The sequence below is a fragment of the Burkholderia sp. 9120 genome, from assembly GCF_000745015.1.
GTDB lineage: Bacteria > Pseudomonadota > Gammaproteobacteria > Burkholderiales > Burkholderiaceae > Paraburkholderia.
On the sequence record NZ_JQNA01000001.1, the window covers coordinates 1547530 to 1778215 of the forward strand.

General features: G+C 63.3%; 206 protein-coding genes, 1 tRNA gene, 1 other RNA gene, 2 pseudogenes and 1 riboswitch (2 of these 211 running past the window's edge). Of the genes and pseudogenes, 85 read left to right on the forward strand and 125 right to left on the reverse strand.

The features are described 5' to 3' along the window. From tsaE to trxA, 4 genes are all read left to right on the forward strand, one after another. A protein-coding gene (tsaE, locus tag FA94_RS06910; protein ID WP_035548229.1) for a tRNA (adenosine(37)-N6)-threonylcarbamoyltransferase complex ATPase subunit type 1 TsaE crosses the window boundary here: on the forward strand, positions 1-569 show its 3' portion. Its footprint begins 16 nt before the window's first position; the window shows 569 of its 585 coding nt (coding positions 17-585); its start codon lies off the left edge, out of view; the stop codon is at positions 567-569. Beyond that, on the forward strand, positions 551-2125 hold the full coding sequence (locus FA94_RS06915) for an N-acetylmuramoyl-L-alanine amidase (RefSeq protein ID WP_035548232.1): 1575 nt from the start codon (positions 551-553) through the stop codon (positions 2123-2125). Before tsaE ends, FA94_RS06915 begins: the two co-directional genes overlap by 19 nt. A gap of 308 nt (positions 2126-2433) precedes the next feature. Then, complete coding sequence (locus FA94_RS06920; RefSeq protein ID WP_035548235.1) at positions 2434-3315, forward strand: pirin family protein; 882 nt, start codon at positions 2434-2436, stop codon at positions 3313-3315. Between the two features lie 90 nt (positions 3316-3405). Then, positions 3406-4254: a thioredoxin gene (gene trxA, locus FA94_RS06925; RefSeq protein ID WP_035549467.1), complete on the forward strand. Its 849-nt coding sequence runs from the start codon at positions 3406-3408 to the stop codon at positions 4252-4254. A gap of 56 nt (positions 4255-4310) precedes the next feature. Here the strand turns inward: trxA and tcdA are convergent, their stop codons facing one another. Continuing rightward, on the reverse strand, positions 4311-5162 hold the full coding sequence (gene tcdA, locus FA94_RS06930; protein WP_035548238.1) for a tRNA cyclic N6-threonylcarbamoyladenosine(37) synthase TcdA: 852 nt from the start codon (positions 5160-5162) through the stop codon (positions 4311-4313). A gap of 241 nt (positions 5163-5403) precedes the next feature. Here tcdA and pdxH point away from each other — a divergent pair, with 241 nt between their 5' ends. The 3 genes from pdxH (at position 5404) to FA94_RS06945 (ending at position 8725) form a co-directional block, all read left to right on the forward strand. Next, the gene (gene pdxH / locus FA94_RS06935) at positions 5404-6045 is read left to right on the forward strand and encodes a pyridoxamine 5'-phosphate oxidase (protein ID WP_035548241.1); all 642 of its coding nucleotides are present in this window, start codon (positions 5404-5406) and stop codon (positions 6043-6045) included. A gap of 142 nt (positions 6046-6187) precedes the next feature. Then, on the forward strand, positions 6188-7402 hold the full coding sequence (locus FA94_RS06940; RefSeq protein WP_035548244.1) for a class I SAM-dependent methyltransferase: 1215 nt from the start codon (positions 6188-6190) through the stop codon (positions 7400-7402). Positions 7403-7474: 72 nt separating this feature from the next. Continuing rightward, positions 7475-8725 (forward strand): DUF72 domain-containing protein, encoded by a 1251-nt coding sequence (locus FA94_RS06945; protein WP_035548246.1) that lies wholly within the window; start codon positions 7475-7477, stop codon positions 8723-8725. A 60-nt stretch (positions 8726-8785) separates the two neighbouring features. Here the strand turns inward: FA94_RS06945 and msrA are convergent, their stop codons facing one another. Continuing rightward, on the reverse strand, positions 8786-9334 hold the full coding sequence (gene msrA / locus FA94_RS06950; RefSeq protein WP_035548249.1) for a peptide-methionine (S)-S-oxide reductase MsrA: 549 nt from the start codon (positions 9332-9334) through the stop codon (positions 8786-8788). Positions 9335-9591: 257 nt separating this feature from the next. Here msrA and FA94_RS06955 point away from each other — a divergent pair, with 257 nt between their 5' ends. After that, a complete protein-coding gene (locus FA94_RS06955; RefSeq protein ID WP_035548252.1) occupies positions 9592-10101 on the forward strand; it encodes a flavin reductase family protein in 510 nt (169 codons plus the stop codon). 43 nt (positions 10102-10144) lie between these two features. Here FA94_RS06955 and FA94_RS06960 read toward each other — a convergent pair whose 3' ends face one another. Beyond that, a complete protein-coding gene (locus FA94_RS06960) occupies positions 10145-10660 on the reverse strand; it encodes an Lrp/AsnC family transcriptional regulator (RefSeq protein ID WP_035548253.1) in 516 nt (171 codons plus the stop codon). A 130-nt stretch (positions 10661-10790) separates the two neighbouring features. Between FA94_RS06960 and kynB the strand changes: the two genes are divergently transcribed. The 3 genes from kynB (at position 10791) to kynA (ending at position 13745) form a co-directional block, all read left to right on the forward strand. Then, complete coding sequence (gene kynB, locus FA94_RS06965) at positions 10791-11444, forward strand: arylformamidase (protein ID WP_035548256.1); 654 nt, start codon at positions 10791-10793, stop codon at positions 11442-11444. A gap of 83 nt (positions 11445-11527) precedes the next feature. Beyond that, the gene (gene kynU / locus FA94_RS06970) at positions 11528-12778 is read left to right on the forward strand and encodes a kynureninase (RefSeq protein WP_035548258.1); all 1251 of its coding nucleotides are present in this window, start codon (positions 11528-11530) and stop codon (positions 12776-12778) included. Between the two features lie 10 nt (positions 12779-12788). Further along, positions 12789-13745: a tryptophan 2,3-dioxygenase gene (kynA, locus tag FA94_RS06975; protein ID WP_035548260.1), complete on the forward strand. Its 957-nt coding sequence runs from the start codon at positions 12789-12791 to the stop codon at positions 13743-13745. A gap of 360 nt (positions 13746-14105) precedes the next feature. Here kynA and FA94_RS06980 read toward each other — a convergent pair whose 3' ends face one another. The 8 genes from FA94_RS06980 to FA94_RS07015 form a co-directional block, all read right to left on the reverse strand. Then, positions 14106-14810 (reverse strand): lytic polysaccharide monooxygenase, encoded by a 705-nt coding sequence (locus FA94_RS06980; RefSeq protein ID WP_231584862.1) that lies wholly within the window; start codon positions 14808-14810, stop codon positions 14106-14108. A gap of 875 nt (positions 14811-15685) precedes the next feature. Further along, entirely contained in the window at positions 15686-16423 is a 738-nt protein-coding gene (locus FA94_RS06985) for an SDR family oxidoreductase (protein WP_035548264.1), read from the reverse strand. Beyond that, the gene (locus FA94_RS06990) at positions 16420-17964 is read right to left on the reverse strand and encodes an FGGY-family carbohydrate kinase (RefSeq protein WP_035548268.1); all 1545 of its coding nucleotides are present in this window, start codon (positions 17962-17964) and stop codon (positions 16420-16422) included. The genes FA94_RS06985 and FA94_RS06990 overlap by 4 nt, the downstream gene beginning before the upstream one ends. A gap of 43 nt (positions 17965-18007) precedes the next feature. Further along, positions 18008-19096 (reverse strand): alcohol dehydrogenase catalytic domain-containing protein, encoded by a 1089-nt coding sequence (locus FA94_RS06995; protein ID WP_035548271.1) that lies wholly within the window; start codon positions 19094-19096, stop codon positions 18008-18010. A gap of 38 nt (positions 19097-19134) precedes the next feature. Next, positions 19135-20142, reverse strand: coding sequence for an ABC transporter permease (locus tag FA94_RS07000; RefSeq protein WP_035548273.1), 1008 nt, complete (start codon positions 20140-20142; stop codon positions 19135-19137). Beyond that, positions 20129-21649: a sugar ABC transporter ATP-binding protein gene (locus FA94_RS07005; protein ID WP_035548276.1), complete on the reverse strand. Its 1521-nt coding sequence runs from the start codon at positions 21647-21649 to the stop codon at positions 20129-20131. Before FA94_RS07005 ends, FA94_RS07000 begins: the two co-directional genes overlap by 14 nt. A 73-nt stretch (positions 21650-21722) precedes the next feature. Continuing rightward, positions 21723-22676 carry an ABC transporter substrate-binding protein gene (locus FA94_RS07010; protein WP_051980410.1) on the reverse strand — a complete coding sequence of 318 codons (954 nt, stop codon included), beginning with the start codon at positions 22674-22676 and terminating at the stop codon, positions 21723-21725. Between the two features lie 123 nt (positions 22677-22799). Next, a complete protein-coding gene (locus tag FA94_RS07015) occupies positions 22800-23780 on the reverse strand; it encodes an AraC family transcriptional regulator (protein WP_035548279.1) in 981 nt (326 codons plus the stop codon). 401 nt (positions 23781-24181) lie between these two features. Between FA94_RS07015 and dalD the strand changes: the two genes are divergently transcribed. From dalD to FA94_RS07030, 3 genes are all read left to right on the forward strand, one after another. Beyond that, positions 24182-25594, forward strand: coding sequence for a D-arabinitol 4-dehydrogenase (gene dalD, locus FA94_RS07020; protein WP_035548282.1), 1413 nt, complete (start codon positions 24182-24184; stop codon positions 25592-25594). A gap of 142 nt (positions 25595-25736) precedes the next feature. Then, positions 25737-27218, forward strand: coding sequence for a xylulokinase (xylB, locus tag FA94_RS07025; RefSeq protein WP_035548284.1), 1482 nt, complete (start codon positions 25737-25739; stop codon positions 27216-27218). A gap of 81 nt (positions 27219-27299) precedes the next feature. Continuing rightward, positions 27300-28247, forward strand: a complete 948-nt coding sequence (locus FA94_RS07030) for a sugar-binding transcriptional regulator (protein WP_035548287.1) — start codon at positions 27300-27302, stop codon at positions 28245-28247. Between the two features lie 83 nt (positions 28248-28330). Here FA94_RS07030 and FA94_RS07035 read toward each other — a convergent pair whose 3' ends face one another. From FA94_RS07035 to FA94_RS07065, 7 genes are all read right to left on the reverse strand, one after another. Continuing rightward, the gene (locus FA94_RS07035; RefSeq protein ID WP_035549475.1) at positions 28331-28627 is read right to left on the reverse strand and encodes a DUF1330 domain-containing protein; all 297 of its coding nucleotides are present in this window, start codon (positions 28625-28627) and stop codon (positions 28331-28333) included. A gap of 64 nt (positions 28628-28691) precedes the next feature. Then, positions 28692-29801, reverse strand: a complete 1110-nt coding sequence (locus FA94_RS07040) for an ABC transporter ATP-binding protein (protein WP_035548290.1) — start codon at positions 29799-29801, stop codon at positions 28692-28694. A gap of 116 nt (positions 29802-29917) precedes the next feature. Beyond that, on the reverse strand, positions 29918-30634 hold the full coding sequence (locus FA94_RS07045; protein ID WP_035548293.1) for an HAD family hydrolase: 717 nt from the start codon (positions 30632-30634) through the stop codon (positions 29918-29920). Beyond that, complete coding sequence (locus FA94_RS07050; RefSeq protein WP_231584885.1) at positions 30631-31464, reverse strand: carbohydrate ABC transporter permease; 834 nt, start codon at positions 31462-31464, stop codon at positions 30631-30633. The genes FA94_RS07045 and FA94_RS07050 overlap by 4 nt, the downstream gene beginning before the upstream one ends. Before the next feature lie 38 nt (positions 31465-31502). Next, entirely contained in the window at positions 31503-32438 is a 936-nt protein-coding gene (locus tag FA94_RS07055; RefSeq protein ID WP_035548300.1) for an ABC transporter permease subunit, read from the reverse strand. A gap of 210 nt (positions 32439-32648) precedes the next feature. Then, positions 32649-33971 (reverse strand): ABC transporter substrate-binding protein, encoded by a 1323-nt coding sequence (locus tag FA94_RS07060; RefSeq protein WP_035548302.1) that lies wholly within the window; start codon positions 33969-33971, stop codon positions 32649-32651. Positions 33972-34071: 100 nt separating this feature from the next. Further along, positions 34072-34854, reverse strand: a complete 783-nt coding sequence (locus FA94_RS07065; protein ID WP_231584864.1) for an L-iditol 2-dehydrogenase — start codon at positions 34852-34854, stop codon at positions 34072-34074. Between the two features lie 345 nt (positions 34855-35199). Here FA94_RS07065 and FA94_RS07070 point away from each other — a divergent pair, with 345 nt between their 5' ends. From FA94_RS07070 to FA94_RS07080, 3 genes are read left to right on the forward strand one after another with little or no spacing between them, the layout of a single operon-like run. Next, positions 35200-36168: a metal ABC transporter solute-binding protein gene (locus FA94_RS07070; protein ID WP_035548308.1), complete on the forward strand. Its 969-nt coding sequence runs from the start codon at positions 35200-35202 to the stop codon at positions 36166-36168. Then, positions 36165-37124, forward strand: coding sequence for an ABC transporter ATP-binding protein (locus tag FA94_RS07075; protein WP_035548311.1), 960 nt, complete (start codon positions 36165-36167; stop codon positions 37122-37124). Before FA94_RS07070 ends, FA94_RS07075 begins: the two co-directional genes overlap by 4 nt. Beyond that, positions 37117-37899, forward strand: a complete 783-nt coding sequence (locus FA94_RS07080) for a metal ABC transporter permease (protein ID WP_035548314.1) — start codon at positions 37117-37119, stop codon at positions 37897-37899. The genes FA94_RS07075 and FA94_RS07080 overlap by 8 nt, the downstream gene beginning before the upstream one ends. A 61-nt stretch (positions 37900-37960) precedes the next feature. Here FA94_RS07080 and fghA read toward each other — a convergent pair whose 3' ends face one another. From fghA to FA94_RS07095, 3 genes are all read right to left on the reverse strand, one after another. After that, positions 37961-38812: an S-formylglutathione hydrolase gene (gene fghA, locus FA94_RS07085; protein ID WP_035548318.1), complete on the reverse strand. Its 852-nt coding sequence runs from the start codon at positions 38810-38812 to the stop codon at positions 37961-37963. 60 nt (positions 38813-38872) lie between these two features. Continuing rightward, entirely contained in the window at positions 38873-39979 is a 1107-nt protein-coding gene (locus FA94_RS07090; RefSeq protein WP_035548321.1) for an S-(hydroxymethyl)glutathione dehydrogenase/class III alcohol dehydrogenase, read from the reverse strand. Positions 39980-40147: 168 nt separating this feature from the next. Beyond that, positions 40148-41686 carry a xylulokinase gene (locus tag FA94_RS07095; protein ID WP_035548323.1) on the reverse strand — a complete coding sequence of 513 codons (1539 nt, stop codon included), beginning with the start codon at positions 41684-41686 and terminating at the stop codon, positions 40148-40150. Between the two features lie 437 nt (positions 41687-42123). Between FA94_RS07095 and FA94_RS07100 the strand changes: the two genes are divergently transcribed. Further along, positions 42124-43533: a nucleobase:cation symporter-2 family protein gene (locus FA94_RS07100; RefSeq protein ID WP_035548327.1), complete on the forward strand. Its 1410-nt coding sequence runs from the start codon at positions 42124-42126 to the stop codon at positions 43531-43533. 204 nt (positions 43534-43737) lie between these two features. Here FA94_RS07100 and FA94_RS07105 read toward each other — a convergent pair whose 3' ends face one another. The 3 genes from FA94_RS07105 to FA94_RS07115 are packed head-to-tail and all read right to left on the reverse strand — an operon-like array spanning position 43738 to position 49759. Beyond that, positions 43738-45297 carry an efflux transporter outer membrane subunit gene (locus tag FA94_RS07105; protein ID WP_035548330.1) on the reverse strand — a complete coding sequence of 520 codons (1560 nt, stop codon included), beginning with the start codon at positions 45295-45297 and terminating at the stop codon, positions 43738-43740. 1 nt (position 45298) lies between these two features. After that, positions 45299-48508 (reverse strand): efflux RND transporter permease subunit, encoded by a 3210-nt coding sequence (locus FA94_RS07110; protein ID WP_035548333.1) that lies wholly within the window; start codon positions 48506-48508, stop codon positions 45299-45301. 18 nt (positions 48509-48526) lie between these two features. Beyond that, positions 48527-49759, reverse strand: coding sequence for an efflux RND transporter periplasmic adaptor subunit (locus FA94_RS07115; protein ID WP_035548336.1), 1233 nt, complete (start codon positions 49757-49759; stop codon positions 48527-48529). 429 nt (positions 49760-50188) lie between these two features. Here FA94_RS07115 and FA94_RS07120 point away from each other — a divergent pair, with 429 nt between their 5' ends. Continuing rightward, positions 50189-50857 carry a TetR family transcriptional regulator gene (locus FA94_RS07120; protein ID WP_035548338.1) on the forward strand — a complete coding sequence of 223 codons (669 nt, stop codon included), beginning with the start codon at positions 50189-50191 and terminating at the stop codon, positions 50855-50857. Positions 50858-50933: 76 nt separating this feature from the next. On the opposite strand, the gene FA94_RS07125 is transcribed toward FA94_RS07120, so the two are convergent. Together FA94_RS07125 and FA94_RS39095 are read right to left on the reverse strand one after the other, a co-directional pair. Further along, positions 50934-51566, reverse strand: a complete 633-nt coding sequence (locus tag FA94_RS07125) for a cysteine hydrolase family protein (protein ID WP_035548340.1) — start codon at positions 51564-51566, stop codon at positions 50934-50936. A 119-nt stretch (positions 51567-51685) separates the two neighbouring features. Then, complete coding sequence (locus tag FA94_RS39095) at positions 51686-52003, reverse strand: hypothetical protein (RefSeq protein ID WP_197070190.1); 318 nt, start codon at positions 52001-52003, stop codon at positions 51686-51688. Between FA94_RS39095 and FA94_RS07130 the strand changes: the two genes are divergently transcribed. Beyond that, positions 52002-52919, forward strand: a complete 918-nt coding sequence (locus FA94_RS07130; protein ID WP_035549478.1) for a helix-turn-helix domain-containing protein — start codon at positions 52002-52004, stop codon at positions 52917-52919. The two genes, FA94_RS39095 and FA94_RS07130, sit on opposite strands and share 2 nt — an antisense overlap. A 236-nt stretch (positions 52920-53155) precedes the next feature. Here the strand turns inward: FA94_RS07130 and FA94_RS07135 are convergent, their stop codons facing one another. The 6 genes from FA94_RS07135 to FA94_RS07160 form a co-directional block, all read right to left on the reverse strand. After that, complete coding sequence (locus tag FA94_RS07135) at positions 53156-53914, reverse strand: SRPBCC family protein (RefSeq protein ID WP_035548343.1); 759 nt, start codon at positions 53912-53914, stop codon at positions 53156-53158. Positions 53915-53946: 32 nt separating this feature from the next. Further along, on the reverse strand, positions 53947-54339 hold the full coding sequence (locus tag FA94_RS07140; RefSeq protein ID WP_035548346.1) for a DUF427 domain-containing protein: 393 nt from the start codon (positions 54337-54339) through the stop codon (positions 53947-53949). 285 nt (positions 54340-54624) lie between these two features. Next, on the reverse strand, positions 54625-55122 hold the full coding sequence (locus FA94_RS07145) for a carboxypeptidase-like regulatory domain-containing protein (protein ID WP_035548349.1): 498 nt from the start codon (positions 55120-55122) through the stop codon (positions 54625-54627). Between the two features lie 356 nt (positions 55123-55478). Beyond that, positions 55479-56996: a DegQ family serine endoprotease gene (locus FA94_RS07150; protein WP_035548352.1), complete on the reverse strand. Its 1518-nt coding sequence runs from the start codon at positions 56994-56996 to the stop codon at positions 55479-55481. Between the two features lie 162 nt (positions 56997-57158). Continuing rightward, positions 57159-58469: an ATP-binding protein gene (locus FA94_RS07155; protein ID WP_035548355.1), complete on the reverse strand. Its 1311-nt coding sequence runs from the start codon at positions 58467-58469 to the stop codon at positions 57159-57161. A 4-nt stretch (positions 58470-58473) separates the two neighbouring features. Next, entirely contained in the window at positions 58474-59136 is a 663-nt protein-coding gene (locus FA94_RS07160; protein ID WP_012434228.1) for a response regulator, read from the reverse strand. A gap of 320 nt (positions 59137-59456) precedes the next feature. Here FA94_RS07160 and dacB point away from each other — a divergent pair, with 320 nt between their 5' ends. The 3 genes from dacB to FA94_RS07175 all read left to right on the forward strand — a co-directional run bounded on the left by dacB (position 59457) and on the right by FA94_RS07175 (position 63644). Next, positions 59457-61169, forward strand: a complete 1713-nt coding sequence (gene dacB / locus FA94_RS07165; protein WP_035548358.1) for a D-alanyl-D-alanine carboxypeptidase/D-alanyl-D-alanine endopeptidase — start codon at positions 59457-59459, stop codon at positions 61167-61169. A gap of 194 nt (positions 61170-61363) precedes the next feature. Beyond that, a complete protein-coding gene (locus FA94_RS07170) occupies positions 61364-62299 on the forward strand; it encodes a sterol desaturase family protein (protein WP_035548360.1) in 936 nt (311 codons plus the stop codon). A gap of 94 nt (positions 62300-62393) precedes the next feature. After that, the gene (locus FA94_RS07175; protein WP_035548363.1) at positions 62394-63644 is read left to right on the forward strand and encodes an SGNH/GDSL hydrolase family protein; all 1251 of its coding nucleotides are present in this window, start codon (positions 62394-62396) and stop codon (positions 63642-63644) included. A 209-nt stretch (positions 63645-63853) separates the two neighbouring features. Here the strand turns inward: FA94_RS07175 and FA94_RS07180 are convergent, their stop codons facing one another. The 9 genes from FA94_RS07180 to FA94_RS07220 form a co-directional block, all read right to left on the reverse strand. Then, the gene (locus FA94_RS07180) at positions 63854-64909 is read right to left on the reverse strand and encodes an L-threonylcarbamoyladenylate synthase (RefSeq protein ID WP_035548366.1); all 1056 of its coding nucleotides are present in this window, start codon (positions 64907-64909) and stop codon (positions 63854-63856) included. A 10-nt stretch (positions 64910-64919) separates the two neighbouring features. Next, positions 64920-66116, reverse strand: coding sequence for a 5-(carboxyamino)imidazole ribonucleotide synthase (locus FA94_RS07185; RefSeq protein WP_035548368.1), 1197 nt, complete (start codon positions 66114-66116; stop codon positions 64920-64922). A gap of 150 nt (positions 66117-66266) precedes the next feature. Next, entirely contained in the window at positions 66267-66785 is a 519-nt protein-coding gene (purE, locus tag FA94_RS07190; RefSeq protein ID WP_035548372.1) for a 5-(carboxyamino)imidazole ribonucleotide mutase, read from the reverse strand. Positions 66786-66824: 39 nt separating this feature from the next. Further along, a complete protein-coding gene (locus FA94_RS07195; RefSeq protein ID WP_035548374.1) occupies positions 66825-67715 on the reverse strand; it encodes a phosphoribosylaminoimidazolesuccinocarboxamide synthase in 891 nt (296 codons plus the stop codon). Positions 67716-67878: 163 nt separating this feature from the next. After that, the gene (fba, locus tag FA94_RS07200) at positions 67879-68943 is read right to left on the reverse strand and encodes a class II fructose-bisphosphate aldolase (RefSeq protein WP_035548376.1); all 1065 of its coding nucleotides are present in this window, start codon (positions 68941-68943) and stop codon (positions 67879-67881) included. Positions 68944-69234: 291 nt separating this feature from the next. Next, entirely contained in the window at positions 69235-70671 is a 1437-nt protein-coding gene (gene pyk / locus FA94_RS07205; protein ID WP_035549479.1) for a pyruvate kinase, read from the reverse strand. Positions 70672-71119: 448 nt separating this feature from the next. Beyond that, the gene (locus FA94_RS07210) at positions 71120-72313 is read right to left on the reverse strand and encodes a phosphoglycerate kinase (protein WP_035548379.1); all 1194 of its coding nucleotides are present in this window, start codon (positions 72311-72313) and stop codon (positions 71120-71122) included. A gap of 285 nt (positions 72314-72598) precedes the next feature. Then, positions 72599-72922 (reverse strand): AzlD domain-containing protein, encoded by a 324-nt coding sequence (locus tag FA94_RS07215; RefSeq protein ID WP_035548382.1) that lies wholly within the window; start codon positions 72920-72922, stop codon positions 72599-72601. Continuing rightward, on the reverse strand, positions 72919-73665 hold the full coding sequence (locus FA94_RS07220; protein WP_035548385.1) for an AzlC family ABC transporter permease: 747 nt from the start codon (positions 73663-73665) through the stop codon (positions 72919-72921). The genes FA94_RS07215 and FA94_RS07220 overlap by 4 nt, the downstream gene beginning before the upstream one ends. Positions 73666-73946: 281 nt before the next feature. Here FA94_RS07220 and FA94_RS07225 point away from each other — a divergent pair, with 281 nt between their 5' ends. The 6 genes from FA94_RS07225 to FA94_RS07250 all read left to right on the forward strand — a co-directional run bounded on the left by FA94_RS07225 (position 73947) and on the right by FA94_RS07250 (position 78756). Then, complete coding sequence (locus FA94_RS07225) at positions 73947-74870, forward strand: branched-chain amino acid transaminase (RefSeq protein ID WP_035548388.1); 924 nt, start codon at positions 73947-73949, stop codon at positions 74868-74870. Positions 74871-74951: 81 nt separating this feature from the next. Then, the gene (locus FA94_RS07230; RefSeq protein WP_035548391.1) at positions 74952-75146 is read left to right on the forward strand and encodes a zinc-finger domain-containing protein; all 195 of its coding nucleotides are present in this window, start codon (positions 74952-74954) and stop codon (positions 75144-75146) included. A 249-nt stretch (positions 75147-75395) separates the two neighbouring features. After that, entirely contained in the window at positions 75396-76421 is a 1026-nt protein-coding gene (waaF, locus tag FA94_RS07235) for a lipopolysaccharide heptosyltransferase II (RefSeq protein ID WP_035548393.1), read from the forward strand. Between the two features lie 168 nt (positions 76422-76589). Beyond that, entirely contained in the window at positions 76590-77039 is a 450-nt protein-coding gene (locus FA94_RS07240) for a nuclear transport factor 2 family protein (RefSeq protein WP_035548395.1), read from the forward strand. A gap of 39 nt (positions 77040-77078) precedes the next feature. Beyond that, positions 77079-78164 (forward strand): hydrolase, encoded by a 1086-nt coding sequence (locus FA94_RS07245; protein ID WP_081935746.1) that lies wholly within the window; start codon positions 77079-77081, stop codon positions 78162-78164. Then, positions 78157-78756, forward strand: a complete 600-nt coding sequence (locus FA94_RS07250) for a DUF2946 family protein (RefSeq protein WP_035548398.1) — start codon at positions 78157-78159, stop codon at positions 78754-78756. Before FA94_RS07245 ends, FA94_RS07250 begins: the two co-directional genes overlap by 8 nt. 24 nt (positions 78757-78780) lie before the next feature. Here the strand turns inward: FA94_RS07250 and FA94_RS07255 are convergent, their stop codons facing one another. Continuing rightward, complete coding sequence (locus FA94_RS07255; RefSeq protein ID WP_035548401.1) at positions 78781-80493, reverse strand: M48 family metalloprotease; 1713 nt, start codon at positions 80491-80493, stop codon at positions 78781-78783. Positions 80494-80658: 165 nt separating this feature from the next. Between FA94_RS07255 and moaC the strand changes: the two genes are divergently transcribed. Then, the gene (moaC, locus tag FA94_RS07260) at positions 80659-81135 is read left to right on the forward strand and encodes a cyclic pyranopterin monophosphate synthase MoaC (protein WP_035548404.1); all 477 of its coding nucleotides are present in this window, start codon (positions 80659-80661) and stop codon (positions 81133-81135) included. Between the two features lie 71 nt (positions 81136-81206). Here the strand turns inward: moaC and FA94_RS07265 are convergent, their stop codons facing one another. From FA94_RS07265 to recA, 8 genes are all read right to left on the reverse strand, one after another. Then, positions 81207-82991 carry a PglL family O-oligosaccharyltransferase gene (locus tag FA94_RS07265; RefSeq protein WP_035549484.1) on the reverse strand — a complete coding sequence of 595 codons (1785 nt, stop codon included), beginning with the start codon at positions 82989-82991 and terminating at the stop codon, positions 81207-81209. A 136-nt stretch (positions 82992-83127) separates the two neighbouring features. Further along, a complete protein-coding gene (locus FA94_RS07270) occupies positions 83128-83751 on the reverse strand; it encodes a pilin (RefSeq protein ID WP_035548406.1) in 624 nt (207 codons plus the stop codon). Positions 83752-83882: 131 nt separating this feature from the next. Beyond that, complete coding sequence (locus FA94_RS07275) at positions 83883-84587, reverse strand: TerC family protein (protein WP_035548409.1); 705 nt, start codon at positions 84585-84587, stop codon at positions 83883-83885. Between the two features lie 145 nt (positions 84588-84732). Next, entirely contained in the window at positions 84733-85614 is an 882-nt protein-coding gene (gene sucD / locus FA94_RS07280) for a succinate--CoA ligase subunit alpha (protein ID WP_035548412.1), read from the reverse strand. 128 nt (positions 85615-85742) lie between these two features. After that, positions 85743-86912, reverse strand: coding sequence for an ADP-forming succinate--CoA ligase subunit beta (gene sucC / locus FA94_RS07285; protein WP_035548413.1), 1170 nt, complete (start codon positions 86910-86912; stop codon positions 85743-85745). Further along, entirely contained in the window at positions 86909-87649 is a 741-nt protein-coding gene (locus FA94_RS07290) for a DUF2889 domain-containing protein (protein ID WP_035548415.1), read from the reverse strand. The genes sucC and FA94_RS07290 overlap by 4 nt, the downstream gene beginning before the upstream one ends. A 189-nt stretch (positions 87650-87838) precedes the next feature. Further along, positions 87839-88570 (reverse strand): recombination regulator RecX, encoded by a 732-nt coding sequence (gene recX, locus FA94_RS07295; RefSeq protein WP_035549487.1) that lies wholly within the window; start codon positions 88568-88570, stop codon positions 87839-87841. 7 nt (positions 88571-88577) lie between these two features. After that, positions 88578-89654, reverse strand: coding sequence for a recombinase RecA (gene recA, locus FA94_RS07300; RefSeq protein ID WP_035548417.1), 1077 nt, complete (start codon positions 89652-89654; stop codon positions 88578-88580). A 229-nt stretch (positions 89655-89883) separates the two neighbouring features. Between recA and FA94_RS07305 the strand changes: the two genes are divergently transcribed. The 4 genes from FA94_RS07305 (at position 89884) to FA94_RS07320 (ending at position 94275) form a co-directional block, all read left to right on the forward strand. Next, entirely contained in the window at positions 89884-90672 is a 789-nt protein-coding gene (locus tag FA94_RS07305; RefSeq protein WP_035548418.1) for a response regulator transcription factor, read from the forward strand. A gap of 9 nt (positions 90673-90681) precedes the next feature. Further along, complete coding sequence (locus tag FA94_RS07310) at positions 90682-92220, forward strand: sensor histidine kinase (protein ID WP_035548419.1); 1539 nt, start codon at positions 90682-90684, stop codon at positions 92218-92220. A gap of 234 nt (positions 92221-92454) precedes the next feature. Then, positions 92455-94113 carry an MFS transporter gene (locus FA94_RS07315; RefSeq protein WP_035548421.1) on the forward strand — a complete coding sequence of 553 codons (1659 nt, stop codon included), beginning with the start codon at positions 92455-92457 and terminating at the stop codon, positions 94111-94113. Positions 94114-94198: 85 nt separating this feature from the next. After that, a tRNA-Met gene (locus FA94_RS07320) sits at positions 94199-94275 on the forward strand. Between the two features lie 152 nt (positions 94276-94427). Here the strand turns inward: FA94_RS07320 and FA94_RS07325 are convergent. Together FA94_RS07325 and FA94_RS07330 are read right to left on the reverse strand one after the other, a co-directional pair. Further along, complete coding sequence (locus tag FA94_RS07325) at positions 94428-94766, reverse strand: type II toxin-antitoxin system PemK/MazF family toxin (RefSeq protein ID WP_035548423.1); 339 nt, start codon at positions 94764-94766, stop codon at positions 94428-94430. Positions 94767-94772: 6 nt separating this feature from the next. Continuing rightward, positions 94773-95060 carry an AbrB/MazE/SpoVT family DNA-binding domain-containing protein gene (locus tag FA94_RS07330; protein WP_035548425.1) on the reverse strand — a complete coding sequence of 96 codons (288 nt, stop codon included), beginning with the start codon at positions 95058-95060 and terminating at the stop codon, positions 94773-94775. A gap of 324 nt (positions 95061-95384) precedes the next feature. Between FA94_RS07330 and FA94_RS07335 the strand changes: the two genes are divergently transcribed. Further along, on the forward strand, positions 95385-95747 hold the full coding sequence (locus FA94_RS07335; RefSeq protein ID WP_035548427.1) for a hypothetical protein: 363 nt from the start codon (positions 95385-95387) through the stop codon (positions 95745-95747). 80 nt (positions 95748-95827) lie between these two features. Here FA94_RS07335 and FA94_RS07340 read toward each other — a convergent pair whose 3' ends face one another. From FA94_RS07340 to FA94_RS07370, 7 genes are all read right to left on the reverse strand, one after another. Further along, complete coding sequence (locus tag FA94_RS07340) at positions 95828-97408, reverse strand: methyl-accepting chemotaxis protein (protein ID WP_035548429.1); 1581 nt, start codon at positions 97406-97408, stop codon at positions 95828-95830. Positions 97409-97741: 333 nt separating this feature from the next. Next, complete coding sequence (locus FA94_RS07345; protein ID WP_035548431.1) at positions 97742-99880, reverse strand: phosphocholine-specific phospholipase C; 2139 nt, start codon at positions 99878-99880, stop codon at positions 97742-97744. 46 nt (positions 99881-99926) lie between these two features. Continuing rightward, positions 99927-100322 carry a hypothetical protein gene (locus tag FA94_RS07350; protein ID WP_231584866.1) on the reverse strand — a complete coding sequence of 132 codons (396 nt, stop codon included), beginning with the start codon at positions 100320-100322 and terminating at the stop codon, positions 99927-99929. Between the two features lie 13 nt (positions 100323-100335). Beyond that, a complete protein-coding gene (locus tag FA94_RS07355; RefSeq protein ID WP_035548433.1) occupies positions 100336-102450 on the reverse strand; it encodes a LamG-like jellyroll fold domain-containing protein in 2115 nt (704 codons plus the stop codon). A 188-nt stretch (positions 102451-102638) separates the two neighbouring features. After that, positions 102639-103502: a LysR substrate-binding domain-containing protein gene (locus FA94_RS07360; protein ID WP_035548435.1), complete on the reverse strand. Its 864-nt coding sequence runs from the start codon at positions 103500-103502 to the stop codon at positions 102639-102641. Between the two features lie 137 nt (positions 103503-103639). Further along, positions 103640-105367: an alpha/beta fold hydrolase gene (locus tag FA94_RS07365; RefSeq protein ID WP_035548437.1), complete on the reverse strand. Its 1728-nt coding sequence runs from the start codon at positions 105365-105367 to the stop codon at positions 103640-103642. Positions 105368-105644: 277 nt separating this feature from the next. Beyond that, complete coding sequence (locus FA94_RS07370; RefSeq protein ID WP_035549493.1) at positions 105645-106088, reverse strand: MarR family winged helix-turn-helix transcriptional regulator; 444 nt, start codon at positions 106086-106088, stop codon at positions 105645-105647. Between the two features lie 134 nt (positions 106089-106222). Between FA94_RS07370 and FA94_RS07375 the strand changes: the two genes are divergently transcribed. After that, positions 106223-107761 (forward strand): DHA2 family efflux MFS transporter permease subunit, encoded by a 1539-nt coding sequence (locus tag FA94_RS07375; RefSeq protein WP_035548438.1) that lies wholly within the window; start codon positions 106223-106225, stop codon positions 107759-107761. A 101-nt stretch (positions 107762-107862) separates the two neighbouring features. Further along, a complete protein-coding gene (locus FA94_RS07380) occupies positions 107863-109185 on the forward strand; it encodes an NADH:flavin oxidoreductase (RefSeq protein ID WP_035548439.1) in 1323 nt (440 codons plus the stop codon). Positions 109186-109290: 105 nt separating this feature from the next. Here the strand turns inward: FA94_RS07380 and FA94_RS07385 are convergent, their stop codons facing one another. Continuing rightward, complete coding sequence (locus FA94_RS07385; RefSeq protein ID WP_347880807.1) at positions 109291-109968, reverse strand: FadR/GntR family transcriptional regulator; 678 nt, start codon at positions 109966-109968, stop codon at positions 109291-109293. Positions 109969-110211: 243 nt separating this feature from the next. On the opposite strand from FA94_RS07385, the gene dgoD reads away from it, so the two are divergent. From dgoD to FA94_RS39730, 4 genes are all read left to right on the forward strand, one after another. Then, a complete protein-coding gene (dgoD, locus tag FA94_RS07390) occupies positions 110212-111360 on the forward strand; it encodes a galactonate dehydratase (RefSeq protein WP_035548440.1) in 1149 nt (382 codons plus the stop codon). A gap of 140 nt (positions 111361-111500) precedes the next feature. Next, a complete protein-coding gene (locus FA94_RS07395) occupies positions 111501-112748 on the forward strand; it encodes an MFS transporter (protein WP_231584889.1) in 1248 nt (415 codons plus the stop codon). A gap of 240 nt (positions 112749-112988) precedes the next feature. Next, positions 112989-113291 carry a hypothetical protein gene (locus FA94_RS07400; protein ID WP_035548442.1) on the forward strand — a complete coding sequence of 101 codons (303 nt, stop codon included), beginning with the start codon at positions 112989-112991 and terminating at the stop codon, positions 113289-113291. Between the two features lie 27 nt (positions 113292-113318). Next, entirely contained in the window at positions 113319-113540 is a 222-nt protein-coding gene (locus FA94_RS39730) for a YodC family protein (protein ID WP_035548443.1), read from the forward strand. A 287-nt stretch (positions 113541-113827) separates the two neighbouring features. On the opposite strand, the gene FA94_RS07410 is transcribed toward FA94_RS39730, so the two are convergent. Both FA94_RS07410 and copC read right to left on the reverse strand, forming a co-directional pair. Continuing rightward, positions 113828-114757 (reverse strand): CopD family protein, encoded by a 930-nt coding sequence (locus FA94_RS07410; RefSeq protein ID WP_035548444.1) that lies wholly within the window; start codon positions 114755-114757, stop codon positions 113828-113830. Further along, on the reverse strand, positions 114754-115149 hold the full coding sequence (copC, locus tag FA94_RS07415; RefSeq protein ID WP_035548445.1) for a copper homeostasis periplasmic binding protein CopC: 396 nt from the start codon (positions 115147-115149) through the stop codon (positions 114754-114756). The genes FA94_RS07410 and copC overlap by 4 nt, the downstream gene beginning before the upstream one ends. Before the next feature lie 371 nt (positions 115150-115520). Between copC and FA94_RS07420 the strand changes: the two genes are divergently transcribed. From FA94_RS07420 to FA94_RS07435, 4 genes are all read left to right on the forward strand, one after another. Beyond that, complete coding sequence (locus FA94_RS07420) at positions 115521-116252, forward strand: c-type cytochrome (RefSeq protein ID WP_035548447.1); 732 nt, start codon at positions 115521-115523, stop codon at positions 116250-116252. Positions 116253-116272: 20 nt separating this feature from the next. Continuing rightward, positions 116273-117571: a c-type cytochrome gene (locus FA94_RS07425; RefSeq protein ID WP_035548449.1), complete on the forward strand. Its 1299-nt coding sequence runs from the start codon at positions 116273-116275 to the stop codon at positions 117569-117571. 120 nt (positions 117572-117691) lie between these two features. Further along, entirely contained in the window at positions 117692-118312 is a 621-nt protein-coding gene (trhA, locus tag FA94_RS07430; protein ID WP_035548452.1) for a PAQR family membrane homeostasis protein TrhA, read from the forward strand. Between the two features lie 215 nt (positions 118313-118527). Continuing rightward, positions 118528-120078, forward strand: a complete 1551-nt coding sequence (locus tag FA94_RS07435; protein WP_035548455.1) for a DEAD/DEAH box helicase — start codon at positions 118528-118530, stop codon at positions 120076-120078. A 30-nt stretch (positions 120079-120108) separates the two neighbouring features. Here FA94_RS07435 and FA94_RS07440 read toward each other — a convergent pair whose 3' ends face one another. The 4 genes from FA94_RS07440 to FA94_RS07455 form a co-directional block, all read right to left on the reverse strand. Next, positions 120109-120642, reverse strand: a complete 534-nt coding sequence (locus tag FA94_RS07440) for a hypothetical protein (protein ID WP_035548458.1) — start codon at positions 120640-120642, stop codon at positions 120109-120111. A 129-nt stretch (positions 120643-120771) separates the two neighbouring features. Then, complete coding sequence (locus FA94_RS07445) at positions 120772-121599, reverse strand: ferritin-like domain-containing protein (RefSeq protein ID WP_035549498.1); 828 nt, start codon at positions 121597-121599, stop codon at positions 120772-120774. A 346-nt stretch (positions 121600-121945) separates the two neighbouring features. Further along, positions 121946-123325 carry an MFS transporter gene (locus FA94_RS07450; RefSeq protein ID WP_035548461.1) on the reverse strand — a complete coding sequence of 460 codons (1380 nt, stop codon included), beginning with the start codon at positions 123323-123325 and terminating at the stop codon, positions 121946-121948. 198 nt (positions 123326-123523) lie between these two features. Next, complete coding sequence (locus FA94_RS07455; protein ID WP_035548463.1) at positions 123524-125161, reverse strand: gamma-glutamyltransferase family protein; 1638 nt, start codon at positions 125159-125161, stop codon at positions 123524-123526. Positions 125162-125513: 352 nt separating this feature from the next. On the opposite strand from FA94_RS07455, the gene FA94_RS07460 reads away from it, so the two are divergent. From FA94_RS07460 to FA94_RS07470, 3 genes are all read left to right on the forward strand, one after another. Beyond that, positions 125514-126293, forward strand: coding sequence for a DeoR/GlpR family DNA-binding transcription regulator (locus FA94_RS07460; RefSeq protein WP_035548466.1), 780 nt, complete (start codon positions 125514-125516; stop codon positions 126291-126293). A 442-nt stretch (positions 126294-126735) separates the two neighbouring features. Further along, the gene (locus FA94_RS07465; RefSeq protein ID WP_035548469.1) at positions 126736-126933 is read left to right on the forward strand and encodes a hypothetical protein; all 198 of its coding nucleotides are present in this window, start codon (positions 126736-126738) and stop codon (positions 126931-126933) included. A gap of 127 nt (positions 126934-127060) precedes the next feature. Next, entirely contained in the window at positions 127061-127684 is a 624-nt protein-coding gene (locus FA94_RS07470) for a TetR/AcrR family transcriptional regulator (protein WP_035548472.1), read from the forward strand. Positions 127685-127773: 89 nt separating this feature from the next. On the opposite strand, the gene FA94_RS07475 is transcribed toward FA94_RS07470, so the two are convergent. Then, the gene (locus tag FA94_RS07475; RefSeq protein ID WP_081935750.1) at positions 127774-128148 is read right to left on the reverse strand and encodes a hypothetical protein; all 375 of its coding nucleotides are present in this window, start codon (positions 128146-128148) and stop codon (positions 127774-127776) included. 204 nt (positions 128149-128352) lie between these two features. On the opposite strand from FA94_RS07475, the gene glpD reads away from it, so the two are divergent. The 4 genes from glpD to FA94_RS07495 all read left to right on the forward strand — a co-directional run bounded on the left by glpD (position 128353) and on the right by FA94_RS07495 (position 133249). Further along, the gene (gene glpD / locus FA94_RS07480) at positions 128353-129882 is read left to right on the forward strand and encodes a glycerol-3-phosphate dehydrogenase (RefSeq protein WP_035548477.1); all 1530 of its coding nucleotides are present in this window, start codon (positions 128353-128355) and stop codon (positions 129880-129882) included. Between the two features lie 183 nt (positions 129883-130065). Continuing rightward, positions 130066-131565: a glycerol kinase GlpK gene (gene glpK / locus FA94_RS07485; RefSeq protein WP_035548480.1), complete on the forward strand. Its 1500-nt coding sequence runs from the start codon at positions 130066-130068 to the stop codon at positions 131563-131565. 93 nt (positions 131566-131658) lie between these two features. Next, entirely contained in the window at positions 131659-132375 is a 717-nt protein-coding gene (locus FA94_RS07490; RefSeq protein WP_035548482.1) for an MIP/aquaporin family protein, read from the forward strand. A gap of 187 nt (positions 132376-132562) precedes the next feature. Next, positions 132563-133249, forward strand: coding sequence for an HAD family hydrolase (locus FA94_RS07495; protein ID WP_035548485.1), 687 nt, complete (start codon positions 132563-132565; stop codon positions 133247-133249). A gap of 113 nt (positions 133250-133362) precedes the next feature. Here FA94_RS07495 and ribB read toward each other — a convergent pair whose 3' ends face one another. From ribB to FA94_RS07515, 4 genes are all read right to left on the reverse strand, one after another. Next, positions 133363-134082, reverse strand: a complete 720-nt coding sequence (gene ribB / locus FA94_RS07500; protein WP_035548487.1) for a 3,4-dihydroxy-2-butanone-4-phosphate synthase — start codon at positions 134080-134082, stop codon at positions 133363-133365. Positions 134083-134229: 147 nt separating this feature from the next. Beyond that, a riboswitch (FMN riboswitch) is annotated at positions 134230-134413 on the reverse strand. Between the two features lie 127 nt (positions 134414-134540). After that, positions 134541-135299, reverse strand: a complete 759-nt coding sequence (locus FA94_RS07505) for a helix-turn-helix domain-containing protein (protein WP_502690835.1) — start codon at positions 135297-135299, stop codon at positions 134541-134543. 169 nt (positions 135300-135468) lie between these two features. Beyond that, positions 135469-136635, reverse strand: coding sequence for an MFS transporter (locus tag FA94_RS07510; protein WP_035548488.1), 1167 nt, complete (start codon positions 136633-136635; stop codon positions 135469-135471). An 18-nt stretch (positions 136636-136653) separates the two neighbouring features. After that, positions 136654-137055 (reverse strand): VOC family protein, encoded by a 402-nt coding sequence (locus FA94_RS07515; RefSeq protein ID WP_035548491.1) that lies wholly within the window; start codon positions 137053-137055, stop codon positions 136654-136656. Between the two features lie 122 nt (positions 137056-137177). Between FA94_RS07515 and FA94_RS07520 the strand changes: the two genes are divergently transcribed. The 7 genes from FA94_RS07520 to lnt all read left to right on the forward strand — a co-directional run bounded on the left by FA94_RS07520 (position 137178) and on the right by lnt (position 145043). Beyond that, positions 137178-138161 carry a LysR family transcriptional regulator gene (locus FA94_RS07520; protein WP_035549504.1) on the forward strand — a complete coding sequence of 328 codons (984 nt, stop codon included), beginning with the start codon at positions 137178-137180 and terminating at the stop codon, positions 138159-138161. Positions 138162-138256: 95 nt separating this feature from the next. Beyond that, positions 138257-139630, forward strand: coding sequence for a tRNA (N6-isopentenyl adenosine(37)-C2)-methylthiotransferase MiaB (miaB, locus tag FA94_RS07525; RefSeq protein WP_035548494.1), 1374 nt, complete (start codon positions 138257-138259; stop codon positions 139628-139630). A gap of 76 nt (positions 139631-139706) precedes the next feature. Continuing rightward, positions 139707-140789: a PhoH family protein gene (locus tag FA94_RS07530; RefSeq protein ID WP_035548497.1), complete on the forward strand. Its 1083-nt coding sequence runs from the start codon at positions 139707-139709 to the stop codon at positions 140787-140789. Between the two features lie 71 nt (positions 140790-140860). Then, positions 140861-141322, forward strand: a complete 462-nt coding sequence (gene ybeY / locus FA94_RS07535) for an rRNA maturation RNase YbeY (protein ID WP_035548500.1) — start codon at positions 140861-140863, stop codon at positions 141320-141322. 31 nt (positions 141323-141353) lie between these two features. Next, the gene (locus FA94_RS07540; RefSeq protein ID WP_035548502.1) at positions 141354-142064 is read left to right on the forward strand and encodes a gamma-glutamylcyclotransferase; all 711 of its coding nucleotides are present in this window, start codon (positions 141354-141356) and stop codon (positions 142062-142064) included. 278 nt (positions 142065-142342) lie between these two features. Next, entirely contained in the window at positions 142343-143236 is an 894-nt protein-coding gene (locus FA94_RS07545; RefSeq protein WP_035548505.1) for a CorC family transporter, read from the forward strand. Between the two features lie 61 nt (positions 143237-143297). Further along, positions 143298-145043, forward strand: coding sequence for an apolipoprotein N-acyltransferase (gene lnt / locus FA94_RS07550; RefSeq protein ID WP_035548508.1), 1746 nt, complete (start codon positions 143298-143300; stop codon positions 145041-145043). A 127-nt stretch (positions 145044-145170) separates the two neighbouring features. Here the strand turns inward: lnt and loiP are convergent, their stop codons facing one another. Together loiP and FA94_RS07560 are read right to left on the reverse strand one after the other, a co-directional pair. Continuing rightward, complete coding sequence (loiP, locus tag FA94_RS07555) at positions 145171-145929, reverse strand: metalloprotease LoiP (protein WP_035548510.1); 759 nt, start codon at positions 145927-145929, stop codon at positions 145171-145173. 275 nt (positions 145930-146204) lie between these two features. Continuing rightward, positions 146205-146819 carry a glutathione S-transferase C-terminal domain-containing protein gene (locus FA94_RS07560; RefSeq protein WP_176058812.1) on the reverse strand — a complete coding sequence of 205 codons (615 nt, stop codon included), beginning with the start codon at positions 146817-146819 and terminating at the stop codon, positions 146205-146207. A 183-nt stretch (positions 146820-147002) separates the two neighbouring features. Between FA94_RS07560 and FA94_RS07565 the strand changes: the two genes are divergently transcribed. From FA94_RS07565 to ruvC, 6 genes are all read left to right on the forward strand, one after another. Continuing rightward, positions 147003-148409, forward strand: coding sequence for an aminopeptidase P N-terminal domain-containing protein (locus FA94_RS07565; RefSeq protein WP_035548516.1), 1407 nt, complete (start codon positions 147003-147005; stop codon positions 148407-148409). A gap of 6 nt (positions 148410-148415) precedes the next feature. Next, entirely contained in the window at positions 148416-149645 is a 1230-nt protein-coding gene (locus FA94_RS07570; protein WP_035548518.1) for a UbiH/UbiF/VisC/COQ6 family ubiquinone biosynthesis hydroxylase, read from the forward strand. A 230-nt stretch (positions 149646-149875) separates the two neighbouring features. Continuing rightward, a complete protein-coding gene (gene dusB / locus FA94_RS07575) occupies positions 149876-150940 on the forward strand; it encodes a tRNA dihydrouridine synthase DusB (RefSeq protein ID WP_035549506.1) in 1065 nt (354 codons plus the stop codon). Then, positions 150937-151170, forward strand: a complete 234-nt coding sequence (locus tag FA94_RS07580) for a Fis family transcriptional regulator (protein ID WP_006049915.1) — start codon at positions 150937-150939, stop codon at positions 151168-151170. The genes dusB and FA94_RS07580 overlap by 4 nt, the downstream gene beginning before the upstream one ends. A gap of 56 nt (positions 151171-151226) precedes the next feature. Then, entirely contained in the window at positions 151227-152792 is a 1566-nt protein-coding gene (gene purH / locus FA94_RS07585; RefSeq protein WP_035548521.1) for a bifunctional phosphoribosylaminoimidazolecarboxamide formyltransferase/IMP cyclohydrolase, read from the forward strand. Between the two features lie 273 nt (positions 152793-153065). Further along, positions 153066-153608: a crossover junction endodeoxyribonuclease RuvC gene (gene ruvC / locus FA94_RS07590; RefSeq protein ID WP_035548525.1), complete on the forward strand. Its 543-nt coding sequence runs from the start codon at positions 153066-153068 to the stop codon at positions 153606-153608. A 40-nt stretch (positions 153609-153648) separates the two neighbouring features. On the opposite strand, the gene FA94_RS07595 is transcribed toward ruvC, so the two are convergent. Further along, positions 153649-154281, reverse strand: a complete 633-nt coding sequence (locus FA94_RS07595; RefSeq protein ID WP_035548527.1) for a LysE family translocator — start codon at positions 154279-154281, stop codon at positions 153649-153651. 233 nt (positions 154282-154514) lie between these two features. Here FA94_RS07595 and ruvA point away from each other — a divergent pair, with 233 nt between their 5' ends. Both ruvA and ruvB read left to right on the forward strand, forming a co-directional pair. Beyond that, complete coding sequence (gene ruvA / locus FA94_RS07600) at positions 154515-155096, forward strand: Holliday junction branch migration protein RuvA (RefSeq protein ID WP_035548529.1); 582 nt, start codon at positions 154515-154517, stop codon at positions 155094-155096. A gap of 121 nt (positions 155097-155217) precedes the next feature. Further along, positions 155218-156282, forward strand: a complete 1065-nt coding sequence (gene ruvB, locus FA94_RS07605) for a Holliday junction branch migration DNA helicase RuvB (protein WP_035548532.1) — start codon at positions 155218-155220, stop codon at positions 156280-156282. A 53-nt stretch (positions 156283-156335) separates the two neighbouring features. Here the strand turns inward: ruvB and FA94_RS07610 are convergent, their stop codons facing one another. The 3 genes from FA94_RS07610 to tyrS form a co-directional block, all read right to left on the reverse strand. Continuing rightward, positions 156336-157007, reverse strand: a complete 672-nt coding sequence (locus FA94_RS07610) for a histidine phosphatase family protein (RefSeq protein WP_035548534.1) — start codon at positions 157005-157007, stop codon at positions 156336-156338. Between the two features lie 121 nt (positions 157008-157128). Next, complete coding sequence (gene dtd, locus FA94_RS07615) at positions 157129-157587, reverse strand: D-aminoacyl-tRNA deacylase (protein ID WP_035548536.1); 459 nt, start codon at positions 157585-157587, stop codon at positions 157129-157131. A 79-nt stretch (positions 157588-157666) separates the two neighbouring features. Beyond that, a complete protein-coding gene (gene tyrS, locus FA94_RS07620; protein ID WP_035548539.1) occupies positions 157667-158917 on the reverse strand; it encodes a tyrosine--tRNA ligase in 1251 nt (416 codons plus the stop codon). Between the two features lie 217 nt (positions 158918-159134). On the opposite strand from tyrS, the gene FA94_RS07625 reads away from it, so the two are divergent. Continuing rightward, positions 159135-160265, forward strand: a complete 1131-nt coding sequence (locus tag FA94_RS07625; protein WP_035549508.1) for an anhydro-N-acetylmuramic acid kinase — start codon at positions 159135-159137, stop codon at positions 160263-160265. A 120-nt stretch (positions 160266-160385) separates the two neighbouring features. Here FA94_RS07625 and erpA read toward each other — a convergent pair whose 3' ends face one another. From erpA to rplM, 3 genes are all read right to left on the reverse strand, one after another. Further along, positions 160386-160751, reverse strand: coding sequence for an iron-sulfur cluster insertion protein ErpA (gene erpA / locus FA94_RS07630; protein WP_035548542.1), 366 nt, complete (start codon positions 160749-160751; stop codon positions 160386-160388). A 312-nt stretch (positions 160752-161063) separates the two neighbouring features. Continuing rightward, on the reverse strand, positions 161064-161456 hold the full coding sequence (gene rpsI, locus FA94_RS07635; RefSeq protein WP_035548545.1) for a 30S ribosomal protein S9: 393 nt from the start codon (positions 161454-161456) through the stop codon (positions 161064-161066). 11 nt (positions 161457-161467) lie between these two features. Beyond that, entirely contained in the window at positions 161468-161896 is a 429-nt protein-coding gene (gene rplM, locus FA94_RS07640; RefSeq protein WP_035548548.1) for a 50S ribosomal protein L13, read from the reverse strand. A 703-nt stretch (positions 161897-162599) separates the two neighbouring features. On the opposite strand from rplM, the gene FA94_RS07645 reads away from it, so the two are divergent. Next, positions 162600-163022 (forward strand): OsmC family protein, encoded by a 423-nt coding sequence (locus FA94_RS07645; protein ID WP_035549512.1) that lies wholly within the window; start codon positions 162600-162602, stop codon positions 163020-163022. 143 nt (positions 163023-163165) lie between these two features. On the opposite strand, the gene rnpB is transcribed toward FA94_RS07645, so the two are convergent. The 3 genes from rnpB to pyrC all read right to left on the reverse strand — a co-directional run bounded on the left by rnpB (position 163166) and on the right by pyrC (position 165634). Continuing rightward, an RNA gene (gene rnpB / locus FA94_RS37205) (RNase P RNA component class A) lies at positions 163166-163579 on the reverse strand. Between the two features lie 145 nt (positions 163580-163724). Then, positions 163725-164552, reverse strand: a complete 828-nt coding sequence (locus FA94_RS07650) for a DUF3025 domain-containing protein (protein ID WP_035548551.1) — start codon at positions 164550-164552, stop codon at positions 163725-163727. A 20-nt stretch (positions 164553-164572) separates the two neighbouring features. After that, a complete protein-coding gene (gene pyrC / locus FA94_RS07655) occupies positions 164573-165634 on the reverse strand; it encodes a dihydroorotase (protein WP_035548553.1) in 1062 nt (353 codons plus the stop codon). Between pyrC and FA94_RS38535 the strand changes: the two genes are divergently transcribed. Together FA94_RS38535 and FA94_RS07660 are read left to right on the forward strand one after the other, a co-directional pair. Then, on the forward strand, positions 165612-165767 hold the full coding sequence (locus tag FA94_RS38535; protein WP_156126559.1) for a hypothetical protein: 156 nt from the start codon (positions 165612-165614) through the stop codon (positions 165765-165767). The two genes, pyrC and FA94_RS38535, sit on opposite strands and share 23 nt — an antisense overlap. Positions 165768-165799: 32 nt before the next feature. Then, positions 165800-166735 carry a class II glutamine amidotransferase gene (locus FA94_RS07660; RefSeq protein WP_081935752.1) on the forward strand — a complete coding sequence of 312 codons (936 nt, stop codon included), beginning with the start codon at positions 165800-165802 and terminating at the stop codon, positions 166733-166735. A 117-nt stretch (positions 166736-166852) separates the two neighbouring features. Here the strand turns inward: FA94_RS07660 and FA94_RS07665 are convergent, their stop codons facing one another. The 6 genes from FA94_RS07665 to FA94_RS07690 all read right to left on the reverse strand — a co-directional run bounded on the left by FA94_RS07665 (position 166853) and on the right by FA94_RS07690 (position 172678). Then, entirely contained in the window at positions 166853-167578 is a 726-nt protein-coding gene (locus tag FA94_RS07665; protein ID WP_035548557.1) for an amino acid ABC transporter ATP-binding protein, read from the reverse strand. After that, positions 167575-168252 (reverse strand): glutamate/aspartate ABC transporter permease GltK, encoded by a 678-nt coding sequence (gltK, locus tag FA94_RS07670; RefSeq protein WP_035548559.1) that lies wholly within the window; start codon positions 168250-168252, stop codon positions 167575-167577. The genes FA94_RS07665 and gltK overlap by 4 nt, the downstream gene beginning before the upstream one ends. Then, complete coding sequence (locus FA94_RS07675; RefSeq protein WP_035548560.1) at positions 168252-168992, reverse strand: amino acid ABC transporter permease; 741 nt, start codon at positions 168990-168992, stop codon at positions 168252-168254. The genes gltK and FA94_RS07675 overlap by 1 nt, the downstream gene beginning before the upstream one ends. Positions 168993-169074: 82 nt before the next feature. Next, positions 169075-169968: a glutamate/aspartate ABC transporter substrate-binding protein gene (locus FA94_RS07680; protein ID WP_035548563.1), complete on the reverse strand. Its 894-nt coding sequence runs from the start codon at positions 169966-169968 to the stop codon at positions 169075-169077. Positions 169969-170261: 293 nt separating this feature from the next. Further along, on the reverse strand, positions 170262-171575 hold the full coding sequence (locus FA94_RS07685) for a Glu/Leu/Phe/Val family dehydrogenase (RefSeq protein WP_035548566.1): 1314 nt from the start codon (positions 171573-171575) through the stop codon (positions 170262-170264). A 146-nt stretch (positions 171576-171721) separates the two neighbouring features. Continuing rightward, positions 171722-172678, reverse strand: a complete 957-nt coding sequence (locus tag FA94_RS07690; protein ID WP_035548569.1) for a LysR family transcriptional regulator — start codon at positions 172676-172678, stop codon at positions 171722-171724. Positions 172679-172823: 145 nt separating this feature from the next. Here FA94_RS07690 and purB point away from each other — a divergent pair, with 145 nt between their 5' ends. Beyond that, positions 172824-174212 (forward strand): adenylosuccinate lyase, encoded by a 1389-nt coding sequence (purB, locus tag FA94_RS07695; protein WP_035548572.1) that lies wholly within the window; start codon positions 172824-172826, stop codon positions 174210-174212. Positions 174213-174317: 105 nt separating this feature from the next. Here purB and FA94_RS07700 read toward each other — a convergent pair whose 3' ends face one another. From FA94_RS07700 to edd, 4 genes are all read right to left on the reverse strand, one after another. Beyond that, the gene (locus tag FA94_RS07700; protein WP_035548575.1) at positions 174318-174812 is read right to left on the reverse strand and encodes a gluconokinase; all 495 of its coding nucleotides are present in this window, start codon (positions 174810-174812) and stop codon (positions 174318-174320) included. A 10-nt stretch (positions 174813-174822) separates the two neighbouring features. Then, a complete protein-coding gene (locus FA94_RS07705; protein ID WP_035548576.1) occupies positions 174823-176241 on the reverse strand; it encodes a GntT/GntP/DsdX family permease in 1419 nt (472 codons plus the stop codon). A 257-nt stretch (positions 176242-176498) separates the two neighbouring features. After that, complete coding sequence (eda, locus tag FA94_RS07710; RefSeq protein ID WP_035548579.1) at positions 176499-177140, reverse strand: bifunctional 4-hydroxy-2-oxoglutarate aldolase/2-dehydro-3-deoxy-phosphogluconate aldolase; 642 nt, start codon at positions 177138-177140, stop codon at positions 176499-176501. Between the two features lie 35 nt (positions 177141-177175). Beyond that, entirely contained in the window at positions 177176-179071 is a 1896-nt protein-coding gene (gene edd, locus FA94_RS07715) for a phosphogluconate dehydratase (RefSeq protein ID WP_035548581.1), read from the reverse strand. Positions 179072-179367: 296 nt separating this feature from the next. On the opposite strand from edd, the gene FA94_RS07720 reads away from it, so the two are divergent. Continuing rightward, positions 179368-180213 (forward strand): MurR/RpiR family transcriptional regulator, encoded by an 846-nt coding sequence (locus FA94_RS07720; RefSeq protein WP_035548584.1) that lies wholly within the window; start codon positions 179368-179370, stop codon positions 180211-180213. Positions 180214-180280: 67 nt separating this feature from the next. Here FA94_RS07720 and FA94_RS07725 read toward each other — a convergent pair whose 3' ends face one another. The 3 genes and pseudogenes from FA94_RS07725 to FA94_RS39980 all read right to left on the reverse strand — a co-directional run. Further along, positions 180281-180670 (reverse strand): hypothetical protein, encoded by a 390-nt coding sequence (locus FA94_RS07725; protein WP_051980412.1) that lies wholly within the window; start codon positions 180668-180670, stop codon positions 180281-180283. Between the two features lie 120 nt (positions 180671-180790). Continuing rightward, positions 180791-187432: pseudogene (locus FA94_RS07730) on the reverse strand (YadA-like family protein); the annotation flags it as partial. A 33-nt stretch (positions 187433-187465) separates the two neighbouring features. Further along, positions 187466-187591: pseudogene (locus FA94_RS39980) on the reverse strand (ESPR domain-containing protein); the annotation flags it as partial. 657 nt (positions 187592-188248) lie between these two features. Here FA94_RS39980 and FA94_RS07735 point away from each other — a divergent pair. Together FA94_RS07735 and FA94_RS07740 are read left to right on the forward strand one after the other, a co-directional pair. Further along, entirely contained in the window at positions 188249-188674 is a 426-nt protein-coding gene (locus FA94_RS07735) for a nuclear transport factor 2 family protein (protein WP_035548590.1), read from the forward strand. Between the two features lie 157 nt (positions 188675-188831). Then, entirely contained in the window at positions 188832-189275 is a 444-nt protein-coding gene (locus FA94_RS07740) for a nuclear transport factor 2 family protein (RefSeq protein WP_197070182.1), read from the forward strand. A gap of 31 nt (positions 189276-189306) precedes the next feature. Here FA94_RS07740 and FA94_RS07745 read toward each other — a convergent pair whose 3' ends face one another. From FA94_RS07745 to FA94_RS07785, 9 genes are all read right to left on the reverse strand, one after another. Then, positions 189307-189723: a CopD family protein gene (locus FA94_RS07745; protein ID WP_035548595.1), complete on the reverse strand. Its 417-nt coding sequence runs from the start codon at positions 189721-189723 to the stop codon at positions 189307-189309. A gap of 108 nt (positions 189724-189831) precedes the next feature. Then, positions 189832-191103: a glutamate-5-semialdehyde dehydrogenase gene (locus FA94_RS07750; protein WP_035548596.1), complete on the reverse strand. Its 1272-nt coding sequence runs from the start codon at positions 191101-191103 to the stop codon at positions 189832-189834. Positions 191104-191238: 135 nt separating this feature from the next. After that, positions 191239-192357 carry a DNA polymerase III subunit delta gene (gene holA / locus FA94_RS07755; RefSeq protein ID WP_035548599.1) on the reverse strand — a complete coding sequence of 373 codons (1119 nt, stop codon included), beginning with the start codon at positions 192355-192357 and terminating at the stop codon, positions 191239-191241. Positions 192358-192393: 36 nt separating this feature from the next. Next, positions 192394-192945 carry an LPS-assembly lipoprotein LptE gene (locus FA94_RS07760; protein WP_035548602.1) on the reverse strand — a complete coding sequence of 184 codons (552 nt, stop codon included), beginning with the start codon at positions 192943-192945 and terminating at the stop codon, positions 192394-192396. 91 nt (positions 192946-193036) lie between these two features. Then, a complete protein-coding gene (gene leuS, locus FA94_RS07765) occupies positions 193037-195628 on the reverse strand; it encodes a leucine--tRNA ligase (RefSeq protein ID WP_035548605.1) in 2592 nt (863 codons plus the stop codon). A gap of 217 nt (positions 195629-195845) precedes the next feature. Continuing rightward, positions 195846-196292 carry an ExbD/TolR family protein gene (locus FA94_RS07770; protein ID WP_035548607.1) on the reverse strand — a complete coding sequence of 149 codons (447 nt, stop codon included), beginning with the start codon at positions 196290-196292 and terminating at the stop codon, positions 195846-195848. A gap of 60 nt (positions 196293-196352) precedes the next feature. Further along, positions 196353-197063, reverse strand: coding sequence for a MotA/TolQ/ExbB proton channel family protein (locus tag FA94_RS07775; protein WP_035548610.1), 711 nt, complete (start codon positions 197061-197063; stop codon positions 196353-196355). A 78-nt stretch (positions 197064-197141) separates the two neighbouring features. Then, entirely contained in the window at positions 197142-197948 is an 807-nt protein-coding gene (dapB, locus tag FA94_RS07780; RefSeq protein ID WP_035548613.1) for a 4-hydroxy-tetrahydrodipicolinate reductase, read from the reverse strand. A gap of 184 nt (positions 197949-198132) precedes the next feature. Beyond that, a complete protein-coding gene (locus FA94_RS07785) occupies positions 198133-198951 on the reverse strand; it encodes an outer membrane protein assembly factor BamE (RefSeq protein ID WP_035548617.1) in 819 nt (272 codons plus the stop codon). Between the two features lie 158 nt (positions 198952-199109). On the opposite strand from FA94_RS07785, the gene fur reads away from it, so the two are divergent. Next, a complete protein-coding gene (gene fur, locus FA94_RS07790; RefSeq protein ID WP_035548620.1) occupies positions 199110-199538 on the forward strand; it encodes a ferric iron uptake transcriptional regulator in 429 nt (142 codons plus the stop codon). Between the two features lie 149 nt (positions 199539-199687). On the opposite strand, the gene FA94_RS07795 is transcribed toward fur, so the two are convergent. The 3 genes from FA94_RS07795 to FA94_RS07805 form a co-directional block, all read right to left on the reverse strand. After that, the gene (locus tag FA94_RS07795) at positions 199688-200200 is read right to left on the reverse strand and encodes an ureidoglycolate lyase (protein ID WP_035548623.1); all 513 of its coding nucleotides are present in this window, start codon (positions 200198-200200) and stop codon (positions 199688-199690) included. 12 nt (positions 200201-200212) lie between these two features. Beyond that, complete coding sequence (gene alc / locus FA94_RS07800) at positions 200213-201223, reverse strand: allantoicase (RefSeq protein ID WP_035548626.1); 1011 nt, start codon at positions 201221-201223, stop codon at positions 200213-200215. Between the two features lie 109 nt (positions 201224-201332). Beyond that, positions 201333-202661: a C4-dicarboxylate transporter DctA gene (locus tag FA94_RS07805; protein WP_035548629.1), complete on the reverse strand. Its 1329-nt coding sequence runs from the start codon at positions 202659-202661 to the stop codon at positions 201333-201335. Positions 202662-202888: 227 nt separating this feature from the next. Here FA94_RS07805 and FA94_RS07810 point away from each other — a divergent pair, with 227 nt between their 5' ends. Next, on the forward strand, positions 202889-203587 hold the full coding sequence (locus FA94_RS07810) for a FadR/GntR family transcriptional regulator (protein ID WP_035548632.1): 699 nt from the start codon (positions 202889-202891) through the stop codon (positions 203585-203587). A gap of 143 nt (positions 203588-203730) precedes the next feature. Here the strand turns inward: FA94_RS07810 and gap are convergent, their stop codons facing one another. Together gap and tkt are read right to left on the reverse strand one after the other, a co-directional pair. Then, complete coding sequence (gene gap, locus FA94_RS07815; RefSeq protein ID WP_035548635.1) at positions 203731-204741, reverse strand: type I glyceraldehyde-3-phosphate dehydrogenase; 1011 nt, start codon at positions 204739-204741, stop codon at positions 203731-203733. 91 nt (positions 204742-204832) lie between these two features. Beyond that, positions 204833-206854: a transketolase gene (gene tkt, locus FA94_RS07820; RefSeq protein WP_035548637.1), complete on the reverse strand. Its 2022-nt coding sequence runs from the start codon at positions 206852-206854 to the stop codon at positions 204833-204835. A gap of 307 nt (positions 206855-207161) precedes the next feature. Here tkt and speE point away from each other — a divergent pair, with 307 nt between their 5' ends. From speE to FA94_RS07835, 3 genes are all read left to right on the forward strand, one after another. Further along, positions 207162-208049: a polyamine aminopropyltransferase gene (gene speE, locus FA94_RS07825; protein ID WP_035548638.1), complete on the forward strand. Its 888-nt coding sequence runs from the start codon at positions 207162-207164 to the stop codon at positions 208047-208049. Positions 208050-208165: 116 nt separating this feature from the next. Then, entirely contained in the window at positions 208166-208579 is a 414-nt protein-coding gene (locus FA94_RS07830; protein WP_035548641.1) for a VOC family protein, read from the forward strand. Between the two features lie 19 nt (positions 208580-208598). Beyond that, the gene (locus tag FA94_RS07835; protein ID WP_035548643.1) at positions 208599-209339 is read left to right on the forward strand and encodes a 16S rRNA (uracil(1498)-N(3))-methyltransferase; all 741 of its coding nucleotides are present in this window, start codon (positions 208599-208601) and stop codon (positions 209337-209339) included. A 112-nt stretch (positions 209340-209451) separates the two neighbouring features. On the opposite strand, the gene FA94_RS07840 is transcribed toward FA94_RS07835, so the two are convergent. The 3 genes from FA94_RS07840 to FA94_RS07850 form a co-directional block, all read right to left on the reverse strand. Continuing rightward, a complete protein-coding gene (locus FA94_RS07840) occupies positions 209452-210012 on the reverse strand; it encodes a barstar family protein (RefSeq protein WP_035549518.1) in 561 nt (186 codons plus the stop codon). A gap of 16 nt (positions 210013-210028) precedes the next feature. Beyond that, positions 210029-210445 carry a ribonuclease gene (locus FA94_RS07845; RefSeq protein ID WP_035548646.1) on the reverse strand — a complete coding sequence of 139 codons (417 nt, stop codon included), beginning with the start codon at positions 210443-210445 and terminating at the stop codon, positions 210029-210031. Between the two features lie 446 nt (positions 210446-210891). After that, the gene (locus FA94_RS07850) at positions 210892-213231 is read right to left on the reverse strand and encodes an NADP-dependent malic enzyme (RefSeq protein ID WP_035548650.1); all 2340 of its coding nucleotides are present in this window, start codon (positions 213229-213231) and stop codon (positions 210892-210894) included. Positions 213232-213537: 306 nt separating this feature from the next. Here FA94_RS07850 and thiL point away from each other — a divergent pair, with 306 nt between their 5' ends. The 4 genes from thiL (at position 213538) to FA94_RS07870 (ending at position 216224) form a co-directional block, all read left to right on the forward strand. After that, positions 213538-214536, forward strand: coding sequence for a thiamine-phosphate kinase (thiL, locus tag FA94_RS07855; protein WP_035548653.1), 999 nt, complete (start codon positions 213538-213540; stop codon positions 214534-214536). After that, complete coding sequence (locus tag FA94_RS07860) at positions 214526-215098, forward strand: phosphatidylglycerophosphatase A family protein (RefSeq protein WP_179744148.1); 573 nt, start codon at positions 214526-214528, stop codon at positions 215096-215098. Before thiL ends, FA94_RS07860 begins: the two co-directional genes overlap by 11 nt. Positions 215099-215166: 68 nt before the next feature. Then, complete coding sequence (locus tag FA94_RS07865) at positions 215167-215667, forward strand: CinA family protein (protein WP_035548656.1); 501 nt, start codon at positions 215167-215169, stop codon at positions 215665-215667. 38 nt (positions 215668-215705) lie between these two features. Further along, positions 215706-216224: a cupin domain-containing protein gene (locus tag FA94_RS07870; RefSeq protein ID WP_035549523.1), complete on the forward strand. Its 519-nt coding sequence runs from the start codon at positions 215706-215708 to the stop codon at positions 216222-216224. Positions 216225-216336: 112 nt separating this feature from the next. Here FA94_RS07870 and pyrF read toward each other — a convergent pair whose 3' ends face one another. The 11 genes from pyrF to FA94_RS07925 form a co-directional block, all read right to left on the reverse strand. After that, on the reverse strand, positions 216337-217152 hold the full coding sequence (gene pyrF, locus FA94_RS07875; RefSeq protein WP_035548658.1) for an orotidine-5'-phosphate decarboxylase: 816 nt from the start codon (positions 217150-217152) through the stop codon (positions 216337-216339). Positions 217153-217359: 207 nt separating this feature from the next. Next, positions 217360-218421 (reverse strand): aldose 1-epimerase, encoded by a 1062-nt coding sequence (locus FA94_RS07880; RefSeq protein WP_035548660.1) that lies wholly within the window; start codon positions 218419-218421, stop codon positions 217360-217362. A gap of 269 nt (positions 218422-218690) precedes the next feature. Then, positions 218691-219620, reverse strand: a complete 930-nt coding sequence (locus tag FA94_RS07885) for an SMP-30/gluconolactonase/LRE family protein (RefSeq protein ID WP_035548663.1) — start codon at positions 219618-219620, stop codon at positions 218691-218693. After that, on the reverse strand, positions 219617-220417 hold the full coding sequence (locus FA94_RS07890) for an SDR family NAD(P)-dependent oxidoreductase (protein ID WP_035548666.1): 801 nt from the start codon (positions 220415-220417) through the stop codon (positions 219617-219619). Before FA94_RS07890 ends, FA94_RS07885 begins: the two co-directional genes overlap by 4 nt. Positions 220418-220445: 28 nt before the next feature. Then, positions 220446-221462 carry an L-arabinose ABC transporter permease AraH gene (gene araH / locus FA94_RS07895; RefSeq protein WP_035548669.1) on the reverse strand — a complete coding sequence of 339 codons (1017 nt, stop codon included), beginning with the start codon at positions 221460-221462 and terminating at the stop codon, positions 220446-220448. A 54-nt stretch (positions 221463-221516) separates the two neighbouring features. Next, a complete protein-coding gene (gene araG / locus FA94_RS07900; RefSeq protein ID WP_035548672.1) occupies positions 221517-223055 on the reverse strand; it encodes an L-arabinose ABC transporter ATP-binding protein AraG in 1539 nt (512 codons plus the stop codon). A 137-nt stretch (positions 223056-223192) separates the two neighbouring features. Next, a complete protein-coding gene (locus tag FA94_RS07905; RefSeq protein ID WP_035548675.1) occupies positions 223193-224191 on the reverse strand; it encodes an arabinose ABC transporter substrate-binding protein in 999 nt (332 codons plus the stop codon). Between the two features lie 159 nt (positions 224192-224350). Next, positions 224351-225130, reverse strand: coding sequence for an SDR family oxidoreductase (locus FA94_RS07910; RefSeq protein WP_035548676.1), 780 nt, complete (start codon positions 225128-225130; stop codon positions 224351-224353). Beyond that, a complete protein-coding gene (locus FA94_RS07915) occupies positions 225127-225807 on the reverse strand; it encodes a 2-dehydro-3-deoxy-6-phosphogalactonate aldolase (RefSeq protein WP_035548679.1) in 681 nt (226 codons plus the stop codon). Before FA94_RS07915 ends, FA94_RS07910 begins: the two co-directional genes overlap by 4 nt. A gap of 36 nt (positions 225808-225843) precedes the next feature. Beyond that, a complete protein-coding gene (locus tag FA94_RS07920; protein ID WP_035548681.1) occupies positions 225844-226917 on the reverse strand; it encodes a 2-dehydro-3-deoxygalactonokinase in 1074 nt (357 codons plus the stop codon). Then, on the reverse strand, positions 226914-227939 hold the full coding sequence (locus FA94_RS07925; RefSeq protein ID WP_035548684.1) for an IclR family transcriptional regulator: 1026 nt from the start codon (positions 227937-227939) through the stop codon (positions 226914-226916). Before FA94_RS07925 ends, FA94_RS07920 begins: the two co-directional genes overlap by 4 nt. Before the next feature lie 1114 nt (positions 227940-229053). Here FA94_RS07925 and FA94_RS37865 point away from each other — a divergent pair. Further along, the gene (locus FA94_RS37865) at positions 229054-229506 is read left to right on the forward strand and encodes a hypothetical protein (RefSeq protein ID WP_081935763.1); all 453 of its coding nucleotides are present in this window, start codon (positions 229054-229056) and stop codon (positions 229504-229506) included. Positions 229507-230266: 760 nt separating this feature from the next. Here the strand turns inward: FA94_RS37865 and mtgA are convergent. Then, positions 230267-230686, reverse strand: the 3' portion of a protein-coding gene (mtgA, locus tag FA94_RS07930; protein WP_035548687.1) for a monofunctional biosynthetic peptidoglycan transglycosylase. Its footprint extends 303 nt past the window's final position; the window shows 420 of its 723 coding nt (coding positions 304-723); its start codon lies beyond the right edge, outside the window; the stop codon is at positions 230267-230269.

Genomic DNA, 230686 nt, shown 5'->3' on the forward strand with positions numbered 1-230686 from the left:
ATCAAGCGATCCAACCGCCCGCTGCAGTCCTGCTCGAACGCACCTTCGCGCTCGCGGACGAAGCCGCCACGCTCGCCTTCGGCGCGCGCTTCGCGCAAGCGATCGAAAGCCTGCGCGGCACGCCGGGCGAAACACGGCAAGCGGCGCCAGGCGCTGACGGCGACACGGCATTTCACGGGCTGCAAGTGCAGTTGGTCGGCGATCTCGGCGCTGGCAAAACCACCCTCGTCCGCTCGACCTTGCGCGGCCTCGGTCACACCGGCCGCGTGCGCAGTCCCACCTACACCCTCGTCGAACCCTACGAGCTCGAACGGCCCGCTGGGGAACTCACGCTCTATCACTTCGATCTGTATAGATTCACCGATCCGGCCGAATGGGCCGATGCGGGCTTTCGGGAGTACTTCGACAGCGGCGCGGTCTGCCTCGTCGAATGGCCGCAACGCGCGGGGCGTCTCCTGGGCGTGCCGGATCTCGTCTTCACGCTCGAGCTGGATCACACGGGCGAAGGCCGCGTACTCGTCGCACGCGCATATAGCGAATCAGGAAAGGCATGTCTCGAAAGATGTTGATCAAACCGTTCCGCTCGATCGAATCGGCGGCTACCGCCTCGCATAACTGGCGGCGTCGGCAGATTCTGTGCGCGGGCGCGTCCACGCTGATGCTCGGCCTCGTCGCGCCGCGGCTCGCATGGGCCAGCTCGGTGCTCGGCGTGCGGGTCTGGCCGGCGCGCGACTACACCCGCGTGACGATCGAATCCGATCAGCCGTTGCAGAACGCCCAGCAATTGCTGCAGGGACCGGACCGGCTGGTGGTCGATCTGAGCGGCCTCGACCTCGATCAGGCGCTGAAGGATCTGGTGTCGAAGATCACGCCGAACGATCCACAAATCTCGTCGGTGCGGGTCGGGCAATATCAGCCGCACGTGGTGCGCATGGTGTTCGACCTGAAGGGTTCTGTGAAGCCGCAGGTGTTCACGCTGCCGCCGGTCGGCGCGTACAAGTACCGGCTGGTGTTCGACCTGTATCCGGCGGTCGCGCCCGATCCGTTGATGGATCTGCTCGCGCAGACCGAACACAAGCAGCAGACGCTGAACGAAAACAGCGCGCCGCCCGCTACGCTGAGCGGCCCCGGCACCACGCCGCCCACGGCCGACAACAGCGAGGCGTTCTTCGACCGCTATGCGCAGAACGGTGGCGCTGGCGCCGGTTCGTCGAACGGCGTGCCGCGTCCGCCGGTGCATGGTGCGCCTACGCCCATGCCACCGATCATCGCCAGGCCCACCGCGCCGGTCGCGCCGCCTACCGCGATCGCTCGCAATAAAGGTGGCAACAGCGCAAGCAACCTGGGCGGTGACGACAACGGCGGCGACGACAACTACGCGTTCACCGCGCCAAAATCCGGCAAGAGCAACACGGTGCGTCTGCTGACCGTCGCGATCGACCCGGGTCACGGCGGCGAAGACCCGGGCGCGATCGGCAGTTCGGGCACGTACGAAAAACACGTCGCGCTCGACATCGCGAAGAAGCTGCGCGCGAAGATCGACGCGCAGCCCAACATGCGCTCCATGATGACGCGCGACGCCGACTTCTTCGTGCCGCTGAACGTGCGCGTGCAGAAGGCGCGGCGCGTCGGCGCGGACCTGTTCGTGTCGATTCACGCGGACGCGTTCACCACGCCCGAGGCGAAGGGCTCGTCGGTGTTCGCGCTATCCGACCACGGCGCCTCGAGCGCCGCGGCGCGCTGGATGGCGAACAAGGAGAACTCGTCGGATCAGATCGGCGGGATCAATATCAAGAGCGCCGACGCCAGCGTCAATCGCGCGCTGTTCGATATGTCGACCACCGCGCAGATTCGCGACTCGATGCGCTACGGTAACTTCGTGCTGAAGGAAATCGGCGGCATCAACAAGCTGCACAAGGGCTCGGTGGAACAGGCCGGGTTCGCCGTGCTGAAGGCGCCGGACATTCCGTCGATCCTCGTGGAGACGGCCTTCATCAGCAACCCGGATGAAGAACGCCGCCTGAACGACGACGCGTATCGCGACAAGATGGCCGACGCGATCATGAACGGCATCAAGCGTTATTTCGCGGCGAATCCGCCGTTGGCGAAGAACCGTATGACGTGATGATGTGTTGGGAGGCTATGAGCGTCATGCAGCATGAGCGTGGCGTTCACAAGTTCACACCCCGATCGTCTACCTGTCGAATCACACCGCGCGAAACGCGCAAGCAAACGCCCAAACAAACCGGCCGCTCTCCACAACGAGGCGGCCATTTTCTTTTGCACGAGACAAACGCTCCTTGCTACGGATTCCCGGAGCGTCAACCTGCGACAGCCTGCGGCAAGGTGCGCCGAACCGTCGTCGTCACGCCCTCCGCAGTAGAATCATCCATTAAGCAAAATCCCCACACACTATTCCAGCCGAGCCTGACCATGTCTTCCTCGATCAAAGCAGTCCTCAAACCGCATCTGCGCGACGTCGGCAGTCTGACCGTGCGGCGTGTGCTGCCCGCCATGGCCGCACGTCTGATCGGTCCGTTCATCTTCTTCGATCACATGGGTCCGGCCACGCTCGAACCCGGCGTCGGCCTCGACGTGCGTCCGCATCCGCATATCGGCCTCGCCACCGTGACGTATCTGTTCGAAGGCTCGGTCATGCATCGCGACAGCCTCGGCTCGGAGCAGAAGATCGTCCCCGGCGACGTCAACTGGATGACCGCGGGCCGCGGCATCGTCCATTCCGAACGCACGCCGGAAGAAGACCGCGCGACCGGCCTGACCATGCACGGCATTCAGACCTGGGTCGCGTTGCCGCTGGACGACGAAGACATCGAGCCGTCGTTCTCACATCATGCCGGCGACACGCTGCCGGTCGTCGAGCGTAACGGCGTGACGCTGCGGGTGATCGCGGGCACCGCTTTTGGCGAGACCTCGCCGGTCGTCACGTTCTCCGGCACGCTGTATGTGGCCGGTGAGTTCGCGCCGGGCAGCGCCTTCGCGCTGGAACCGGAACACGAGGAACGCGGCGTCTATCTGGTGGACGGCGATCTGGAGATCGACGGCACGCCGCTCGAAGTCGGTCAGATGGCCGTGCTCGCGCTCGACGAAACCGTCACGCTCGCCAGCACGCACGGCGCGCGCGTGATGCTGCTCGGCGGCGAGAAGCTGGACGGCGAGCGCTTTATCGAGTGGAATTTCGTCGCCAGTTCGCGCGAGAAGATCGAAGCCGCGAAGCTGGCCTGGACGAATCAGGAGATGGGCAAGGTGCCGGGCGAGACTGAATGGATTCCGCTGCCGGAACGCAAAGGCGCTTGATCGGCGAAGGAGACGCGTCGGCACACGCCGTATTGAATCCACGCCGACCGGCCCCATTTAATGACAAACCGTTTTATCGACGAGGACGCAATGGACACCACTCTGGCCACTTTCGAACAGGACGTCATCACGGCGTCGACGCTGGCCCCCGTGCTGGTCGATTTCTGGGCGCCCTGGTGCGGCCCGTGCAAGACGCTCGGCCCGATGCTCGAAAAGCTCGAAGCCGAAGCCGCCGGCAAATGGAAGCTGGTGAAGGTGAACGTGGACGAAAACCAGGAGCTGGCCGCGCACTTCCAGGTGCGCAGCATTCCGCACGTCATGGCGTTTGCCGACGGCCGGCCGGTCGATCAGTTCGTCGGCGTGCTGCCTGAAGGTCAGTTGCGCGAGTTTATCGAGCGGCTGGTACCGCAAGGCGCGGACGCGGCGCGTCTCGAAGCGCAAACCGCGCTGGCCGAAGGCCGCCGCGACGACGCGTACGACGCGCTGCAAGCCGCCCTCGCCTACGACCCGGGTTTCGACGAAGCGCGCATGGACCGCATCGAGATGCTGCTCGAAGACAACCTGATCGACGAAGCCCGCAACGAAGTCGATCTGCTGTCGCCGAAAACCACGCAGGGCATCGACGCGCGTTTCAACGCGATCAAGACGCGACTCGACGCCGTGGATGCCGCCGCGGACCTGCCGCCCACAGACGCACTCGAAGCCAAAGTCGCCGCCGATCCGGCGGATCTCGAAGCGCGCTTCGATCTGGCCAGCGCGCTGATTGCGCATCGTAAGTACGAAGGGGCGCTGGAACATCTGCTGGCGATCGTGCAACGCGACCGCACGTTCCGTGACGATATCGGCCGCAAGACGATGCTGTCGGTGTTCGATCTGGCCGCGCATCAGCCGGAGCTGGTGTCGCAATGGCGGCGTAAGTTGAGCGCGGCATTGTTTTAAACAAACCGCGCAATGCCCGAATGCGGTGGCAGCCTATGCGGCCATCGCATGTTTCTTCAAGCCGCGGCCGGCTTCCCTAACGCCCGCAACACATGCGCGGCGGCGGCAAATCCAAAGCTCGCGGTCACACACACGCTCGAGCCAAACCCCGCGCAATTCAAACCGACCGGGCCTACAGGCGACGTGTTCACCTGCTCCGCGTCCTCGTCGACATCGACTGCGGCCACTTCCGGATAGATCAGCGGTTCGTCGGAATACACCGCGCTCACCTTGAACTTCGCTTTCGGCCCGCGCGGGAAATTGTGCTGTTTGCGCAATTGCGCGCGCACCTTCGACAGCAACGGGTCCTGGATCGTCAGCGCAAGATCGTCGATGCGAATGCGCGTCGGATCGAGTTGCCCACCCGCGCCGCCCACCGTGATCAACGGCTGATTCCGCTCGACGCACCACGCGATCAGCGCGGTCTTGGTGCGCACGCTGTCGATCGCATCGATCACGTAATCAAAGCCGCCGCCGAGCGTCGCGGCGAAATTATCCGGCTCGACGAAGTCTTCGATCAGCCGCACATCGCAATACGGATTGATCGCCGCGATGCGTTCGGCCATGGCTTCGACTTTCGGTTTCCCGTAGTTGCCGTCGAGCGCATGGATCTGCCGGTTAGTGTTGCTCTCGGCCACGTTGTCGAGATCGATCAGCGTCAGCGTGCCGACCGCGCTGCGCGCGAGCGCTTCGGCCACCCACGACCCCACGCCGCCAATACCGATCACCGCGACATGCGCCGCTTCGAACGCAGCCAGCGCCGGCGCCCCATACAGACGGGCGATACCGCCGAAGCGCCGCGCGCGGTCGGCGGTTTCACTCCCGTCGAGGCTGGTAGTAAGATCGGATTGCGCGGTGGGGCTGGACATGGTGGCGGGGCTCGTTGGAAATCAGGCGAAACAGGTAAAACGGAAATGTGCGGCGCTCACGCGTTCGCAGCCGGTATTTTGCCTGATCGCGTCAATCCCTATCGGCGCAAGGGTGACTCAGCGCAAGCGAGCGCGAATATGGCGCAATACACTGGTGTACGGCGCGAGGCCTTGACCTGGTCGCGCGCAAAGATTTCTCTCCTTAGCTATACTGGACTGACTGTAGCGTTCGCATAAGAACATGACCTCACTCGCCGATCTTCGAAACAACTATTCGCTCGGTTCTTTGGACGTTGCCGATGTCGACCGCAACCCGTTTCGTCAATTCGATACGTGGTTTGAACAGGCCGTCAACGCCCAACTCCCCGAGCCGAATACCATGACGCTCGCCACGGTCGACTCGCGCGGCCGGCCGTCAGCGCGCATTGTGCTGATCAAAGGCGTCGACGAACGCGGCTTCGTGTTCTTCACCAATTACGAAAGCCGCAAGGGCTGCGAACTGACCGCGAATCCGTACGCGAGCCTGCTGTTTTACTGGATCGAACTCGAACGCCAGGTGCGGATCGAGGGCAGCATTGTCAAAACCAGCGCGGAAGAAAGCGACAAGTACTTCGCCTCGCGTCCGCTCGGTTCACGCATCGGTGCATGGGCATCCAATCAGAGTCAGGTAATTGAAAGCCGCTCGCAACTCGAAACACGCGAACGCGAAATCAGCCTGCTCTACGGCGACCAGCCGCCGCGTCCGCCGCATTGGGGCGGCTATCGTTTGGTACCCGAAGCAATCGAATTCTGGCAGGGCCGGCCGTCGCGTCTTCACGACCGTCTGCTCTACACGCGTTCAAGCGAACACAGCGACTGGCAAATCTCCCGTCTGTCGCCCTGAATCGGAATTTAACGCCGTCGCGCGCGCTGCCAACGTAGCGGCGCACGCCGGCCGGATGGCATCTCGCGGCAAGGGAGTTGCGCCGCACTGGGCTGCGATCCACACAAGCTTTGCTTTAATTCAACGGACACGGAGAGATCACATGTTCTGGGAGAAGAAGCTGGCGCAGTGGGTGGAAGACGTAAAAACCAAAGCTAACCTGCCCGCACGCCTCGTGCTGTGGGACGGTCAGCAACATGACTTCGGGCAGTTCGCGGCGCCTCAGGTCACCCTTCATGTCAAAAGCGCCACGGCGCTGCCCTATCTGCTCGAACCGAGCCTCGACAATCTCGGCGAGGCGTACGTGAAAGGCAAGATCGACATCGAAGGCAAGCTGTCGGACATCATCAATATCAGCTACCAGTTGGCGCGCAATACCGTCAACAGCGCGAGCAAGCTGGCGCGCGTGCGGCGCTATTTCCATCACTCGAAAGCGTCGGACAAGAAGGCGATCCAGTATCACTACGACGTCTCGAACGAGTTCTACAAGCTGTGGCTCGACGAGAACATGGTGTACTCGTGTGCGTACTTCGAGAACGGCGACGAAGATCTCGCCACCGCGCAGATCAAGAAGATCGATCACATCCTCACCAAGATCCAGTTGCAGCCCGGGCAGCGTCTGCTCGATATCGGCTGCGGCTGGGGCGCGCTCGTGCTGCGCGCGGCGCAGAAGTTCGGTGCGAAGTGTGTGGGCGTGACGCTCTCGCAGAACCAGTTCGATCTCGCCACCGCGCGCGTGAAAGCCGCGGGTCTCGAAGACCAGATCGAAATTCGTCTGCAGGATTATCGCGACGTCGAAGGACAGTTCGACCGGATTACCAGCGTCGGCATGTTCGAGCACGTGGGCCGCAAGAATCTGCCGGGCTACTTCGAGAAGATTCACGATCTGCTGGTCGATGACGGCGTGGCGATGAACCACGGTATTACGTCGAGCGATTCCGACAGCGGCGAGACCGCGCTGGGCGGCGGCGAGTTTATCGATCGTTATGTGTTCCCGGACGGCGAACTGCCGCACATCGGCCTCGCGCTCGAAGCGATGCAGCGCGGCGGGCTCGAAGCGGTTGACGTCGAAAGCCTGCGCCGTCACTATGCGCACACGCTGGATCTGTGGGCGGACAATTTCGAAGCGCATGCGGACGAAGCCCGCACGCTGGTCGACGACGAAAAATTCCGCATCTGGCGCGTGTACCTCGCCGGTTGCGCGTATGCGTTCGAAGCCGACGACGTCTCGATCTACCAGGTGGTGTGCCGCAAAGCCGGCCGTAGCGCGAAAACCTTGCCGTGGTCGCGCCGTTATATGTACGACAAAGCGCTGTGATGCGGTTGCGCCGCGGCGTCGTGCAATAGCGGCCCGGCGCGGCGCAACCTTTGAACAGCAGGTCGACGATCGATGGGCCAGAGCGGGACAAGTGAAGTTGAGCAGACAGTGACGGGCGCGGTGGACGCCGACGGCGACGCAGTGCAGTTCGATCTGTTCGGGATGCCGGTGGCGCGTGTGGCGGTGGCTGCTGCGCCAAGTGAGGCGGCTGGAAAAGCGTTACGCGAGCAAGCAGAAGCGGAGCCGAAGAAAAAACGCCGCGCCCGCGACGTCATCGCCGCCCCGCCCTCGCCCGAACTCGTCGCACTCGCCGCGAGTCTTCCGCCGCAGATCCACCTCGGCACCTCCACCTGGTCGTTCCCGGGCTGGAACGGCATCGTCTATGGCGACGAATACAGCAACAGCAAACTCTCGCGCGAAGGTCTCACGGCCTATGGCGCGCATCCGCTGCTGAAGACGGTCAGCATCGACCGTTCGTTCTATCAGGCGCTCACGGTCACCGAGTACTTGCGCTACGCGCAGCAGGTACCCGAGCACTTCCGCTTCATCGTCAAAGCGCCGATGACGATCACCGACGCCACCGTGCGCGCCGAACGCGGCGAGCCGGTCTCGCTGAACCCGTGTTTTCTGAACGCGCAAATGGCGATCGACGACTTCGTCACGCCATGCGTCGAAGGACTCGGCGCGAAGGCCGGCGCGCTGGTGTTCCAGCTTTCGCCGTTGCCGGATCAGATGCTTGCGCAGCCGGCGGTGTTCATCGAACGTCTGGCCGAGTTTTTGATGGCCTTGCCCAAGCTGCCCGAGGGCACCTGCTACGCGATCGAAATTCGCGACGCGAGTCTGCTGACGCCGCGCTTCATTCGTACGCTGAAGACCGCGGGCGTGCGCTATTGCGTGGGGATTCACGCGCGCATGCCGGATCCGTTGCGGCAGGCGGCGGCGCTCGCGCTACTGGACGGCGAGCCGGCTGGGCCGCTGATCGTGCGCTGGAGTCTGCACGGCGGCTTCAAATACGAACAGGCGAAAGCCAAGTACGAACCGTTCAACCAGTTGGTCGATCACGACCCGGCGACTCGCGCGTCGCTCGCCGAACTCGCCGCGCGTTACGCGCTGGCCGGCCAGCCGGTGGTGATCGCGATCAACAATAAGGCGGAGGGGTCGGCGCCGCTGAGTTGCGTGGAGTTGGCGCGAGAGATTATCGAAGCGTACGCGCGGCAAGCTCATGAACATGAGAATGAGCACGACGCTGGGCGCGAGGAACACGAAGCCGGCCGCGAGGACCAGGCGCCGCCGCATGAAGAACCGCAACGCGATAGTCCATAAGCGGTAAGGCAATAAACCCCGGCAGATAAGAAAAAAGCGGCCATCGCTGGCCGCTCTCTTTCAACCCGCCTTGATCCGATGCGCGAACTTCTGCCGAAACTTCGCGACCTTCGGCGCCACCACGAACGAGCAGTAGCCCTGATTCGGATGCTGCGCGAAATAGTTCTGATGATAGGCCTCGGCCGGCCAGTAATTGCCGTCCAGCGGCAGCACCTGGGTGACGATCTGATCGTCGTAAATCTGCTGCTCGCCGATCTCGCGAATCGCCTGCAACGCCGTCTCACGCTGCGCTTCCGAGTGCGTGAAAATCACCGACCGGTATTGCGTGCCGACGTCGTTACCTTGCCGGTTCAACTGCGTCGGATCGTGGATCGCGAAGAAAATATCCAGAATCTCGCGATAGTCGATCTTCGCCGGATCGAAGTCGACGTTCACGACTTCAGCGTGACCGGTCACGCCGTCGCACACCTGTTCATAGGTCGGATGCCGGGTCTGGCCGCCCGCATAGCCCGACTCCACCGAGTTCACACCGTCGACGCCCAGATACACCGCTTCGAGGCACCAGAAACACCCGCCACCGAGAGTGGCGACTTCGCCTGTCTGACTCATGCTGCACGCTCCTAGATACGCATAAACGGCCGATGCCGGTTCCGCTTTACCGCAACGCTCATGCCACCACCGGGACCCTCCAGCTTAGTGCGCTTACCCACATGTCGGCTGGGGTCGCGGCCAATTCGCCGCGATTGCAGTTAAAATTGGGATAAATCGACGATTTTCACTATGACTTTCGAATCATTTGTTTTCGGCCACGCGTGCGACGGGTTCATTCCGGAGTGGGTCCCGTCTGCACGAGGGGCATCCTGCCGATGAAGCACGCCAGTCCGCCCAACTTCGACCAGAACGCCTTCAAACAGGCGCTCGGCCAATTCGCCACCGGCGTCACCGTTATTACAACGCGTGCGGCGTCCGGCCAATTGATCGGCATCACGGCCAGTTCGTTTAATTCGGTTTCGCTCGACCCGCCGCTGGTGCTGTGGAGTCTCGCCACGCGCTCGGCCTCGATGCCGGTGTTCCGGTCCAATAGCCATTACGTGGTGAATGTGCTGGCCGCGTCGCAGCTCGATCTGTGCAAACGCTTCGCCACCGTGAAGGGTGACCGCTTCGAAGGCGTGTCGCATGCGGCGGGCGACTCCGGCATGCCGGTGCTCGACGGTGCGCTAGCGTGGTTCGAATGCCATAACCGTAGCCGCTACGAGGAAGGCGATCACGTGATTTTCGTCGGCGAAGTGGAGCGCTGCGGCATCCACGAGAATGCCGCCGAGATCTCGCCGCTGGTGTTCCAGAGCGGCCAGTTCCACGGGCTTAAATCGATCTGAACCGCGCCGCCGCGGCTCATCAGCCGGCGGCGCGTTCGCTCGATCAGCGGTCGTTATGCGCGGTGCCGTGGCCGCTGGTTTTGGTCACCAGCGCCACCGGCACGCCGGAATCTTCCTTCAACGTCTGCAGCACGATATTCGAACGAATATCCATCACGCCGGGCGCCTTGTAGAGGCGCTGCAGCACGAAATCCGAATAGTGTTTGAGGTTGTGCGCGAGAACCCGCAGCAGGTAATGGGTCTCGCCGGTCACGACGAACGCGCCGACCACTTCCGGCCAGTCCCGCACCGCTTCGGCAAAGCGCTCGTGCCAGTTCTCCTGGTCGTTGCGCATGGACACCTGCACGAACGCTTCCAGTTCGAAACCCAGTACTTCGCGGTTCAGACACGCACGGTAATGTTCGATGACGCCCTGCTCCTCCAGGAGGCGCAGACGTCGTAGACAGGCCGATGGCGAGAGCGAGATGCGCTCCGCCAGGTCGAGATTGCTGATCCGTCCTTCTTGCTGAAGCACCGTCAAGATACGGCAATCGGTGGCGTCGAGCGAGATCGCGTTCATATTCGGTCTCCCTTTCCCATTTATGCCAAATTATGTTCCAAGACACGACGCAGAAGGAGATTTTTTCGCAATCACATTTCGCGGCAGGCCACCTATCATTTCGAGATAGACACAATCCGCCGTTGGAGACATGCAAACAATCTGGGACATCACCCCCGCCGTCGATACCGCAACGCCCGTCTGGCCGGGCGATACGCCGGTCGGCATAGAACGCGTGTGGCGCATGGAGGCGGGCTCGCCCGTCAACGTCGCGCGCCTGACGCTGTCGCCGCACACCGGCGCGCACACCGACGCGCCGCTGCACTATGACGCGCAAGGCGCCGCAATCGGCGAAGTGGCGCTCGATGCCTACCTCGGCCGATGCCGCGTGATTCATTGCATCGGCGCCGCGCCTGTTGTGACGCCACAACACCTGACCGGTTCCCTTGACGACCTGCCGCCGCGAGTCTTACTACGCACTTACAAAACCGCGCCAACCGCCGCGTGGGACAGTGCGTTTTGCGCGGTCGCGCCGGAGACGATCGATCTGCTCGCCGCACGCGGCGTGCAACTTATCGGTATCGATACGCCGTCGCTCGATCCGCAAGAGTCGAAGACGATGGATGCGCACCACCGAATCCGCGCGCACCGCATGGCGATTCTCGAAGGCATCGTGCTGGATGCCGTCGCGCCCGGCGACTATGAGCTGATCGCGCTGCCGCTCAAGCTGACCACGCTCGACGCGAGCCCGGTGCGCGCGATCCTGCGTGCGTTGCTGGCGGCGAACGCCGCTGCCGACTTCTGACGCCGACGCCTGCTGAACGCTAAACGGCCAAACGCCGCCGAATCCCCCACCATCCCGCTCCCGATCCGACTGACGGAACCATCATGAACCACCGTGAAGAAGCCCTGGCGCTCGACAGCGCCGACCCGCTCGCCTTACTGCGCGACCAGTTCGCGCTGTCGCCGACCACCATCTATCTCGACGGCAATTCGCTCGGCGTGCCGCCGGCCGCCGCCGCGCAGCGCGCGCAAACCGTGATCGCCGCCGAATGGGGCGAAGGCCTGATCCGCAGCTGGAACAGCGCCGGCTGGTTCGCGCTGCCGCGCCGCCTCGGCAACAAGCTCGCGCCGCTGATCGGCGCGGCGGACAACGAAGTGGTCGTCACCGATACGATTTCGATCAACCTGTTCAAGCTGCTGTCCGCGGCGGTGCGCGTGGCCAATGCACGCGACCCGAAGCGTCGTGTGATCGTGTCCGAGCGCTCGAATTTCCCGACCGATCTGTACATCGCGCAAGGTTTGATCGAACAGCTCGATCGCGGCTATGAACTGCGTCTCGTCGACGATCCGTCCGAATTGCCTGCCGCGATCGGCGACGACACCGCTATTGCGATGATCACGCATGTGAACTACCGCACCGGCTACATGCACGACATGGCCGCGCTGACGAAGCTGATTCACGACAAAGGCGCGCTCGCGCTGTGGGACCTCGCGCACTCGGCCGGCGCCGTGCCGGTCGATCTGAATGGCGTGGGCGCCGATTATGCGGTGGGTTGCACGTACAAGTATCTGAATGGCGGACCGGGCTCGCCCGCATTCGCGTGGGTGGCCCAGCGTCATCAAAACGATTTCACCCAGCCGCTGTCCGGCTGGTGGGGACATCGCGCGCCGTTCGAGATGGACCCGGCGTATCGACCGGATGACGGCATCGGCCGCTTTTTGTGCGGCACGCAGCCGATGGTCTCGATGTCGCTGGTCGAGTGCGGGCTCGATGTGTTTTTGCAAACCGATATGCAGGCGATTCGTCGCAAGTCGCTGGCGTTGACCGATCTGTTCATCGAACTGGTTGAAGCGCGCTGCGGCGAGTTTCCGTTGACGCTCGTCACACCGCGCGAGCATGCGCAGCGGGGTTCGCATGCGAGCTTCGAGCATCCGCATGGCTATGAGGTGATGCAGGCGTTGATCGCGCGTGGCGTGATCGGCGATTATCGCGAGCCGCGTGTGTTGCGGTTTGGTTTTACGCCTTTGTATACGCGCTTTGTGGATGTGTGGGACGCCGTGGAGACGCTGCGCGACGTGCTCGTGCATGAGACCTGGCGAGCGCCTGAATTTGCCGCTCGCGGCGTGGTGACCTGAGGAGCGGGCGATGAACGATCATATGCAAACGCCGGGGTTGCCGGAAGAGAAGCCTGCGCAAGGGTGCCCGTTTGGGCATGGGAGTTTGGAGGCTGGGGCTTCTGCTTCTGCAGCTGCTTCTGTAGCTTCTCCTGCGGATTCTTCAGGCGATGGCTGGCATGACGCGCAGCTCGATTTCTCCGAATCGATGAGTTACGGCGACTATCTGTCGCTCGGGTCCGTGCTCGATGCGCAGCATCCGATGTCGCCGGATCACAATGAGATGCTGTTCATCATTCAGCATCAGACGAGTGAGCTGTGGATGAAGCTCGCGTTGTATGAGCTGCGCGCGGCGCTGCAGGCCGTGCATCGCGATGAATTGCCGCCGGCGTTCAAGATGCTCGCCCGTGTTTCGCGGATCATGGAGCAGCTCGTCCAGGCGTGGAGTGTTCTTGCCACGATGACGCCGTCTGAATACACCGCTATGCGGCCGTTTCTTGGGAGTTCTTCCGGGTTTCAGTCATATCAGTATCGGCAGATTGAGTTTTTGCTCGGCAATAAGAATGAGCAGATGCTGAAGCCGCATGCGCATCGGGCTGAGGTTTTTGCTGAGGTTAAGGCTTCGCTTGAGGCGCCTTCTTTTTATGATGAGGTTGTGCGGTTGCTGGCGCGGCGGGGGTTTCCTATTTCAGCCTCGCGGTTGGAGCGGGACTGGACTCAGCCTACCTTGCATGATGCTTCGGTTGAAGCTGCGTGGCTTGAGGTTTATCGGAATCCTTCCCAGTATTGGGAACTGTATGAGATGGCCGAGGAACTTGTCGATCTTGAAGATGCGTTTCGGCAGTGGCGGTTTCGACATGTCACTACCGTTGAACGGATTATTGGGTTCAAGCAAGGGACTGGTGGGACTAGTGGGGCTACCTATCTGCGGAAGATGCTTGATGTGGTTTTGTTTCCTGAGCTTTGGCATGTTCGGACTATGCTTTAGGTAGGGTTTTGGGCCTGCTCGGCGGGGTGGGGGTTTGGTTGTGGTGTTGGCCTTTACTTGCTGTGTTAGTGGTCTATTAGCGTTGCCCCTGTGCGGGGCCTACTTCTCTTTGCCGCGGCAAAGAGAAGTAGGCAAGAGAAAGCCGCTCACACCGCTAATTCTTAAGTGGATTCCCCGCACAGTTGCGGTAGTGGTGCATCTGGAATCCGAGCTCTCGCGCATTTGGCGTTCGTGACAAGGCAGTCATTCTTCCGGCAGCGCTGCGCGCGCCGCGCGGTTGTTCTCGCGGCGCTGCTCTGGTTGGTCGCGTTGCTGCACCTTCGTCGTGGATCTGGCATGCCGCGCTCTCGTACTCGATTCCTAGAACGGGCTCATTACGGGGCTGCCCTTTGTATCCGTAAAGTGGGTATCGACAACCTGGTAAAAACCCATCTGCGTATCGGCAACTTCCCATACCGCGAGAATGACCTGGTAGCCAGTGCGATCGGGTAATTGGCATTGATGTATCGTCGGTTGAGCAGGCTTCAGATCAAACTTCCAATAAGGTTGGCCGTCGTTCTGGATCGTGCAGAACGGCTTCTCGTCGAACTGCGCTCGCATCAGCGGTTTCGCAGGATCCCAACCGGAACGCGTGATGAAGTAGTTCCAGCGCCGCGTCGCGTGTACCGCCGAATATTCCCACTTGAAAATTTGAATCGAATTGGCCCGCACCGGAATCTTCGTCCATCGGTCCGCGGATTGTTCATTCAATACCGCAATGCGCCCGTTCACACTCGATCCGGCAATCTCGCCATCCTTCGGCGGCTGTGCGTTACGCACATCTTGCGGCGCAAAAAAATCCACCAGGCCCGCCTGCGTGGCGGGGAAAAATTTGCCATTCTCCATCGCGTTGGCCTGCCATGCGTCGACGTTGCAATTGACGTTCTTTCGCTCCACACACAACACAATACGAGAAGCCGGTTGAGTCAATCGCCCGTGAGCATGAACAAGCGTGACGCCGAATAACGCAGTCAACGCAATGGCCCAATGACGCCGCGTGAATGAGCGATACATATTCTCGTACATGGTCTCTTCTCCATAACACTTCCCCCTATCGCGCCATGGCATCTTCGAAGTGCGATAGAGAGAACGGTTGACTATCGAACGGCATCGACAGAGGAGCGCGAGCGCGTGATCTCTATGACGATCCGACGGTGATGCAAGGTGTGCCTTGTGCGTACCAACGGAGAAGGACAACGTGCCTGCCCTCGCACTGACCTCAAAGTAGACGCAAAGTACTAGCCAATGTGCGAGTCCGATGCACGTCAAAATTTCTGACGATGCGCCGGGGACACGCCAACTCACTCGCACAGGTCATCAACATACACGCGAAATTTGCGACAAGAGCCTCCCGCGCTGCTATGCCGCGGACGTGTCGATCGAGAATCAACGACGACGATAAACGCGGGTCACGCCATGAGCGCGAAGAGGAAGAGGAAGAACATCAGCGTCACGAGCGACATGAAATTCGTCGCACGGTCACACGCGAGAAGATCGAATGCTCGTGATGCGCGAGGAAGAAAAACCCAAGAATATGGAACGCCAAAGCTGGCGACCCACCAAAGAGAAATGCCGCGACTGCGCGAGAAACCCGCTTAGCAAGGGCCTTGCGTGAACGACCGCCACGGCGCGCGCAGCGCCGCCGAAAGAATGACTGCTGTGCCACTGCCGCGAAATGCGCGAGAACCCAGATTCCAGATGCACCACTACCGCAACTGTGCGGGGAACCCACTTAAGAATTAGCGGTGTGAGCGGCTTTCTCTTGCCTACTTCTCTTTGCCGCGGCAAAGAGAAGTAGGTGCCGCCCCGCACAGGGGCAACGCTAATAGACCACAAGCAAAAGCAACACAACAAAAGGCAAGCCCAACCACCAAACCACCGCACAGGCCAAAGTCCCAAAACTACCTGGCCGTATACCCCCCATCAACAGCCAAACAAACCCCACTAACCATAGAAGCCCCCTCACTCAGCAAAAACAAAACAGGAACAGCGACTTCACGAGACTCAGCAAACCGCCCAAGAGGAATAGCCTTCAAGGCGGGCTCACGCTTAACAGGATCACTCCAGGCCAGCACCGCCATAGGTGTCAACGTAACCGTAGGATTCACACTATTAACCCGAATCCCAAACTCCCCCAACTCAACACACAGAGAACGAGTCACAGCATCAAGCGCAGCCTTGGAAGCCGAGTAACTCAAATGATCATCCAGAGCCACAAGCGCAGCTTGGCTAGAGACATTGACGATACTGCCCGCGCGCTTAGCGCCGATCATCCCCAGCGCCACATGCTTCGCAACCAGCACGGCCCCCCGAGCATTCACCGCCATCACCCGATCGAAACTAGCCGCCGTGGTATCCACCGCCCGCTCGAGCAACGCGATCCCCGCACAATTCACGAGCCCATCGAACACCCCAAGCGATTCGAACGCCTCATCGATGGCGCCTTCATCGCTCACATCGAGCATCAACGGCTCACAACCCGTCTCTTCAGCCAACCGCGCCAACTCATTCACATTCCGCGCAGCGGCAACAACATGCGCGCCAGAGGCACACAAAGCCTCGACGATAGCCCGCCCAATCCCACTAGAAGCGCCCGTAACGAGAACCGACCGCCCAGAAAAATCAAAAGTAGCATTCATGATGTCTGCAACCGATGCATGACCGGCTTCAACGCCGGATACAAATCCGTATAAATGCCGAACCGCTGTTCATACAGCGCCATCCGCACCGCGTCCGGCTGCGCCCGTTCCACCAGCGTCACCCAACCGCCCTGCGCCTCTTCCCGCGACACCAAGCCAACACCCACACCCGCGAGCAGCGCCGCGCCCATCGCCGCCTCGACATCCTGCTCAATCGTATAGACCGGATAACCCGTCACGTCCGCGATAATCTGCATCCACAAATCCGAATGCGCGGCGCCGCCCACCACGATCAATTTGTCATCCAGCGACAACGCGCCTTGACGTCCCGCCTCGATGTTGTGCTTCAGCGCAAAAGACACGCCCTCCAACACCGCGCGATACAAATGCCCCCGCGTATGGAAGAGACTGAGTCCGACAAACGCGCCGCTCGCCTTCGCATCCCACACGGGACTCCGCTCGCCCATCAGATACGGCAGGAACATCACCCCATCCGACCCGGCCGGCACGTTCGCGGCGGTTTCCTCGAGCAACCGATGCGGATCGCCATGCGGCGTCGCACGCGCCGCCTCGATCTCCGCGTGACAGAACTGCTCGCGATACCACGTCACCGACGCGCCCGCCGTAATCGCGCCGCCGAACACATAAATATCGTGCTGCCCATTGAACACGTGCGGCATGCTGATCAACCCATGCCGCGCATCGACGCTCTGATTGATATAACCCCAACACATGCTGGTGCCGATCATCGCCACATGCTGCCCCGCGTGCGTGACGCCGGCGGCGAACGTCGCCATCGCCGCATCGACGCCGCCGGCCACGATCGCCGTGCCTGCATCCAATCCAAGCGTCTCGGTCCATTGCGTTAGCAAGCCGCCCACCACGTCGGACGATTCGACCAATCGCTCCGGCATCATGGTCGCGGGAATGCCGAGCATGTCCAATGCCTCGTCCGACCAGTCGCGTTTCGCCATATCGTAGATACCGCCGATATTGCCGGCCGAACTGTGATCGACCGCCACCTCGCCGGTCAGCATGTAGATCACGTACGCATTCGGCGGCAGGAAATAACGCGTATGCGCCCACCCTTCCGGCTCGTTATCGCGCAACCACAACATCTTCGTATAACCGTAATAGCTGTCCACGCCATTACCGGTAATCGTGCGCAGCCGCTCGAGATCGACGTTCGAGCGCACCCATTCCACCTGCGCGGTCGCGCGGCGATCCATCCAGATCAGACACGGATATAGCGGCCGCATTTCGCTATCCACCGGAATGCCCGAGCCGCCGTACAGACTGCTCACGCACACCGCCTTGATCGACTTCGCCGCGACGCCCGCCTCCTTCGCCTTCGCAACGCACGCGGCGATGCACTCCACGACCGCCTTGAACCACACTGCGGGCCATTGTTCGGCCCACAGCGGCTTAGGCGTATCCGGCTGATAGCTCGACGCATGTTGCGCGACGATCGCGCCGTGCCGGTCGACGAGCAACGCCTTGGTACTCTGCGTGCCGATATCGACGCCGATGACGTAATCCATACAGTCTCCGTTTTATTGGCCGCTTATCCCGTCCCGACGAGGCTCAGGCGCGCGGCTTCATCAACACCTTGATCGAATCGAGCGAGTTCGCGACCTTGATCGCCTCGTCCCATTCTTCCAACGAAAAGCCGTGCGTCACGATCCCTTTCGACGTCACCAGTCCGCGCGCCAGCAGATCGATCGCGATCGGATAGCAGTACGGTCCGAGATGCGCGCCACGCACGTCGAGTTCCTTGCGGTCGCCGATCACCGACCAGTCGAGCGTGGTATCCGCGCCGAACACGGAGAACTCGACGAAACGCCCGAGCTTGCGAATCAGGTCCATGCCCTGATTCACGCCGATCGGCGCGCCGGTGGTTTCAATATACACATCGCAACCGTAGCCGTCAGTGAGCGAATGAACGATGTCCAACGCGTCTTCCTGTTTCGGATTGATCGTCACGTCGGCGCCGTATTCGCGCGCGAGCGCGAGCCGTTCTTCCACCAGATCGATCACCACCAGTTTCTTCGGTGTTTTCAGATGCGCGATTTGCGTCATCATCAGTCCCAGCGGCCCGGCGCCCGCGATCACGACGACGTCGTCGAGTTGCACTTCACCGCGATTGACGGTGTGAATCGCACACGCCAATGGTTCGATGATCGCGGCGTCTTCGAGCGAAATGCCATCGGGAATCTTGTGTACGATCGCCGTCGGCGGAATCCGCATGTACTCGGCCATGCCGCCGTCCGCTACTTCGCGCTGGAAGCCGAAGATGTTGTGCACCTCGCACATCCAGTACTTGCCGGATTTGCAATACCGGCATTTGCCGCAGGGCACGATCTGTTCAGCGATCACCCGGTCGCCCATCTTTACGCCGAAATGCTCCGCCGCGCCCTCGCCGATCTCTTCGATGAAACCGAAGAACTCGTGCCCCGGAATCACCGGCGCTTTCACCCACGGGCTCGGGCCGCCCCAGAACATCTTCGCGCCGGAATGGCATTTGCAATCGCTCGCGCAGATACCGCACGCGGCAATGCGAATCACCAGTTCATGCGCACGCGCCGTGGGTTTCGACACCTGTTCGACGCGATAGTCTTTCGGTGCATGACAGACAATGGCTGTCATGTTCTGCTTGTCGGTTTGAGTCGTCATTGCTGTGGTCCTGCTTGAAATGGGAAGTCAGTGGAGAGTTACTTTCTACGGTCGCGGCTGATATAGATCGCCAGCAAAATGATTCCGCCCTTGATCACGTTCTGCACATACGGATTCACGCCGACCATGTTCAGGCCGTTGTTCAGCACACCGAGCAGCAACGCGCCGATCAACGTGCCGATGATCGAGCCGCGCCCGCCCGAGATCGAGGTGCCGCCCATCACCACGGCGGCAATCGCGTCGAGTTCGAAGCCGACGCCCGCGTTCGGTTGGCCGCTCATCAAGCGCGCGGTCAGCACGATCGCGGCAAACGCCGAGGTCAGGCCGGCGATCGAGTAGACGATCAGCTTGACGCGCGCCACGCGCACGCCGGACAACCGCGTCGCCTGTTCGTTGCCGCCGATTGCGTACACGTAGCGGCCAAACGGCATGCGTTCGAGCAGCACCCACGCAATCGCGTAGATCACCACCATGATCACGACCGGCGCCTGCACGCCGAGAATCTTGCCGCTGCCAAAGAATGCGACCCAATCGGGCAAACCGTCGATCGGATAGCCGCCGGTGTAGATCAGCGCGAGACCGCGCGCGATCCCCATCGTCGCCAGCGTGACGATGATCGGCGGCATGCCGGCAAACGCGACGAAGAAACCGTTCGCCGCACCGAAGCCGAGGCCGACGGCAATGCCAATCGCCAACGCGGCCACAGCGTTCATGCCGGCAACCATCAGCCCTGCCGCGAGCGTGCCCGCCAGCGCCATCACCGAGCCCACCGACAGATCGATGCCGCCGGTCAGAATCACGCACGTCATCCCCACGGCGATGATGGCGTTGATCGACACCTGGCGCAGCACGTTTTCAATGTTGGCGGCGGAGAGAAAACTGTCGCTCGCGAACACCATCACGATGCAGACCACCAGCAGGCCAATGAACGGATAGAACACCGTCGAGCGCTTCAATGCGGCCCAGGTGAAGCGCATTGGCGCACCCGGCGTGTCGCTGCTAACGGTAGAGGTTTTCGGTGAAGAAGAAGGATTAGGCGTGTTCATGTTTTGCTCCCAGGGAGCCGGCGGTGGCATAGGTCATCACGGCATTGGAGTCGATCGCGTCGCCTTCGAGCATCGCTTCGATGCGGCCCTGGCGGAATACGGCGACGCGGTCGCACATGCCGACGATCTCCGGCAGTTCGGACGAGATCATGATGATCGAGTAGCCGCGCGCGGTGAGTTCGCGCATCAGCAGATAAATTTCGGCTTTGGCGCCGACGTCGATGCCGCGTGTCGGTTCGTCGAAGATCAGGATGTTGGTGTGATGATTCAGCCAGCGGGCGATCACCACTTTCTGCTGGTTACCGCCCGACAGCGTCGCGACTTCGGTGTGCATGGTCGGCGCTTTGACGCCCACGCGTTTCATGATGTCGGCGGTGGCGCGCGCTTCGCTGCGCTGGTCGATGAAGAAACGCAGCGAGCGATACTTGCCAAGGTTGTTGATCGAGATGTTCTGCTTGATCGAGAAGTCGGTGATCAGACCTTCGGTCTTGCGGCTCTCCGGCAGAATGCCGACGCCGGCGCGCAACGCATCGGCGGGGTCGGACAATTTCGCGGCCGCACCGTTGATGCGAATCTCCTTCACGTACGCCGGATCCGCGCCGATCACCGCGAGCGCGGTTTCCGTGCGGCCTGAACCCACGAGACCCGCGAAACCGAGAATCTCGCCTTCACGCAGCGCGAAACTCAGCACGGGGCTGTCCTTCAGCAATTGCAGCTTCTGAACCTCCAGCACGATTTTCGCGTCGGCATGCAAGGGCGGCTTCGGCGGAAAGCTGCTTTCAATGCGGCGGCCCACCATCATTTCCACGAGGCGGCCCACGTCGGATTCGGCCACTTCCGTCATACCGACGTATTGCCCATCGCGCAGCACCGTGATGCGGTCGCACACTTCGAAGATCTCTTCGAGGTGGTGCGAGATGAAAATCATCGCCACGCCCTGCTGTTTCAGATCGCGCATGATCGCGAACAGATGCTCGGCCTCGGCAGGCGTGAGCGTCGCGGTCGGCTCATCCAGAATCAGGATGCGCGCTTCCAGCGACAACGCCTTGCCGATTTCGACGAACTGCTGCTGCGCGACAGAGAGCTCGCGAATCGGCACCGACAGATCGATCGCCACGCCGAGCCGCTGAAAAATCGCCGCCGCCGTGCGGCGCATCTTGCCGCGTTCGAGCAGGCCCAGGCCGTTCTTCAATTCGCGGCCGAGAAACATGTTCTCCACCGCGTTCAGATACGGAATCAGGCTGAATTCCTGGAACACGATGCCGACGCCCGCCGCCACCGCGTCGTGATAGTTCGTGAAATGGCACGCCTCGCCCGCGATCGTGATCGCGCCTTCATCCGGCTGATAGATGCCGCAGAGGATTTTCATTAGCGTCGATTTGCCGGCGCCGTTTTCGCCAAGCAACGCGTGGATCTCGCCGCGCGCGATCTCGAGATGAATGCCTTGCAGCGCTTTCACGCCGGGAAAGCTCTTGGTGATGTTGTCGAGTTTGAGAATGGTGTCCATCGGGTGCTCCTCTGCGGCGCGCCACCGTGTCGCTCGTCAGGCAAAGCGAACACGGTGCGGCGCGCCTGTCGTCTTACCAGCTGAAACCCTTGGCATTGCTCTTGTCGATCATCTTCACGTCGACCGGAATCGCTTTCGGCACATTGGCGCCCCACTTCTTCGCGAGCGCAATGCCGAGCGCGATACGCACCTGGTCGGCCGGGAATTGCGCGGACGTTTCGATGAACTTCGAGTTCGGCTTCTGGATCGCGGCGATCGCTTCCGGCGCACCGTCGACGCTGGTCAGCTTGATGTCCTTGCCCGACGATTCGATCGCGGACAACGCGCCCATCGAACCACCGTCGTTCACGCTGAACACGCCCTTCAGATTCGGATGCGCCTGAATCATGTTTTCGGTAACCGACAGCGCGGTGGCGCGTTCCTGCTTACCGTTCTGCGTATCGACGACTTTGATGCCCGGCACCTTCGCGAGCGCCGCCTTGCAACCCCGCACGCGCTCCAGAATCGGCACGACCGGAATGCCGTCGAGAATCGCTACTTCACCGCTGCCGCCAATCGCCTTCGCCAGATAGTCACAAGCCATTTCACCCGCGTCGAAGTTCTTCGAGCCGACGAACGAATCGACCGGACCGTTGGCGTTCGCATCCACCGCGACCACGACCACGCCCGCCTTCTTCGCCGACGTCACCGCCGATTGAATGCCGGTCGAGTCGGTCGGATTCACGAGCAGAATGTCGATCTTCTTCTGCAGCATGTCCTCGACGTCGCTGACCTGCTTGCTGACATCGTGATGCGCGTCGGTCACGACCACGGTTGCACCGATCGACGCGGCCGCGTCGTTGAGCGCCTTCTGCATCGTCACGAAGTACGGGTTGTTCAGCTCCTGAAACGTCATGCCGATTTTCAGCGGCGCGGCTTGTGCGGCCGGCGCAGCGATAAACGACAGGCCGAAGGCGAGCGCGGCGATAGCGGCCGCGTTGCGAGTGAAGCTCTTCAACGAGGCCGGCTTCGAAAGGGATTGCGTCATGGTTGTCTCCGTTATTAAAAGTAAGCACGTCCCTCACGCTGTCGTCGGACAGCGCGATACGTGTTGCAACGCGGGTGAAGCGGAACGCTTCGGCCAAGGCTTCAACCTGGTCGAAGCGGGAAACTACGTCGGTGGATAAGCGGCGGCGGCCGGGCGTGGCAGCCCCGGCGCGAGCACGATGGCGGGCGCGTCGTCGATGCCCACGCCGCGCGCGGCGGCCTGTTCGGAGGCGTCGCGGCTCGCGTCGTTGAGTTGCTGATAGCGGCGGAATTTCGAAGGCGCCATGCCTTTCACTGCGAGAAACTGCCGGTTGAAATTCGACAGGTTATTGAAACCCGCCTTGAAACAGATATCGGTCACGCTGAGTTCGCCGTCGGTCAGCAACTGGCACGCGAGGTTGATCCGCATGCGGTTCACGTACTGCACGAACGGCAGCCCGGTATGACGGCGGAAATAGCGCGAGAACGCGCTGACGCTTTGACCCGCGAGTTGCGCCAGATCCGATTCGCGCAGATCGTTCGCGAGGTTCTTGCCGATATACGACAGCGCATGATTGATCCGGGTCGACGCGAAACCGGTCGAGTCGGCCTGATACGCAGGGCTCGCGAGCGCTTCGCGGTCTTCGGCGTTCATCAGCATTTCAACCATGGACATGAACAGGACAAGACGCCGCAAGCCGCGCGCGCTCAGCAGTTCGAGGAACAGCGGCTTGATCGCCTCGCTGGTCTGCGCGCCGAACGACACGCCACGGCGCGAGTCGGCGAGCAAGGCCTCGACCTGACGCCACTCCGGAAAACTGTCGACGCAGCTCGACACGAACTCCTGGCCGAATTGCACAACCAGGTTGCGCTGCGCGATGGTCTCGCCTTCCGGCACGTCGCTCACCCAGTTGTGCGGCAGGTTCGGCCCCATCAGCACGAGATTGCCGGGCGTATAGCTGCTGATGTGATCGCCGACGAACATCTTGCCGGTCGTCGCGACGATCAGATGAATCTCGTACTCCGGGTGGAAATGCCAGCGCACCGTGCGATACGGATAGCCATGCGACCACACTTTGAACGATTCGTCGCGGCGCACGGCCACGAGTTCGAGATCGGGTTGCACTGTCTGCCTCCATGAAGCGGCTCGCCGGGGGCGTCGCCAACGCTTCGTCTTGTTGTCTTCTATAGCGAAAAGTAGCCCTCAAACGCGCTCGCCACCACTAAAAATGAAACCGCGGACTGATACTTTTTTGCATTCGGGTTAGTCCTGACCCGGAAAAGGTCAAATTTGATGCAATGCAATACGCGCTGATCCGCACGGCAAAGCACGTCCGTCCTGCAACCGTACGTCGTGACGGTCGCCCGCAAGCCCCGCCGCGCCGCGCTGCGCCACGAAAACCCGGCGGCCTCGCCTTGACATTCGTTTCGCCGGGTACGATCATTCGCTCACACGCAGAGCAAATGCTCCACCACAAGAAACGCCGGCTTCAAAGCCGTGCGAGCCAGGACATTCAGGAGACGTACATGAACAGCAGGCAAGGCAGCGGCGCGGCCGCACACGTGATCCTGCACATCGGCGCGGGATCGTTTCATCGCGCGCATCAGGCGTGGTATCTGCACCGTTTGAACGAAGCGAAGGTGCCCGGCGAGCCGCACTGGTCGCTCACTGTCGGCAATATTCGCAGCGACATGAACGCGGTGCTCGACGCGCTTGCCGCGCAGAACGGCGTGTACACGCTCGAAACCGTCACGCCGCAAGGCGAACGCGCGTACGAGACGATCCGTTCGATCGAACGCGTACTGCCCTGGACCGAGAACCTCGACGGCCTGATCGAAGCGGGCGCCGATCCGGCCTGCAAGATCATCGCGTTCACGGTGACCGAAGGCGGCTATTACCTCGACGAAGAAGACGAACTCGATACCGCGAACGCCGATCTCGCCGCCGACCTCAACGGTGGCCACACCACGATCTACGGCGCACTCGCAGCGATTCTCGACGCGCGCATGAAGCGCGGCGCGGGCCCGGTCACGCTGCAAACCTGCGACAACCTGCGCAGCAACGGCGAGCGTTTTCACGCGGGCATGAGCGAGTTTCTCGAACGACGCGGCGCGAACGAACTCGCGCAATGGTTCGACGACAACACCGCGTGCCCGAGTTCGATGGTCGACCGCATCACGCCGCGTCCCACGCCGGATGTGAGCGAGCGCGTGAAAGCCGCGACCGGCGTCGACGATGCCTGCCCGGTGATGGGCGAAGCGTTCATTCAATGGGTGATCGAAGATCGCTTCATTGCCGGCCGCCCTGCCTGGGAGAAAGTCGGCGCAGAACTGGTCGATTCGGTGATGCCGTACGAGGAAGCGAAGATCCGCATTCTGAACGCACCGCATAGCTGCATTGCGTGGGCGGGCACGCTGGTCGGCCTGAACTACATTCACGAAGGCACGCTCGACGCCGACATCAACAAATTCGCGTTCGACTACGTGACCGAAGACGTGATTCCGTGCCTCACGCCGAGTCCGCTCGATCTCGACCGGTATCGCGACGTGGTGCTCGAACGCTTCAGCAATCCGTATATCCAGGACACCAATCAGCGCGTCGCGGCCGACGGTTTTTCGAAGCTGCCCGGCTTTATCGCGCCGACGCTGGCCGAGTGTTTCGAACGTGGCGTCACCCCGGCGGCCACGGCAATGCTGCCCGCGCTGTTCTTCCGCTTTCTGCAACGCTGGCAGTCGGGCGAGTTGCCGTACGCGTATCAGGACGGCGTGATGGACGAAAAGGTCGCGCGCGGTTTCTTCGCCGCGCCCGATCCGCTGAAAGCGTTCGCCGCCGACCGCCTGCTGTGGGGCAGCATGGCGCAGACGCCGGAACTGGAGTCGGCGCTGGAAGGCGCACTGGCGCGCGTCGACGTGTGGCTCTCCAAACGCGGCGCGGCCTGAACGCACCTGCCGCGGCAACGCGGCAACCTAGCAACGTACCAACCCAGCGACGCGGCGCGCCGCTGCCAGGCTTAATGCGCATGGCAGCGCGCGCGGTGTGCGGCTAAAGTAGCGCATCTCCAACGACGAAGGTTCCGCGCCCATGTATCTCGGCATCGACCTCGGCACGTCCGAAGTGAAAGTCCTGCTGCTCGCCTCCAACGGACGCGTAATCGGCACCGCAGGCTCCCCGTTTACCGTTTCCCGTCCGCATCAGCGCTGGGCCGAACAGAATCCCGCAGACTGGTGGGCCGGCACCCGCACGGCGCTCGCCGCGTTGCGCGCCAGACACCCGGACGAGTTCGCGCAGATTCGCGGCATCGGCCTGTCGGGGCAGATGCACGGCGCGGTGCTGCTGGATGCGGAAAACCGCGTGCTGCGTCCCGCGATTCTGTGGAACGACATGCGCAGCGACAAGGAATGCGCGGAGTTGACCGAGCGCGCGCCCGATCTGCACAGCGTGGCCGGCAATCTGGCCATGCCGGGTTTCACCGCGCCGAAGCTGCTTTGGGTCGCGCGCCATGAGCCGGAGATTTTCGCGCGGACCGCCTGCGTGCTGCTGCCGAAGGATTACTTGCGTCTGCAACTGACCGGCGGCAAGGTGTCCGATCCGTCGGACGCGGCCGGCACGCTGTGGCTCGACGTCGCCCAACGCGACTGGTCCGATTCGTTGCTGGCGGCCTGCAACATGACGCGCGCGCAAATGCCGAGCCTCTGCGAAGGCAGCGCGCCGTCCGGCACGTTGCTGCCCGAGGTGGCGCGCGAATTCGGCTTGAGCGACGGCGTGATCGTCGCGGCCGGCGGCGGCGATAACGCCACCAGCGCGATCGGCATCGGCGCGACGCAACCGGGCGACGGCTTCGTGTCGCTCGGCACTTCGGGCGTGCTGTGCGTGGTCGGCGACAGTTTCCGGCCGAACCCGGCGTCCGCCGTGCATGCGTTCTGTCACGCGATTCCGGATCGCTGGCATCAGATGAGCGTGGTGCTCTCGGCGGCGAGTTGCTTGCGCTGGGTCTGCAAACTGACCTCGACCGACGAACCGACCTTGCTCGCGGAAATCGAAGCGCTGCCCGCCGACGCGTTGAACACCGCGCCGCTTTTCCTGCCCTATCTGTCCGGTGAACGCACGCCGCACAACGACCCGTACGCGCAAGGCGTGTTCTTCGGCATGAATCACGCGACCGATCGCGCGCTGCTCGGCTATGCGGTGCTCGAAGGCGTGACGCTCGCGCTCACCGACGGCCTCGACGCATTGCGCGCGGCCGGCACCGAAGCGAAGGCGTTGTCGCTGCTCGGCGGCGGCGCGCGCAGCGATTACTGGGCCCAGTTGCTGGCCGACGCGCTCGACACCGCCACCCGCAAGCACGGCGGCGGCGAAACCGGCGCGGCCCTCGGCGCGGCCCGTCTCGGCTGGCTGGCCGCGGGCGGCGATCCGGCCACGGTGCTGACCAAGCCGCCCATCGAAAAGGAATTCACGCCGAATCCGCGCCGTCATGCCGAACTGCGCGCGCGGCTCGAAGCGTATCGCGCGCTGTATCGCCACGTGCGTCCGCTGTTCGATCCGGCACGCACGCCGCTCGCCTGAGCGACGGCAAGCCGCAGCCGCTCTCCGGGGAGACAGGAGAGCCGGCTGCTATCATCGGCGCACTATCAGCGAGCCGTCACCGTGCCCAAGTCCACAGAAAAATTAGATCTTGCTACCCGCGCCGCGTGGCTTTACTACGTCGCCGGCAACACCCAGAACGAGATCGCCGAGAAGCTGCAGGTGTCGCGTCCGGTCGCGCAGCGCCTGGTCGCCTTCGCCGTCGAGAAGAACCTGATTCGCGTGCGCGTCGATCATCAACTGGCGGACTGTCTGTCGCTCGCCGATCAACTGTCCAGGCGCTATGGCCTCGCCATGTGCGAAGTCGTGCCGGTGGACGGCGACACGCCCGAGGAAATCGACCGCAAGCTCGCGGTGGCCGGCGCGCAGGTGATGGAGCGCCATCTGAACGAAGAAAAGCCGATGGTGGTCGCGGTCGGCAGCGGCCGGACGCTGAAGGCGTCGGTCGATCAGATCGCGCAGCTAGACCGTCCGCAGCACCGGTTGGTGTCGTTGGTCGGGGCGATCGCTCAGGACGGCTCCTCGAACCGCTACGACGTCGCGCTGCACATCTCCGAGAAGACGGGTGGCAAGCATTTTCTGCTGCCGGCTCCGTTGCTCGCCGATAGCGAGGCGGAGCGTTCGCAGTGGTGCAATCACCGGCTGTACCGGATCGTCGAAACGCTGGCGGCGGAGGCGGATGTCGCGTTCGTCGGCGTCGGCAATATCGGGCCGACCTGCCCGCTGCATGAAGACGGCTTCATTACGGCGGCGGAAGTGAAGGACATGATGCAAGGCGGCGCCGTGGCCGAAATGCTCGGTCTGCCGATCGATGCGACCGGCGCGCACGTCGAGTCGCCGACCGGCCGACGCGTGACCAGCCTCCCACTCGATTCGCCGCCGCGGCGCCCGACGATTGGTTTCGCGGGCGGCGAGCGCAAGCGGGAAGCGTTGATCGCGGTGCTGAAAGGCGGATGGTTGTCGGGGTTGGTGACCGACGAGTTGTGCGCGCGAGCGGCGCTTGAGGCTTGAGAGCGCTTGGGGGTCGGGCGAGTTGAGCAGTTCGAGCAGTACGCTCCGCCGCGGCGCATTGATCGCCGCAACCCGCACTCGCACTACACCAGCGGCAAACCTTCGGTAATGATGATCCGGTAATCGCCGCCCTTCAGACGCGTCTCGCTGACCGCCTGATACGCCGGGCTGCGATACCACGCGATCGCCTCGTCATAGCCGGCGAATTCGAGAATCAGAATCTCTTCGATCGCCGGCCCTTCCACCACTTCCTTGCGCCCGTGGCTCGCCAGCATGGTGACCGGATGCTGTTCGAAGGTTGCGGGCGCAACCTGCTTGTATTCGTCGAGCTTGGCCTGGTCGAGCGTTTTCTCGCGCGTAATGACAACGTAGGCGGACATGAGCGTTTCCCGGCGTGGTTGAAAGGAAAGCGGCGCGCCCGCCGCTTTCGCCAACATCACGCGGTCAGGCGGCCAGCACTTCGACGATCTTACGCTGGAATGCCTTGCCCGCGCTGTCGAACAGATGGCAGTGCTCCGGCGTCGCGCCGAGCTTCTGCATCTCGCCTTTCGTATGCCGTTCGAGCGGCGGAATCCGCGCGATCAGGCCGTCCGGTGAGACGCTGGATTCCGCGTACAAATACGCCGCGTCGCCGAGCGATTCGAGCGCCATCGTGCGAGCCGAGATGCCGTCGTCGCTGTTGCCTACGTGCAGATGCTCGGGGCGAATGCCGACCGTCACCTTGTCGCCCTGCTTGACCGCGCCCGGCTCCACCGCGACACGCTGCGTCTCGCCGGTTTCGTAGCGCACCGTCACGCCGTCGTGCGTGACCGACTGCACCACGCCTTCCATGAAGTTCATTTTCGGCGAACCGATAAAGCCGGCGACGAAACGGTTGGCGGGCGCGTGATACAGCATGGTCGGACTGCCGACCTGCTCCAGATTGCCCGCCGACAGCACGACGATCTTGTCGGCCAGCGTCATGGCTTCGACCTGATCATGCGTCACGTAGATCATCGTGGTCTTCAGCTCGTCATGCAGACGCGCGAATTCGAGGCGCATTTTCACGCGCAGCGCGGCGTCGAGATTCGACAGCGGTTCATCGAACAGGAACACCTTCGGCTTACGCGTGATCGCGCGGCCGATCGCCACGCGCTGACGCTGTCCGCCGGACAACTGTTTCGGCTTGCGATCGAGCAGATGATCGATGTGCAGGATCTTCGCGGCGTTGCGCACGGCGGCGTCGATTTCCGGCTTCTTGGTACCGGCGAGTTTCAGGCCGAACGCCATGTTGTCGTACAGCGTCATGTGCGGATACAGCGCGTACGACTGAAACACCATCGCGATGCCGCGTTTGGCGGGCGCCACGTCGTTCACGCGCACGCTGTCGATGCTGAGGTCGCCGCCGCTGATGTCTTCGAGGCCGGCGATCATGCGCATCAGCGTCGATTTACCGCAACCGCTCGGGCCCACGAACACGACGAACTCGCCGTCCGCGATGTCGAGGTTGATGTCGCGCATCACCTCGTTGTCGTCGTAGGCCTTTCTGATGTTGCGCAGAGTTACGCTTGCCATGATGTGTCTCCGTGTAATGCTCTAGGTATTGCTTGTCCGTTGCTTACGCTGCTTCGTTTGCTTCGTTTGCTTCAGCAGCTCGCTTCTCTATGCTCGGGCCGACGCCGCCACGCCATTCATGGCGGCGTGGCCGCCGTCGCGCTCAGCGTCCATTGCGCGACCAGTTCCGGCAGTTGCTGCATATCGTCGAACACGTGACGCGCGCCGGCCGCATGCAGCTTGTCGATCTGCGCGTCGCTCGCGTGACCGCCGCCGATAAAGCCCAGCACCGTCATGCCCGCCGCGGTCGCCGCCGTCACGCCGGTCACGCTGTCTTCCACCACCAGACACGCCGACGGCGCGAGTCCCAAACCGCGCGCCGCCGCCAGATAGACGTCGGGCGCGGGCTTCGGATTCGGTACCGCATCGGCGCAAAACAGGCGGTCGCCGAAGAACTTCACCAGCCCCGTGCGCGCCAGCACCGCTTCCACGTATGGCCGGAAACTGTTGCTCGCGCACCCTTTGGCGAGCGGCACCTGAGCGAGCGCCGCCTCGATGCCTTCCACCGCCGGTGCCTGCATCGCCGCCGCTTCGACCGCGCGGCGGATCGCGTCGATATCGGCGACGGACAGGCTCTTGCCGAGCTGCGTCGCCGTACCCTGCAACACCGCTTCGATGCGCAGGCCGAGCAGCGGCAACACCACCGGCTCGACGTCCGTCTCGGGCCAGCGCGCTTCGAGTTCGTGCACCAGCATGCGCGCCGCCACGGCTTCGCTGTCGATCAGCACGCCGTCGCAATCGCAGATCAGCGCAAATTGACCGACACCGGAACCCACATTCGACCCCGCTGTCATTTGACCGCCCCGAACGTGAGACCGCGCACCAGTTGCTTCTGCGACAGCCAGCCGACAATCAGGATCGGCGCCACCGCCAGCAGCGAAGCGGCCGACAGCTTGGCCCAGAACAAGCCTTCAGGACTCGAGTACGACGCGATGAACACCGTCAGCGGCGCCGCGTTCGAGCTCGACAGGTTGATGCTCCAGAACGCCTCGTTCCACGACAGGATCACGAGCAGCAACGCGGTCGACGCGAGCCCCGGCAGCGACATCGGCATCAGCAGATAGACGATTTCCTGCCACGTCCTCGCACCGTCGATCCGCCCGGCTTCGAGAATGTCGCGCGGAATTTCGGCGAAGTACGTGAACGACATCCACACCGCAATCGGCAGATTGATCAGCGTGTAGACGATCACCAGACCCGACACCGAATCGAGCAGGCCGGTGTTCTTCCACAGCAGATAGATCGGCACCAGCACGCCGACCGACGGCATCATCTTGGTGGACAGCATCCACAGCAGCACCTTCTGCGTGCGGCGGGTCGGGAAGAACGCCATCGCATACGCGGCCGGCACGGCAAGAATCAGGCACAGCACCGTGACGCCCGCCGAGATCAGCACCGAATTCCACGCGAACGCAAAGTAATTGCTGCGCGCGAACACCTCGCGGAAGCTATCGAGCGTCGGAATAAAAAACAGCGACGACGAATAAGCCTGCTGTTCCGTCTTGAACGCGGTGATCGTCATCCAGAAGATCGGGAAGAACAGCAGCAACGCGACCAGCCAGGCGATCACGCCGGGAATGGCGCGGCGAATCGCGGCGAACGGCGACTTCGCCGGCACGGTCATGGGTGTCGAGCTCGACACCGGAGTGGAGGCAACCTGGCTCATTTTTCGTACTCCCCTTTCAGGTTCTTCGCGAGCATGCGCACGAGGAAGAACGACACGACATTAGCCAGCACGACCGCGAGAATGCCGCCGGCGGAAGCGAGCCCGACGTCGAATTGTTGCAGGCCGAGCGAATAGATCAGGTACGACAGATTGGTCGTCGCGGTGCCCGGACCGCCGCCGGTGGTCGTATAGATTTCGGCGAAGATCGACAGCAGGAAAATCGTCTCCATCATCACCACCACCGCGATTGCCCGTTTCAGGTGAGGCAGCGTGATGTAGAAGAACATCGAGAACGGACCCGCACCGTCGATCTTTGCCGCTTCCTTCTGCTCCTGATCGAGCGACTGGATCGCGGTGAACAGAATCAGGAACGCGAACGGTAACCACTGCCACGCGACGATCATGATCACGGCGGTGAGCGGATAGTCGGCGAACCAGTCGATCGGCTGCATGCCCATGGCGCGCATGCCCTGTGCGATCAGGCCATACACCGGGTGCAGGATCATGTTCTTCCAGATCAGCGCGCTGACCGTCGGCATCACGAAGAACGGGCCGATGGCAAGCAGCCGCGCGATGCCCTGGCCGTAGAACTTACGGTCGAACAGAATCGCCATCAGCACGCCGCCGACCACGGTGATCACCAGCACCGAAATAATCAGCTCGAGCGTGTGACCGATCGAGGGGCCGAACGACGGATCGGTCGCGAGGTATTTGTAGTTGTCGAGACCGGCGAAACCTTTGAGGTCCGGGTTCAACAGGTTGTAGCGCGAGAACGAAAACCAGATCGTCATGGCGAGCGGAATCGCCATCCACAACACCAGCACGGCCACCGAGGGCGTGACTAGCCAGCGCGCGGAATTGGCTTTGCGGACTTCGCGTTCTTTTTCTGTCTGGGGATGAGCTTGCATGAGAGGTAGGCGCAGAGGACGCATGGTGGACCACCTGTTCGGTAATGCGCGGACTGTCCGCCGCGAACTGCTCGCGGCGTGAAGCGCGCCGGCCGGCGCGACACCTTGCCGGTATCGCGGCGCACCGCGCGATCAGGACAGCCCGCTGTGCTGCGTGGGCCGGCTGACGGGCGTCAGCCGGCGCGTGCCACGTGCTTCAGGTGGCGGGTTGCCGCATCACTTCCAGTACTTCTATTACTTCTGGTAGCCGGCCTGTTGCACCGCGCGATTCGCGGTCGCATTGCCGGCGGCCAGCGCCTGATCGACCGTCATCTGGCCGGCCACTGCGCCGGAGATGCTCTGACCGACCACGGTACCGAACGACTGGAACTCAGGAATACCCACGAACTGCACACCGGTGTACGGCACCGGCTTCAGCGTCGGGTGATCCGGGTCCGCCGTTTCGATCGCCTTCAGCACGAATTCGCCGAACGGAGCAGCCTGCTTGTACTCGGGGCGTGCGTAGGTGGACTGACGCGTTCCCGGCGGCACCGAGGCCCAGCCTTCGTCCTTCGCGACCAGCTCGATGTATTGCTTCGAGGTCGCCCATGCGATGAACTTCTTCGCCGCGTCAGTCTGCTTCGACGACTTCGGAATCGCCAGCGCCCACGCCCACAACCAGTGCGAACCCTTGGGCGTGACAGCGATCGGTGCGGCAGCAAAGCCGACCTTGTCCGCGATCTGCGATTGCTGCTTGTTGTACAGCATGCCGGCCGCGACCGTCGCGTCGATCCACATCGCGCACTTGCCCGAGGACATCAGCGTCAGGTTTTCGTTGAAGCCGTTCGAACTCGCTCCCGGAGGGCCGTCTTTCTTCAGCAGATCGACGTAGAAGGTGATCGCCTTCTTCCATTCCGGCGTGGTGAGCTGCGCGTTCCACTTCTCGTCGAACCAGCGACCGCCGAAGGTGTTCACCACCGTCGTCGCGTACGCCATGTTTTCGCCCCAGCCCGCCTTGCCGCGCAGGCAGATGCCGTACATGCCGTTGGCCTTGTCGGTCAGCTTGTCGGCGAATTGCGCGATCTGGTCGTAAGTCGGCTGGTCCGGCATTTTCAGACCCTTGGCTGCGAACAGGTCCTTGCGGTAATACGTCATGGAGCTTTCGACGTAGAACGGCAGCGCGTACAACTGGCCGCCGCTCGACAGGCCGTCGCGGGCCGTCTTCACGACGTCGTTCAGATCGTAATCGGCGGGCAGGTTGGTGAGCGGCGTGAGCCAGCCGCGTTTGCCCCATTGCGGCGTTTCATAGGCGCCGATCGTCATCACGTCGAACTGGCCGCTGCCGGTCGTGATGTCGGTGGTGGCGCGCTGACGCAGCACGTTTTCTTCGAGAATCACCCAGTTCAGCTTGATGTCCGGATTCGCCTGCTCGAAAGCGGGCGAGAGCTTCTTCAGCTCGATCATGTCCGGATTGTTCAACGTGGCGATCGTCACCGTCGCCGCCGACGCGCTCAACGCGAAGCACGCCATGGCGCCGACGCTAGCCGCTTTCAGCGCGGATTTGAGGATTGGCTTCATGTGTTGTCTCCTTTCTCGTACGTTATGTGATGCTGCGTTTGTTCTACGAAAATGACGGGGATGATGCGCACGTCGCGACCGCGGCGACGTGCCTGCTGCGTCAACTCATCCAGTTGCCGCCGTCGACGTTCAGCGTTTGCGCGGTAATGTAGTCGGCATCCGCCGACGCGAGAAACAGGGCGGCGCCGGTCAGGTCGTCCGGCACACCCATGCGGCCGAGCGGCACCGCTTCGCCGACCAGGCGCTTCTTCTCGCCGAGCGGACGGTTTTCATAACGGGCGAAGAGCGCGTCGACTTCCTTCCACATCGGCGTATCGACGACGCCCGGCGCGATGCCGTTCACGTTGATCTGGTGCGGCGCGAGCGCCAGGGCCGCCGATTGCGTGTAGCTGAGCACCGCCGCCTTGGTCGCGCAGTAATGCGACACGAGCGCCTCGCCACGCCGCCCCGCTTGCGACGACATATTGATGATCTTGCCGCCGCGACCCTGCTCGACCATTTTTTGCGCAACGGCTTGCATCAGGAAGAACAGGCCCTTCACGTTGACCGCGAAGAGGCGGTCGAACACGTCCCAGGATTCGTCGAGGAGCGGGCGCATATCGAACAGCGCCGCGTTGTTGAACAGAATGTCGACCTGGCCGAAACGCTCGAGCGTGCTCGCGACGATACGGTCGATATCTTCACGGCGCGTGACGTCGGCGCTGACGCTCAGCACCCGGTCGCCGTATCCGGCGCGCAACGTGTCGCCGAAACTGTCGGCCGGCTTCATGTCCACCAGCACGCAGCGCGCGCCTTCGTCCAGATAGCGGCGCGCCACGGCCTCGCCAATTCCGCTCGCCGCGCCCGTCAGAATGGCCACCTTGTCTTGCAATCGTGCCGCCACTGCCTGTCTCCGGTTCATTGCGTTTTGTCTCGCAGTGAGCGAACGCTCATTGCGCGAACAATTGCTCTGTTAGTGATCGAATGATCGGATACGGACAGGGTCATGTCAAGGCACCCGCGCAGATTTCGATGGTGCAGCGCGGCAGGACACGCGCGCCCTCGTTCCGGCTCTGAACAACACTAATACGAGAAATCGGGGAAGGCCAAGTCGCTTTCTGCATAAGGCGCTGACAATTATTTGAGATACGTTATATCATTTCGACCGCGCTTCATTGGCCGCGCGCGGCCGCCACACCCTCTCCTAACGTTAGTGATTCACTCAACTCTCACGCAGCAGGAAACAACGATGAACAAACTCGGCTCGATGTTGAACGGAGCGCACCGCGCGCTGAAGCTGTCGAAATACGTTGCGGCGGCCACGGCCGCGTTCGCGATCGGTCACAGCGCCTTCGCCGCGGATGCGAAAATCCCGGTGGTCGCGGCGGAGAATTTTTACGGCGACGTGGTGCAGCAACTGGGCGGCGATCGCGTCGACGTGACCAGCATTCTCAGCAATCCGGACCAGGACCCGCATCTGTTCGAAGCCAGCCCGAAGACGGCGCGCGCGTTGCAGCATGCGAGCCTTGTGGTGTACAACGGCGCCGACTACGATCCGTGGATGGCAAAATTGCTGGCCGCGTCGAAGGGGTCGAAGCGCGTGACGATCGTCGCCGCCGACCTCACCGGCAAGAAAGGCGGCGATAATCCGCACCTCTGGTACGACCCGGCCACCATGCCGAAGGTCGCGCGCGCGGTGAGCGAAGCGCTCGTCGCGACTGACCCGGCACACAAGTCGGCGTACGATGCGAACCTCGCGAAGTTTCTCGATTCGCTGAAGCCGATCGACGCCAAGGTCGCCGAGTTGCATGGCCGCTACGCGGGCGTGCCGGTCACGGCGACCGAGCCGGTGTTCGGTTATATGTCGGACGCGATCGGGCTGAGCATGCGCAATCTGCGCTTCCAGCTCGCCACGATGAACGACACCGAAGCCAGCGCGGCCGATATCGCCGCGTTCGAACGCGACCTGCGCGAAAAGCGCGTGCGCGTTCTGATCTATAACAGCCAGGCAACCGAGGCCCTGACCAAACGCATGTTGAAGCTCGCGCAGCAATCGAAGGTGCCGTCCATGAGCGTCACCGAGACCGAACCGGCCGGCAAGACCTATCAGACGTGGATGCTGACGCAGCTCGACGCGCTGAACGCCGCGCTGATCGCGGGCGAAGCGAACGGCGCGGGCGCGGTGGCGGCTTCCGGCAGCAAAGGAACGACACCATGACTCTGACTGGCCGCAACGCGCCAGCCCCTGCAGCAAGTGCGCCCACGGGCGCACCGTCCAACGCGCCCGTGCTCGAACTCGAGCAGGTCACGCTCGAACTCGGCGACCGCACGATTCTGCGCGACACCGGTTTCGTGGTGAATCAGGGCGAATTCATCGGCGTGCTTGGGCCGAACGGCGCGGGCAAGACCACCTTGATGCGCGCGGTGCTTGGCCTCGTGCCGGCCGCGAGCGGCACGATCCGCGTGCTGGGGCAACCGGTGGAGCGCGGCAATGCGTCGATCGGCTATATGCCGCAGACGCGCAGCGCGCTCGCCGGACGGCGCGTGCGCGGCCGCGATTTCGTCGCGATGGCCGCCGACGGTCATCGTTGGGGCTTGCCGCATGCGGACGCCCACACTCGCGCCGATGTCGAGCGCGTGCTGGATCTGGTGGGCGGCCGCAAGCTGGCCGAGCGGCCGTTGTCGGAACTGTCGGGCGGCGAGCGGCAGCGTCTGCTGCTCGCGCAATGCCTGCTCGGTAATCCGAAGCTGCTGTTGCTCGACGAACCGCTGATCAGCCTCGACCCGCATCATCAGAAGAGCGTGGTCGAACTGGTGCGGCGCGTGCAGCAGGAACTCGGCATTGCCGTGCTGTTTTCGGCGCATGAATTAAATCCGCTGCTGAACTCGATCGATCGCGTGCTGTATCTCGGCAGCGGCGTGGCCGCGCTCGGCACCGTCGACGAAGTGATCACCCGCCCGGTCCTGTCGCGCCTGTACGGCTCGCCGATCGACGTGATGCGGGTGAACGGCCGCATCTTCGTGATGTCGGGCGACGTCGAAGTCGAGAAGCACGATCACGAGCACGAACACGACGAAGACGGCGGCCATAGCCACGGCCATTCGCATGGCGCGCACGGCCACAGCCACTCACACCAGCACGACTCACGCGACGGACACACGCACGATGTTTGAATACGATTTCATGGTCAACGCGTTCGCGGCGTCGGGGATCGTCGCGGTGCTGGCGGGTATCGTGGGCTATTTTCTGGTGATGCGCGGACAGACCTTCGCCGGCCACGCGCTATCGCACGTCGGCTTCACCGGCGCGACCGGCGCGGTGCTGATCGGCATCTCGCCGATCTGGGGGATGATCGGCTTCACGCTCGCGGCGGGCGTCGGCATGGGCGCACTCGGCGAACGCCTCGCCGGACGCGACGTGGCGATCGGCGTGATCCTCTCGCTGTCGCTCGGTTTCGGTTTGCTGTTTCTGCACTTCTTCACCGCGTACGCGACGCAAGTGACCGCGTTGTTGTTTGGCAATGTGCTCGGCGTGAATACGTCGACGCTGGGCGTGCTGGCGGCGCTAGGCGTAGTCAGTTTGCTGGCGCTGGCGGCGATCATGCGGCCGTTGCTGTTTGCTTCGTTGCAGCCTGAACTGGCCGAAGCAAAGGGTGTGTCGCTGCGGCTCGTGTCGGTGCTGTTTCTGGCGATTGCCGCGTTGGCGGTAGCCGCGTGTACGCAGATCGTCGGCGTGTTGCTGGTGTTCACCTTGATGGTCGGGCCGGCTGCGGCCGCGCAGAACATGACGACGCGTCTGTCGACCGGACTCGTACTGGCCGCGGTGTTCGCGCTGCTGCAGGCGTGGCTGGGATTGACGCTGGCGTTCTATACCGATTGGCCCACGAGCTTCTGGATCACCGTGCTGTCGGCGGTGGTGTACGGCGGGAGTTTGGTGAAGCGCCGTTGAGTGGACAGCGATGACGGCGGGCACTTTTACGCGCTACCGTCATCGCCATACAACGGCACGTTCAGCCGAGCAACACCTTCGCGTGATGCGCGAGATGATCCTCGATGAACGTCGAGATGAAGTAATACCCATGGTCGTAGCCCGCGTGACGGCGTAACGTCAGCGGCTGACCCGCCGCCTGGCAGGCGGCTTCGAACACATCCGGGTTGAGCTGTTCCGCCAGGAACTGATCCGCCAGCCCCTGATCCACCAGAATCCCCGCCGCGAACTTGCGCGACGCATGCGCGACCAGCTCGCTCGCGTCGTACTGCTTCCACGCTTCGCGATCGTCGCCGAGATACCCGCCTAACGCTTTCTCGCCCCACGGGCAGCGCGTGGGCGCGGCAATCGGCGCGAACGCCGACACCGAGCGATAAATCTCCGGATTGCGCAGCGCCAGCATCAACGCGCCGTGACCGCCCATCGAGTGCCCGAAGATGCCCAGGCGCGCGCCGTCCACCGGCAGATTCGCCAGCACCGTTTCGCGCAGCTCGTCGCGCACGTACGAGTACATCCGATAATGCTGTGCCCACGGTTGCTGGGTCGCATCGACGTAGAAACCCGCGCCCACGCCGAAGTCCCACGCCGCACTTTCGCCCGGCACGCCCGCGCCGCGCGGACTCGTATCGGGCGAAATCAGCGCGATGCCGTGCTGTGCCGCGAAACGCTGCGCGCCGGCCTTGATCGGAAAGGTTTCTTCCGTACACGTGAGACCCGCGAGATAGAACAGCGCGGGCACGTTCGCGTTCGCTTGCAACGCCTGCGGCGGCAGATAGACCGAGAAGCGCATCGGCAGACCGACGGTCTGCGAGTCATGCCGGTAGATACGCTGCTCGCCGCCATGGCAGGCATGCGACGACAGAAGTTCAAGCATCGCCCTGCTCCTTTCGGTGGGTTGCGTGGGTTGCGTGGGTTGCGTTCGTCACGTTCCGCATCAGTACAGCACGACCGAGCGGATCGACTCGCCCTTTTTCATCAGGTCGAAGCCTTCGTTGATCCGTTCGAGCGGCAGACGGTGCGTGATCAGATCGTCGATATTGATCTTGCCTTCCATGTACCAGTCGACGATCTTCGGTACATCCGTACGGCCGCGCGCGCCGCCGAACGCCGAGCCCTTCCACTCGCGGCCCGTCACCAGCTGGAACGGGCGCGTGCTGATCTCCTCGCCCGCCGCCGCCACGCCGATGATGAACGATTGGCCCCAGCCCTTGTGCGTGCATTCGAGCGCCTGACGCATTACCTTGGTGTTGCCGATGCATTCGAACGAGTAGTCCGCGCCACCGTCGGTAAGTTGCACGATGTGGTCGACCACGTTCTCGACTTCGTTCGGGTTGATGAAGTGCGTCATGCCGAACTTCTTCGCCAGTTCGACGCGGCCCGGGTTGATGTCGACGCCGATAATCTTGTCCGCGCCGACCATCTTCGCGCCCTGAATCACATTCAAACCGATACCGCCGAGGCCGAACACCACCACGTTCGCGCCCGCTTCGACCTTTGCCGAATACACCACCGCGCCGACGCCCGTCGTCACGCCGCAGCCGATGTAGCAGATCTTGTCGAACGGCGCGTCTTCACGCACCTTCGCGACCGCGATTTCCGGCACGACGATGTAGTTCGAGAACGTGGACGTGCCCATGTAATGGAACAGCGGCTTGCCGTCCAGCGAGAAGCGCGAGGTGGCGTCGGGCATCAGGCCGCGGCCTTGCGTCGAACGGATCGCCTGACACAGGTTGGTCTTGCGCGACAGGCAGAACTTGCACTGGCGGCATTCCGGCGTGTACAGCGGAATCACGTGATCGCCCTTCTTCAGCGTGCCGACGCCCGGACCCGTATCGACGATCACGCCCGCGCCTTCATGGCCGAGAATCGCCGGGAAAATGCCTTCCGGGTCAGCGCCCGAGAGCGTGTAGTAGTCGGTGTGGCAGATGCCCGTCGCCTTCACTTCGATCAGCACTTCACCGGCGCGCGGGCCTTCCAGATCCACTTCCTCGATCGTCAATGGGGCGCCGGCTTTCCATGCAATGGCGGCTTTGGTTTTCATCGTGAATGCTCCTTGAGGTCCGTGAGTGCGACGCGCGTCCGGCATGATGTGCCGCGCTCTAACTTAGCGCGCGAAAAGCGTCATGGTATTGCAAAGTGCGTCACGGCATTGTCCGTACCGGACATCGGCGCGCTCATCGTCGACGGGCGTCGACGAGCGCAGGCAGCGTCACCGACGCCCCGTGCCGCCGAACCAGGTTTCGACCCGGCCATAAAGATCGAGAAAGCGTGCATAGCGTTCGGCCAGCGCCGCATCGCCTCGCGGACCGGCGACCCGCGTCGCGCCCGGCGCGAGCGCCGCGAGATCGTTCGCGTGCCAATGGCCGCTCGCCAGACCGCCGAGAATCGCCGCGCCACGCGGCGCCGCGTTGGGGCAATCGACCGCATACAGTTCGACGTCCAGCGCATCGGCCAGCAACTGCCGCCAGCGCGCGTCGACCGAACCGCCGCCCGCGAGCTTCAACGTGGTGACCGTCGCGCCGCTCGCGCGAATCGCGTCGAGACCGGCGCGCAGCGAGAACGCGACGCCTTCGAACGCGGCGCGCATCATCGTGCCGCGCGTGTGTTCGAGTGCGAGGCCGAGCCAGCCGCCGCGCGCCGATGGGTTCAGCCACGGTGTGCGTTCGCCGGTAAGGTAAGGCAGAAAGGTCAGGCCGCTTGTGGGCGCTGCAGCGCCGTGGGTACGTTCCGAGCCGCTGCCGGAAGTCGCGCTGCTTGCTTCGCCGAACGCGCTGGTAGTGACGTCGCCAGACGCGTCGTTCAGTGCAATCGCGTTGGCCTCGCCGAACGCATCCCGATAAGCATCAGCCCATTCATACGACAACCAGCCGCGCACGCGTTCCAGTGCAATGCCGACGTTCTGCATTGCCGCCATCCGATACCAGTGATCGCTCGCCGCCCGATAGCGATGCAAGCCCTTCGCCGCCGTCGGCTCCTGCCCCGCCAGCACGACGATCTGTCCGCCCGTGCCGGTGGTGAGCAACGCATCGCCGTCACGCGCGAGTCCGCTGCCGAGCGCCGCGCACGGCGTGTCGGCGGCGCCGGTCGCAAGGACGATGCCGGCGCGCAACCCCAGCGCCTGCGCCGCCGCCTCCGACAGCACGCCGCCCGCCGCATACGACGGCGCCAATGGCGCGAACCATTCACGCGGAATCTCCAGCCGCGCCAGCAGCGCCGTATCCCATACGCCGGCCGGATCGGCGAGCGCGGTCGCGCAGGCATCGGACGGATCGGTCAGCACCGCGCCGCCCAACGCCACGCGCAGCCAGTCTTTCGGCTGCAACGCCCAGCGCGTTCTGTGCGCGGCGTGCGGTTCGTTCAGCACGATCCAGCGCAGCAACGGCCCAGCCATGCCGGGCGCCACCGGATTCGCTTGCGGCTCGCGCCACGCGTCGAGCAAACCCAGCGCGCGCGTATCGGGCCACAGCATGGCGGGCCGCACGGCGTCGCCGGCGGCGTCGATCAGCACGACACCGTGCATCTGCCCGGAGAAGCCGATCGCGCGCACGTCGCTGCGCAACGCGGGTGGCAAACGCGACGCCGCTTCGCACAGCGCGCGCCACCACGTTTGCACCGAGGTCTCCGCCCAACCGGCGTGCGGTGTCTCCAACGTATAAGCGACGCTCGCGACCGCCTGTTCGCGGCCGTTTTCATCGACGATTGCTACTTTGAGGGAACCGGTGCCGAGGTCGATGCCAAGAAAACTCATGGGCGATTGCACGTCAAAAGAGGGGTGAAAATGAGGGTCGCGAGGCGCACGCGAAAGGTGCCCCGAAGGCGGTTTTTTCGTCACCGCGACGCGCCTCGGAGAGCGCATCCAAAAACACGCCGATTTTGCCGAATCGCGGGTTAACCCCGCCGCGCCGCGAGCCGCATGAAAACAGCACTATGCGCCGTATGAGATACACCTCATTGATTCTCACACATATCAGTCTGGCGATGGCGCGCGCGGCTTAACGACCCGCACCACGGCCACAAGGGGCTGTCCGCCGATGGCACAAACTCGCAGCTTTAAATTGCCTTTCAAACCGGCACAACGCATATCGTCACCGGGAATGCCGGAATAGGCCCCAGTGGTCTTGTTGCACTTTATCGTCCCCGATACCTTGGAGTCATCTCAAAAACTAGATGGTGGAGACAGAAGATATGCAATCGAACACGGTTCACCCGTGCGACGAGCGACTGCCCGCGGGCCAGTTGCTGACGCTCGGCATCCAGCACGTTCTGGTGATGTATGCCGGCGCCGTCGCAGTGCCTCTGATCATCGGTGCGGCGCTCAAATTGCCGAAGGATCAGATCGCCTTCCTGATTAGCGCCGATCTGTTCTCCTGCGGCATCGCCACGCTGATTCAAACGCTCGGTCTGTGGATCTTCGGGATCCGCCTGCCGGTCATCATGGGCTGCACGTTCGCGGCCGTCGGTCCGATGGTCGCGATCGGCACCAATCCTTCGCTCGGCATTCTCGACATCTTCGGCTCGACGATCGCGGCCGGCGTGATCGGCATTCTGCTCGCGCCCGCGGTCGGCAAGTTGTTGCGCTTCTTCCCGCCGGTCGTGATCGGCGTGGTGATTTCGGTGATCGGTCTGTCGCTGATGGAAGTGGGCATCAACTGGGCGGCTGGCGGCGTGGGCAATCCCGACTACGGCAATCCGATCTATCTCGGCCTGTCGTTCATCGTGCTGACGCTGATTCTGCTGATCAACAAGTTCGCCAAGGGCTTCCTTGCCAATATTTCGGTGTTGCTCGGCATCGTCGCCGGCTTCGTGATCGCGCTGGTGCTCGGCCGCGTCAACATGGACGGCGTCACGCACGCACCGTGGGTCGGCTTCGTGATGCCGTTTCACTTCGGCCTGCCGCACTTCGATCCGCTGTCGATCGCAACGATGATCACCGTGATGTTCGTCACCTTCATCGAATCGACCGGCATGTTCCTCGCGGTCGGCGACATGGTGGATCGCCCGGTCGATCAGAAAGCGCTGGTGCGCGGCCTGCGCGTGGACGGTCTGGGCACGCTGATCGGCGGTGTCTTCAACTCGTTCCCGCATACGTCGTTCTCGCAGAACGTCGGCCTGATCGGCGTGACCGGCGTGAAGAGCCGCTTCGTCTGCGCCATGGGCGGCGTGATTCTGGTGCTGCTGGGCCTGTTCCCGAAGATGGCGCAAGTGGTCGCGTCGGTGCCGGCCTTCGTGCTCGGCGGTGCGGGCATCGTGATGTTCGGCATGGTCGCGGCGAACGGCATGAAGGTGCTGTCGCGCGTCGACTTCGTGAAGAACCAGCACAACCTGTTTATCGTCGCGGTAAGCGTCGGTCTGGGTCTGGTGCCAGTCGTGTCGCCGAACTTCTTCTCGAAGCTGCCGGCTGCGCTGACGCCGCTGCTGCATAGCGGGATTCTGCTGGCGTCCGTGTCGGCGGTCGTGCTGAACCTGATCTTCAACGGTGTGAAGAGCGAGAAGAAGGCGCAGTGCGAGATTCGCAAGGCCGGTCACGATTTCGACGGACGCGGTGGGAATGAGCCGCCGCACGATGAAATGATGCGTGCCGCGGATCTGCATTGAGTGACTGAGGTGCGGCAAACGTAGTTGCTGCAACTCGTTCTCTGCGGACAAACAAAAACGCCACGGCATGCCGTGGCGTTTTTGTTTTCAGCTTTGTGCTGCTGTTTGTTGCCGTGTGCTTACGTGTGTCTTGCGCTGGCTGCTTAGAACGGCTTCCGTGACACCGAAAGCCGTTCTAAGCGTTGGCTACGACACGGCGCCGACTTAACCCGCCGTCGCCGCCGAAGCCGCCACCGGCGCGCTTGCCGCACCGTAATTCACCGGTGCGTCGGCGGGACGCGGCTGATCGCCGTTGTGCTCGACCCAGCCACCGCCGAGTGCCTGGTACAACGTCACCAGGTTCTGCAGGCGCTCCATGCGCGCGGTAATCAGCGACGTTTGCGACGAGTACAGATCGGTCTGCGCGGTCAGCACCGACAGATAGCTGTCGACACCGTTCGTATAACGCAGATTCGACAGATCCAGACGACGCTGTTCCGCAAACGTATTGCGCTCCAGCGCCTGGATCTGCTGGTCGTACGTGCCGCGCGCCGCCAGACCGTCCGCCACTTCGCGGAAGGCCGTCTGGATCGCCTTTTCGTACGTAGCGATCTGGACGTTCTTCTGCAGGTTCGCGACGTCGAGGTTGGCGATGTTCTCGCCACCCTCGAAGATCGGCACCGTGATCGACGGACCGAAGCCCCACGCAGCCGAACCCGGCTTGAACAGACCGCCGAGCGACGGGCTCAGCGTGCCGAAATTGCCGGTCAGCGAGACCTTCGGGAAGAACGCCGCGCGCGCCGCGCCGATATTCGCGTTGGCCGCGAGCAGGTTCTCCTCGGCCTCCATGATGTCCGGACGACGCGTGAGCAGATCGGACGGCAGACCGGCCGGAATATCCGTGAGGAGATTCTGGTCGTCCAGCGTCAGACCCGGCGGCAGATCAGCCGGCAGCGGCTCGCCTAGCAGCAGCACCAGCGCATTCTCGCCCTGTGCCCGCAAACGCTCCTGCGCCTGCAGGTTGGCGTTGGCCGTCTCGACCACTGTTTGCGCCTGGCGCAGATCCAGTTCGGAACCCGTGCCGTTGTCGAACTGCAGCCTGGTGATCCGATACGACTCCTGCGCGGTCTTCAGCGTGTCTTGCGTGACCTTCAGCAGATCGTCCAGTTCGAGCACCGTCAGATACTGATTCGCCACCTGCGAGACCAGCGCGATTTCCGCCGCCTTGCGTGCCTGCGCCGTGCCCAGGTAGGTTGCCAACGCCTGATCCCTCAGACTTTGAATCCGCCCGAAGAAGTCGATTTCCCAAGACGCGTTCAGACCGACCGAGTACGAGTTGGAAATGTTCTGACCGCCGAACGCCAGGTCCGTCGGCGTACGCGATTTGGTTTGCGAAGCCGCGGCATTGAGCGTCGGGAACAGACCGGCACGAACGATCCGGTACTGCGCCTGCGACACCTGCATGTTCAGCACCGACACACGCAGATCGCGGTTGTTCTTCAGCGCGATCTCGATCAGCCGCTGCATGCGCGGATCGACGAAGAATTCGCGCCAGCCGATATCGGCCGCGGCCACACCGTTCGCGCTACGCGCGGCAGCCGTCGCGCCGGGTTTTTGCTGGCCCGTTTCGGCCCCCGGCTGGGTCGCGCCCGGTTGCGTGTCGTACACGCCGCCGGTCGGGAACGTCGACGTCACGGGTTCCGCCGGACGCTGGTAATGCGGCGCCATCGTGCAACCCGCGGCGAACAACGCAACCGCCACTGCAATCAAAGAGTGTTTTTGCATCTCAATGTCCGTCCTTGCCCGAGCCGTTACCGCCCGACGCACCACCTTGCGGATCGTGCGGATGGAGCTGGTTGGAATGTTCGAACGCCGCATCCGGGTCTTCCGTCTCACCACCGAACTTCGCGCGGATCACGACGAAGAACATCGGGATCATGAAAATCGCGAGGAAGGTGGCTGTCAACATCCCGCCGATCACGCCGGTACCGATCGCGTGCTGGCTGGCCGAACCCGCGCCGTTGCTGATCGCGAGCGGCATCACGCCGAGAATGAACGCGAGCGAGGTCATCAGAATCGGACGCAGCCGCAGACGCGCTGCTTCCAGCGCTGCTTCGACCGGCCCCATGCCTTCACCCTGCTGCAACTCGCGGGCGAATTCCACGATCAGAATCGCGTTCTTCGCCGACAGCCCCACCGTGGTCAACAGCCCCACCTGGAAGAACACGTCGTTCTCGAGCCCGCGCAGCGTAGCGGCCAGCAGTGCGCCGATCACGCCGAGCGGCACCACCATGATCACCGAGAACGGGATCGACCAGCTTTCATACAGCGCCGCGAGACACAGGAACACGACGAGGATCGAGATGCCGTACAGAATCGGCGCCTGCGAACCCGACTGGCGTTCCTGCAGCGACAAGCCGGTCCATTCGTAGCCGATACCCGCCGGCAGCTTCGCCACGAGTGCTTCCATTGCCGTCATGGCCTGACCGGTCGACTTGCCCGGTGCAGCCGCGCCCTGGATTTCCACTGCCGAAATACCGTTGTAGCGTTCGAGCTTCGGCGAACCGTAGGTCCACGTGCCGCTGGCGAACGACGAGAACGGCACCATGGTGCCCGCCGAATTGCGCACGTACCAGGCGTTCAGGTCTTCCGGGGTCATGCGGAACGGTGCGTCGCCTTGCAGATACACCTTCTTGATCCGGCCGTCGGTATCGAGGAAGTTGTTCACGTACTGCGATGCCCACGCGATCGAGAACGTCTGGTCGATCGTCGACAGCGACACGCCGAGCGCCGAAGCCTTCTCGTGATCGATATCCACCTTGAACTGCGGCGTATCGTTCAGGCCGTTCGGACGCACCTGGGCCAGCGTCGGATCTTTCGCGGCCATGCCGAGCAGCATATTGCGTGCTTGCATCAGCTTTTCGTGGCCGATACCCGCGCGATCCTGCAGCTCGAAGTCGAAGCCCGCGGCGGTACCGAGTTCAGGAATCGACGGCGGATTCACCGGATACACCAGCGCGTTCTTGTAGCCACCGAAATGCATGAACAGACGGCCGACCAGCGATTGCACCTTCTCGTCCGCATGCTGACGCACCGAGTAGTCCTTCATCCGCACGAACACGAGACCCGCGTTCTGACCGCGACCGGCGAAGCTGAAGCCGTTCACCGTGAAGGTCGATTCGACGATGTTCTTCTCGGTGTTCAACAGGTAGTCCGACACGTCCTTCAGTGCGCGCGCCGTGGTTTCCTGCGTCGAGCCCGACGGCGTTTGCACCAGCACGAACATCGTGCCCTGGTCTTCGTCGGGCAGGAACGACTTCGGCAGCTTCACGAACAGCAGGCCGACCGCGAAGATCACCACCATATAGATGATCAGCCAACGGCCCGAGCGCTTGATCACGTGGTGCACGCCCGAGTGATACTTGTCGCGGCTCTTGTTGAAGGTGCGGTTGAACCAGCCGAAGAAGCCTGTGGTGCGCTCCTGGTGACCCTTCTCGATCGGCTTGAGAATCGTCGCGCACAGCGCCGGCGTCAGAATCAACGCGACCAGCACGGACAGCACCATGGCGGCCACGATCGTCAGCGAGAACTGCCGGTAAATCGCGCCGACCGAACCGCCCGAGAACGCCACCGGCACGAACACCGCCGACAGCACGAGCGCCACGCCGACCAGTGCGCCGGTAATCTGGTCCATCGCCTTGCGGGTTGCGTCACGAGGCGATAAACCCTCCTCCTGCATGACCCGCTCGACGTTTTCCACCACCACGATCGCATCGTCCACCAGCAAGCCAATGGCCAGCACGAGCCCGAACATGGACAGCGTGTTGATCGAGAAGCCCACCAGACCCATGATCGCGAACGTGCCCAGCAGCACCACCGGCACGGCGATCGTCGGGATCAGCGTGGCGCGCAGGTTCTGCAGGAACAGGTACATGACCAGGAACACCAGCACGATACCTTCGAGCAGCGTCTTGACCACTTCTTCGATCGACAGGCGCACGAACGGCGTGGTGTCGTACGGATACTTCACGACCAGACCGTGCGGGAAGTACTTCGACAGGTCGTCGATCTTCGCGCGGACAGCCTTGGCGGTGGCCAGCGCGTTAGCGCCGGTCGCGAGCTGAATACCGAAGCCTGCCGTCGGCTGGCCGTTGTACTTGGTGTCGAAGTTGTAGTTTTCGCCACCCAGCTCGATGCGGGCCACGTCTTTGATACGGACTCGCGAACCGTCCGGATTCACCTTCAGCAGCACGTTGCCGAACTGTTCAGGCGTATTCAGCAGCGTGGCTTCCGTGATGGTGGCCTGCAGCACCTGACCCGGCACCGACGGCGTGCCGCCGAGCGAACCGCCCGCGACCTGCACGTTCTGGTTCGTCAACGCGGTTTCCACGTCCACCGGCGTCAAGCCGAAGTTGGTGAGCTTGTTCGCGTCCAGCCAGATCCGCATGGCGTACTGCGAGCCAAACAGCGTCACAGTGCCCACGCCGTCGATCCGGCTGAGCGGATCTTCGATGTTCGACGCGACGTAGTTCGCCAGGTCGTACTTGTTCATACTGCCGTCTTCGGAGTTGAACGCGAGGACCATCAGGAAGCTGCTGCTCGACTTCGTGACCTTGGTGCCCAACTGCTGCACGGCTTGCGGCAGCAACGGCGTGGCCAGTTGCAGCTTGTTCTGCACCTGCACCTGCGCAATGTCAGGATTGGTGCCGGCCGCGAACGTCAGCGTGATGGTTGCCGTACCCGAGTCGTCCGACGTGGACGACAGGTACAGCAAGTGGTCGAGACCACTCATCTGCTGCTCGATCACCTGCGTGACGGTGTTTTCCACCGTCTTCGCCGAGGCGCCCGGGTACGTTGCGCTGATCTGCACGGCCGGCGGCGCGATCGTCGGGTACTGCGCGATCGGCAACGTGAAGACCGACGCGATACCCGCGAGCATCAAAATAATGGCGATCACCCATGCAAAAATTGGGCGATCAATAAAGAACTTTGCCATGAGGCGGGCTCCCTGTTATTACGCGCCCGATGCCGCAGAGGCGGGTTGAGCCGTCTGTGCAGCACCGCTGGCGGCCGGCGCACCCTGAGCGGATGCGTCGGAAGCGGGTGTGGCGGGAAGTTGCGCGGCAACCGGCTTGACCTGCTGACCCGGACGCGCCTTCTCGGTGCCCGCGACGATCACGCGATCGCCGGGCTTCAGGCCACTCTCGACCACCCAGTTCGAACCGTACGTGCCCGACGTGACGAGCTGACGCAACGCGACCTTGTTGTCGTCGCCGACGACCAGCGCGGTCGGCTGACCCTTCTGGTCATGCGTGACGCCGACCTGCGGCACCACCAGCGCGTTATCGTTGACGCCTTCTTCGATCCGCGCGCGCACGAACATGCCCGGCAGCAACACCTTGTCCGCGTTCTTGAAGAGCGCGCGCACCGTGACCGAGCCGGTGCTCTGGTCGACCGTGACGTCGGTGAACTGCAGCTTGCCCTTTTCCGAATAGGTGCGGCCGTCTTCGAGAATCAGCGAGACCTTGGCCGCGTCCGGACCGCTCGTCTTCAGCTTGCCTTCTTGCACTTCGCGACGCAGCTTCAGACCGTCGAGGCTCGATTGCGTCAGGTCAACGTAGACCGGATCGAGTTGCTGGACGGTAGCCAGCAGCGTGGCGGCGCTCGCCTGCACATACGCGCCCGGCGTGACTTGCGACACGCCGATCTGGCCGGTCACCGGCGAGGTCACGTCCGTATAGCCGAGATTGATCTGCGCCGTGTCGACCGCTGCCTTGCCGGCGGCGACGTCTGCCGCTGCCTGGCCTTCCGAGGCGACCGCGTTGTCGTAGTCCTGCTTGCTGACCGCGTTCGCGGCCACCAGCACCTTGTAGCGGTTAGCTTGCGCGGTGGTCGATACGAGGTTGGCTTGCGCCTTGGCCAGCGTGGCCTTCGCGTTGTTCAACGTGGCGATATACGGCGCCGGATCGATCTTGTACAGACGCTGACCCGCCTTGACCTCGCCACCTTCCGTGAACTCGCGGCGCAGCACGATGCCGTCGACCCGTGCGCGCACTTGCGCGACGAGGAAAGCACTGGTGCGGCCGGGCAGTTCGGTGACGACGGGCACCGAAGTCGGTTGAACGGTGACGACGCCCACTTCGGGCGTTTGTGGCGGCGGGGCAGATTGTTTTGGTCCGCACGCTGCCAGCAATACGGCAGCCGTCGCGGCACTGATTAAGCGGAATGGAACCCGTTCGACGCGCATGGAGCGACCTCTGTCAAAGACTGAGAATGAAAAAGTGCGCGCATCCCTACCCCGGGGACGACAGCGCACACATGCGTCTTGCGACGCTTGACCGAAAGCCCGTGAATGCAAACCGAAGCTGCTGGGCACCCTGAGCAAAATGCGCCAATCCTGGGAAATGCCGCACGGCGCCGCCCGTCCAGGCACGGCGCAAGAGCGTTTTGAAAGGCAACAGTGACGGATATTAACCGGTCGTCACGGCTTGGGCTATCCGATCGTGGGATGCTATTATATATACATTCACGAATGCATGTATAAGTGCGTTTACTTCTCTTGTGGGCGGGGGGCCTGCAGGAACGCTTCGCAATTCGCTTAACGGCAGACAGATTGTCATCCCGCGGACTTAATAGCGCGCGGGAAAACCCCACAATCACGGCGAGTCACACGAATATGGTCAGAAGAACCAAAGAAGAGGCGCTTGAGACGCGCACCAGCATTCTCGACGCAGCCGAGCGGGTCTTCTTCGAGAAAGGCGTATCGCGCACGTCACTGGCCGACATCGCGCAGGCAGCGGGCGTCACGCGCGGCGCGATCTACTGGCACTTCGCGCATAAGAGCGATCTGTTTACCGAAATGTTCGACCGCGTGCTGCTGCCGCTGGACGAACTCAAAGCCGCGTCGCTGGACCCCAACGAGCCCGATCCGCTGGGGCGTCTGATGGAAATCTGCGTGGTCTGCCTGCGCGACACCGCCAACGACCCGCACCGCCGTCGCGTGTTCGACATCCTGTTCCTGAAATGCGAACTGGTCGAGGAAATGGGCCCGGTGCGGATCCGCTATCAGACCAACATGCGCGAAGGGCTGATGAAAATAGAAGGCGGTCTGCGCAACGCGATCTCCAAAGGGCAAATGCCGGCGGAACTCGATACGCGGCTGGCGGCGGCCATGGTGCATGCGTTCGTCAGCGGCTCGTTGCGCGACATGCTGTTCCTGCCCGACGCGACGGATTTCGGTGCTTACGCGCAGCGCATGGTGGATGGGATGTTCGACGCGTTGCGGATGAGCCCGGCGTTGTTGAAGAGTCCCGCGCAAGAGTTGGCGGATGAGTCGGCTCGCTAATTAAGAAGAACATAACGGGCCACGCAAAAAAGCGGACGGGTGAGCAAACCCGGCCGCTTTTTTTACGCCCTCCTGCTTACGCGGCGTTCCGGCGCGCCCGCGCCTTCTGGTTCGACGAATAGATATCGCCTTTCTGCAGCAGCGTGCCGCTTTTCACCGCCGCGAGCCAGGCGTCCGTACTCGCCACCGCCGCGAAGGTCGACTGCAACACTACGCTGAACGCGTGGTGAATGTCCTTCGCGCTGGCAAAACCCGCGCTGTTCTCATACGGCACCGAACCGGTCGCGTCTTCCAGGAATTCGACGGCCAGGCCGGCGTGGACCGCGTGATTGATCGTCGACGCATCGCAGTTATGCGTCATGTATCCGACAATCGTCAGCGTATCGATCTGCCGCGCGGCCAGCCAGTCGGCGAGGTCGGTCCCGGTGAACGCGCTCGCCATCGACTTTTCCACAAGGTGATCGCGAGCCCGCGAGGCCACTACCGGATGCAGCTCCGCCCCAGCGCTACCGCGAGCGAACAACGGCGAAGTCGCTGCCGACAAGTGCTGGACGACCACGACCGGGATGTCGGCGGCGTGCGCGGCATCCATCGCGCGGCCGACATTGGCGAGCGAGGTCTGCACGTCCGGATATTCGATCGGCAGAGCGCCGGTCACGTATTCGTTCTGTACGTCGATAACGATCAGCGCACGGCGCGGTGTGGTCATGGCAAGACTCCTGTCAGAGACGGTTCAAAGGTTCGATGCTTCGCGCCGCTGGCGCCTGCCCGGGCGGGCGGTGCTTCATGAGTGGCGGCGATGACTGCATTGTTGGCCGACCGGGAGTTTCACGACAGTGACCCGGATGACAGGAATCGATAGAATCGGGCCATTGTCGAATTGTCGAGGTGGTCGATGGCGGTTTCTGTTCTCGCATCCGGTTCGGCTTCGGCTTCGGCTTCGGCTTCGGCTTCGGCTTCGGCTTCGGCTTCGGCTTCGGCTTCGGCTTCGGCTTCGGCTTCGGCTTCGGCTTCGGCTTCGGCTTCGGCTTCGGCTTCGGCTTCGGCTTCGGCTTCGGCTTCGGCTTCGGCTTCGGCTTCGGCTTCGGCTTCGGCCGCCCCCACTCCACCGCGCCACGTCGTCGCCGTCGTCGCGTTCGACCGCATCAGCCCGTTCCACCTTTCCGTGCCCTGTGTGGTGTTCGGCGAAGAGCGCAGCGGCGGCGGCCTGCCCGATTTCGACTTTCGCGTCTGCGCCGCCGAAGCCGGCCCGCTCACCACGACCGCCGGCTTCTCGATCGCCGTCACCCACGGACTCGAAGCGCTCGCCGACGCCGACACGATCATCGTCCCAAGCTGGCGCGATCCGGACGAAACGCCGCCCGCCGAGTTGCTCGCCGCCCTGCGCGCGGCGCATGCACGCGGCGCGCAACTGGTCGGGTTATGTCTGGGCGCATTCGTACTGGCCGCCGCCGGCATTCTCGACGGCCGGCCGGCGTCCACGCACTGGGCCTGCGCCGACGACTTCGCGCGCCGCTACCCGCGCGTGCGGCTCGACCCCGACGTGCTCTACGTCGACGACGGCAACGTGCTGACCTCCGCCGGCACCGCCGCCGGCCTCGACTGCTGTCTGCACGTGCTGCGCAAGATGTGCGGCGCGGAAGTGGCGAATTACGTCGCGCGTCGGCTGGTGGTGTCGCCGCATCGGCAAGGCGGTCAGGCGCAATACGTCCAGCAGCCGATTCCGCCGAACGTGCGCGGCGACCGGCTGTCCGGCCTGCTCGACTGGGTGAGCGGCAATCTGGCCGCGCCGCACACGCTCGACACGCTGGCCGCGCGCGCGTTGATGAGCCGCCGCACCTTCACGCGACGCTTCCGGCTCGCCACCGGCGCGACCGTCGGCGCGTGGCTGCTGGCGCAACGGCTTGCGCGCGCGCAGCAGTTGCTGGAAAGCAGCGATGAATCGGTGGAAGCGATCGCGACGATCGCGGGGTTTGGTTCGACGGCTTCGTTACGGCAGCATTTCGCGGAAGCGTTTCGCACGTCGCCGTCCGCCTGGCGGCGGGAGTTTCGCGGAGCGTGAAGGCGGGGAAGGTTGAACGCGGCTCAAGCAGATAGCGGAGCGGGCTCGCTTTTCGTCCGGCAGGCCGAAAGACTTTCACGAAGCAGGAGCGCACGAGGCGGTAGACCCGGCTTAAGCGGCGTTCGAGAGACCACGCCGCCGACGTCGTTTCGTAGTCAGTCGCCTGGATTTCGTAGTCGCATCGGCGCGACAACGCAAACGCCAACCCAAACAACAACGCAAACGAAACCCACCCCTCAATGCTCGCTAATCCAGCGCGCCACATATAACAGCAACGCGACCAGAAAAATCATCGCCGCCCAGGCCCAATACGGCAGCGCATGCGGACTGGACTCGTGCCGCGAGACCCCATGCGACGCTCCGTGTGATGCGCCATGCGACGCACTCGCCGCCCGCCCGGTCAGCGCGTTGTGATCCGCGCGCGTGCGCCGCGCGATGCCGCCCAAGTTGATCGGCCGCAAAAACACATGCTGGCGACGCGCCGCCGAACCCCGTGCGCGATTCGGACCTGCTCCATATTTCGCCCGCACCACCGCGTCGAATTCGGCGAAGAAATCATCCGCCAACTGATGCAGCGCGTTTTCGAGCTGGCGTGTCGGCAGTTCGGCGAGCGGTCCGGACGAAGTCGCCCAGATCGTGTAATCGATCCGCGTGCCGCGCTGTTTGCCGGCGCCGAGCGTGCTTTCGTCCGCGCGCAAACGCACTTCGATCTGCCCGCGCAACGCGCCGATTCCTTCGGCGCGGCCCTTGAAGTTGATGGTGCGGCGCTGCGCGTCGGCCGGTCCGGAATCCTGGCCCGCCACATGGGCGCGCGCTTCGTATCGCGCGCGCAATGGCCCGAGCGGCACCGTCAGCACCAGTTCGTATTCGCCGTGGGCGAGGCGCGTGAACGACTCGCAGTTATCGAGGCTGGCGCGCAACAGCGCGAGGTCTTGCAGCGCTTCCCAGACGTCGGAGGCGCCAAGCGGAATTCTTAACGCGTCGTTCAATTCCATTGCAGCCTCCCCGATAAACGCGCGCGGCCCGATCAGGAAGTCTGATCGATGCGATCGACGCGCGATGCGTAAAACGCCAGATACCCTTTAATCTGTTGCGCCGGCTCGAGCGGCGTTTCGTAGCTCCAGACGGCGTTCTCGATCAGGCCGTCTTCGGTACGTAGATGGAAGTATGACGCGTCGCCCTTGAACGGGCAGTGCGAAGTATGCGTGGAGCGTTCGAGGCGGGCCATGTTCACGTCCGCGCGCGGGAAATAGAACACGTCCGGCAGGCCGGTTTCGGAGAGCGTGAGCCCGGCCTGGGTATCGGCCATGGTGACGCCGCCGTGAATCATCCGCACCCGGTGGCTGTTGCCGGTGACCGAGATAGTATGTCCGCCCGCGCCCGCGCCGGGGCTTCCGTGAGGTGTCAAGGCATCGCTCATGTCCCGGCTCCGTGATGGTGTGCGGTCGTGCGAACGGGTCGTACGAACGGAAAAGCCACGGGGCGCGCCCGTGGCTTTATTATCGACCAAACTTCCGGCAAGTGCGCGAGCTTCCTGAATCGAGCAACTGAGCGGTATCGCGGAGCAATCTCCCCGCCGGGCGGCCTTCACCGCGCGACGGCTTGCGCAACAAAACGGCGCCGGTTCCGCGGCGGCTTTTGCCGCAATGCAGCACTATGCAGCGCTCCGACTGCAGTGCACCGCCGCTCGGCCCGATCACACGCTTTACTGCGTCGTCCAGTAGAAGTCCGCCTTCGCGGAGCCCTTGGCCGGGATCGTCACCGCCTTGCTCTGGTCGCGGTCCTTGTACTGCGCATGCACCGTGTAACGACCCGGGCGCAGCTTGACCAGCATGTACGGTCCACGCGACGTGGTGCTCAGCACCTCGCCGTCATGCGCGTCGACCACTCGCACGTGAACGTCAGCAAGAAAGTCGGAGCCGGGGCCCGTGAAGCGCAACGACAACGGCCACTGGCTTTGCGCGTGCTGCAGCGCCTTCGATTCGTCCTGCCCGACGCCGCCCGACACGAACGCGACGTCGCCCTTGTGCTGGATTTGCGGCATGCCGCCGCCATTGGCATTGCCTGCGCTGCTCTCGTCGGTGGTCGTGCCGCCGGTAGTGCCGTTCGCCTGCTGCGCATACGCGCCGCCCGCCAGACCGAGCGTGAGCGCTGCGCACAGCGCGGCGGCTACGATCCTTCGCTGATTGCGTTGGGTTTTCATCGATTCGCTCCTTGTTGAGGTCGTATCCCTTCCGGCGCCGTCCCGCGACGGCCCGGAACAAGGCAGACGCAACCTGCGTGCCACAGGGCAGATCGCGTCGTCCGGAAACCGCTGTTGCGCCGCACTGCATGGCGCACAGCGCCTTGCTTCGGTACTGCGTGACAGATAGAAACCGGATAAAAACAGCGATAAAAAAGACGATAAAGACGGATAAAAAAATGCCGGTCCGCAGGCAGTAAGTGCAAGGACCGGCAAGCGTTACTTCAATTCCCGGGCAAATCGGCCAACCGGTCCGCCAGTCCGTCAACCGTTCGGTCAGCAGGACGCGACACGGCCGCGCCCTGCCCGCTCCACGATCAACCCAGATCCACCGGCACGAAGATCTGCGCGTTGTCGCGCTGGATCAGCAGCGCGATGCTGCTGCCCGCGCTGGCGATCATCTGCTTCAACTGATCGACCGTGGTGATCGGCCGGCCGTTGACCGCGAGAATGACGTCGCCCGGCTGGATGCCGGCGCTTTCCGCCGCGCCGCCCGACTGCTGCACCAGCAGACCGTGCGAGATCGACGCGCCGCTCTTCTCTTCCGGCGTCAGCGGTCGCACCGCCACGCCGAGACGGCCTTGCAACTGGGTCGGCTGCTCCACCTTGTCGGAGGCGACCTTCGCATCCGACAACGAGCCGATCGTCACCTTCAGATCTTTGGTGGCCTTGTCGCGCCACACCTGCACGGTGGCCGAGCTACCCGGCGCCAGACCCGCGACCTGCGCCGGCAGATCCGTCGAGTCGCTGACCGTCTCGCCGTTCACCGACAGAATCACGTCGCCCGGCTGCAAGCCGCCCTTCGCGGCGGGGCCGCCCGGATCGACCGAGCTGACCAGCGCGCCCTGCGGCTTCTGCAGGCCGAACGAATTGGCCAGCGTCTGGTTCATGCCCTGCACCGCAACGCCGAGACGGCCGCGACTCACATGGCCGGTTTTGACGATGTCGTCCTTGACCTTGATCGCCTCATTGATCGGGATCGCGAACGAGAGCCCCTGGAAGCCGCCGGTCTGCGAGTAGATCATCGAGTTGATGCCGATCACTTCGCCTTGCAGATTGAACAGCGGACCGCCCGAATTACCCGGGTTGACCGGCACGTCGGTCTGAATGAACGGCGTGTAGTTCTCGTTGGGCAGCGAACGCGACTTCGCGCTGATGATGCCCGAGGTCACGGTGTTGTCGAAACCATAAGGCGAGCCGATCGCGACCACCCACTGACCGACCTTGCTCTGACGCGGATCGCCGATCTTCACGGTCGGCAGATTGCTCGCGTCGATCTTCAGCACGGCGACGTCGGACTGCTTGTCGGCGCCGATCACCTTGGCCTTGAATTCGCGCTTGTCGGTGAGCTTCACGGTGACGACGTTGGCGCCGTCCACCACGTGCGCGTTGGTCAGGATGTAACCGTCGCTGCTGACGATAAAGCCCGAGCCCAGGCTCGAGCTCGGCTGATCGGCTGCATCGCCGCCGTCGCCGCCTTGCATGCCCGGCATACCGCCGAAGAAGTGCTTGTAGAACTGGTAAAACGGATCGCTCGGATCGATCGGCAACTGATTGCCGCCGGCGTTGCCGCCGTTGCCATTGCTGCGTAGCGCCGTCTGCTTGACCACGTGCTTCGCGCTGATGTTGACGACGGCCGGACCGTAGGTTTCGACCAGGCCCGAGAAGTCGGGAATGCCGGTTTTGGCCGCGGCTTCGGCGGGCATCATCGCGGCTTGCGCCGGCGAGATCACCTGCGGCGCGGGCACGTCGCGATGCCCCGCCACATAGCCGGCGGAAAGCGCCACGGCGACAGCTACTGCAACAGCGCTGCGGGACAAGGTTTTCGCGTTCATCGTGTACTCCTGACTGGGAGAAAGAGGCTACTGGATGACTCGAAGCGTACGGGGCGCTGCTTAAAAGAGTCTTAAGCAGCGCCAGATCGCTTCAAACCCCGTGTTAGGGCTGCTTTAAGCCCCGCTTAAGCCCCGTTTAAGCCATTTTACGAACAGAAAGCCTCAGCTTCTTCCGAAGCGCACGTTGACCTGCAAGCCGCCTGCGGGCGACTCGTCGAGCGACACGGCCGCATGGTGTTGCGTGGCGATCCGGCGCACGATCGCCAGCCCGAGACCGCTGCCCGCGACATCGGTACGCACGCGGTTCGCACTGGCGCCCGCGCGATAGAACCGGTCGAACACGCGATCCCGTTCGGCCGGCTCGATGCCCGGTCCGCTGTCGGCGATCCGCACGGTTGGGTGTCCTTCTTCGACACGCAGACTAACGTCCACCCGGCCACCGCGTGGTGTGTATTTGGTTGCGTTGTCCACGAGGTTGTTGAACATCACGCGCAACGCGTCGGCGTCGCCGATTACCGTAGCGGCTTCACTCACCTCGATGCCGAGATCGACGCCGCGATTCTGCGCGAGCGGCGCGTACTTCACCACGCAGTCCTGCAGCAACGCGCGCAGATCGATCGCGTCGGTGGCGGCGAGGCCGTCCGGTTCCGAGCGCGCGAGCGCCAGCAGTTGTTCGGCGAGACGCGTGGCGCGCGTCACGCCCGCCTGCAGATCGGCCAGCGCTTCGCTGCGCGAGGCGTCGTCTTTCGCGCGCGCCACCAGTTGCGATTGAATCTGCACGGCGGCGAGCGGCGTGCGCAATTCATGCGCGGCATCGGCAACAAACGCCTTCTGAATATCGAGCGCGGTGGCGAGCCGTTCGAGCAGGCCGTTCAACGCTCGCACGAGCGGTTGCACTTCGAGCGGTAGACGCTGGTCGGGCAGCGGATCGAGCGCTTCGGGATGGCGCGTGTCGAGCGCGCTGGTGACACGCCGCAGCGGCTTCAGGCCACGCCCGACGATCACCCACACCGCCACGCCCATCAACGGCAGCAGCACGATCAGCGGCCACAGCGTGCGCAGCGCGACGCTCGCGGCGAGACGGTTGCGCACCGACACCGGCTGCGCCAGTTGCACGACGTTATCGCCGACGATCGCGCCATACACGCGCCAGTCACCACGCTCCGTGTGCTCGGTCGAAAAACCCAGCTCAGCGCGCGGCGCGAGCGGCGCACGCGGACGCGAGTAGTACATCAGCACGCCGTTGCGATTCCAGATTTGCAGCACGATGCCTTCGTCGCCGGTATCGCGCGAACCGAGCACCTGCGAGAACGGTTCCGACGGCAGCGCCGCGGCAATCTGCTCCAACTGGTAATCGAACAGTTCGTTGGCTTCCGCCAGCGCCTGGCGGTAAATCAGCCACCCCGCAATGCCGACGCCGAGCAACACCAGCGCCAGCAGCCAGATCAGCAATTGACGACGAATCGAACGCATCGGCTCAGGCGTCCTTCGCGATCATGTAGCCGAGGCCGCGTACGTTGCGAATCAGTTCCGCGCCGAGCTTTTTGCGCAGCGCGTGAATGTAGACCTCGACGGTATTGCTGCCGATCTCTTCGCCCCAGCCGTACATTTTTTCTTCGAGCTGGCTCTTCGACAGCACCGCGCCGGGGCGCGCGAGCAACGCTTCCAGCAGCGCGAATTCACGCGCCGACAAGGCCACCGGCGCGCCGTCGAGCGTGACCTGATGCGAAGCGGGATCGAGCGTCAGATTGCCGTGGCGAATCGTCGAATCGCTGCGGCCCGATTGACGACGGATCAGCGCGCGCATGCGGGCGCCGAGTTCGTCGAGATCGAAAGGTTTGACAAGGTAATCGTCGGCGCCGGCGTCGAGCCCTTTGACGCGATCGGCCACCGCGTCGCGCGCGGTGACGATCAGCACCGGCAGCGCATGGCCGCGCGCGCGCAGTGTGCGCAACACGTCGAGACCGTCGCGCTTGGGCAAACCGAGATCGAGCAACACCAGATCGTAAGGTTGCGAGCCGGCCGCGCTGAGCGCCGCTTCGCCGTCTTCCACCCAGTCGACCGCGAAGCCCTCGCCGCGCAGTGCCTTGCGCACACCTTCGGCGATCATCCGGTCGTCTTCGACTAGCAAGATGCGCATGATTATCCGTTCCGAAACGTTAAGCGATGCCGCATTCTAGCGCCCGCCACCACCGTGCACGCCGCTTGACGCTTTTTTCACCGCAGCCTCACGGCATGTCTCTACAATGGGCGCTTTGCGTCGCGCGGCGCTGAAAGGCCCGCGCAATGTGCTGTGTATGCGGGGTGCGTCGATCGTTCGCACACGCGTTGCGTCTTTCGATGCTTTCATGTCGCATGAGCGACGAGAACCTCGAAACCAATACGCGATGCGACGCGCCTCGATGCATCCCCGGATTGCCGCGTGCCCCACGCCCTGACATTTTGCTTTTTCGCCCGTCCATGACGCACGCTTTTCTGTTTTCTCTCGCACGCCGCCTGCATCAGGTCGTGCCGCGCTCGCGCTGGTTTTCTTCTCCCGTTTCCGTTTCCGTTCCCGCTACCAATGCCGCTTCGGCCCGCATGCCGCGCCGTTTCGCGCAGCGGCCCGCGGCCGGGTGGATGCTCGTCTGCGCCATGCTCGGCAGCGGCGCCGCTGCTTCGCTGCCGCTCGCCGCGCAGGCGCGTGTCAAGGCGACGCATCCGAGCGTCAACGTCACCACCGTGCTGCCGCAGTCGGTCATGCTCGGCTTGCAGCGCGCGCATGTGTCCTTGTCGTCGATCAGCGTGGTCGTCGAAAAGGTCGGCGACCGCACGCCGATCGTCGCGCTGAACGCCGGCAAACCGATGATGCCCGCCTCGACGATGAAGCTCGTCACCACCTATTCCGGCCTGTCGATTCTCGGCCCCGACTATCGCTGGCGCACCAGTGCGTACGCGGACGGCAACGTCGACGCAAATGGCGTGCTGCACGGCAATCTTTACATTCAGGGCACGGGCGATCCGAAGCTCGTGCCGGAAGAATTGATCGACCTCGTGCAGAAGATCCACAAGGCGGGCATCACCGGAATCGACGGCGCGCTGGTGCTCGACAAGCGCTACTTCGATCCGTCCACGCGCGACCTGCCGCCGTTCGACGACGACGCCACCGCGCCGTACAACGTCGGCCCCGATCCGCTGCTGTATGCATTCAAATCGCTGTCGTTCACGCTGACGCCGTCGCCCGACGGCAGCGTCGCGATCGACGTGCTGCCGGCGCTCGCGCAATTGCAGATCGACAATCAGATGCACGCGGTCAACGGCCCGTGCCGTGGCGATGCGTCGACGGTCTCGCCGAGCGTCACGCCGCAGCCGAACGGCACGGTCGTCGCGTCGTTCAGCGGCGACTATTCGGTGCGCTGCGGCCCGCGCACGATCAACGTCGCGGTGCTCGATCATTCGGCATTTTTCGCGGGCGGCTTTCTCGCGCTGTGGCAGCAAACCGGCGGCACCTTCAACGGCGCGACTCGCGAAGGCGCGGTGCCGGTGGGCGCCAAACTGGTCGCCACCCACGACGGGCCGATGCTGGCCGACATCGTTCGCGACATCAACAAGTTCAGCAACAACACGATGGCGCGCAATCTGTTCCTGACCATCGGCGCCGCCGAAGAAAAACCGCCCGCGACGCCCGCCAAATCCGCGCGCGCGATCCAGGCGTTTCTGCGCCGCGACGCCGTCGACATGGAATACCTGACGCTCGACAACGGCTCGGGCCTGTCGCGCGACGAGCACGTCACCGCGCTCTCGCTAGCCGATCTGTTGCAGCGGGCCAATGCAAGTCCGGTCGCCCAGGTGTTCGTGGAATCGCTGCCTATCGCGGGCGTGGACGGCACCATGCGCAACCGCCTGACCAACCAGGGCGCGGGCGGCAACGCGCACATCAAGACCGGCACGTTGCGCGACGTGCGTGCGATCGCGGGCTACGTGGCATCGGCGGACGGCAACAGCTACGTGGTCGTCAGCCTGATCAACGATCCGCATTCCGAAGCCGCGCGCGCGGCGCATGATGCGCTACTCGAATGGGTCTACCAGGGTCCGTCCCAGGGCTTCACGAAAGTGTCCGATCCCGTCGCGGAACCGCGCGGCAGCCGCGCCAGCAAGCCCAGGAAAAACCCGCACCAGCGCGCGGCCCACTGAGGTTTCCTTCTAGCGAAGCCGCGCGCCGCGATGCTCCCAAGCGTGTACGCTGTCGGGCAGTGTTTGAGGTGCGCGTAAAACGCTCCGCGTGGCGCGCAAGCCATGCATCCGTAGCGGTCGCGTGGCCTAATCAAACGATAACGACACGACCCGCTGCGTATCGCGCAGCGGCCAGGGACAAGGAGGAAGACACGATGCAATTCGATGCGGAATTGCTGCTGCTCGCCATGGCGCCAGTCTTTCTCGCATGCATCGGCTGGGAGGCGTGGCACCTGCGGCGCACACGCCCGGGCGCGCAGCTTTATAGCTGGCGCGACACGTTCTGCAACGCCGCGCTCGCGCTGATGCAGCAAGCCGCCGACAAGCTCGCGTGGCTCGCCATCATTCCCGTCTACGCGTTCTTCTACGATCACTACCGCGTCACCACGTGGCAGGCCAACTGGGTCTCGTTCGTGGTGCTGTTCATCGCGCAGGATCTGCTCTACTACGTGTTCCATCGTTGCAGCCATCGCGTGCGCTGGTTGTGGGCCGCGCATGTCGTGCATCACTCGTCGGAGCGGATGAATTTTTCGACCGCGTTCCGCCAGAGCCTGATGTATCCGATCGCGGGCATGTGGCTGTTCTGGATTCCGCTCGCCGTACTCGGCTTTCCGCCGAAGCAGATCGTCGCGATCGTGCTGATCAATCTCGGCTTCCAGTTCTTCGTTCATACGCAGGCGATCGGCAAGCTCGGCTGGCTCGAATACGTGTTCAACACACCGTCGATCCATCGCGTGCATCACGCCCGCAACGATCGCTACATCGACCGCAACTATGCCGGCGTGCTGGTGATCTGGGATCGCCTGTTCGGCAGCTACGTGGAAGAAGATTCGCACGACGCGCCGGTGTACGGCATCGTCGAACCGCTGCACACCTACAACCCGCTGAAGGCGACGTTTCACGAATGGACGTCGATGGCCGCCGACTTCGCGAGCGTGCACGGCTGGCGCAACAAGTGGCGCGCGCTGTTTGCGCCGCCCGCGTGGGCCGCGGATTATCATGCGCGTCGCGCCGCCCCGATTGCGTCGGGCAACGCGGCGGACGTAGAGGAAAACCATACGGCAGCGTTTGAAACGCCGCGCGGGCCGTAGAAGATTCTGTAAGCTGTCGTCACGCCGCCCACGCGGTGGACGCTGCCTGCAACACATGGCGCAAGGGCCACACATACGAGGAGATGTAGTCAACATGAAACAAACAGCATCGAAAAAACAAGCCTGGTTCCGCGTCACGCAGATCGCCTTAGCCAGCACCGCGTTTGCCATGCTCGTCGCTTGCGGCGGCGGCAGCGACAACAACAACAACGCCAGCGCCACCCCGGCGGGCGGCGTGAAACTGCAGGTCGTGTCGTTCGGCGACAGCCTGTCGGACGTCGGCACGTACGCACCGGTGATCCAGTCGAGCTTCGGCGGCGGCCGCTTCACGACGAACCCGGGCGAAGTGTGGACGCAGAAGGTCGCGGAATACTACGGCGGCACGTTGAGCGCCGCGTATCTGGGTGGCTTCGGCCAACCGCTGGTCGCAACCGGCGGCTTCGGCTACGCGCAAGGCGGCTCGGACGTCGTCAACCCGCAAGGCGAGGGTTGGGCGCCGAACAACATGGCAGCGACGACCGTGCCGGTGGTGACCCAGGTCGCCAACTACGTGAGCGCGCATGGAAGCTTCAACGCGAACCAGCTCGTGCTGATCAACGGCGGCGCGAACGACATCTTCCAATTCGCGGGCACCACGGCGAATCTGACGGCGCTCGCCACCGCGCTGGCTACGCAATATCCGCAGCTCGTCGCGGCCGGCCAACTGCCGGCTACGCCGGCAGGCCAGGTGACGTTCATCGCCGGCTATCTGCAACAGTTGCCGAACCCGCAGATCGCACAGGCGGCCGCGCAACTCGCCGCGCAGATTCAAACCATCGTCAGCTCGGGCGCCACACACGTGGTGGTCTCGACGGTGCCGGACATCGGCAACACGCCGCAAGGCGTGCAGGCGAATGCGGCCTCGCCCGGCGCGGCTGCACTGCTGACGGGTATTACCGCGGCGTATAACGGCATCCTGCTGCAGAACCTGCAGGCGCGTGGCCTGGTGGGTACGGGCAAGGTCATCGTGGCCGATGCGTTCACGTGGCTGGACCAGCAATTGCCGAACTACCAGGCGCTGGGCTTCACGGTGTCCAACACGGGCACGGCGTGTAACCTGTCATCGATGGTGGCTAATGCAACCGCGTACGCTACGGCGAACCCGAGCGCCACGAACGGCCTGACGCCGGCTCAGTATGGCTCGCAGTTCGGCTCGTCGCTGTTCTGCTCGCCGCAGACCTATACGGTGGCCGGCGCCGACCAGACCTACATGTTTGCGGATCTGGTTCACCCGAGCACGCACCTGCACGCGCTGTTCGCGACGTACGTCACGCAGCAGATCGCGGCAACGGGTCTGGGCAAGTAAGTTGAAGGTCGCCGTACAGCGGCGACGGATGCAGATGTGAAAACGCCCGGCTTGGTGATCAAGCCGGGCGTTTTTGTTGGGTCGTGGGGTTGGCGGGCCGGGCGGGGTGGAAAAGCATGCTTGTGTGTGCAGCTTGTGTTCGCCGTGCGCCGTGCAAGCCCTGCGCTATTCGGCACTGCGCAAGTAGCCGCTTGCATCAAACCCGCCGCTTACCCCTGCGCCTCAAACGCCGCGGCGGCTCGCCCCAGCCGGTCATTGACCGCGATCCATTCGATCGTGTCGGGCAGCTTCTCGATCAGAATGCGCGTGACGTTCGCGCGATCCAGCGCTCTGAGCAAGCCATACAACTCGCGCGCATAGAGATGCGGATCTTCAGGCGCGGCGATGAAATGCACGCCTTCGGCATCCGCCCAATGGCCCGCTCGCGATGCCCGCGCTACCAGCGCGACCCGCTCGCCCGCTTCGCGCGCAGCCAGCAGAGGTTCGAGCGCGCCGAACGGCAACAAGGCCAGCGGCGTGCGCGGCGCGTAATGCGCCTTCAACGTGCCCGAAGCGCGCGGCGCAGTGGCGTCCGATCCATCCGGCAGACGCGGCGCTTCGCCGAGCACGTCGGCGATATCTTGCGGGGTGACGCGGCCCGGTCTCAACAGCGCTGGGAATCCGCGCGATAGATCGACAATCGTCGACTCGATGCCGACGTCCGACGCGCCGCCGTCCAGCACATGAATCGCCCCGCCGAACTCGTCGCGCACATGCTGCGCGGTGGTCGGACTGACATGCCCGAAGCGGTTCGCCGACGGTGCGGCCACGCCGCCATGTCCGCCGCGCAATGCACTGAACGCTTGCAGCAACGCTTGCGCCACCGGATGTGACGGGCAACGCAAGCCCACCGAATCCTGCCCGCCGCTGACGGCGGGATCGATGTGCGCGGCGCGCTTCAGAATCAGCGTGAGCGGGCCCGGCCAGAACGCGTCGATCAGACGTTGCGCGTCGGCGGGTAAATGCTCGACCCAGTAGTTCGGATCGCCATTCGGCGCGAGATGCACGATCACCGGATGATTCGCCGGCCGCCCCTTCGCCGCGTAAATGCGGGCAACCGCATCCGGACTCTCGGCGTCGCCGCCGAGGCCATACACCGTCTCCGTGGGAAACGCGACCAGCCCGCCCGCGTCGAGCAACGCGGCCGCGTGCTCGATCTGCGCGGCGCTCACGGGCAAGACGCTCGCGGCGTCTTCGGCTTCAGCGGGTTTCGGTTGATCCGGCATGGCGCGCGCGTCAGCTCGTGAGGATGTGCAAAAGCCGCGCGCAATCGCGCCCGGCCGTGCGGGCTTCTTCGAGCGTCGCCGCGGTGAAGTTCACGTGGCCCATCTTGCGGCCGCAACGCGCTTCTTCCTTGCCGTACAGATGCAGACGCGCCGCCGGCATAGCGGCGACTTCGTGCCACGGCGGCGTGACCGCCGCGCCCTTCGGGCCGTCCGGGAACCACACGTCGCCGAGAATGTTCAGCATCACCGCCGGCGAGTGCTGACGCGTGTCGCCGAGCGGCATGCCGGTCATGGCGCGGACCTGCTGTTCGAACTGGCTGGTCGCGCAGGCGTCCACCGTGTAGTGGCCGGAATTGTGCGGGCGCGGCGCCATTTCGTTGGCCACCAGCGAGCCGTCTTCGAGAATGAAAAACTCGACGCACAGCACGCCCACATAGCCGAGCTTCTCGGCGATTTGCAGCGCGGCCTGTTGCGCCTGTTCGACGAGCGTCGGGCTCGCGTCCGGCGCCGGCACGATGGTGTGCGACAGCACGCCGTCGCGATGCGTGTTCTGCGCAAGCGGATAGACCGCCGACGCGCCGCTCGCCGCGCGCGCGATCAGCGCGGAGACTTCGAACTTCAGCGGCAAACGCTTTTCGAGCACGCACGGTACGCCGGCGAGCGACGCATGCGCCTCGCGCACTTCTTCCGCGTTGCGCACGCGAATCTGGCCTTTGCCGTCGTAGCCCATGCGGGCGGTTTTGAGGATGCCGGGCAGCACGGCTTCGAGCGCCGCGTCGTTGAGCGCGGCCAGCGCGTCCGACGATTCGATCACCACGTGCGGCGCCACCGTCACGCCCGACGACGCGATAAAGCGCTTCTCGGCAATGCGGTCCTGCGCCACGGCGACGCAACGGCCGGCCGGGCTGACAAAGGTGGTTCTGGCGAGGAAATCGAGGCTCGCCGCCGGCACGTTCTCGAATTCGGTCGACACCGCCGCGCACAATCGCGCGAGTTCGGTCAGCGACGCTTCGTCGTCGTAAGCCGCGCGCAGATGGCGGTCAGCCACGGCGCCCGCCGGACTGTTTTCGTCCGGGTCGAGTATGGCGACGCGATAGCCCATGGCCTGAGCGGCAAAGCAGAACATACGGCCGAGCTGGCCGCCACCAACCATGCCAAGCCATGCGCCGGGCAGAATCGGTGAAACCGGTGTGTTGTCTGGGTTCATCTTAATGGTCGGTCGCGGCCGGGTGGGCTTGCCTTAGTACAGACAGGCAGGCACCCGGCCGGGGGTCGGACAGCAACATCTTGTATGGGACCAGCGTAAGCGCTACCGCTGATCGGACAGGGGACATCTTTATAGGATCAATCCCGGCGCTTAGAGCGCCGGCAATACCATCGCATGAGCCGCTTCATTCTGGCGAACGCGGAACGCCGCCAGTTTCTCCGCATACTCGGCGCTCGTACCGCTCAGAATCGACACCGCGAACAGCGCAGCATTCGCCGCGCCCGCTTCGCCGATCGCGAACGTGGCCACCGGCACGCCCTTGGGCATCTGCACGATCGAATGCAGCGAATCGACACCTTTCAGGTACTTGCTCGCCACCGGCACGCCGAGTACCGGCACCGTGGTCTTGGCCGCCAGCATGCCCGGCAGATGCGCCGCGCCGCCCGCGCCCGCGATGATCGCGCGGATCCCGCGCTCGCGCGCGCTTTCAGCATAGGCGAACATTTCGTCGGGCATGCGGTGCGCGGACACCACCTTCGCTTCGTACGGCACGCCGAATTCCTGCAGAATCGCCACGGCGTTTTTCATCACTTCCCAGTCGGAACTGGAGCCCATCAGCACGCCGACAACCGGCGCGCCATGCGTATGGGCGGTTTGAACGTCACTCATGTTACGGCTTCCTTGTGTCTCGATCCGTGCAAACCGTAATCAGGCGAGCTTCTGGCCGGTCAGGCGTTCGAGCGCTTCCTGATACTTTTCGCCCGTCTTCGTGACCACGTCGTCCGGCAGCTTCGGCGCCGGCGGTTCTTTCTTCCACGTTTGCGTTTCGAGCCAGTCGCGCACGAACTGCTTGTCGAACGACGGCGGGTTCGTGCCGACCTGATACTGATCCGCCGGCCAGAAGCGCGACGAATCCGCGGTCAGCGCTTCGTCCATCAGATACAGCTTGCCGTGGTTGTCCAGACCGAATTCGAACTTGGTGTCCGCGATGATGATGCCGCGGGTCGCCGCGTAATCCGCCGCTTCCTTGTACAGCTTGATCGAGATGTCGCGGATCGTGGCCGACAGTTCGGTGCCGATGCGACGCTCCATCTCGTTGTACGTGATGTTTTCGTCGTGATGACCCATTTCGGCCTTGGCGGCCGGTGTGAAGATCGGCTCGGGCAGCTTCTGCGCGTTTTGCAGACCCGCCGGCAGTTCCACGCCGCATACCGAACCGGTGGCCTGGTAGTCTTTCCAGCCGCTGCCGGCCAGATAGCCGCGCACCACGGCTTCGACGAGGATCGGCTCGAGGCGCTTCACCACCACGGCGCGGCCCTTGACCTGCTCGACTTCGTCGGCCGCCACCACGGATTCGGGCGCCACGCCCGTCAGGTGATTCGGCACCACATGCTTGAGTTTGTCGAACCAGAAGTTCGCCATTTCGTTGAGCACGCGTCCCTTATTCGGAATCGGCTCGCCCATGATGACGTCGAACGCCGACAGACGGTCGGTCGTGACGATCAGCAACTGGTCGTTGCCCACCGCATAGTTGTCGCGGACTTTACCGCGGCCGAGCAGCGGCAGCGAGCGGAGCGTGGATTCGTAGAGGGTAGACATCGTCGTGGTTCGCTAAAAGTGGGGCAAAAAGTGTGACCGGAACAAAAGGGAAACGCCGTTCCCCGGATGATGCGGGAACGGCGGTCTAACCACAACCTGGCCGGATAGCCAGGCATACAGCCTGGGCGTCGGGCCAGATATCAGCTTAGCGGACTTAACAGGCTTAGCGCACGACTTGCGCGAACTCGCCCGATTTGTACTTCTCCGCGATTTTATCAAGCGAAACCGGCTTGATCTTGCCAGCCTGGCCTTCGCAGCCGAATTGCGTGTAACGCTCGATACAGACTTTCATGGCGGCGTCGCGCGCCGGCTTCAGGTAATCGCGCGGATCGAACTTGCCTGGGTTGGTCGCCATGTAGCGGCGGATCGCGCCGGTGATCGCCAGACGCAGATCGGTGTCGATGTTGATCTTGCGCACGCCGTTCTTGATGCCTTCCTGAATTTCTTCGACCGGCACGCCGTAGGTTTCCTTCATGTCGCCGCCGAATTCGCGGATTTCCGCGAGCAGTTCCTGCGGCACCGACGACGAACCGTGCATCACCAGATGGGTGTTCGGAATGCGCTGGTGGATTTCCTTGATGCGCTGGATCGACAGAATGTCGCCCGTGGGCTTCTTGCTGAACTTGTACGCGCCGTGCGACGTACCAATCGCGATCGCCAAAGCGTCGCATTGCGTCAGCTTGACGAAGTCGGCAGCCTGCTCCGGATCGGTCAGCAGTTGCTCGCGGGTCATCAGGCCTTCGGCGCCGTGACCGTCTTCCTTGTCGCCCTTCATGGTTTCCAGCGAACCGAGCACGCCCAGTTCCGCTTCCACCGTAATACCGATCGAGTGCGCGGCGTCCACGACGCGGCGCGACACTTCGACGTTGTACTCGTACGACGCGACGCTCTTGCCGTCGGCTTCGAGCGAGCCGTCCATCATCACGCTGGTGAAACCGCTGCGGATCGCGGCCATGCAGACCGCCGGCGACTGGCCGTGGTCCTGGTGCATCACGACCGGAATATGCGGATACGACTCGACCGCGGCTTCGATCAGATGGCGCAGAAACGGCTCGCCCGCGTACTTACGCGCACCGGCGGAAGCCTGCATGATGACCGGCGCGTTGACCTTGTCGGCCGCCATCATGATCGCCTGCACCTGCTCCAGATTGTTCACGTTGAATGCCGGCAGGCCATAGCCGTTTTCGGCGGCATGGTCCAGCAGTTGACGCATTGATACGAGAGGCATGCTTAACTCCTTAGATTGAAACGAATTCTTGTGCCGTCGGCATCTTTTGGGCGATTTTATCGCGAAGCAACCGCATACCCGCTGTACACCTGTCCACACCTGCCCTAAAGCGCCGGGCGTTCCTGGACGCCGCCATGCGCGATTGGAGCGAGTGCGCCGCCTCTCGCGGGGCATGCAGCCGCTTCGCTTAAATCCTCTCCGTGCCGATCGGGCAGTCTGTCTCCTGTCGACGAGAGTGAGCGCCCTTGGCGCCGACTCTCGTCCCATGCCGGACAGTGGCTGCCAGTCAAATCAATACGGCTCGCCGACTCGCACGATCTTCAACGTATTCGTGCCGCCGGCCTGACCCATCGGCTCGCCGACGGTCAGCACCACCATGTCGCCGCGCGACGCGTAACCCTTGCTCACCACGGTTTCCAGCGCCTGTTGCAACGCGGTGTCGCGGTCGGTGTTGGTATCCAGATGCAGCGAGGTCACGTTGCGATACAGCGCCATGGCGCGTTCGCTGCCGACCCGCGGCGTGAGCGCGAAAATCGGGACGTGGGTCCAGTGACGCGACATCCACAGCGCGGTGGAACCGGATTCGGTCAATGCCACGATCGCCTTCGCGCCCAGGTGATAGGCGGTGAAGAGCGCGCCCATCGCGATCGACTGGTCGATGCGGGTGAACGTGCGGTCGAGGAAATCCTTGTCCAGCTCCGACTGCTCCGACTTTTCGGCTTCGACACAGATCGCCGCCATCGTTTCGATGGTTTGCACCGGGTACTTGCCGGCCGCCGATTCCGCCGACAGCATCACCGCGTCGGTGCCGTCGAGCACTGCGTTGGCGACGTCCGACACTTCAGCGCGGGTCGGCACCGGTGCGTAGATCATCGACTCCATCATCTGGGTCGCGGTGATCACGAACTTGTTCGATTCACGCGCCATCCGAATCATGCGCTTTTGCAGCGCCGGGACTGCGGCATTGCCCACTTCCACGGCCAGATCGCCACGCGCGACCATGATGCCGTCCGACGCGTCGAGAATGCCTTGCAGCGCCGGAATCGCTTCCGCGCGCTCGATCTTGGCGATCATCTTCGGCTTGATGCCGTACGGCGCACCGGCGATGTTCGCCAGTTGGCGAGCCATTTCCATGTCGGTGGCGTTCTTCGGGAACGAAACCGCGACATAGTCGACGCCGAGCGACATCGCCGTGCGGATGTCTTCCATGTCTTTCGCGGTCAGCGCGGGCGCCGACAGCCCGCCGCCCTGGCGGTTGATGCCCTTGTTGTTCGACAGCTCGCCGCCGATCTTGACGATCGTATGGATCTCGCTGCCGATCACGCGTGCGACGTCCAGCACGATCAGGCCGTCGTTGAGCAACAGCACGTCGCCCGGTTTCAGGTCGCGCGGCAGGTCTTTGTAGTCGAGACCGGCGCGCTGCTCGTTGCCGAGTTCGCATTCGGCGTCGAGGACGAACGGCTCGCCGGCGACCAGCATGATCTTGCCGTTTTCAAACTTACCGACCCGAATCTTCGGGCCTTGCAGGTCGGCCATGATGGCGACTTCACGGCCGGCCTGGCGGGCCGCCTCGCGCACGAATTCGGCGCGCTGGCGGTGGTCGTCGGCAGTGCCGTGCGAGAAATTAAGCCGCACCACGTCCAGTCCTGCCTGAATCATTTGCAGCAGGATTTCCGGCGTGTTGGAAGCCGGTCCGATGGTGGCGACAATCTTGGTGGCGCGATGCATGAGTCTCCTCGTCTGGGTGAGATCGCTGGGAATAGCGCTGCGAGTCGGATGCGGAGGCTGCGCACCGAAAGATGCTGCCGGGGGCTGCGCGCCGGTTGAAACCAGCGTCGCTTTATGGGGTGAAGCGGTGTTCGACACCAGCACAGGGCGTGCTGGCGGTTCGGCGAGCGCGACCTCGTCGTCCGGGAGTTCTGCCTGCGATTGCGCGGCTTGTCCGGTGGACAATTCCGCTGCTTCGCCGGTAGTGGTCAACTCCGCGTGCGCGAGGGGCGAGCCGGATTCTTCGGGTTGCGGCGTTTCCGTGGTGTTCACCGCGGTCGGGTCCGCCGCAGCCTGGGTGGCCGCGGAGCGCGCTTCGCGCTCCCCTGCCTGTGCTGCTTCGGTGTTGCGCGGCGACTTGGCGCCACGCGATTTTGCAGACTTTGTCATGGGGGAGCGCGCCGTCACGTTAAGCCCGCGATTCCAGAACTTCGACAGCGGGCAGTTTCTTGCCCTCGAGGAACTCGAGGAAGGCGCCGCCGCCGGTCGAGATATAGCTGATCTTGTCCTGGATGCCGTACTTGGCGATCGCCGCGAGCGTGTCGCCGCCGCCTGCGATCGAGAACGCCGACGACTTGGCGATAGCGTCCGCCAGCGTTTTCGTGCCGTTGCCGAACTGGTCGAATTCGAACACGCCGACCGGGCCGTTCCACACGATCGTGCCGGCTTTTTCCAGTTGCAAGGCGAGCACCTTGGCGGTTTCCGGTCCGATGTCGAGGATCAGGTCGTCGTCCTGCACGTCGGCGACGGCCTTCACTTCAGCCTTGGCGGTCGGCGAAAACTCTTTGGCCGTGACCACGTCCATCGGGATCGGCACCGAGGCGCCGCGGGCCTTGGCGGCTTCGATAATGACTTTGGCTTCGTCCACCAGATCGGCTTCGGCGAGCGACTTGCCGATCTTCAGGCCAGCGGCCAGCATGAACGTGTTGGCGATACCGCCGCCGACGATCAGTTGATCGACCTTGTCGGCGAGCGATTTCAGAATGGTCAGCTTGGTCGACACCTTCGAACCGGCGACGATCGCCACCAGCGGGCGCTTCGGCGCGCCGAGCGCCTTGCCGAGCGCTTCGAGCTCAGCCGCCAGCAGCGGGCCGGCGCACGCGATGGGCGCGTATTTGGCGATACCGTGGGTGGTCGCTTCGGCGCGGTGCGCGGTGCCGAACGCGTCGTTCACGTAGATGTCGCAGAGCTTCGCCATTTTCTGCGCGAGCTCGTCGGAATCTTTCTTTTCGCCCTTGTTGACGCGGCAGTTTTCCAGCAGCACGACCGAGCCCGGCGCGACGTTCACGCCGTTTTCCACCCAGTTGGCGACCAGCGGCACATCGCGGCCGAGCAGGTCGGCCAGACGCTTCGCGACCGGCGCGAGCGAGTCTTCCGGCTTGAAATCGCCCTCGGTCGGGCGGCCCAGGTGCGACGTGACCATCACGGCGGCGCCGGCGTCGAGCGCGGCCTTGATGGCCGGCACGGAGGCGCGGATGCGGGTGTCTTCGGTGATGTTGCCTTGATCGTCCTGCGGCACGTTCAGATCAGCGCGGATGAACACGCGTTTGCCGGAAAGCTTGCCTTCGGCGATCAGATCGGAGAGACGCAATACCTTGTTCATGGGCGTTTGTGTGCGAGTTGAGAAGAAGGCGGTGGCGGACGGCGCGCTATCGTTTCCCAGCGCGGCGAACTCCAGCGCTAAGGCACGGCAGCGGCTCCACAGAATCGGGCGCCGGCGGCAAAGCCGCGGCTCGCGCGCCTTGCACCAGCGCGGTTATCCCGGAAACAAGCATTTTAACTGATCCACACTGCCTTCTGACCCGCAAGCGGGCGAATGTCCCGTATTTGGAGAATGCGCGCTGGATGCCCATTGAATGCGGCAGTGCAGCATTTTTTTGGCCGACCGTTACAGCACCAGGCGTAACAACGTGAACACCAGCATGCCGACGACAATCGTGCCGAGCATGCTGCGCCGCCACAAAAACCAGCCGAGACCCGCCAGCGTCGCGTAGAACTCGTGGTTGGAGGGCGCGAACGACAGGCCGTCGGGCGTGGCCAGCACATCGGGCAGCACCACTGCCGCCAGCGCCGCGGCCGGCGCGTAGCGCAGCATCTTCTGCACGCGCGGCGGCAACACCGTGCGCTCGCCGCCGATTAGAAACATGGCGCGTGTCACCGCGGTGACGAAAGTCATGCCGAAGATGGCAAGCCAGATCTGGGTGGAGCTCATCGGGAATCTCCGGCGCTGCTGCGGATGCGGCGCAAGTCGGCGTGCTCGACCATCAGGTCGGCGGCGCTGCCGGCCACGATGGCGGCGATCACGGCGAGCGGCAGTGCGAGCCGGTAAGGCAGGTCGAACGCGAGCAGCGACACCACGCCGGCAATGCTGACCGCCACCAGCGTGGAGCGGCTCGCGATCGCCGACACCATGATCGGCAGCAACGCGAGCGTGCCCGCCAGCGCGAGCCCCCAGTTGTCCGGAATCAGGCTCGCCAGCAGAATCCCCGCGATCGACGAGACCTGCCACGACAACCAGCTGCACAACGCCATGCCCCAGTAGTACGCCTCCTTGCCCGGCAGGTAGCCGGCCGGGAAGCTCTTCTTCTGGAACAGCAGGTAGATCACGTCGCCGTTGAAGTAGCCGAGCACGATACGGCGCCACATCGGCAGATAGGAAAAGTGCGGCGCGAGACCGACGCTGAAGATCACGAAACGCGTATTGACCATGGCCGCGGTGAGCAGCACGGTCCAGATCGGCAGTTTGGCGGCGAGCAGCGGCAGCACCGCCAGTTGCGACGAACCGGCGTAGCACAGCAGCGACATGGTGAGCGCCTGCGGCAGCGTGAGCACCGATTTGCTCATGGCGATACCGGTGACGAGACCCCACGAGAAAATCGCCATCAGCGTCGGCGAATAGTCGCGCGCGCCCTCACTGAAGGCACGGCGATCGGTATCAGACAGACGAGCGAGCATGAGGCGAAACGAGGGCGCCAAAGAACGCCGCTGCGATGGGAAGTCGGCGCCAGGTCGTCAAGCACCCGCTGGCGCATCCGGATATGAATTATGCGTGCGCTGGATTATAGCGTCCGACCTGCGGCGGAATGCCCGTTTCGTGTGCAAAAGACGCTAAAATGACGCTCTTCGCCCCACCCCACGACAAACCGCCGGGCCGACCGCCGGTTGTCTTGCGCCCTCGTGGGCCTGCCGCCCGGCGGCGGGTTTGGGGACTCACAACGCACCCGCTGGAGAATCGTATGTCAATGGCCGACCGCGACGGCAAGATCTGGATGGATGGCAAGCTCATCGATTGGCGCGACGCCAAGATCCACGTGCTTACCCACACGCTGCATTACGGCATGGGCGTTTTTGAAGGCGTCCGCGCCTACAAGACGGCGGACGGCGGCACGGCGATTTTCCGCCTGCAGGAACACACCAGGCGTCTGTTGAACTCGGCCAAGATCTTCCAGATGGACGTGCCGTTCGACCACGAAACGCTCGCCGCCGCGCAATGCGAAGTGGTGCGCGAAAACAAGCTCGAATCCTGCTATCTGCGCCCGATCATCTGGGTCGGTTCGGAAAAGCTCGGCGTGTCGGCCAAGGGCAACACGATCCACGTGGCGATCGCGGCATGGCCGTGGGGCGCTTACCTCGGCGAAGACGGCATTGCCAAGGGCATTCGCGTCAAGACGTCGTCGTTCACGCGCCATCACGTGAACGTGTCCATGGTCCGCGCCAAGGCGTCGGGCTGGTACGTGAACTCGATCCTCGCCAACCAGGAAGCCATCACGGACGGTTACGACGAAGCGCTGCTGCTGGACGTGGACGGCTACGTGTCGGAAGGCTCCGGCGAGAACTTCTTCCTCGTCAACAACGGCAAGCTGTACACGCCCGACCTGGCGTCGTGCCTCGACGGCATCACGCGCGACACGGTCATCACGCTGGCGCGCGACGCGGGCATCGAGGTGATCGAAAAGCGCATCACGCGCGACGAGGTCTACACTTGCGACGAAGCGTTCTTCACCGGCACCGCTGCCGAAGTCACGCCGATCCGCGAACTCGACAACCGCACGATCGGCTCGGGCACGCGTGGCCCGATCACGGAGAAGCTGCAATCGGGCTTCTTCGATATCGTGAACGGCAAGAGCGACAAGTACGCGCACTGGCTCACCAAGATCTAACGCGCGCTGCGCCAAGCCCGCCGGCTCCTGCTGGCGAGTTGGGACGCAACGCACGAACCCTGCATACAACGAGAACGTCCCATGAGCGAAATCAAGGAAATGCCGCTGGTCGAACTGTCGGCGAAAGACCTGCCGGCGTACTGTCCGAACCCGGCCATGCCGCGCTGGAGCGCACATCCGCGCGTCTTTATCGACGTCACGCACGGCGAAGCGCGTTGCCCGTATTGCAGCACGCGTTACAAGCTGCGTGACGGCGAAGTGGTTCGGGGTCATTGATCCCGCTCCGCTGAGTACGATCCGCTTGCGGCGTCGCCTGCCGGACCTGATCGGGCTTATAACGCGGCAGCAGCGAGCCGCGATTACGCGAACGTACCAGCAGGCAGACCGCAACACGGCCGCCACCGCGGCGCGTCCGGCCACGCCGGCAGCGCGCCATGCGGCGAGCGGCCCTTCCCTTTTGACATACCCGAACGCCACGCGCCCACCGCGCGCGGCGCTTCGTTTCGACACCGGACACCCACTCTGATGCGTCGCGCGTTGGTTATCGCACCGAACTGGATCGGTGACGCATTGATGGCGCAGCCGCTGTTTGCGCGCCTCGTGAAATTGCATCCGCGCATCGTGATCGATGCGGTCGCGCCCTCGTGGGTTGCGCCCGTGCTCGAACGCATGCCGGAAATCCGCGACGTCTACGCCACCGACCTCGCGCACGGCAAGCTGCAAATGCTGCGCCGCTGGCAACTGGCGAGCGATCTGCGCGATGTCGGCTACGACGCGGCGTACGTGCTGCCGAATTCACTCAAATCCGCGCTGATTCCGTGGCTAGCCGGCGTGCCGCTGCGCATCGGCTACACCGGCGAAAGCCGCTACGGCCTGCTCAACGTGCGTCACGCGAATCCGCGTAAAGACAAGCGCCCGCCAATGGTCGGCCAGTACGCCGCGCTCGCCTACGCGCCCGGCGCCAAGGTCCCCGACGACCTGCCGATGCCGCGCCTCGACGCCGATCTGAACGAAGCGTCGCGGGTCTCGGCGCGCTTCAATCTGGATACGCGGGTGCCGCTGCTGGTGTTCTGTCCGGGCGCCGAGTACGGTCCGGCCAAGCGTTGGCCGCCCGAGCACTTCGCCGCGCTCGCGCAAATGGTCGGTCAGTCGTTCCCGTACACGCAGATCGTCGCGCTCGGTTCGCCGAAAGACGCGCCGTTGGCCCAGGCCATCGCCGAACGCGCACCGAACGTGCGCAACCTGTGCGGCCAGACCGCGCTGGGCGAGGCTTGCGCGCTGATCTCGCGAGCCAACGCGGTCGTCACGAACGACTCCGGCCTGATGCACGTGGCCGCCGCACTGCGCCGGCCGCTGGTGGCCGTGTACGGTTCGACCGATCCGCGCCATACGCCGCCCTTGTCCGAGCTCGCGAAGGTACAATGGCTTCATCTCGAATGCAGCCCCTGTTTTGAGCGCGAGTGTCCGCTCGGTCATCTGAACTGCCTGAAGCAGTTGAGCGCCGAGCAGGTCTTCAGCGATCTGCGCGGCATGCTGCTCACGCAGCGCTGAGCCGATTGACACTTGCACGCAACACCGCACGCCCCTGAGCGCGTCGCGTCATGTTCGCGCCTTGCAGCGCGGGCAATCTGGCGCTCGGGTGCGATGGTCCGGTGTCCCGGACTGTCCCGCTGACCGCTGCCCCGCAACCGCGCGCCGCGCACAAGAGACTGACGATCCATGCCACGTTTTGCCCATATCTTCGAAGCCGCCGCCGATACCCTCAACGCCTACTATCAGGCCGTCTCCGAGGTCAATATCGACAGCTTGATGGGCCTGTGGATCGATGAGGAGTTCGTCAGTTGCATCTGCGCCGACGGCTCCCACCTGCACGGCCTCGACAGTATTCGCGCCGGCTTGCAGATCCAGCTCGAAACCGCACGCGTCACGATCGAACCGCTCGACATTCGCGTCTACGACAGCCTCGGCACGGTCGTCTACGCAATCGCCGAAGCGCACCGCCCGGCCGACCCGAAGGCCACGCCCGCCATGGTGTTCACGACCTACGTGATGGTTCACGAACGCGGCGAGTGGCGCATCGCGCACATTCATGCGAGCCCCATGCCGAACGAGGCCGCCAGCCAGTTCGCCACCAAGATGCGGCACGGCCACCAGGGGTCGCTGCACTGACGTGCGGCTCGGCTTGACTCTTTTGTCTTCGCAGCCGGCATGAGCACGCCCCGCAAGCATTCTCCCGATCCTGAGCCGGCGGAAACCCTGACTCATTCAGCGCCCACGTCGTCCGGCGCGGCGCGTGTCGTGGCCGCGGCCGTCGAATCGTTGTACCGCGCGCCGCTCTGGCTGCCGAACCGGCATGCGCAGACCATCGTGCCGTCACTGTTCGCGCGCCGCCCCACGGTGGCGTTGCGTCGCGAGCGGTGGGATACGCCGGACGGCGATTTCATCGACCTCGACTGGGTGGTGCATGACGCGCCGACGGCGCCTGCCGCCGACGCCCCGCTCCTCGTGCTATTCCACGGCCTCGAAGGCAGTTCAGCCTCGCACTACGCGATGTCGCTGATGGCCGCCGCGCGCGAAGCCGGCTGGCATGGCGTGGTGCCGCACTTTCGCAGTTGCGGCGGCGAATTGAATCGCTTGCCGCGCTTCTATCACCTCGCCGACAGCGACGAAGTCGATTGGGTGCTGCGGCGTCTGCGCGCCGCGCACAATGGGCCGATCGTGGTGGCGGGCGTGTCGCTCGGCGGCAATGTGCTGCTGCGCTGGCTCGGCGAGCGGCGCGAAGAGGCCGCCTCCCTTATCAGCGCGGCCGCGGCGATTTCAACGCCGATCGATGTCCATGCCGGCGGCCGCGCGTTGTCGCAAGGATTCGGCCTCGTCTACGCGCGCAGCTTTCTGAAGACGCTCAAGCAGAAGGCCACGCAGAAGCTGGGTCAGTATCCCGGCCTGTTCGATCGCGACACGATGCTCGCGAGCCGCAACATGTACGAGTTCGACAACGTCGTCACCGCGCCGCTGCACGGCTTTCGCAATACCGAAGACTACTGGAGCCAGGCGACCACCCGTCCGCTGCTGCCGCATATTCAGGTGCCGACGCTGGTGCTGAACGCGCGCAACGACCCGTTCCTGCCGGCGGAAGCGTTGCCGTCGCGGCACGAGGTGTCGGCGGCGGTGGAGCTTGAACAACCGAAGCACGGCGGCCACGCCGGCTTCATGACCGGACCGTTCCCGGGTCGCATCGACTGGCTGGCGCGGCGCGTGTTCGGCTACCTGGAGCGGCACGTCGACCATGGATGACATCGTCAAACAGGCTCTGGCCAAATGGCCCAATGTGCCGAGTTGCACCGGCTGGCTGATGCTCGACCGGCGCGGCAACTGGCGCATGCGCGACGAGGCCGCGCAGGCGAGCGGCTCGCCCGGCACGCCGATCCGGCACGAGGCGCTGCTTGGTTTCATCAACCGCAACTATGCCGCCGATGAGCACGGGCAGTGGTTTTTCCAGAACGGTCCGCAGCGGGTTTATGTGGAGCTGGGTTATACGCCGTGGGTGGTGCGATTCGCGGCCGATGCAAATGCCGCTGCCGATGCTAATGCCGGGCATGACGCGCTCGCGCTCAAGGACCAGGCCGGCGACAGCTTCGATCCCGCCGCGGTGTTGATCGATGAAGAAGGCGGCATTCTGTTTGCCGATCACTCGACACCGCCTAGAGTCGCGGTCCTGCACGATCACGATCTGGACGTGTTCTCCGATCACGCCGAACTCGCCGACGACGCAATGAGCGGTGAATTCCGCTGGAACGACGGTGTGGTGTTGCCGCTGCAAGCGGTGCGCCGCGCCGAGGTGGCCACGCGGTTCGGGTTCGTGGCCAGTCCGGCGGCAACGGTCTAAGCTTCCGGTTGCTTCGAGCAGCGTCTAGCTCTTCTCGTCCAGCCGCTCCTCTTTGTAGCGGCTTTCCATCTCGTGCAGTCGCGCGTCGACGGTCGCCAGATCGTAGTAGCCGATCGCCTTCATGTCCCGCGCGTCTTTCAATTGCCGGATTGCCGAAGGCCATGCGCCTTCGAGCGCGAACTTCTCCGCCATCGCCCGATGCTGCGTCAACGCATCGCCACTGCCCGCGCTCGCCTGGGCGAGATACAGCCACCACGCCGGCTGGTCGGGATGCGCGACGGTTTCCTTCTGCGCCAGCGCCTGCGCCTCGGCAAAACGCCGCAACGTCAGCAAGGTGCGGATATGCATGTCGATCGCGGCATTCGACTGCGGCCAACGCTGCTGCGCGAACTCGGCGAGACGGACGGCTTCGTCGTCGCGGCCGGCGCGCCGCGCGATGTCGGCGGCCAGCACATCGAGGCTCGGTGAACTCCGCGCCGGCTCGCCCTCGGTCTGCTCGCCCGTGATAAACGCCGCGCGGCACTGCGCGAGCGACGCTGCGGCTTCGTCGTAACGCTCCAGCAGCATTTGCCCATACGCGATGCCGTACCAGTTCGCCGCCACGTTGACCGCGGTCCGGTCCTCGATTTCAGAACGCAAACGCGAAATCTCATCCGCGTACTCGCTGCTCGACTGCTCCTGCAGCAGACGCGAACGCGCCCGCACGAAGCCGTATTCGGACGCCTGATGCGGTTGCCGGTAGGGCGCGCGGCGCGCCCGATCTTCCATGTCGGCGATCCGTTCGCCCGTCAGCGGATGCGTACGCGCGTAAGCCGGAACGCCCGCGTCGCTCATCGACGCCCGATCGAGACGGCCGAAGAAGGTGGTCATCGCGTACGGATCGTAGCCGGCGCCGGCCAGCAGCAGAAAGCCGACGCGGTCGGCTTCGTGCTCGGCCGAGCGCGAGAAGCGCAACTGGTTGTCGACCGCGTAGGCCTGGCCGCCGATCGCAATCGCGCTGCCGAGGTCGCCGCTGTGCGCGAGCACGCCCGCCAGCACGCCGAACAGCACGGCGGCGAGCGCGGCATAGCCGCTGCGCTCGCCGGTCGTGATCATCCGCGAAATGTGGCGCTGCAGGACGTGACCCATTTCGTGACCGAGCACGGACGCGAGTTCCGACTCGGTTTGCGTCGTCACGATCAGCCCGGTGTTCACGCCGATGAAACCGCCCGGCAGTGAGAACGCGTTGATCTGCGCGTCACGCACCGCGAACAGATCGAAGTCGGGACGATAGCCGCCGATATAGAGCGCGTTGGCCGCCGCGGCGAGTTTCGCGGCGACGGAGTTCAGGTAGTCGCGCACGAGCCAGTCGTCGAGATAGTCGGGGTCGCGGCGCAATTCGCGCATCACGCGCTCGCCGAGTTTGCGCTCGGCTTGCGGCGTTAGAGAACCGGCGCCGCCGTTGCCGAGATCGGGCAACTGCTGCGTGACGAGCGGCGCGCGCCAACTGGTATTCGCGCCGGACTGACCGGAAAAGCGGCTCTGCGCGCCGCCGTACACGCCGAATACGCCCTGCGCGATGTCGGGCGGCACGATGGGATCGGCGTAGGCGTCGGTTGGGCCGCTGACCAACGGCGGTTCAACCGACTGCGTGTTGAGCGACAACCGACTCGAATTGCCGTGCGATTGCGCGAACGCGCCCGGCGGCGCAATGAGCGCAACGGATAACAACGCAGCGAGAAACCGTTTCGGACGCATCGCGAGGTCGATGGGACGGAGTCGAAAGGCGACGCCCGCTGCTCGGAATAAGATAGCGGGCAGTACAGGGTAATTGTAATCATTCGACGCCCGGAATCGGGTGTTCGTGTTTCGAACGGTCGCCGCGCCGCTGCTATGATAGGCGCCCTCTGAAGGAGCCCAACCATGCCTGAACTCACTCATTTCGACGCTGCCGGCCAGGCGCATATGGTGGACGTCGGCGGCAAGCAGGAAACCAAGCGCATTGCCGTGGCGCGCGGCTCGATTCGCATGCTGCCGGACACGTTCGCGCTGATCCGCGACGGCAACGCGAAAAAGGGCGACGTGATCGGCATCGCGCGTATTGCCGCGATTCAAGGTGCGAAGCGCACCGCCGATCTGATCCCGCTGTGCCATCCGCTCGCGCTGACGCGTGTGAAAGTGGATTTCGAACTCGATGAAGCGCTGCCCGGCGTGCATTGCACGGTTCAGGTGGAAACGCTCGGGCGGACCGGTGTGGAGATGGAAGCGCTGACTGCCGTGCAGGTGGGACTGCTGACGGTGTACGACATGTGCAAGGCGGTGGATCGGGGAATGACCATCACCGATGTGCGCGTGCTTGAAAAGCACGGCGGGAAGTCGGGAGATTGGGTGGCGGGTTGAGGAGGGCCTGCACGACCCTCGTCACCACCCAACTCCACCTTTGAAACTTTAAGACCGACAAACGCGGCGACTCAATCGTCGTCGCTATCGTCGTCCTGATTGACGTTGCTCGGCGGCACGCCATAGCGCTTCATCAGCTCCGCCTTGAAGCCCACCAGCGTCTTCTGCTCATCGCACAGTTCGTACAGGTAGCCCAACTGCGACGGCCAGTCGTTCAGCTCCAGCGCGAAAATCTTCAGGCGTTCAACCGTATCGAACGCCCCCGCCGTATCGCCGCTCAACGCCTGCAACACCGCATAACGGCGCAACACGGTTTCACCCGGCAGCAACGCCAGCGCCTGACGGTGCATCGCGAGCTTGTGCTGCAGATCCATCGAGTTCATCGGAAGCAGCGTCGCGAGACCATATTCGCCCCACGCCTGAAACAGGAACGACGGGTCCGCACGATACTGCTCGGCAGGACGCGAGCCGTAATACAGCACCTCGGCGCGCGCATAGTCGCGATACACCGGATACAGCGCGGCCAGCCCACCGAACACCACCACGGCAAACGCGCCGAACGACAGGCGCGCAGGCACGAGCCGCAGCGAGCGGGTTTCCAGCAAGCCGAATACGAACATGGCCGGCAGCAGGAAGAACATGTACTGCTGCGGATATTCGACCAGCGCGTGCATCACCAGCACGCCGATCAGCGAGATGCCGAACACGCGCGCCGCGCTGTGCGGCGCACGCACCACACGCACCAGCCAGGTGACCAGGCCGAACAGCACGATCGCGAAGCCGATCAAACCGGTTTTCGCCAGCAGGTCGACGAAGATGTCGTGCGAGTTATTGGCGATTTCAACGCCGCCGAGATTCTTCGCCAGCGCGAACTGATAACTCGGAAACTCACCCCAGCCGACACCCAGCAGCGGATGCGTCTTGAACATCGTCCAGCCGTACTTCCACAGCGCGAGGCGCGGCGCGATCTGACCGGCATCCTTGAAGCGCTCCGCCGCGGACTGACCCAGCTCCAGGTGATAGCGCACATTGGCCCAACGGATCAGCGCATTGACCACGACGAACAACAATGCCAGCACGATCGGCACGAGCCATTGACGGTTACTGCGACGAAGCAGCGGCTCGCTGCGCGTCTGCGCGAACGCCATCCAGAAACCCGCGACCACGATCACGCCCATTTGCAGCCACGGCCCGCGCGACACGGTCAGCGCGAGACCCACCGCGAAAATCGTCGATACGAGGAACCAGATGCTGACGGCAATGCGTCGCGACTGCACGAGGAACAGTGCGCCGGCCATCGCGAATGCAATGTACGTGGCGAGGTGATTCGCCTGCGCCATATTGCCGAACGGCCGACGCTCGACGGTAATGTTGTACGCCACCACGAACGGCGACACGCGCGTTTCGAGGTGAAACAACTGGATCACCTGACAGAACACCGCAAACAGCCCACCGAGAATCAACGCGCCCGCCGCCCAGCGCAGCGCGGTTTCGTCGAGCTTGACGCGCGCGAAGCCGTAGCCGGCGTGCACCGCCATGAAAGCCGCCAGCAGGAAGCCGCCGCCGAGCCAGTTCATCGACGGTTGCGTGACCGGCAGCAACACCGATTGCGCCACGACGACCAGGCCGAACAGCAACGGCACCAGCGCCACCACCGGCGACGCGAATGTGACGCGCGGCCTGGCGCTTGCCACCATCAGCACAACGCCCGCACCGGTCAGCAGGTGCAACGCCAGCGCCGTGAATTCGGCGTAGAAGGTCGGAATCGGATACGTATGGTTGACGACTGCATAAGGCAGCATCAACGCAAGGGCCAACAGAATGAGTGAAAGGTAGCGCGCGAATGGGGTGGGCATCGAGTAACCGGTGGGCGTCAGCAACCGGCGCACTATACAAAAAAATCCTCCTGCTGTGCGCCGGCCGGGCTGAAATATCCCGAAAATCAGCCTTTTACGTGCGCTCGGCTACTCATCCGACTACTCGCGCTGTCGCTCATGAACGGCACTCGGGCGGTGCGAGATTCGCTGACAGCGTGGACGCTTCCGTCGGAGCGGGTCCCGCGCCCGGCGCCGGCAGCGACGAGGCCGCTTTGCCGCCGGCGAAACACTCCCACGTGAGCGCGCCCGCCTGCATCGAACCCTTGCTCAACGCGATGCGCGCGGTCGGTGCGTCGGCATTGTCCGGTACCGACGGCACGAGCGTCAGCGTGTTCGACCCCGCGGGCGCCACGCGCGTGGTGAATGCGACGGTGATCTGACCGGTGTCGTCGTCGACGCGAACCGACTCGACGTTGCGGGTAGCGGTTGGCGATGCATACCCGCCGCTGAACGTGCTGCCGCTGGCCGCGTTTTCAGCGACGGCGAGACGCGCGGAGGTCGCCAGCGACAAGCCTTCGCCGACGCGGCTGCGCGCCAGATAGTCCTGATACGCGGGAATCGCATACGCGGCGATCACGCCGACGATCGCCAGCACGATCATCAGTTCGATCAGCGTGAAGCCGAGCCCGAGGCGGCGGCAGGCACGCGCGAGACGCGCGGACCAGCGCGCTCGCTCAATCGTAAAACGCGGGGGCAGCGAGGATTGGGAATAAGGGGAACACGGCAAGGTAACGTTCATGGGCAGACTCCTGAAACGAAAAACGCCTGCCCCACGGATCGGGGACAGGCGTTTCTATCGTAGCGAGAGGCGCCCGCGGCTCACAGTCAGCCGAATGGCTAACGTTGCGCCAGGTGCTCTGCGTTTATGCGCTACGCACTAGCGCGGTTGGCGTGACGCCGCTTGAGCAGATAACCCAGAATCACGACGAACAACGCACCCGCAATGCTCATGCCGTATTCGGCCAACGGCGTATCGAGAATCGGCCAACGGTCGCCGGCTGGATCGTTGACGATCAAACCGCCCGCGATCCACCCCAGCAAGGCCGCGCCGAGCGTGATGACGATCGGGAAACGGTCGAGCAGCTTCAACACCAACTGGCTGCCCCACACAATCAGCGGAATGCTCACGATCAGGCCGAAGATCACCAGCGCGAGCCGGTGTTCCGGATCGGCCGCTTCCGCCGCGCCGGCAATTGCGATCACGTTGTCGAGGCTCATCACCGCATCCGCGATGATGATGGTTTTGATCGCCGACAACAGCTTGTCGGCCGGTTTGACGTTCTCATGCGTGTCGTGCGCGGGCGCCATCAGACGCACGCCGATCCACAACAGCAGCAGGCCGCCCGCGAACTTCAGCAGCGGCACGTCGAGCAGCGCGACCGCGAACGCAATCAGCGCAACGCGTAGCACGATCGCGCCCGCCGTACCCCACAGCACGCCCCTGGTGCGCTGGGACGGCGGCAAGTTACGGCAAGCCAATGCGATGACAACCGCGTTATCGCCACCCAGCAGGATGTCGATCACGATGATCTGAATGACGGCGCCCCAATGGAGCGTGGCGAAAAACTCGAGCATGGGCGAAAGGCCGGGAAGTCTGGCGCACAGGCAATAAAAAAGCGGAGGAGTTTGCACTCCCCCGCTTTTTTTGAAACCGCACGCTCACGAAAGGATCTCGTAAGCGTATCAAAAAACGCGCGCTTACAGCGCGCGAATTTTGGTATTACAGCATCGCCTTCAGAAGACGCGCCATTTCCGACGGGTTCTTCGTGACCGTGATACCGCAGGCTTCCATGATTTCCAGCTTCGCTTCGGCCGTATCCGCACCGCCCGAGATCAGCGCGCCGGCGTGGCCCATGCGCTTGCCCGGAGGCGCCGTAACGCCGGCGATGAAGCCAACCACCGGCTTCTTCATGTTGTCCTTGATCCACTCAGCGGCATTCGCTTCGTCCGGACCACCGATCTCGCCGATCATGATGACGGCGTCCGTTTCCGGATCGTCGTTGAACATCTTCATCACGTCGATGTGCTTCAGACCGTTGATCGGGTCGCCGCCGATACCGACTGCCGACGACTGGCCGAGGCCGATCGCCGTCAATTGACCGACTGCTTCGTACGTCAGCGTGCCCGAACGCGACACGACGCCGATACGGCCCTTGCGGTGAATGTGACCCGGCATGATGCCGATCTTCAGTTCGTCCGGCGTGATCGTGCCCGGGCAGTTCGGTCCGAGCAGCAGCGTCTTGCTGTTCTTCGCGCGCATACGTGCCTTGAGCTCGATCATGTCACGGACAGGAATGCCTTCCGTGATACAGATCGCCAGGTCCAGGTCGGCTTCGACCGCTTCCCAGATCGCGGCAGCAGCGCCTGCCGGCGGAACGTAAATCACCGACACGGTCGCGCCCGTTTCAGCCTTGGCTTCAGCGACGCTAGCGTAGATAGGAATGCCTTCGAAATCTTCGCCGGCCTTCTTCGGGTTCACGCCTGCAACGTACGCTTCGCGGCCGTTTGCATATTCACGGCAAGCACGCGTATGGAACTGACCGGTCTTGCCGGTAATGCCCTGCGTGATGACCTTGGTGTCTTTGTTAATCAGAATCGACATGTATTGACCTCTGTTCGTTTGGCGTCATGCGATGGCGTCGCGAGGCGGAATGTTCTCGCCCGCGTCGCTCGCACGCCGCCATTCGTAATGCCTGGTTAATCGTGGCAAAAGCCGCCGTAGGACGAGGCTTACGCCTTGCCCGATGCAGCCGCGACGACCTTCTGAGCCGCTTCTTCCATGCTGTCCGCCGCAATGATCGGCAGACCGGATTCAGCGAGCATCTTCTTGCCCAGGTCTTCGTTCGTGCCCTTCATGCGGACCACGAGCGGCACCTTCAGCGACACGGCCTTCGACGCCGCGATCACGCCTTCCGCGATCACGTCGCAGCGCATGATGCCGCCGAAAATGTTGACCAGGATCGCGGTCAGGTTCGGGTTCTTCAGCATGATCTTGAACGCTTCCGTGACCTTCTCGGTCGTGGCGCCACCGCCCACGTCCAGGAAGTTCGCCGGTTCGCCGCCGAACAGCTTGATGGTGTCCATCGTTGCCATTGCGAGGCCAGCGCCGTTCACGAGGCAGCCGATGTTGCCGTCGAGCGAGATGTACGCGAGGTCGAACTTCGACGCTTCGACTTCAGCCGGATCTTCTTCGTCGATATCGCGGTACGCGACGATTTCCGGGTGACGGAACAGTGCGTTCGAATCGAAGTTGAACTTGGCGTCCAACGCGATGACCTTGCCGTCGCCGGTCAGGATCAGCGGGTTGATTTCGGCGAGCGACGCGTCGGTTTCCCAGAATGCCTTGTACAGGCCTTGCAGGATCGAACGGGCTTGCGGCAGCGAAGCGGCGGGCACGCCGATCTTCGTGGCCAGCTCGTCGGCTTCGGCGTCTTTCAGACCCGTTGCCGGATCGACAGCGATCTTGTGGATCAGCTCGGGCGTCTTTTCCGCAACTTCTTCGACGTCCATGCCGCCTTCGCTCGATGCCATCACGACGATCTTCTGCGTAACGCGATCGATCACCAGGCCGACATACAGTTCCTTCTTGATGTCAGCGCCTTCTTCGATCAGCAGGCGATTCACCTTCTGGCCTTCCGGACCGGTCTGGTGCGTGACGAGCTGCATGCCGAGGATCTGGTTCGAGAACTCGCGAACCTGTTCCAGCGACTTGGCGACCTTCACGCCGCCGCCCTTGCCACGGCCACCCGCGTGGATCTGAGCCTTCACGACCCATACCGGGCCGCCGAGCTCTTCCGCGGCCTTGACCGCATCATCCACCGAGAAGACCGGCTTGCCGCGCGGTACCGCGACGCCGAATTTCCGCAGGATTTCCTTACCCTGGTACTCGTGAATCTTCATGCGTGATTCCCTTCAGTCTGAGAGTTGGATTGAACTTCGTTTCCGCTGCCGTCGTTCATGCCGGACGCGTTGCCGCCCTTACCTGTCTGGCGGACTGCCCCGTCGCCTGACGATGCCACGCGCTCCACCGAACGCGGTGCGTGGCCATACCAGCGCGGATAAAACTGCTGCACCGCCTCGCCGTCGAAACGCAGCGCGTGGCAGCGTCCCAACTGGAATGGCGGTTTGTCGTTGGAATGCTCGTTCGAGCCGTCAGGCGATTCGTTTCCTGAACTGGCTTTCGCGCCTTTCGCGCTGTCACCGGTGCTCCACACCTCGCCCGCGAATGCCTGAATCGCGGCGGTCGGCAGGATTGCGCACAACTCGGTGAGATGGGTGCAACCCTCCGTGCCGCCGAGCAAACGGGCAGCCTCACGGCGGAAGTTTTGACGCAGATTGAGCCCGATGAGGGCACGGTAGGCGGGATTGCTGACCTGGCATAACCCTGGATAGGGCACCCAGTCGGACGACGCCTCGGCGTCGACGACATTGAGCTTGCGATCGATGGTGATGCGAAGCCAGAGTTCATGGATCGGCTGACCATTGGGCCGGACGCCCGACGCAAGCACCACGTCGCGCGGTTTTTCGTCGGTCAAGCACGCTTCCACATCCCACAGGCCATCGGCGCGCTCATAGGCTTCCGCTCTGATTGCGCGACGATGCCGCAACTGACGGGACACTGGCGGGGAGAGCGGCATGCGGGAAGGAAAGGCCGGATTGGAAAACCCATGAATTTTAGCATACTGGGTATTTGGTACAGGCCGGAATGCGCAGGCCCGCCCGGCGTGCGGCTGAGCGGGTTGAGCGCTATCTCGAAGAGGCTTCTTGCGGCGTGATTTGGCGTGATTCGGCGAGCCGTTGGCGGGCGACAGCGGCGGGTTGCTACCCTACTCCTCGTCGATGCCTCTGAGGATTTTGCCGATGGTTGCACCCGAAAAACCGCGCGACGCCAGAAAGCGCTGCTGCTTGGCACGCTCGGCGGGCGTTTCGGGAAGCTGGCCGAATTTTTTCTGCCAAACGGCCTGGGCGCGCGCGAACTCGGTCTCACGCAATTGCGCCTTGGCGTCTTCGACGAGCGTCGGGTCGACCGCGTGCTGCTTCAATTCACCGAGGATCCGGCTGGCGCCAAGACGCGACGAGCGGCGGTGAATCAGGCTTTCGGCGAAACGCGAATTGGATAGCCAGTTTTCGGCTTCCAACTGATCGAGCAGCGTGTCGAGCGAATCGGTTTCTTCGACGAACGATTTGAGCTTGCGCGCGAGTTCGGTACGGCTGTATTCGCGGCGAGAGAGATAGCCGAGCGCGCGTCCTTTTAGCGAACGGGCTGGGCGTTTGGAGTTTTTGGCTTCGTCCTGCTCCGGCTTCGCTTCGCCTGGCTGGCGACGCGAGCGGCTGTAGGTCGCCTCGGTGAATTCGGCGACCTCAGCGGTTTCGAAGGGATCCGAACCGGAAGGCAGGGAAGATTTAGACGATGCACGCCGCGAGTCATGGCCCTCGGCGCGATCATGCGCGTCGAACGATTCAAATGGATCGAACCGCTCCGACGAATCGTCCTGATCATCACGCGGGCCGTCCGCACTGCGTGCAGCATGAGACAACGGCCGGCCCTTGCGTATCACGTGATGGTTACTCTTCTTCGCCAGCGACTTCAGCACCGGCACCCGTCACCGCGTCGGCCATGGCATTCACGCCCAGCGATTCACGGATACGGTTTTCGATGTCACGGGCGATTTCCGGATTTTCGCGCAGGAATTCACGCGCGTTGTCCTTACCCTGACCGATACGTTCGCCGTTATAGCTGTACCAGGCGCCAGCCTTGTCGACGATCTTGGCTGCGACGCCCAGATCGATGACTTCACCCTGACGCGAAATACCTTCGCCATACAGGATGTCGAAAATCGCTTCGCGGAACGGCGGTGCGACCTTGTTCTTGACGACCTTCACGCGCGTTTCATTGCCGATCACTTCGTCGTTCTTCTTGATCGAACCGATACGGCGAATGTCCAGACGCACCGACGCGTAGAACTTCAGCGCGTTACCACCCGTGGTGGTTTCCGGATTGCCGAACATCACACCGATCTTCATACGGATCTGGTTGATGAAGATCACCAGGCAGTTCGTACGCTTGATCGTGCCGGTGAGCTTGCGCAGCGCTTGCGACATCAGACGCGCTTGCAGACCCGGCAGCGAGTCGCCCATTTCGCCTTCGATTTCAGCCTTCGGCACGAGTGCCGCGACCGAGTCGATCACGATCATGTCGATCGAGCCCGAGCGCACCAGTGCGTCGGCGATTTCGAGCGCCTGTTCGCCGGTGTCTGGCTGCGACACCAGGAGTTCGCTCACGTCCACGCCAAGCTTGCTTGCGTACTGGATGTCCAGCGCGTGTTCCGCGTCGATAAACGCCGCCGTGCCGCCGATCTTCTGCATTTCGGCAATGACTTGCAGCGTCAGCGTGGTTTTACCGGACGATTCCGGACCATAAATTTCGACCACACGGCCGCGCGGCAAACCGCCGACGCCCAAGGCGATGTCGAGACCGAGCGATCCGGTTGAAACCACCTGGATGTCTTCGATTGCCTCACCTGCGCCGAGCCGCATGACCGACCCTTTGCCGAACTGCTTTTCGATCTGCGCGAGTGCGGCAGCGAGTGCCTTGCTCTTTTCAGCAGTCAGTCCAGCCGAGCCTTTCTTGCTTTCTTCCATGAATCGTCCTTTGCTATGATGAACGGCGTCTGAGGCAGGTGTGCAGTCCACTTTGTGATGGCGACACACGAAACTCAGACACTGTATAAAAAAACAGTAGTTTTAGCAAGGCGATTCTCATGCGAACACGCATTTTTACCGTCGCACTGCCCAACTACCCACAATAATTTTCGGAGACCGCTGCGCGCCGGGGCACACCTCACGGTGCCGGCAAGGTGGCTGGCGCATCATGCGAATTCTGATTGCCGAAGACGACAGCATACTCGCGGACGGTCTGGTTCGATCACTCCGCCAATCGGCCTATGCCGTTGATCTAGTGAAGAACGGTGTCGACGCCGACACCGCGCTTTCGGTACAAACTTTCGACCTGCTGATTCTCGATCTGGGCCTGCCGCGCATGTCCGGACTCGAAGTGCTGCGCCGCCTGCGCGCGCGCAATTCCAACCTGCCGGTGCTGATCCTGACCGCCGCGGACAGCGTGGACGAACGCGTCAAAGGCCTCGATCTCGGCGCCGACGACTACATGGCCAAGCCCTTCGTGCTGACCGAACTCGAAGCGCGCGTGCGGGCGCTGACCCGGCGCGGCGCGGGCGGCGGCCCGACCGTGGTGAAGCATGGTTCGCTGTCGTTCGATCAGGTGGGCAGGATCGCCCATGTCAACGACCAGGTGCTCGACCTGTCGGCGCGCGAACTCGGCTTGCTCGAAGTGCTGCTGCAGCGGATCGGCCGGCTGGTCTCGAAGGAGCAACTGGTCGATCATCTGTGTGAATGGGGCGAGGAAGTCAGCAACAACGCGATCGAGGTCTACGTACACCGGCTGCGCAAGAAGATCGAGCCGAGCGGCGTGCGCATCATTACCGTGCGGGGATTGGGCTATTGCCTGGAGAAAGCCGCTTCGCCCGTCGACGCGAACCCGCCAGCCTCACCCGCGCAAGCGCGAACGCACACCCCCGCCGACCCCGAACCGCCCGCTGCGCCGCCGTCCGGCGCGATGCCGGCAAGTCACCACTTCAAATAGAGAGCGCCCATGTCCGCGCGCGAAGACCGTGCCGCGGCGCACGCGGCGGATCTCGACGAGGCGCGCGACGCCCGCTACGCGAACCCGTTCGCCCCGCCCGACGAAACCGAAGCCGCCGCCGAAGCGCGCCCGCGCTCGTTGTTCGGCGAAATTCTCGACTGGATGCTCGCGCCGCTCCTGCTGCTCTGGCCGATGAGCCTCGCGGTCACCTATCTGGTTGCCAAGTCGATCGCGAACGGCCCGTTCGACCGCGCGCTCGAAACCGACGCCTATGTACTGGCCCGCCAGATCCATCCGGTGAACGGGGTGGCAGAGCTGACGTTGCCCGACGCCATGCGCGATTTTCTACGTACCGACAACGTGGACCGCGTGTTCTATCAGGTGCTCGGCACGCGCGGCGAGCTGGTGGGCGGCGAACGCGACATGCCGCTGCCGCATGAAGAAGACCGGCCGCAACCGGGCCTCGTCGAGTTCCGCGACGACATGCTGCGCGGCAACGACATCCGCGTCGCCTATACGACCGTCGAATTCCCGCAGACGCCCGGCGCGCAGCCGGTGCTGGTGCAGGTTGCCGAAACGCTCGACAAACGTAGCCAGCTCGCCAACGACATCATCAAAGGCGTGATCCTGCCGCAGTTCGTGATCCTGCCGCTGGCGATCCTGCTGGTGTGGTTCGGTCTGTCGCGCGGCCTCGCGCCGCTGCACGCGCTGCAGGCGCATATCCGGGCGCGCCGGCCGGACGATCTGTCGCCGCTCGAAGCACGCCGCGCGCCGCCGGAAATCGAGCCGCTGGTGACCTCGTTCAACGACCTGCTGACGCGTCTCCAACAGAACATGGAGCTGCAGAAGCGCTTTATCGCCGACGCCGCGCATCAGATGAAAACGCCGCTCGCCGGACTGCGCACTCAGGCCGAACTGGCGTTGCGCCAGGATGCGTCGGCGGAAGTACACCGCTCGCTCGAACAGATCGCGACCAGCTCGGAGCAGGCGGCGCGGCTCGTCACGCAGTTGCTGGCGCTGGCGCGCGCGGAAAACCGCCTGTCGGGACAGATTTTCACGCCGGTCGAAGTGACTGAAGTTGCACGCAGTGCGGTGCGCGACTGGGTGCAGGCCGCGCTCGCCAAGCAGATGGACCTCGGCTACGAAGCGCCCGACGGACCCGTCGACGTGGACGGCAACCCGGTCATGCTGCGCGAAATGCTGTCGAACCTGATCGACAACGCGATCCGCTATACGCCGCCGGGCGGCCGCATCACGGTCCGAGTGAGGCACGACGTGGCCGCGCGCCGCGTGCATCTGGAAGTCGAAGACACCGGGCTCGGCATTCCGGTCGCCGAGCGTTCGCGGGTGGTCGAGCGCTTCTACCGGATTCTGGGCCGCGAAGCCGACGGCAGCGGGCTCGGACTGGCAATCGTCCGCGAGATCGCGACCATGCATGGCGGCGAGCTGACTATCGACGACAACGTCTATCAGACCTCGCCGCGACTGGTCGGCACCCTCGTTCGTGTCAGTTTGGCGGTGCATGAGCGGGGGCGGGACTTACCCTAACGGTGCCCGGGCAAGCAAAAACCTCAATTGAATATTGAGACACGATTGAACGACGTTGACCGACAATTTCAGCAAATTTAGCGATCTTGGCGGAAATTTCGCGTCACATGGAGAATCGCAATCTACCCCCGCCACGTCAGTACGCCGTAAGTTTCCACTCCAATAATCCCAGCACGGGCGATGTGATGGATGGACGCGCCACGTACATATCAATATTGAGATTGGAGACGATATATGGCTACCGTTGGCGGGCAAATCTCGCACGTGCCGATGACGCGCGATGAGAAGCGGGTGATCTTCGCATCGTCGCTGGGCACGGTGTTCGAGTGGTATGACTTCTTCCTGGCCGGCTCGCTCGCGGCCTTTATCAGCAAGAGCTTCTTCTCCGGCGTCAATCCGACCGCCGCCTTCGTGTTTACGCTGCTCGGTTTCGCCGCGGGTTTCGCGGTGCGGCCGTTCGGCGCGATCGTGTTCGGGCGCCTCGGCGACATGGTCGGACGCAAGTACACGTTCCTGATCACGATCCTGATCATGGGCTTCTCGACCTTCCTGGTGGGCTTCCTGCCGGGCTACGCGTCGATCGGCTTCGCCTCGCCGGTGATTTTCATCGCGATGCGGATGCTGCAGGGACTCGCGCTCGGCGGCGAGTACGGCGGCGCAGCCACCTATGTGGCGGAACATGCGCCGGCGGGACGCCGTGGCTTCTACACGTCGTGGATTCAGGCAACCGCCACGCTCGGCCTGTTCCTGTCGCTGCTGGTGATTCTGGGTGTGCGCACGGCGATCGGCGAAGAAGCATTCGGCGCCTGGGGCTGGCGCGTGCCGTTCGTCGCGTCGATCATCCTGCTGGCCGTGTCGGTGTGGATTCGTATGCAACTGCACGAATCGCCGGTGTTCGAGCGCATCAAGGCCGAAGGCAAGACCTCCAAGGCGCCGCTGACGGAATCGTTCGCCCAGTGGAAGAACCTGAAGATCGTGATTCTCGCGCTGGTCGGCCTGACCGCCGGCCAGGCTGTGGTCTGGTACACGGGACAGTTCTACTCGCTGTTCTTCCTGACGCAGACCATGAAAGTGGACGGCAGCAGCGCCAACATCATGATCGCGATCGCGCTGCTGATCGGCACGCCGTTCTTCCTGTTCTTCGGCTCGCTGTCGGACCGTATCGGCCGCAAGCCGATCATCATGGCCGGCTTGCTGATCGCCGCTTGCACGTACTTCCCGCTGTTCAAGGCACTGGCGCACTACACCAACCCGGCGCTGGAAGCCGCCAGCGCGCGGGCGCCGATCGTCGTGATCGCGAATCCGGACGAGTGCTCGTTCCAGTTCAATCCGGTGGGCACGTCGAAGTTTACGAGTTCGTGCGACATCGCCAAGAGCGCGCTCTCGAAGGCCGGCCTGAATTACGACAACGTGGCGGCACCGGCGGGCACGCTGGCCGAGATCAAGGTGGGCGATACGGTGGTCAACACGTATGACGGCAAGGCCGCCGACGCCAAGGACCAGGGCAAGGCGTTCGACAAGACTCTCGCCGGCACGCTGAAGACCGCGGGTTATCCGTCGAAGGCCGATCCATCGCAGATCAACTGGCCGATGAGCGTGGTGATCCTGACGATCCTGATGATCTACGTGACGATGGTCTACGGGCCGATTGCGGCAATGCTGGTGGAGATGTTCCCGACGCGGATCCGTTACACGTCGATGTCGCTGCCGTATCACATCGGCAATGGCTGGTTCGGCGGCTTCCTGCCGGCGACCGCGTTCGCGATCGTGGCGGCAAAGGGCAACATTTACTCGGGGCTGTGGTATCCGATCGTGATCGCGCTGGGCACCTTCGTGATCGGCATGCTGTTCGTGAAGGAGACCAAGGACTCGGACATCTACGCGCAGGACTGATACGCGTGATGAATCGCCAACTTGAAAAAGTTGTGCGCCGGGGGTTGACAGCCTCCGGCGTGGTCCGCATAATCTCGCTTCTTTCGGCGAATTAGCTCAGTTGGTTAGAGCGACGGAATCATAATCCGCAGGTCCGGGGTTCGAGTCCCTGATTCGCCACCAGTTGCAAGAAAAAGCCGCTGATCCGCAAGGTTCAGCGGCTTTTTTGTTTTTGGTTCGCCGTTGAAGCACACGAGGTCTTGGCGATAAAGCTGAACATCGCTCCCTCCCAAAACTAAGGCTCAAAAAAAGGCGCCATCTCTGGCGCCTTCCGATCACAGATCGAGGATCATTTTCACCGCATATTTCGCGGCTTCCATTTCTTCGTCTGTAGCCCGCTCCCCGTTGAACTTGAAGCCCCTAGCCTTGAAGGCAAGCGTGGTGATCTGGTCGACCAGGGCCACACCCGGCCGCGCAAGACTGGAGAGCGGTATCTCCGTTTCCCACCCTCTCATCGAAGAGGTGATGGGCAGCCCTGTAACGCGTCCGGTCAGCTCATTGAATTCCAGCGGACTGAGCACCAGAACCGCTCGATACCCGTCCTGCTCGTTGCCCCTACTTGGCCCAATGTAGAGCCGGATGATGTCGCCAGCTTCCGGTATGTCGTTCTGCATGCGCTCCTACCATTTGTCGAATCGCGCCGGGTCGTCGGGTCCACCGAGTTCCGAGCCGTGCGGTTCGCCAAAGTCGATCGTCTCGTGCGACACAAGCTTGCTCTCGCGGAGTTGCTGCAAATAACGTTCGCGCGAGAAACGCCTGATTGCCGTGTGCGGACGAATCGTCACATTCCCGTCCTGCACTTCGACGTCTACTTCCTGACCTTCCGTGAAGGCCACCTCGCCGGCGACACTCGCGGGGATCCGAACAGCAAGGCTATTTCCCCAACGCTTTAAGGTTTGAATAGCCATAAGGTCCGCACTCCATCATTCAGAAGCTGCCGGTCAACGCCGCCGGTAACTTCTGACTCTCCGGTTAAAGGGGTCATACGTTGATACTGCGTTGATACACAATCTATCCTATGCCTGGATCACCAGTGTGTCAACGTCGTTGATACGGCATACGTACAATCCATTCAGGCCGGTTCCCTTGTATATCCATACAGTATATCTCCGGTCATGCGTGAACTTCTTCGAATTGCTTGCGGTCTTGAAAGACAGCCGTGTCATGCCCGTGACGCGATCGGCCGATGGCCTTCCAACAGCCCCAAATCGCAACTTCAAGGAGGTTTCTTGATGAAGTCCCGCACCGCCAAGCTCGCCGCCGCAGCCGCATCCGTCGCCCTCCTGGCCGCCGCATCAGCGCCACCCGCCCAAGCTCAAGCTCAATCCCAAACCCCACCCGACAGCCAGTGGCGCCCCACTCCGACCACGCTCTCCACGCTCCTGCAGGACGGCTACAAGATCGTCGCCGTCGTCAACAGCGCGCGCGGCAGCGCCGGGACAGCCGACACGATTTTCGTCCAGCGCGACCAGAGCGCGTTCAAATGCATCGACCCGCAGCCGCCGGAAGCCAGAACGAAGACGCCAACCACGCCCCCGGTCTGCTACGAACTGGTCCCGCCATCAGGAGCGCCGGTGCCTTCCGAATCGAAGTAGCCGCTACACGCGTAAGCGCATAGCGCCCTGCCTAACTCATCCGAACAACCATCGGCAAGCGCTAGCCGCCATCGCCCACCTCACCCGCGCCCGGCCTCCAGCCTGAAAAACGCGATCGCCTCGTTGAGCTGCCGCCCCTGACCCTCCAGCGACTGCGAAGCCGCCGCCGCCTCTTCAACCAGCGCGGCGTTCTGCTGCGTCACGGTGTCCATCTGCGTGATCGCCTGGTTCACCTGCTCGATGCCGCGGCTCTGCTCGCCGGTGGCCGCCGCGATCTCACCCATGATGTCGGTTACGCGCGCCACCGCGTGCGTGACTTCCGCCATCGTGCTGCCCGCCTCCTGCGCGAACGACGAACCGTCGCGAATCTTCTCCACCGACGCGTTGATCAGATCCTTGATCTCCTTTGCCGCCACCGACGAACGTTGCGCCAGACTGCGCACCTCGCTCGCCACCACGGCGAAGCCGCGCCCCTGCTCGCCCGCGCGCGCCGCCTCGACGGCCGCATTCAGCGCGAGGATATTGGTTTGAAACGCGATCCCTTCGATGATCCCGGTGATATCCGCGATCTTCGCCGAGCTCGCGCTGATGTCGCCCATCGTGCCCACCACGCGGCTCACCACCTCGTTGCCCTTCTGCGCGATCTCCGACGCGTTGGTCGACAACACGCTCGCCTGCTGCGCGCTATCGGCGTTATGACGCACGGTCGCGGTCAGTTCCTCCATGCTCGACGCGGTCTGCTGCAACGACGACGCCTGCTGCTCCGTCCGCGACGACAGGTCCACATTGCCCGCGGCAATCTGACTCGAGCCGGTCGCGATGCTATCCGCGGCAAAGCGCACCTGGCCGATCAGCGTGACGAGGCTCTGCTGCATCGCGCCCATCGACGCCAGCACACTGCCCTCCGGCGCCTGCCGCGCCCCCGCCACCGGACTCAGATCGCCCTTGGCGACCCGCTGCGTGACTTCGCTCAATGCCGCAGGCTCATCGCCCAACGCACGCGTCAGGCCACGCGTAATCAGCACGCCGGCAATCGCCGCCACGCCGGTCGCGAGCAGGCAGATCGCAATCAGCAGATTGCGCTGCCGGGTATTGCGCGCGTCCGCATCCTGCACGCTCTGTTCGGCCTGGCTGTGCGTGTAATCGACGTAGTCGTTGGTGGATTTGATCAGCGCCGCCAGCAACGGACGGCATTCGTCGTTGATCTTGGCAACCGCTTCGTCGCGCTTGCCGTCCGTTGCGAGCGCAACGATGCCTTGCGCGACCGGCGTGTACGCTGCCTCGACGCGGCTCATCTCGGCGACCAGCTCGCGCGCTTTGCCGGACGCGTCGGCGGCGGTGTCAACCATCTGCCTGAGTTTGGCGAGGCGCGTCTGCACGTCCTGCTGGGCTTGTGCCTCGGCAGTCTTCTCGACCTCGAAGTCTTGCGGCTTCGTGGCCAGCGCCATGTTGCGGGCCGCAATGGCGCGGCGATCGACCGCGGTACGCACCCGTGACGCCAGTTCGGCGCGCGCGCTGATACCGGAGACGTAATCCGCGAACCGCTGGTCCGCATCGTTGAGAGAATTGACCGCCAGGCCTGACACGAGCAGGACGCTTGCCGCGAGTACCCCGAAGGCCGTCGCAAGCCTGGCTTTGACGGTGAGCTGTTTATTGTTCATTGGTTTGGTCTTTGATGGACGGCTTGGTAAGCGAAAAGAGAGGCCGTCCACTGGCTCTTTCCGTCTACGGGTAACCACGGGTAGCGCGTTGCGCGTCAACGGTGATCCGAACATGCAGGCGGCATTATCCACGCGAAAGCAGCGGGCGAAAAAAATGTTGGAAATCAGATACAAAGCGGCGTATCGCGACGTCGGGTCACACGACAGTCAGCATCCGTTGGGATAAAAAAAAGGGAGTCAGCCCTCGCTGACTCCCTGAAGTGCCACTTCTCGCGCTATTCGCGCGCTGCTGCTGTTGCTTGCTCGCTGCCGTTACTGCTCCAATCCGTTCGCTTAGCTCGCCACACCCATCGCCGGATCGCTGATGCTGTCCTTGCCGGTTTCCACGCGGCCGGCAAAGCGCCGCGAGAAGCCGCCCGCCATCGTCAGCGTGAAGTCGTACCAGCCGCCGGCAGCGCCGACCGACCAGTACGGCTCGACCTGCATCCCCGCCGGCACCGCGTAGGTCCACGGACCGTCGCTGCGATACGCGTTCGACGTGACCGTCACGTTGGCGGCCGCATTACCGACGTTCATGATCGTCAGATACACCGCGTTGTTGTTCACGTCGTAGCAGACCCGCACTTCCGGATTCGGCCCGGTCGCGACGCTCGCCACATTGCCCTGGAACGCGCGATGAAAACCGTTCGGCCCGAGCACCCACAGGCTGTAATTGCCTTGATCATCGGTGAGCGCGCTCCACGAATCCGACAGTTCCTTGCCGGCTTCGACGGTGTACCGCCGCGGCACGCGGTCGAGATGCAACTGGTCGTACACATGGAACACCGCGCCGGCCGTACCGGTATTGCTGAAGATCAGCCAGATCAGGCCGTCCTGCGTATCCGCATTGGCGCTCACGTGCAACAGATACGGCAGCGCGCGCGACGGCCGCGACATCAACGCCTGGGTCGGCATCTGCTGGCTCGCCGCCGCCGGCACGGGCACCGCGCCGAGCGCGCTCTGCTGCACGTTCTGCGCGTCGGCCTGGGCCTTGGTCGGCGCGGGCAGCGCCGCCACCGGCGCATCGTTCGGATTGCGGAAATTGAACGTCGAGGTCAGGTCGCCGCACACCGCGCGCCGCCACGGACTGATGTTGGTTTCAGTCACCCCGAAGCGTTGCTCGAGAAAGCGCAGCACCGAGGTATGGTCGAACACCTGCGAGTTGACCCAGCCGCCGGTGCTCCACGGCGACACGACGAACATCGGCACGCGCGGCCCCGGTCCGAAGGTCTGACCATCCGGCACGAGCGGCGACGAATCGCCCGACGGGTTGGTTTTCGTAAAGTACTCGTACTGCGCGTTGACCGTCGTTTTACCGGCGAAGGTGCCGTCGGCATTTTTGGTCGGCGCGTCCGGCGGCGGCATGTGGTCGAAGAAGCAGTCGTTCTCGTCGTAATTGACGAACAGTACGGTCTTGCTCCACACGTCGGGATTCGCGGTCAACGTATCGAGCAGCAGTTGCAGGTAGTAGCCGCCCTGCCCCGGCGTCGACGCGCCCGGATGTTCGCAGTACGCCTGCGGCGACACGATCCAGCTCACCTGCGGCATCTGTCCCGCCGCGATGTCGTCTTTCAGCGATTGCAGGAAGCCGCCGTCGGGCATGGTATTGCCGATGCCCTTGTACAGCGGCGCCACCGCTTCGAGCGACTGCGTGTACGGCAGCAGCGGCGAACCCGGCAGCGTCTCGTTGACCTTGCGATAGGTCGCGAAGCCGGCGAGCGAGTTGTCGGTGTAGTTGTCCGGCATGTTCTGGTAGACCTTCCAGCTCACGCCCGCCGCTTGCAGACGTTCGGGATACGTCGTCCACGTGAGGCCGGTCGCGGATGCGCCGAGGCCGTCCCAGCCGTCGTTGTTGACCACCGGATTGGAGCCTGCGCTCGCGCCGTTGGTGCCGGTCCACAGGAAGATGCGGTTCGAGTTGGTGCCGCCATGGAGCGAGCAGTGATAGGCGTCGCAGATCGTGAACGCATTTGCCAGCGCCACATGGAACGGCAGGTCGGACTGGTTCAGATAACCCATCGACACATCGCCCTTGGCTTTCGGCCATTGCGTCATGCGTCCGCTGTCCCACGCCGCGTGCGCGTCGGTCCACGAGTGCGGACCGCCCGCGAGCAACGCGTTGCCCTTGGTGCTGTCGAGGTAAAACGGCAGCACGGTGCGGGTGCCGTCGTTCTGCTGGAACACGGTCGTGCCGCCAGGCTGCGGAATCGTGAAGCGGTCGCTAAAACCACGCACGCCCGGCAGCGTGCCGAAGTAATGGTCGAACGAGCGGTTCTCCTGCATGAAGATCACGACGTGCTGCACGTCGTTGATGGTGCCGGTCGCGTTGTTCGCGGGAATCGCAAGCGCGCGGCGAATCGCGGGCGGAAACAGGCTCAGCGCGGCAGCGCCCGCGGCGCTGCGCAGGAAAGTACGGCGGTCCAGTGAGGTCATGTTGGGCGTGTTGGGGTCGTCGTCGGAATGGGGGCGCGCACGTGGGTCACGGCGCGCAGACGAGTTGCGTGTTCTGCAACGGCTGCACGGCACTCGCGCCCAACGCGGCGCAGGCGCCGGAAGCGGGCGCGGCGACGATCGGCACCGCCGCGCTCGCGCCGCCCGCGCCGGCCGCCGCGTTGTTCGCGGCAGCGGGACTGCCGCTGGAAGCGCTTGAACCGCTTGCACTGCTGCCGTTCGAGCTGCCGTCGCAACCGGCCAGCGCGACGCAGCACAGCGCGCACAAGGCCGCGGCGCTCAGCAGGCCGCGCTTGCGCGCCGGCCCGTGACGCGTGCCGGCTGCGGGCATCTCACAGACCGCCTGCGCGCCGCGCGTCTTGCGCGGCTTATGCAGCCGCTCATGCGACGGCTGCGCGTTCGGGAAAGAACGTGTCGGGTTCATCGCGAGACTCCGGTTAGTGAGTGAGCGTGGACAGCGGCTGCCCCGAACCGAACACCGATTGCAACTCGGTCTCGGTGACGACACGGGTCCACAGCGCGAGGTCGCTGAACGCCTGCACGTCCGGCGGCGTGGCCGCGCACTTGCCGACGGTGTACGGCGGCGTGTCGTTACAGGCATTCATGTAGTAGTGGCCGGTGCCGTCCTCGTTCAGCCCGAACACGCCGAGACCCGGCAGCTTGGCGATGTTCACGCTCAAGGTCTGGGCCAGCACCTTCTGCTCGCCGAGCACCGGATCGAACACGTAGGCGTTGATCTGCTTCGCCGCCGTGTCGATGGTGAGTGCGAGATAGGTCCACTTGTTCGCGCTGACATTCAGGCTGTTGATGTCGTTACGCGTGCTGCCGTCGCCGAGATTGAAGCGGATGTTGCAGCTCGCGCTCGAGCCCGGGAACAGACCGATCGCGATGCCCGCATTGCCGCCCGAGTAGTAGTTCTTGTTCGAGAAGATCGGCGTGCCGTTGCCCGTCAGATTCGCGCAGGACGTGTAGAACCAGAAGCCGATCGTGAACTGCGCGTGCGTCGTTACGTCGTTGGTCTGCGTCAGCTTGTAGCCGTCGAAGCCGTTGGTGTCGACCGTATGCGTGTCGATCTGCAGCCCCTTGCCGCCGAACGGATCGGTGAACAGCGAGCCGCCGTCGGCGTCCGCGGCCCACGGGCCCATCGTGCTGGCGTTCAGGCGATCGACCGGCGGCAACGCGCCGAACGGGTAGTAGCTGCTCAAACCGTTGGTCAGCGTCGTCGCGAGCGGCGGCGGGGGCGGCGGAGGCGGCGGCGGTTGCACGTAGACGACCTGCGTAATCGTCGCGAGCGGCGCGCTGCCGGCCACGACCGTGTAATTGAACGGATAGACGCCCGTTGCGGTCAGGCCGAGCTGGCTGTCGGTGTAGGTCGCGGTGCCGGCGGGCAGGCTGGCAATCACCGTGCCGTTGCGCAGCACGCTGATCGCACCGCTGGCCGGCGCGCTCCACGTCAGCACGAGACTGGCGTTGTCGCTGCCGGTCGTACCGATCAAGAGCGACACGGGCGTCGCGCCGATCAGTTGACCGCCGTCGAGCGCATAGGTCGCGGCGGCCGGCAGCGCGCTCTGATAAGCGAGCAGCGTCGGGGTGACGTCGGCGATGCTGGCGCGCGTGTAGAGCGCGGCCATCGTCGACGGCGCGGTCGTGTTGCCCAAGCGTGCGTTTGGCGCCTGATTCAGCGCGATGAAGCTGGTCGATTCGAGCGGCAGCGGCAAACCGTCGGTGCCGCCGGCCGCGTTCAAACCGTGGCTGCTGGTCACCACGACCAGCCAGTTTTCATTGCTGCGTTTGGCGGTTTCGGCGACCAGCGTGCCGAGCGCGCCGTCCAGTTGCGTCAGCGTGCTCGCGTAGTTCGTCGACGACAGGCCGGCGTTGAGCGCCGCGTCCTGCGCCGAATGATATTGCGCGACCACCAGCGAATAGCCGTTGTCGATCATGCTCACGCCGTTCTGCGTGACGCAGGCGTCGACGGAGGCGCAGTTCACCAGCGTGTCGAGATTGCCGGCGTTCTGATCCGGCGTCAGCAGCGAAGCGAGGCCGTTCGAATCGACGGCCGCGCCCATCGTGCCGAAGCCCGCGGTCTTGAGAAGCTGGAATACGGTGCTGCTGTGCGAGGCCTGATTCGGCGCGTCGGAGTTGATCTGGTGACGATCGGCCCAGGTGCCCGTCAGGATGCTCGCCCAGCCGGGTGTGTCGAGATTCGGTTGCTGCGACAGCGTGCCGTTGACGCCGCCGCTGTAGGCGGGCGCCACGGTCAGCTTCGCGAGATTCGGCAAGGTGCCGCCGGCAATGCCCGCGCTCAACGCGTTGTAGGTCACGCCATCCAGTTCGACCAGCAGCATTTTCTTCGCTGCGGGACCGGTGGCCGCCGGCGTGCTCGCCGGCGTGCCGGGTTGCGTGTTCGCCGCGCCGCTGCCCGAGGTGCCGCCGGAACCGCTGCCGCCCGATTGCGACACGCCGCCACCGCAACCGCTCAAGCTCGCCGTAGCGCTGAGCGCGCCGAGCAGCGCCAGTCCGCAGGCCAATTGCACGACGGTGTGCCGTCTCATGTTCGTCCCCTCTCCGATGCCGATGTGCGCCGGACCATCCGGCGAATCGATGCAACGATAGGGACCGCGGGCGACGCGGGTATGTCGTTCTACGCAAGCTGGCCGATACCGGCATCAGCAATTTTGTGAGGGCGGTTTTTTGCGGGCGATGCCTGAAGCTACGTCTTCATTCCGGTTCGTGAAGCGTGTTAAGCCGGCGCGTCGATGTTAGCCATGAACGACGTGATCAACCGCGAGCCCGCGCGCGCCTGCAGGTGATACAGATATTCCTGCAGGATCGGCGCGTCGGATTCGAGCGGCAGTTGCCGCAGATCCGGATGCGCCGGCGCTTCGCCGACCGGCATCAGCGTGCAGCCCATGTTGTGACGGATCGCTTCGTAAATCGCTTCGCGGCTGCCGATTTCGATCAGCATCGCGGGTTCGAGACCGATGCGTTTGAGCGCGGTCTCGGTCGCCTCGCGCGTGCGCGAACCGGGCTCGCGCAACAGCAGCGTATGGGCGGCGACGTCGGCGAGACGCACCACTTTCTGCGCCGCCAGCGGATGCCGGCAATGCGCGACCACCACGAGCGGATCGTCGGCGATCGTACGGCGTGCGAAACGCGGATCGTCGACACGTTGCGACGACACCGCGAGATCGACGCGAAAGTCGAGCAACGCGTCGAGAATCTGCTGCGAGTTGCCGATCTCGATGTGAATCTTCACAGCCGGATACTGCCGATGAAACGCCGCAATGGCCGGCAGAATGTAGTACGGCCCGGTCGCACCGACCCGCAGATTGCCGGCCGCCAGTTCGCGTTCGTTGCGCAGCGTGAAATCGATATCGCTTTCGGTTTGCTGCATCCGGTCGATCAACGGCATCAGCGCCGCGCCCGCGTCGGTCAGATCGAAGCGGCTGCCCCGCCGGTGGAACAGTTCGACGCCGTACTGCTTTTCGAGTTGCTGGATCCGCGCGGTGATGGTCGGCTGGCTGACTTCGAGGCGCTTTGCCGCCGCCGTCACGCTGCCCTGCCGGACGGTTTCATAAAAGGCAACCAGAAGCGGAGCGAGCATGGAAGGCCAGAGGGAAAACTTCCAATTTATTACCGGGACGTGGCAATTACGTTACAAACTGCTTTTGTCTTTGTCGGTTGTAAGCAAAAGCAACGTCCCGCTCAGCGAACCGCCACCGCGCCAGCCCGCTGCCCCGGTTAGACCGCCTCCGGCTCATGCAAATTATCGAGTGACAGCGCGCGGTTTTGCGGGCAGTCCACTCGCCGTGGCGGCGGCGCGCCATGCAGCAAATACTGCGTGACCGGTTCGTCCACGCATGGGTTTCCGGATGGATAGCTGCTATGGGAATATGCGTCCTTCAGGTAGAGCAGGCTTGCATTCGGCAAGCCGTCGAACATGCGCAGTGCGCCTTCGGCAGCGGTCATGCCGTCGAATTCCGCCTGAATCATCACGATCGACGGCGCACGCGCCACTTCGTCGAGAGTCGGCTTGATCGCGGCGGCTTGCGGCGGGTTCCAGAACAGACAGCTGTAGTTGAGCACGCTGCCACCCAGCACGCCGCTGCCCAATGGATAGCGCTGTGCATAGTCGACGTGTTTGTCGATCCAGAATTGCCGATCCGTACTGAGCGCGGGTGTGTCGTTGCACATGACAGCGAGGTCCACGGCTTCCTCGGTATCCACCCGCAGCGTGCTTTCCTCACGTGAAGGCAATTGCATCGCCTTGAAGTAGCGCGGGATCAGCGTCTTCGTTGCGATCTCCAGCGCCATCTCACTCACCGGTGGATGGCTCGAGAAAACGTGATGCCTGGCGAGCGCCAGCACCCGCTCCTGCGTAGTGCCCGAGTTCTGCTCGAGTATCTGCCGCACCCCCTTCGCCGCCACGAACACCGACACCCCGTCGTCGACATAGCCCGACAACGCGAATACCCGCGACTCGCGGAGCGCCGCAACGGTCGCTGCTTTCAGCGCCGGCGAGAAGGCGGTAAAGAGCTGTCCCGTCGCTGCCGGATCGGTGCCCAGGTTGAAGGTCGTGTCATGGCGTGCCGCATAGGGCCCGACGATCTCGTCGGCGATGCGTTGGGTTGCGGACGGCTGCAACAGAATGCCGCCTTCGGCCCAGGTCCGCGCGGAAAAGTCCGTGTTGCCGCTCAGCACCATTCGTCCAACCCGATCGGGAAACAGACCCGCATACCAGGCGCCGAGCCACGAGCCGTACGAGTGGCCGATGTAATTGAGTTTGGCGTCGCCGGAGATCGCCCGGATCAGATCCATGTCCTGCGCCATTTGCGCCGTGTCGATATACGGCGCGAGTGGATTGTCCTGGCAGGCCCGCGATTTGAGTTCCACATTGCGCAGCAGCGCATTCACGGTCGACGCGTGGGTGTCGCCGCTCCACAAGACCGCGCTGGGACGTTCGTCCGAGTTGCAGGTCAGTTGCGTGCTCGAACCCATGCCCCGTGGCGAAAAACCGATCAGATCGTACCGGCTGGCCACTTCCCGTTCGGCCGCGATCCCGCCATTGGCTATCTGCGCGGAGAACTGGACGTTGGCCAGAAGGCCATCCGCGCCCGGACCGCCGGGGTTGAACAGGAGCGAGCCGAGGCGCGTGGCGGGATCTTTCGCGGCGACCCGCGTTAGCGCGAGCGTAATCGCGCCTTTTTCCGGATCGCCCCAATCCATCGGGGCACGAATGCTCGCGCAACGAAAGCGCGGGTTGTCGGCCAATGCCGCCCAGGCGGCAGGCAACCGGGTCTTGTCGCAAGGGCGCCAGGCCACCGTCTGATTGAGATACGGTTTCAGTACCGAAGCCCGTTTCTGCGCGGCAGTGTGTTGCTGCTGCGACTGCGCGGAATCTTCGCCGCCGCACCCGGCCAACGCCAGTGTGGAGACGATCCAGGCGGTTCTTTGTGCGACTGTTTTCATCGTTCACTCTCCCACAGCGATGCCGGTCGACTTGCAAACCGTGCGCAGCGTGCGCGGCGGTTGGCGACGTTGAACGTCCCAGGCTAGCGGCAAACGCGCCAGTCCTGTGCGGGGACCACAGAGCGTGAAAGATCGGGTGACGCCCGCCTGATCATGTTGGCAGGTCGAAAGCCATTGTCGGCGTGGTTCAAGGTCGCAATGACGGGTCAATGGCGGGTGTCGGGAGACAGGGGGGATACATGCGGCAGACAGCGGGCGGCGAAGCGCCGCGCTCGATTCAGCGGTCCACCAGACGGCTCAGATTGCCGCGCACCCGTTGCAGCAGCGCGATCAACTGCTTCGCTTCGTCGTCGCTGAAACCGTCCAGCGCTTCGAGCGCGACCTCGTCGCCGACCTTGCGCGCTTTGCCGAGCGTGCGCTCGGCCTTCGGCGTCATGCCGACCTGGCGCTCGCGGCGGTCCTGCGGATTGGCGGTCCGCACGATCCAGCCGCCCTCTTCCATCCGGTCGAGCAAACGGCCCGCCGAGATCGGCGCGACTTCGAGCAGGTCCGCGAGGCGCGCCTGATTGATGTCGCCGTAATGCGCGAGGTAAGCCAGCACGCGGCACTGCGCGCGCGTCAGATCGACCGATGACTTCGCGAGATCGTCGAAACGCTTGCCGGTCAGACGGCCGACGTCGGAAATCAGAAAGCCGAAGCGCTCATCGAGTTGGGTTTTCATGCGCGGATTATACGAAGCCGCCGCCGTTTCCGCGATTGAAGCCGTGCAATTCAGGCTCCGCATAACTCCCGATTGCGGCGCCTTTTCCAGCCGATATACTAAGCATGCTTACTATTCGGCCACGCCACTCATTCATGTCTTCCGACTCCCTGCCGGCCAGCGCCGCCGCGCCACTCAACCGGCCCATGATCACGATCTCGATCATGCTGGCGACGCTGATTCAAACGCTCGACAGCACGATCGCCAACGTGGCGCTGCCGCATATGCAAGGCACGCTGTCCGCGTCGCAGGACGAGATCACGTGGGTGCTGACCTCGTACATCGTCGCCGCCGCGATCGCCACGCCGCTCACCGGCTGGCTGTCCGACCGGCTGAGCGTGAAGCGGCTGCTGATCGTCGCGATCGGCGGCTTCACGGTGTCATCGGCGCTGTGCGGGTTGTCGGAGACGCTCACGCAGATCGTCGCGTCGCGTTTGCTGCAGGGGGTGTTCGGCGCGTCGCTGGTGCCGCTGTCGCAGTCCATCCTGCTCGACATCAATCCACGCGAAAAGCAGGGCCAGGCGATGGCGGTCTGGGGCATGGGCGTGATGGTCGGACCGATTCTCGGGCCGACGCTCGGCGGCTGGCTCACCGACAGCTACAACTGGCGCTGGGTGTTTTTCATCAACGTGCCGATCGGCGCATTCGCGCTGTTCGGCGTCGCGACCTTTCTGCCCACGCGCGCGCCGAAACCCGACGCGAAGTTCGACGCCTTCGGCTTCGTCACACTCGGCCTGGCGATCGGCGGATTGCAGGCCATGCTCGATCGCGGCGAGCAACTCGACTGGTTCGGCTCGCACGAGATCGTGATCGAGGCGTTGGTCGCGGCGATCGCGTTCGCGTTTTTTCTCGTGCATACGGCCACGGTCGGCAAGAAGTCGTTCTTCAAATACGAGTTGCTGAAAGACCCGAACTTCGCCACCGGCACGTTTTTCATTTTCGTGATCGGCGCGGTGATGTACGCCACGCGCGCGTTGCTGCCGCCGATGCTGCAGAACCTGATGAATTATCCGGTCGCGACCACCGGCCTCGTCACCGCGCCGAGCGGCGCCGGCACGATGGTCGCGATGCTGTTCGCCGGGCGCTTGCTGAAGCGGATCGATGCGCGGTTGTTGCTGCTCGCCGGCTTCCTGATCTCCGCGTTCGCGCTGTGGCAGATGATGCATTACACGATCGTGCTGTCGGAGTCGGATATCGTCTGGCCGGGGGTGATTCAGGGCTTCGGACTCGGACTCGTGTTCGTGCCGCTGAGTGCGTTGACCTTCTCGACGCTCACGCCCGAACTGCGCGCAGACGGCACCGCGACGTATAGCCTGATGCGCAATATCGGCAGCAGTATCGGCATTTCGATCGTGCAGACGCTGATGACGCGCAACACTCAGGTCTCGCACGCGGATCTCGCAGCGAACGTCACGCTGTTCAATCCGGCGATGCAGCCCATGCTCGCGAGCGGCTCGAATTACGACATGGCGGCGTTGAACGTGTCGATCACGCAGCAGGCGTCGATGATTGCGTATCTGAACGACTTCAAGCTGATGTTCGTGGCGACGCTGCTGGTGATTCCGCTGCTGTTGCTGATCCGGCCTGCGCATAAGGCGCCGGATGCGTCGGTCGCGCATGCGGCGATGGATTAGCTTTGACGGCAAGCCTCGACTAGTCCGGACGGACGATGTGCGGCGCGGCGGCGACTTCAGAATGAGGCGGTCGCGAGCCACCCACGCCATCGTCATCGTCCATGAGTGCTGCCCCGAATCATCCGAGTCCTCCGAGTCCCTTCAGCCCGCTTCGCATCGGGCCTGTCACGCTGCGCAACCGCCTGATCAAATCGGCCACCAATGAAGGCATGACGCCCGGCGGCGTACCGTCGCGGATGCTCGTCCAACTGCACGAACGCATCGCGGCGGGCGGCGCCGCGATGACGACCGTCGCGTATTGCGCGGTCAGCGCCGACGGCCGCACGTTCGTCGATCAGGCACAACTGACGCGCGCGACGGTCGCGCCGTTACGCGCGCTGACCGATGCGGTGCATCGTCACGGCGCCGCGGCCTGCGCGCAGATCACGCACGGCGGCTGCTTCACGTTCTTGCCGGAGCTATCGACACGCCGGCCGCTCAGCGCATCGGGCGGCTTCAACAAAGTCGGTCTGATGAGCGGTCGCTTCTTCAAACAGGCAATGACCGAACGCGACATGGACGCCTATGCGCAGCAATTTGCGCAGGCGGCACGCGTCGCGCGCGAAGCGGGTTTCGACGCGGTCGAGATTCATATGGGCCATGGCTATCTGTTGAGCCAGTTCCTGTCGCCGCTTTATAACCATCGACGCGACGCGTACGGCGGCTCGCCCGAAGAGCGCGCCCGCTTTCCGCGCCAGGTGTTGCGCGCGGTGCTCGACGCGGTCGGCCGGCATATGGCGGTGTTGTGCAAGATCGGCGTGACCGAAGGCGTGAAAGGCGGTGGCACCGCCGACGACGCCGCCACGATCGCCCGCCTCCTCGAAACCGACGGCGCGCACATGCTGGTGCTGAGCGGCGGGATGAATGTGGAATCGGTGTGGCAATTGTTCGGCAGCCCGATGCCGGCCGAAGCGCGCGCGAACGTCTCGAACCCAATCGTGCGATGCGCGATGTCGCTGCAAAAACTGACCGAGCCGAAATTCGACGGCTTCAGGGAGATGTACTTCCTCGAACATTCGCGCAAGGTGCGGGAAGCGGTGCGGATGCCGCTGGCTTATCTCGGCGGTGTGCGGTCGCTGGCGAATGTCGAACTGGCGATGCGGGAAGGTTTCGAAGCGGTCGCGATGGCGCGTGCGCTGGTGTTCGATCCAAGGTTTGCCGGGCAGTTGCGCTCGCAAGCGGAGCGAGCGGCGGCTCAATCAACTCAATCAACTCAATCAACTCAATCAACTCAATCAACTCAATCAAAAGCGGCACAGGCGCCAGCGCAGTCGGGCTGCACGTCGTGCAATCGCTGCGTGGTGATGATGTACACGCCGGGTGGCACGTCGTGCGCGCTGCAACCGCCCAACGACGCGGAGTTGAACCGCATCGCGGCGGCTTAAACGCGAGCGGGTGGCGGACCCGCGACACCGCTGCCAGTCGCAGCACCCGCAACACCGACTGCCTGCGTCATTCGCCGCAAAGCTCGCCGCGGCAAACCACCCACCCTAGCCTTCGATCCGCCCTCTCGTCACGCCCAGCAACCCCGCCATCGCCGCGCGCGCCGCGTCGGCGTCGCGCTCGCGAATCGCTTCGAACACGGCGGTATGCTCACCGAGCGACGCGTTGAACACGTCCGCGCGTTTCGCATTCAGCCGCAACTGCGCCTCCAACGTTCGCTCGATCAACGTGCCCAACGGAATCAGCAATTCGTTACTGCACGCGCTCAGCACGCTCAGATGAAACTGCAGATCGGCCCGCACCCATTCGTCGACATTGCGCGCCGCCACCATCGCTCCATGCGCCGCGGCCAGCACATAAAACGTGTCTTCCGTGTGTGAAGCCGCCGCCAGAGCCGCGGCATACGGTTCGATCATCTCGCGCATTTCCTGCAGCTTGAGCGCGAACGCCATCGGCTCGGCGACGCGCGAGTACCAGTCGAGCACGTCGACATCGAGCAGATTCCACGCCTGTTTGGGCCGCACGCGCGTGCCCACCCGCGGCCGCGATTCGATCAGCCCTTTCGACGTCAGCGTGCGCAGCGCCTCGCGCAACACCGTGCGACTCACGCCGAACGTCTCCATCAACTCCGCTTCGCGCGGCAGGATCGAATCGGGCGCGTAGTCGCCGCGCAGAATCGCGGTCGCCAGCAGATGGGCGACGCGCCCATGCAGATCGTGCTGAATAGCTTTCTCCCAGCAGCCTCGCGGCGTTATTGATATCGGAACTGAGGCAACCCAGGCCGGAACGAGCGCGATTATCGGGCATCTCAACCTGCAGACCCATGCTTCGGCAGCTTGCCCGCCGTGACCGCCATCCGATCACTATCTGGCGAATAGTACTATTAATAGTACTTAAACATGCTTTTGTTGTAGCATGTGAATCCTCGAAATGTTCGCAGGCGCCCAAGCCGCAAGGAGACTCGCACCATGAAAATCACCAAGCTCGAAACCTTCATCGTCCCGCCGCGCTGGTGTTTCCTGAAGATCGAAACCGACGAAGGTATCGTCGGCTGGGGCGAGCCGGTGGTCGAAGGGCGCGCGCACACGGTCGCGGCGGCGGTGGAAGAACTGGCCGACTATCTGATCGGCAAAGACCCGCTGCTGATCGAGGACCATTGGCAGGTCATGTACCGCGCGGGCTTCTATCGCGGCGGCCCGATCACCATGAGCGCGATTGCCGGCGTCGACCAGGCGCTGTGGGACATCAAGGGCAAGCATCACGGCGTGCCGATTCATGCGCTGCTCGGCGGCCAGGTGCGCGACAAGATCAAGGTGTATTCGTGGATCGGCGGCGACCGTCCGAGCGACGTCGCGAATAACGCGCGCGCCGTGGTCGAACGCGGCTTCAAGGCGGTCAAGATGAACGGCTCGGAAGAGCTGCAGATCATCGACACCTTCGACAAGGTGCAAGGCGTGATCAACAACGTCGCGGCCGTGCGCGAGGCGGTCGGGCCGAACATCGGCATCGGCGTGGACTTCCACGGCCGCGTGCACAAGCCGATGGCGAAGGTGCTGGCGAAAGAACTCGACCCGTACAAGCTGCTCTTCATCGAAGAGCCGGTGCTGTCGGAAAACGCCGAGGCGCTGCGCGACATCGTCAATCAGACCAACACGCCGATCGCGCTCGGCGAGCGCCTGTATTCGCGCTGGGACTTCAAGCACATTCTGTCGGGCGGCTACGTCGACATCATTCAGCCGGACGCGTCGCACGCGGGCGGGATTACCGAGTGCCGCAAGATCGCGTCGATGGCCGAAGCGTACGACGTCGCGCTCGCACTGCATTGCCCGCTCGGCCCGATCGCGCTGGCCACCTGCCTGCAGATCGACGCGGTGAGCTACAACGCGTTCATCCAGGAACAAAGCCTGGGGATTCACTACAACCAGGGCAACGACCTGCTCGACTACATCAAGAATCCGGAAGTCTTCAAGTACGAAGACGGCTTCGTGTCGATTCCGCAGGGCCCGGGTCTGGGCATCGAGGTCAACGAAGAGAAGGTGCGCGAGATGGCGAAGGTCGGCCACCGCTGGCGCAATCCGGTGTGGCGCCATGAGGACGGCAGCGTCGCCGAGTGGTAAATGCGTGAATGAACGCCGCCCTCGGGCGGCGTTTTGCTTTGCGCTTTCGGTGTGCAATAAAAACCAACCCGAGGACACCCTCAGTGGAGACAACCCACATCCAGTCGCGAGCGACCGGCAAGCGTCACCGCCTCCTCGCGATGCTGTTCATCACCGTGGTCATCACGTATCTCGACCGCAGCAATCTGTCGATCGCCGCCACCGCGATCGCCCAGGATCTGCAACTCGATCCGGCGCAGATGGGGCTGGTGTTTTCCGCGTTCGGCTGGTCGTACGCGCTGCTGCAGATTCCGGGCGGTATGCTGGTGGACCGCACGCGGCCGCGCCTGCTGCTGGCGCTGATCATCGGCCTGTGGTCGCTCGCGACGATCCTGCAAGGTTTCGCCAGCGCGTTCGCCATGCTGCTGTCGCTGCGCGTGCTGCTCGGCGCGCTGGAGGCGCCGGCCTACCCAACGCTCAACCGCGTCGTCACCACCTGGTTTCCCGACAACGAACGGGCCCGCGCGATCGCGAGCTATACCTCGGGCCAGTACGTCGGCCTCGCGTTCCTGACGCCGGCGCTCGTGCTCACGCAGCAGCATTTCGGCTGGCAGGGTGTGTTCTTTCTGACCGGCGCGATCGGCGTGCTGTGGGGACTGGTGTGGTACGCGTCGTACCGCGAACCGTCGGAATCGACCGATATCAACGAAGCCGAACTCGAGACGATCCGTGCGGGCGGCGGACTCGTCGATCTGGGTAAATCCGAGCGCGACTCCGCGCAGCCGCGCCGCGCCCGCTACGGCGCCGCCGAATGGCGCGCCGTGCTAGGCAACCGCAAGCTGTGGGGCGTGTATATCGGGCAGATCGCGGTGACCTCGACGCTGTGGTTCTTCCTCACCTGGTTCCCCACCTACCTCGTCAAATACCGGCACATGGACTTCCTGAAGGCCGGCTTCATGGCGGCCGTGCCGTTCCTCGCCGCGTTCGTCGGCATTCTGACCTCGGGGCTGCTGTCGGACTGGATGATCCGGCGCGGCGCGTCGGTCACCGTGGCGCGTAAGGCGCCGATCGTGACGGGGCTGCTGCTCTCGACCGCGATCGTCGGCGCGAACTATGTCGAGACGCCCGCGATGGTGATCCTGTTCATGGCGATCGCGTTCTTCGGCAGCGGCTTTTCGTCGATCACGTGGGTGCTGGTGTCGTCGATGGCGAAGAAGGAACTGCTCGGCCTCACCGGCGGTATGTTCAACCTGATGGGCAATCTGTCGTCGATCTGTGTGCCGGTGGTGATCGGCTTTATCGTCAGGAACAACGATTTCAAACCGGCGCTGGTGTTCATGAGCGCGGTCGGCGTGGTCGGCGCGCTGTCCTATCTGTTCCTTGTCGGGAAGATCGAGCGGATTCGTTAACGCTTCGCTAAACCGCTTGCCCGCGCGTTACGGTGACGTGACGCGCGGGCCGTCGCAGTAACGTAACACTCCGGACCAAACAGGCTCGAACAGGCGTTTGCGGGCTCTTTCAAGGCCCCTGCTATTTCCGTGCAAAGCCTTAGCCATCAAGGCTTGCCAGCCAATTGTTCGGCATCAGACATACACATGGCCCGGTCCTTGCTCAAATGCATGCAAACACCACATGCATCGGGGACCATCATGGGCGAATTCCTTCCTGACTATCTGATCCGCGAACAGGCCGCCGTCGGCGCACTGGTCATGTTCGGCGTGCTGCGCATCGTCGGCGCGGCGCTCGCATTCGAACGCGGCTGGCGCATTTCGGTGGTCGAGAAATGCTTCATCGGCGCGGCCGTGATTTATTGCCTGCCGCAGCTTTTCGATCTGCTGACGCATCTGTACGGCTCGCGCACCGCAGGCGCCGAACTCGAAGGCAAGGCCGCCGGCTGCGCGATCGCACTGTTCTGCGCGCCGATCCTCGGCCACCGGCTCGGCTTCGAGTAAGCCTTTTTCGTTCGACGGGAACCCACCATGCGATTGACAAGGCGACGCGCGACACCCGCGTATCGCGCGGGCGAGGTACTGAGGCTGAAGTCAGGCGGGCGTCCGATGACAGCCATCTGGAACGGGCCGGTGCTGTTCGCACCGGGCAACTGGCTGATCTGCCAGTGGTTCAGCGACGCGGGGGAGCTACAGCAGGAGATGTTTCCGGAGGAGACCCTCGAGCGGGCGAGCCATGCGCTCGCCGCTTAAAGAGCAGTAACGGATGTGCTGGCCACCGCCAGGCGACCGTGTGTATTGCGCCGCACGCTTTTGCTGTGCGGCGCTTTTTTATCTGCTTGATCGGCCTGCTTGATCTGTTTTGTCTGGCGGATGGGTGTTGCAGAAGTGGCGCATGACGGACGTGATCGTTGCGTGACGCGGGACGTTGGTGCTTGCGGTGCTTGCGGTGCTTGCGGCGCTTGCCGTGCTTGCGGCGCTTGCCCGAACAGCGGTGCTTGGGCCGCGCCAGCTCAGCCAGCGCGACTCACGCGCACCGCTCAACCCAGCGCCGCGAACGCCGGCACGGTATGCGACAGCGCGGCCGCCGCGACGAACACGCCGATCATCGCCAGCGCTTCCAGATAGAGCACGTTGACGAAGGTATGCGCGTCCATCGTCGACGCCGTGCGGCGCAAGCGCGGCAACGCCGAGAAGCGGTTGAGGCCGCCGAGCACGAGCGCCATCCCGACCAGCGCGAGCTTGAGCATCAGCACATGGCCCCACGTGCTCAGTTCGATCGCTTCGAACGACCCGCCCGACCCGCGCACCGCGTTGAAGATACCCGACAGCAGCACCAGCCCGACCGCCACCACCGACACATTCGACACCTGCGTCGCCGTGCGGATCAGCATGCCGCGCGCAGTCGACGTGCCGAGCGCGGGCAGCACCGAGAGCCCGGCCGCCATCGCGAGTCCGCCCCACACGCTGGTCACCAGCACGTGCAACGTCTGCATGCCGATCGCCGCCGACGCCACGCCGGCATCGGCCGCATGACCGAGCGACGCCTTGCCGGCCGCGACCGCGATCACCGCGAGCCACAGCAGCGCATTGCGCACCATCCCGGTATGACTGGTGATGGCCGTGCCGAGCAACACCAGTGCACCCGCGAAAGCCACGCTCCAGCCATAGCCGACATGGGTTTGCGTCAGCACCGTCGGCACCACGCCGATGGCCGCCGGCAACGCCACGCCGCTCATCGACGCCGCCTGATACAGCAGCCAGCCGAGGTCGGCGAGCACCAGCACGACGGTGGCGGTCAGCATCGACCGTTGCGCACGCAACCAGGCCGGGCGGGCCGGCGAGATCCTGGTCTGCGCGTCTTTGGCGAGCCACGCGCCAAGCAACGCCGAACCGACGGCAAACGCAAACGCGACGTTCATGAGCGCGGCCATGGCGACCTGCCCGATCCACAATCCGTCGAAGCTCATTGGACGATGAACGCGAAGTTGCCCTGGGTCCGATGGCCGTCCGTGGCCACCGCCGTCCAATGCACCGCGTAGCGGCCCGCGCTCAATGGCGGCAACGGCAGATGCATAACCTTGGCATCGTCCTTATCGACCAGCGAGGCGGCCGATGCCGCCGGCAGCGCGGCCTTGCCGCTTGCGTCGGCCAGCTCGATCCGGCTGAACGCGGGCTCGAGCGGCTCGGTGAAATGGATCGTCACTTCGGTGGGCGCGGCGACCGCGGCGTTCGCCGCCGGCTCGCTCGACACCAGATGCGCATGCGCGAACGCGGTCGACGCAGTGGACGCGGCAAGCAGCGCCGCGACGCCGAGCGCCAACGCACGCGACGTCGTACGGGAAAATTTGAATAGCTTCATGTAGGGCCGATAGCGGATGATCAGGAAAACGGTGGACGTCGAACCGGGCACGTCCCGGCCGGACAGAGGCCGGCGAGCCCGGAAGTGTACGCTTCGATGGCGCGTGCGCGCGTCGGTTCAACCTGGTTTGTTTTCGGCGGCGCGACGGACCCGCTCCCAGCGCCTGGCCGCGAGCTTCGGACGTCGAATGGCAGGCAAGCAGCACGAAACATAGGCCAGCGTCAAACTGTCGCATCGCGGTGACACACGGAACCTTCTCTAATGTGCCAAATAGTCAGCATCAGCCTATCGATGATAGAATGCTGCGTCGCCGCAGCGCCGGCTGCCCTTCACACCGAGCCGCTCGAAGTTCGGTCAGGTCCCCGATATTGATGGAGTTACGCGTGTCTTCAAGACGCCTTTTCCGCCCGTTGCTCGCCCTTCTGCTGATCGGCTCCGCGGGTGTCTATAGCGCTGCGAAAGCGCAGACTCAACCGAAGGCCCCCGACACGATGGAAGCGCGCGTGCAAGGGTGCACGGCATGTCACGGCAGCCACGGCCAAGGTACGGACAACGACTACTTCCCCCGTCTCGCGGGCAAGCCGGCCGACTATCTGTACAACCAGCTCCAGAATTTCCGCGAAGGGCGCCGCAAGTACCCGCCCATGAACTACCTCGTCACGTATCTCTCCGACGACTACCTTCATCAGATCGCCACTTACTTCTCGCAACAGCGTCCGCCGTATCCGACGCCGGCCAAGCCGACCGTGTCGCAAACCACGCTCGATCGCGGCCAGCAGATCGTGCTGAATGGCGACACATCCAAACAGATTCCGGCTTGCGCGGCCTGCCACGGCAAGGGCTTGACCGGCATGCAACCGGCTATCCCGGGGCTGGTCGGCTTGCATTCGGACTACATCAGCGCGCAACTGGGCGCCTGGCGCTCGGGTTCGCGTCACGCGATCGCGCCTGATTGCATGCACACCATCGCCACGCGCCTCACCGACGAAGATGTGAACGCCGTCGCTTCGTGGCTCGCCACGCAGAAGGCTCCACAAAACCCCGTGCCGGCTCCGGCCCGCTCGATGAAGACTCCGCTTGCCTGCGGCAGCGAACCGCAATAAGGCACCGGGAGAGACACTAAATGAAACGCAAGTCTTTGTTCGCCCTCTCGGCAGTCATCGTCGTAGCCGCTGCCGCGCTCGTTCCCGTCCTGTGGTCGGGCGGCGACAACCTGCATAACGGTTCCGCCATGGCCGCAACGCCCGCCGACCAGGCCGCGTTGATCAAGAAGGGCGAGTACCTCGCCCGCGCCGGCGACTGTATCGCCTGCCACACGGTGCGCGGCGGCAAGCAATTCGCCGGCGGCCTGCCCATGGCCACGCCGTTCGGCACGATGTTCACGCCGAACATCACGCCCGACGATCAATACGGCATCGGCAAGTGGACGCAAGACGACTTCTACCGCGCCATGCACACCGGCCGGTCGAAAGACGGCAGCCTGCTGTATCCGGGCTTCCCGTTCACCAGCTACACGAAGGTCACGCGCGCCGACTCGGACGCGATCTACGCGTATCTGCGTTCGGTCACGCCGGTCAACGTGGCGAGCCGTCCGCACGAACTGAAATTCCCGTTCAACCAGCGCAACATGCTGATCGGCTGGCGCACGCTGTTCTTCCGTGAAGGCGAGTACAAGGCGGATCCGACCAAGTCGGTCGAATGGAATCGCGGTGCTTACCTGATCGAAGGCCTCGGCCATTGCGGCATGTGCCACACGTCGATCAACGCCATGGGCGGCCCGGTCAGCTCGGCGGCATTTGCCGGCGGTCTGATCCCGCTGCAGAACTGGTACGCACCGTCGCTGACGTCGAACAAGGAAGCCGGCCTCGGCGACTGGGAAACCAAAGACATCGCCGATCTGCTGAAGACCGGCGTGTCGAGCCGCGGCGCGGTGTTCGGTCCGATGGCCGAAGTGGTTCACAACAGCCTGCAGTACATGTCGGACACGGACATCAACGCGATGGCCACGTACCTGAAGACGATTCCGCAGAAGAGCGAGGCACCGGAAGCGCTGCAGCTCGAAACGTCGGAAAAGTTCGGCGGCGAACTGTTGAAGCAAGGTCAGAAGATCTACGCTGACAATTGCGCGAAGTGTCACGCGGAAAACGGCCTCGGCATGCCGCCGTCGTTCCCGCCGCTGGCGAATAACCAGTCGATCCAGATGCCGTCGGCGGTCAATCCGATCCGTATGGTGCTGAACGGCGGTTATCCGCCGAGCACGGAAGGCAACCCGCATCCGTACGGCATGCCGCCGTTCGCGCAGGCCCTGTCGAACACGGAAGTCGCAGCTGTCGTGACCTACATCCGTATGTCGTGGGGCAACCACGGCACGGCGGTGTCGCCGCAGCAAGTGTCCGATCTGCGTTCGGCGCCGCTCGACTAAGCAGCGTTCGTCACACCCTGGGCGCGGCCTGCGGAAAACGCGGTCGCGCCCTTCGTTTTTTCAGGACCGGTATCATGTGGGCACTTTTAGTCCGATGAAATCGCGCAGGAGGAAAGAGCCGTGCATGTCGGTGAGCGTTTCAACAGCATTACCCACCTCGTCGGCGCCGTGCTGTCGGTGGCGGGGCTGGCTACGCTCGTCACGATGGGCGCGCTCGACGGCGACGCGTACAAGGTGGTCAGCTTCAGTGTCTACGGTGCGATGCTGATCGTGCTGTATGCTATCTCGACGCTTTACCACAGCGTGCGCAACCCGCGTGTCAAAGCGGTTCTGCAGAAATGCGACCATTCGGCGATCTACCTGCTGATCGCCGGCAGCTACACCCCGTTCACGCTTGTCACGTTGCGTGGGCCGTGGGGCTGGTCGTTATTCGGCGTAAGCTGGGGGCTTGCCGCTCTCGGCATCGTGCAGGAACTGACGCTCGGGCGACGCACCCGCAGCGTTTCGATGGTGCTGTATGTGTTGATGGGATGGCTCGCGCTCGTTGCCGTCCGCCCGCTGGTGCAAGCTTTACCGGCAGCGGGTACCGCCTGGCTCGTGGCCGGCGGGATCATCTATAGCGCCGGCATCTACTTCTTCATCAACGACGAGCGCATCCGGCACGGACATGGTATCTGGCACCTGTTCGTACTGGCGGGCAGTCTGTGTCAATTCGTCAGTGTCGCGCGCTACGTCGCGTGACACGCCCACGGCGGCGAAATGCAACTTAAGGCCAGTCAACGTGTCTTGATAGCGCGTTGAAGCATTCGGCATGCGTGTCCCGCGTGCCGCCGATTTCTCTGCGACCGGAACTGGGCTCGGGGCCTCGAACACGCCATGCGGGTGTGTCGATGCCGCGTTCATGCCTGTTTGGGCCCCTATGTGCCGTTCGCGAAACTGCATTGCAAAGAGCTTTCATGTCTTTTGATTCCCTCGGCTTGTCCGAACCGCTGGTCCGCGCTGTACACGAACTCGGCTACACCACCCCGACTCCGATCCAGACCCAGGCTATTCCGGCCGTGCTCAACGGCGGCGATCTGCTGGCCGGCGCGCAGACCGGCACCGGCAAGACCGCCGGCTTCACGCTGCCGATCCTGCAGCGCCTGAACAGCATGCCCGGCGTAACGACGGCCTCCGGCAAGCGCGTCGTGCGCGCGCTGATCCTCACGCCGACGCGTGAGCTCGCCGCCCAGGTCGAAGAAAGCGTGCGCGCTTACGGCAAGTACCTGAAGCTGAAGTCGACCGTGATGTTCGGCGGCGTCGGCATCAATCCGCAGATCGGCGCGCTGCGCAGCGGCGTGGACATCGTCGTCGCGACGCCGGGCCGTCTGCTCGATCACATGCAGCAGAAGACTATCGACCTGTCGCATCTCGAGATTCTCGTGCTCGACGAAGCCGACCGCATGCTCGACATGGGCTTCATCCACGACATCAAGCGCGTGCTCGCAAAGCTGCCGCCGAAGCGTCAGAACCTGCTGTTCTCGGCGACCTTCTCCGACGAAATCAAGACGCTTGCCGACAATCTGCTCGACTCGCCGGCGCTGATCGAAGTCGCGCGCCGTAACACGACGGCTGAATCGGTCGCGCAGAAGATTCACCCGGTGGACCGCGACAAGAAGCGCGAGCTGCTCACGCATCTGATCAAGCAGCACAACTGGTTCCAGGTGCTGGTGTTCACGCGCACCAAGCACGGCGCGAATCGTCTGGCCGAGCAATTGACCAAAGACGACATCAGCTCGCTCGCGATTCACGGCAACAAGAGCCAGTCGGCACGCACGCGCGCGCTCGCCGAGTTCAAGGACGGCACGCTGCAAGTGCTGGTGGCGACCGACATCGCCGCACGCGGTATCGATATCGATCAGTTGCCGCACGTGGTCAACTACGATCTGCCGAACGTGCCGGAAGACTACGTGCACCGCATCGGCCGTACGGGCCGCGCGGGCGCGACCGGCGAAGCGATTTCGCTGGTGTGCGTCGACGAACTGCAATTGCTGAAGGACATCGAGAAGCTGATCAAGCGTGCGGTGCCGCAGGAAGTGATCGCCGGTTTCGAACCGGATCCGACCGCGAAGCCGGAGCCGATTCTGCGTCGCGGCCAGGGTGGCGGTGGTGGTGGCGGCGGACGTTCGCCGCGTCAGGGTCAAGGCGCGCCGAAGCGCGATGGCGCGGGTGCCGCGAAGCCGGCGCAACGCTCGGGTCAACGCCCGGCCGGTGGCCAGCAACAGCCGAAGCCGCAAGGCGCGAAGCCGGCCGGCAACGGCGGCCAGCCGCGCCGTGACGGTCAGCGTCAGGACGACCGTCCGCGCGCGGTCGCGCATGAAGGCAGCGGCGCGCAGCATGCGCCACGCAAGCCGCAGGGCAACAAGCCGCAAGGCGGCAATCCGGGCGCGTTGCTGGGTGGCGCGAAGCCGCGTAACGATGGGCCGCGTGGCGGCCAACCGTCGCGCAGCGGTCAGCGCGGGCGTTAAGCGTTAAGCCGCGCTAAGCGTCAAGCAGCATTAGGCGTCAAGGCGGCCGGCTCCGGCCGCCGCCTGCTTCAGGTGCTCGATCTGCCGTTCCCATCGATCGAGCACCGTCTCCCTCTCCCCTGCCAGTTCAAACGTAATGCCGCTCGTCAGACGCGCATAACGCACGCTCTGCGCCTCCGCTGTGTCGATCGAACCGATCAGATAGACCAGCCCGCTATCGTCGCCTGCCGCGCTCGCTAATGGCTTGACGCGCAACTGCACCTGATAGAACGCCTCATCGCAAACAAAGCTCAGCGCCGCGCGCCCGCTTTGCGTGATCGCGCGCGTCGCCCTTGCCTGCGGCCACAACGCGATGCGCAGCGTGCGCGAATCGGGCGCATACAACTCGCCGACGCCGAGCAGCGAGCTGCGGATATGGCCGTTCGCATCGACGCTCAACAGCGACGCGGTGAAGCCCATCTTGCTCGCCAGCGATGAACCGTCGAACAACGCGCGCACGGCGTCGGGCCATTCGTCGAACACGGTCTGTTCCAGCGAACGTTCGGGTGCGGGAGAATCGCTCATGGTCGTGCCGCTCCGATGACAAGAAATAGTTAAGTCCGCATCATGCCTCGAAAAGCAAATGGCCCGCGTCAGCGGGCCATTTGCATCGTCAAACTTTTACGTCGACCAGTCGATCAGGCAACCAGTCAATCAGCGGAAGAAAACATAATGCGTGATCTTCGCCAGCGGGTAATGCACGCCGGGCTGAATACGCGCCGGCAGATCCAACGGCTTGAGCAGCATCTTCACGCACATATCGGCCGACAGATTACGCCGCACCAACGCATTGATCCGCGCCGCGCGTTCGCGGTTATACGCCGAGTCATGCACGCGCTCCGGATAACGCACCGCGAACACATGGCGCAACGCGATTTCCGAGTCTTCGTTCTTCATCTCCATCACACGGCGCATCAACGCGCCGAGCACGGCGAGACGGCCGTTGCCTTCGATCTTGTTGTACTTCTTGAAGAACCGGAAAAAGTGCTTGTAGTGACGGACTTCGTCGACGCGGATGTTGTCCGTGATCTCTTTGAGCACCGGTTCGTCCGAGCATTCGCCGATCGCGCGATACAACGTGGCCGTGCCGGTTTCCACCACGCAGCGCGCCACCATTTCGAGCGCGCGAGTCTTTTCGAAATCCTCCATCGAACAGGTCAGCGAGTACTCTTCCATGAACTGGCTGAACGCCTTGTCCCAGTCGAACTCGGGCCACACATAAGCGATGTAGGTTTTGAGCGCGCGGCCATGCTGCATTTCCTCCGGCTCCCACTCGTTGTTGAGCCAGGCCGACACTTCCGGATCGCCGTCAAAAAAAGTACTCAGATTGCTTGTATAAAGGTCGGTGCCGCTTTCGATAAACGAAGCGGCGCACAACAGCAGCAACAGATCTTCATTGGCAACCGCCTTCTGCCGGTCAATGCGGGTGAGGTCGATATCCTCGATCCGCCAAGGCATGACGTGGTTCAGCTCTGTGTGCATCTTGTCTTGCTCCGAAAGCTGTATCGACTCGTGAAGCATGCCCGCAACCGCCGGCTCTCGCAGGACGGTCCGCCGTGTCAGATACAGCACTTTGAATTAGAGTTAACCCCTTGTATCTTGCATCTTAGCCGGTGTTTCGCAACTCTGCAGATAACCCAGCACAGACCATGCCGGGTCGTTACAGTTCCAATTCGCGGGTAGTCGAACTCTTCGGTCTGACAAAAACTCAGCCTGCATGAAGCAAAAAAAGCCAGCTCGACGAGCTGGCTTTTGCTTTGGGAGAAGCTACTTCGAGCGGCTTCGAATCGGCCCATGACGGGCTAAGCGAAGGCGTGGATCGATCCGCTCAGGCCGGCTGAACGGCCTGCATCAGGCGCACCCGGCGCATGCGAAACGCCACGACCACCAGCGACAACCCCGACAACACCGCGGCGATCAGCACGTAATAACTTGGCGCGAGTTTGTCGCCGGTCACGTGAATGAAGGTCTCGACGATCGTCGGCGCAAAGCCGCCGAAAATCGTCACGCCGATGCTGTAACCAATGGAAAGACCGGTCGAGCGCACTTGCGTCGGGAAGATCTCGGACATCAGCGCGGGCATCGGTCCGGAGTAAGCGGCTTTGAAAATACCCGCCGTGCCTTGAAGCAGCAGCAACCAGCCGATGGTGGGATGCGACTGCAGCAAGGCGAACATCGGATAGATCAGCGTGCCCATCAACACCAACGTCGTCAGCATGATGCGAATCCGGCCGATGCGATCCGACAGCGCGCCCATGACCGGCGACAGCAGAAACTGCAGGCCACCGTTGAGCACCACCACGCCGAACGATGCCGCCGCCGGCATGTGCAACTGCTTGACCGCGTACATCGGCATGTACAACTGCAGCACGTACACGCCCACCGTGGATTGCGCCACGATGCCCACGGCAAGCAGCAGATTGACCCACTGGCTGGAGAACGAGGCGCCGTTCGCTTCTTGATCGTTCGCGACGGGGCGAAGGCCGGCCGCCTCGCGGGCTTCACGCGCTTTGTGCAGCGCGAGGAACTCCGGCGTTTCGTCGAGGTGCGAGCGGATGTAATAGCCCACCGGCCCGACCAGCAAGCCGAACATGAACGGCAGACGCCAGCCCCAGCTATTGAGTTGCTCGGGCGGCATCCACGCGGTCAGCAGCGAGCCGAAGGCCGCAGCGGTGATCGCCGCGAGCCCCTGGCTCGCGAACTGCCAACTCGCGTAATAGCCGCGACGCGACGCGCTGTGTTCGACCATGAAGGCCGTCGCGCTGCCGAACTCGCCGCCCACCGCGAAACCTTGCACGAGCCGCGCGAGCAGGATCAGCACCGGCGCCGCCAGGCCGATCGACGCATACGGCGGCATCACGGCCATCGTGAAGGTGCCGACCATCATCAGCGCGATGGCGAGCGTCAGCGCCGCCTTGCGGCCCTTGCGGTCGCCGTACGTGCCGAGCACGACGGCGCCCAGCGGCCGCATCAGGAACGAGATGCCGAAGGTGGCGATGGCGAGCAGCGTCGACAGCCACTCGTCCTGCATCGGGAAAAACTGTTTGGCGATGATGGTCGCGAAGTAGCCGTAGACCAGAAAGTCGAACCACTCGAGCGCATTGCCGACCGACGAGGAAAACACGATTCGCCGCACCATGGCTTTGGAAAGCGGTGCGGGCGCGGCAAGAGGGGAAGCTGCCGCCGAAGGCGACGCGGGGGTGTGCATGATGTCTCTACCTTGTCTGATACCGGTCTGAACCGTGATGGGCCTGAAGCGCCACTAACCATGCCTAATGCATACCCCACAAACGCACCGAAGCCCCGCACGAACCCGCGTCGTCTCCGGTACTACCCGTGAGTCAAACGCGAAACAGCCCGGCGTCCTGAACCTCCTGAACCGCGCCGCTTCGCCTGTGTGACGGAATCAGAAGCCGGCCGCCAGGCCGTCGCGACGGCTATCGCTCGCCGCCACATAACCGCGCTCCGGTTCGTTGCGATCGAGCTTCCAGATGTACTGGCCGGAGCCGAAATCCATGTACGGATCGTCTACCGACTTGATCGTGTGGCCCAGCTTCTGCAACGCCTCGGCGGTGCGCGGATCGAGCGTCGATTCGATGTCGATCGTGAAGTCGCGATTGACCTTCCAGCGCGGCGCGTCGCACGCAGCCTGCGGCTGCTGGCCGTAGTCGAGCATCCGCACGATGGATTGCAGATGGCCTTGCGGCTGCATGTCGCCGCCCATCACGCCGAAGCTCATCACCGCTTCCTGGCGGCCGTCTACCTGCTGCGTGAGGAACGACGGAATGATCGTGTGGAACGGCCGCTTGCCACCTTCCACCACGTTCGGCGACTTCGGGTCCATCGAAAAACCGCAACCGCGGTTCTGCATCGCGATGCCGCTGTCCGGCACCACGATGCCCGAGCCGAAGCCCATGTAGTTCGACTGGATGAAGCTGACCATCATGCCGCGCTCGTCCGCCACCGACATGTAGATCGTGCCGCCCGCCTTCGGCATGCCGAAGTCGAACTGCGTGGCGCGCTTGTGATCGATCAGCTTCGCGCGCGACGTGAGGTAAGCGTCGTCGAGCATCTGCTCGGGCGTGACGTCCATGGAACGCGGATCGGCCACGTAACGGTAGACATCGGCGAACGCCAGCTTCATTGCTTCGATCTGCAAGTGCTGCGACTCGACGTTGTCGACCGCCAGTTCCTTCACGTCGAATTTTTCGAGGATGCCCAGCGCGATCAACGCCGCGATGCCCTGGCCGTTCGGCGGAATCTCATGCACGGTGTGGCCGCGATATTCCTTGCCGATCGGCTCGACCCAATCCGCGCGGTAGTTGCGCAGGTCGTCGAGCGTCAGCGCGGCGCCGCCTTCGCGGGCGAACGCGGCGATCTGCTCGGCGATCTCGCCTTCGTAGTACGCGCGCGGGCCTTGCTCGGCGAGCTTGCGCAGCGTCTTCGCGTGGCCGGGAAAGCGCACCAGTTCGCTCACTTCCGGCGCGCGGCCGCGCGGCATGAAGGTTTGCGCGAAGCCCGGCAGATCCTTCAACTCCGGCACGGCGGCCGCCCATTTATAGGCGACGATGCTGGCCACCGCGTGGCCGCGCTCGGCGATTTCGATCGCCGGTTCCATCAGGTCGGCGAACGGCAGCGAGCCGAACTTCTGATGCAGCGCCTCCCAGCCGGCGATCACGCCGGGCACCGTCACCGCGTCCCAGCCACGCTTGGGTTGTTTCGCCAGACCGTTTTCCTCGCCGTACTTGCGCTTGAAGTAGTCGACGTTCCACGCCGCCGGCGACACGCCCGACGCGTTTAGACCATGCAGTTTCTTGCCGTCCCACACCAGCGCGAACGCATCGCCGCCAAGGCCGCACGACACCGGCTCGACCACCGTGATGGCGGCGGCCGCGGCGATCGCCGCGTCGACGGCATTGCCGCCTTTCCACAGCATGCGCAGCCCCGCCTGCGCGGCGAGCGGATGCGAAGTCGAAACGATGTTGCGCGCGAATACGGGCAGACGCGGCGTCGGGTAAGGGTTTTGCCAGTTGAAGCCAGTCATGTCGAACACTCTCGAAAGCGAGGTCCCGGCTCGTGACAGCGGCCGGCAACCAGGGGGAATTGAATCAACGTCGGACCACATGCGGATCACATACAGACAGCGCAGGACCTCGGATTGCAGCGCGATCTGGCCCAAAAAACAAATTCATTTATCAAATGAATAAATGCGCAAATGGCCTGAATGGATCGAGGGTAAGTCGTCCGGTATCTTATGGATGTCGCACAACCTGGCAGACAACCCCGGCGATGGTCTTACAATAGCCCTATCGCCGTTCACGCCTCAGCCGCCTTCCAGATTAGCTTGCAGCGTCGATGGCGGCCGGCGCCGACAAAAAACCCACGAACCGAGACACATGACCCGAGACCCCCGCCTGACTCTCAACGCCCGGCAACAGGAACTGCTGGAGTGGGTGCAACGCGACGGCTTCGTGACCGTGGACGACCTCGCGGCCCACTTCGACGTGACGCCGCAGACGATCCGCCGCGACGTCAACTGGCTCGCCGACATGAATCTGCTGCGCCGCTATCACGGCGGCGCGAGTCTGCCGACCAGTTCCGAAAACGTCTCGTACACCGCGCGTCAGCGCATGTTCCACGAAGAGAAACGGCGCATCGCGGCGTTAGTGGCCACTCACATTCCCGATCAGGCGTCGCTGTTTATCAACCTCGGCACCACGACCGAAGAAGTGGCCCGCGCGCTGAACCGGCATCGCGGGCTGCGCGTGATTACCAACAATCTGAACGTCGCCAGCATGATGAGCGGCTATCCGGATTGCGAGGTGCTGGTCACCGGCGGGATCGTGCGGCCGTGGGACAAAGGCATCGTGGGCGAACTGGCGATCGATTTCATTCGCCAGTTCAAGGTGGATTTCGCGATCATCGGCACGTCGGCGATCGAAACGGACGGCACGCTGCGCGATTTCGACACCCGCGAAGTGCGCGTGGCCGAGGCAATCATCGAGCATGCGCGCACGGTGTTTCTGGCCGCCGACAACTCCAAATTCGGCCGACCGGCGCTGGTTCGTCAGGGGCATCTGGATCAGATCGACGCACTCTTTACGGACGCCGCGCCGCCTGCGGAAATGGCCGAGACGCTGATCGCGGCGAATTGCCAGGTGTATATCGCCGAGTAAGTGGCGTTAGGTGCGGCGGGTGGGTTGGCGCTGAGTCGAGATTACGTCGCCTCCCAGTTGCGGTTGCGTCGCCTCCCAGCCGACGACAACTTGCCGCCGCGTCGTGCCCAATTTTCCCCTGCTCCACCCACCCCGCCCAGGCGTTTTCCGCCATGCTGCACCGCACGCGAAACTTCGAGTGAAATCAAGCTTTTAGCCGAGGCTCCAAACCGCCTCGGCAGCATCCGATTGTCAAAGGGAAAATTTACTGGGGCACCTTTGGTGTTTAACGTGCGGTTGACTACACTCCAGTTCCCCGGCGTCTGTTGCGCAATTTGCGTAGCGGCGGCTGCGTGAATCTGTCGTGTGAACCGTACTTCCCGCCTGATCCTCTAGCGGACTTCACTGGCACCTGGCCAGTTGCCGACAAGGCTGTCCGCGTTTGCTTGACATGGAGAGAACAATGCTAAGTCCGCATGAATTCGCCACGTTGTTGCTCGTCAAGGACGCTCCCCATCAAGTCGACATGGAGCGAGAAGAACTCGACGCCCTGCTGGAACGCCAATTGGTCCAACTCGAACGGCTCGCGTCGGGCAACGAACAATGGCGCGTGACTGAAATCGGCGACAGCGCATTGCGGGCGATCAAACGTTTTTCGTAGCGTCAGTCGGACGGCAGGCTTGCCTTATTACCCTGAATGAAAGCGGACGTTCATCCGAACGCCCGCTTTTGTTGTGCGCAACGCATTTACACAGTAAATTGACGCGACGGACTTCCACCGCTCGCGCATGCCCAAAACCCTTTCCGCCGACGACATCCAGCAATTCCGCGAAGCGATGCGCCGCGTAGCCGAGAACGCGTTCGCCACGCGCGGCGCGCAGGGCGTGACGATGCGCGAACTGGCGAAAGAGTTGGACTGCAGTGCAATGACGCCCTACCGCTATTTCCGCGACAAGGACGACATTCTCGCGATGGTCCGCGCCGCCGCGTTCAATCGTTTCGCGCTGCACCTCGAAGCCGCCGCGGGGAACGCGTCCGGCGACAATCGTCTGGCGGTGAGCGACGCCTACGTCGCGTTCGCCCTCGACGAACCGCACGCGTACCGTTTGATGTTCGATGTGAATCAGCCGGAAGGCGGCTATCCGGATCTCGCCGCTGCGGCGCTGCGTGCGCAGGAAATGCTGACCACGCATTTCGAACAGCTGGTCGACGCAGGTCTTCTGGAAGGCGATCCGCAGTTGATTGGCTATGCGTACTGGGCAAGTCTGCACGGATTCACGATGCTCGCGCTCGCCAATCAGTTACCGTTGCCCGAGGCGCAGCAACCGGCCGGGCATACGGCACCGACGCGGGAAGCGGTGCTCGCCCAGCTTCGCCGGATGTTGTGGCGCGGCGCTCAGCCACAGCCATAGCCGCCGCACAGCCCGGTCTTAAGCACCAACTCACGCCGCCCACTCAAGCGACCGGCCAACACCCCAACCGTTCCCGCAGCGCCCCCGCCTCAACCGTTCCGCAAAGTCGGATCGGCCGCCGCGCGCCAGCTCAACGCCTTGGCCCGCTGATCGATAAAGAACGCCACCCACTGATTGCGCACCTGCGGATCCGTACTCAAACCCTGACTCGCAAAGCGCTGCGCGATGGAAGCCTGAAATCCGCAAAAATCCTCTTTCGACAGTTTGCCGTGGCGGTTCGCCACATAAGCATCGAACAGCGCGTCGTAAACGCTTTGCGCGTCTTTGCCGTAGTCGACCGTCTGGGCGCTGCACATCTGCTGCAACGACACGAACGACGGTGCGCCCATCGTGCCGCTCAGGCTCGGCGAGCTGACGCATCCCGCGAGCAGTACGGCGGCGCCAATCATCAAAAGTCCACGCATGTATTCACCTCGAAATGGCTGCTGCCGAGAGTATCGTCCGTGGCCGCGCGTTGCGCCACCACCTCGACCACCGAGTTAGAGGTTCCCCTAAGACAAGCGAACTTTACTTTTTCGAATATGTTCATTAAAGTTCGAAAACGAACACTATCGGTTCGATAGTTTTTCCTAACGGCTTTCCGAAAACAGACGCAGGGGACACAGCAGGTGACGCAAGGCTCGAGATACGATTTGCTCGTCGTGGGCGGCGGGATCAACGGCGCAGGCATCGCTCGCGATGCGGCGGGCCGCGGCCTGTCGGTGTTGCTCTGCGAACAGGACGACCTGGCGGCGCATACGTCGTCGGCCAGCACCAAGCTGATTCACGGCGGCTTGCGCTACCTCGAATACCGCGAGTTCGGCCTGGTGCGCAAAGCGCTGCAGGAACGTGAAACGCTGTTGCGCGCGGCGCCGCACATCATGTGGCCGCTGCGCTTCGTGATGCCGCACATGCCCGATCTGCGCCCGGCGTGGATGATCCGCGCCGGCCTGTTCCTGTACGACCACCTCGCCAAACGCGAAATGCTGCCGGGTTCGCGCGGCATCGTGATGCGCAACCATCCCGCAGGCGCGCCGCTGGTCGATTCGATCAAGCGCGGTTTCGTGTATTCGGACGGCTGGGTCAACGACGCGCGCCTCGTCGTGCTGAACGCGCTGGACGCCGAAGAGCGCGGCGCGAAGATTCTCACCCGCACGCGGCTGGTCAGCGCGGTGCGCGCCGGCGGCGAATGGCGCGCGCAACTGAAGCGCGCGGACGGCACGATTCTCGACGTGCGCGCCGCTTCGATCGCGAATGCCGCGGGCCCGTGGGTCGGCGAGCTGCTGCATGGTGCGCTCGGCCGCGAAGCGTCGCACAGCGTGCGCCTGGTGAAAGGCAGCCACATCGTCACGCGGCGCCTGTTCGACCACGATCACGCGTACATCTTCCAGAATCCGGACAAGCGCATCATCTTCGCGATTCCGTACGAACACGACTACACGCTGATCGGCACCACCGATATCGAATACCGCGGTGACCCGTCGCAAGTGGCGATCACGCCGGAAGAAACGCAGTACCTGTGCGACTCGATCAACCGCTACTTCAAGCAGAAGATCTCGCCGGCCGACGTGCGCTGGACCTACTCGGGCGTGCGTCCGCTGCTCGAGGAAGAAGGCGCGGACAATCCGTCGGCGGTCACGCGCGACTACTCGCTCGAACTCGATTCGCCCGCGGGCGAAGCCCCGCTGCTGTCGGTGTTCGGCGGCAAGATCACCACCTTCCGCAAGCTTGCGGAAGAAGCCGTCGACAAACTCACGCACGCGCTGCACAAGAGCGCAGCTTCGTGGACGGCCGGCGCGCCACTGCCCGGCGGCGACATGCCGAACGCGAACTTCGAGCGCTTCCTGACCGAATTCAAGCAGCAGCACGCCTGGCTGCCGGCCGACCTCGCGCACCGTTTGGCCCGTGCGTACGGCACGCGCGTCAAGCACGTGATCGGCAACGCGCACTCGATTGCAGACCTCGGCCGCGCCTTCGCGCCAGGTTTTTACGAAGCCGAACTGACTTACCTGCGCGACACCGAATGGGCCCGCAGCGCTCAGGACGTGCTGTGGCGCCGTTCGAAACTCGGCCTGCACGTCGAACCGGGCACGCTCGATTCGATCACGCAAGAAATCGATGCATGGTTCGTCCGCGAACCGTTCCGACAGAGCGCGTAGTCAGGCACATCAGCGAGCAGCGCCTTCGCTGCTCGCGGCAAACCGGATTCCTTTCACCCCTCGGCTGAAGCAAGCCGGGACGCACCACCACATCTGTTGCTGTTGCAGCCCGCTTAAAACAACAAGCCGTTCCCGTCGCCGTTCAAGAGTCCGGCGATTCATAAAACGCATGGAGAAGAGACAATGCAGGATCAGTACATTCTCGCCCTCGACCAGGGCACGACGAGCTCGCGTGCCATGCTGTTCGACCGGCTCGGTAATGTCGTGTCGACGGCGCAAAAAGAATTCCAGCAAATCTATCCGCGTCCGGGTTGGGTCGAACACGACCCGCAGGAAATCTGGTCGACCCAGGCCGGTGTTGCCGCCGAAGCCGTCACGCGCGCCGGCATGAACGGCACGTCGATCGCGGCGATCGGTATCACCAATCAGCGCGAAACCACCATCGTGTGGGATCGTGAAACCGGCCACCCGATCTACAACGCGATCGTCTGGCAAGACCGCCGCACCGCCGATTTCTGCGACCAGCTCAAGGAGCAGGGTCTCGAAGAAAAAGTCCGCGCGAAAACCGGCCTGCCGATCGACTCGTATTTCTCGGCGACCAAGATCCGCTGGATTCTCGACAACGTGGAAGGCGCGCGCGAAAAGGCCAGGCAAGGCCGCCTCGCGTTCGGCACGGTGGATAGCTGGCTAGTGTGGAATTTCACCAAGGGCGGTCTGCACGTCACCGATGTGACCAACGCGTCGCGCACCATGCTGTTCAACATCCACACGCTGCAGTGGGACAACGAACTGCTCGAAGCGCTCGACATTCCGCGCAACATGCTGCCGGAAGTGCGTCCTTCGTCGGAAGTGTATGGCCCGACCAAGACCACCGTATTCGCTTCGAAGATTCCGCTCGCGGGCATCGCCGGCGATCAGCACGCTGCCCTCTTCGGCCAGATGTGCACGCAGTCGGGCATGGTGAAGAACACCTACGGCACGGGCTGCTTCCTCGTGATGAACACCGGCGAAAAACCGATCGAATCGAAGAACAACCTCGTCACCACGATTGCCTGGCAGATCGGCGACAAGATCAACTACGCGCTGGAAGGCAGCATCTTTATCGGCGGCGCGGTGGTGCAATGGCTGCGCGACGGCTTGGGCATCATCAAGAACGCGGCTGAAATCGAAACGTTGGCGCGCGGCGTGCCGCACACCGACGGCGTGTATCTCGTGCCCGCGTTCGCCGGCCTCGGCGCGCCGCACTGGAACGCCCGCGCTCGCGGCACGCTGTTCGGCGTGACGCGCGGCACGAGCTCGGCGCACATTGCCCGCGCCGCGCTCGATTCGATCGCCTACCAGTCGCTCGACGTGCTGAAGGCGATGGAAGCCGACTCCGGCATTCGCATCGGCGAATTGCGCGTGGACGGCGGCGCATGCGCGAACAACCTGCTGATGCAGTTCCAGGCCGACATTCTCGGCGTCGATGCGGTGCGCCCGAAGGTGTCGGAAACGACCGCGCTCGGCGCGGCGTATCTGGCCGGTCTCGCGGTCGGCTACTGGAAAGACGTGGACGAGTTGCAAAGCCAGTGGGCGCTCGACCGTCGCTTCACGCCCGCACTGCCGCACGCCGAGGTCAAGGCCAACCTCGACGGCTGGCAGCGCGCGATCCGCGCCGCCAAGGCGTGGGCCGATACGCCCTGAGCGTAGCGTTACCCCTTCACCAGACAAACTTTCGACATAAAGAAGCCGCTTATCCAGCGGCTTCCCTAACAACTATATTTCGGATACCCAACCATGTCTCCTTACATTGCGGAATTCATCGGCACCGCGCTTCTGGTGCTGCTCGGCAACGGCGCGGTCGCCAACGTGCTGCTCGCGCGCACCAAGGGCAAGGGCGCGGACCTGATCGTGATCGTGATGGGCTGGGCGATGGCCGTGTTCATCGCGGTCTACGTCACCGCGTCGTTCAGCGGCGCTCACCTGAACCCGGTCGTGACCATCAGCCTCGCGCTGGCCGGCAAATTCGCATGGGCCAAGGTGCCCGGCTACGTGGCCGCGCAAATGCTCGGCGGGATGGCAGGCGCGCTGCTCGTGTGGATCGCCTATCGTCAGCACTTCGAGAAGGAAGCCGATGCCGACGTGAAGCTCGGCGTGTTCTGCACCGCGCCGGCCATTCGCAGCGTGCCGCATAACCTGCTCACCGAAATGATCGCCACCTTCGTGCTGATTCTCGGCGTGCTGTATCTGGCGTCGCCGCAAGTCGGTCTGGGCGCGCTCGACGCGCTGCCGGTCGGCCTGCTGGTGCTCGGTATCGGCATCTCGCTCGGCGGCCCGACGGGTTACGCGATGAGCCCGGCGCGCGATCTGTCGCCGCGTCTGATGCACGCGCTGCTGCCGATTCCGGGCAAGCGCGGCAGTGACTGGAGCTATGCATGGATTCCGGTCTGCGGTCCGCTGCTGGGCGGCGCGGCGGCCACGGCGCTGTACATGTTCCTGCACACCATGCACTAAGCTCGCGACACAGCGGGCCCGAGCCGGGACGATGTACCTCCGAGGGCCGTCCCGGCCACAGCGGAACGCAGTGGCACGCAGCGGCGTCGCGCAGACGACGCCAAAGCACGTATCATGATGCTTTCAATCTGCGCGCACGGGCTTGCAACTGTCTTGCCAACGCGCGCTCCGCTTTCCGTTCCCAAGCATGATCGACCACCTCATCTGTGACTGCGACGGCGTACTCGTCGACAGCGAAATCATCGCCGACCGCGTGATGCTCGCCACGCTCAACGCGACCTTCCCCGGCCTCGACTTCGAACCCGTCGTCAAAACGGCTTTTGGCCAGCAGATGTCGCGCTTTCTCGAAGGCATCGAGAAGTCCTTCGACATTACGCTGCCCGCGAATTTCCTGAACACCGTCGAACACAACGTCGAGCTCGAACTCGCGGCGTCGCTCAGCCCGATCAACGGCGTACGCGAGGCCTTGCAGCGCGTCAGCTTGCCGGCGGCCGTCGTGTCGAACAGCCGCATGGCGCGCGTGCATGCGTCGGTGCGGCGCGCGGGTTTGCAGCAGATTTTCGGCGAGCGGATTTTCAGCGCCGAACAGGTGGCGCGACCCAAGCCTTATCCCGACGTGTATCTGTTCGCCGCGCAAACGCTGGGCGTGGAACCGTCGCGTTGTGTCGTGGTGGAGGACAGTGTCGCGGGTTTGAACGCCGCGCGCGCGGCGGGCATGAAGACGATCGCGTTCGTCGGCGCGAGCCATATTCCGGAAGGCTATGCAGACGCGCTCCGCAAGATGGGCATGACGCGCATCATGAAGCACATGGATGAATTGCCCGCGCTGGTGGAAGCCGGCGTGCGCGGCGAGTTCGGCGACCAGCAGTCGTAAGCGCTTGCGGTTGCCCAGAAAAAAGGCCGGCTCTCGATGAGAGCCGGCCTTTTTGCATTTCTACCGGCACTGGCGACGCACGCGATCAGGTCATCCTGCGCAGCGTCACCTCATCACGCCTCGTCAGCCACGCACTCGCGTGCCTGCGCCAGCGCCTGACGAAACTCCACCAGCTCGGCGATCGTCAGCATCGGCAGATTGTGTTGCGCGGCGAAGCGCTCCACCTCCGCGCCACGCGTCATCGTGCCGTCGGCGTTCATCAGTTCGCACAGCACGCCGGCCGGTTTCAGACCCGCGAGAACCGCCAGGTCCACCGTGCCTTCGGTATGGCCGCGACGCGCCAGCACGCCGCCGGGCATCGCGCGCAACGGGAACACGTGACCCGGACGCACGATGTCGGCGGGCTTCGCGTTATCCGCGATCGCGGCACGAATCGTCGTCACGCGATCGAGCGCGGACACGCCGGTCGTGACACCGTCGCGCGCTTCAATCGATACCGTGAACGCTGTGCCGTGACGGCTTTCGTTGTTGACTGCCATGGGCGGCAATTCGAGCGCGCGAATCTTCTCGTCGGGTAGGCACAGGCAGACGATGCCGCTGCATTCGCGGATCAGCAACGCCATGGTTTCGACGGAAAGACGCTCGGCCGAGACGATCAGATCGGCCTCGTTCTCACGATCGTGGTCGTCTTGCAGGACCACGGCGCGGCCATCGCGCATGGCTTGCAACGCGGCGGCGATACGCGGCGGAACGGGTTCGGTGGCGAGCAACGGGAGATCGAGGAATGCGTCATCCGCAATCGTCGACGGAACAGGAAAAGTAGCAAAGGTCATGATTGAAACGCTCATCGCAAAAGTTGGGCGAAAAACGTTTCAGGGCATTGCAAACAGACAAAGACGCGCCGTTGAACGTCGCGCAAAGCGACGCTCGCGCACCGCTCAAAACTGCGAGCGGCGTCACGGAAACGAACATGACTATCTGCACATCTTCTTCCATCCGGACTATGACCGTCGGCTCTGGCTTCTCACCAGATCTGCTGACCCCGCTGCGATTTCTCCGACTCGAAAGACCGCGCGATGCGGGCGCTCGCGGGCTCGCCGGCTCACGCTTTCGCGCTGCCGGCATACCGCCGGTGGGGAATTTCGCCCCGCCCTGAAGACGCACTGATTTGCCGGAAACGACCGGCTGGCAAAGCATACAGCAGTCACGCCGGGTCTGCAGCGCAACCCCTACTGAACGGATGGAGAACGCCACGTAGTCGGTGTGGAGCGCGTCCGTTCTGAAACTACGGTCAAACTGGCGCGGCCTCGCGGACCGGTTCATGGGCGTCATGCGCTTCATGTGCGGTGTCGCACGTGGCGGCGTGCGTCGTGGTTTCACGCACGGTCTCGTGCGACGCCGGCACGTCCCAACGCGGCGGCGTTTCAGCCTTCAACGTCACGCGAAATGCGCGCGCTTCGGTGTCGCCGGGATTGCGCAAGCTGTGCGGCTGGTCGGCGTCGAACACGATCGCGTCGCCCGTGGCGAGCAATTGACGCTGGTCGTGCACGCTGACTTCAAGCGTGCCTTCGCTGACCACGAGATTCACCGTGGTGCCCGGCGCGCGACGCGTGCCGGCTTCGGTATGCAACGCCGCGATACGCAACTCGTGAAACTCGGCGACGGTCGGCTCGGCATCCGGATAAAGCGGTCGCGCCGAATAGCGACCGTTGGCACTGAAGAGCCGCGACGAGCGCTCGGCCGGCAAGTGTTCAAAACCGTTGGTCGCATGGCGTCGCAGAAACGCGGCGACCGATACTTTCAACGCGGCCGCGACCTTGCACAGCACTTTGATCGACGGCACGCTGCGCGCCGATTCGATCTGCGCGAGCATGGCGCGCGACACGCCGGAAGCGCGGGCCAACGCGTCGAGCGACAGTTGCCGCTCGGCGCGCAAACGGGCCAGATTCACGCCGACGAGATGTTCGAGTGCATCGAAAGGTTCGGCGGCACGCGGCGACGCTGCGGTATCAGCCGCGGGATCGCGAACCAGCGCAAGCGGGGAATGCATGATTGCCTCCAGGAGCGCCGCCGGACGGCGGGCAAGCAGTTAGTGGAAGCAAGATAGCATCGCGATTGGCCACGCCCAACGAAGTTATCTTCACACTGTTATCAGCATTGCGGAGGACGATTCTCGCAAAGCTTGTGCGAATTTTTCATATGCGCCGCCGCGCCAGTTTTTAAGCCCGCTGCGCCACCGCCGAACCCGGCGCATCCCTCCGCGCGGCAAACCACGTCAACAGCAACGCCACCACACTGACCGCAGCCGCGACCCACGGCAACGTATCCAGCGAATGCCCGTGGTTGATCACCAACCCACCCAGCCACGCGCCGCCGGCATTGCCCACATTGAACGCGCCGATATTCAACGTCGACGCCAGATTCGGCGCCGCGGCCGCCTTCTCGACCACCCGCATCTGCAACGGCGGCACCGTCGCGAACGCCGCGATACCCCACACGAAGATCGTGATCGCCGCCGCCACCTGCGAGTGACTGGTGCGCGCGAAAATCGCCATCACCACCGCGAGCGCAACCAGAATACCCATCAGCGAAGGCATCAGCGCGCGATCCGCGAGCTTGCCGCCCACCGTGTTGCCGATCGTGAGCCCCACACCGAACAGCACCAGAATCAACGTCACGCCGCGCGGCGAGAAACCGCTCACCTGCTCGAGAATCGGCGCGATATAAGTGAACACCACGAACACGCCGCCGAAGCCGAGCACGGTCATCGCGAGCGCGGTCCAGACCTGCGGGTCCTTCAGCACGCGCACTTCATGACCAAGACCGACCGGACCAGCGTCGTGACGATTCGGCACCAGCAGCGACACGCCTGCCAGCGACAGCACGCCGAACACGCTGACAATCCAGAACGCCGCGCGCCAGCCGAATTCCTGACCGACGAAAGTGCCGAACGGCACGCCGAGCACGTTCGCGAGCGTCAAGCCGGTGAACATCAGCGCGATCGCGCTGGCCCGCTTTTCAGCCGGCACCAGCGAGGCCGCCACCACCGCGCCGATCCCGAAGAACGAGCCATGCGCGAACGAGGTCACGACCCGCGCGATCATCAGCACGGAATAGCTGGACGCGATCGCGCACAGCGTATTGCCGACGATGAACACGCCCATCAGCAGTTGCAGCGCGAGCTTGCGCGGCATCTTGCTGGTGACGACCGCCAGCAGCGGCGCGCCGACCGCGACGCCGAGCGCATAGCCGCTCACCAGCAAACCCGCCGACGGAATCGAGACAGACAGATCGCGCGCGACGTCGGGCAGCAAGCCCATGATGACGAATTCGGTCGTACCGATCGCGAATGCGCTAATGGCTAGCGCGAGTAATGGAATGGGCATTTTTTAAGACTCCATGAATCAAGATTGAGCGTGCTGCAGCGCCGTCACGAATTCGATGACGACGCCCGGCGCGAGCGCCACGAAGAGCTGCAGTTCGGCTGGTTGCGGTCCCATCTGCGGCACCTGCGCGCTTTGGTAATCCACGCCAGTGGCGTGCAGACGCCCGAGCAACGCCTGCCACTCGGCGGCGCTCTCCAGCCGGAACGCGATGTGGTCGATACGCGGCGCCGCTCGGCCGGTCACGGCGGGCACCGTCGCGTCGATCAGATGGATCACCGGCCGGCCGTCGTTCGCGTACAGCCAGTAGCCGTCGACCGAAAAAGGCGGACGCGCGCCGTCGACCAGGCCCACGACGTCGACGAAAAAACGTCGGGCAGTGTTGAGGTCGGCGGTGACGATCGTTGCGTGATCGAGTTGCATGGTGTGAACGCCTCAGCGCAAGGCATTAGGGTTTTCGAGGAGTGGATTGTCGGCGCTGAGCGACGGTTTGATAATTGGCGTAGCATTTGAAGCATTATCAAATTATTTTTGAAAGCCACGCGATGGATAACCTCGGTGACATCCGCCTCTTCGTCGAAGCGGCGCAGCAGGGCAGCCTGTCGGCGGCGGGCCGCAAGATGGGTTTGACGCCGGCCGCCGCGAGCGCGCGCCTCGCCAAACTGGAAGCCGGGCTGAAAGCGCGCTTGTTCGAGCGCACCACCCGCCAGCTCCGGCTCACCGACGAAGGCCGCCTCTACCTGAACTGTTGCCGCCAGGCGCTGCAATCGCTCGACGACGCCGAAGCCGCGCTGCAAGCGGGCCAGGGCGTGGTGCGCGGCAAGGTGCGCATTTCGGCGACGTCGGATTTCGGCCGCAATCTGCTGATGCACTGGCTCGACGAGTTCAACGCGCTTTACCCGGAGGTGACGTTCGCGCTGACGCTGTCCGATTCGCTGTCGAATCTGGTACAGGAAGACATCGATCTGGCGATCCGCTTCGGCGTGCCGCAAGACAGTTCGCTGGTGGCCCGTAAACTGGCGCCGAACCGGCGCGTGCTATGCGCGTCGCCGGATTACATCGCGCGCAAGGGCGAACCGAAAGATCCGCTCGATCTGGCCCATTTCGACTGCATCGTGCTGGGCACCGCGACCGGCCTCGCGAACGAATGGCGCTTCACGCGCGGCGACGAAACGCAGCACTACACGGTGCCGTTCGAAACTGCCCGCGAGACCAACGACGGCGCCGTCGCCCGCGAATGGGCGCTGCGCGGCTACGGCATCGTGATCAAGTCGATGTGGGACGTGGAAGCGGATCTGCGCGCCGACGGCCTGAAAGTGCTGCTGCCCGACTGGCGCTATCCCGACGCGCCGCTGCACGCGCTCTACCACCGCAACCGCTTCATGGCGCCGCGCGTGCGCGTGCTGCTGGATTTCCTGAGCGAGCGCTTCGCGCAGGTCTCGGGCGAACTGGAAAGCCTGCTGGGCTTGCCGCCGGAGCGGCCGCGCGGCAACGCGGGCGCGGAAAGCCCGGCCGTTGAAGGGCTATAATATTGAGTTACGCAGCGCCTTGCCTGCCTGTTCTGCCCCCCACTCCACCTTTTAAAAGACGCCCCCAGGTTAACCACTGCGACCGGCGAAAATCGATGACCAAGAAAGTTTATGTAAAGACGTATGGCTGCCAGATGAACGAGTACGACTCCGACAAGATGGTCGACGTACTCGGCGCGGCTGAAGGCCTCGTCAAGACCGACACGCCGGAAGATGCCGACGTGATTCTGTTCAACACCTGCTCGGTGCGCGAAAAAGCGCAGGAGAAAGTCTTCTCCGAACTCGGCCGCGTGCGCGAGTTGAAGGAAGCGAACCCGAATCTGATCATCGGCGTGGGCGGTTGCGTGGCAAGCCAGGAAGGCGCCTCGATCGTGGCGCGCGCCCCTTACGTGGATCTGGTGTTCGGTCCGCAAACGCTGCACCGTCTGCCGCAAATGATCGACAAGCGCCGTGAAACTGGCCGCGCGCAAGTCGACATCTCGTTCCCGGAAATCGAAAAGTTCGATCACCTGCCGCCGGCGCGCGTCGACGGTCCGAGCGCGTTCGTGTCGATCATGGAAGGCTGCAGCAAGTACTGCAGTTACTGCGTCGTGCCGTACACGCGCGGCGAAGAAGTGTCGCGTCCGCTCGACGACGTGCTGACCGAAATCGCCGGCCTCGCCGACCAGGGCGTGCGTGAAGTCACGCTGCTCGGCCAGAACGTCAACGCGTACCGTGCCGGCATCACGCTCGGCTCGACCGAAATCGCCGACTTCGCGCAACTGATCGAATACGTCGCCGATATTCCGGGCATCGAACGGATTCGCTACACCACGTCGCATCCGAAGGAATTCACGCAGCGCCTGATCGACACCTACGCGAAGGTGCCGAAGCTCGTCAGCCATTTGCATCTGCCGGTGCAGCACGGCTCCGACCGCGTTCTGATGGCCATGAAGCGCGGCTACACGGTGCTCGAATACAAATCGGTGATCCGCAAGCTGCGCGCGATCCGCCCTGACCTGTCGCTGTCCACCGACATGATCGTCGGCTTCCCCGGCGAGACCGAAGAAGACTTCGACAAGATGATGGCGCTCGTGCACGAGATGCAATACGACACCAGCTTCACGTTCATCTACAGCCCGCGTCCCGGCACGCCCGCCGCGAATCTGCACGACGACACGCCGCGCGAAGTGAAGCTCAAGCGCCTGCAACATCTGCAGGCTACGATCGAAGAAAACGTGCAGCGCATCAGCGATTCGATGGTCGGCAAGATCGAGCGCATTCTGGTCGAACGCCCGGCGCGCAAGGACCCGAACGAACTCGCGGGCCGCACCGAAAACAACCGGGTGGTGAATTTTCCGGCGCCGGTTGCGTCGCACGCGCGACTGATCGGCCAGATGGTGGACGTGAAAATCGTCCATGCGTACCCCCATTCGCTACGTGGCGAACTGGTGCTGGTGCATGACGACGCGCCCGCCACGACCCACTGAGCGACAGTAAATAACCCGCTGCGCGAACCGCGCCGCCCACTCCGCGTATCGAAACCGACAGGATCGAACCACCGCCTTGAAGACCACTCAGCAGCATCTGGAATTCACCGCACCGCGCGACGACAACGCGCGGCTCGCCAACCTCTGCGGACCGCTCGACGAAAACCTGCGGCAGATCGAGCAGGCGCTCGACGTCACGCTGCAACGCCGGGGCCACCGCATCACGATTCGCGGACGTGGCGCGAAACTCGCGCTTACCGCGCTTGAAAACTTCTACGAGAAGGCGCGCGCGCCGCTGTCGATCGACGACATCCAGCTCGCGCTCATCGAGGTGCGTCATCCGGCGCGGCATCGGCCGAACGGCAACGGTAGCGGCACGAACGGCGACGAAGCGGGCGATCCGCGTTTCCCGGGCAATCCCGACCATCCGTTCGACCAGCCCGCAGACGGCGCCGAAGACGACCTCGAAGCGCTCGGCCCGAAGCTGTACACGCGGCGCGCGGATCTGCGCGGCCGCACGCCGGCGCAGCGCGAGTATCTGAAGCAGATCATCGCCCACGACGTCACCTTCGGCATCGGTCCGGCCGGCACCGGCAAGACCTACCTCGCGGTGGCCTGCGCGGTGGACGCGCTCGAACGCGATCAGGTCAAACGCATCGTGCTGACGCGGCCGGCCGTGGAAGCGGGCGAGCGTCTGGGCTTCCTGCCGGGCGATCTGGCGCAGAAGGTCGACCCGTATCTGCGGCCGTTGTACGACGCGCTGTACGACCTGCTCGGCTTCGACAAAACCGCCAAGATGTTCGAGCGGCAGATGATCGAAATCGCGCCGCTCGCGTACATGCGCGGCCGTACGCTGAACCACGCGTTCATCATCCTCGACGAGGCGCAGAACACCACGCCCGAACAGATGAAGATGTTCCTCACGCGGATCGGCTTCGGCTCGAAGGCCGTGGTGACCGGCGACACGACCCAGGTCGATTTGCCGCGCGGCCACAAGAGCGGGCTGAACGAAGCGCAACAGGTGCTGTCGGACGTCCGCGGCATCGCAATGACGCGCTTTACCAGCGCGGACGTGGTGCGGCATCCGCTGGTCGCGCGGATTGTGGAGGCGTACGATGCGCATTCGCAGAAAACTGCCGGTCCGGCGGATTCGCGTTGATTCGCGCTGAACTGCATTGTTCTGAGTTGTTCTTTTATGCCGCTGCAAAAACCGCAATACATCCAATCAGCATGAGTCGCGCCCCGAAACTGACGTTGAATCTGCAATTCCCCGCCGCCAAGACCTGGCCGGAACACAAGGCGCTGCTGCCACGCGCCACGGTGGCCGGCTGGATCAAGGCGGCGCTGTTCGCGGACGGCGAGCTGACGGTGCGCTTTGTCGACGCCGAAGAAGGCCGCACGCTGAACCGCAGCTATCGCGGCAAGGATTACTCGACCAATGTGTTGACCTTCGCCTATGCCGAAACGGAAGACGATCCGGTCACGGGCGACCTGATCCTGTGCTGTCCGGTGGTGGAAAAAGAAGCCGCCGAACAGGGCAAGCCGCTGCTCGCGCACTACGCACATCTGCTGGTACACGGCACGCTGCACGCGCAGGGTTACGACCACGAAGTCGAAGAAGAAGCCGAGGAAATGGAAGCGATCGAAACCGAGATTCTCGGCAAGCTCGGCTTTCCGGATCCTTACCTGTAGCCACCCCATTTAATCTCGCCGAAAGCACGCCGTGAGTACCTCATCCCCTGAAGCCGCGACCCGCACACCCTGCCCGGATTACCCGCCGGCGCTCGGCGAATCGAGGCTGCTGACGGACGAGGAATTGCGCGCGTCGCTCGAGTGCACATTGCGCGACTGGGACCGGAAGAGCGATCTATGGCTGTTCGGCTATGGCTCGCTGATCTGGAATCCCGGCCTGCCCACTGCCGAAGCCAGCCGCTCGAAAGTGCACGGCTATCACCGCGGACTGTATTTGTGGTCGCGCGTGAATCGCGGCACGCCCGAGCAACCGGGCCTCGTGCTCGCGCTCGATCGCGGCGGCTCGTGCACCGGCATCGCGTTTCGCGTCGCGGCTGACGGCGCGATGCCGCATCTGGAAGCCTTGTGGCGCCGCGAAATGGCCATGGGCTCGTACCGCCCGGCGTGGCTGCCGTGCGTACTCGCCGACGGCCGGCGCGTCGACGCGCTGGCGTTCGTGATGCGCCGCGACGTGGCGAGCTACACCGGCAAACTGCGCGACGACGTCGTCAAGACCGTGTTCGGCTGCGCGTGCGGCCGCTACGGCACCACGCTCGATTACGTCAGCCGCACTGTCGACGCATTGCGCGAAAGCGGCATGCCGGATCGCGCGCTCGAAGCGCTGCTGGAACGCTGCCGCGAAGAAAGCCGCGAAGCCGGCCCCGATGCCGATCGCCCGGACAGCGCCGGCCGGCGGGCGTAGTCAGCGCCAGTGCCCTGCCGCACATCATCTAATCCGCTAGCAACGGCCGCCATGGCGTCGCGCATGTCGGCCATCACGTGTACTTTTTTGCTTCAAAACGCCGTTGTTCGCGTAATCAGTTAGGATTGACCCACTCGCGCCCTTGCGGCGCAGTGCGTTTACCGCGCCTCACCCCTGCTTCACTCTTCGCCCGGCCCGGCGGGACACGGTCCTGCCATGTGCCTGGTGTATCCTTAATGCTCTGCAACAGCGCGCCCAGACTCGCCGGGCGCACTACCATGAACGACACGTATCCCAGTCGACGCCAACTCGACAAACCGCAAGAAAAGCGCTCACTCCTCGAGCGTTTTACCGACTTCATCTCGCCCGAGCCCGACTCGCGCGCAGAACTTCTGGAAATCCTGCAGGACGCGCACGAGCGCAACCTGATCGACGCCGACTCGCTGTCGATGATCGAAGGGGTCTTCCAGGTCTCCGAGCTTAGCGCCCGCGACATCATGGTGCCGCGCGCTCAAATGGACGCGATCAACATCGCGGACAGTCCCGCCGAATTCATCCCCTACGTGCTGGAAAAGGCGCACTCGCGCTATCCGGTGTTCGAGGGCAATCGCGACAACATCATCGGCGTGCTGCTGGCGAAAGACCTGCTGCGCTATTACGCCGAAGAAGAGTTCGACGTGCGCGGCATGCTGCGCCCCGCCGTGTTCATTCCCGAATCGAAGCGCCTGAACGTGCTGCTGCACGACTTCCGCGTGAATCGCAATCACCTCGCGGTGGTGGTCGACGAATACGGCGGCGTGGCCGGCCTGATCACGATCGAAGACGTGCTGGAACAGATCGTCGGCGATATCGAAGACGAATATGACTTCGACGAGGAAAGCGGCAACATCATCGCGTCGCCGGACGGACGTTTCCGCGTGCGTGCGCTGACCGAGATCGAGCAGTTCAACGAAGCCTTCGGCACGGATTACCCGGACGACGAAGTCGATACGATCGGCGGACTCGTCACGCATCATTTCGGCCGCGTGCCGCATCGCGGCGAGAAGGTTCGCCTCGACGATCTGATCTTCGAGATTCTGCGCGGCGACGCCCGCCAGATCCACATGCTGCTGGTGCGCCGCGATCCGCTGGCCGGCCAGCGCGAGCGCGAAGCGCAGCACGTGCAGACCTGAGCTTAGCCCTCACGGGCTCGCTTTCTTCGCTTCCTCAACACCTCACGCCGACCGCGCAACAATGGCCGACCCGATAACTTCCCGTTCGCGCCGCGGCGTGAGCGCTTCTGCCGCTCAAGACGTCCGCGGCCGCGCGCTGCCCCGCTGGCATTACCTCGTTGCCGTCGTCGCCGGCGCAGCCAATACGCTTTCATTCGCGCCGACGCCGCATGGCGGCTGGCTCGAACTCGCGATCTTCGCGTTTTACTTCGCGTGGCTCACGCGCAGCACCGGCTGGAAAAGCGCGGCCCTCACGGGCGGCGCGTTCGGCTTCGGCAACTTCGTCAGCGGCGTGTGGTGGCTGTACGTCAGCATGCATTTCTACGGCGGCATGAGCGCGCCGCTCGCTGGCGCGGCCGTCGTGCTGTTTTCGTTGTATCTGGCGATTTATCCGGCATTCGCCGCTGCGCTGTGGTCGTTCTGCGCCGGTCATGCGCGCAACGGCGCGGCGGATGACCGCACGCCGTTCTCGCCGACCTGGCATGGCGCGCTGGCGTTCGCGAGCGCGTGGGCGATCGGCGAATGGCTGCGCGGCACGGTGTTCACCGGCTTTCCGTGGCTCGCGAGCGGTTATGCACAAGTAGATGGCCCGTTCGCCGGCTTTGCACCGGTGGCGGGTGTGTATGGCGTGGGCTGGGTACTAGCGCTGGTGGCCGCACTGATCGTGCAGGCGCTGATGCAATTGACGGCTTTGCGCCAGGCGAGCGGGAGCGCTGCCGGTGGTGTCGGCGATGTCGGCGGCAATAACCGGAACACCGCTGACGGCGGCCAACCAAACGGCAAACCCGGCGGCGTCCGCGCCGCCCTGCCCGGCGTCATCGCGCTGGCGCTGATCGCGGCCGGTCTGCTGCTGCCGCTCGCGCAATGGACGGTCCCCGCCAACGCGCCACTGACCGTGCGTCTCCTGCAAGGCAACGTCAAACAGGAGATGAAGTTCGAAGAATCCGGCATGCGCGCCGCGATCGACATGTATCAGCAAATGATCACGTCGAAGCCCGCCGATCTGATCGTCACGCCGGAAACGGCGATTCCGGTTTTCATCCAGCAATTGCCGGCGCCGTTCGCGTCGGCAGTGCGCCGTTTTTCGGACTCGACCGGCAGCGCCATCCTGTTCGGCGCACTCGGCGGCACGGTCACGCCGGAAGGCCAGTTGACCGACTATACGAACAGCCTGTTCGGCGTCACGCCCGGTTCCCGCGACGTGTACCGCTACGACAAACACCACCTCGTGCCGTTCGGCGAGTTCGTGCCGTGGGGCTTCCGCTGGTTCGTCAATCTGATGAACATTCCGCTCGGCGATTTCTTCCGCGGCGCGCCGGTGCAGAAGCCGTTCATGGTGCACAACCAGCCGGTCTCGGTCGACATCTGCTACGAAGACATCTTCGGTGAAGAGATTGCCCGCAGCATTCGCGAAAGCGACACGCCGGCCGGCGTGCTGGTGAACTCGACCAACCTTGCCTGGTTCGGCGACACGATCGCGCTGGACCAGCATCTGCAGATCGCGCGCATGCGTTCACTGGAAACCGGCCGGCCGATGCTGCGCGCCACCAACACCGGCATGACCGCCGCGATCGATGCGAACGGCAAAGTGCTCGGCCGCCTCAAGCCGTTCACGATCGGCTCGCTCGACGTGACGGTGCAAGGCACGTCCGGCAGCACGCCGTATGTGACGAGCGGCAATAACACGGTGCTGGCGGTGTCGTTGCTGCTGCTGGCATTTGGATTTGCATTTGGGCCGGGCATTACCCGACGCCGTAAAACGTCCTAAAACGCCTTACCCGGCGATGATGTTTAAAGCCATGCGATTAGATTGATCACCGCACAAAACATAACGCCCGGAAACAAAAACGCGCGCTGCTGGCATTCCAGAGCGCGCGTTTTTCATTCATGGGCTGTTACTGATTCGAAGCAATCCGCTGCTGAATATGTTGCGCGCGCTCCGGCGACGACGGATGCGAGCTGAACATGCTCGATTGACCGCCATCCAGTTGCGCGAGCTTGTTGAACGCCGTCACCAGTCCCGACGGATCCAGTTTCTTCTTTTTCTGCAAATCGAACGAATAATCGTCGGCGGCGCTTTCCTGGGTTTGCGAGAATTGCGCGTTAATCAGCTTCTCGGAGAAGTCGCCCAGTTGCGAGCCGGACAGCGATCCCGCCAGGCCACCCGCCGAGCTCGCCGCGCCGCGCACCGCCGACGTCGCATAAGCAACCTGCATCGCCTTCTTCGTGTGGCCGAGCGCCACGTGACCCATTTCGTGGCCGACCACGCCGCGCACTTCGTTGTCGTTCATCATGTCCATCAAGCCGCTGTAGACGCGCACGCAACCGTTGGCCATGGCCCATGCGTTGACATCTTTGGTCATGTACACCTTGTAGTTGACCGGCGTGCCGTTGATGTTGTCGCCCAGTTGCGTGGCGATCTTGTTCAGGCGCTTCTGGTACTTGCTGTTCGCGGCGGCGATCTTGTTTTCGCCGTCCAGTTGCGCGCAGGACTTGTCGGTCAACGCGCGCACGTCGGCGTCGCTCAGCGTGGCGGCCTGGGTGGCCATCTGGCCGGACTTGATCAACGCGGACGGATCGACAGTGCCGACATTCGAGCAGGCCGCAAACCATGCGCAGGCGGAAGCGGCAATGACAAAGCGATAAGGTTTCATGGTGGAAGTCTCTGTGCGAAGTTGTTTGATTTGAGCGGCGCGTTCTCTCATACGGCGCCTATTCGCAATGGCTGCAATTCATCGGCCAATTCACCGAATATGTTGATTGCATAAACCACATAAGCCATTGCGCCACGCGACAGACAAAAAAAATGCGCCTGACGGGCAGGCGCATTTTTACCACAAACGTAAGCTTTAATTCATTATTCTGGAAGCTTGATTGACAGCATTTTGCAATACTCAAACTTCCCAGCCAGCGTGACTCAATTCGCGACTCAATTCGCCGGCACCGTATCGATAAACGACTGCCGCAGCGAGAGCTTCTGGAAATGCTTATCCAGATTCGGATACGGTTCGCGCCAGTTCAACTCGGGCATGCGGAAATCCAGATAACCCAAAGCGCATCCCACGGCGATATCGGCGAGCGTGTAGTGATTGCCCGCGCACCACGTCTTGCTGCCCAGACCCTGCGACATCGCGATCAGCGCTTCGTCGATCTTACGTTGCTGGCGCGCGACCCACGCGTCCACGCGCAACTCCGGCGCGCGCTGCGTGCTTTCGAGGCGAATCAGCACCGCCGCGTCGAGAATGCCGTCGGCGAGCGCTTCCCAGCAGCGCACTTCCACGCGCTCACGGCCGGACTGCGGAATCAGCTTGCCGACCGGCGACAGCGTATCCACGTATTCGCAGATCACCCGCGAGTCGAACACCGCTTCGCCGTCTTCCATCACGAGGCACGGCACTTTGCCGAGCGGATTGAAGGTGTGAATCGTGGTGTCGGGCGCCCAGACGTTCTCGGGCACCAGTTCGTAGTCGATCTTCTTGTCGGCCAGCACGATCCGCGCTTTACGCACATACGGGCTACCGAGCGAACCGATGAGTTTCATCATTACCATCTGCCTTTGTCTGAATCCGGCGAAAGTATAAGTGCTTGGCGGCCTTCGCGAGTGTACCGGCGCCTCTTCGCAAGCCGCATGCAGACTCGCTGTGGATGGATTGCAACAGCGGCACGGCGACGCTGCGACCAGTATCCGCGCAAAATAAGTCCGTGCATTGGGCGCTACAATCGCACGATGAACCAGCCGACCGAACCCACCCTCGCCATCGACGTCTACCGAACGCGCCGCGAGCGCGTCCTCGCCGCGCTGCGCGCGACGGGCGGCGGCGTCGCCATCGTCCCCACCGCACCGGAAGCGCTGCGCAACCGCGACGCCGATTATCCGTACCGGCACGACAGCTATTTCTACTACCTGACCGGTTTCACCGAACCGGAGGCGCTGCTGGTGCTCGACGCCAGCGCCGCGTCCGGCGAACCGGCGTCGGTCCTGTTCTGCCGCGAGAAGAACGTCGAGCGCGAAACGTGGGAAGGCTTCCGCTTCGGTCCCGAGGGTGCGCGGACAGCGTTCGGTTTCGACGCCGCGTTAGCAATCGGCGACGTCGACGTGCAACTGCCGCGGCTGCTCGCCGACAAGCCGTCGCTGCACTACGCGCTCGGCAGCTCGGCGCAACTGGACAAACAGGTGCGCGGCTGGCTCGACACGGTGCGCGCGCAAGGCCGCAGCGGCGTCGCAACACCCACCGCCGCCGGCGATCTGATCCCGCTGCTCGACGAGATGCGGCTCGTCAAAGACGACCACGAACTCGCCGTCATGCGCCGCGCCGGGCAGATTTCGGCACAGGCGCATCGCCGCGCGATGGCCGCGTGCCATCCGGGCATCCGCGAATACGAACTCGAAGCCGAACTGCTCTACACGTTCCGCAAATTCGGCGCGCAGGCGCCGGCTTATACGTCGATCGTCGCGGCAGGCGCCAATGCCTGCGTGCTGCACTACCCGGCCGGCAACGCGGTGGCGCAAGACGGCGACCTGATCCTGATCGACGCGGCCTGCGAACTCGACGGCTACGCGTCCGACATCACCCGCACCTTCCCCGCCAGCGGCCGCTTCACGCCGGCGCAGCGCGAGCTGTATGACATCGTGCTGGCCGCGCAGCAGGCCGCCGTCGACGCCACCCGCGCCGGCGCCACCTTCGACGATCCGCATCAGGCGGCCGTGCGCGTGCTGTCGCAGGGCTTGCTCGACACCGGCATCATCGACCGCGCGAAGTTCGCTTCGGTCGACGACGTGATCGCCGAGCGCGCCTACGCGCCCTTCTATATGCACCGCACCGGCCACTGGCTCGGCATGGACGTGCACGACGTTGGCGACTACCGCGAACGCGGCGCGGCGCGCGACGAAGCGGGCGTGTTGCCGTGGCGCACCTTGCAGGCGTCGATGACGCTGACCATCGAGCCCGGCCTGTACATCCGCCCGACAGAGGGCGTGCCCGAGCGCTACTGGAATATCGGCATCCGTATCGAGGACGACGCGATCGTCACGCCGACCGGCTGCGAGCTGATCACGCGCGACGTGCCGGTCGCCGCCGACGAGATCGAGGCGCTGATGCAGGAAGCCCGCGCGGCCCACGAAACAAGGAAGTAATCCGCAATGAACGATGTTTCCCCGTCGACGGTGATTCTGAAGCCCGCCTCGGCCGCTCATCCGTACGACTTCGACGTGACGATCGTCGGCGCCGGACCGGTCGGGCTGGCGCTGGCCGGCTGGCTGGCGCGCCGCAGCGCGACCCAGGCGCTGAAGATCGCGCTGGTCGACGCGCGCGAGCCGGAGGATTCGATCGCCGATCCGCGCGCAATCGCCGTCTCGCACGGCAGCCGGATGATTCTGGAGCCGCTGCGCTGGCCCGCCGACGCCACCGCGATCCAGCGCATTCACGTGTCGCAGCGCGGACACTTCGGCCGCACGCTGATCGATCATGCCGAGCACGGCTTGCCGGCGCTGGGGTATGTGCTGCGTTACGGGTCGATCGTGCATGGTCTCGCCGAAGCGGTGCATGCGAGCCCGGTGCACTGGTTCCGCTCGACCTCGGCCGCCGCGCCGACCCAGGAGCATGACGGCGTGACGCTGCCGATCGAAACGGCGGGTGTCGCGCGGTCGTTGCGCACGCGGATTCTGGTAAATGCCGAAGGCGGGTTGTTCGGCGATCAGAAGGCCGGCAAACGAACCGGCGAGGACAGTGCTTCGCGCGATTACGGACAAACCGCGCTGGTCGGCACGGTGACTGTCTCCTCGCCGCAACCGCATGTGGCCTGGGAACGCTTCACGTCGCAAGGTCCGATCGCCTTGCTGCCCATGGGCGGCGTGCGCGGCGCCGACTACGCGCTGGTCTGGTGCTGCGCGCCGGAAGAAGCCGCACGCCGCGCGCAACTCTCCGACGCGGACTTTTTGCGCGAACTCGGCGCGGCCTTCGGCGACCGCATGGGCCGCTTCACGCAGATCAAAGGCCGCGCGTCGTTCCCGTTGGGCCTCAACGCGGTCGAGACGCTCGTTCAGGGCCGCGTCGTCGCGATCGGCAACGCGGCGCAAACCCTGCACCCGGTGGCCGGCCAGGGGCTAAACCTCGGTCTGCGCGACGCGCACTCGCTTGCCGACGCGTTGTCCGCGGAAGGCCCCACGCCGCTCGCGCTCGCCACCTTCGCCCAACGCCGCGCGCTCGACCGGCGCCTCACGATCGGCGCGACCGACACGCTCGCGCGCCTGTTCACCGTCGACTTCGCCCCACTCGCGATCGTGCGCGGTCTCGCGCTCACCGCGCTCGAATTCGTGCCGCCGGTGAAAACCGCGCTAGCGCGTCAAATGATGTTCGGACAGCGCCGCTAGGCGCGCCGCCCGCTCGCGCCGCGCGGCCTTTTTACGCGGCGCGGCGCGCACCGTAAGTGAGATGCCGGTTCTATGAATCGGACCACTTTCATAGAAGATTTAATGGGTTACGACACACGCATGTCGGGTGCCGGCTATCTGTTAACGCTAAAATGGTGGTTTTCTCTCGCATTTCGCGAACGCTCCGATTGACAGAATTTGCGCAATCGGCCGCGCCGCGCGTCCACGCTATGCCCACTCTCGGCTCCCACAATCTGCGTAATAACCTGTTCGTCGCTCCCATGGCGGGCGTGACCGACCGGCCGTTCCGGCAACTGTGCAAACGGCTGGGCGCGGGCTATGCGGTGTCGGAAATGGTCGCCTCGAACGCGCAGCTGTGGAAAAGCGAGAAGACCATGCGCCGCGCCAACCATACCGGCGAGGTCGAGCCGATCTCCGTGCAGATCGCCGGCGCCGATCCGCTCATGATGGCCGAAGCCGCGCGCCACAACGTCGCGAACGGCGCGCAGATCATTGACATCAACATGGGCTGTCCGGCCAAGAAGGTCTGCAATGTCGCGGCCGGCTCGGCGCTGTTGCAAAACGAACCGCTAGTGCAGCGCATCGTCGAGGCGGTGGTCGGCGCGGTGGGCATCGGGCCCGACGCGGTGCCCGTCACGCTGAAAATCCGCACCGGCTGGAATCGCGACAACAAGAATGCGCTGAGCGTCGCGCATCTGGCCGAAAACGCCGGCATTGCCATGCTGACCGTGCACGGCCGCACCCGCGCCGATCTCTATCACGGCGACGCCGAATACGAGACCATCGCCGCCGTCAAAGCCGCCGTGCGCATTCCGGTGGTCGCGAACGGCGACATTACGTCGCCGCACAAGGCGCGCGAAGTGCTCGCCGCCACCGGCGCCGACGCGATCATGATCGGCCGCGCCGCGCAGGGGCGTCCGTGGCTGTTTCGCGAGATCGAACATTTTCTGAAAACGGGCGAGTTGCTGCCGGCGCCGCGCATCGACGAAATCCAGCAGGTGATGAACGAGCATCTCGAAGATCACTACGCGTTCTACGGGGAATTTACCGGCGTGCGCACTGCGCGTAAGCACATCGGCTGGTACACTCGCGGCCTTTCTGGCGCCAACGTGTTCCGGCATCGCATGAATACGCTGGACACCACGCGCGAACAACTCCTCGCCGTCAACGAGTTCTTCGACGCACAAAAGGCGATCTCCGACCGCCTTGTCTATGTCGACGAAACGCTCAACGAGAACGGCGAGCCGGACCCAACCGACCGACTAGCAGCATGAGCAAGAACAATATCGAACAATCTGTCCGCGACAGCCTGGGGATATATTTCCAGGATCTCGACGGCTCCAATCCGCACGACGTCTACGACATGGTTATTTCGTGCGTAGAAAAACCCTTGCTCGAAGTGGTGCTCGAGCAGGCCGGCGGCAATCAGTCGCTGGCCGCCGAGTATCTCGGCATTAACCGCAATACGCTGCGCAAGAAGCTGCAACAGCACGGTTTGTTGTAGTTCGTTGTAGTTTTCTCGCGCCCTGCCACGTTTCCCTTCGGCTTTTCGTCTTCATCATGATCAAGCAAGCGCTCATCTCCGTTTCCGACAAGTCCGGCATCGTCGACTTCGCCAAGTCGCTGTCCGACCTCGGCGTCAAGCTCCTGTCGACCGGCGGCACCGCGAAACTGCTCGCGGACGCAGGTCTGCCCGTCACCGAAGTCGCCGATTACACGGGCTTCCCGGAAATGCTCGATGGGCGCGTGAAAACGTTGCATCCGAAGGTACACGGCGGCATTCTGGCGCGCCGCGATCTGCCGGAACACATGGCCGCGCTCGAAAAACACGACATTCCGACCATCGACCTGCTGGTCGTGAATCTGTACCCGTTCGTGCAGACCGTGTCGAAAGAAGAGTGCTCGCTGGAAGACGCGATCGAGAACATCGACATTGGCGGCCCGACCATGCTGCGTTCGGCGGCGAAGAATCACCGCGATGTGACGGTGGTGGTCGATCCGACCGATTACGCGGTCGTGCTCGACGAAATGCGCGCGAACAGCAACGCGGTGTCGTACAAGACGAATTTCCGCCTCGCCACCAAGGTATTCGCGCACACGGCGCAGTACGACGGCGCGATCACGAACTACCTGACCAGCCTGACCGACGAATTGCAACACGCGTCGCGCAACACGTACCCCGCTACGTTCAACCTGGCCTTCGACAAGGTGCAGGACCTGCGCTACGGTGAAAACCCGCACCAGAGCGCGGCGTTCTACCGCGATCTGTCGGTGCCGGCCGGCGCGTTAGCGAACTACAGCCAGTTGCAAGGCAAGGAACTGTCGTACAACAACATCGCGGATTCCGACGCAGCGTGGGAATGCGTGAAGACTTTCGACGTGCCGGCCTGCGTGATCGTCAAGCACGCGAACCCGTGCGGCGTGGCGATCGGCGCGGACGCGCACGAGGCGTACGCGAAGGCGCTGCAGACCGATCCGACGTCGGCGTTCGGCGGCATCATCGCGTTCAACCGCGAAGTGGATGAAGCGGCGGCGCAAGCGGTGGCCAAGCAGTTCGTCGAAGTGCTGATCGCGCCGTCGTTCAGCACGGCAGCGCGCCAGGTGTTCACGGCGAAGCAGAACGTGCGTCTGCTGGAAATCGCTTTGGGCGACGGCCACAACGCGTTCGATCTGAAGCGCGTGGGCGGCGGTCTGCTGGTGCAATCGCTCGACTCGAAGAACGTGCAGCCGCACGAATTGCGCGTGGTCACGAAGCGTCACCCGACGCCGAAGGAAATGGACGACCTGCTGTTCGCATGGCGCGTGGCGAAGTACGTGAAGTCGAACGCGATCGTGTTCTGCGGCAACGGCATGACGCTGGGCGTCGGCGCCGGCCAGATGAGCCGCGTGGACTCGGCGCGTATCGCCAGCATCAAGGCGCAGAACGCCGGTTTGACGCTGACGGGTTCGGCGGTGGCATCGGACGCGTTCTTCCCGTTCCGCGACGGTCTGGATGTGGTGGTGGCGGCAGGCGCGACCTGCGTGATTCAACCGGGCGGCTCGATGCGCGATGACGAAGTGGTCGGCGCGGCGGATGAGCACAACATCGCGATGGTGTTGACCGGTGTGCGTCACTTCCGGCATTGATTTTTTGGCCGGTCTGACGGTGGCGGCGGCGGCCTGGTAGGCTCGTGGTAAGGCAGCTCGCCCTGGATGACTAGCTCAAGTTCAGTGAAACGGCCCGGCGGCATTTCCCGCCGGGCCGTTTTCTTTTGTCTCCGCGAATGCGATTGCGTCCTCGCCGCTGAACTGCACACGTTGCCGCTTTTATTCCGTCGATCTCGACGCCTGCCGGCCGTCACGCGGTGTGCGTGTTGTAGTATCGCAAGCACCTGGTTTTTACGGCATTTGCGGCACCTCATGAGAATTCTCGGCATCGACCCCGGCTTGCGCGTGACCGGCTTCGGCGTGATCGATCAAAGCGGCCACACACTCAATTACGTTGCGAGCGGCGTCATCAAAACCGCCGACGCCGATCTGCCCTCGCGTCTGGGCACCATTTTCGAAGGCATCTCGACGCTGATTCGCCAGCACTCGCCGGATCAGTCGGCGATCGAAAAAGTCTTCGTCAACGTCAACCCGCAGTCCACGCTGCTGCTCGGTCAGGCACGCGGCGCGGCGATCTGCGGACTGGTCGCGGGCGGCGTGCCGGTGGCCGAATACACCGCGCTGCAATTGAAGCAGGCCGTGGTGGGCTACGGCCGCGCGACCAAAGAGCAGATGCAGCAGATGGTGGTGCGGCTGCTGAACCTGTCGGGCGTGCCCGGCACCGACGCCGCCGACGCGCTCGGCATGGCAATCTGTCATGCGCACAGCGGTGCGACGCTGAGTACGCTGGGCGGTATTGCACCGGCGCTCGCGAAGAAGGGCTTGCGCGTGAGACGCGGGCGGCTGGTGGGCTAGGGTCGCAGACAGTTGCTGGCCGGTTTGGCGCCAGGTCCGCTCAATTCCGGCTGGCCAACGCTAATCGGCAAGCCAAGCCAGCAAACACCGTCCCCAACACATACTGCGGCACGCGCGACGGCCGGCGCCCCGCCGAGAGCTTACGGCTCAGCTTGCTCGCCGTCAGAATCACCGCGCCGTTCACCATCAGCCCGATCAGGTTCAGCACGGTGGCAAGCAGCATGATCTGCAATGCGACCGACCCCGCTTCAGGCCGCACGAATTGCGGAAACAGCGCGAGTACGAACAGCGCCATTTTCGGATTCAGAAGATTCGTGAACAGGCCCTGACGGAAAATCCGGCCAATTGGATAACGATTCATCGTCGCATCCGGCGACAGCATCGTGCCTTGCGCGCGGAAGGTCTTCCACGCCAGGTAAAGCAGATAAGCGGCACCCGTGAATCGCACGATGTCGTAGGCCATTGGCACCGCGAGAAAGAGTTGCGACAAACCGAACGCGGCTGCCAACGCGTGGCAGTAAGTGCCGGCTTGAATACCCACCAGCGAAGCAAAGCCGGCCGCGCGACCCTGGCTCACGCTGCGTGAAGCGATCAGCAACATGTCGGGGCCGGGCGTGGCGGTGAGCGCGAGACACGCGCCAGCGAACAGCGCGAGGGTGGTGAGACTCAGCATGGAAGCTCCTTCTGGTTGAATCGGGCGAGAACCCGCCAAAAGGGATCTCAGTCTATTGGGGCAGATCGCGCGGGTCAACCGCCGTTGCGGCTGACCTTGCCGCTGCGGTTACGGCTATCCATGCGGTTGCACTCGAGGCCGCCCTTTCGGTTACGACCGCCATTACCCGCCAGCATCGCGCGCGCCCCACCCGCTACGCTACACTCGCCCTTTCTCTCGAAATCGAATCCGCCATGATCGGTCGCATTGCCGGCGTTCTGCTGGAAAAAAACCCGCCGCATCTGCTCGTCGACTGCAACGGCGTCGGCTATGAAGTCGACGTGCCGATGAGCACGTTCTACAACCTGCCCTCGACCGGCGAACGCGTCGTGCTGCTCACGCAGATGATCGTGCGCGAAGACGCGCATCTGCTGTACGGCTTCGGCACCACCGACGAACGCGCCACGTTCCGCGAACTGCTGAAGATTTCCGGCATCGGCGCACGCATGGCGCTCGCGGTGCTGTCCGGCATGAGCGTGCACGAACTGGCGCAAACCGTAACGATGCAGGACGCGGCTCGCCTCACACGCGTGCCGGGCATCGGCAAGAAAACGGCCGAGCGCCTGCTGCTCGAACTGAAGGGCAAGCTCGGCGCCGACCTGGGCGCGATGGCGGGCGCGGCGTCGGCCTCCGACCACGCCTCCGATATCCTGAACGCACTGCTCGCCTTGGGTTACTCCGAAAAAGAAGCGTTGGCGGCCGTCAAGAACGTGCCGGCCGGCACCGGCGTTTCCGAGGGCATCAAGCTCGCGCTGAAAGCGTTGTCCAAGGGCTGACGCTGCGCTCCGGACCTAGGCCTTGCATGCGACCGGTACAGCTTCGCACAGGCCATGGGCTTAGCGCACCCTGGCCGTTCGGCCGGGTTTCGCCACGAGGCCAGCGCGGTACAATGACCAGATGATCGAAACCGACAAACTTGCCGCCGAGCGCATCATCGCGCCCACGCCCGTCTCGTCGAACGAAGAAGCGTTCGAGCGGGCGTTGCGTCCGCGCCAGCTCGACGAATATGTCGGGCAGGAAAAAGTGCGCGGCCAGCTGGAAATCTTCATCGAGGCCGCCAAGCGCCGCTCCGAATCGCTCGACCACGTGCTGATCTTCGGGCCGCCGGGCCTCGGCAAGACCACGCTCGCGCACATCATCGCGCGGGAAATGGGCGTCAATCTGCGGCAAACGTCCGGTCCGGTGCTCGAACGCGCCGGCGATCTGGCCGCGCTGCTCACCAATCTCGAAGCCAACGACGTCCTGTTCATCGACGAAATCCACCGGCTCTCGCCGGTTGTCGAAGAAATTCTGTACCCGGCGTTGGAGGATTATCAGATCGACATCATGATCGGCGAAGGGCCAGCCGCGCGTAGCGTGAAGCTGGACCTGCAGCCGTTCACGCTGGTCGGCGCGACCACCCGTGCAGGCATGCTGACCAATCCGCTGCGCGACCGTTTCGGGATCGTCGCACGGCTCGAGTTTTATAACGCCGAGGAATTGGCGCGCATCGTCACGCGTTCGGCCTCGCTGCTGAACGCGCAGATTCATCCTGATGGCGCAATCGAAATCGCCAGGCGCGCACGCGGTACGCCGCGGATCGCGAACCGCCTGCTGCGTCGCGTGCGTGATTTCGCCGAGGTGAAAGCCGACGGCAACATCACCGCACAAGTGGCCGACGCCGCGCTGAAAATGCTCGACGTCGACGCGGTCGGCTTCGACCTGATGGACCGCAAGCTGCTCGAAGCGATCCTGCACAAGTTCGACGGCGGCCCGGTTGGCGTCGACAATCTGGCGGCCGCTATCGGTGAAGAGCGCGACACGATCGAAGACGTGCTCGAACCGTATCTGATCCAGCAAGGTTTCCTGCAGCGCACGCCGCGCGGCCGCGTTGCGACGATGCTCACGTACCGGCATTTCGGGTTGGCCGCGCCGGACTCGTCGAGCGCGTTGCCGGGTATCTGGAATTCGGCTGCGACCTGAGTCGGGGCATCAACCTGGAGCGCAGCCCTCGCTGTGCTCCGGCGCTCCTGCGCTTAACGGCCCGGTTCCGGGACCTTCTTGAAGGTGTCGTCCGAACTCGGCGCGTCGAGATGCGACACGTCCGCCCACGACACGATCGTCGCGCGGCCGCTGTCGAAATCCACCACATTCACACTCGTGTTGAGCAACGCGTAATCGCGCGGCGCGTCGAGCGGCAAATCGCAGGCGAAACGGCGCACGCAATCCAGCACGCCGCCATGCGCGACACACGCAATCCGTCCACCGGGATGCGCGGCGACCAGCGGTTCGATCGCATGCAATACGCGGTGGTAAAGCGTGCGTTGCGACTCGCCGTCCGGCGGCGCGAAGCCGGCGTCGCGTGTTTGCCAGTGCGCATATTCGTCGGGGAAACGCAGCGCGATCTCGTCGCTGTCATGGCCCTGGAACGCGCCGTACGAGCGCTCGCGCAGACCTTCGCGAAGCTGCAGGGGCAGGCCGAGCGCGTCCGCGATCGGCTGCGCGGTTTGCTGCGCGCGCTGCAGGTCGCTCGAATAGATCGCGTCGAGTCGCGCGCCCTGCTTCGCCTCGTCGGCCATACGACGCGCGAGACGTTGCGCCTGGGCCAGACCGGTCGTCGCCAGTGGAATGTCAATGTGACCTTGAATGCGCTTGATGCGGTTCCAATCGGTCTCGCCGTGCCGGATGAACAGAATCTGCGTGGTCATGGAATGAAAGTGGGCGCCATTCGCCGGTTATGCCGAACCGCTATTGTCGCAAAAAGCGGCTGGAGGGAGAGGCGAACGCAAGCGCGCCGCCGTGTTGCCAGGGACAAAAACTGCCGGTAAATCAGGCGTTGGTCTGCAGCCAGAACGTGACCGGGCCGTCGTTGACGAGCAACACCTGCATGTCGGCGCCGAACTCGCCGGTCTCGACGATCGGATGCTTGCCACGCGCGGCGGCAACGAAATAATCGAAGAGGCGCTTGCCCTCGTCCGGCGGTGCGGCCGGCGTAAAGCTGGGACGCAGGCCGCTGTTGGTGTCCGCAGCCAGCGTGAACTGCGACACGAGCAGCAAGCCGCCCGCGCGCCCGGCGCCGTCCAGATTCTGCACAGAGAGATTCATCTTGCCGGCCGCGTCGCTAAACACGCGGTAGCCGAGCACCTTGGCGAGCAGTCGGTCGGCGGCCGCCTCGGTGTCGCCGCGTTCGGCGCACACGAGCGCGAGCAAGCCCGCTTCGATCGCGCCGGTCACGCGGTCGGCCACGCGCACTTCCGCGCGCCGCACGCGTTGGATCAGCGCGATCATCGGCGCGACTCCGACTCTGGGTTTGACTCGCGCTGCAGCAGCGTTCGTGTCATTGCTGAGTGATTCCGATCGAGCGCGATCAGGCCGTCAGCGTGACGCGTGCAAAACGGCGCTTACCGACCTGCACGGTGTACTCGCCCGCTTCGACCTTCAGCCCCTTGTCGGACACGGTCGCGCCGTCGATCTTCACGCCGCCCTGCTCGATGTTGCGCAGCGCTTCGCTGGTCGACGGCACCAGGTTCGCCTGCTTGAGCAACTGGCCGATGGCGAGCGGCGCGCCCGCGAGCGTCACCGCCGGGATATCGTCCGGCACGCCGCCCTTCGCGCGATGGTTGAAGTCCTCGAGCGCACGCTCGGCATCAGCTTGCGAGTGGAAGCGCGCGACGATCTCCTGACCGAGCATCACCTTGAAATCGCGCGGATTGCGGCCCGCTTCGATCTCTTTCCTGAAGCCGGCGATCTCGTCTATCGGGCGGAACGACAGCAGTTCGAAGTAACGCCACATCAGCACGTCGGAAATGCTCATCAGCTTGCCGAACATATCTGTCGGCTTTTCGCTAATGCCGATGTAGTTGTTCTTCGACTTCGACATCTTTTCGACGCCGTCGAGCCCTTCGAGCAGCGGCATGGTCAAAATGCACTGCTGTTCCTGGCCGTACTGCTTCTGCAACTCACGGCCCACCAGCAGGTTGAACTTCTGGTCGGTGCCGCCGAGTTCGAGGTCGGCGTTCAGCGCGACCGAGTCGTAGCCTTGCATCAGCGGGTACAGGAGCTCGTGGATCGAGATCGGCACGCCGCCCTGGAAGCGCTTGGTGAAATCTTCGCGCTCGAGAATACGCGCCACCGTGTAACGCGATGCGAGCTTGATCATGCCGTCGGCGCCGAGCGGCATCGACCATTCGCTGTTGTAGCGGATCTCGGTCTTATCGCGATCGAGCACCAGCGCGGCCTGCTCGAAATACGTCTTCGCGTTCGATTCGATCTGTTCGCGCGTGAGCGGCGGCCGCGTGGCGTTGCGGCCCGACGGATCGCCGATCAGCGACGTGAAATCGCCGATCAGGAAAATCACCGTGTGGCCGAGGTCCTGCAACTGGCGCATCTTGTTCAACACGACCGTATGGCCGATATGGATGTCCGGCGCGGTCGGATCGAGCCCGAGCTTGATACGCAGCGGCTTGCCGCTCGCGGCGCTCTTCGCGAGCTTTTGCGCGAATTCGTCTTCGATCAGCAGTTCGTCGACACCGCGTTTGGTGACGGCGAGCGCGTGATGAACTTCGTCGGTGAGCGGAAGGACGGCAGCGGGGTTAGGCTTGGTGGACTCGGTGCTCATGCTGGAAACTTGAAGTCGCGAAAAAAAAGAGATTGTCCCATAGATGCGCGCCGCCGCGCCCACTGGCGCCGTCGCAAGCGGCCCGGCGGTGCGCGATTTCTGCACATTTTCCGCGCGACGTGCCCGGCTGTTGGCATCACGGCGCTTTATATTCGACCGCGCTTCGCGGGATAATCTGCTACAACCAATCGCAACGAACCTCGACAGGAGCAGCAACGTGGCGCAAGACACCGCAGACGGCGTCTACCTTGGATTGATGTCCGGCACGAGCATGGACGGTGTGGACGGCGTGGCCGTGAGATTTGCCGAAGGCAAGGCGCCCGTGGTGCTGGCCGAGGCGTTCGTCGGCTTCGCAGCGGGCCTGCGCGACGCGTTGTTCGCGCTGCAGCAGCCCGGCGACAACGAGATCGAACGCGAAGCCCTGGCCGCCAACGCGCTCGCCACCCGCTACACGGTGTGCTGCCACGAACTGCTGCGCGAAAGCCGCGTGTCCGCCACGGAAGTGCGCGCGATCGGGGTACACGGGCAGACGGTGCGGCATCGGCCGGAAAAGGGCTATACGCGGCAGATCAACAACCCGGCGCTGCTCGCGGAAATGATGCATATCGACGTGATCGCCGACTTCCGCAGCCGCGACGTCGCGGCCGGCGGCCAGGGCGCGCCGCTGGTGCCGGCGTTTCACGCCACGGTGTTCGGCGCGAAGAACGAAACCCGGGTGGTCTGCAATCTTGGCGGGATCAGCAACATCACGGTTCTCAATGCGACAGGCGGCGTGCGCGGCTTCGACTGCGGGCCGGCGAACGCGCTGCTCGACGAGTGGGCGCAGCGCCATCTCGGCAAGCCTTTCGACGAAAACGGCCATTTCGCGGCCGGCGGCCAGGTGGATCGCACGTTGCTGAATGCGCTGCTTGATGAGCCATTTTTCGCGCAGCAACCGCCCAAAAGTACGGGGCGTGACCTGTTCAACCCCGAATGGCTCGATGCGAAGCTCCAGCCGTTCGCCTCGCTTGCCCCGGCCGATGTGCAAGCGACGCTTGTCGCACTGACCGCGGTGACGGTGGCGCGTGAAATCGAGCGGCATGCATCGGATGCCAAGGCGGTCTATGTGTGTGGCGGCGGCGCGCGCAATCCTGAGATTCTGAAAGCGCTGCAGCAGGCGTTGGAGGACAGCGGCGTGAGCGGCGTCCCGGTGATGACGACCGACGCGCTCGGCGTCCCGCCGAGCCAGGTCGAGCCGCTGGCCTTCGCGTGGCTGGCCATGCGCTGCGTGGCGCGGCTGCCGGGCAACCTGCCGGCGGTCACAGGCGCGGCAGCGGCACGCGTGCTGGGCGCGATCTACCCGCGCTGAATTGCGTACGCGCAAATCAACGCGGCGGTGTAGCGCACACGTACGCGTAGGTGCAGACAATAAAAAACGGGGCCGAGGCCCCGTTTTTTATTCGTACAACTCGCGCTCAGGCCGCAGCAATCACACCGAGAACGACGAGCCGCAACCGCAGGTGGTCGAAGCGTTCGGGTTCTTGATGACGAACTGCGCGCCGTTGATGTCGTCCTTGTAGTCGATCTCAGCGCCAACCAGATACTGGTAGCTCATCGAATCGATCAGCAACTGGACGCCGCTCTTGTTCATGACGGTGTCGTCTTCGTTGACGGCTTCGTCGAACGTAAAACCGTACTGAAAGCCCGAGCAGCCGCCGCCTTGCACGAACACGCGCAATTTCAGCTCCGCATTGCCTTCTTCTTCGATCAGTTGCTTGACCTTGTCAGCCGCTGCGTCGGTAAAAACGAAGGGGGCGGGCATTTCGGTCACGGGTGTTTCGGTGACTGCGTTCATTCGGACTCTCCAAAAAGCTTCTAGCCGCTATTGTAGGGCTGATCTCAATATCGTGCTTAACCCCACAGAATCAATGGGTTCTTCCCGAGGAATCGAGCGGGAGCGCGGCTTGGCGTCGCCACCCGGTTCGAATCGCGCAAAGCGCCGCAGCGCGGCAGCCCAATTTGCTGCGACCGGACAGCGCGACGGAGCCGCGGAGCCAGCCAACGGAGAAACCACCAAACGGCGAAGCTATAAAAAAAGCCGCCTTCGCGAAAGCGTTGGCGGCTTTTGCAGCGCACCGGCCCGAGAGCCGGCTCGCACCCGAAACGATTAACGCTTCGAGAATTGCTTCCGGCGACGTGCCTTGTGGAAGCCGACCTTCTTACGTTCGACTTCACGAGCGTCACGCGTCACGAAGCCAGCCTTCGACAGTTCCGGCTTCAGCGTTGCGTCGTAGTCCATCAGCGCGCGGGTGATGCCGTGGCGAACCGCACCGGCTTGACCCGTTTCACCGCCACCGTTCACGTTGACTTTGATGTCGAACGTGACGCCGTGGTTCGTGAGTTCCAGCGGCTGACGCACGATCATCAGCGACGTTTCGCGCGAGAAGTAATCGGCGATAGGCTTGCCGTTCACAATGATGTCGCCCTTGCCTGCCTTGATGAAGACGCGTGCGACGGCGCTCTTGCGGCGGCCCGTGCCGTAATTCCAGTTACCGATCATGTGGGCTCCCCTTAGATCTCGAGCGCTTTCGGCTGTTGCGCCGAATGCGGATGCGTTGCTTCAGCGTAGACCTTCAGCTTCTTGATCATCGCGTAGCCGAGCGGACCCTTCGGCAGCATGCCCTTGACCGCTTTCTCGAGCGCACGGCCCGGGAAGCGTTCTTGCATCTTGCTGAACGTCGTTTCATAAATACCGCCCGGGTAGCCCGAGTGGCGATAGTACTTCTTGTCAGTAGCCTTGTTGCCCGTGACTCTCAACTTACCCGTGTTGATAACGATGATGAAATCACCGGTGTCGACGTGCGGAGTGAATTCAGGCTTGTGCTTGCCGCGAAGACGGAGTGCCACTTCGCTGGCGACACGCCCGAGAACCTTATCCGTCGCGTCAATCACGTACCATTCACGCGTAACCTCATGGGCTTTTGCGGAAAACGTCTTCATGATCGATCCAAAAAAAATGCTGCGCCCAATGTGTTTTTTCCTGCTTGTAGTGTGCGCATCGAGGCGCGTGCAGGCTCTCCCTAGTTCTTCCTCCGCGGGCGCGGATGCGGAAAAGCCTTGAATTATAATGGAATTTCCTTCCGCAAGTCAAAACGTGCGGGAGTTTGCCGGAAATATCCGTCGATTTGCGGGCCAGACCGGCGTGATTTGATGCGCTTTGGCGTCTATCCGAGCAAAACGGCGCGAGGACGGGGCAGGCATACGAGCGCAAAACACGGGCGAAAAAAAACCCGAACGAGCGGTTCGGGTTTAATCCACCAAAGGAGGAGGTGGAGGAGACAGCGGAGGTTGCGCAACTGCTGCAACCGATGGAAACGATTATATGAGGCACCCTTGTGCGACGCAAGAACATTTGCATTGTGAAACGCGATTTCACAGTGTGACAATTGAGCCACAACAATAAAAATCTCAAAATTCCCTTATAAATCAATAGATAAACCGCTCTCACCCCTCGTTTCGAACAGACATCGCCTAGAGTAAAACCCCTAAAACGATCAGGGCATTCCCGAATCGGCTGAACATGCGGCGGCGCAACACGCAAGCCGTCATTACGCATAAGTTCCGGCCAAAGTCGCCTCGGGCGAATCCGCAAACCCCGGGCTACAATGCCGTCTCGATATTGCGCAGCGCGGTGGAGCACAGCATGGAATGCAAAGTAAGCTGGATGGGGCAAGACGGCATGGCGTTCGCGGCCGAAACGGGTAGCGGCCATCTGGTGGCCATGGACGGCGCGCCCGAGGGCGGCGGCCGCAATCTGGCGCCGCGTCCGATGGAAATGGTGCTGCTCGGCACGGGCGGCTGCACGGCGTACGACGTCGTGATGATCCTGAAGAAAAGCCGCCAGGAAATCGCCGGCTGCTCAGTGACGCTGAAGGCCGAGCGCGCCAGCGAAGATCCGAAGGTTTTCACCAGGATTCATTTTCACTTCACGGTGACCGGCAAGAACCTGAACCCGGCCACTGTGGAACGCGCAATCAATCTGTCGCACGATAAATACTGCTCGGCGTCGATCATGATCGCGAAGACCGCTGAACTGACGCACTCGTTCGACATCGTCGCGGGCTGAGCGCGAACTCGGCGCAGCGGCGTAAAAGTGCAGCACGAGCAAACCCGCACCGTGCGCTGACCGCCGGATCGGCGAGCGGGTAAAACCCGCGCCGCAAAAGAAAATGCCGACGTCCTGACGGACGCCGGCATTTTTTGTTTGGGTGGCAAAGCAAGCCGATAAGCCGGATTCTGTGCACGCGCTACGTCCGAAAACGCCGCGCGCGTAGCAGTCATTCCTCTAGGCGCGCCATTACTGACGCGCTCAAGCTTCCTACCCGCAGACGTGACGGGGGCACCGCCCTGCATCTCGAAGATGCTAGCCTGCCTACTTGGAATTGCTCCGGGTGGAGGTTACCGTGCCGGTCTGCCTTGCAGCAGCCGCGGTGCGCTCTTACCGCACCGTTTCACCCTTACCTGATCCCGGCTTGCGCCGGGCCATCGGCGGTTTGCTTTCTGTTGCCCTGTTCCGCGTGTCACCACGGATGGCCGTTAGCCATCACCCTGCCCTGTGGAGTCCGGACTTTCCTCGCCCTCTTTGGCCGAAGCCGCAGAGGCCGCGACTGCCTAGCCTGCTTTGCTGGGCCGGATTTTAACACCTGTGGGACGGATGCTCCGCATCGGCGGTCGAAATAGCCAGGTGGACAAGGCCACACGGGCGCGCTTTCGCGGCGTCGCCGGACATTTTCGACGTCCGTTACCACGCCACACCACGCATTTGGATTTAACGAATTCGTCGTCCGGAACGAAATACTGAAGCGTCGTCGTAGAACGCGGGCGCTTCGTTGTCAGGCCACCAGCCCGGAATGCCCAGCACAGGGAGCGGCGCGAACATACGGCTCGTCAACGCTTCGGTGTTCAGCAGCGCCGTGCCGACTGATGCGTCCAGCCAGGCGTTTCGCTCTATGACGTCCCAATCGAAATACTCGGGCGGCACGTCGACGATCCACGCGTGCCCCGTGCAGGCCTTGAACGGCGCGATCAGTTTTTCCAGCAACGCATGACCGAAGCAGCGCACTTCGCAGCTAGCGCCCCACGCGTCACGCCGGGCGACCAGCAGCGTCTGCCAGTCGAAACCTCGCAGCGCGTTGCTCAACACCGGATCGGCACATGCAAACAGCAACGCGTTTTCATCGAACAAAGTCAGCGTATCGCGCACGCCGCCGCGGGTTGGACCGACGCCCAACACGTCGATGGCCGCCGACTGCCGCGCGTTCAGCGCCGCCTTGATCCGCGGAAACGCAAACCACATCGACGCGTTGAAGAAGTCGTGCAGATTGTGGCGCGTCGGCACGCAGCCCGTCGCCGAGATATGCGCCTCGTATGACGCGCCGGGCGGCAGATCGTCTTGCGCGATGAACGCGAGGCGCTCGCCGCGCCCCGTGGTTTGCCCCATCACGGCGGCGTCGGCGTTCATTTCAGCGAGCAATGCCGTGTAGCTCGTTAGCGCGGCCTGCTGCCAACGCTCGCCGCGCCCGGCAAACTGCGCGAACCACGGCATCGACCAGTCGATCCCGGCGAAGCCCGCGCGCTGAACCTCGCTCACCTGCATGGAACTCAACGCCGGCAAGCTCAGACCAGGCGCCAACCAATCGACTCGCCGCCACGCAGCGGCACCACCGGCGTATCGCCGACCGGCAACTCCGCCGGCAGCGTCCACTCCTCGCGACGCAGCGTGACCTGCTCAGTGCTGCGCGGCAGGCCGTAGAAGTCCGCACCGAAGAAGCTCGCAAAGCCTTCGAGCTTATCTAGCGCGCCGGCGTTGTCGAACGCTTCCGTATAAAGCTCGAGCGCGTGCAGCGCCGTATAGCAACCCGCGCAGCCGCACGCGTGTTCCTTCAAGCCCTTCGGATGCGGCGCGCTATCGGTGCCGAGGAAGAAGCGCGAATTGCCCGATGTCGCCGCCTCGACCAGCGCCACGCGATGCGTTTCGCGCTTCAGCACCGGCAAGCAGTAGTAATGCGGACGAATGCCGCCCAGGAAGATCGCGTTGCGGTTGTACAGCAGATGGTGCGCGGTGATCGTCGCGCCCAGCAGCCCCGGCGCCACGCCGGCTTCGCGGATATAGTCGACCGCGTCTTTCGTGGTGATGTGCTCGAACACCACCTTCAGCGCCGGAAACGCAGCGCGCAGCGGCGTCATCACACGGTCGATGAACACCTTCTCGCGATCGAACAGATCGATCGACGCATCCGTCACTTCGCCATGCACCAGCAGCGGCATGCCGACTTCCTGCATGACTTCAAGCGTCTTGGCGCACTTCATGACGTCGGTGACGCCCGCGTCCGAGTTGGTCGTCGCGCCCGCCGGATACAGCTTCACGCCATGCACGAAACCGCTTTCGCGCGCGCGGCGGATTTCGTCGGGCGGAGTGTTGTCGGTGAGATACAACGTCATCAGCGGTTCGAACTTCGCGCCTTCCGGAATCGCGGCGACGATCCGCTCGCGGTACGCCGCGGCCATGGCCGTGGTGGTCACCGGCGGCTTCAGATTTGGCATGATGATCGCGCGGCCGAACTGGCGCGCGGTGTCCGGCAGAACGGCGGCCATCATGGCGCCGTCGCGAACATGCAGGTGCCAGTCGTCCGGGCGGGCGAGCGTGATGGAGTCGATGGAAGCGTTGGATGCGGTCATGGCGAGTGGGGACGAGGCTCAGCGAAAAAAGCCAATTGATGCGGTCAAACCGTCATTTGCGGCACAAACCCACGTCAATTTTGCTATTTGGCGCTTCTGGCTCGATGATATGCTTGGAAAATCATCATTGTAACGGCTCGCCCCGTTCACAGGCTCACCCGCAACATGTGCCAACTTCTCGGAATGAACTGCGCCGCGCCGACGGACGTCACGTTCTCGTTCACCGGCTTTGCGGCCCGCGGCGGCGTCACCGATCACCATGCCGACGGCTGGGGCATCGCCTTCTTCGAAGATAAAGCGTGCCGTTTGTTCATCGACCACCAATCGTCGGCCACCTCGCCGATCGCCGAAATGGTCAAACGCTATCCGATCAAATCGAAGAACACCATCGCGCACATTCGCAAGGCGACGCAAGGGCATATCCTGCTCGAAAACTGCCACCCGTTCATGCGCGAATTGTGGGGGCGTCACTGGATCTTCGCGCATAACGGCGATCTGAAAGACTATTCGCCGGTGTTGTCGGGCGTGTATCAACCGGTCGGGACGACCGACAGCGAACTCGCCTTCTGCGCCCTGCTCGAAGGTTTGCGTAAGGCCTTTCCCGGCGCGCAACAGCCACCGCTCGACGAACTGTTCGCCGCGCTCGAAACCCTCACGCGCGAAATCACGCAGTTCGGCGTGTTCAATTTCCTGATGTCGAACGGTCAGGCGCTGTTCTCGCATTGCTCGACGCATCTGCACTACATCGTGCGGCGCTGGCCGTTTTCCACCGCTCATCTGGTCGACGCGGACGTGTCGATCGACTTCGCTAAATACACAACGCCGGAAGACCGCGTCGCGGTAATCGCGACCAAGCCGCTGACCGATAACGAAGTCTGGACCGCGTTCAAACCGGGCGATCTGATGATGTTCCAGCACGGCGAAGTGATCGGCCGCGTCAACGTGCCGGTGCCGGCTTCGGTGCTTGAGAAGTTGCGGAACCCGGCGCTGGATGCATCGGCATCGGCCACGACGATTGCCGCGACCGACGATGCGAAAGAGCCGGCCCTGGCCGAACTCGATCTCGAAGCCGCGGACGATACGGCCGCGTTCGAGTCCTGATCGCTAAGCACCGAATAGACGTAGAAACAGAAAAGCCGCTCCCAGGAGCGGCTTTTCTGTTTCTGATTCCAGCCAACGAAGCCGCGCGCGATCCAACCCGCGCGGCCCGTCTGCAACTCAGTGCAGAATCTTCGCCAGAAAATCCTTCGCACGATCCGACTTCGGATTCGCGAAGAAGTCTTCCTTGCGGTCGTCTTCGACGATCAAACCCTGATCCATGAAGATCACGCGGTGCGCGACCTTCTTCGCGAAGCCCATTTCGTGCGTGACGCACATCATGGTCATGCCTTCCTGCGCGAGTTCGACCATCACGTCGAGCACTTCGTTGATCATTTCCGGATCGAGCGCCGAGGTCGGCTCGTCGAACAGCATGGCGATCGGATCCATCGACAACGCGCGCGCAATCGCCACCCGCTGCTGCTGACCGCCCGACAACTGCCCCGGAAACTTATCCGCATGCGCGCGCAAGCCCACGCGATCGAGCAGCTTCAGGCCCTTCGCGTTCGCTTCGTCTTTCGAACGGCCAAGCACCTTCACCTGCGCGAGCGTCAGGTTCTGCACGATCGATAGATGCGGAAACAGCTCGAAATGCTGGAACACCATGCCGACCTTCGAACGCAGTTTCGACAGATTGGTTTTCTTATCCGTCAGCGATTGGCCGTTGATGATGATCTCGCCCTTCTGGAACGGCTCGAGGCCGTTGACGGTCTTGATCAGCGTGGACTTGCCCGAACCCGACGGTCCGCACACCACCACCACTTCACCTTTTTTGACTTCCGTCGTGCAGTCGGTCAGCACCTGGAATTGACCGTACCACTTCGAAACATTCTTGATTGAGATCATCTTGCGACCTTTTTCTGAAGACCTTTGACGAGGCTCGACGCGATCACACAGACCACGAAGTAACATGCGCCCGCGAACAGTACCATTTCGATATTCGTACCGTCACGGTCGCCAATATTGGTGGCGGTGCGGAAGAAGTCGGCGAGGCTGATCACGTAGACGAGCGACGTATCCTGAAACAGCACGATACCTTGCGTGAGCAGCAGCGGCACCATGGCGCGGAAAGCCTGCGGCAGCACCACGAGACGCATGGCCTGCCAATAGTTCATGCCGAGCGCGAACGACGCGTTGACCTGCCCGCGCGGCACCGCCTGAATGCCGGCGCGGATGATCTCCGAGTAATAGGCCGCCTCGAACAGCGAGAACGCGACCATGGCCGACGCAAGGCGAATGTCGATGTCCGGCGACAAACCGAGCACGTTCTGCAGCACTTGCGGCACGATCAGGAAGAACCACAGCAGCACCATCACCAGCGGAATGGAACGGAAGATCGTCACATAAGCCTTCGCGAACCACACGAAAGGCTTGAACGACGACAACCGCAACATTGCGAGAATAGTGCCCCAGATGATACCGAACACGATCGCGATCAGCGTGATCTGGAAAGTGACAATCGCGCCGGTCCACAGCGTAGGCAGTGCGCCCGGAATACCGCTCCAGTCGAAATGGTGCATTACTTGCCTCCGATATAGCCAGGCAACCGGGTTCTGGCTTCGACCCAGCGCATCAGTTGCATCACGACCAGATTGATCAGCACATAGGCCAGCGTGACCGCGATAAACGACTCATACGTTTGCGACGTGTAATCGACCAGCTGACGCGCCTGCGCGGACAGATCCAGCAGACCGATCGTCGAAGCAACCGCCGAGTTCTTGAAGATGTTCAGAAACTCCGACGTGAGCGGCGGCACGATGATGCGGTACGCGACCGGCAGCAGCACGTAGCGATAGGTCTGCCATTGCGTGAAGCCCATGGCCAGACCCGCGGCGCGCTGACCCTTCGGCAACGCGTTGATGCCCGAGCGCACCTGCTCGCAAACACGCGCGGCGGTGAACAGCCCGAGACACAGAATCGACGACGAGAAGAACTGCGCGCCCGGCGGCAGTTGCTTGAACCAGTTGCCGATGGATACGGGCAGCAACTCCGGTATCACCAGATACCAGATGAAGAACTGCACGATCAGTGGGATATTGCGGAAAACCGCGACGTAAACCGTGCCGGCGCCCGACGCCCATTTGTTCGGCACCGTACGCAGCACGCCAAAAAACGATCCGACGATCAGCGCGATCACCCATGCCGACAGCGACACGGTAATCGTCACCCAGAAGCCGGACAGCAGCCAGCCCAGGTAGGTGGTCGGCTCGCCGGTGGAGACCGGACTCAGCAGAATGCCCCAGTTCCAGTGATATGACATGACCAAGACTCCAGCAAAAAGAAACGGAAGAAGCGCGTGGCCCCTTCCGTTCCGTTCAGCGTTTCAAAAAAACAGCTAAGGTTTAATCGATTGCCTTGTCATTCGGGCTCTTGAAGAGCGCCTTCATGTCATCGCTTTCCGGGAAGTTCAGGTTCAGGCCCTTCGGCGGAATCGGCGATTCGAACCACTTCTTGTAGATCGCATCGGCTTCGCCCGAGGTTTCGACCTTCGCGATCGCGTCGTCCACGACCTTCTTGAATTCAGGATCGTTCTTGCGAATCATGCAGCCGTACGCTTCGTGCGATTGCGGCGTGCCGACGATCACGAAGTCGGTCGGGGTGTTCGACTTGGCGCGTTCGCCCGCAAGCAATGCGTCGTCCATCATGAAGGCAGCGGCACGGCCGGTGGAGAGCGTCAGGAACGACTCGCCATGGTCTTTCGCGCTGATGATGTTCATGCCCATACTCTTGTCCTGATTCATCTTGCGAAGCAGGCGCTCGGAGGTGGTGCCGGCGGTCGTCACGACCGTCTTGCCCTTCAGGTCGGCCCAGTCCTTGATGCCGGAGTCTTTCTTGGTCATCAGACGCGTGCCGATCACGAAGATCGTGTTCGAGAACGCGGCCTGTTGTTGACGTTCAGCATTGTTGGTGGTCGAGCCGCATTCCATGTCGACGGTGCCGTTCTGCACCAGCGGAATACGGTTTTGCGACGTGACCGGCGTGAGCTTCACCTTCAGGTTCGGCATGTTCAGCTTCTGCTTGACGGCTTCCACCACCTTCAGCGCGAATTCCTGCGAGTAGCCGATGACGTTCTGTTTGTCGTCGTAATACGAGAACGGGATCGACGATTCGCGGTGACCCAGCGAAATGACGCCCGTGTCCTTGATCTTTTTCAGCGTACCCGCGTCTTGCGCATGCGCGCCAACGGTAAACAGTCCGAGAGTCGCGAGCAGCAGCGCAGCTTTTTTAACCTTCATGTGGTGATCTCCTTGGCAAGAACCGGCGCCAGTTTAGCAAAGTAATTATTTTGAAAGTATCGCGATAAACCATGGTGTTGTGCCTACGCCGCTACGGTTTCGCGGCGCTTGCGGCAGCGGCGTTACGCCGCTGCCGGACATGCAAAGGCGGGCGGCATCGATACGATGCCGCCCGCCGGGTCAAACACGCCGTCTTGTGGACCGCGTTGAAGCTAACGATTTGACGCTGAAACTGAAGCTGAAACGTCCAGCGGACCCGCGAGTACGCAAGTCCGCCGTTTCACGCAGAACGATCAGGGATACAGGCCGCGCAGTTCGCGCGCTTCCAGAATCCGCTTACACGCGACGATAAACGCCGCGGTCCGCACCGACACCTTCTGCTCGCTCGACACTTGCCATACCGCGGCGAAGGCTTCGCGCATCACGCGTTCCAGACGCTGGTTGATCTCGTCTTCCGTCCAGAAGAAGCTCGAGAAATCCTGCACCCATTCGAAGTACGACACGGTCACGCCGCCGGCGTTGGCCACCACGTCCGGAATCACGAGAATGCCGCGATCGTGCAGGATGTCGTCCGCAGCCGTGGTGGTCGGGCCGTTGGCGCCTTCCACGACGATCTTCGTCTTGATCTTGGCCGCATTCTTCTCGTTGATCTGGTTTTCCAGCGCAGCCGGAATCAGAATGTCCGATTCGACGTTCCAGAATTCTTCGTTCGTGACGGCGTCCGCTTCCGGGAAACCGCCCACGCCGCCCGTCTTAGCGACGTGATCGAGCAAGGCAACTGCGTCGATACCGGTCGACTTGTACAGCGAGCCGGTGTGATCCTGCACCGCGACCAGCTTCGAACCCGCTTCCTGGAACAGACGCGCGGCGATCCCGCCGACGTTGCCGAAGCCCTGCACCGCAATCCGCGCGCCTTCGATATCGACACCGATGCGGCGTGCCGCTTCGCTAGCGACCACGAACACGCCGCGGCCCGTCGCTTCACGACGGCCCAGCGAACCGCCGAGGATGATCGGCTTGCCGGTCACGACGCCCGTGGCCGTTTGGCCCTGGTTCATCGAGTACGTGTCCATCATCCACGCCATGATCTGCTCGTTCGTGTTCACGTCCGGCGCGGGAATGTCGGTATTCGGTCCGATGATGATGCCGATTTCGCTGGTATAGCGGCGCGTCATGCGCTCCAGCTCACCACGCGACAGCGTACGCGGGTCGACGCGGATACCGCCCTTCGCGCCGCCGTACGGCACGTTCACCGCAGCGTTCTTCACCGACATCCATGCCGACAAGGCCATCACTTCCGACAGCGTCACGTCCTGGTGATAACGCACGCCGCCCTTGCCCGGACCGCGCGACACGTTGTGCTGCACGCGATAGCCTTCGAAATGCGCGACCGTGCCGTTATCGAGTTCGATAGGCACGTCGACGATCAGAATGCGCTTTGGGCGCTTCAGGGTTTCGAGCCAGCGGGACAGGGAGCCGAGGTACGGCGCGACGCGGTCGACCTGGCGCAGGTAGTTGCCCCACGGGCCGAGGTCGTCTTTATTCAGGTAGGAGGGAACCGACTGCAACGTTGATGCGGATTGTGCGATTTGTTGCTGGGAAGACATGAACGCTCCGGCGTTGATCGAATAGCAGCATTGTGGAAAAACGCCGATTTGAAATCCAATGCCGTTTCATTATCCCGTTATGTTTTTTGTGCATAACGCTCAAGAAGCCGCAAATTCGCGTCGCGTGGAGGCAGGACCGCGGGAGCTCAGGCGCTACGCTGCGTCAGCTCTTCGGCGACGACGTCCCACAGTTGTCGCACGAGAATCTGCCGCGCGTCGTCGCTCTTTGCCGCGAGCTTGTCGCGATACAGGCGAATCTCCATGCTCAGAGTGAGCTGCCCCTCGGGCGTGCCGCGCGTCGCGCGATCGAGGCGGATCAGTTTGCCGTCGGCGACCGCGTCTTCCACTGCGCTGTGCGGCAGGAACGCGATGCCGTGGCCGGCCAGCGCCATCGCCTTGAGTCCTTCGGCCATGTCGGTTTCATAGAGTCGGTCCAGATGCAGACGCTCCGGCGCGTTGGCGAGAATCACCTCGGTCATGCGGCCCAGGTACGCGTTCGGCGTATAGGAGAGGTACGGCGCGGGCATCTCGGGCGTGCCCGGCAGCGTGTAGCGCGGCCGGCCGACGCGGCCCGGTGCGGAGAACGGGCTGATCGGCTCGTTGCCGAGCGTCAGCATGTCGTAGCGGCCCGGGTCGAGCGCGACCGGGTGGCTCGGATGGTGATAACCCATCATCAGATCGCAGCCGCCTTCCACCAGCGCCAACGCCGCATCGTGCACGTTCAGCGCCCGCAGCCGGGTGTGGATCGGACCCATCTGCGCTTCGATGCGCTGCAGCCAGCGCGGAAAGTACGTCAGCGATAGCGTGTGCGGCACCGCGAATTCGATGGTCGCCTGCGGCGTCGCCGTGTGACCGCGCAGCAGCGCACGGGCTTCGTGGAACTGCGACAGCATCGCGAGCGCTTGCTCGTTGAACACCTGACCGGCGGCCGTCAGCCGCGTCGGGTAAACCGAACGGTCGATCAGTTCGGTGCCGAGCCACGCTTCGAGCGCCTGAATCCGTCGCGAGAAAGCCGGCTGCGTGACGTGGCGCAATTCGGCCGAGCGGCTGAAACTACGCGTTTCCGCGAGCGAAACGAAGTCTTCGAGCCATTTCAGTTCCATGCGAGGTCTGCTGCCGGCAAGTGGGAAGAAGTCAGCATTCTAGTGGGTGCGGCTGAGGGTCGCCTTCGCACAGTGGTAAAATTCGCGGTTCCCTCCGTTCCCGATCCGCTCCCTGAGCGCTCAACGCTTCGACCCGGCCCCCATCATGTCCGACACCCGCCCCGACACCCTCTTCGCGCTGAACGCGCTCTCCCCGCTCGACGGTCGTTACGCGTCGAAAACCGAAGCCCTGCGCGAATGGCTCTCGGAAGCCGCTTTCATGCGCAATCGCGTCACGGTTGAAATCCACTGGCTGATCGCGTTGTCGCGCGCCGGTTTCGCCGAAGTGCCGCGCTTTTCCGAAGCGTCCGAACAGTTCCTGCTGCAACTGGCCGAGCGCTTCACCGCGCACGACGCCGCGCGCATCAAAGACATCGAGCGCGTGACGAATCACGACGTGAAGGCTGTTGAATACTGGCTGAAGGAATCGGTCAAGGGTCAGGAAGAACTGGAACGCGCGAGCGAGTTCATCCACTTCGCATGTACGTCGGAAGACATCAACAACACGTCGCACGGCCTGATGCTGGCCGGCGCCCGCGAACACGTGATCCTGCCGGCGCTGCGCTCGGTGCATCAGCGCCTCGTCGCGCTGGCGCACGCGCACGCTGAACAGCCCATGCTGTCGCGCACGCACGGCCAGCCGGCCAGCCCGACCACGCTCGGCAAGGAAATGGCGAACGTCGCCGCGCGTCTGGAACGTGCGATCGACCGTATCGCGAAGGTCGAACTGCTCGGCAAGATGAACGGCGCGGTCGGCAACTTCAACGCGCATCTGTCGGCGTATCCGGAGTTCGACTGGGAAGCGTTCTCGCGCGAAGTGGTCGAACAGCGCCTGAAGCTCACGTTCAATCCGTACACGATCCAGATCGAGCCGCACGACTACATGGCCGAACTGTTCGACGCGGTGTCGCGCGCGAACACGATCCTGCTGGATCTGGACCGCGACGTGTGGGGCTACATCTCGGTCGGTTACTTCAAGCAACGCACGAAGGCCGGCGAAATCGGTTCGTCGACGATGCCGCATAAGGTCAACCCGATCGATTTCGAAAACTCGGAAGGCAACCTGGGCCTGGCGAACGCTACGCTGCGCCACCTCTCCGACAAGCTGCCGGTGTCGCGCTGGCAGCGCGACCTGACCGACTCGACGGTGCTGCGCAATATCGGCGTCGCGTTCGGTTACTCGCTGCTCGCGTACGACTCGCTGATCCGCGGTCTCGACAAGCTCGAAGTGAACGCGCAACGTCTGAACGAAGACCTCGACAATTGCTGGGAAGTGCTGGCGGAGCCGGTGCAAACGGTGATGCGCGTGTACGGCATCGAAAATCCGTACGAGCAGTTGAAGGAACTGACGCGCGGCAAGGGCATTACGCGTGAGGCGCTGCAAACATTCGTCAGCGGTCTGGCGATTCCGCAGGACGCGAAAGATCGTTTGCTGGCGATGACGCCGGGTTCGTATATCGGCAAGGCCGTGGAACTGGCGAAGCGGATTGCTTGAGCCCCGCCGCCATTGATTGATCATAGCCTCGTCGTTTGAGGCATAAAAAGACGCTCCTCGGAGCGTCTTTTTTTCAGCTATGCGGCGGTGCGTCGATAGACAAACTTAGCGCGTCTCCACCTGCTTCAACACTTCTTCGACGATCTGCTCCGGCGTCAGCTCGATGCTCACCGTGATCGCTTCATCCGGGCCCGGTTCTTCAAGCGTATCGAGCTGGCTCTGCAGCAGCGACGGATCGAAGAAGTGCCCGGTGCGCGTAGTCAGCCGCTCTTCCAGCACCTGGCGCGAACCCTTCAGATAGACAAAGCACACGTCGTTATCGCCGTTGCGCAGTACGTCCCGGTACGAACGCTTCAGCGACGAACACGTGAACACCGCCGTCTCGCCCGCCGTCTGCTTTTCCACGATCGCGGTGCGGATGGTTTGCAGCCACGGCCAGCGATCTTCGTCGGTGAGTGGAATGCCGTGGTGCATCTTTTCCTTGTTGGCGGCGCTGTGAAACGCGTCGCCGTCGGTGAACGGGCACTGCAGGCGTTCCGCCAGCATTTCGCCAATTCTTGTCTTGCCGGCGCCCGACACGCCCATTGCGATCAGAATCATCAAAAACTCCTTACACGACCGCCGCGAGTGCGAAGGTCAAACCCAACCCCATCAGCGAGATGATGGTCTCGAGGAGCGACCATGTCTTGAAGGTCTGCCCCACCGTCATACCGAAGTATTCCTTGATCAGCCAGAAGCCGCCGTCGTTCACGTGCGAGAAGATCAGCGAACCCGAGCCGGTGGCCAGCACCAGCAATTCCGGCTGAACCTGCACGCCACCCGCCGCCGCGATCGGCGCGACGATGCCGCAGGCCGTGGTCATGGCGACCGTGGCCGAACCCGTCGCGAGACGGATCAGCGCGGCGACCAGCCAGCCGAACAGCAACGGCGACATATGGACCGACGTGGCCACATTGACGATCTCTTTGGAAATACCGCTGTCCATCAGCACGCGACCGAAACCGCCGCCCGCGCCGACGATCAGCGTGATACCCGCGATCGGCGCGAGACAGTCGCCGCAGAACTTCTGGATCTGCTCGCGCGTGAAGCCACGGCTCGCACCGAAAGTCCAGAAGCTGACCAGCACGGCGATCAACAGCGCGACATCCGAATTGCCGACGAAACGCAGCAGATCGTTCGGCAGCGTCTTCGGCGCGGTGATGAGATCGGCCCAACTGCCGATCAGCATCAGGATCACCGGCAACAGGACCGTGAACAGCGTGATGCCGAAGCTCGGCAGTTCGCGTTTCGGCGCGGTGTTCTGTGCGCCGGTTTTCGCGGTGTCGTTCGCGCCAGCACCTGCGCCTGCAACCGCACCTGCGCCGCCGAGAAACTGCGCGGCAAGCGCGTTCTCTTTCGGCAGCTTGATATAACGACTGATCAGCAACGCGAACAGCGGACCCGCGACGATCGCGGTCGGAATGCCGACGATCAGCCCGTAGGCAATCGTCTTGCCGATATCCGCGTGATACGCCTGGACCGCGAGCATCGCAGCCGGATGCGGCGGAATCAGACCATGCACGACTGAAAGGCCCGCAACCATCGGCAGGCCGACCAGCAGCAGCGATTTATTGGTGCGTTTCGCGACGTTGAAGGCGATCGGAATCAGCAGCACGAAGCCGACTTCGAAGAACACCGGCAAGCCGACGATGATCGCGACGACCATCATCGCCCAGTGAATATGCTTCTCGCCGAACCAGTCGATCAGCGTCGTGGCAATGCGCTCGGCGCCGCCCGATTCGGCCATCATCTTGCCGAGCATGGTGCCGAGACCAACCACGATCGCAATGTGCCCGAGCGTGTTGCCGTTACCGGTTTCGAACGATTTGACGATGGTCGCCATCGGCATGCCGGAGGCGAGCCCCAGCAGCAGCGACACGATAATGAGGACGAGGAACGGATAGACCTTGTAGCGCGTGATCAGCAGGATCAGCAAGGCGATGGCGATCACGCCGAAGACCAGCAGCAGGCTGCCGTGGGTAGCTCCCATGAAGCTCCTCCTTTGCGTTATTCATTCTGAGTGCAGGACAAGCGGCCGGCACCTCGTCTCACGGCGACCTGCGCGACGCCTGAAAACCGGGCTGACCGCGCGGACGCTGAATTTTACTGTCTGTTGCCGCAAAACGCCCGCCAATCGGGCGCGGATATCGAAAAGGAGCCTCGCCGCGACAGCCTGACTGGCTGCATCGACGAGGCTCCTTTGTGTCGGCCTGGAGAGCGGACTAAAGCGCGAGCGGTCCGGTGAGCTTAATGCGCCGGCGCGGCCAGCTGGCTCGCGGCACGCGCGAGACGCGTGACTTCGTCCCAGTTCTGCGCGGCCAGCGCGGCCTTCGGCGTGAGCCACGAACCGCCCACGCAGACCACGTTCGGCAGCGACAGGAAATGCGTCGCGGTTTCAGCCGTGATGCCGCCGGTCGGGCAGAACTTCAGCGTCGGGAACGGGCCATGAAATGCCTGCAGCATCGGCACGCCGCCGGCTTGCTGCGCCGGGAAGAACTTGACGATCTCGTAGCCCAGTTCCAGCGCCTGGATGATGTCGCTCGGCGTCATCACACCCGGCAGCAGCGGCAGGCCGGCGTCCTGCGCGGCCTTGTGCATGTCTTTGGTCAGGCCCGGCGAGACGCCGAACTGCGCGCCCGCTTTCTTCGCCTGCGCGCAATGCTCGGGTTTCGTAATCGTGCCGACGCCGACCACGATGTCGTCCGCGAGTTGGCTCGCGCGTTCGATCGCGGCCAGGCCGGCCGCGGTACGCAGCGTGATCTCAAGCACTTTCACGCCGCCCGCATGCAGCGCGCGCGACACGTGTTCGCCCTGCTCGGCCGAGTCGAACGCGAGCACCGGAATCACCGGGCCGAGGCGCACGATATCGCTTACTGTTTTCGACGTCATAGTCAGACTCCTTGTTTCTGCAGCGTTTAGCTGGCTTAAGTGGTGCTTGTGTGGGTTTCGCTGTGCGCTTTCGCGTGGGCGGTTTGATGGGCCGGACGCTCCCCCACCATCGCGCCGAACACCGAAGCGCCCTGCTCCGCCGGCGCGGCCGCCGCACGGAACACACCGAACAGTTCACGGCCGAAGCCGACTTCGTTTTCCGCCTGATGCTGCGGCACGGCATTCGGACGCGCGGCCCATTCGGCTGCGTCGATCTCGACGTCGAGCACGCCGGCGTCGGCGTCGATCACCAGCATGTCGCCTGTGCGCACCTTGCCGATCGGCCCTTGCAGCAGCGCTTCCGGCGACAGATGAATCACCGCCGGCACCTTGCCCGACGCGCCCGACATGCGGCCGTCGGTGACCAGCGCGACGTGGAAACCTTGATCCTGCAACACACCGAGCAGCGGCGTCAAACGATGCAGCTCAGGCATACCGTTTGCGCGTGCGCCCTGGAAGCGCACCACGGCGATGAAGTCGCGCTTCAGTTCGCCTTTGTCGAAGGCCTCCTGCACCGCTTCCTGCGAATCGAACACGATCGCCGGCGCCTTCACCTTGCGATGCTGCGCCGCCACCGCCGAAATCTTGATCACGCCGCGGCCGAGCTTGCCTTGCATCAGGCGCAAACCGCCGTCCGGCTGGAACGGCTCCTTGATGCCGCGCAGCACGGTCGTGTCTTCGCTCACCTGCGCGCCCGGCACCCATTCGAGCTTGCCGTCGAGCAGCTTCGGCTCTTCGGTGTAGTGATGCAGGCCCTTGCCCGCGACGGTGTTCACGTCTTCGTGCAGCAAGCCGCCTTCCAGCAGATTGCGCACCAGGAACGCGACGCCGCCGGCGGCGTGGAAGTGATTCACGTCCGCCTTGCCGTTCGGATAGATCTTGGCGAGCAGCGGCACCGCTTGCGACAGCGTGTCGAAGTCGTCCCAGTCGATCACGATGCCCGCCGCGCGTGCAATCGCGACGAGGTGCAGCGTGTGGTTGGTCGAGCCGCCCGTGGCCAGCAACGCGACGATACCGTTGACGACCGCTTTCTCGTCGACCACATGGCCGATCGGCGTGTAGTTGCCGCGCTCCACCGTCAGATCGAGCACGCGGCGCGCAGCCTGCGCGGTCAGCGCGTCGCGCAGCGGCGTGTGCGGATGCACGAAAGCCGAACTCGGCAGATGCAGGCCCATCACTTCCATCAGCATCTGATTGCTGTTCGCGGTGCCGTAGAAGGTGCAGGTGCCGTGGCTGTGATACGCGGCGGCTTCCGCTTCGAGCAGCGCGTCGCGGCCGCACTGGCCGGTGGCGAAGAGCTGGCGCGTCCTGGCTTTGTCGTCGTTCGAAAGGCCGCTGCCCATTGGGCCGGCCGGCACGAAGATGGTCGGCAGATGGCCGAATTGCAGCGCGCCGATCAGCAGACCCGGCACGATCTTGTCGCAAATGCCGAGGCACAGCGCCGCGTCGAACATGTTGTGGGTCAGCGCGACCGCTGTGCTCATGGCGATCACTTCGCGCGAGAACAGCGACAGTTCCATGCCCGCGTTGCCTTGCGTGATGCCGTCGCACATGGCCGGCACGCCGCCCGCGAATTGCGCGACGCCGCCGTTTTCACGCGCGGCCTGCTTGATGATATCCGGGTAGTTTTTGTACGGCGCGTGGGCCGACAACATCTCGTTGTACGAGGACACGATGCCGATGTTCGGCTCGCGAATCTGCTTGATGACGAGCTTGTCGTTGCCTTCCAGACCCGCGAAGCCGTGAGCCAGGTTGGCGCATGAGAGCGCGCCGCGCGCCGGGAACTTGCCCTGCGCCTGATGGATGCGGGCCAGGTAGGCCTCGCGCGTGGGCTTGCTGCGCTCGATCACACGTTGCGTGACTTTCAACAATTGCGAATGCGGGGAAACCATCGGAGCTCCTTCGTCGCTGGCTTTGAGGGGCGCATGCGCGCCGTGCCAGGTAGGTATCGCAGGGGATGTCGGATCAGCCGACCCACGTCATCTTAGTAGAAAAACTACACGATCGCAATGCGATGTCTTGCTGCGCCGCCGCATCTTGCCGATATACGTTGAGCCATACTGGTGGCCCGTATGCGGGGAATCGGCGAAAGATAGGGATTACACCTACGCGCTGATTTGTAGTTTTTGTACCTTTTGTGGCGATCAGCTATAGTCCACGCATTCTTCAGCATAGTGCGAGTTTTCCGATGATGCTGTCCCAGGTGGAAGAGATGCGCGATCAGTTGCGGCCGTCCGAACGCAAGCTGGCCGATTACATCATCGAGGCGCCGCGTGAGGTGCTCGATCTGTCAATGACCGAGGTGGCCGCGCGCGCGGGCGTGAGTCAGCCGACTATCGCGCGGTTTTGTCATGCGCTGGGGTTTTCGGGGTTTCGCGAGTTCAAGATCCGGCTGGCGCAGGGGATCGCGGCGGCCGTGCCGACCGTCTATCGCGACGTGCGGCCGGATGAAGGCGCGCCGGGACTGATTGCGAAAGTGTTCGACCGGACTATCGGGACCTTGATCGAGGTGCGCAATAACCTGTCGCCGGATAGTGTTCACGCGGCAGTGGAACTGCTCGCCAATGCGGCGCGTATCGAGTTCTACGGCGCGGGCGGATCAGGGATTGCCGCCCAGGATATCCAGCACAAGTTCTTCCGGCTCGGGATGCCGAGCGTCGCGTATTCCGATCCGCATACGTATTCGATGTCGGCGGCGTTGCTCGAACCTGGCGATGTCGTGGTGGCGGTATCCAACACCGGCCGCACACGCGACATCATCGAAGCCGCGCGCTCGGCGCTTGCTCGTGGCGCGAAAGTAATCGCGATTACGCACGGCAGCTCGCCGCTGGCGCGAGTGGCGACGATCTGCCTGTTCTCGAACGTGGTGGAAGAAACCGATGTGTTTTCGCCGATGACGTCGCGCATGTCGCATCTGGCGATCGGGGACATTCTGGCGGTGGGCGTGGCGCTGAGTCGCGGCCCCGAGCTTGTGGAGCGGCTGGGGCAAGCGAAAGGGGTGATTGGGCGGTTGAGGATCGACGGCGAAGCTTAAGGAACTTGACATGAAAAAGGCCTGCTCGATGGCAGGCCTTTGAGGTCAAAACGATGTGTGCTGCGATTTATTCGACAGGTACGCTGGCTTCGACACGGCGGTTCTGTGCGCGGCCTTCAGCCGTGGCGTTCGAGGCCGGGTGTTGCGCGGCCGGCTTGCCACACATGAAGGTCAATTCGCGCGGATCCGCCGTCGGTACGGTAGCGTCAACGCGGTCGATCGATTCAAGCAGCGTCACGCCATTTTCTTTACAGGTTTCTTCAGCAACGCGGGCACAGCTATTCGAGCTTTCCAGAAGTCCGTCACAGCTGACGCGGTAGACGAGTACTTTCTGGTTCGCTACGGTGATCGCGTGAAGCGTGTAGGTCGGGCCGGACTGCGAGGTACACGCAGCAAGGAAACCCACAAACGCACCGAGCAACGGCGCGCGGAGATAGTTAAGCAGAGTCGCGTTCATTTTCAGATATTCAGTTGAGGGAAGCGGCACCTTGCGGCGTGAATCGCCGACAAAAGGCGCGCTTCCCGTTGAGTCCGATCAGGTCGGTGGGCGGACGGAACCGAAGTCCCGTCCTAGCCATTACCACTGGTACGATGCGCCCGCGCCGATGGTGGTGCCCGCTGCGCTGATACCCGCGCCGAGCTTGGCCTTCAGGTTCTGCGTGACACGAACCGACGCGCCGATCGCCGTAGCCTGGTAGCCCTTGTAGTTCGCGGTGCCGACACCGACTGCAATGGTCTTGCCCAGGTCGACATCCGGAATCATCGACAACGCGGTTGCTGCTGCCACACCGCTGTATGCACCTCGCGCCACCTGATTCACGCCCGACTGCACAGCTTTGACCTGCTGGTCCGTGTAGTCCTTGGCCGTCACGCCGCCCGGCAGGTTGCCGACAGCCGCGCCGATCGAGTCGTTCATCTGCCCCACGTTGACCGCATCGGTCGCCGCTGTACCGTTCGCGACGTTGGTAATCTGGCGTTCGTTACCGGAAGAACCCACCGACACCGCGTTATCACGATCCGCCACCGAGTTCGCACCCATCGCCACCGAGTTAGCTGCGTTGGCCTTGGCGTTTGCACCCATCGCCGTAGCGTGTGAACCCGATGCGATCGCACCTTCCGTGTCACGGTTGCCGTCGGCGGAGAACATCGGATTGTTCGCCGCTTGAGCCATGTTCGTGACGCTCGAGATCGCCTGGTTCATCTGGCTCACGTTGACCGCGTCGTTGCCGGTCGCACCTGCTGCCACGTTGTGGATCGTCGTGCCGCCGTCAACGCCACTACCCATCGTGATGCTGTTGTAGTTGGTCGTACCATCCGGATTCTTGTCGTACGTCACCGCGGTGTTCGTCGTACCGTTCGGATTGATGATGCCCGACGCCTTCAACTGCGCGACGTTCACGGCGTCCGTATCAGCCGTACCCGCCGCTACGTTGGTGATCTGGCGTTCGTTACCTGCCGCGCCCACCGACACCGAGTTCGCACGATCAGCCACCGAGTTCGAACCCAATGCAACCGAGTTCGCTGCCCGCGACTGCGCGTTACCGCCGATCGCTACCGACTCCATACCCAGCGCTTGCGAATCCGCCAGCGTCGAGTTGGCGTGGAAGTACGTAATGCCAGCGCCGTTGGTGATGTTGTTCAGCGTGTTGTTGATCGCGCTGATATTCGTGGTGTTCTCCGTCACACGGCTGTCGATGTTGGTCACTCGGCCGTCGATGGTCGAGATCGCATCGCCTGCGTTGTGCACTTCCGTGGTCGTACCGTCGATATTGGTCACGTTGTACGTCGGGCCCGTCACTGCGCCGGTGGTCGGGTCGATCGATGCACCGCCGCCCAGACCGTCAACCGCAGCTTTGAACTGGCCGAGATTGACCGCTGCATTGTCGACCGTACCGGCGGCTACGCCCGTCAGCATGCGGTCACCCGTCGTGCCGGTGAAGTTCACTTCCTTGCCGTCCGTGTCCTTGCCCACCGTCAGCTTCTCGCCTGCGGCAGCCTGCTGCACCAGACCGGACGTGCCGTTCATGATGTTGGTGATATCGCCTTCCACATTCGTCACGCGACCGTCGATGTTGGTCACTCGGCCGTCGATGGTCGAGATCGCATCGCCTGCGTTGTGCACTTCCGTGGTCGTACCGTCGATATTGGTCACGTTGTACGTCGGGCCCGCCATTGCGCCGGTGGTCGGGTCGATCGATGCACCACCGCCCAGACCGTCAACCGCTCCCTTGAGTTGACCGAGATTGACCGCCGCGTTGTCGACCGTGCCAGCCGCTACGCCCGTCAGCATGCGATCGCCCGCCGTGCCGATGAAGTTCACTTCCTTGCCGTCGGTGTTCTTGCCGACCGTCAGCTTTTCGCCTTTCGACGCCTGCTGCACCAGACCAACCGTACCGTTGCTGATGTTGTTGGTGATGTTAGTAATCGCCGAGCTGTTGTCGGTGGTACGACCGTCAAGGTTGGTGATCGCATCGCCAACGTTGTCCGCATTCGTCTTGCTGCCATCGAGCTTGTATTTCGGCTTCGCGACCTTGCCGTTAGCGTCCACAGTGGAACCGCCGCCAAGCGCGTCGGCTTCGGCCTGCGACGCTGCCGTCAGTTGACCAAAGTTGACCGCATCTGTTGCGGCTGTGCCGGCTGTTACGTCCGCAATCTTGTTGGTCGCCGACACGCCGTGTTTGGCGCTGAACAAGCCTGCCGTCGCATCCCACTGCAACGAATCCTTCTGCAGGCCGTTGATGTTGGTGTTGATCGTCGTGATGTCGCCGGCGTTCTTCGTGGTCGCACTGTCGATCTTCGACAATGCTGTGCCGACGTCAGTCGCCGTCTGGCCCTGCACCGTGTAGGTCGGGGCTTTGATCGTGGCGTCAGCGTTGACTGCCGAACCGCCGCCCAAGGCCGTTACCGCGCTTTGTGCCGTGCCGTAAAGCTGCGAGCCGTTGATCGCGTCAACGCTCGTGGCATTCACCGCACCCTTCGCGACGTTCGTCAACTGACGTGCGCCGGCCGTGCCGAGGAAGTCCACTATCGAACCGTCGGTGGCCTTGCCAACCGTCAGCTTCGCGCCCTTCGATGCCTGCTGCACCAGACCCGTCGTGCCGTTGTTGATGTTGTTGGTGATGGTGCTGACATCGCCAGCCACGCCGTCGATACGGCCGTCCAGTGCGGTGACCGCACCGTCGACACCCACTGCGTCCTTGCCGCCGACCTTGTACTTCGGCTTGGTGATCGTGCCGTCGGCATTCACCGTCGAACCGCCGCCCAGTGCTGCCGCTTCGCTTGTCGATGCTGCCGTCAGCTGGCCGAAGTTGACCGCATCGGTTGCTGCCGTGCCCGCTGTCACGTTCGCAATCTTATTCGTCGCCGACGTGCCGTGTTTAGCGCTGAACGAGCCTGCCGCCGCATCCCACTGCAGCGAATCCTTCTGCAAACCGTTGATGTTGGCGTTGATCGTCGTGATGTCACCGGCGTTCTTCGTGGTCGCGCCGTCGATCTTCGACAACGCCGTGCCGACGTCAGTCGCCGTCTGGCCCTGCACCGTGTAGGTCGGGGCTTTGATCGTGCCGTCAGCATTGACTGCCGAGCCACCGCCCAGTGCGCCCGTCACGCCCTTGAGTTGCGATATGTTCACTGCGTCGGTGTCAGCCGTTCCCTTGGCCATGTTCACGACCTGGCGCAGCGCGCTGGCGTTGCCCACCGATACCGTATTCGCACGATCGGCCACTGAGCTGTTGCCCAGCGCGACGCTGTTGTCGCCCGTCGCACTTGAGTTCGTACCGAGCGCCACGCCCCACTTGCCGTCCGAGCTTGCACCGCCCCCAACCGCAATCGAGTCCGCACCCTTCGTGGTGGAATCGGCCAGCGCGCTGTTAGTATGGAAGTACTTGATGCCACCACCGTTGGTGATGTTGGTCACCGTGCTGGTGACGTTGCTCACGTTCTGGTTAGTCGCATACAGCTGCGAGCCATTGACCGCATCCATGCTCGACGCCGACAGCGCGCCTGCCTTTACGTTCGTGACCGTCGTGCCCGTTGCACCACCACCCAGCGTCACCTTGTCCTTCGCCGTGCTGTCGTACGCCACGAACGCGTTCGTCACGTTGCCTGACGTGTCCGTGCTCAGGCCTGCGGCCTTCAGCTGCTTGATGTTCACCGCGTCCGTGTCCGACGTACCCGCCGCCACGTTCACCAGCCTCTTGTTCTTCACGTCTGCATTACCGCCCGTCGCGCTGAACTGCACCGCGTTCGCTGCCGCCGTCGATGCCGCATCCGCCGTCGTCTGCGCCGTCGACGCTGCCGTCTTCGCTGCGTCCGCCGTGTTCTGTGCGGTCGTCACGTTGGCATTGGTCGCGAACAACTGCGAACCGTTCATTGCATCAGTGCTCGACGCCGACAGCGCGCCCGCTTTCACGTTCGTGAGCGTCGTGCCCGTTGCGCCGCCCGTCAGCGTTACCTTGTCCTTCGTCGTGCTGTCGTACGCCACGAACGCGTTCGTCACATTGCCCGACGTGTCCGTGCTCAGACCTACGGCCTTCAGTTGCGCCACGTTCACTGCATCGGTGTCAGCCGTGCCCCTGGACACTCCCTTCAACTGACGCGCACCCACCGTCCCGGTGAAGTCCACCGTCGTGCCCGCCGTCTTGCCCGCTACCGTGATCGCCTTGCTCGTCGCGTCCTGCTGCACCAGACCAACCGTGCCGTTACTGATGTTGTTCACCGTCGTGTTCAGCGTCGTGATGTCGCCCGCGTTCTTCGTCGTCGCCGTGTCCAGCGCGCTTAACGCCGAACCCACATCAGACTTCGTCGCACCCTGCACCACATAGCTCGGTGCGCTCACCGTGCCGTCCGCGTTCACGCTCGCGTCGCCGCCCAGATCCTTCGCCACGCTGCCGGCCACGCCGTACAGCTGCGAGCCGTTCACCGCGTCCTTGCTGGCTGCGCTCACTGCGCCTGTCTTCACGTTCGTGATCGTCGTGCCCGTTGCGCCCGCCAGCGTCACCTTGTCCTTCGTCGTGCTGTCGTACGCCACGAATGCGTTCGTCACATTGCCCGACGTGTCCGTGCTCAGACCCGCGGCCTTCAGCTGCTTGACGTTCACTGCATCGGTGTCCGACGTGCCCGACGCCACGTTCACCAGTTTCTTGTTCTTCACGTCTGCATTGCCGCCCGTCGCGCTGAACTGCACCGCGTTCGCTGCCGCCGTCGATGCCGCATCCGCCGTCGTCTGCGCCGTCGACGCTGCTGCCTTCGCTGCGTCCGCCTTGCTCTGTGCGGTCGTCACGTTAGCGTTCGTCGCAAACAGCTGCGAACCGTTCACCGCATCCATGCTCGTCGCCGACAGCGCGGCCGCCTTCACGTTCGTGATCATCGTGCCCGTTGCGCCACCACCCAACGTCACCTTGTCCTTCGTCGTGCTGTCGTACGCCACGAACGCGTTCGTCACATTGCCTGACGTGTCCGTGCTCAGACCCGCGACCTTCAGCTGCTTGACGTTCACTGCGTCCGTGTCCGACGTACCCGCAGCCACGTTCACGATCTGACGCTGCTTCGTCGAATTACCCACCGATACTGTGTTGCTGCGATCCGCGACTGACGAATTGCCCAATGCCACGCTGGATGAGCCGCTTGCCGACGTCAGGTTGCCCAGTGCAACTGCACCCATCCCATTCGCAATAGCCTGGGTACCGACCGCGAGGTCGCGTGTGCTCGCGTCAGTACCCGCGTAAGCGGAAGCTGACGAACCTACACCAATCGCGATCGTGCCGCTGCCACCGGAAAACGCATCGTCCGTACCGTCGTTCTTGCCGCCAGTAATCTTCATATAGCGCGAGACAGTGCCGTTGTTGATGCTATTCACCGTCGTCTGCAGGTTTGAGACGTTCGTGTTGGTCGTGAACAGTTGCGAGCCGTTCACTGCATCCGTGCTCGTCGCCGATAGCGCACCTGCCGCCATGTTCACAATCTGACGCTGGCTCGTGCTGCTGCCCACCGACACAGTGTTCGCAACCGTCGCTGCCGAGTTGTCGCCCAGTGCAACCGAATGGTTACCCGTAGCGCTTGCGCCCTTGCCCATTGCCACCGCGCCGCCGCCGTCGACGTAACTCGACGCGTATGAGTTCGGCCCAACAGCAACCGCATTGATGACCGCTGCGCCGCCGCCAATGTTGCCGCCCGTCAGTGTGGCTACAGTCGTATTCGTCGCAAACAGTTGCGAACCGTTCACCGCATCCGTGCTCGTCTCCGACAGCGCACCTGCCGCCATGTTCACAATCTGACGCTGGCTCGTGCTGCTGCCCACCGACACAGTGTTCGCAACCGTCGCTGCCGAGTTGTCGCCCAGTGCAACCGAATGGTTACCCGTAGCGCTTGCGCCCTTGCCCATTGCCACCGCGCCGCCGCCGTCGACGTAACTCGACGCGTATGAGTTCGGCCCAACAGCAACCGCATTGATGACCGCTGCGCCGCCGCCAATGTTGCCGCCCGTCAGTGTGGCTACAGTCGTATTCGTCGCAAACAGTTGCGAACCGTTCACCACATCCGTGCTCGTCGCCGACAGCGCACCTGTCTTCACGTTCGTGATCGTCGTGCCCGTTGCGCCGCCTGCCAGCGTCACCTTGTCCTTCGTCGTGCTGTCGTATGCCACGAACGCGTTCGTCACGTTGCCTGACGTGTCCGTCGACAGGCCAGCGTTCTTCAGTTGTTTGACGTTAACTGCGTCCGTGTCCTGCGTGCCCGCCGCCACATTCACAACCTGACGCTGCATCCCCGCATTACCAACTGAGACCGTGCCGGAGCGATCCGCAAGCGAAGCCGATCCAAGAGCGACTGCATCGCTGGCGGAAGCGGTCGCGCCCTCACCTAACGCCGTTGCGCCCTTGACGTTCGCAAGAGCGAACGAGCCCACTGCAGTTGTATTGTCATGCAACGCCTGAGCGCCCCCGCCGATGGCGGTCGTGAAGCCCCAGCCTGAAGTGCCAAAGCCGCCGTTGCCGCTATCGCCCTTCGCAATCGCGTTTTCGCCGATGGCTGTGTTATAGCCTCCATCGTACGCGCCACCGAGGGCCTGTGCCCCACCACCGATTGCAATGTTTTTTCCGTATATGGCCTGCGCATTGGTACCGATGGCGATGGTGTCGGCGTTACCCAAAAAGTTCGAGTTCGAAACAGCACCAGTACCGATGGCAATAGCACCGGAGCCGGTAGCTGTGCCGCCGTCAAGCGCACCTGCGCTAACATCGATCGACGCGCCCGCCAGCATCATCGCAACCACGAGCGCCTTCCTACTCTTACTCTTCTTCCCCCGACTCTTCGCCACTTCCGGCGCAGCCACATACGTCCCGGCACTTTCATTCCAAATGGTTTTATACGACTTGTTCACGATTTCATCCTATTGAAAATGTGATAACTGGCTCTGTTCCGCGTCGGGCAAAGTGCGCGCTGCACGCGTGTCAGTCGGTTACCGAAGGAATGAAAAAGTGGTCGTGCGAATGAAAAATTCCGAACTATCTCACTAATCCTTCGGCTGATATTTAGAATATAGATTGGGGCGCATCGGGGTTTAATAGGACAGATCTTAAAGAGGATTAGATGCAGCTTAAATTATCCGTTTCTGAACGACTGCCTTGTTAATATCTGACAAAAATTTATGTCATGACATGACACTCTTACGTGTCAACGCCTTTACTCAGCACGGATTTATTAGGAATAGTCCGAAATAACGCAAGAGACGAAGCCACCCGATCCGTGCTCTTCGATTGACAAACAGAAAACATCAACTCAACGCACAACATCGGTTTCACAAGGCCAATACACACCTTAGTTTTCATCCCGACAAATAAGATTTTTCTTAGGCTAAATTGGGAAAACCACTCTTAAAATTGTTACCTATCAACCGAGACGACAAATTGCTTCGACCAATATTAAAAATCATTGACACGCCTCGCTTTTCACGAACAAAAAACACATTCAGCTATCCAAAATTAAATAATCCATCAAATTTAATAAAACAGGTTAATTACCCACCAAAGGAACCGCCATGAAACACGTACTCCGCCTAGTCGCCTTCGTTTCGCTTGCGCTTTCAGCAGCATTCCCAGCGCATGCCGGCGACCATGACGAAGAAACACTGAAGTCGCTCGAACAAACCTGGATCACAGCCTCATCGAACACCGATCGCTCGACGCTAGACAAACTCCTGGACGATTTCTTCATCGATACGACGCCGAGCGGCGCTCGTCGTAGCAAAAGTGACGTGCTGCTCGCTCCGCCCCCGCCTCCGAGCTCGACGCAGACCCTAGTGAACCTCGAAATCCGCGTGAACGGCGATACAGCCATTGTCACCGGCACCAATCACTTCACTCCAGGCGCGAACGCCCAGCCAAGCGACTACTCGTTCACCGATGTTTTCGTCCGCAGAGAAACTGGTTGGCGTGCCGTCTCAGCACAAATGACGCGCAAGTAATCGCATAACCAGACCGGACAAAGAAGTGAGCAGCACAGCTAGAAATCTAAAGCGCACGGGCAACCCCGTGCCGCACGCGCGACATATCAGAGCCTCATTTCCACAGGATTCTTGCTCGCGCAACTGTACAAGTTATCCATCCAATCAGGAAATGAACGTGAAGAAACGCCTAGCCTTCCTAACCACCCTCGGCCTGTCCACCTGTGTGCTGGCCGTCGGCCTGCGCACCGAGGTCCAAGCCGAAGCCACCTTGGTTTCAATCGAACAGATGTGGGTCGACGCCGCCGCTCGCGGCGACCGCGCCACACTCGACCAACTACTCGACAACTCATTCGTCGAAACCATGCCCAACGGCGCGCGCCGCAGCAAAGCCGACCTGCTGTTCGCCCCCGCGCTGCCGCCCGGCGCCGCGCAGTCGCTCGGCGATCTGAAAATACGAGTATTGGGGAATGTCGCGATGGTGTCCGGCGTCAATCACTACACGCCGGCATCGGGTTTGAAAACGATCGATTACGCGTTCACCGACCTGTATGTGCGACTTGGCGACACCTGGCGTGTAGCGTCGTCACATACGACTCTCGGGTCGGTGCATAACGTCTGACAGTGTGGAGCGTTGCGCTCCCACCCAAAGCCTAAAACGGCTTGATCACCACCAGCGCCACCGCTGCCAGCATGCCCAGCACGGGCAACTCATTGAACATCCGATACCACTTATCCGAACGCTTATTTTCGCCGCGTTCAAAAGTCCGCAGCAACACACCGCAGTAAGCGTGATAGATGATCAACAACACCACCACGCCGACCTTCGCGTGAATCCAGCCCTGGCCGCGGCCAATGCCGATCACCAGCCACAGCCAGATCCCGCAGGCCAGCGCCGGCACCGCAATGAACGTCATGAAGCGAAACAGTTTGCGCGCCATGATCAGCAAACGCGCCGTTGCGGCGGGCTCCGTTTCCATCGCCAGATTGACGAAGATGCGCGGCAAATAGAACAGGCCGGCAAACCAGGAAGCAATCAGGACGATGTGAAACGTTTTGACCCAGAGCATCGGCGGTACCTGTGGCTATGCGATTGTTGACTGCGTTGATTGGGGAACAAGCGCGACCGCATTGCACAGCCGCACTTGTGTCATGCGCCCGCCGAGGCGGCGCAGCGCTTATTGACGGCCTTCGCCCTGCCCAAGCACAACGTACTTCAGCGACGTCAGCCCTTCCAGACCCACCGGCCCACGCGCATGCAGCTTGTCGTTCGAGATGCCGATTTCCGCGCCCAGGCCGAATTCGAAACCATCGGCGAAACGCGTCGACGCATTCACCATTACGCTCGCCGAATCCACTTCGCGCAGGAAACGCATCGCGCGATCGTGGTCTTCCGTGACGATTGCGTCGGTGTGGTGCGAGCCGTATTCGTTGATGTGCTCGATCGCCGCATCCAGACCATCGACGACCTTGATCGCCAGCACCGGCGCGAGATACTCGGTGCGCCAGTCTTCTTCGGTAGCGTCGACGAGCGGCGTCACGCCCGCGTCGGACAACACCGCCCGCGCCGCCGCATCCACGCGCAACTCGACTTCCTTCGCGCGATACAGCTTGCCCAGCGCCGGCAGCATCTCAGCCGCGAAATCACGCGCGACCAGCAGCGTTTCCATCGTGTTGCAAGTGCCGTAACGGTGCGTCTTCGCGTTATCGCAGACGGTCAGCGCTTTCGTCAGATCCGCGCGGTCGTCCACATACACATGACAGATGCCGTCGAGGTGTTTGATCATCGGCACGCGGCCTTCTTCGATCAACCGTGCGATCAGGCTCTTGCCGCCTCGCGGCACGATCACGTCGACATATTCGGTCATCGTGATCAGCTTGCCGACCGCCGCGCGATCCGCCGTGGCCACGACTTGCACCGCGTCTTGCGGCAACCCGGCCGCTTCCAGCCCTTCGCCGATCAGCTTCGCCAGCGCCGTATTGCACTCAAGCGCTTCCGAACCGCCACGCAGAATCGTCGCATTGCCCGATTTCAGGCAAAGCGCGGCGGCGTCGATCGTCACGTTCGGCCGCGATTCGTAGATGATGCCGATCACGCCCAGCGGCACGCGCATCTGGCCGACCTGAATGCCGCTCGGCCGATACTTCATGTTGCTGATCTCACCGATCGGATCGGCCAGGCCGGCAACTTGCCGCAGACCTTCGACCATCGTCTTCAGCGCTTTGTCCGACAGCGTAAGACGGTCGATGAACGCCGCGTCGTGCCCTTTGTCGCGAGCCTTGGCCAGGTCGCGCGCGTTGGCTTCTTTCAGCAGCGCGGCATCGCGTTCGATCGCGTGAGCGACAGCCGCGAGCGCGGCGTTCTTCGCCGCCGTCGACGCCCGCGCCATTGCACGCGATGCGTGACGGGCGCGGCGGCCGAGGTCGGTCATGTACTGGTCGATATCCATGGAGATTCTCTTGGTGCCGCGCACGCTCAGGCGCAGCGGACGGACAGAATTAGCGAAACATCAAAAGATTGTAAGACGGGTGGAGGTGATTTGCTTGAGGCGGCGGTCTGAGCGAATCAGGGGCGCTCAGGCCGCTCAAACTGGCCGGCGCGCGGGCGCGGCGGCTCCGCTTCGAGCCCGCGGCGGCGGCACAGCCGCCGTTTTCGGCGACGCCACTGTCATCGCCAGTTCGAACAGACCGTCCCACGGATCAGGCGGCGGATCGTTACGATGATTCCCCCGTGTTCCGCCGGACAAACCCTTCACCTGCCGATCCAGCTTGGCCGCCAAAGCAAGCGCCTTCTCCAGCGCGCCTTCGGTGACGCGCGACAGCGCCGGCCCGATCAGCCGCTCGCGCGGCCCCCATACACGGTTCTCGCGCACCAGCATCGCAAGCGGTTTGCCCGCCTCGACGCCGCGCTTGATCCGCAGCAGCGTGCGCACTTCTTCGACAACCGCCCACAGCACCAGCACCGCCGCCTCGCCTTCGCCACGCAGCCCGTCGAGCATGCGCGACAAACGGCCGACATCGCCGGCGAGCATCGCCTCGTTCAGCTTGAAAACGTCGTAACGCGCGACGTTCAGCACCGCGTCCTGAACCTGGTCAAAACTCAACGCCCCCGCCGGATACAGCAGCCCGAGCTTCTGAATTTCCTGATGCGCCGCCAGCAGATTGCCTTCCACCCGTTCGGCGATAAAGGCCAGCGCGCGCCGCCCTTCTTCACCGGCTGCAACTCGTTGTCCCTGCGCCGCGAGCCGCTGGCCGACCCAATTCGGCAACTGGGCGCGCTCCACCGGATCGATCTTCAACGCGACGCCCGCATCGGCCAGCGCCATGAACCACGCCGATTTCTGCGTGGCCGCGTCGAGTCGCGGCAGCGTGACCATGGTCAGCACGTCGTCGTTGACGGCAGCGGCAAGCGCCTTCAACGCATCCGCGCCTTCCTTGCCTGGTTTGCCCGACGGAATCCGCAATTCGACCAGTTGACGGTCACCGAACAGCGACATCGACTGGCTCGCGCCCAGCAGCGAACTCCAGTCGAAACCGCGCTCGACGGTGAACACCGAGCGATCGGTGAAGCCGGCCGCGCGCGCCGTCGCACGAATGCGGTCGCACGCTTCCTGCGCGAGCAGATGCTCGTCGCCGAACACCACGTACAGGCCGGCGAGTCCTTTGGCGAGATGCGCTTCGAGCGCGTCAAGTCGCAGTTGCATGCGGACCGTCCGGCGAAGTTGAACGAAGCACCACGGTCACAGCGGCGGCGGCGGCAACGGCGCGCGCGGCGACACCGCCGGCACTTCCTGACCCGGCGCCGGATGCAGCGAGCGCACGATCGACAGACGGCGCGTGAGCTGGTCGATCGCGTCGTTTTCCATGTCGGCGAACAGGATGTCGGCTTCCGCTGCCTTGGCTTGCGAATACTGGTCGCTATAGGTCATCGCGCGGTTCAACGAGATCACGCTCGACGGAATCAACACTGTGCCGTCTTTCCCGACCAGTGAGTAACTCATCGAGAGGTTCATCTGATACTCCTCGACCACGCCCAGCGAATTCAGCGTCAGCGTGCTGACGCCACGGCCTTCGGAGATTTGCAGCGTGGCGTCAGCGTTCGTGTACGAAGTGACCACCACCGTATCGCTGCCACCCTGCACCATGCGCGTAAGCCGCGCCGCGGCCGACGCTGAACCGCCGGAGATGAACAGGCGTTTAAACGCGTAGTCCTGCTGGCCGCGCAACTGGAAGCCGCAAGCGGACAACATCAACACGCTGCAAGCCAGCGTCAATACCATTCTGCGAGTCACATTGGCTCCTGGTTCGCAGTAGATTCCGCAGCGAGAGACAGGCGCCACCGTGCGCGACCGCCCCTGTCCGCTGCCATGTTCTCGTCGCGTGTCAAACGACCACGTTCACGAGTCGGCCCGGCACCACGACGATCTTCTTCGGGGCCTTGCCTTCGCTGAACTTCGCGACCATCTCGTGAGCGGCCGCGAGCTGTTCGATCGCTTCACGCGTGGCGTCTTTCGCCACGGTGATCGCGCCGCGCACCTTGCCGTTCACCTGCAGCACGAGTTCGATCTCCGACTGTTCCAGCGCCTGCTCGTCGACCTTCGGCCATGCCGCGTCGAGCAGCGAGCCGTGGACGTCGGCGAAACCGAGCTCCTGCCACAACTGGAACGTGAGGTGCGGCACCACCGGATACAGCACGCGCAGCATCACGCTGTACGTTTCACGCAATACGGCCGGCTGGGCGCCCTTCGCGCTATCCAGCGCGTTGAGCATCTTCATCGCGGCCGACACCACCGTGTTGTACTGCAAACGCTGGTAGTCGAAGTCAGCCTGCTTCAGCACGCTGTAGATCTCGCGGCGCAGCGTCTTGTCGACGTCGCCGAGTTTGGCGGCGTCGAACGTGCCGCCCGCGCGCAACGCGGCTTCGTTCGCCTGACTGAAGCTCCACACGCGACGCAGGAAGCGGCTCGCGCCTTCCACGCCCGAGCCGGACCATTCGAGCGACTGCTCGGGGTGGGCGGCGAACATCACGAACAGACGCGCGGTGTCGGCGCCATGCTGGTCGATCAGCAATTGCGGATCGACGCCGTTGTTCTTCGACTTCGACATCTTCTCGACGCCGCCGAGCACGACCGGCTGGCCGTCCGCGTTCAGGATCGCGCCGACCGGGCGGCCCTTGTCGTCGAACGAGACTGTGACGTCGGCCGGGTTATACCAGGTCTTCTTGCCGGCATCGCTTTCGCGGTAGTACGTTTCGTTGAGCACCATGCCCTGCGTGAGCAGGTTCTTCGCCGGTTCGCCGAACTTGACGAGACCCAGGTCGCGCATCACCTTCGCCCAGAAACGCGAGTACAACAGGTGCAAAATTGCATGCTCGATACCGCCGATGTACTGGTCCATCGGCGCCCAGTAATCGGTGCGCTCGTCGACCATGGTCTTCGCATTCGGCGACGCGTAGCGGTAGAAGTACCACGACGAATCGACGAAGGTATCCATCGTGTCGGTTTCGCGTTTAGCCGCGCTGCCGCAAGTCGGGCAGGTGCAGTTCACGAACGCTTCGGATTTAGCGAGCGGATTGCCCGTGCCGTCCGGTACGAGGTCTTCCGGCAACACCACCGGCAGATCTTTTTCCGGCACCGGCACGTCGCCGCACTTCGGGCAGTGGATGATAGGGATCGGCGTGCCCCAGTAACGCTGGCGCGACACGCCCCAGTCACGCAAACGCCACGTGATCTGCTTGTCGCCAAGACCGAGTTCCTTCAGGTCGGCGGCGATCTGGTCGACCGCTGGCTCGTAGGCGAGGCCGTCGTACTTGCCGCTGTTGATCAGCGTGCCGGTCTTCTCGCCGTACCATTCTGCCCAGGCTTCGGTGGAAAATTCCTTACCTTCCACGGCCACCACCTGCTTGATCGGCAGGCCGTATTTCTTCACGAATGCGAAGTCGCGTTCGTCGTGCGCCGGCACGCCCATTACCGCGCCTTCGCCGTAGCTCATCAGCACGTAATTGCCGATCCACACTTCGACCTGTTCCTGCGTCAGCGGATGCGTGACGTAGAAGCCGGTGCCCATACCCTTCTTTTCCATGGTCGCGACGTCGGCTTCAGCCACACCGCCGCGCTTGCATTCTTCGATGAAGGGCAGCAGTTCCGGCTTGTCTTTCGCGAGGCGCGTGGCGAGCGGATGCTCGGCGGCAATCGCGCAGAACGTGACGCCCATGACCGTGTCGGCGCGCGTGGTGAACACGCGCAGCAGCTTCTGCTCACCGTCGATCTCGTACGGGAAGCCGAAGTTCACGCCGAAGCTCTTGCCGATCCAGTTCTGCTGCATGACCTTGACGCGCTCGGGCCAGCCGAGGCCTTCGAGGTCGTTCAGCAGTTCGTCCACGTACTGCGTGATGCGCATGTAGTACATCGGGATTTCGCGCTTTTCGACCAGCGCGCCCGAGCGCCAGCCGCGGCCGTCGATCACCTGCTCGTTCGCGAGCACGGTCTGGTCGATGGGGTCCCAGTTCACCGTGCCGGTCTTCTTGTACGCGATACCCTTTTCGAGCATCTTCAGGAACAGCCACTGGTTCCATTTGTAGTAATCGGGGCTGCAGGTCGCGACTTCACGCGACCAGTCGATCGCGAGGCCCATGGACTGCATCTGCTTCTTCATGTAAGCGATGTTGTCGTAGGTCCATTTCGCGGGCGGCACGTTGTTGGCCATTGCCGCGTTTTCCGCCGGCATGCCAAACGCGTCCCAACCCATCGGCATCAGCACGTTGTAGCCGTTCATCCGCAGATAGCGGTACATCACGTCGTTGATCGTGTAGTTCCGGACGTGACCCATGTGCAGCTTGCCCGACGGGTACGGCAGCATCGAGACGCAGTAGAACTTGGGTTTCTCGGTGGTTTCCGAAGTCTTGTACGCGTCGATGGCGCGCCATTGCCCTTGCGCGGCGGATTCGACGTCGGAGGGAACGTATTTTTCGTGCATGGTGTGATGGGATCGCTGGGTTCGGTGCTTTCGCACCGGCCGCTTTGGTGCTCTGCTGGATGAAATGGCGTCGTTCCCCTTCTGCGGGGGAAAGGCCTGATTATACCGTTCGCGAGCGGGTACGCCGCGCGGCGTCAGGCGCGGTGATGCGCTCCGGCGCGCTTGGTGTGCGCTGAGTACGCACTGAGTACGCGCCTGGTGTGTGCCGGGTAGGCGACTAGTGCGCGGCGCCCTGCGGCAATCCGCCCGGCGGCGGCGGGTCCGTCACGAAACCGATCCGCTCGAGCCCAGCCTGCTGCGCCGCGCCCATGACCTGCGCGATCACTTCGTAACGCGTGGAGCGCTCCGCGCGTAGCTGGATTTCCGGCTGGTCCGTCTGCTTTCCCGCCTGCGTGAACTGGGCGCGCATCTGCTCCAGCGTGATGGGCTTCGCGTTCCAGTAGAGCTTGCCGGCGGCGTCGATTGAAAGGGAAATGGTCTGCGGCGTCTGCCGCGCGGGCGCCGATGCGACTTTCGGCAGATCCAGCCGGATCGCATGCGTGAACAAAGGCGCGGTAATGATGAAAATCACCAGTAGCACCAGCATCACGTCGATCAGCGGCGTCATGTTGATCTCGGCCATCGGCGCGGCCGTCTGCTTTTTCTCGAGTCCGCCGAATGCCATGTCGCCTCCTTCTGCCTGAGTGCCGCGTGACGCGCGCCGGTGGAACGGTGGATCAGTGAGTTAGTGAGTCGAGGTCTGCTGGACTCGCGCCGGCGCTTCGCGCTGCTCGGCCGGCGCGCACACGTACGCGTGCAGGTCGTGCGCGAAGCCGTCGAGTTCCTCGGACAATTGCCGCACCATCCGCCCCAGCACGTTGTACGCGAGCACGGCCGGAATCGCGACCACGAGGCCGAACGCGGTCATGATCAGCGCCTCGCCGACCGGACCGGCGACATTCTCGATCTGCGCCTGGCCGCTCGCGGCAATGCTGCCGAGCGCGTGATAAATGCCCCACACGGTGCCGAGAAGACCGACGAACGGCGCCGTGCTACCGACCGAGGCCAGCAGCACCTGACCGAATTCAAGCCGCCGTTGCGACGCATTGAGCGCCTGCCGCAACGCCCGCAACACCCGCTCACCGCGTTCGACGCGCGCCAGCAACGCACCCGGAATATCCACCTCGGCCGCATGCAGCGCTGCCTCGGCGAGCGGCGTGAACACGCGCTCACGGTCCACGCGCTTTAAGGCCGCGACGCCTTCGGACAACGTGGACGCTTGCCAGAATTGCGCGATCGCGCGGCTCGCCTGACGCTTCGCGCGCGTGAGAATCCAGCTTTTGACGATCAGAAAGCACCAGCTCGCAATCGACATGGCCAGCAGCACATACGCGACGCCATGCGTGATCGCGTCGCTGGTTTGCAGGTAATGGATGATGCCGCTGCTGCCTGCCATCTGACCTCGCCGGGAGAAAGTGATTTCAGGGGCGCGACAGGGGCAGCATTGCCCCTGCAGCCTGCTCGCGTGGCTTGCTTAACTTGCGTCGCGCAGGCCGAGCACGTCTTGCATGTCGAAAAAGCCGGTTGCGTGACCTTCGAGGAAACGCACAGCACGAAGCGCGCCTTGCGCATACGACAGACGGCTCGCCGATTTGTGCGTGATTTCGATCCGCTCGCCGATGCCCGCGAACAGCACCGTATGATCGCCGACGATATCGCCGCCGCGAATCGCCGAAAAACCGATGGTGGACGGATCGCGCTCGCCGGTCACGCCTTCGCGGCTGTAGACCGCGCAGTCGTCGAGATTGCGGCCGAGCGCGTGGGCGATCGTTTCGCCCATGGTCAACGCCGTGCCGGACGGCGCGTCGACCTTGTGACGGTGATGCGCCTCGATGATCTCGATGTCGTAGCCGGTCGCGAAATGCTTCGCCGCGAACTCCAGCAGCTTCAGCGTGACGTTCACGCCGACGCTCATGTTCGACGCGAACATGATGGCGACCTTCTCCGCGCCGGCGCGCAGTTGCGCCTTCTGCTCGTTGTCGAAGCCGGTCGTGCCGATCACCATTTTCACGTTATGGCGCTGCGCCGCTTCGAGATGCATCAGCGTGCCTTCGGGGCGCGTGAAGTCGATCAGGTAGTCGGACTCGGCGAATACGCGCTCGATGTCGTCGGTGAGCAGCACGCCCGTCTGTTGGCCGAGAAACGCACCGGCGTCCTGACCGAGTTGCGGAGCGCCCGCCCGGTCGAGCGCGCCGGACAGCGTGACGTCGGCATCGTTGAGGACGGTTTCGATGAGCATGCGGCCCATACGGCCCGATGCGCCAGCAATGGCAATTTTCATGGCTTCGAGGGTTCGGAAAAAGCAAAAACCCCGGCAAATGCGGGGGGAAGCGGCGGCGAGCAGCACGCCCGGGCGCCGCGCATCACTGAAAAATGCAGAGAACCGGACCGGCGCCGCGCACACAACGCGATGGCGCGTGCGCGGTGCCCGATCCTGTGCCCGTCTTAAGACACGGACAGCGGGATTAGCCGCCCGTTCCCGAAGTCGACGGAGAAGAGGTCAGCGGTGCGTTGTGCGTCGGGCCGCCGTTGCTGCTTTGCGGACCCGTCGGGCCGACCGGATTGCTGTTGTCCGTATTCGGATTTTGCGGCGGCGGCGGACGGTGGAACTGGAACTGCGGCTGACCCGCAGCCGTCGGACCCGTTGACGGGATACCACCACCGCTGGCGGTCGGCGCGCTAGGCACCGAAGGCCGCAGGCCACCGCCCGACGACACCGCGTTAGTCGCGCGATTGGCGGCTTGCGCCGCTTCCGCGTTGGCGTCCGTGGACGGCACGGCTGCCGCGGCAGCGCCTTCAACTGCCGCCGACGATGCCGGTGCAGCAGCGACCGCTGCCGGCGCGCTCGCGCCGCTAGCCGGGCTGAGCAACGCCGCGGCCTTCTTCTTGCCGAGCTTGTCGCCGTCGATTTCAGCCAGCAACTCGAGGTTGGACGGCAGATCTTCGCCGCCGCTCCAGCTCGCGACACGGTCACCCGAGAACATCACCACGAAATCGCGCTGCTGCACGACGTTGGTCGAGCCGCGCTTGAAATAGAACACGTAGTCCCAGCGGTCCGCGTGGAACATGTCGGTCAACAGCGGCGTGCCGAGCAATTGCTTCACCTGCGCGCGCGACATGCCGGCCTGCATCTGTGCAGCCGCTTCTTTCGAAACAAAGTTGCCCTGCACGACCGTGATGCGGTACGGCGTGATGCTTTGGGCAACGCGCTGTGTCAGGCTGTCGTAAGTGGAACATCCGGCAAGAACCGCGACAGTCGCAACAGCGATCAAGGTACCCCGCATGCGGCTCCCCCGGTAGATCAATTGAGATTTTGAAATCATTTCACTCACCGTGCGGGCCCGTGGACGAGCCGCGCGAGTTTCATTCCATCGAAGATGACCAGAACGGCAAAAACACATTACTATGAGAGCCCAGCATTGTACTCTAGGGATCCCTTGTCATGACCAATCCAACCGATCTCAAGAATATCGGGCTCAAGGCGACCCTTCCGCGCCTCAAAATCCTTGAGATTTTCCAGCACAGCCCGGTGCGTCACCTGACCGCCGAAGATGTGTACCGCAACCTGTTGCACGAAGAACTCGATATCGGCCTGGCAACCGTGTATCGCGTGTTGACGCAGTTTGAGCAGGCTGGCCTGCTGTCGCGCAGCAACTTCGAGTCGGGTAAGGCGGTGTTCGAACTGAACGAAGGTTCGCATCACGACCACCTCGTTTGCCTCGATTGCGGGCTCGTCGAAGAGTTTTTCGACGCCGAGATCGAAAGCCGTCAGCAATCCATTGCGAAGGAACGCGGCTTCAAGCTGCAGGAACACGCGCTGGCGCTGTACGGTGCGTGCACCAAAGAAAATTGCCCGCATCGCAAGCATTGACGCGCCTTCGGGCGTAGTGAGCGAGAGTCGGCCGCGTCGGGGTGCGCGGTCCGGCAGGTAGGCAAAAAAAGACCCGGCCGAGGCGAATCGGCCGGGTCTTTTTGCTTCTGCGCTGAGGTGGGGCAGTCTATCCGCAGCGCGCGCACGGCCTAATCGACCAACTCCGCGCTCGCTTCGAATACCAGCCGCCACGGCTCGGCTAATGACAATTCATCGCAATTGGGTTGCTCGCCGCCGCGATCGACCACCACGAAATCGCTCACCCGATCGAGCGCCAGCAACGGGTGATGCCACACGCCCTTCGCGTAGTTCACGCCCTGCCAGGCGTCGGTCCAGAATGCGCGCAGCCGCGCTGGGTCGAATTCGCCCGCCGACGCGACCACCACCAGATAGCGGCCCGCCGTCAACGGAATGAAAGCCTGACTGCCGAGCGGATGCCGCTCCATCATCGCGATCTCCACCGGCAGCGCGCGCGGTTGCGCGCGAAACAGGTTGATCAGCGGCCGGCCGCCCTGCTCCGTCACGTCGACGCTGGCGAGGTCGTGAAAGCGCTCGGTCGTACCGCCGTTGATCGCGAAGTGGCGCGCGCCGTCCAGTTCGATCACATCACCGAACGGCGCGAAGGCCGTCCGCGTCAGGCGCTCCATCTGCAATGTTTTCATCGACGGGCTCCGTTACGCGATTTCGCCCCACAAGCGCAGGCGCGACACGCCGCCGTCCGGAAAGATATTGAAACGCACATGCGTGACCGGACCCAGCGATGCGATGCCGTCCGCGAAGGTGTGGACGTGGTCCATCTGCAGCTTCTGTTCGCCGAGCAGCACCGGCCAGAACATGGCCTGCGTGATCAGCGAATCGTCGGTGCCGCCCGTCACCGTGGCCGCTTGCAGCGAGCAGCGGTCGGGGTAATTGCCCTTGAAGTGCGCGGTGTCGACTTCGATCTTGCGAATCACGCCCGGCCGCGCCAGCGCGACGATCGCCCAGTCGTTGCCCGGCTCGCGACGGCGGCGGGTTTCCCAGCCGTCGCCCATGTTCACGCCGCGGCCCGGCATCAGCATTTGCGAGGCCGGCCCGAAGTGCTGGTTGTTGGCCGCGACCAGATAAGCGCCGTTCTCGACCGCGGCGAGATCCAGCAGCGTGCCGCTATCGACCCGCTCCCAGTCGCGTTTCGGCTGGCCGTACACGCGCAAACGGGCAAGGCCGCCGTCCGGATACAGATTCACTCGCAGATGCGTGAACGCGCGCGCGTCGCTCACTTCGACGTAATGGTGCTGGTTGCCTTGCAGCGTGGTGGCCGGCACGAGGGGTTGCCAGTCGGCGTTATCGGGCGGCACGTCGCCGTCCGCGTAGCAGGCTTCAATCGACGCAGCCGGCGGGAAATTGCCGGTGAAGTGGCTCGTGTCCAGATCGACGCCATGCACGACGCCCGGACGCGCCAGGCGGATCACGCAATAGTCGTGACCGGTGGTGCGCTTGCGGCGGGTTTCCCAACCGTCCATCCACTTGCCGTGGTCATCGTATTTACCGGGGATGAACACCGCCGGTTGCGGCTCCAGCATGCGGTCCTTCGGCGCGAAGAATTCGTCGCTGGCATGGAGCGCTTTCGCACCCAGTCGCGGGTCGGCGAGATTCATATAGCGACGGGTAAAAGCGGGGGCGTTGGGGTCGAGGATCGGATTGGCCATAGTCTCGGTCAGGCAACGAAAAAGTGATGGAGTGTCGGCGGATTGTCGTCATCCGCCGAGGCTGAAAGCGCGCTGCGTCGGCGCGCGGAATTCGGGAGTCGGCAGAAAATCAGACCGCCGGTGCGTGTTCGCCCGCGGCCCGTTCATCGCTCGAATCTTCGCCGGCCGGCACGTAGCGCAGCGCCGCATCGCGGTTCAGCACGCGATGCGCGCGCACCCGGTCGATATCGTTTTCCCACACGGCGACCACCACGGTCGCCACGCAATTGCCGATCAGGTTGGTCAGCGCGCGGGCGATGCCGACGAACCAGTCGACCGGCAGAATCAGCACGAGGCCGAGCACGGGGATCGCCGGAATCGCGGACAGCGTCGCGGCCAGAATCACGATTGCCGAGCCGGGAATGCCGTGCGCGCCCTTCGACGTCACCAGCGACACCAGCACCACCACGATCAGGTCATGCAAGGACAGCGGCGTGTTGGTGGCCTGCGCGATAAAGATCACCGCGAGCGTGAGATAGATGGAGAAGCCGTCGAGATTGAACGAGTAGCCGGTCGGTATCACCAGCCCGACCGTCGAATCCTTCACGCCCATCCATTCGAGCTTGCGCATGATCTGCGGCAGCACGGCGTCGGACGAAGCGGTGCCGAGCACGATCGACAGTTCTTCGCGCAGATAGCGGATCAGCTTGAAGATGCTGAAGCCGGCCAGCCGCATCACTACGCCCAGCACCACCACCACGAACACGAAGCAACTCGCGTAGAACACCAGCACCAGCAGGCCGAGTTGCTTCAGCGATTCGACGCCATAGGTGCCCGTTGTAAAAGCGATCGCGCCGAGCACGCCGAGCGGCGCGAGCTTGATGATGAAACCCATCACGCGGAAAAACACTTGCGACAGTTCGTCGATCAGGCTGCTGACGCGCTGCGCTTTATTGCCGAGCAGCGACAGCGCCGAGCCGAACAGCACCGAAAACACCAGAATTTGCAGGATGTCGCCGGTCGCGAACGCGTTGATCGCCGTGTCGGGGATGATCTTCAGCAGGAAGCCCGCCGTATCCTTGAGGCTCTTGGCGTTCTCGGTGTACGTGGCCAGCGAAGCGGGATCGAGCGAATGCAGATTGATGTTCATGCCGACGCCGGGACGTGTGGCATACGCGAGCACCGCGCCGATCACGAGCGCGATCGTCGTCATGACCTCGAAGTAGACCACCGCCTTCAAACCGACGCGGCCGACTTTACGCAGATCGCCGGCGTGCGCCATGCCGCTCACCACGACGCAGAACACGATCGGTCCGATCACCATCTTGATCAGCTTGAGAAAGCCGTCGCCGAGCGGACGCAGCGATTGGGCGAAATGTGGATACACGGCGCCGATCACAATGCCCGCCACCAGCGCTATGACGACCCGGCCAAACAGCGAATTGAAAAACTTCAACACGGCTTTCTCCTGGTTGAGATGCTGATCTGTTCAGACTGGTCCGACCAGTGCTGTTATGGCAGATAGTAGGAAGCCGATATACTGACGTCAAGGTTTCAAGGAACAGTGTTTACCCGTTGTTTTTACCGCCTTTTCGGGCCGTATCGCGAATGCGCAAAGATGTGCCGTATGAGCGTTCGACACGCGTAATACAATGCTGGTCTGACCACGCTTTCAAGTGAGTTACGATGAAAAACGCCCCGCACACCGTCACCGACGCCGCCATCGCGACCATTCGCGAACGGATCGAAGCGGGCGTCTATCCGGTAGGTAGTTTGCTGCCGGCGCAGCGTCAGCTTTCCGAGGAACTGGAGATTAGTCGCGCTTCGTTGCGCGAGGCGTTGTCCACGCTCGAAGCGCTCGGCCTGCTGATGATCCGGCCCGGCAAGGGCGTCTACGTGGAAAGCGCGCAGGCCGTGGCCGCGCAATCGTGGCGCTTCTCGGAGCAATCGTCGCTGCCGGATACCTACCAGATGCGCTATGCGCTGGAAGGCTTTATCGCGCGCATGGCGGCGCTCGCCGTCAGCGAGGCCGACCTCGCCTGGTTCGAAGACAACATCACGGCCATGCAAACGGCGCTCGCGTGCGACGAACTCGACGAGGCCGCGCGCCTCGACTACGACTTCCATATGCGGATCGTGAATATTGCCGGCAACGCGGCAATCGAATCGATTCTGAGCAGCAGCGCGGACATCATGAAGGAAAGCCAGCGCATGCCGTTTTACCGACGCGAGCTGGTGCTGTCCACGTACATCGAACATCGTGTGATTCTGGATGCGCTGAAGGCGCGCGATTCCATCGCGGCGGGCCAGGCGATCGAGACGCATATCTCGAACGCGGCGCAGCGCGCCGGCGTGTATTTCCCGACGCCGCAGACGCGAACGTAGAGGTAGACGCGATAGACCAAGCAGATGCGTCAGCCATGCCAAACGCGCAGGCGTAAAAAAGCCGCTCCGAAGAGCGGCTTTTCTTTGTCTCCGACGCTTCAGCCCCGCCGACTCAAAGCCGGCAGCGCGATGCGTTGTCGACCTTACTTCGCGTTGGCCAGCGCCACAGCCGTATCCAGCATGCGGTTCGAGAAGCCCCACTCGTTGTCGTACCAGCTCGACACCTTCACCAGACGGCCCGACACCTTGGTCAGCGTCGCGTCGAACGTCGACGAAGCCGGGTTGTGGTTGAAGTCGATCGACACCAGCGGCGCCTCGTTGTAACCGAGAATGCCCTTCAGCGAGCCTTCCGACGCTTCCTTCATGATCGCGTTGACTTCTTCGACCGTCGTGTCGCGCGCGGCGATGAACGACAGGTCGACCACCGACACGTTGATCGTCGGCACGCGAATCGCATAGCCGTCGAGCTTGCCGTTCAGTTCCGGCAACACCAGGCCAACCGCCGACGCAGCGCCGGTCTTGGTCGGGATCTGGCTATGCGTGGCCGAACGTGCGCGGCGCAGGTCTTCGTGGTACACGTCCGTCAAAACCTGGTCGTTCGTGTAAGCGTGAATCGTGGTCATCAGACCGTTCACGAGGCCGATCTTATCGTTCAGCGGCTTGACGAGCGGCGCGAGGCAGTTCGTCGTGCACGATGCGTTCGAGATCACCGTGTCCGATGCCTTCAGCACATGGTGGTTCACGCCGTAGACGATCGTTGCGTCGACGTCTTTACCGCCCGGCGCCGAGATGATCACCTTCTTTGCGCCGCCCTTGATGTGCGCGCTCGCCTTTTCCTTGGTCGTGAAAAAGCCCGTGCATTCCAGCACGACGTCAACGTTCAGCTCGCCCCACGGCAGTTCGGCCGGGTTGCGGTTCGCCAGCACGCGGATCTTGTCGCCGTTGACAACCAGGTAGTCGCCGTCCACCGACACTTCGCCCGGGAACTTGCCGTGCGCGGTGTCGTATTGCGTCAGGTGAGCGTTGGTCTTGGCATCGCCGAGATCGTTGATGGCGACGATTTCGATATCGTGCTTCTTGCCGTTTTCATAGAAGGCGCGCAGCGTGTTGCGGCCGATCCGGCCGTAGCCGTTGATTGCGACGCGAATCGTCATGGTCTATCTCCTGATGGCTGGAAAAAATTCGTCTCTATTCGTCTGCGCTTCCCAGTCTGACCGCAACGCATGCGGCCAGACTTGCCGAAGATCAGCCGAGTGCCGCTTTGGCCGTCGCTACCACGTTCTCGACGGTGAAGCCGAAATGCTTGAACAACACGCCAGCCGGGGCCGATTCGCCGAACGTGTCGATGCCGACCACGCCGCCTTCCAGACCCACGTACTTGCGCCAGAAATCCGTGACGCCCGCTTCGATCGCGACACGGCGCACGCCTTGCGGCAATACGCGTTCGCGGTACTCGGCGTCCTGCTTGTCGAACACCGTGGTCGACGGCATGGACACGACGCGGGCGCCGATGCCTTCACGCGCCAGCGACTCGACCGCGTTCAGCGCCAGTTCGACTTCCGAACCGGTGGCGATCAGGATGATCTTGCGCGCGGGGATTTCGTCGTTCCAGTCGCGCAGCACGTAGCCGCCCTTCTCGATGTTGGCGATCTGCGCGTCCGTGCGTTCCGAGAACAGCAGGTTCTGACGGCTGAAGATCAGGACCGACGGGCCGTGATGTTCAACCGCGTGGGTCCAGGCCACCGCCGTTTCGACCGTGTCGGCCGGGCGCCACACTTGCAGATGCGGAATCAGGCGCAGGCTCGCGACGTGTTCGATCGACTGGTGGGTCGGGCCGTCTTCGCCGAGACCGATCGAGTCGTGCGTGAACACGAAGATCGACGGCGCTTTCATCAGTGCGGCGACGCGCAGTGCGTTGCGGCTGTAGTCGGAGAATGTCAGGAACGTGCCGCCGAAGGCCTTGAAGCCGCCGTGCACCGCGATGCCGTTGATCGCCGCGCTCATGCCGAACTCGCGCACACCGTAGTTCACGTAATTGCCGGCAGCGCGGCCTTCCGCGTTCACGCGCACCGGCTTGGCGGCCTTCCAGTTGGTCAGGTTCGAACCGGTCAGGTCGGCGGAGCCGCCCAGCAGTTCCGGCAGCACGGCCGACAGACCTTCGATAGCCTGTTGCGACGCCTTACGCGTAGCAATGGTTTCCTTGCGTTCGTTCGCGCCGGCGACGATCGCCTTCGCCTGTTCCGCCCAATCGGCCGGCAACTGCTTGGCCATACGGCGGGTGAATTCGGCGGCTTCCTGCGGATACTTGGCCTGGTAGGCCGCGAACGCCTTGTCCCACTCGGATTCGATGCGCGCGCCCGCTTCCTTCGCGTCCCACGCTGCATAGACTTCCTGCGGAATCACGAACGGCTCCCACTTCCAGCCGATCTTTTCACGCGTGGCCGCGATTTCCTTGTCGCCGAGCGGCGAGCCGTGCGAATCGTGGCTGCCGGCCTTGGTCGGCGCGCCTTCGCCAATCACGGTCTTGCAGCAGATCAGCGTCGGCTTGTCGGACAGCTTCGCCTGTTTGATTGCCGCGTCGACCGCGTCGACGTCATGGCCGACCACGTTCGGGACCACGTTCCAGCCGTACGCTTCGAAGCGCTTCGGCGTGTCGTCGTGGAACCAGTTCACCACTTCGCCGTCGATCGAGATGCCGTTGTCGTCGTAGAACGCGATCAGCTTGTTCAGCTTCAGCACGCCCGCGAGCGAGCAGGCTTCGTGCGAGATGCCTTCCATCAGGCAGCCGTCGCCGACGAACACGTACGTGTGGTGGTCGACGATCGTCGCGTCCGGCTTGTTGAATTCGGTGGCCAGCAGCGACTCGGCGAGCGCCATGCCGACCGCGTTCGCCAGACCCTGGCCGAGCGGACCGGTGGTCGTTTCGACGCCCGGCGTGATGCCGTATTCCGGGTGGCCCGGCGTCTTCGAATGCATCTGGCGGAAGTTCTTCAGCTCGTCGATCGGCAGATCGTAGCCGGTCAGATGCAACAGCGAGTACAGCAGCATCGAGCCGTGGCCGTTCGACAGCACGAAGCGGTCGCGGTCCGACCACTGCGGGTTCGTTGGGTTGTGACGCAGATGACGCGACCACAAGGCCACGCCGATTTCGGCCATGCCCATCGGCATGCCGGGGTGACCGGAATTCGCTTTTTGAACGGCGTCCATGGACAACGCGCGGATTGCGTTGGCCATCAGGGAGGTGGGTGCGGGAGACGGGGTCGTCATGTCGAGTCCGGAGACAGAGTCAGAAAGCGGTGTGCGCTTGAGTCCCGGATGCTCGGCGGCCAGTTCGCTTCGGCGCACGGTGCGGCGCCAGGAGACGCGAAACGGGCAGAGCAAACGGACAAGGCTGAAAGCGTGACATTCTAGCAGAACGTTGCGCGGCTCCCGAGCGGAAACCCGCATGGCCCGAGGCCGCACGTGGGCGCTGGGGGGTGCTGCGGTTCGGCCCGGTTCGCCTCGGTTCGGCCCGGTTCGCGGTTTACAATTGGACAACCTGAACCTACCGCGCTCCCGACGGAGCCCGTCCGCCGTGAGCGCTCCGCTGCTGTTCCACCCAAGTCCCGACGCCGTCTACGGATTTCCGCACGCACGACGGATCGCCTGTGTCGACTCGCCGTATCAGCGTATCGAGGTGTGGGACACGCCTCAGCTCGGCCGGCTCTTTACGCTCGACGGCCGTCCGATGACCTCCGTCGGCGACGAGTTCATCTATCACGAATGCATGGTGCACCCGGCCGCGCTCACGCATCCGGCGCCGAAGTCCGCGCTGGTGCTGGGCGGCGGTGACGGCGGCGCCGCGCGGCAATTACTGAAGCATCCCGGCATCGAACGAATCGTGGTGGCGGAGCTGGACGCCGAGGTGGTGCGCCTGACGCGCGAGCATTTGCCCGACGTACACGGCGGCGCTTTCGACGACCCGCGCGTCGAACTGGTAATCGGCGACGCCGCCGATTACGTCGCGGCGGCGGCAGCATCGGCGGCGACACGGTTCGATCTGGTGATATTCGACCTGACGCCGCCGGACTCACCCGCAGCGGGCTTGTACACGCAAGCCTTCTACACCCAACTCAAACGGACGATGACCCCAACCGCCTCACTCTCCGTGCATCTCGGCTCGCCGTACTTTCATGCGCAGCGCGTAGCCGGCCTGCTCGACGGCTTGCGCGCGGCATTCGCGATTGTCCGCACGATGAGCGCCTTTATCCCGCTGTACGGCTCGCTGTGGATGATGGCCACCGCCAGCGACACGCTCGACCCCACGGCCCTCGACGCCGACACGCTCGCCGCAGGTTTCGCCACGCGCCGGCTCGAACCCGCTTCGCTGAGGCATTACGACCCGGCCCTGCACGCGGGACTGTTCTCGGCATCGCGCGCCGTGCGCGATAAACTAAGTCAATTCTTAACGTCAACACACTGAAGCGTGGGCACAATGCACGGTTCGCCCGGGCCGCACAATCGACACACCGATTGCGCAGTCGTCCCGCTGACCGCGCAGCCTGCGTCCCGCCAACCCCTCTCGATCCGGAGAACCCCATGACCGCCTCCCGCCCAGCCGGTGTGCCCTGGTTGACCCCCTATCTGACAGTACGCGACGCAGGCGCCACGAGCGCGTTCTTCTCGGCAGCGTTTGGCTTCGAAGTGCGCGACAGCGTGCAGGACGACGGCGTCGTCATGCATGTCGAGATGACCTATCAAGGCCAGTTGATCGTGATGTTCGCGCCGGAAGGCGCCTTCGGGTCCGCGGCGAAAACCCCCAAAAGCGCGGGCGCAATCGCGCCGCAATCGTTCTATGTCTATGTCGACGACGTCGACGCGGTTTACACGCGGGCGCTGGCCGCCGGCGCCAAATCGTTGAGCGAGCCACAGGATCAGTTCTGGGGCGACCGCTTCGCCCAGGTCGAAGACCTGGACGGCTACCGTTGGGCGCTCGCTCGCCACCTTTCCTGAACCAATGAGTATTTCTCTGATGCCTCGCTTCTTCGTCGATACGGCGCTCAACTCCGACGACATCCTGCCGCTTCCGGACGACGTTGTACGTCACATCCTCGTTCTGCGCCTGCAACCCGGCGACTCGATCGTGCTGTTCAACGGCGAAGGCGGCGAGTACAGCGCCGAACTCGTCGAGGTCGAACGCCGCTCGGTGAAGGTCGTGGTGCGCGAATTCCGCGCCATCGAAATCGAAGCGCCATATCACCTCACGCTCGCGCAAGGCATCGCCGGCGGCGACAAGATGGACTGGCTGATCGAAAAAGCGGTCGAACTCGGTGCGTCGTGTTTCATGCCGTTGACCACCACGCGCAGCGTCGTGCGCCTGTCCGGCGAGCGCGCGCAGCGGCGGCATGCGCATTGGCAAGGGATCGTGCGCGCGTCGTGTGAACAGTGCGGCCGCAATCGTCTGCCGGAAGTCATGCCGGTGCGCGAAATCGCGACCTGGCTCGGCGCGCTGCCGCCCACGCCGGAAGACGGCGAACTGCGGATTCTGCTGTCGCCGCGCGCGAGCATCAGCTTTACGGCCTTGCCCGCCACGCCGCCGCTCGGCCGCGTGACCGTGCTGGTCGGCCCGGAAGGCGGTTTTTCCGCCGCCGAAGAAGCCGCTGCGACCGATCACAGCTTTACCGCGGTTGGGCTCGGCCCACGCGTGTTGCGCACCGAGACGGCGGGGATCGCCGTACTTTCCGCGCTGGCTGCGCGCTGGGGTGGGTGGTAAGTCGACATCGGCGGCTCACTCAACGCCGCGCACTAAAAGCAAAAGGCCCGCCAATCGGCGGGCCTTTTTCATTTCTTAGCCTCACGCAGCGACTGCGCTGCACGGCCAAACGTTACGCAAACGAGTAGAACACCCGGAACGCGACTTTACGCTCGGCCCAGAACTCGGCCGCTTCGCGGAACACGTCCAGCAGCGTTTCGCGCCCTTCCTTGTCGAACTTCTGAGCGACCGGCAATTGTTCGAGCACGATCACGAAGCCGGGTTGCGTTCCGGCCTTATGAACCAGGTCGGTCAGGCAATCGTAGAGCGCGTCGTAATTTTTGCCGAAGTGCTTCGGAAACAGGAACGATGTCGCGATAGTCTCGAGCACTTCCTGCTTGGACTGCGCGTTCGCGCAATACGCATAGAGGAAATGCTGGCCGAGTTGCTCGGCCTCGTCAGCTAGATCCTGCACGCGGAACGCGCGGATCGACTGTACGATGTTCGGTCGTACGGTCTTGAAAAGACTCATGGGCTCCTCGTTCGATGAAACCACAGTGCCTGTTTCGCTCTGGTTCTCGCGGCCCTGATCGCCGGCTCGCATCTGCATGACGCGTTGGAACAAATTGCCGTCGCCGGCCGCGAAAAGATCCGTCGCGACTCCGGAGTCGTGCGCGTAGACGTTGTCGCTCATGCCGTTCATCCCGATGTCATTCAACAATACGATTAAAACTGGTGTAGTGGTCGTCCGAGTAGTAACAATTGTCGGTTCGCTGTAGCGGACCACCGCAGACGATGCGACGCGCCCCGCGATTACGCGCGCGAGGCGTGGGAACGGTGTATTCGTGGTAATAGCCGCGCCGATGGGCCGGCAGCAACCGTTCGCGATTGCCGAATACGATGCCGTCCTTCTCATACGGGTAAGGCCCGCCGGCAGCAATCAAGTTCAATGTATTGACCGCTTCGCGCGGCAACTGCGCCAGCGCGACGACGCCCTGCACCTGTGCGTTTGCATCGGCGGGAGCCGTGTAGTCGCGCGCCAACGCGCCAGGCACGGAACCGGATAACACGCACAGCGTTAAAGCACCGATCAGCACGCCTTTCATGCGCAGCCACTTGCGTGCCATGTACCAGGGTTCCCGCTGTTAAATCACGAGTTTGACGACCATGAAAGTCGTAAGGGTATCGCTAATAGCCTTTGGAATCAACGTTCACCAGGCTGACGTTCGCTATCAGTCAAGCGAAAACGCCCACCAGAGTGGCTTTGACGACTTTTGACAGAATTGTTAGCTTAGTCAAGCTAAACTTTAGCTCGATCTAGCAATCGCAAGCTGATTGCGCGAGGTTCAGCATGCGGCCAGCCTGGGCGCGTCGCCTTCTGGCGCGTGCCCGGAGGGCTAAATTCGTTGGAAGCTGGATCGTGCGGTTTGCCATTTCAGGGTGACTATTCCCCAGTTCACCCGAGGCGTGCCCATTGCGGGCACGCTTTTTTTTCCGCTTTTTCCCGTTTTTCGTGTGGCGAGGATCCCCTGCGCCACACGAGGTTCGATCAACAGACTCGATGCAGGCCCGATCAGCGCGCCGCGATCACGTCCGCGACCAGCAGGGCCGTCATGTTGACGATTCGGCGCACCGTTGCCGACGCCGTCAGCACGTGAACCGGCTGAGCCGCGCCCAGCAGCATCGGACCAATCGCGATGTTGTTGCCCGCGGCGGTCTTCAGCAGGTTGTACGAGATATTCGCCGCGTCGATGTTCGGCAGCACCAGCAGGTTAGCGTCGCCCTCCAGCGTCGAATCGGGCAGTACTTCGCGGCGCAGATTGGCGTCGAGCGCCACGTCGCCGTGCATTTCGCCGTCCACTTGCAGTTCCGGCGCGCGCTCGCGCAGGATCGCCAGCGTGTCGCGCATCTTCTGCGCGGTCGGCGCATTGCTCGAACCGAAGTTCGAATGCGACAGCAGCGCGACCTTCGGCTCGATACCGAAACGGCGCACTTCTTCGGCGGCCATGATCGTGATCTCGGCCAGTTGCTCCGGCGTCGGGTCCACGTTCACGTGCGTATCGACGATGAAAATCTGCCGATTCGGCAGCACCAGACCATTCATCGCCGCGTAGACCTTGCGGCCTTCCTTCTTGCCGATTACCTGATCGATGAAGTGCAGGTGACGGTGCGTCGTGCTGACCGTGCCGCAGATCATGCCGTCCGCTTCGCCCTTCTTCACCAGCATTGCGCCGATCAGCGTGGTGCGGCGTCGCATTTCGAGCTTCGCCATCTGCTCGGTGATGCCCTTGCGGGACATCATCTTGAAGTATTCCTGCCAGAAGTCGCGATAACGCTCGTCATGGTCGGTGTTCACGACCGTGTAGTCCTGACCCGCGATCAGACGCAGACCGTAGCGCGCGATCCGCTGCTCGATCACCGCCGGACGGCCAATCAGAATCGGCTTGGCCAGCTTTTCGTCAACGATGATCTGCATCGCGCGCAGCACGCGCTCCTCTTCGCCTTCCGCGAACACAATGCGCTTCTTCTCCGGCTCGACGCCACGCGCCACCTGGAAGATCGGCTTCATGGTCGTGCCGCTGTGATACACGAACTGCTGCAGATGCTGTTCGTACGCGTCCATATCTTCGATCGGACGCTCGGCGACACCCGAATCCATCGCGGCCTTCGCCACGGCCGGCGCGACCTTGACGATCAGGCGCGGATCGAACGGCTTCGGAATCAGATAGGCCGGTCCGAACGACAGATCCTGAATGCCGTAAGCGGTCGCGACGATATCACTCTGCTCCTGGCGCGCCAGTTCGGCGATCGCGTTGACCGCCGCGATTTCCATTTCCCGCGTCACCGTCGTCGCGCCCGCGTCCAATGCGCCGCGGAACAGGAACGGGAACACCAGCACGTTGTTCACCTGGTTCGGATAGTCGGTGCGGCCCGTGCACAGCACCGCGTCCGGACGCACTTCGAGCGCGAGTTCCGGCAGAATTTCCGGCGTCGGATTGGCGAGCGCCAGAATCAGCGGCTTGTCCGCCATCTGCTTGACCATGTCCTGCTTCAGCACGCCGCCAGCCGACAGACCCAGGAAAATGTCCGCGCCGCCGATTGCTTCAGCGAGCGTGCGGGCGTCGGTTTCACGCGCGAAGCGTTCCTTGTCCGGGTCCATCAGTTCGACGCGGCCCTTGTAGACCACGCCGGCCAGATCGGTGACGGTGATGTTTTCGAGCGGCAGGCCGATATCGACCAGCAGATCCAGACAGGCCAGCGCCGCGGCGCCCGCGCCCGACGACACCAGCTTGACCGACTTGATGTCTTTGCCGACCACCTTCAACCCATTGGTGATGGCCGCCGCCACGACGATCGCCGTGCCGTGCTGGTCGTCGTGGAACACCGGAATCTTCATGCGCTTGCGGCATTCGCGTTCGACGATGAAGCAATCCGGCGCCTTGATGTCTTCCAGGTTGATCCCGCCGAAGGTCGGCTCGAGCGCGCAGATCACCTCGACCAGCTTGTGCGGATCGGACTCGTTCAACTCGATATCGAACACGTCGATGCCGGCGAACTTCTTGAACAGCACCGCCTTGCCTTCCATGACCGGCTTCGACGCGAGCGGCCCGATGTTGCCCAGACCCAGCACCGCGGTGCCGTTCGTGACGACGCCGACCAGGTTGCTGCGCGCGGTGAAACGCGCGGCGTTCAGCGGATTCTCGACGATTTCCTCGCACGCGAACGCGACACCCGGCGAATACGCCAGCGCGAGATCGCGCTGGTTGATCATCTGCTTGGTCGGGGCGATCGCGATCTTCCCCGGGGTGGGGAACTCGTGGTAATCGAGGGCGGCTTCGCGGAGTTTGCTATTGACGGGAGTCGACATAAGGCGGGCTTCGAAGTGCGGATTAGAATAGATGTTCGACGGCATTGTAGCCCCAATTGCCGGCTCAATTCCTTCAAAACGGGTACAACTGCCGCGACCGAAACAGTGCGAAAGGTCGATGCAATGTGCATCGGTCGAAATGCAGTGTTGACGTGCCGTACAGCCTACTCGCTTGGGCGTTGCCGGCGCATTAGGGATTGAACCCGGATTGAACCAGTGGCCGCTTCGTACAATGCGCGCCGTTAGCCGACGTTCGCGGCGCTTATTGGCTCAACTACCGCTCACCTACCGCTCATCCACCGCTCATCCACCGCTCATCCACCGCTCACTTACTGTTCACGCACCGCCGCCATGCTCTCCGAGTTCTCGCTGATCGATCGTTTCTTCGCGCGCCGCGCCGCCGCTCAACCGTCCGACGTGGAGAGCGGCACGCTCGGCATCGGCGATGACTGTGCGCTGCTCGCGCCACGCCCCGGCGAAATGCTGGCGATCTCGACGGACATGCTGGTGGAAGGCCGCCACTTCTTCGCCGACGTCGATCCGCAAGCGCTCGGTCACAAAGCGCTCGCGGTGAATCTGTCGGATCTCGCGGCAATGGGCGCGCGGCCGCAGGCGTTCACGCTAGCGTTCTCGTTGCCGAAAGCCGACGAAACCTGGCTCGCCGCCTTCAGCGCAGGACTCTTCGCGCTGGCCGAACGCTACGATTGCGCGCTGATCGGCGGCGATACGACTGGCGGCCCGTTGAATCTGTGCATCACCGTGTTCGGCAGCGTGCCGCCGCAAGTAGCGCTGCGCCGCGACGCCGCGCAAGCCGGCGACGACATCTGGATTTCCGGCGCCCTCGGCGACGCACGCGCCGGGCTCGGCGTGCAGCGCGGCGAGTGGCAGGCCGATGCCGACGACGCTGCGACGTTTCGTCGCGCCCTCGAACGCCCTGAGCCGCGCGTCGCGCTCGGCCTGGCGCTGCGCGGCATCGCGCACGCGGCGCTCGATCTGTCGGATGGGCTCGCCGGCGATCTGCTGCACATTCTCGAACGCTCCAACTTGCAGGCCACCGTCGACGTCGACGCGGTGCCGCGCTCGGCCGCGCTGCGGCGTTTGTCGCCGGCCATCCAGCAGCGCTGCACGCTGGCCGGCGGCGACGATTACGAACTGTGCTTCACCGCGCCGACTTCCGCGCGCGCCGCGGTGCAAAACGCCGGTCGCGAGGCGGCCGTGCCGGTCACCCGCATCGGTACAATAAGCGCTCTCCAAACGGCGGCCGACCGCCCGGCGATCGGCTGGCGCGACGCCGCCGGCGCGCCGCTCACTCTGACGTTGCAAGGCTTCGACCACTTTCATGCAGACTGATCCCCCGCTCGGCCCCGCCGACGAACTCATCGACGGCCAGCCGCCGAAAGAGCCCAACGCGCCCAATCCGCGCCCGCGGCCGCGCCGCGCGAGCGCGCGGTTCATGCTGTCGCATCCGCTGCACATGCTGTCGCTGGGGTTCGGCAGCGGCTTGTCGCCCATCGCACCGGGCACCTTCGGCACGCTGTTCGCGTGGGCGTCGTTCATCGTTCTGAGCCGCTATCTGACCGTGACCGAATGGGGTCTGCTGATCGCGTTCGGTTTTGTCGGCGGCATCGCGCTGTGCGGCTTTACCGCGAAAAGGCTGGGCATCGACGACCCGTCGCCGGTCGTGTGGGACGAGATCGTCGCGTTCTGGCTGGTGCTGCTGATGGTCACGCCCGCCACGCTGACCGAGCAATTGTGGGCGTTCATCGTGTTCCGCTTCTTCGACATGGTGAAACCGCCGCCCATCGGCTATTTCGATCGCCGTCTGAAAGGTGGCTTTGGCATCATGTTCGATGACCTGGTTGCCGCATTTTTCACGCTGCTCGTCATTGCGCTCTGGCGCATGTCGGTTTAATCCTCGCCGGTGGCCGGCCCTGTGCCGCCGGACCTCGCCCGCGGGCCCCCGTTTTCCGGATTGACGCCATGCCTACCGATTCCGTGGTTCACCAGCTCGCGATTCGCGTGAGCAACCGCCTGCGCGACGAACGCCTGATGCTCGTCACCGCCGAATCCTGTACGGGCGGCATGGTGGCGACCGCGATCACCGACATTTCCGGCAGCAGCGGCTGGTTCGAACGCGGCTTCGTCACGTATTCGAATCAGGCGAAGAGCGAGATGATCGGCGTGCCGGCCGACATGATCGAGAAGCACGGCGCGGTCAGCGAGCAGGTCGCGCGCGCCATGGCCGAGGGCGCGCTGCGCAACAGTCGCGCGCAGGTGTCGGTGTCGATCACCGGCGTCGCCGGTCCGGGCGGCGGCACCGAGACCAAGCCGGTCGGCATGGTCTCGTTCGGCTGGAGCAACCGGCTGCATACGTCGGTGGAAACAAAGGTTTTCAAGGGCGATCGCGAACAGATTCGCGTGCAGGCCGCCACGCATGCGCTGCGCGGCGTGCTGGCGTTGCTCGATGAACGCGAGCATTGATGGTTCGTCAAAGCTAAGCATTGGGGAGCCGCGAAACCATGTCCGAATCACGCGCCGCCACGGCCAAAGACCAACTGATCCGCCGCTTCGATCTGAAGCCGCATCCCGAGGGCGGATTTTTCAGCGAGACGTACCGGTCGGCCGGGCGCGTGATGCGCGATGGTGAGCCGGCGCAGACGCGCTCGGCGTCGACCGCGATCTATTACCTGTTATGCGACGGCGCGCATTCGGCGTGGCATCGGATCAAGTCCGACGAAGTCTGGCATTTCTACGCCGGCGAGCCGCTGAACGTTCACGTGCTCGATGAAAACGGGGCGCTGATCACCCACAAGCTGGGCAATGCGTTGATGCATCCGGATGCCGTGTTTCAGGCCGTGGTGCCGGCTGGCTTGTGGTTCGCCGCGGAGTGCGCCGATCCGGCGACGTTCGCGCTGGTGGGCTGCACCGTCGCGCCGGGATTCGAATTCAGCGAGTTCGAACTGGCGGATGTCGACGCGTTGAAGGCGCGGCATCCTCAGCATGAGGGCTTCATTGAAAAACTAAGGCCGGCGGTTTAGCCGGCCTTGCTTGAGCGGAGCGCGTAGACAGCGCTCCGGAGAATTGCGGTGGAACAGTCTCAGCAGAAACGCGCCGCCATCAGAAACCGCAGCACATTCCTCGCCGAAAACCTCACCGGAATGCGTTGATCCGATCCCGCGTTTCCATCGCGGCTTTCGCGGCGGCGTCGGCGAAATCGTCGCCCTTGCTCGCGTAGATAATCGCGCGCGACGAGTTGATCAGCATGCCCGTGCCATTCGCGGTGCGGCCCGCGTTGACGGTCGCCTGCACGTCGCCGCCTTGCGCGCCGATGCCCGGAATCAGCAGCGGCATATCGCCGACAATCCCACGCACCACTTCGATTTCCTTCGGGAACGTCGCGCCGACCACCAGCGCGAGCTGACCACTCGCATTCCACTTGTCGGCCGCCAGTTGCGCGACGACCTGATACAGCGGACGGCCGCCGGTTTCCAGAAATTGCAGATCGGAACCGCCCGGGTTCGACGTGCGGCACAGCACGATCACGCCCTTGCCTTCGTGCTCCAGATACGGCTGGATCGAATCGAACCCCATGTATGGATTGACCGTCACCGCGTCGGCTTGATAACGCTCGAAGGCTTCGCGCGCGTATTGTTCGGCGGTGCTGCCGATGTCGCCGCGCTTCGCGTCCAGAATCACCGGCAGGCCCGGATGATTCGCGTGAATGTGCGCGATCAGTTGCTCGAGCTGGTCTTCGGCGCGATGCGCGGCGAAGTAGGCGATCTGCGGCTTGAACGACGATGCGTACGGTGCGGTGGCGTCGACGATCGTGCGGCAGAACTCGAAAATCGCTTCGGGGCGGCCCGCGAGCGCGCCCGGAAATTTGCTGGGCTCGGGATCGAGGCCGACGCACAGCAGCGAGTTGGTGCGCTGCCAGGCGTCGTTGAGTGTCGGGATGAAATGGGACATGGAGGTCTCGCGGCGAGCAGATGAACGGAAGTGGCGCGTATTTTACCCGTCCTGCGCAAGGGGCCGCGACGCGGAGCGTGCTTTGCACGCGGCGGCGCGGTTTCCCGGCGTTGAACTCCCGCCGCGAGCGCTACGGTCGCCGCGACACCCCGCTCGCCACCGCGCCCGCTTCGCTCGGTGCGTTACCGCCACCGCTTCGCCCAAACGTTATTGCCGCCGCTTCGTCCCACGTGCGCCCGGCATCGAACGCAAACCCGTCCGCTCGACAGTAAACCGGAACGTCCGCGTCAGCCGCTCGCCGCGCTTCAGCAAGGTCATGCCGTTTTCGCACGCGCCGCCGGCCAGGTTCATCGCGTTGATCGGATGATCCACCGGCTCGAAGCAGAAGAAGTCTTCGCCCGTCGGCGTGTACAGCACGTAGTAGTCGGTGTCGGCGGAGATATTCAGCGACAGTCGGCGCTTCGGCCACACCACGGCCGCCTGCCCGCTCCAGCCGGTAAAAGCATGATTGACGACGGTATCCGGCAACGGATACGCCACCCCGAATTGCCACGCCGGCGGCGCCGGCACATGGCGCACCGGCAGCCAGTCGTCGCCGGACAGCCACAGGCCGCCGGCCGCCGCCGACAACTCGGTATCCGCGTCGCGCACAAAGAACGGATGCACGCCGAGCCCGAACGGCAGCGCCTCGCGCCCCGCGTTTTCGATTTCGAGCGTGACGGCAAGCGTCGGGCCATCGAGCGTATAGGTTTGCGCCGCGCGGAACGCGTACGGTTTGCCGTCGTGGCGATCGAGCGTCAGGCGTACGCTTTCGCGCGCCGACTCGGCCACCTGCCACGCCGACAGCCAGCCGTCGCCGTGAATCGGCAACGGTTCGTCGGCGCGATTGCGCGGCACGTCCACGCGCCGTCCCGCCACATCGAAACGACCGCCGCCGATGCGGTTCGAATACGGCAACAGCGGATAACAGGCCAACTGGTTTGGTTGTGTATCGGCCGCGACATGGCGGCAGCGCCGGAAAATCGGCGTCAGCGCGCCGTCGTTGCGCCAGTCGAAACGGGTGATGCCGCCGCCGAGCGTCGGCGCGACGTCGAGGCGCAAATGGGTATTGGCGAGCGTGATGCACGCGAGCTCGCCGCCGCTGCTTTCGCCGACCGCCACCGCCGACGTGCTCGGCCCCGGCAGCACCGGATTGGCCGCCGCGGCAAGTCGCGAGCGCCGGCTCTGGGAGGTCGGCGGGGCGGCGGAAACAAGATTCGCAACAGTCATAGCTGACTCCATCGAGAGGCGTTGGACATGGCCGTCATCGCTGACGGATGCTGTTGGGCGATTTTCTTGAACCGGTCGCCTCTGGGTCCTGCAATGCAGGCTAATAATTTGCGGGCACTGGGATCGCGGCATTTACGGCTGAATCGATTTCAAGGTCACTGCGTAACGCGTGATGCGTAAAGCCTGGTACGTGCGACGAGATACCTGAGCGGCAATCGACGCTACCGCCCCAAGCCGCCGCCCTGAAAAAGCGGCTGCGTCATTCTGCGCTATGCGGGCGCACCTTGGAACACCGCTTCCGGCAAACCCGCCCTTTCGACACGCGCGACGAACACGCCACCCGCGCCTGCGTCGTTCGCGAGCGCCGCAGCATCGAGACCGATGCGCGCGCTGGTGACGTAAAGCGTGTCGAGCTGCGCGCGCCCGTCGGTCGTTCCCTGCGACGCGCCGCCCAACGCGACGCAACTGGGCTGCGCGGTCGGCACGTCGACGCGCTCCGTTTCCACGCCGTCGGGGCCGTAACGCACCACGCGCCGGCCGCCCCACTGCGCGTTCCACAATCCGCCGTCGCGGTCAACGGTCGAGCCGTCGGGTTCGCCGGTGGCGTCGGTCAGCGTGGTGAACAGACGGTCGTTCGCGACGCTGCCGTCGGCGTGATAGTCGCAGGCGCGAATTTCACGCGTCGGCGAATCGCAGTAGTACATCGTGGCGCCGTCGGGACTGAACGCGATGCTGTTCGAAATAGCTGGCGCCGGCAACGGCAAGCGCTCCAGCGACAGATCGTGATTCAACCGATAAAACCCGCCCACCGCCTGCAACGGCGAGCCTTCGTCTTTCGTGCCGAACACGAAGCGCCCCTGGCGGTCGCAGCGACCGTCGTTCACGCGCGTGTTCATGCCGGGTTCGACGTCGACGATTCGGCGCGTCTTGCCCGTCGTCAGATCGAAAAACGCCAGATGCGTGGCCAGACCCAGCAGCAGATAGCGCGGGTCCGCGCACAGCGCGAACGTGGCGAGCCGCTCCGGCATGCGCCATTGCGTCGTGTCGCCGTCGCTCGGGTCGTAGCGCCACAAACAGGCGCCTTCGATATCCGTCCAGTAAAAGCGGCCGGTGCTCGCGCACCACGTCGCGCCTTCGCCGAGCGTGCATTGCGTATCGAGCAGCAGCGCGGCCGGCTGCGTGCGCGGACTCGCCGTCACGCCCAGCCTCCGTCCACGATGAGGTCTTGTGCGGTGATCATTTTGCTGTCGTCGGCGGCGAGGAAAAGCGCCATGCGCGCCAGATCGGCCGGTTCCAGTTCCGCGTCAATGCACTGGCCTTCCTTGATCGAACGACGGCCCGCGTCGTCGAGCCACAGGCGCTTCTGCTTCTCCGTCATGACCCAGCCCGGCACCAGCGTATTCACGCGAATATTGAAGTGCCCAAGGTCGCGCGCGAGGCCGCGTGTCAAACCCTGCACCGCCGATTTCGACATCACGTAGACCGGATACCCGCCGTTCTTCAGCATCCAGCTAATCGAGCCGAGATTGATGATCGAGCCGCTGTTGGCGGCCTTCATGTCTTCCATCACCGCCTGCGCCGCGAAGAACTGGTGACGGATATTCACCGCGATACCCGCGTCGAAAAACTCGCGTGTGACTTCGCCGATCTGGTGGCGTTTGTCGTTCGCCGCGTTGTTCACCAGCACCTGGATCGGGCCGAGCGCGGCTTTGACGTCGGCGATCGCTTTTTGCAGCGCGTCGACGTCGGTCAGATCGCAGGGCAGGAACAGCGGTTTGTGTTTCGAATCGCCGAGTTCGTCGGCGAGCGCCTCGCCGGCGCTCGCGTCGATATCGAAGAACGCGACGCGGGCGCCCTGCGCCGCGAAATGCTCGACGAACGATGCGCCGATGCCGGTCGCGCCGCCCGTGATCAACACCGTACGGTCGACGAGACTCGGATAGCGCGCGAACGCGGTGTCCGCGAGACGGGCGTTTGCATTGGCCGGAGACGACATCGTTCGATTCCTTTCAGAGCTAGGTAAGTTAATCCCGCGAACCGCGGTTCTTCAACTGGTCGAGCAGCACTGCGGCCAGCAGGATCGCGCCACGAACGAGGTACTGATAGAACGCGTCGATGTTCATCAGGTTCATCACGTTTTCGACCGTGCCCATGATCAGCACGCCGATCACCACGCCGGAAATCGTCGCGCGTCCGCCGAGCAGCGACACGCCGCCCAGCACGCACGCCGAAATCACGTTCAGCTCGAAACCTTCCGCGGCATTCGGCTGACCCGACGTAATACGCGACGCCAGAATCACACCGGCCAGCGCCGTCACCGCACCCTGGATCAGGAAGATGTAGACGCGCGTGCGTTCCACATTGATACCGGCCAGACGCGACGCTTCCGGATTGCCGCCGATTGCCAGCGTATTACGGCCGTACACGGTCTGGTTGAGCATCACGCCGAACACGATGAAGCACAGCAGCGTGACCCAGATCGGCAGCGACACGCCGAAAAAGCTCAGCCCGCCCAGCGCGATGAAGGTCTCCGACGACACGCCGACCGCCTGACCGTGCGACACGATGAAGCCGAAACCGCGAACGATTTCCATCGTCGCGAGCGTGGTGATCAGCGCGTTGATGCGCAGATACGCGATCACCGCGCCGTTGACGAAACCGATCACCGCGCCCGCCGCCACCGCCGCGATAATCGCGATGAAGGTGTTGCCGGTCGCGTTGAGCACCATCGCGCAGAGTACGCCGGCGAACGCGACCGTCGAACCCACCGACAGATCGAAATCGCGCGACGCGAGACAGAACATCATCGTGCAGGCGACCATGCCGATCTGCGAGATCGACAGCGCGAGACCGAGCATGTTCTCAATGGAGAAGAAATGGTCGACCGTGAGCGACATCGTGACGAACATCACCACGAAAATCACGATCAGGCTGTACTCGGTGACGTGTTGCCACCATTTCGTCTTGTCGGTGGTCTGCGGAATCAGCGCATCGGCCGCGCCTTTGACGGCTTGTTGCGCGAGGTTTTCTCTAGCTTGCATGTTGAAGACTCCTCCCGTTCCCCACGGGTTGCCGGACTTTCGTCCAAATGATGGTCAGGCTGCCTGCTGAGCGGCGGTCTGGGTTCCGGGTAGTGCGGTCGAGCTTTGCGGCAACGCGAGGCTCAACACAGTTTGTTCCGATGCATCTTTGCGTAACAGTTCGCCGGAAATCCGACCTTGGCGCATCACGACGATCCGGTCGGACACGCCGAGTACTTCCGGCAACTCCGACGAAATCATCACGATCGCGCAGCCGCGTTCGGCCAACTGGTAAATCACGTTATAGATTTCGTGCTTCGCGCCGACGTCGATGCCGCGCGTCGGTTCGTCGAGAATCACCACCTTCAGATCCGGCTCGGCGAGCCAGCGCGACAGAATCGCCTTCTGCTGGTTGCCGCCCGACAGAAAACGGATTTTCTGGCGACGGCTCGGCGTCTTGATCTTCAGCAGCTTGATGAAACGGTCGGCGGTTTCCGCTTCTTTCTTGCGGTCGAGGAACATGCCCGCGCGCAGATAGTGACGACGGCAACTGATGTTGATGTTCTCCGACACGGTCGCCATCGCGACAATGCCTTCTTCCTTGCGGTCTTCCGGGCACAGCACGATGCCGTGGCGAATCGCTTCGCCCGCGCTGCGCACCTTGATCGGCTTGCCGTCGAGCACGATTTCGCCGGCCTTGCGGTGATCCGCGCCGTACACCAGGTGCATCAGTTCGCTGCGGCCCGCGCCCACCAGACCGAAGAAGCCGACGATCTCGCCGCGCCGCACCTCGAAGCTGGCCGGCTGCGCGAGCGCATGGCCTTCGATCGCTTTCGCCGCGAAGCGCACTTCGCCGAGCGGCCGCGCCGAGTAGTTATAGATGTCGCTGATCTCACGCCCCACCATCTCGCTGACGATGGTGTCGCGCGTCACGCCCTCAAGCGTGGGATGCGACGCGATCTTGCGGCCGTCGCGGAAAATCGTGCAGGCGTCGCACAACTCGTAGATCTCGTCCATGCGGTGCGAGATGTAGATCATCGCGCGGTTGTCGGCGCGCAGGTCGCGCACCAGCTTGAACAGCACTTCGGTCTCGCGATGGGACAGCGAACTGGTCGGCTCGTCCAGCGCGATCACGCGCGCGTTGCGCAGCAGCGCCTTGCAGATTTCGACCATCTGCCGTTGCGCGATCGAGAGCTTGCGCAACTTCGCGTTCGGATCGAGCGCCACGCCCATCGCTTCGAGCCGTTCGCGCACGAAGCGTTTGGCTTCGCGCTTGTTGACCCAACCGAGCGAGTTCGGCAGTTGGCCGAGCAGCAGGTTTTCCGCGACCGTCAGATCGGGCACGTATTGCAGTTCCTGGTGAATCACCGCGATCCCCGCCGCGATCGACGAAGCCGCGCTGGTGAAGCGCACCTCGTTGCCGTCGATCATGACGCGGCCCGAGTCGGGCTGATATTCACCACCGAGTATCTTCAGCAGGGTCGATTTCCCTGCGCCGTTTTCGCCCATCAGGCCGTGCACCTGGCCGACGTTGACGTCGAAGGACACACCGTCGAGCGCACGCACGCCTGGAAAGACTTTGCCGATATTGTCAAAACGTAGCGTCGCTGACACTTCCGCCTCCTCTGTTTGTCTCAACTACTCATCCTGCTTATCTTGTATTGCTGCTGCCGGTGCGCCCAATCCCTGGAGAAACGACGCACCGGCAGTTCACTTCATCGCACTGCGTTTGCTGCGATTTTGCTGACGCCTTACTTCGACGCGAGGCCCATCTTTTCGCGCACGTCGGCGACGTTGTCACGCGTAGCCAGCATGCCGGTTGTCAGCGTGAGCATCGGCGGTTCCTTGCCTTGCGTGATCCAGTCGTACATCAGCGTCGAGGTTTCTTCGCCATGGCGCTTCGGGCTGATGATGACCGTGCCGTAGAAGCCCGTCGGCGTCGACTTCTTGAACTCGTTCAATGCCGAGTCCGAGCCGCCGATGCCGATACCGATCATGTTGTCCGCCTTGAAGCCGCGGCTTTCCGCTGCGCGCACCGCGCCGAGCACGCCTTCGTCGTTCAGGGCGTAGGCCACCCAGTGCTTGTATTGCGGGTTCTTCGTCAGCGCGATGTTGGCGGCGTTGAAGGCGTTTTCCGTGTCGGTCTTCGCTTGCGGCGCCATCACGATGTTCGCCTTCGGGAAGCCGGCGGCGACCAGTGCGTCGGTCGCGCCGCTGGTGCGGTCATGCGCGGTCGGCAGTTGTTCGTAGGTCACGTCGATCGCGCCGACATCCTTCATGTCCCAGCCGCGCTTCTTGATTTCCGCGGCCAGGCCGTCGCCGACCTGCTTGCCGATGTTGTACGCCGAGATGCCCATATGCGGCACCGACGCGATCGGCTTGCCCGCACCGTCGACCAGACGATCGTCCACCGTCATCATCTTCAGGCCGTCGGCCTTCGCCTTCGCGACGATGCCCGGTCCGAGCTTGACGTCGGGCGTGCAGATCACGAAGCCTTGCGCCTTCTGGGCGGCCAGGTTGTCGATTGCGCTCATCACCTTCTCGCCCGACGGCGCGCCGATCTTCACCAGCGTGAAACCCTTCTCCTTGGCGGCCATTTCGGCGAACTTCCATTCGTCCTGGAACCACGGTTCTTCCGGCTGCTTCACGAGGAAGCCGATCTTGACCGGGTCCGCCGCCTGCGCCACCGGTGCGTTGAAGAGCACACCCGTCGCCGCTGCTGCCAGCGTGAGGAAAATTCTACGTTTCATGATGCGTGTCTCCTGACTAATTAATTGATAACGAGAAGGTTATTGGCCGCGTCTTCTTGTACCGGGTATGACACACGCGGCCAGCGCGTCGTCCGGTGAACTCATTGCGCCCCAGCGCAATTTGGGTACTGCGAAACCGATGCAAAGGTGCTGCAGAAATCAGTCGTGATACAGCGCCGAGCGACCGCCATCCACGGTGATGCAACTGGCGTTGATGAACGGCGCTTCGTCCGACGCGAGAAACACTGCCGTCATTGCCACTTCTTCCGGACGACCGATGCGTTTCATCGGCTGCAGATCGAGCGTGGCCTGCTGCGCCGCCGCCGGATCGGCTTGTTCGTTCCACCAGTCATGCGTCAATTGCGTTTCGATGTAACCCGGCGCGATCGCGTTGACCCGCACATTGCGCGGCGCGTATTCGATGCCGAGCGCGCGCGTCAGGCCAATCACGCCGTGCTTCGCGACCGGGTACGGAAAGCAGCCCGGAATGATCTTGAACGAATGCGTCGACGCGATATTGATGATGCTGCCCGCGCCGCGTTCCACCATGCCCGGCAACACCGCGCGGCAACCGTTCCACACGCCGTCGAGGTCGACCGCGAAGCAGCGGCGCCAGTCGTCGTCGGTCATGGTCAGCGGGTCGCAGAACACGTTGATGCCGGCGTTGTTCACCAGCACGTCCAGTTGTTGGCCGAAGGCCTGTTCGCCCTCGCTCACCGCGTGCTGAACCGAGGCGGACTGAGTGACGTCGGTGCGCACCGCGAGCACGCGCGCGCCAGTTTGCGAGCGGATGCGTTCCGCCGTCTGCTGCGCGCTGTCGAGATCCAGCTCCGCCAGCACGACCGCCGCGCCCTCGCGGGCGAAGGCAAGCGCGATCGCCGCGCCAATGCCGCGCCCGGCGCCAGTGATCAACGCGGCTTTGCCGGCGAGCCGTGTCATTTCTTCGCCCCGGCGCGGGCAATCCGAAGACCGTTGATGAACGCCTTCGCATGCGAGCTCGTCACGGCCGCGCTCTGGCCCGGCTTGTACAGCGCGGAGCCGAGGCCGAAACCGTTCGCGCCGGCGCTAAGAAACGGCCCCATGTTGTCCGGCGTGATGCCACCGACGGGCACCAGCGGCACCTGCGCCGCGATCACCGCGCGCCATGCTTTCACGACCTGGCAGCCGAGCTGTTCGGCGGGGAACATCTTGAGCACGTCCGCGCCGTTCTTCAGCGCGATGAAGGCTTCGTTCGGCGTCGCGACGCCCGGCGAGCAGGCCATGCCTTGCGCTTTCGCGGCGATCACGACTTCCGGGTCGCTGTGCGGCATGACGATCAGCTCGCCGCCCGCCGACTTCACTTCGTTGACGAAGCTCGGATGCAGCACGGTGCCCGCGCCGACGATCGCGTCGGCCGGCAACGCCTTGCGGATCGCCGCGATGCTGTCGAACGGCTGCGGCGAATTCAACGGCACTTCGACGATGCGAAAGCCCGCTTCATAGAGCGCCTGAGCGTGGTCGGCCGCGTCGGCGGGCGTCACGCCGCGCATGATCGCGATCAGCGTACATGCCTCGAAGGCCGCGATCAGACCCGCGTGCGGCATATACGGTGCGGGCAGATTGATATGAGGTTGCATGTCGATTCCTTGTTTCGTGAGCGGCGGCGTGGCCGTTTAGCCGGCGCGTGCCGCGTGGGCGGCCGGATTGACCAGTCCCGCCTGCGAGGCGACGCGCCACAGGCCGCGCTCGGTGGCGTGCTTGACCAGTTCCGCCTGGGTGCAGCCGAATTGCGCCAGTGCGAGGCGATAGCGTTCGCACAGCGCTTCATTGCCGATCAGACGCAGGCTTTGTCCCGCGACCGAATTCTGTTGCTGCATCAGCACGGCTTCGAGGCCGGCCAGTTCGTGGCCGATCAGCAGGCCCGACAGATAGTCGGGTTGCTGTTCGCGCGACAGTTGTCCGGTGAGACCGAGCGTGCGGGTGCTGAAGATCGTGGCGAGCACACCAGCCTGACCCCGGTCGCGGGCGATTTTCACGCCATGCAGGAAGGCGGCGGTGTCCGCATGGTCCGGCGTCAGCATCGTGCGGCCGAGGATCGTGTGATCGCGCAGCGCCGCGAATACTTCGCCGGTCATGAAGGTGTGAAAACGTTCGATGCGGTTGGCTTGCACGATCGCCCATTTGGCGTGCGTGCCGGGCAGGCCGATCAGGGCGCGTTTGGCGGCGGTATCCGTGTTCGCTTCCTGGCCGAGCGCGCCGAAAATCTGCGTCTCTTCGCCGCGCATCACGTTGGGCAACTCGCCGCGTTGCAGCACGCCCGGCACGATATGCAGCGTCACGCCGCATGCCGCTTTCACTCGGACGATGCCGGCCACCAGCGCTTCGGCACTCGCCGGCGCCTCGACGTACGGCGCTTCGACCCAGTCCTGCGCGCTGCCGACCATGCCGGCTGCGATCACCGGCACGCCGGGCGCCTGCTTGAGCCACGCGCCGCAGGCGTCTTCGAAAGCCGCGTCGAAACCGCCTTGTTCAGCGGGACGCGGCAGATTCATGATGCCGGCCGTCGAGGCGTGCGTGGCCAGCACTTGACCGTTTGCGTCGAAGAGATACGCGCGCAGCGAGGTCGTGCCCCAGTCGAGCGCGATCAGCGCGGCCTGGCTGAAATTGGCCGCGACGACATCCGCCACCTCTACCGCTTGTGCGGCGACGGGAGGGTTAGCCGGTGTGGAGGAACCCGCTGACTTCATCGTTTGATCCTGCGAGTTGCGGGTTGCGGGGCACGCCAGCCGAGTTCTTCCGAGATTGCGCGCGCTTCGCGCTGCACGACCGGGATCAGTTCATCCATCCGTTCCAGCGACATATACGGAATCGTGCTCGCCACGGAAAGCGCCGCCACGACGGCGCCCGACGCATCGCGCACGGGCGCCGCGACGCAGCGGATCGATGCCTCGTTTTCTTCGAGATCGAAGGTATAGCCGCCGGCTGCGTAGCTGGTCATGCGCTGCATGAAGGTCTGCGCGTCGGGACGGTTATCCGGTTTGAAGCTGACGCCGGCGAGCGCGCGACGCGACGCGTCGAACAGCGACTTCCAGACGTCGGGCGTGAGGTCGAGCATCATCGCCTTGCCGATTCCCGTCGACGCCAGCGGCATACGGTGACCGACGCGCGAGCGCATTTCGAGGCCACGGGTGCCGGGGATTTTGTCGATGTAGAGCACGTCGTCGCCGTCGCGCACGCCGAGGTGAATCGTGTCGAGCGTTTGTTCCGCGAGCGATTCGAGATGCTGACGCGCGACCGCCGTAAGCGGCATCTGTTCGAGCGCGATGGTGCCGAGTTCGATCAGTTTCGGGCCGAGCAGATAGCCGCCTTGCACCTGACGCAGGTAGCGCGCCTGGACGAGGCTGCTGACCAGCCGATGCGTGGTGCTGCGGGTCGTGCCGAGCGCGGCGCCGAAGGTGCGCAGATCGCGTACGCCGGCGGCGGCGGCTTCGAGAATCGCGAGACCGCGGAGCAGTGTTTGTGTGCCGGCTTGTTGCGGGGTGATGTCTAGCAGCGTGCTGGGGAGGGCGATTTCGTCGGCTGCTGGGCGCTGGGTGGGCGCGGTCGCTTTTGGGCTGGCGTTTGCGCTCGCTTTTGCGTTTGCATTGCTGGCTGCGTGCGGCGGTTTGGCCGTGATCGGCTCACGCTCGGCAGCCTGCGTTCCGTGGTCGGCTGGCAGCGCCAGGTCAGCTTCGGACGCGCTCGCGGCGTGGGGCATCGCTTTGTTCATGGCGATTCGCTTTTCGATGGTTTTTTGCGCTTACAGCGCGGGGCCGGAGAGGTGGCCTGATTTGCCCGCTTTGCACGCTTTGCCACTGGCGTGGTGGGGCTGCCTTCGATTGGTTGGCATGGTTTGGTTTGTCTCCGGTTTTTTTTGTTGCTGTCGCTTGGGCGGGGACTTTTTTGTCGCCGCTGTGCGTGTTGGAGTGGATTCTAGGGCGGTTTTTGGAAAGCTCCAATATGTGAGTGCTGGATTCATATAATGGGATTTTTTGGTGCTATGGGTTCGGTTTGGGCTCGTTTTGGGCTGGGTTCTCGCGGTGTTGGCCTTTCCTTGCTTTGCTTCTGGTCTATTAGCGTTTGCCCTGTGCAGGCGGCACTCACTTTCTTTGCCGCCGCAAAGAAAGTAAGCAAAGAAAGCGGGCTCACACCGCTAATTCTTAAGCGGGTCCCCCGCACAGCCACGGTAGTGGCTCATCTGGAATCTGAGTCCTCGCACCTTCCACGCTCGTGACAAGGCCGTCATTCTTCCGGCGGCGCTGCGCGCGCCGTCGCGGTTGTTCACGCACTGCCTCTGCTAAGCGGTTCCTCGCGCAGCCACGGTAGTGGCTCATCTGGAATCTGGGTTCTCGCGCATTCCGCGCTTGTGACAAGGCCGTCATTCTTCCGGCGGCGCTGCGCGCGCCGTCGCGGTCGTTCACGCACGGCCCCTGCCAAGCGGGGTCCTCGCGCAGCCGCGGTAGTGGTGCGTCTGGAATCTGGGTTCTCGCGCATTCCGCGCCGGTGACACAGCAGTCATTCCTCCCGCCTCGCGCTGCGCGCTCGCCGGAACGGCCGGCGTCGAAACGACGTCAGTTTTCAGACAGCGGCAAGCACGCTGTCGCAAACTCTCAAGCAATCGCCATTGCGCACAAGTAACGCAGATTCAATCGGCATCGCTGATTACTTTTAACTCTGACAAGTCTGTTGAGAAATTTCGGAAATCAGGCCACTGCGCGCTATTTAGCCTGCGCGGGTGATCACTCGTCGGGCCGTAGGTTTTAGACTCGTTTTGTTGTGCATGTCACGACAAACAGGTTTCGAAGCCTGTCGCACGTGGAACTCCACAGCATTGGAGATCGCACATGAGCAAATCCCCCAAGAATTCTCGAACCGCATCACGGCCGTGTATTGACGCGATTCAGTACGAGAAACTGGCGTTATCTGCTTTCCGGCTTGTTGAACGGCAAATAGCGCAACTGAATACACTGTCGACGCTAGCGACTTCGATTTACCAGAACCCAGCCATCACGCTCGACGAAAGAACACGCCAGCGAACGCTACTCGGACTTTGGGTCGAAACCGCCGAGGAATATCGTCAAGAGGTCGAGGTGGACCGTGAGTTGTACGGCATCATCGCGCTTGATTCGAAGGGTGTTCCTCAAATGCAACTTACGGCGCGCCACGCAACGGAGCTCCTGACAAAAGCCGCGCAACAGTCATCAGAGAATAGCGAGAATACTTCTGCAACCGGTTCGATTCCGAACAAGCGAGTTCGCTCGAAAACATCATCGCGGCGTCCGGTAGTTACGCACTGAAAGTGACTCGCGGCAATTTCGTCGCGACGGAAAAAACCGCGATCATGAACCGCACTCGAAAACACAGACGGGCACGCCTTTTGGGGTGCCCGATTTGCTGAATGTGCATTGTCGCTTTCGGTATTAACGCAGCACAATTTCAAGCGCAGATTATTTGTCGTGTTGATGAAGCTACACCGCTCCGACACCGGCATTTCCGGTGCGTGAGGTGCGCCCGGACTTCTGCACGCAAAGCACGTGCATTTGCGCCGAATATAAGACGCCAAGTACATTCACGGCGCTTCGTCGAGTCGAAATCGAGAGCGCTCGCTACGCAAGCGTGGCCACTATTCCAGCGGACCGTTCCGGCGAGCGCGCAGCGCGAGGCGGGAGGAATGACTGCTGTGTCACGAACGCGGAATGCGCGAGAGCCCAGATTCCAGATGAGCCACTACCGCTGCTGCGCGAGGGCCCCGCTTAGCAGGGGCCGTGCATGAACAACCGCGACAGCGCGCGGAGCGCCGCCGGATGAATGACTGCTGTGTCACGAACGCGGAATGCGCGAGAGCCCAGATTCCAGATGAGCCACTACCGTGGCTGTGCGGGAGACCCGCTTAAGAATTAGCGGTGTGAGCCCGCTTTCTTTGCTTACTTTCTTTGCGGCGGCAAAGAAAGTAAGTGCCGCCTGCACAGGGCAAACGCTAATAGACCAGAAGCAAAGCAAGGAAAGGCAAACACCATAAAAAACACCACCAAAGCGCCGCGCAGGCAAAAACCCCGATTAATCGGGCAATTCAGCAGCGCCCATACGCCGAGCAATAACCCTGGACCGCTGCGCCAAATACCCTGACCCTCGATGCTCATCAAAATACTTAGGCTGCGGCAGCATAACCGCCAACCTGGCCGACTGCCCGGCGGTCAGCTTACTGGCCGAAGTTTTATAATAATAATGAGCCGCGGCTTCAGCCCCATAAACCCCATTCCCCCATTCAACGGAGTTGAGATAGATTTCAAATATCCGCTGCTTATCCATCAAGGTCTCGAGCATCCAGGTAATAATAAGCTCCTGCCCCTTACGGATATAACTCTTCTCCCGAGACAAAAACAGATTCCGCGCCAGCTGCTGAGTAATGGTGGAACCACCGCGAACAATCTTACCCTTGGCCTTATTCCGCTCCCAAGCCTGCAAAATAGCATCGGT

Coding starts and splice junctions, on each gene's coding strand:
- kynB (WP_035548256.1), top strand. CDS start 10,791: ATGCAAACAATCTGGGACATCACCCCCGCCGTCGATACCGCAACGCCC.
- fghA (WP_035548318.1), bottom strand. CDS start 38,812: ATGCTTGAACTTCTGTCGTCGCATGCCTGCCATGGCGGCGAGCAGCGT.
- FA94_RS07770 (WP_035548607.1), bottom strand. CDS start 196,292: ATGGCATTCGGCGGACTCGAGAAAAAGCAGACGGCCGCGCCGATGGCC.
- FA94_RS07170 (WP_035548360.1), top strand. CDS start 61,364: ATGCAATTCGATGCGGAATTGCTGCTGCTCGCCATGGCGCCAGTCTTT.
- pdxH (WP_035548241.1), top strand. CDS start 5,404: ATGACCTCACTCGCCGATCTTCGAAACAACTATTCGCTCGGTTCTTTG.
- FA94_RS07890 (WP_035548666.1), bottom strand. CDS start 220,417: ATGTCGTCTCCGGCCAATGCAAACGCCCGTCTCGCGGACACCGCGTTC.
- FA94_RS07075 (WP_035548311.1), top strand. CDS start 36,165: ATGACTCTGACTGGCCGCAACGCGCCAGCCCCTGCAGCAAGTGCGCCC.
- ruvB (WP_035548532.1), top strand. CDS start 155,218: ATGATCGAAACCGACAAACTTGCCGCCGAGCGCATCATCGCGCCCACG.
- FA94_RS07095 (WP_035548323.1), bottom strand. CDS start 41,686: ATGAGTTTTCTTGGCATCGACCTCGGCACCGGTTCCCTCAAAGTAGCA.
- FA94_RS07675 (WP_035548560.1), bottom strand. CDS start 168,992: ATGTCATATCACTGGAACTGGGGCATTCTGCTGAGTCCGGTCTCCACC.
- FA94_RS07565 (WP_035548516.1), top strand. CDS start 147,003: ATGAACCAGCCGACCGAACCCACCCTCGCCATCGACGTCTACCGAACG.
- thiL (WP_035548653.1), top strand. CDS start 213,538: ATGCTCTCCGAGTTCTCGCTGATCGATCGTTTCTTCGCGCGCCGCGCC.
- FA94_RS07700 (WP_035548575.1), bottom strand. CDS start 174,812: ATGATTCTGATCGCAATGGGCGTGTCGGGCGCCGGCAAGACAAGAATT.
- FA94_RS07650 (WP_035548551.1), bottom strand. CDS start 164,552: ATGCAGGTGAGCGAGGTTCAGCGCGCGGGCTTCGCCGGGATCGACTGG.
- FA94_RS07685 (WP_035548566.1), bottom strand. CDS start 171,575: ATGTCTTCCCAGCAACAAATCGCACAATCCGCATCAACGTTGCAGTCG.
- FA94_RS07185 (WP_035548368.1), bottom strand. CDS start 66,116: ATGAACCCAGACAACACACCGGTTTCACCGATTCTGCCCGGCGCATGG.
- FA94_RS07595 (WP_035548527.1), bottom strand. CDS start 154,281: ATGCTGAGTCTCACCACCCTCGCGCTGTTCGCTGGCGCGTGTCTCGCG.
- FA94_RS07450 (WP_035548461.1), bottom strand. CDS start 123,325: ATGCACACCCCCGCGTCGCCTTCGGCGGCAGCTTCCCCTCTTGCCGCG.
- FA94_RS07050 (WP_231584885.1), bottom strand. CDS start 31,464: ATGACCGTGCCGGCGAAGTCGCCGTTCGCCGCGATTCGCCGCGCCATT.
- pyrF (WP_035548658.1), bottom strand. CDS start 217,152: ATGTCCCATTTCATCCCGACACTCAACGACGCCTGGCAGCGCACCAAC.
- FA94_RS06960 (WP_035548253.1), bottom strand. CDS start 10,660: ATGAACGCGATCTCGCTCGACGCCACCGATTGCCGTATCTTGACGGTG.
- FA94_RS07070 (WP_035548308.1), top strand. CDS start 35,200: ATGAACAAACTCGGCTCGATGTTGAACGGAGCGCACCGCGCGCTGAAG.
- FA94_RS07610 (WP_035548534.1), bottom strand. CDS start 157,007: ATGACCACGCAGATTCTGTTCATCCGGCACGGCGAGACCGATTGGAAC.
- FA94_RS07335 (WP_035548427.1), top strand. CDS start 95,385: ATGAAGTCCCGCACCGCCAAGCTCGCCGCCGCAGCCGCATCCGTCGCC.
- FA94_RS07060 (WP_035548302.1), bottom strand. CDS start 33,971: ATGAAGCCAATCCTCAAATCCGCGCTGAAAGCGGCTAGCGTCGGCGCC.
- FA94_RS07055 (WP_035548300.1), bottom strand. CDS start 32,438: ATGCGTCCTCTGCGCCTACCTCTCATGCAAGCTCATCCCCAGACAGAA.
- FA94_RS07135 (WP_035548343.1), bottom strand. CDS start 53,914: ATGGAATTGAACGACGCGTTAAGAATTCCGCTTGGCGCCTCCGACGTC.
- FA94_RS07690 (WP_035548569.1), bottom strand. CDS start 172,678: ATGGAACTGAAATGGCTCGAAGACTTCGTTTCGCTCGCGGAAACGCGT.
- trxA (WP_035549467.1), top strand. CDS start 3,406: ATGGACACCACTCTGGCCACTTTCGAACAGGACGTCATCACGGCGTCG.
- FA94_RS07160 (WP_012434228.1), bottom strand. CDS start 59,136: ATGCGCATCTTGCTAGTCGAAGACGACCGGATGATCGCCGAAGGTGTG.
- FA94_RS07370 (WP_035549493.1), bottom strand. CDS start 106,088: ATGAAAACCCAACTCGATGAGCGCTTCGGCTTTCTGATTTCCGACGTC.
- sucC (WP_035548413.1), bottom strand. CDS start 86,912: ATGAAGATTCACGAGTACCAGGGTAAGGAAATCCTGCGGAAATTCGGC.
- lnt (WP_035548508.1), top strand. CDS start 143,298: ATGGCCGACCCGATAACTTCCCGTTCGCGCCGCGGCGTGAGCGCTTCT.
- FA94_RS07240 (WP_035548395.1), top strand. CDS start 76,590: ATGCCACGTTTTGCCCATATCTTCGAAGCCGCCGCCGATACCCTCAAC.
- FA94_RS07725 (WP_051980412.1), bottom strand. CDS start 180,670: ATGAACGCGACTCTGCTTAACTATCTCCGCGCGCCGTTGCTCGGTGCG.
- purB (WP_035548572.1), top strand. CDS start 172,824: ATGTCCGACACCCGCCCCGACACCCTCTTCGCGCTGAACGCGCTCTCC.
- xylB (WP_035548284.1), top strand. CDS start 25,737: ATGTATCTCGGCATCGACCTCGGCACGTCCGAAGTGAAAGTCCTGCTG.
- FA94_RS07290 (WP_035548415.1), bottom strand. CDS start 87,649: ATGCCGCTCTCCCCGCCAGTGTCCCGTCAGTTGCGGCATCGTCGCGCA.
- FA94_RS07435 (WP_035548455.1), top strand. CDS start 118,528: ATGTCTTTTGATTCCCTCGGCTTGTCCGAACCGCTGGTCCGCGCTGTA.
- FA94_RS07250 (WP_035548398.1), top strand. CDS start 78,157: ATGGATGACATCGTCAAACAGGCTCTGGCCAAATGGCCCAATGTGCCG.
- FA94_RS07110 (WP_035548333.1), bottom strand. CDS start 48,508: ATGGCAAAGTTCTTTATTGATCGCCCAATTTTTGCATGGGTGATCGCC.
- FA94_RS07000 (WP_035548273.1), bottom strand. CDS start 20,142: ATGAACACGCCTAATCCTTCTTCTTCACCGAAAACCTCTACCGTTAGC.
- copC (WP_035548445.1), bottom strand. CDS start 115,149: ATGAAGCTATTCAAATTTTCCCGTACGACGTCGCGTGCGTTGGCGCTC.
- FA94_RS07150 (WP_035548352.1), bottom strand. CDS start 56,996: ATGAACGCGAAAACCTTGTCCCGCAGCGCTGTTGCAGTAGCTGTCGCC.
- FA94_RS07010 (WP_051980410.1), bottom strand. CDS start 22,676: ATGACGCAATCCCTTTCGAAGCCGGCCTCGTTGAAGAGCTTCACTCGC.
- dacB (WP_035548358.1), top strand. CDS start 59,457: ATGACGCACGCTTTTCTGTTTTCTCTCGCACGCCGCCTGCATCAGGTC.
- FA94_RS07120 (WP_035548338.1), top strand. CDS start 50,189: ATGGTCAGAAGAACCAAAGAAGAGGCGCTTGAGACGCGCACCAGCATT.
- FA94_RS07340 (WP_035548429.1), bottom strand. CDS start 97,408: ATGAACAATAAACAGCTCACCGTCAAAGCCAGGCTTGCGACGGCCTTC.
- FA94_RS06940 (WP_035548244.1), top strand. CDS start 6,188: ATGTTCTGGGAGAAGAAGCTGGCGCAGTGGGTGGAAGACGTAAAAACC.
- holA (WP_035548599.1), bottom strand. CDS start 192,357: ATGCAACTGCGACTTGACGCGCTCGAAGCGCATCTCGCCAAAGGACTC.
- FA94_RS07245 (WP_081935746.1), top strand. CDS start 77,079: ATGAGCACGCCCCGCAAGCATTCTCCCGATCCTGAGCCGGCGGAAACC.
- FA94_RS07325 (WP_035548423.1), bottom strand. CDS start 94,766: ATGCAGAACGACATACCGGAAGCTGGCGACATCATCCGGCTCTACATT.
- FA94_RS07920 (WP_035548681.1), bottom strand. CDS start 226,917: ATGAAGTCAGCGGGTTCCTCCACACCGGCTAACCCTCCCGTCGCCGCA.
- FA94_RS07210 (WP_035548379.1), bottom strand. CDS start 72,313: ATGAACAAGGTATTGCGTCTCTCCGATCTGATCGCCGAAGGCAAGCTT.
- FA94_RS07265 (WP_035549484.1), bottom strand. CDS start 82,991: ATGCCCACCCCATTCGCGCGCTACCTTTCACTCATTCTGTTGGCCCTT.
- msrA (WP_035548249.1), bottom strand. CDS start 9,334: ATGAGTCAGACAGGCGAAGTCGCCACTCTCGGTGGCGGGTGTTTCTGG.
- ruvC (WP_035548525.1), top strand. CDS start 153,066: ATGAGAATTCTCGGCATCGACCCCGGCTTGCGCGTGACCGGCTTCGGC.
- FA94_RS07910 (WP_035548676.1), bottom strand. CDS start 225,130: ATGACACGGCTCGCCGGCAAAGCCGCGTTGATCACTGGCGCCGGGCGC.
- rplM (WP_035548548.1), bottom strand. CDS start 161,896: ATGAAGACGTTTTCCGCAAAAGCCCATGAGGTTACGCGTGAATGGTAC.
- FA94_RS07465 (WP_035548469.1), top strand. CDS start 126,736: ATGCTAAGTCCGCATGAATTCGCCACGTTGTTGCTCGTCAAGGACGCT.
- FA94_RS07330 (WP_035548425.1), bottom strand. CDS start 95,060: ATGGCTATTCAAACCTTAAAGCGTTGGGGAAATAGCCTTGCTGTTCGG.
- FA94_RS07040 (WP_035548290.1), bottom strand. CDS start 29,801: ATGGCAAGCGTAACTCTGCGCAACATCAGAAAGGCCTACGACGACAAC.
- FA94_RS07215 (WP_035548382.1), bottom strand. CDS start 72,922: ATGAGCTCCACCCAGATCTGGCTTGCCATCTTCGGCATGACTTTCGTC.
- FA94_RS07410 (WP_035548444.1), bottom strand. CDS start 114,757: ATGAGCTTCGACGGATTGTGGATCGGGCAGGTCGCCATGGCCGCGCTC.
- FA94_RS07475 (WP_081935750.1), bottom strand. CDS start 128,148: ATGCGTGGACTTTTGATGATTGGCGCCGCCGTACTGCTCGCGGGATGC.
- gap (WP_035548635.1), bottom strand. CDS start 204,741: ATGACGATTCGCGTCGCAATCAACGGCTACGGCCGGATCGGCCGCAAC.
- FA94_RS07745 (WP_035548595.1), bottom strand. CDS start 189,723: ATGCTCTGGGTCAAAACGTTTCACATCGTCCTGATTGCTTCCTGGTTT.
- FA94_RS07420 (WP_035548447.1), top strand. CDS start 115,521: ATGGAGTTACGCGTGTCTTCAAGACGCCTTTTCCGCCCGTTGCTCGCC.
- ybeY (WP_035548500.1), top strand. CDS start 140,861: ATGAGTCGCGCCCCGAAACTGACGTTGAATCTGCAATTCCCCGCCGCC.
- FA94_RS07105 (WP_035548330.1), bottom strand. CDS start 45,297: ATGCAAAAACACTCTTTGATTGCAGTGGCGGTTGCGTTGTTCGCCGCG.
- FA94_RS06990 (WP_035548268.1), bottom strand. CDS start 17,964: ATGGATTACGTCATCGGCGTCGATATCGGCACGCAGAGTACCAAGGCG.
- FA94_RS06945 (WP_035548246.1), top strand. CDS start 7,475: ATGGGCCAGAGCGGGACAAGTGAAGTTGAGCAGACAGTGACGGGCGCG.
- FA94_RS39095 (WP_197070190.1), bottom strand. CDS start 52,003: ATGCGGTCGAACGCGACGACGGCGACGACGTGGCGCGGTGGAGTGGGG.
- FA94_RS07735 (WP_035548590.1), top strand. CDS start 188,249: ATGAAACACGTACTCCGCCTAGTCGCCTTCGTTTCGCTTGCGCTTTCA.
- FA94_RS07125 (WP_035548340.1), bottom strand. CDS start 51,566: ATGACCACACCGCGCCGTGCGCTGATCGTTATCGACGTACAGAACGAA.
- miaB (WP_035548494.1), top strand. CDS start 138,257: ATGACCAAGAAAGTTTATGTAAAGACGTATGGCTGCCAGATGAACGAG.
- FA94_RS07470 (WP_035548472.1), top strand. CDS start 127,061: ATGCCCAAAACCCTTTCCGCCGACGACATCCAGCAATTCCGCGAAGCG.
- FA94_RS07720 (WP_035548584.1), top strand. CDS start 179,368: ATGATGCTGTCCCAGGTGGAAGAGATGCGCGATCAGTTGCGGCCGTCC.
- FA94_RS07375 (WP_035548438.1), top strand. CDS start 106,223: ATGTCTTCCGACTCCCTGCCGGCCAGCGCCGCCGCGCCACTCAACCGG.
- FA94_RS07490 (WP_035548482.1), top strand. CDS start 131,659: ATGTCTCCTTACATTGCGGAATTCATCGGCACCGCGCTTCTGGTGCTG.
- FA94_RS07175 (WP_035548363.1), top strand. CDS start 62,394: ATGAAACAAACAGCATCGAAAAAACAAGCCTGGTTCCGCGTCACGCAG.
- FA94_RS06995 (WP_035548271.1), bottom strand. CDS start 19,096: ATGACGACTCAAACCGACAAGCAGAACATGACAGCCATTGTCTGTCAT.
- FA94_RS07515 (WP_035548491.1), bottom strand. CDS start 137,055: ATGCAACTCGATCACGCAACGATCGTCACCGCCGACCTCAACACTGCC.
- fur (WP_035548620.1), top strand. CDS start 199,110: ATGACCAATCCAACCGATCTCAAGAATATCGGGCTCAAGGCGACCCTT.
- FA94_RS07860 (WP_179744148.1), top strand. CDS start 214,526: ATGCAGACTGATCCCCCGCTCGGCCCCGCCGACGAACTCATCGACGGC.
- edd (WP_035548581.1), bottom strand. CDS start 179,071: ATGGTTTCCCCGCATTCGCAATTGTTGAAAGTCACGCAACGTGTGATC.
- FA94_RS07425 (WP_035548449.1), top strand. CDS start 116,273: ATGAAACGCAAGTCTTTGTTCGCCCTCTCGGCAGTCATCGTCGTAGCC.
- pyk (WP_035549479.1), bottom strand. CDS start 70,671: ATGCATCGCGCCACCAAGATTGTCGCCACCATCGGACCGGCTTCCAAC.
- FA94_RS07365 (WP_035548437.1), bottom strand. CDS start 105,367: ATGAAAACAGTCGCACAAAGAACCGCCTGGATCGTCTCCACACTGGCG.
- FA94_RS06980 (WP_231584862.1), bottom strand. CDS start 14,810: ATGTACGAGAATATGTATCGCTCATTCACGCGGCGTCATTGGGCCATT.
- FA94_RS07460 (WP_035548466.1), top strand. CDS start 125,514: ATGACCCGAGACCCCCGCCTGACTCTCAACGCCCGGCAACAGGAACTG.
- moaC (WP_035548404.1), top strand. CDS start 80,659: ATGCCTGAACTCACTCATTTCGACGCTGCCGGCCAGGCGCATATGGTG.
- FA94_RS07140 (WP_035548346.1), bottom strand. CDS start 54,339: ATGAGCGATGCCTTGACACCTCACGGAAGCCCCGGCGCGGGCGCGGGC.
- fba (WP_035548376.1), bottom strand. CDS start 68,943: ATGCCTCTCGTATCAATGCGTCAACTGCTGGACCATGCCGCCGAAAAC.
- FA94_RS07225 (WP_035548388.1), top strand. CDS start 73,947: ATGTCAATGGCCGACCGCGACGGCAAGATCTGGATGGATGGCAAGCTC.
- FA94_RS06915 (WP_035548232.1), top strand. CDS start 551: ATGTCTCGAAAGATGTTGATCAAACCGTTCCGCTCGATCGAATCGGCG.
- FA94_RS37865 (WP_081935763.1), top strand. CDS start 229,054: ATGAGCAAATCCCCCAAGAATTCTCGAACCGCATCACGGCCGTGTATT.
- FA94_RS07785 (WP_035548617.1), bottom strand. CDS start 198,951: ATGCGGGGTACCTTGATCGCTGTTGCGACTGTCGCGGTTCTTGCCGGA.
- FA94_RS07395 (WP_231584889.1), top strand. CDS start 111,501: ATGCTGTTCATCACCGTGGTCATCACGTATCTCGACCGCAGCAATCTG.
- kynA (WP_035548260.1), top strand. CDS start 12,789: ATGAACGATCATATGCAAACGCCGGGGTTGCCGGAAGAGAAGCCTGCG.
- FA94_RS07355 (WP_035548433.1), bottom strand. CDS start 102,450: ATGAGACGGCACACCGTCGTGCAATTGGCCTGCGGACTGGCGCTGCTC.
- dalD (WP_035548282.1), top strand. CDS start 24,182: ATGAACAGCAGGCAAGGCAGCGGCGCGGCCGCACACGTGATCCTGCAC.
- FA94_RS07810 (WP_035548632.1), top strand. CDS start 202,889: ATGAAAAACGCCCCGCACACCGTCACCGACGCCGCCATCGCGACCATT.
- FA94_RS07505 (WP_502690835.1), bottom strand. CDS start 135,299: ATGCATTCCCCGCTTGCGCTGGTTCGCGATCCCGCGGCTGATACCGCA.
- FA94_RS07880 (WP_035548660.1), bottom strand. CDS start 218,421: ATGACTGTTGCGAATCTTGTTTCCGCCGCCCCGCCGACCTCCCAGAGC.
- FA94_RS07350 (WP_231584866.1), bottom strand. CDS start 100,322: ATGAACCCGACACGTTCTTTCCCGAACGCGCAGCCGTCGCATGAGCGG.
- ruvA (WP_035548529.1), top strand. CDS start 154,515: ATGATCGGTCGCATTGCCGGCGTTCTGCTGGAAAAAAACCCGCCGCAT.
- FA94_RS07835 (WP_035548643.1), top strand. CDS start 208,599: ATGCCTCGCTTCTTCGTCGATACGGCGCTCAACTCCGACGACATCCTG.
- recA (WP_035548417.1), bottom strand. CDS start 89,654: ATGGAAGAAAGCAAGAAAGGCTCGGCTGGACTGACTGCTGAAAAGAGC.
- FA94_RS07345 (WP_035548431.1), bottom strand. CDS start 99,880: ATGACCTCACTGGACCGCCGTACTTTCCTGCGCAGCGCCGCGGGCGCT.
- glpK (WP_035548480.1), top strand. CDS start 130,066: ATGCAGGATCAGTACATTCTCGCCCTCGACCAGGGCACGACGAGCTCG.
- FA94_RS07090 (WP_035548321.1), bottom strand. CDS start 39,979: ATGAAAACCAAAGCCGCCATTGCATGGAAAGCCGGCGCCCCATTGACG.
- FA94_RS07100 (WP_035548327.1), top strand. CDS start 42,124: ATGCAATCGAACACGGTTCACCCGTGCGACGAGCGACTGCCCGCGGGC.
- FA94_RS39730 (WP_035548443.1), top strand. CDS start 113,319: ATGCGATTGACAAGGCGACGCGCGACACCCGCGTATCGCGCGGGCGAG.
- FA94_RS07845 (WP_035548646.1), bottom strand. CDS start 210,445: ATGGCACGCAAGTGGCTGCGCATGAAAGGCGTGCTGATCGGTGCTTTA.
- dusB (WP_035549506.1), top strand. CDS start 149,876: ATGCCCACTCTCGGCTCCCACAATCTGCGTAATAACCTGTTCGTCGCT.
- araH (WP_035548669.1), bottom strand. CDS start 221,462: ATGCAAGCTAGAGAAAACCTCGCGCAACAAGCCGTCAAAGGCGCGGCC.
- FA94_RS07380 (WP_035548439.1), top strand. CDS start 107,863: ATGAGTGCTGCCCCGAATCATCCGAGTCCTCCGAGTCCCTTCAGCCCG.
- FA94_RS07180 (WP_035548366.1), bottom strand. CDS start 64,909: ATGCCGGATCAACCGAAACCCGCTGAAGCCGAAGACGCCGCGAGCGTC.
- tcdA (WP_035548238.1), bottom strand. CDS start 5,162: ATGTCCAGCCCCACCGCGCAATCCGATCTTACTACCAGCCTCGACGGG.
- FA94_RS07035 (WP_035549475.1), bottom strand. CDS start 28,627: ATGTCCGCCTACGTTGTCATTACGCGCGAGAAAACGCTCGACCAGGCC.
- FA94_RS07230 (WP_035548391.1), top strand. CDS start 74,952: ATGAGCGAAATCAAGGAAATGCCGCTGGTCGAACTGTCGGCGAAAGAC.
- FA94_RS07270 (WP_035548406.1), bottom strand. CDS start 83,751: ATGAACGTTACCTTGCCGTGTTCCCCTTATTCCCAATCCTCGCTGCCC.
- kynU (WP_035548258.1), top strand. CDS start 11,528: ATGAACCACCGTGAAGAAGCCCTGGCGCTCGACAGCGCCGACCCGCTC.
- FA94_RS07045 (WP_035548293.1), bottom strand. CDS start 30,634: ATGACAGCGGGGTCGAATGTGGGTTCCGGTGTCGGTCAATTTGCGCTG.
- FA94_RS07440 (WP_035548458.1), bottom strand. CDS start 120,642: ATGAGCGATTCTCCCGCACCCGAACGTTCGCTGGAACAGACCGTGTTC.
- FA94_RS07255 (WP_035548401.1), bottom strand. CDS start 80,493: ATGCGTCCGAAACGGTTTCTCGCTGCGTTGTTATCCGTTGCGCTCATT.
- ribB (WP_035548487.1), bottom strand. CDS start 134,082: ATGACCTTTGCTACTTTTCCTGTTCCGTCGACGATTGCGGATGACGCA.
- dgoD (WP_035548440.1), top strand. CDS start 110,212: ATGAAAATCACCAAGCTCGAAACCTTCATCGTCCCGCCGCGCTGGTGT.
- waaF (WP_035548393.1), top strand. CDS start 75,396: ATGCGTCGCGCGTTGGTTATCGCACCGAACTGGATCGGTGACGCATTG.
- dtd (WP_035548536.1), bottom strand. CDS start 157,587: ATGATCGCGCTGATCCAACGCGTGCGGCGCGCGGAAGTGCGCGTGGCC.
- FA94_RS07750 (WP_035548596.1), bottom strand. CDS start 191,103: ATGGATATCGACCAGTACATGACCGACCTCGGCCGCCGCGCCCGTCAC.
- FA94_RS07360 (WP_035548435.1), bottom strand. CDS start 103,502: ATGCTCGCTCCGCTTCTGGTTGCCTTTTATGAAACCGTCCGGCAGGGC.
- FA94_RS07665 (WP_035548557.1), bottom strand. CDS start 167,578: ATGATCTCAATCAAGAATGTTTCGAAGTGGTACGGTCAATTCCAGGTG.
- FA94_RS07580 (WP_006049915.1), top strand. CDS start 150,937: ATGAGCAAGAACAATATCGAACAATCTGTCCGCGACAGCCTGGGGATA.
- FA94_RS07145 (WP_035548349.1), bottom strand. CDS start 55,122: ATGAAAACCCAACGCAATCAGCGAAGGATCGTAGCCGCCGCGCTGTGC.
- FA94_RS07495 (WP_035548485.1), top strand. CDS start 132,563: ATGATCGACCACCTCATCTGTGACTGCGACGGCGTACTCGTCGACAGC.
- alc (WP_035548626.1), bottom strand. CDS start 201,223: ATGGCCAATCCGATCCTCGACCCCAACGCCCCCGCTTTTACCCGTCGC.
- FA94_RS07850 (WP_035548650.1), bottom strand. CDS start 213,231: ATGCCGTCGAACATCTATTCTAATCCGCACTTCGAAGCCCGCCTTATG.
- purE (WP_035548372.1), bottom strand. CDS start 66,785: ATGAGTGACGTTCAAACCGCCCATACGCATGGCGCGCCGGTTGTCGGC.
- FA94_RS07705 (WP_035548576.1), bottom strand. CDS start 176,241: ATGGGAGCTACCCACGGCAGCCTGCTGCTGGTCTTCGGCGTGATCGCC.
- dapB (WP_035548613.1), bottom strand. CDS start 197,948: ATGAAAATTGCCATTGCTGGCGCATCGGGCCGTATGGGCCGCATGCTC.
- FA94_RS07520 (WP_035549504.1), top strand. CDS start 137,178: ATGGATAACCTCGGTGACATCCGCCTCTTCGTCGAAGCGGCGCAGCAG.
- FA94_RS07195 (WP_035548374.1), bottom strand. CDS start 67,715: ATGTCTACCCTCTACGAATCCACGCTCCGCTCGCTGCCGCTGCTCGGC.
- FA94_RS07220 (WP_035548385.1), bottom strand. CDS start 73,665: ATGCTCGCTCGTCTGTCTGATACCGATCGCCGTGCCTTCAGTGAGGGC.
- FA94_RS07305 (WP_035548418.1), top strand. CDS start 89,884: ATGCGAATTCTGATTGCCGAAGACGACAGCATACTCGCGGACGGTCTG.
- pyrC (WP_035548553.1), bottom strand. CDS start 165,634: ATGACCGCATCCAACGCTTCCATCGACTCCATCACGCTCGCCCGCCCG.
- FA94_RS07645 (WP_035549512.1), top strand. CDS start 162,600: ATGGAATGCAAAGTAAGCTGGATGGGGCAAGACGGCATGGCGTTCGCG.
- FA94_RS07115 (WP_035548336.1), bottom strand. CDS start 49,759: ATGCGCGTCGAACGGGTTCCATTCCGCTTAATCAGTGCCGCGACGGCT.
- FA94_RS07830 (WP_035548641.1), top strand. CDS start 208,166: ATGACCGCCTCCCGCCCAGCCGGTGTGCCCTGGTTGACCCCCTATCTG.
- tkt (WP_035548637.1), bottom strand. CDS start 206,854: ATGACGACCCCGTCTCCCGCACCCACCTCCCTGATGGCCAACGCAATC.
- FA94_RS07275 (WP_035548409.1), bottom strand. CDS start 84,587: ATGCTCGAGTTTTTCGCCACGCTCCATTGGGGCGCCGTCATTCAGATC.
- eda (WP_035548579.1), bottom strand. CDS start 177,140: ATGACGTCGAAAACAGTAAGCGATATCGTGCGCCTCGGCCCGGTGATT.
- purH (WP_035548521.1), top strand. CDS start 151,227: ATGATCAAGCAAGCGCTCATCTCCGTTTCCGACAAGTCCGGCATCGTC.
- FA94_RS07870 (WP_035549523.1), top strand. CDS start 215,706: ATGTCCGAATCACGCGCCGCCACGGCCAAAGACCAACTGATCCGCCGC.
- FA94_RS06955 (WP_035548252.1), top strand. CDS start 9,592: ATGAAGCACGCCAGTCCGCCCAACTTCGACCAGAACGCCTTCAAACAG.
- FA94_RS06920 (WP_035548235.1), top strand. CDS start 2,434: ATGTCTTCCTCGATCAAAGCAGTCCTCAAACCGCATCTGCGCGACGTC.
- FA94_RS07155 (WP_035548355.1), bottom strand. CDS start 58,469: ATGCGTTCGATTCGTCGTCAATTGCTGATCTGGCTGCTGGCGCTGGTG.
- FA94_RS06985 (WP_035548264.1), bottom strand. CDS start 16,423: ATGAATGCTACTTTTGATTTTTCTGGGCGGTCGGTTCTCGTTACGGGC.
- FA94_RS07400 (WP_035548442.1), top strand. CDS start 112,989: ATGGGCGAATTCCTTCCTGACTATCTGATCCGCGAACAGGCCGCCGTC.
- sucD (WP_035548412.1), bottom strand. CDS start 85,614: ATGTCGATTCTGATTAACAAAGACACCAAGGTCATCACGCAGGGCATT.
- FA94_RS07545 (WP_035548505.1), top strand. CDS start 142,343: ATGAACGACACGTATCCCAGTCGACGCCAACTCGACAAACCGCAAGAA.
- erpA (WP_035548542.1), bottom strand. CDS start 160,751: ATGAACGCAGTCACCGAAACACCCGTGACCGAAATGCCCGCCCCCTTC.
- FA94_RS07560 (WP_176058812.1), bottom strand. CDS start 146,819: ATGATGAAACTCATCGGTTCGCTCGGTAGCCCGTATGTGCGTAAAGCG.
- FA94_RS07840 (WP_035549518.1), bottom strand. CDS start 210,012: ATGAGCGACAACGTCTACGCGCACGACTCCGGAGTCGCGACGGATCTT.
- FA94_RS07925 (WP_035548684.1), bottom strand. CDS start 227,939: ATGAACAAAGCGATGCCCCACGCCGCGAGCGCGTCCGAAGCTGACCTG.
- rpsI (WP_035548545.1), bottom strand. CDS start 161,456: ATGATCGGTAACTGGAATTACGGCACGGGCCGCCGCAAGAGCGCCGTC.
- FA94_RS07005 (WP_035548276.1), bottom strand. CDS start 21,649: ATGGACACCATTCTCAAACTCGACAACATCACCAAGAGCTTTCCCGGC.
- FA94_RS07905 (WP_035548675.1), bottom strand. CDS start 224,191: ATGAAACGTAGAATTTTCCTCACGCTGGCAGCAGCGGCGACGGGTGTG.
- FA94_RS07660 (WP_081935752.1), top strand. CDS start 165,800: ATGTGCCAACTTCTCGGAATGAACTGCGCCGCGCCGACGGACGTCACG.
- FA94_RS07680 (WP_035548563.1), bottom strand. CDS start 169,968: ATGAAGGTTAAAAAAGCTGCGCTGCTGCTCGCGACTCTCGGACTGTTT.
- gltK (WP_035548559.1), bottom strand. CDS start 168,252: ATGCACCATTTCGACTGGAGCGGTATTCCGGGCGCACTGCCTACGCTG.
- FA94_RS07865 (WP_035548656.1), top strand. CDS start 215,167: ATGCCTACCGATTCCGTGGTTCACCAGCTCGCGATTCGCGTGAGCAAC.
- FA94_RS07080 (WP_035548314.1), top strand. CDS start 37,117: ATGTTTGAATACGATTTCATGGTCAACGCGTTCGCGGCGTCGGGGATC.
- FA94_RS07775 (WP_035548610.1), bottom strand. CDS start 197,063: ATGGCAGGCAGCAGCGGCATCATCCATTACCTGCAAACCAGCGACGCG.
- FA94_RS07310 (WP_035548419.1), top strand. CDS start 90,682: ATGTCCGCGCGCGAAGACCGTGCCGCGGCGCACGCGGCGGATCTCGAC.
- FA94_RS07510 (WP_035548488.1), bottom strand. CDS start 136,635: ATGCCCATTCCATTACTCGCGCTAGCCATTAGCGCATTCGCGATCGGT.
- FA94_RS38535 (WP_156126559.1), top strand. CDS start 165,612: ATGGAAGCGTTGGATGCGGTCATGGCGAGTGGGGACGAGGCTCAGCGA.
- FA94_RS07795 (WP_035548623.1), bottom strand. CDS start 200,200: ATGAAAACATTGCAGATGGAGCGCCTGACGCGGACGGCCTTCGCGCCG.
- FA94_RS07915 (WP_035548679.1), bottom strand. CDS start 225,807: ATGCAACCTCATATCAATCTGCCCGCACCGTATATGCCGCACGCGGGT.
- FA94_RS07445 (WP_035549498.1), bottom strand. CDS start 121,599: ATGCACACAGAGCTGAACCACGTCATGCCTTGGCGGATCGAGGATATC.
- FA94_RS07455 (WP_035548463.1), bottom strand. CDS start 125,161: ATGACTGGCTTCAACTGGCAAAACCCTTACCCGACGCCGCGTCTGCCC.
- loiP (WP_035548510.1), bottom strand. CDS start 145,929: ATGAAACCTTATCGCTTTGTCATTGCCGCTTCCGCCTGCGCATGGTTT.
- leuS (WP_035548605.1), bottom strand. CDS start 195,628: ATGCACGAAAAATACGTTCCCTCCGACGTCGAATCCGCCGCGCAAGGG.
- FA94_RS07315 (WP_035548421.1), top strand. CDS start 92,455: ATGGCTACCGTTGGCGGGCAAATCTCGCACGTGCCGATGACGCGCGAT.
- tyrS (WP_035548539.1), bottom strand. CDS start 158,917: ATGAGCACCGAGTCCACCAAGCCTAACCCCGCTGCCGTCCTTCCGCTC.
- FA94_RS07570 (WP_035548518.1), top strand. CDS start 148,416: ATGAACGATGTTTCCCCGTCGACGGTGATTCTGAAGCCCGCCTCGGCC.